Raw genomic sequence first — 179,057 nt, forward strand, 5'->3', positions numbered from 1 at the left:
CCTCATGTCCGAGACTTAATGCTTAATAGGATTAAATAAAGAACCATACGACGGTTATCGCTTAATGATAACCGTTTTTATGTGCCAAAATAGTGCTATTTTAAGGCTTCTTTTTTTATTATGAGCATATGAAATAAACCTTTTGCATAAAATATTCAGGACTAAATGCATAAGGTTATGCAATAAGTCATTTTTAAGCATTAAGTCCCGAACGTCCTCAAACTCAGTATCTGCCTATATTTAAACTATAGCTTTATTTGTGTTTTTTCTTTAATAGTGAGGGCTTCAAAATTATTCTATCTGGATCTATCTTCTTGACATGTAGAAGCTTCAAGAAATCTTTTCCAAGCAGAAGATTAGCAAAATCATATGGAGCTCTTTCATTTAAACTCTTCCTTGGATAGCTATTTATATGAATTACCATCAGATTAACATCTTTCTGAGAAAGGTTATCAAAGCTCTTGCCTTTAGGAAGTATATAACGTATGAACTCATGATTACGTTCTAGTTTTCCTTTTTGCCAGGAACAGTATGGATCACAGTAGAACACGGTTGTCTTTATTTCACCATACCTGTCACATTCCATTGCATAAGGATTACCAAATTCAATGCCTCTGTCTGGTAATAGCACCTGAAATATCTGCTTGAACATTTCTATTCCTATCAGGTCGCAAAGATCATTTAGAGCATTAATTACACACTCTTGATTATGCTTTTCCAACAGAAATGCGAGCATGAACATTGATTTTTCATGTAGAAGAGTAAGAAGACATTTTCCTCCATTTGAACCTATGACAGTATCCATTTGCCATACATTTATATCCGGGTGTTTTAGTAGATATTTTCCATAATCAGCGTATGTCCTTTCATAAACGAATGTCTGGAAGCTCTCAGGTCTCTTCCCGTGATTGTAACGAACCTTGTATCTGACTTTTCTTGGCATATCTATGTTTCTGGCGGAGAGATAACAATTATCAATGTAATCATATAAAGTAGTTCTACCGCAGGGAATTTCAGATTTATGACTCATATAAATAGCATCAATAGATTGCCCTTGCAAGAGAAGAGGAGATACTATTTCATCAAGTTTTATCATTTCTGACTCTGACAAAGAAATGCCTTCTCTTGAAATGCGAAGCAGCTCATCTGATTTATACTGAGCACTTTTGGCATTATATCTGTATTTTTCTGAGAAGCACGAGAATTTTAGATGATGTTCACAACCATTGCAAACAAAAGGAGCTTTTAAGATTCGTTCACACCTGTACTTAACATATTCAGAACATTTATCAGTATGACATCCAGATAGACATCCATTGCAGGGATGTTTGCAGCCTAGATTACCGCATATATCACGAATTGTACAGGATTCCTCGTGTACACATTTTACAAAATCATTTCTTTTGGGATGAAAAGGGATTCTATTTCTATAAACCTCCCTAGCAACAGTTGACTGAGACCTATTAAGAAATGAAGCTATCTTATTAAGAGAGTAGCCTTTGATTAATCCTTCCTCAATTCTTACACGTTCATCAAAAGAAAGATGCTTATGCATTTTAACCTCCTTTATTAAGCACATTCTGATGATGTTCTAGGACTAATAAAAAAATGACTATTAAGTTATACTATAATTATAAATACATCCGGAACTTATTGCATAATACTATTTTATTAAGCATTAAGTCTCGTATATCCGCATTAAAATATGTATTTTACTCTATACAAATATCCATTTGGGGATAGTAACAAACTTTTTCGCAAAATTCTAGTTTTACGAAAAATGAAATTGTGATATAATAGACCTAGGCAAAATAAAGCCAATATTTTGGCTTTAACAGCGCCTCAAGGTCTATTTTATTTTTGGGGGAATCTAATATGCCAACAAACAGGATAAACTATTCCGACAAGATAAACGCACTCTTAAATGAAATGCCTGATTTTGTCAGCGACTTCATCTACAACTTTGGCCGCGTTGAAAATTATGCAACTAAGCTTGAATATTGTCGTGACATTAAGATCTACTTAGAATATCTTATAAATTTTCTTCCTCAGTACAGCGAAAAATCCATAAAGGAACTCACTATTAATGATGTAGCTTCTGTAGAGATTCTTGATATTAACAGGTTCCTGACAACGCTTTCAGGTAATCATAAGGAATCTACAGTTAAAAGAAAACGTGCTTCATTATCAAGTATGTATGGCTTTTTCGTAGCTACAGGTAAAATGCCCCGAAATCCAATTGCCGCTACAAAGACAATTAAAATTCCTGAAAAGGATGTTATTTATTTAACAAATGATGAGCAAAGAATACTCTTAGATACTGTTAGGCACGGAACCAAATTGCATGAATCCGTTGCCAAGGTTCATTATATCTATGCAGACAGAGATTCAGCCATGTTCCTTTTACTGTTAGATACAGGCCTTCGTGTATCTGAGATGCTAGAAACTGATATTATCGACTACAACCTTGATGATTGCAGCGTTGTTGTTACCAGAAAAGGTGGCGATACTCAAATTGTCTATTTTAGTGATGAATGCAGGGATTATCTGGACATATACTTCTCATCACAAAAGGCCAAATACGGCATAAATAACCTTAAATTCCCTGCTTTTACTACTTCTACCGGTAATAGACTAGGCGTAAGAGCTGTAGAAATATTGGTAAAAAAATATGTATCTGTTTGCCTTCCAGAAAAAGCCAGGATAATTTCCCCACACAAACTTCGTTCCAGCTTTGCTATGAGCTTTTATGCAGCAAGTAACAACAATATCTTATTGTTAAAAAAGAAAATGAATCATAAAAGCATACAGACAACAAATATATATGCAAAAGCTTCAGATACAGCAATGAAGGATTCAAGATCATTACTTCAAGGTTTAAGATAATAATAAGAACATAATAAAGCCTGTAGGAAATTCTATTCCTACAGGCTTAAGTTTTATTACAGATTATGCCTTAGAACTTACAATAGATTTAAGTAGTGAATCAACTGATGTATCTTTAAATGACTGACCATTTATATCGGCAAAGAAATTTACCTTTCCATCTTTTCCAATACTGATACCAAAATTGGAAATTTCATCGTCATCACCAGTGTTCTCTTCTATCTTCTTACTAAGATCGCTGATCTTATTCATAGCATCATCAATATTTTTAAGAAGCTTATCCTTAGCCTTTTTATCCTTCTCATCGTCAGATGCTAAAAGCTTCATCTCATCTTCAGATAAAATGATACTGTACTCAAGATCTCCACCTATCTGAGATAGATCATCATCAGGCCCTGCAACAAATATGTCTGCATTTTCGTATTTCTTTTGCAGCATATCGACAACCTTGCCAAACATCTCAACTTCTGGAGAGAACTCAACAGATGCGCTACTACCTACACCAGTACCAAAAACAGTGTTTTTTACATCCTTTTTTGAGACTATATCTTTTGCTTCTGATTTAGCCTTACCTTTTACGGTAAGATTTTTGCCAATGTTACTGTTTTGAAGGTACTTATTGATAGAATTACTGATATTAGTATTCATGGCTTTCCTCCTTGAAAGATCATGCACAGATTCCATTCTGTGATCAAACTATATTATTACAATTGCACACTTTTCCTATTCTTTTATCCATTACAAGGTCAGCATATCATCCAAATTAATGAATAACAATTAAAAAAGAATAAACAATATTTCAAACAAAAATAAACTTTCAAAACAGAAAAACCCATCTTGAAAGTTTATTTAAATCATTTAATTATTCTATTAACTCAAGCCTTTCTAGCCTGCTCAAAATCTTCAATATACTGAGTGATAAACTTAACTGTACCTTCTATACCAAGGATGCTAGAATTGATGCAAAGATCATAGCTATCAGCTCTTCCCCATTTCTTGGATGAATAGTAGTTGTAATAGCTCTGACGCTGCTTATCTTTCTTATTCATCATTTCTCTGGCCTTATCATCAGAAGTAATATCATCAAATCTCTCTCTGATTCTCTTAATCTTTGACTCTTCATCAGCACAGATAAAAAGATTTAATACATTTGGAAATTCGCTAAGCGCATAATCTGCACATCTTCCTACGATAACGCAAGGACCTTCCTCAGCGATCTTCTTTACTGTATCAAACTGTGCAAGAAATACCTTATGACTGATAGGCATATCTACAAAACTAGATGAATTATAGCCAAAAGAATATGTATCCATTACCAGGTTATAAAGAAATGAATTTGTAGGCCTTTCATCGTGGTTCTGGATCATCTCTTCACAAAAACCACTTTCCTTAGCTGCTCGTGAAAGAAGCTCTTTATCATAACACTTTATTCCAAAGTGATTTGCTACCATTTCCCCTATTTCTCTTCCGCCTGATCCAAATTGTCTTCCAATAGTGATTATAGTATTCATAAATACTCCTTCCCCCTTTTTCTTTTATTTTACTCTATTTGAGAACATCAAGCAAATGCGAAAAGTACTCTGGAAGAGGTGCATTTGTCTCAATATACTCATTAGTTGTAGGATGTACAAAACCTAATATTTTTGCATGCAAACATTGACCATTTGTCTTGAATTTACTTTTTCTAGAAGAATAAACTTCATCCCCTAAAAGAGGATGTCCGATATGAGCCATATGAACGCGAATCTGGTGAGTTCTACCTGTTTCTAGCTTACATTCTATATAGGTAAAAGAATCCTCCTCAAATCGCTTTAAAACGCGAAAATGAGTAACTGCTTCTTTACCACCACTTTGAACAACTGCCATTTTCTTTCTATCATTAGGACTCCTGCCAATAAGTGTACTGATAGTTCCTTCATCTTCTTTGATGATACCGTAACAGATAGCATGATAAACTCTGTTAATAGAATGTTCCTTTAACTGCTCAGCTATCTTTTGGTGTGCATTATCATTTTTACAGATAATAACTGAACCAGTTGTATCCTTATCGATCCTATGAACGATTCCAGGCCTTAAAACGCCATTGATTCCAGATAGATTATCCTTACAGTGATACATCACTGCATTAACTAAAGTGTCTTTATAATGACCAGCTGCAGGGTGAACAACCATATCTTTTGGCTTATTCACAACAAGAACGTCACTATCTTCATACAAAATATCAAGTGGAATATCCTGAGGTAAGATCTCTGGAACTTCAACAGGAGGAATCTCCATCTTAATATGATCATTTTCAGACACAACGAAACTGGCCTTAACAATCTTGTCATTGCAGGATACTTTTTTATCATCAATTATCTTTTTGATATATGTACGAGAAAAAGAATCGATCAGCTCACTGATAAGCTTATCGATCCTGTATCCGTCATATTCATCTGTTACATAATACTCAAAAAGATTATTGTCATTATCCATTATTTTATTTCCCTGAATTTCTTTTGCTGCTTGAAGCTTAAGAAGTTAAAATCATTTTCCTTGTAATAGAAAAGGAAAAGAATGATAAACAAAAATGTTGCTACTGTAACATAAATATCAGCCACATTAAAGATTGGGAAATTGATGATAACAAAATAGATGAAGTCTACAACATAATCCTGTCTTACTCTGTCTATCATATTTCCAGCAGCACCACTTGCTATCAGAACCAGAAGAATATGCATAATATCATATTTCTTGTCATCAGGCATTCTGAAAAGAACATATGCAATGATAAAAAGGATCAAAACAGCTACTAAAACAAAAAATACTTTCTGATTCTGGAATAAGCCGAATGCTGCGCCGCTATTTTTAAGGAAATTAAGCTCTAAAACTCTATTGATCAGTACTATGGCTGGCTTATCCTGTAAATATTCACATGCAAGCTGCTTGGTAAGCTGATCAAGTGCTACAAAAAGAACTACTAACACGAGATCAACGATTAAAAATATCTTTTTCTTTTTTGACATCTTATTCATAACATACTCCTAGATCAGTCATTATTTTCAATATATATTATTTCGTCTAAAGCCGCTCTCATCTCATCCTCAGTGACAGTAAGGTCGACAACAGCCTTTCCGATCTTCTTTAAAAGAACAAATCTTATCTTGTTTCCATCAGCTTTTTTATCTGACTTTGTAAGTTTAATCACATCGTCAATACTAATATCCTCGACGGAAATAGGCAAGTTAAATGGAACAAACATATCTCTGATCTCATAATACTCATCCATAGAGATCATTTCTTTCTTCCAAGAAATAAATGCAGCTGCAACACAACCAAGAGCTACGCATTCACCGTGGGCAAGTTCAAAGTTCTTTGACTTTTCAATGGCATGACCAAGTGTATGACCAAAGTTAAGAAGAGCTCTGTCTCCCTTTTCTGTAGGGTCTTTTTCAACAACAGCTCTTTTGATGTCACAACTTCTGTAAACCATCTCAAGAACAACATCAGGATCCTTGTCATCAATTTCATACATATTCTCGATAAGCCAGGAATAAAATGAAGCATCCTTAATAAGTCCATGTTTCATAACTTCAGCAAAGCCTGATGCATACTGTCTTCCACTTAAAGAATTAAGGGTTGAAATATTCATATAAACAAGACGAGGCATATAAAAAGCACCCACCATATTTTTGTAGCCATTAAGATCAACACCGGTCTTGCCACCAATACTACTATCTGTCTGAGCCAAAAGTGTTGTTGGAATCTGAATGAAAGCTATTCCTCTAAGATAAGTAGCTGCTGTAAAGCCAGCCATATCACCGACAACTCCGCCGCCAAGCGCAATTATAAGATCATGTCTGTCAAACTTATTTTCAATAAGCTTTTCATATATCTTTTCAATCTCAGTAAGATTCTTATTATCTTCACCAGCAGGAATCTCAAATATAATTATCTTAGCTGAAAGAACTTCAAGTTTCTCCTTGACTTCTTCTGCATAAAGTTTACTTACATTAGTATCTGTAATGATCGCAAATTTTCTATCTTTAAATCCAAGCTTATCAATCTCATCAGCCAGCTTATCAAAATCTTTCTCAAAAAGAATGTCATAACATGGCTTGTTGTTGTAATTTACAGTCATTCTGTTTTCCATGGCCTTATCTCCTTAAGCATAAAAAGAAAGCTGTTGACTAATTAACATTTTGTCAACAGCTTGATATTCTCAATCAATTTGCTGTGGTCCCTCTGCGATACCGCCTCCAAAGGTTCCGCTTAATATGTTCTGGAAGTCACCAGATATATCAACTGAAGCAGGTGTGATAATGAATATATATCTTGAGATCTTCTGAAGGTTACCTGATATAGCAAAGGTTGAACCTGATGTAAAATCAATGATTCTCTGTGCAATATCAACATCAAGGCCCTCAAGATTAAGCACTACAGTCCTATTTGCTAAAAGTGTCTCCGTAATCTCTCTTGCATCCTCAACAGAAGTAGGTTTGATAACACAAACTTCCATACCTGCTGTAGATAATGCCTTTCTGGATTTTGAAGGTACCTTAGGAATTGGCTTCTTTGCTTTATCTTCAGAAACATCAATTGATGGATCGTCTTTACCAACTGGTGCTCCAGTATTTATTGAATCACTCTTTGAGCTGCTATCATAGTAGCCGTCATCGGAATCATAATATCCGCTTTCGTCATCCCCATTAAGCTGAATTGCTTTTAAAAACTTATCCATTACGCTCATTGTATTAAAACTCCTCGAAAATTTTTCCCAACAAATCACATATAATATTAACTTAGTTTTACATAATCTGTCAAATTTAATTAAGAAGAACTAAGTTCAGAACCCTCATTGGAATCCTCATTTAACTCATCACCATTTTCCTCTTCTGGCATATCTTCAGAGGTTTCCTCTACTGAAGCATCGCTATTAGCAGTTTTTGCCTCTTCTTCACTACTTTCTGAACCTGATGAATCTATAGATGACTCTTTTGAAGAATCATCACTATTTGTAACAGGTTTATTACTTGCATCTGCATCAATAACAGAAGAATCAAGAATAATGTAATCATATACGTTCAGGCCATACATGGTGTTAGACCTGACAATTGCATATTCATCGTTCTGATACAAGATCTTAACCTGTCTAAAATCAGCATAACCTTTATTTATATTATAAACGCCGATCAGTGTATCAGTCTTACTTACTGTATATCTATCATTTGAATCAGGCTTTATCAATATATCACCGGTTCTGATAGTGTCAGTATCAATGTAATACTCAGTCTCAGTCTCATTATAGATTGAAAGTTCAATGAACTCTGTAGTTTCATTACCCTGTTCATCGTATTTATCTCTCAATACACCAGTAGAATTGTCATTATTTTTGATCATATAATCCTTAGGTATTAAATAAAAGGATTTATTAACGATTGCTGAATTAGGAATCTTAAGCCCGGTCTCATCCTCTGTAATGATCTCTACGCTAAGGAATCTGTCTCTGCAGAACGTGATCATGGAGTTTGTAAATGTAAGCATTACAAAGGTGTCTCCATCAGCGTTTGTATATGTAGAAACCTTGCCCCAGGACTCATCCTGGTTCTTAATAAATCGAACCTTTACATATTCAAGTTCTTCAAGCTCTTTTACCCTTTCAGGATCATTTTCCTGAATAACAATAGACCATTCTTCATTAGTACATATTTTGTAAACAGGATCGCCTGGTTTAACAAGAGTATTGTTTATAAGCTGATTCTTTTCATAGGCAGACTCATCGAAATGAGCAGCTGTAATTGTCTGAAGGGTAAGATCTTCATAACCATCTGTTGAATAAACAACTATACCAGTATCCTGCGCATTCTTATAAATGATAGATGAAAGAGTTCCGCTATTTTCATTAAGGGACTGAATATTCTGCAAAATACTACTATTAGAAAGCTTTTGAACTGTACCATCAAGACTTATCTTGAAATCATATACAGTGTAAAAACTATTGGCATCAAAAGAAGAATCAAAGTTAACTATCTGTGTTCTAAGCTCAGAAAGATCTTCATCACTAAGGGCAACTTCTTCAGATCCCTGTGACTTTAAGTATTCAAGAAGCTGACCAGATTCATCAACGGTATATACAAGATTGCCAACGGCAACTCTTCCGCCTTCTGTTGCAAAATAGTTGATGTATCCAGCATTTTCACTAGTAATGATCTTTTCTGTTCGAAGTGCAACTGCTGTATAGATATTATTTGAAGACAGGGAACCTTCAATTACCTGGTAGCCTATCATATGGTCTTTTTTAAGATAAGTAACAACACTGATCAAGATGTAGATTGCCATTACAGCAAAGAACACCATACCAATGTTTATGTTATTCAAATTTTTAGGATATCTAGTTAATTTATTGCCTGATCTATCTGACATATTTTTTCCATTCATACATTATATAAGCCGCGGAAAACCGCGGCTTATATAAAAATAATACTTTAACATTAAAGTGAAATTACAACCTTGGATTTAACACTTTCTGGAAGTTCTGACTCATCCATAGATAAACTAAGAACAAAGTCTACATTGAACTTTTCACTAAGCTTTTCAAGCTTATCAATTGTCTTGGAAATATCCTCACCTTCAAGGCAAGAAATCTTCAAAAAACTATCAAAATACATTTGCTGGAGATCATGGTCCTGAGAAATGATACCACTTACGAATCCGATAAATTCATCGGCATTTGAAACCATAAATTCTGGAACTACAATAAGACGAATTTTGTTGTTTAACTCATACATGTGCTTGGTATTCTTATCTAAGAATACTACGCTTCCGAGTACATTCTGAACCTCGGTATTAACCTTGTCCAATAAGCATTTGGTCTTTCCTTTTCCCTTTTTCCCAACAATTAACTGAACCATCGGCATACCCTCCTGCAAGTTAGAATTATTTCATGTATTAATTATAAAATATTAACTAATAAATGACAACCTTAATTAGTGATTTCAGAGAGCAAATTCGACATGTCTTTATACAAAGTCCCAGAGTCTGTATCGCGCATGATCACTGCGATGTAGGGATTTTCATTTCCGTCTTTTGCAAGTAGTATAAGACAATGTCCAGCAGCTGTTGTAGTACCTGTTTTACCACCTATTACTGTAATACCTGATGGAGCTTTGGAATTACCATTGATAAAGCCGTTAGTACTAGAAACTGACACATCTTTAGTACCACCTGATGCAGTCTGATATGAAGTTGAGTACTCCTTCATATTGATGATCTCCTGGAAGGTATCATAGCCCATGGCTGCATTAAAGATAAGGTACATATCATAAGCAGTTACATAATGGTCTTCTGCCTGAAGTCCATGAGGATTCTGGAAATGAGAATTAGTCGCACCAATGTTTATAGCTTCCTGATTCATCATATCTACAAAGCCATCGATAGAGCCACCGATGTTAGAAGCAATAAGGTTAGCTACATCATTAGCAGAATAGATCAAAAGAAGTCTAAGGGCCTGATCAAGAGTCATTCTATCTCCCTCTTTAAGGCCGACCTTCTGCGCTCCACTCTCATTTACATATACATCTGAACCAGCAACAAGCACCTGGTCTAATGAACCATATTTAAGCGCAACATAGGCAGTCATAACCTTGGTAAGGCTGGCTGGAAGTGCTTTATCATTTACATTTTTTGCAAAAAGGGTTTCTCTGCTATTAAGGTCAAAAAGACCTGCACTTAATGAATCGCCGATTTCAAGGCTATCCCGATCCACATCTGTATTGACTACACAGATATCAGATGCGAAGGTTGGATAAACTTCTGAATCCCTAGCATCTGCTGTAGAAGAAGAAACAGAATACTTAGCAGAGTAAGAAAAGTAAGAACAGCCGCTTAAACAAAAAGCTGCCACTGTTATTAACGTTATCAGTCTAAAAAACTTACTTGTACATTTCACGCCACTCAAGATCTCCCCTATCCAATGACTTTACAAGAAGCTCAGCCGAAGCAAGATTAGTTGCTACAGGAATATTATGCATGTCGCAAAGTGACATAATATTACTGATATCCGGCTCATGTGACTTAACTGTAAGAGGATCTCTAAGAAAAATTACAAGGTCGATCTCATTATGTTCAATAGCTGCGCCAAGCTGCTGTGCTCCACCAAGATGTCCAGCAAGATACTTGTGCACAGAAAGATTTGTTACTTCCTCAACTAATCTACCAGTTGTACCTGTGGCATAAAGATCATTTTTGCTAAGGATACCTCTATATGCAATGCAGAAGTTCTGCATAAGTTTCTTTTTCGCATCATGCGCGATCAGTGCGATATTCATCTAATCATAACCTCCCAAACAAATTTTTATTACCTTGAAGTCTAACGTTTAATACAAAGCCTATGCCTGCATAAACACTAAGAAGTGATGTTAATCCATAACTAACAAACGGCAGTGGCAATCCAGTATTTGGAAGCACGCCTGTTGCCACGCCTACGTTGATAAAGCCCTGAAAACCTATCCAAGCACCAACACCAGCTGCAATAAGCTCTCCTGCTTTATCCTTTGCCTTTGTTGAAATAATAAAACACTCAATAGCAATAGCAAAGACCAAAACAAGCACGATCACTGAACCCACAAATCCAAATTCTTCACCGATAACAGTGAAGATAAAGTCTGTCTGTGACTCAGAAATAAAGCCACCATTCAAAACAGAACTGATCTCATTAGTATTATAGCCCTTACCAAATAACTGTCCGGAACCAATAGCCATCATTGAATTTAAAGTCTGATAAGCCTCGGCATTAGCATAATCTTCAGGATGGAGCCAAGCCAAAATACGCCTCTGCTGATAATCTTTAAGAATGCTTGTATCTTCCTGAACAGCATTATAAATAATGAACAGTGCTGCAGGAATGGCGACTCCGAGTACTGCTACAACTATTCTCCAATCTATTCCAGCAACAAACATTATAGATGAGAAAATAAGCATTAGCATAATGCAAGTAGACAGATCAGGCTGCATAAATATGAGCCCCAAAGGTAAAGCTAAAAGAATTACACATATGACAACAAAGCCAAAATTCTTAATTTTGTCCTTATATTTCATAATAAACTGCGCATAAAATAAAATCAATAATATTTTAGCTGCCTCAGAAGGCTGAAATGTAATGCCAAGAAGGCTGATCCATCTCTGAGCACCGTTTGTTGTGCTGCCAAGAGGAGAAAGGACAAGCGCAAGCAGGACAATATTAATCAAATAAAATGGTATAAAGAGCTTAAGTATAACGCCATAATCCAGCAATGATAAAAATATCATAACCACTACGCCAAAAATCATACCTGCAGTCTGCTTTGTAACAAAATCAGGTTTAGCAGAACTGATACTCATTATTCCAATGATTGTAAGTCCAATGACCATAAGCAAAAGTGCAAAGTCGTAATTGGACAACTTGTATTTCTTTAACATACGATCTCCAAATCAGTCAGCGTTTGTAGCACCATCTTGCAGTGTCTGAGCTGTACCAGAAATAATATCATCAGTATCTTTAAGTTCAAAGTAATATGTAAGCGCCTCTTTGGTGATCTGAGCCGCATAACTTGATGTATAACCATAAGCAATTCTGGTTGCAATAGCTATTTCAGGCTGCTCATATGGCGCGTAACAAATGAACAATGAATGGTTAGGCCTATTCTTTGATTCCTGTGCAGTACCTGTCTTACCTGCAACAGAAACACCAAGATTAGCATAATATGACTTATCCTGTACAACCTGTCTCATACCAAGGTGGATAGCATTCCAGTATGCCTGCGGCATATCAACAGTATTTCTAACAGAAGAACTATAATCTTCCAAAAGGTTTCCATTTGAATCAGTAGTCTTATCTATAAGAGTAAGATTATAGCAAGTACCACTATTGGCTACAGTTGTAACATATCTTGCAAGTCCTACAGTTGTATATGAGTTAGTACCCTGTCCAATTGCAGAACGAACAGCGTCCTCATCAGAAACCTGTGGCTCAGATTCTGCAATCTCGATACCTGACTTTTCAGAAAGGCCATACATATCTGCATATTTAGCAAGCTTCTGAAGACCAATATCAGAAGAATATGAATTACCAACAAGTCCAAGCCTATAGCCAACCTCATAAAAGAATAAGTTACAGGAATTTCTGATACCCCCAGTAACATTAAGACCGCCATGTCCTCTAGGATAGATCCAGCACTTAGGTGGGTGATCAAGTTTTTCAAATATACCGCCGCAATAAATGACAGAGTCAGTTGTTATCACTCCTTCCATAAGACCAGCTGTTGAAGAAACGATCTTAAATGTAGAACCAGGCGCAGTCTTTTGCTGTGTAGCATAGTTATAAAGTGGATTAGAATTATCACTACGAAGCTTAGCGTAATACTCAGCATCTACACCATTAGCCATCATATTATTGTCATATCCAGGATATGACACAAGTGCAAGTACATCACCCGTATTAACATCAGTAACGACCATTGATCCGGTACATGGATCAAGAGCAAGCTGAGCAGGTGTGATATCCAAATTAGAGATCCTGTTTACCATGAAGGTGTATGAGGACTCTCCGCCTCTATTCCATAAAGCCTTTTCTTCTTCTGTTATCTCAACTACCTGTTGTTCCAAAAGAAGGTTACATACATCGGTTCCGCTTATATTTCCATCCAGCAAAAGATATTTGTAAAGCCTTGTCTGGAAATCATAATCCGCAGATAGTTCATCAATTATATAATTGACAATCTGATTAAAGATCTCTTCTGAATCAGCATATTGATTATCAATACTAAGCTTGCTGACATCAACCCAGTTCATAGCAATAGCATATTTAATATACTCAGTAAGAGAAATAACCTCATCTGTTGTCCAGGCAATATAAGTAGCATCCTGTTTATCAACTAAAGCAGAATTGATGATGCCATCTGAATACAGATTTGCGGCAATGTGACTCATGTACCACTGATATTCCTTAGAAAGAGATTCATAAGGAGTCTTTTTTTCTAAAAGCTCATTCCTGATCTCTGCAAGGACAGATGCATTCTTGTCCAGATAAGACTGATATACCTTACTCTCAGTATCTTTAGCCTTATCAGATGAGAAATGATTGATGTCTACAATATCATTATCAAAAACAGCATAATATACGTCATAGATAGGAATGACAATGTTGCTTGAGCTGGAAGTCTCAGTATATGTATAGGTTTTGACATTTTGTATCTTAGAAACAAGGATACCCGCAAGGGACTGCTCAATGATGTTATAGCATGCCTCAGTAAGATCCTTATCGATAGTAAGATACACGTCATTACCAGCAACAGAATCAACGTAATTACTTGTTTCGATAACCTGACCTGTATTATCAACATAAACAGTCTCAGAACCCTTTGTTCCCTGAAGAGTTGATTCCATAGCCTGCTCGATACCAGACTTACCAACTATATCATTGATTCCATAGCTGCTATCTACCTTTTGAAGTTCAGCAAGTTCATCCTCAGAAACCTTACCTGTATATCCAAGAACCTGAGAAAAATACACTGAATCAACATACTTTCTGGCAGTGCTTTCCTCGATAGATACACCATCAAGAGTGTATGCATTCTCCATAACGTCAGCCACAGTCTGATCACTAACATCAGAAGCAACTGTTGTATCAATGTACTTCTGGAAACTGTTAGCATTCATATTGTATCTGACAGTCAATATCTTTAGTGCTCTGTCATTGGTATAGCCTTTTCTTGGAACAAAGCTGGATGAAACGCCAGGCGTCTCATATTCACCAATACCAAAGGTCTTGCAAAGGTCATTAACAACCTCTTCTGCTGTTTTGGTCTTTTCCTCGTATTTAAGGTCATTAATAGATGTATGACCATAAACATCTGCAAGAAAACGAAGCTGTGAATTACCCGTTACATTAAACTCAAACTCATTATTTTCATTAAGTACAATGTTGAAATCATGATCTACGTTATCACCATTTTGTTCTATGATATCGATAAGTCTATTAAGAGTCTCGTTAATTGCAGCATTTTTTCCTGAACCAGACTTATATACGTCTTCGATAGTTACAGAGTTTGCCAGCTCATTATATGCCAAAAGATTTCCGTTTCTATCATAAATATTACCCCTGGCCGCAGGAATAGTCTTTTCCTTCTTGATCCTAAGTTTAAAGGAATCAAGATAATACTCGCCATTAATTACCTGTAGTGAAAAAAGCCTGTACACCAGGATACAAGCAAGAGAAAAAAGGACAAAGCAAACAATGACAGCTCTGGAGGTTATGAACTTTACAAATCCTTCTTTAAAATTCTCAAACAAACTTCTTTGCGCTCCTTTGCTCCTTTTCATCAATAGCATTATTGACTTTCAGGATTATAGGATAATAGAAAATAGCAATGATAGCAGTGTATACAGCTTCCGGAAGTATAACTGTCATCATGTAATAGCCAATATTGAACTTGGTTCTAAATAAGAACATCAAAACATAACAGATAAATCCGAAGATAATATCTGATATCGTAATTACCACAATAGGAATTGCCACATTTTGGGAAAAGAAAATGATGTGGAGCTTGCCGACAATAAAACCAATATACATATATATCAGAGCAAAAAAGCCTAGATATGTACCAAAGAATATGTCAACTAAAAGTCCACAAAAAAAGCCTGATAAAAGTCCTGCCCTATCACCTTTAATAAAAGCGATGGAAGCAGTCATTATCATAAGCAGATTTGGTGTTATTCCGCCAAGGTCAATAATACGAAAAATAGTAGTCTGTAAAATAAACGACACAATAACAAATATGAAATTAATTAATACTCTTCTAATATTCATAGTGTTTATTTGCCGCCATTATTTTTGAGTTCCAAAAGTACCAATACTTCATTCATGTGCTCAAAATCCACGGCAGGTGTTATAGTTCCCGATTTTGTAAGGTTATTTGAGTCATCATCGATAGTTGAAATGTAGCCGATCAAAATACCTGGAAGATACTTATCACTGATATTGGATGTAACGATCTTGTCACCAATCTTAACCCTGTCAACATCATCAACAAGCTTTGAAAAGCTAATGTAACCATTTCTGTATTTCTCAAGATCACCTGAAACAATAAGATTATCAGAGGAAGAAAGAACCATTCCACTGACAGATGAATTGTCTGCAATAATAGACTGAACCTTAGCCCAATCTGGTCCAACATCAATTACACGACCCACAAGCCCGCCGCCTGCGATAACATTCATATCAACCTGAATGCCATCGTCTGATCCTTTATCAATAACAAAGGAATAATACCAGTTACCAGCATCCTTAGCTATTATCCTGGCACCAGTCTTCTTGTATTCTTCATACTGTGCATCAAGTTCATACAAAGTACGAAGCTCTGTAAGTTCATATTTTTCCTGCTCAAGATTAGTATTTGCAATTGTAAGCTCATCAACCTGCTCTTTTAATTTCTCATTTTCTTCAAGGAGCTTAGTAATAGATGAAAGCTTATCAGTTGTTTCTTTGATACTAGTAGAAACAGATGTTATACCCTTTTGAAAAGGTACAACAAAAACACCTGCAAAAGAGTTCAAAGGCCCTGTAAACAGGTTTGTATTGAACGTGATCACAATAAGTGCCGTACATACTATTGTTAAAATAAAGAGGAGATATTTACTTGGAAGTGTAAATTCTTCTCCTCTTCTCTTGATTATGGGACTCATTTATTTATCCTCTTCAATTCCATACGCAAGAGCTTTATACTGGTCATCCTTAATAATCTTTGCAAGACCAAGTGCAACAGAACCAATTGGATTTTCTGCGATATTTACGTTAAGGCCAACACCATTGCTAAGTCTCTGAGCAAGATGGCTAACCTGTGATGCACCACCTGTAAGATAAAGACCATGCTTAAAAATATCTGCAGCAAGTTCTGGTGGAGTCTTCTCAAGAGTAGCTTTAACATTATCAAGGATAGCATCAAAGTTCTCTAAAAGAGCCTGATTGATAAGCTCTGTAGGTATCATTCTCTCAACAGGAAGTCCGGTAACGATATCTCTACCATAAACAACTGCATCTTTACCCTCTTTTTCAAGTTCCTTAAGAGACATCTTTACGTTTTCAGATGTCTTTTCTCCGATAAGAAGACCAAACTCCTTACGGATAACGTTTCTGATAGACTCATCAAACTTCTTACCGCCAACTTTGATAAGTTTACTAACAACGATACCTCTAAGTGAAAGGATAGAGATCTCAGTTGTATCATAACCAACGTTAACAACTAAAACACCCTGAGAGTTCATAACGTCAACATTCATTCCAAGTCCATCAGCAAGAGGCTTCTTGACCATCATGATCTTCTTGGCCTTGATGCCTGCATCATTGATAAGATCATGGAAAGCTCTTCTCTCAACTTCTGTTACATCCTTAGGAACTGCGATATAAACGTCGCAAGGCTTAACAGCGCCCTTCATCTGATCTGTGATAAAAAGCTTTACAAGTGTCTCCATGTGCTCGATATCAGCAATAACACCGCTATTTAAAGGATAAGATATCTTGATCTTATCTGGAGCCTTTTCATACATATCGTAAGCTGAATTACCATATGCAAAAACATTTGTTTTATTTTCTATGGCAATCATGTTTTTTTCAACTGTAAGGTTGTCCTCATCCTTGTTGAAAATCTTGATGTTGCTAGTACCGAGGTCGATTCCAAAAATATTACCCATTTCTTCTCCTTATTGCCACAAAAGCCCCTTTTCAAGGAAGCTAAAATATGACTGATCTCCTATTATGATATGATCTTTAAGATTGATATCAAGCATATTGCCTGAATCTCTGATTTTATTAGTAATACTAATATCTGCTCTCGAAGGAGCAGGATCCCCTGAAGGATGATTATGCAACATCACAATGCTGCTGGCACCTGACTTAAGTGCCTGAATAAAGATATCCCTTGGAGAAATAATAGCAGAATTAACAGTTCCCAGAGAAAGAGTTGTCTCATTGATAAGCTTTAATTTGTTGTTAAGGCTTAAGATCACAACATTCTCTCTATCCTCATGCCTTAGCCTCTCCATATAGTAACGAGCTATCATCTCTGGATTTTCAAAAGAAATCCCAATAGAAGCCCTCTGAAGAGACATTCGCTTGGAAAGTTCAGCAACACTCTTTAGCATGATTGCCTTGACTTTACCAATACCGTGAACCTTCAAAAGCTCATCAATAGAAAGACAATAAAGACTGTTAAGCCCCTTTTCCTTGGTGTTACCAAGTTCCAAAACATTCCTTGCTATATCAACAGGTGAATAACCATTTGCTCCAGTTCTGATGATAATCGCTAAAAGTTCTGCATCAGTAAGGCTTTCAGGTCCAGACTTAAGGAACCTCTCATAGGGAAGCATATCTTCACATGTATCCCCATCCGCTATCATATTGTTAAATGACTTCATCCAAATCCTTTCTGAAACGCACAAAAGCACGCCACTTCTCCAGGTGGTCAAAAAGAATACAGAATCATCAGATTATAGTTTAACACGAAACAAGCTTAGCGTCACACATCTTTTGCAAAGTTTTTAATATTCCGTATTTAGCATGAGGCCAAGTAAGACCTCCCTGGAAGAATACAGAATAAGGTTCTTTTATTGGTCCATCAGCAGAAAGCTCAATAGATGAGCCAGATACAAAGGCACCAGCAGCCATAATGACCTGAGCATCATAGCCAGGCATATCCCAAGGCTCTGGTGTAACAAAAGAGTCAACTGGTGCTGCAGACTGAATACCCTCGCAAAATGCGATGACACCCTCAGGCTTACCAAAGGTAACAGCCTGAATGATATCAAATCTATCCTCTGTTCCATTTGGAACTACGTCAAATCCAAGCTTTTCATAAATATTAGCCGCAAAGATAGCTCCCTTTAAAGCTGATGCTGTAACAGTTGGAGCAAGGAAAAATCCCTGATAGAACTGTGGAAGGATTCCAAGGGAAGCTCCCACCTCTTTTCCAAGTCCTGGTGATGTAAGTCTAAATGCTGCATTTTCTACGCATTCCTTCTTGCCGGCAATGTATCCGCCGATTGGTGCTAGTCCGCCGCCTGGATTCTTGATAAGTGAACCAACTACCATGTCTGCACCGACATCTGTAGGCTCGATCGTTTCAACAAATTCTCCATAGCAGTTATCTACCATGCAATAAACGTCTTTTTTGATCTCCTTGATAAAAGAAATAAGTTCGCCGATCCTTTCAACTGAAAGAGTTGGTCTTGTCTGATATCCCTTTGATCTCTGGATTGTAACAAGCTTGATATTAGAATGCTCAAGCAAAGTCTTTTTGATATTGTCATAATCAAAGCTTCCATCTGGTAAAAGATCTACCTGTGAATACTCTACACCGTATTCAGCAAGGGAGCCCTTAGATGGTCTGATGCCGATTACCTCCTCAAGAGTATCATATGGCTTACCTACTGGTGAAAAGAGCATGTCACCAGGCCTAAGATTACTCATAAGTGCCAGGGCAAGTGCGTGAGTTCCACATGTGATCTGAGGACGAACAAGTGCATCCTCTGTATGGAAAACAGAAGCATACACAGCTTCAAGCTTTTCTCTTCCTATATCATTGTAACCATAACCAGTTGTTCCAAGAAGGCAAGCCTCACTTACCTTGTTTTCCTGCATAGCCTTGATAACCTTAAGCTGATTGTACTCTGCAATTTCATCAATCATTTTAAATCTTGGCTCAAGCTCTTTTAAAATCTTTTCGCCAAACTCATATACATTCTTGGAAATACCAAGTGATTCAAACATTACTTCATTCATTTTTAAATACCTTTATCATTTCTTCTAAAATACGATCATCATCGTGATCAAAATCTCTTTTGTCTATCCAGTGGACATCGCTTTCGCGCCTGAACCATGTGAGCTGCCTCTTAGCAAAATGCCTGGTGTTTCGCTTTATTAGATAAATAGCTCTCTCAAGGTCATATTCGCCATTCAAATAGCCGATCATCTCTCTATATCCAAGAGACTGCATAGATGTGGCAGTAAGAGGAATATCTAGCTTTAAAAGTTCTCTGACTTCAGCTTCAAGTCCTTCCTCAATCATCAAATCCACTCTTTTGTCTATGCGTGAGTATAACTCTTCTCTGTCATCTGTCAATACAAAGTAAGAAAAATCATAAGGAGACACGTTCTCATGCTGCTCTTTGTTGTGCTCAGAGATTGGTCTTCCAGTCTTTTTGTAAAATTCAAGAGCTCTTATAACTCTCTTAACGTTGTTTTCATGTATGATATTTGCTGACTCAGGATCCACAGCCTTAAGTTCCATAAATAGCTCATGGGCTTTTCCATCTTCAGCTCTTTTTTCTAATTCCTTACGAAAAGAGTCATCATCATCAGTCTCAGTAAAATCTATATCATATAGTACTGCCTGTATATAAAATCCCGTTCCGCCAACAAGAATAGGGATTTTTCCTCTCGATGAGATATCTTTTATGGCATCCTTCACCATTTTTTGGAACATAACTACATTGAAATCCTCTTTTGGATCCAAAAAATCAATAAGATAATGAGGAACTCCCTGCATTTTCTCTTTCGATATCTTGTCAGTTCCAATATTCATGTATTTATAGACCTGCATAGAATCAGCGGAGATTATCTCTCCGCCAATTGTCTTAGCAAGCTTAATTGATAGATTTGATTTACCGACAGCCGTCGGTCCAGTCAAAATAATAAGCTTTTGTTTATTCATTCCACAACTCGCTTAAACTTTTTATCAATCTCATACTTGGTCATCGATATAATAGTTGGCCTTCCATGAGGACAATTATATGGATTTTCAAGTGTTAACAGTTCATCTAAAAGAGCTTCCATCTCCTGTCTTGTCATCTTGGTATTACCTTTTACAGAAGCCTTACAAGCCATACTTGCTATCTTGTAATTGATGATATCAGGTGTTCTATCAAGATTAGTTTCGTGAGAAAGCTCATCAAGGATCTGAATGAACATATCCTTTTCATTGTTACAGCCAAAAAGATCTACAGGTATAGCTCTCATGGCATATTCATGTCCGCCAAAATTCTCGATATTAAAACCAAGCTTCTCAAAGTACTGTCTGTAATGGATAAAAAGATCTTCTTCTGCAGAGGACAATGAAACAATCACAGGAGGATTGACCATCTGTGAAAGCATCTCACCTGACTTAAAGCGCTTTATCATCCTCTCATAGTTGACCTTCTCATGGGCCGCATGCTGATCAACCATAAACATCTTATCTTTGAATGCGATTATCCAATAAGTGTCAAAGATCTGACCAAGTATGTCATATTCCTTCACATTGTCCTTGGTAAGGACTTTCTCATCAAAAAGATTAAGCTGCATAGGCTTTTCTACTATAACAGCTTCATCCTGCTTAATGATTGGTGAAGGACGCTCCTTTTTTTCTAGGGCAGAACCATCTGAGTCGCCAAAGATCCTGGTCCAAACAGCTGACTTATTTGTATCTTCGATCTTGATAGGCTCAGCCTTAACACCAACCGCAAATACAGGTTCTTCCTCAGCAACCTTATTTTCTTCAAATCTGATGGTCTCAAAAGGCTCAGGAGAAAGAGATCTTTTAGGTGGTGCTATTTCTTTTTCCTTATCCTTAATATCATCCCCAAGAAGTGCATCAGGGATCATCTCATGGTCTCGTAAGGTATTCTCTACGCTGGTCCTGATAAAATCATATATCGCAGCCTGATTATCGAATCTAACTTCAAGCTTGGCTGGATGCACATTTACATCAACAAGCGCGGGATCAAGTCTTAAATGAAGCACAGAAAATGGAAACTTGTGCATCATAAGATACTGCTTGTACCCCTCCTCAAGAGCTTTAGAAATTACCTTGTCCTTGATATATCTTCCATTAACAAAAAATATTTCAAAATTTCTGTTAGATCTGTTGATGGAAGGCTCTCCAAGATATCCCTCAAGAGTAATGCCGTTTTGTGACACATTAATAGGAATCAGGCTAACAGAAATATCTCTTCCATAGATCCTGTAGATAATCTCTTTAAGATCGCCATTACCAGAAGTAGAGAACTTATCTTCTTTGTTATTGATAAAGTGAAATGAAACCGTAGGATTATCAAGAGCAAGATGCTCCATGACATCTCCAATATAGCTTCCTTCTGTCTGCGGCGTCTTTAAGAATTTCTTTCTGGCAGGTGTATTGTAAAAGAGATTTCGCATTATGATAGAAGTACCATCAGGAGCACCAATCTCCTCCATTCCGGCTTCTTCACCACCATTTATGCTGTATCTTGTACCAGTAAGGTCATCCTTTGTCTTGGTAATAAGGTCAACCTGCGCTACAGAAGAAATACTTGATAATGCCTCGCCTCTAAATCCTAAGGAATGGATAGTAAAAAGGTCATCAATATTCTTTAGCTTACTGGTTGCATGTCTTTTAAAAGCTTTCTTGATCTGACTTTTCTCAATTCCAGAGCCGTTATCAGTCACACGGATCATATCGATTCCGCCGCCCTTTATTTCAACTGTTACAGCAGTGGCACCGGCATCAATAGAATTTTCCACAAGTTCTTTTACTACACTTGCTGGTCTTTCAACAACTTCACCAGCTGCGATCTGATCAATAGTAGTTTTATCGAGTTCATTTATGAAGGCCATTTAGTTTTTCCACCTGTTTTTCAAATCACTCTGAAGCTTATAAAGAGTATTCAGAGCATCCATTGGCGTAAGAGTTGTAATATCAATTTCCTGAAGTCTCTTAAGCACATCCTCATCAGTTACAGTATCAAATAGTGACATCTGATCTATATCTACATCGTCATAATGCTGAACTTTAACCTTCTTGTCGCCCTTACTATCCCTAGCTATAGCCTGAACCTTCTCAGTAATATCATTATCTGTAAGTTCAGCTACAATCTCCTTAGCCCTGTCTATAACCATGTCCGGTACACCGGCAAGCTTAGCAACCTGAATACCATAGCTCTTATCTGCGCCGCCCTTTACTATCTTACGAAGAAATACAATGTTATCACCGTTTTCCTTAACCGCAATACAGTAGTTGTTTACATTATCCATTTTGCCTTCGAGCTCTGTAAGCTCATGGTAATGTGTAGCAAATAAAGTTTTGGCACCAAGTATCTTTCTGTTACTGATGTGCTCTGTAACAGCCCAGGCAATTGCCAGTCCATCATAGGTTGAAGTACCTCTTCCGATCTCATCAAGGATCAAAAGAGAATTTGGAGTTGCGTTTCTAAGAATATTGGCAACCTCATTCATCTCAACCATGAAGGTTGATTGACCGCTTCCAAGATCATCAGAAGCTCCCACTCTGGTAAAGATTCTATCTACAACGCAAATATCAGCCTTCTCTGCCGGAATAAAGCTTCCGATCTGTGCCATTAGGACGATAAGCGCTGTCTGTCTCATATAAGTTGACTTACCAGCCATGTTAGGGCCGGTAATAATAGAGATACAATGCTTTTTGTTATCAAGATATGTGTCATTTGAAATGAACATATCAGCTGAATCAAGCATCTTTTCTACAACAGGATGTCTGCCGTTTTTTATGTTGATCACACCCTTATCGTTGATAGAAGGCTTTACATAGTGGTTCTTTTCTGCAACATAGGCCAAAGAAGCATAAACATCAAGAAGTGCTATTGCCTTAGCTGTAGACTGTATCCTATCTATCTCAAGGGCAATTGAATCTCTGATCTTGCAAAACATCTCATACTCAAGGTTGTTAAGCTTATCCTGAGCATTAAGGATCGTATCTTCAAGTTCTTTTAACTTAGGAGTTGTATATCTCTCTGCGTTAGCAAGCGTCTGCTTTCTTATAAAGTAGTCAGGAACCTTATCCTTGAAAGAATTAGTAACCTCAAAGGAATAACCAAACACATTACTGTACTTGATCTTAAGGTTCTTGATACCAGTATTTTCCTTTTCTTCATCCTCAAGTTTAGCAAGCCATCCCTTACCGTTTGTTCCAGCTTCTCTAAAGTGATCTATATCTTTATCAAAGCCTTCCTTGATGATGCCGCTCTCCCTGATAGTTAAAGGAGGCTCTTCAACGATAGCCTGGTCAATAAGCTCATAGATATCCGTAAGTGGATCAAGCTCTGAAAAGAGCTTATTTAGAGCTTCATTTTCCTTAACATCCGTGAGGGCTGTTATGATCGCAGGGATCATCTTAATGGAATTTCTAAATGCCAAAAGATCCCTTGGATTAGCAGTTTTAAAGATAATCTTGGACATAAGCCTCTCAAGATCGTAGACAGGATTTAAATATTCTCTGATTTCTTCTCTTGTGATCACATTCTTTACAAGAGCTTCAACTGCGCCCTGTCTAAGTAAGATCTCATCTTTATCAATAAGAGGCTGCTCAATAAAACTTCTGAGCATTCTGGCTCCCATAGCAGTCTTAGTCTTATCAAGTACCCACAGAAGTGTTCCCCGCTTCTGCTTATCCCTCATAGTCTCCACAAGCTCAAGGTTTCTTCTGGTTGAACTATCTAGAAGCATAAACTTGCTTGTAAGATATGGATAGATATGAGTGATGATGGAAATATCAGACTTCTGCATATCTGTAAGATATTGCAAAAGAGCTCCTGCAGCCACTACACCATTAGGAAAATCTTCAATTCCAAGACCTATCAGTGATGATACTTTAAAGTGCTTCATAAGTAGCTTTTTACAGGACTCCTCATCAAAATATCTTGAATCGAGAGGATTTATAAAAATCTGAAGCCTGTTTCTAAGCTCATCAATATCTATTCCCGAGAAATTAAAAGCTTCGTTGCAGATGATCTCAGATGGAGAATACTTACCGATCTCATCAACAGCTGCTCTAAGGTTTTCAACTTCTGTAAGATAATAATCACCAGTTGTAAGGTCTGCAACAGAAATACCAATATTATCAGGAGTATAGATTATGCTCATGATGTAATTGTTCTTGGTTTCCTCAAGAGACTGCATATTAAGGTTTGTTCCAGGTGTGACGATCCTTGTTACATCCCTTTTTACAATACCCTTAGCAAGCTTTGGATCTTCTGTCTGCTCGCAGATAGCAACCTTAAAGCCTCTAGAAACAAGCTTAGTAAGATAAGAGTCAACTGCATGAAAAGGAATTCCACACATAGGAGCTCTCTCTTCCAAACCGCAAGCCTTTCCAGTAAGAGTAAGTTCAAGTTCCTTGGATGCAACCTGGGCATCATCAAAAAACAGCTCATAAAAATCACCAAGTCTATAAAAAAGAATACAATCCTTATACTCCCTCTTAGTCTGCAGATAATGCTGCATCATAGGTGAAACTTTATCTATGTCAACGCTTTCAAACATCGTGGTACTTCCCACGGCAAAATTCCCCCTTAAACCATTTCTCCCATAAAGTAAAATCCGTGGCACTCTGTAAGCTTAACGTCTACAAAACTTCCAATAAGGCCTTCGTCACCAGGAAAATGTACTAAAGTATTATTTGAAAGTCTTCCAGTAAGAAGGCTTGAATCGTGTTCATTTACGCCTTCAACAAGAACAGATGCTGTGATTCCCTGATATTTCTCAGTAGTCTTTCTTGCTGTTTCCTGTACAACTTTTAAAAGTCTATCAAAATTCTCTTTTACTTCTGCTTCTGGTACCTGATCTTCAAAGCCGGCAGCAGGTGTGCCTGTTCGCTTTGAATAGATAAAAGTAAACGCATTATCAAAAGAGGCTTTCTTTACAACATCGATTGTCTCATCAACATCAGCCGGAGTCTCCCCAGGGAATCCAACGATAATATCTGTTGTAAGCGCCACATCAGGAAGTCTCTTTCTTATCTTGGCTACAAGCTCAAGATAAGCTTCCTTTGTGTATCTGCGGTTCATTCTTCGAAGTATCTCTGTACTTCCAGACTGAAGTGGCAGATGGATATGTCTTGCAATCTTAGGATTCTTAGCAATAACCTCAATAAGCTCATCAGAAAGATCCTTTGGATGAGGTGTCATAAATCTAACTCTCTCAATTCCTTCAACCTTTGTAACTTCATCCAAAAGCTGCGGGAATGAGATTCTGTTTGGATCATCATCTTTAAAATCAAGTCCATAAGAGTTTACGTTCTGGCCAAGGAGCATTACTTCCTTAACACCATCCTTAGCAAGCTTCTCACACTCTCTTATGATATCCTTAGGGCTTCTGGAACGCTCTCTACCTCTAACATAAGGAACAATGCAATATGTACAGAAGTTATTGCAGCCAAACATGATATTTACACCAGATTTGAAAGGATACTTACGAAGAACAGGAAGATCTTCTACAATCTTGTCAGTTTCTTTCCAGATATCAATGATCATTCTATCTGACTCAAATGATGTGCAAAGAAGCTCAGCAAACTTGTAAATATTATGTGTTCCAAAGATAAGGTCAACAAATCTATAGCTCTTTTGAATCTTCTCAACAGCTGACTGCTCCTGCATCATACATCCGCAGATAGCGATCTTCATATGAGGATTCTTTTTCTTGTAACTTGAGCATGCGCCAAGTCTTCCAAGAACTCTCTGGTCTGCATTATCTCTTACAGTACAGGTGTTATAGATGACAAAATCAGCATTTTCTGATTCTGTTTCTTCATAACCAATAAGCTTAAGTGTAGCCACAAGCTTTTCAGAATCTCTGGCATTCATCTGACAGCCAAATGTTACAACACAGGCTGTAGGTGTTCTTCCAAGCTGCTTTTTGAGATTTTCTACATATCTCTTTGCCTTCTCAATAAACTCAAGCTGACGAAGGCTCTCTTTATCTAATACTTCACTTTTATTACTATTTAAAATATTCATAAATTAAAACTCTTTACCATATGCGTTTACTATTCCAAGAAGAATATCAACGACCTTTCTCATTTCCTGAATTGATGCGTACTCGTACTTGCCATGATAATTGTATCCGCCAGTACATAAGTTAGGACAAGGAAGTCCCATATATGAAAGGCTTGCTCCATCTGTGCCGCCTCTGATTGGAAACTCAAGAGGTGTGACACCAAGATCGGTCATAGCCTTTTTTGCATTGTCAATAAGATGCATATGAGGACGGATCTTCTCGATCATGTTGCGATACTGGTCTTTTACAGTAACTTCAACAACACCCTCACCATATTTCTTGTTAAGATACTCAGCTGCATTTACAAACAGTTCTTTTTTCTGGGCAAAAAGCTTCTCGTCATGGTCTCTGATGATATAAGAAGCTGTAGCAGTCTCTGTTCCTCCATTTACCTCTGTAAGGTGGAAGAATCCCTCTCTTCCCTCGGTGTACATAGGGTTCATAAATACAGGTAAAAGTGCATGGAATTCGTAGCAGATAAGAGCTGCATTTATCATTTTGTTCTTGGCATCGCCAGGATGTACGCTTCTGCCATGAACAGTTATCTTGCCACTAGCTGCATTGAAGTTCTCATATTCAAGGTCTCCAAGCTTACCGCCATCAACTGTATAAGCGTACTTGGCTCCAAATTTGGCAACATCAAAAAACGCTGTACCTGCTCCAATCTCTTCATCTGGAGTAAATGCAATCTTGATCTCGCCATGAGGAAGGTCAGGATTAGTTAAAAGAATCTCTGCCATAGTCATGATCTCGGCTACACCAGCCTTATCATCTGCTCCAAGAAGTGTTGTTCCATCTGTAACGATAAGATCTTCTCCAACATGATTTGAAAGCTCCGGAAAATCTATTGGTGAAAGAATTACTTTCTCCTTGTCGTTTAATACAATGTCCTTTCCATCGTACTTTTCAACGATCCTAGGCTTAACATTCTTGCCGCTTACTTCATCAGAAGTATCCATATGTGAGATAAAACCAATTGCTGGTCTATCTTTACCATCGTTTATATTTGATGGAATAGTTGCATATACATAGCAATGGTCTTCATCATATATGATGTCTGAAGCGCCAATCTCCTTAAGTTCAGAAACAAGAAGCTTTGCAAGGTCATGCTGTTTCATAGTTGAAGGAGATGTACCCGTTGTGTCATCTGACTGAGTATCGATCTTAACGTATCTTAAGAATTTTTCAATTACGTCTGGCTTATTCATTTCTTTTTTCTCACTTCTTTCTTTTGTTTATAGTTTGGGTCCTTAGAACCTATATAAATTCTGGCTGATCTGTCAGGCAGTGTTTCAAGCTCTTTTGTAATCTCTTTAGGCTTAACATCTTCCTGGGCAGTATCACATATAAGCTCCCATTTATAACCATCTGGCATTTTAGGTAACGCCATCTCAGCGTCAAACCAGTGCATATTGTAACAAACGTACACAAATGGCGAATCCTTTTTCCTGTCATCGTACATGCCGCAGTACAGCATACCAAGCATATGACTATGACCAGAAAGATCCGGGCGCCAGGCATCTCTACCATGACATGAAAGATCAGGATAGCCACAGGATGTATAATCCATAAGCTTAAGTGGCTTACTTGCATGAAGTATCCTGTTTTCTTTTCTTATCTTTACAAGAAGTTTGATATATTCATAAATATCTTTATTCTTGTCAAAGGCTTTCCAGTCAACCCATCCTATCTCGTTGTCCTGACAGTATGGATTGTTATTACCAGATTGAGAATTACCAAATTCATCTCCGCTAAATAACATAGGCGTTCCCTGAGCCATAAACAACATGGTCAGAATATTCTTCATCTGCTTTTTACGAAGCGACAAAATACTCTGCTTTCTGGTCCTGCCTTCAATACCACAGTTCCAGGTAAGGTTATTGTCATTTCCGTCCTTATTGTTTTCGCCGTTTTCTTCGTTGTGCTTGTGCTCATAGGAAACCATGTCAACAAGTCTAAACCCTTCATAATCACAGATATAATTGATTACGCCGTGGTCAGTACCATTGTTGATCATAGAATTCATAAAGTCAGATGCTGTATTGTCATCGCTCTTTAAAAATCTTCGACAGTTATACATGAATCTGCCATTATATTCAGCAAGATAGCGTTTCTCAGGCTCATCTGAGCCATAGATATCAAAGTAATCAAATCCGTCGTACCAGATCTTGGCATCTGTGAAAAGAGGTTCCTTAGTAATGAGTCTCATTGGCACACGGGCTCCCTTCAAATGGAATCCATCAATGTGATATGAACATCTCCAGTATCTAAGGGCATCTATAATAAGACTTTCATTCTCATCAGCTTCAAAGTAAAACTGCATGATAACTTCAATACCATTTTTATGAAGCTCTTTTACCAAAGTCTTAAACTCATTCTCACAATCAGATGGATCAGCACAATAAGCTGTTCTAGGAGCAAAGTAATAGCCCTTTTTGTAGCCCCAGAAATTCAGCCTTGGCTTTACAGCGCTCTTATTGGAAATACTTCCATCCTTAGAATAGATCAGGTCTCCTAACACTTTATTTCCCCTGATCTTGGAAGGGTTCTCGATTTCATTCATCTCATAAGCCGGCATCAGCTCAATAGTTGTAACGCCAAGTTCCTTGAGATATGGAAGCTTATCAAGAATTCCCATAAAAGTTCCTCTATGACCATGGGCAACACCAGAGCTTGAAGCCTTGGTAAAGCCTCTCACATGCATAAGGTATACAAAGCTGTCTTCATAAGGAATCTCAGGAAAAGAATCGCTTTCCCAGTCAAAAGCAAACTCAGAAGCCTTAAGAGTTGATCTGTTATCAAGCTTGGCTCTGATATCGCTGTCTGGAACATCCTTGCCAAAGCTCTCTAAACCTATAAGATGCTTGGAATAAGAATTACAGAAAAAGGAATCATCCTCAAAATAATTGTAGGACGTGTATTTATCAATATTGTCTATTCCTGATATCCTTGCAGAATAGATATTTCCTCTTTTGATAGTTTTAGGAAGTTCAATACTAAGATCCTCGTCGCCATCAGAACTATAAAGAGTTATTCCGCAGCTGTCACACTTGTCAAACACAGTGCGAACCACAAGAGATTTGTCATAATCTATATAACAGCCTAATGGATAAGGCTTTTCACTAGCAATCTTTAATGTATTAGCCTGCATTTTTAGCTCCTGGTAAAAAGTAAATTATCCCTAATTTAAAAATCCTCACAAGTCTTATTATTTTATCACAAATTTAGTATATATGCACTATTCCCATATTAAATCTGTTCTCATATACAGGTGAGCTGTGCTATAATGACACTAAGTAATGAAAAACTTATTCAGGAGGATTTTTATGGAGTTTTCAAAGATTGCAACTGAGATGAACACCAGAATAGAAAACGGCGATCAGGAGACTGTTGAAATAGAGCTCGATCATGGCGAAGTTGTTAATTGTGCTATTATGATCGTTCTTACAGTTAATGAGAAAGATTATATTGTTCTTCTTCCACTTGATAAAAACGGACAGAATCACGACGGAAACGTTTGGTTTTATGAATTCATCTGGGATGGATCAGACAAGGAACCAGAACTTGGCTATATTAGTGATGATGCAGAATATGAAGCTGTATCAGAAGCTTTCGATCTTTATCTTGATGATGTTGAGTTCGATGAACTTGTGGAGCTTCCAGAGGAAGGTTTAGACGGCGAAGAATAATTTTCTTCCCACAAAGACCTGATAGGTCTTAAAAATCTAGATGGTAGCATTGGATTTTCCTTTGTACCAGCCAAATAAGACATTATGAGCGCCTGTTTTGCCCTTGTCATAGCTACATAGAGCATTCGGCGCTCTTCTTCTATCTGTTTTTGGGTAAGGGCTGATCTAGAGGGAATGATCCCTTCATTTATGGAAGGTATCCATACTGCTTTATATTCAAGGCCCTTAGAACCATGCATCGTTATTATATTTACAGTTCTTTCACATTTCTTACTTGTCTTCTTTTTGTTTTCAAAAGACTCATCGATCAAGGCGTTTAGATCTTTCAAAAGCTTCTTTACATCAACATATTCCCTTGCAACCTTTTCAAGCTCATCAAGCTTATCCATATCCTTTTGATAAAGCTTATCGATACCTATGTCTTTTCTTAAATATCTAACTGCGAGACCAGGCCTTAAGTGACTTATCATATTGATCTGCTTAAAAAACATTGAAGCAGTCCTTTGCATTTTTAAATTCCCAGTATAAAATCTAAGGACATCTCCCTCAGACACATTTTCTTTAGCAGCCGTTTCTCTTGTTATGAACCGAAGAGGCTTGTTTATGATCTTTAGGTAGTCCTCTCTTTTATGGCCCAAATAAGCAAAAGATAAGTAACTTAGCAAAACTCTAACACCCTCGCACTCATAAAAGGCCATTTTCCTATCATCGAGGTTAGTCTTAATACCGTTCTTTTTAAGAAACGCTGCATATTGACCACACTGAGCATTAGTTCTGCAGATTATGGCAATTTCAGAAAGATCATCCATGTTTGCCAAAAGGAACCTTTTCAAAGCTTCGCACTCTTTTTCTTTAGTCGAATATATGAGCGGAAGAATTTTTCCATCAATGCCTTTTTTATCAGCATGTATCTCTTTTTTAAATCTTTCAGTGTTTTGCTCTATGACAAGTTTTGAACAATCAAGTATCTTTTTTCCGCACCTGTAATTTATATTTAGATTAATTATCTTAGGCTGTATATTCTTTGCCGCATAAAAATCATTAAACCCAAGCATGAGTCCTGGATCAGAACCCCTAAAGCCATATATGGACTGATCATCATCACCTACAACAAAAAGATTATTTTCATCCCCGCAAAGCAGTGACAGAACGTCAAACTGCATTTTATTTATATCCTGATACTCATCCACAAGGAAAAATCTATATTTTTCTCTGCATTTTCTTAATAGTTCTCCATCATTTAATAAGCTATCCCTGCACATAAGTATCATGTCATCAAAATCTATCTTGTTAAACTCATCCATTAGAGCACTGTACTTTTTGATTATCAGGTGAAAAGAGCTAGAAAAAGCAAAGGATTTATCGCAATCAGCTGCTGATAGACCGCTGTTTTTGATCCTGGAGATTTCAGAAATAACATCCCTTACTATATCATCTCCAAGTTCAAGCTCTGCTTTTATCCTGTTATCAGAAACTGATAAGGAATGCAAAATATCAGAAATCAGCTTATATTTAAAACTCTCACTTGCTATATCAATTTTTCTTTTGGAATTAGCCCAGCGAATTATCTGGTAAAAACATGAATGAAATGTTCCAAAATTCACATCTGGATAAGAACTATCCGTGATCTTTAAAAATCTGTGCTGCATCTCAAGTGCAGCTGCCTTGGTAAATGTAATGACTAAAATTGAAGAAGGTTCAATCTTGTGTTCTTCAATAAGGCACCTTAGTCTCTCAACAATAACAAAGGTTTTGCCGCTTCCAGGCCCCGCAAGAACCATTGCGGGGCCATCTACATGGTTTATAGCCATAAGCTGTGCGGCATTGCCCTTAGGCAAATTATTTCTCAAGTAATTCAATTCCTTTTTTGATTCTCTTAATGGTCTCTTCCTTACCAATAACTTCCATAAGTTCTGTAGCTCCGCAAGGAGTCATCTCCTTACCAGAAACAGCAATACGTACTGGCCAGAGAACATAGCCATTCTTGTATTCATGAGACTTGATATAGTCTGTAAGAAGTGCATATAAAGAATCATTTGTATAATCATCATGTGCTTCAAAAAGTGGAAGTACCTCTTTTAATACTGCAAGAGAAGTCTCTTCGTTAGTCTTCATCTTCTTGTGAGTATAGATAGCTGTATCATACTCAGGAAGCTCATTGAAGAAATCAACCATAGGCTCAATATCAGGCCAGATCTCAATACGTGTCTTGACCATATTGGCAATCTTCTTAAGGTCATAATCCTTTGTGATAGCTTTCTCAAGGTATGGCTTAGCAAGCTCAAAGAACTTGTCATCATCCATAGCCTTCATGTATTCACCATTCATCCACTTAAGCTTTGTATAATCAAATACTGCAGGAGACTTGTTGATCCTCTTATAATCAAACTTTTTGATAAGATCCTCAAGGCTCATGATCTCCTGGTTGTCATCTGGAGACCAACCAAGAAGTGCTACAAAGTTAACTACTGCCTCTGGTAAGAATCCCTGCTCGATAAGATCCTCAAATGATGAGTGACCTGATCTCTTTGAAAGCTTGTGGTGATCTTCATCTGTGATAAGTGGGCAGTGAATGTACTTAGGTACTTCCCATCCAAATGCATCATAAAGTCTGTTGTACTTTGGTGATGATGAGATATACTCATTACCTCTTACAACGTGTGTGATTCCCATAAGGTGGTCATCTACAACATTTGCAAAGTTGTAAGTAGGATATCCGTCAGACTTAATAAGGATCATATCATCAAGCTCTTTGTTCTCAACGCTAACATCTCCATAAAGCTCATCATGGAATGTAGTTGTGCCCTCTGTAGGGTTGTTCTGTCTGATAACAAAAGGCTTGCCCTCTGCAAGATTCTTCTCAACTTCCTCTTTTGAAAGGTGAAGACAGTGCTTGTCATATACACTGATCTCTTTAACTTCACCATCAACCTCGATCTTCTGAACAAGAGTCTTAAGTCTCTCTTCATCACAGAAACAATAATATGCCTCACCCTTATCTATAAGTTCCTTGGCATACTTCATATATATTCCAGCCTTCTGTCTCTCACTCTGAACATATGGGCCAACTGGTCCTCCGATGTCTGGACCTTCATCATGAACAAGACCAGTATCCTTAAGTGTCTGATAGATGATCTCAGTAGCACCTTCTACGAATCTCTCCTGGTCTGTATCCTCAATTCTAAGAATGTAATCTCCACCCTCATGCTTTGAAATAAGATAAGCATAAAGAGCAGTTCTTAAATTTCCAACATGCATACGTCCTGTAGGACTTGGTGCATATCTAGTACGAATCTTAACCATTTTCGCTCCATTCATAATCTTTAAATAATTTTTTCAACAAATTACTATTATAATGTTTGAAAATATTTTTTCAATGCCAATATTATTTTGTTCCGGTAGAACCAAATCCGCCTCTGTCTGCGCCTTCTAAGTGGTCACATTCTTCAAAAAGGATATGTGGCTGATTTTCCATGATCCTGAACTGGCAAATTCTATCGTTAAAGCTAATGTGAGTGTCTCTCATAGCAATTACAGGAACAAACCACTGGTCATTGTCTCCGCAATAGGAATGATCGATAACTCCCATGTGATTAGCCTGAATCACTCCAAAATTCTTGTAGGTTGAACTTCTTGGAACCACATGAGCTTCATAGCCTTCTGGAATCTCCATGGCAACACCAAGAGGGATCAGGTGAAACTCACCCTGCTTAAGGTCTACATCCTCAGCGCTTCTTAAGTCGATCCAATCTGACTTCCCATCAATGTATTCAAGTCTTACGATATCATCGTTAAAATATTTGATCTTAATCTTCTTTTCCATACTTTCTCCCACTAACAATTTGTGCCGCATCAGTCAATGCTTGTTACTTTATAGTCCTTATCTTCAACGGCCTTTTTAAGGATATCATTATCTACCTCTGCTGACAAACTTACGATAGCTTCGCCCTTTTCATGGCTAACCTGAGCATTTTCTACTCCTTCTAGAGCTTCAAGTGCCTTCTTAACATTTGCCTCGCAGTGAGCACACATCATTCCTTCGATCATCATCTTCTTTGTCATTTTGTTTTCCTCCAAATCTATTTTTATTTCTTTTTTGACATTATCAATATTTAAAGAATTAACTTTTTTACAATCCTTTGAAGAGTCATAAATATCTGCAAGGTTAAGCCTTAGAGCATTCATCACTACGAAAAAGCTGGATAAACTCATTGCAGCAGCTCCAAACATTGGACTAAGTGCCCAACCAAAGAGCTTGATATAACAGCCTGCTGCAAGGGGAATTCCTATTACATTATAGAAAAATGCCCAGAACAGGTTCTCGTAAATATTCTTAAGAGTCTTTCTTGAAAGCCTTATAGCACCTGCTACGTCAAGAAGACTACTCTTCATAAGAACAACATCAGCCGCATCGATTGCTATATCAGTACCTGCTCCAATCGCAATTCCTGTATCTGCAATAGTAAGGGCTGGTGCATCATTTATTCCATCACCTACCATGGCCACCTTGCCACATTTACTAAGTCTGTCAATGACCTTAGCCTTTCCATCAGGCATGATCTCAGCAAAGATTTCATCAACTCCTGCTTTTTTACCAATGGCAGTTGCAGTCTTTTCATTGTCTCCAGTGAGCATCACAACCTTAATGCCCATATTCTTAAGTTCGGAAATGGCTTTTTCTGAATCTTCCTTGATGGTATCAGCAACTGCAATTATACCAATAAGCTTATTATCTCTTGAAAAGAACATTGGAGTCTTTCCTTCAGATGCATAGGAATCAGCTTTTTCAAGCATCTCACCTTGAATCCTTGCATAAGAGCTGATAAATTCCATGTTACCACCTCTAATGATACTATCTCCAAGCTTTGCTTCAAGTCCCTTTCCAAAAACAGCCCTGAAATCAACAATATCTTCATCAAATTCTATATGAAGATCATTTATATGCTTAACAATAGCCTTAGCAAGAGGATGCTCACTCTTTGACTCAAGTAGACCAGCTAGTACCAAAAGCTCATCATCAAAGGATGAATAATTACTGCATGTATAACCGCTCTTTGAAATTGAATCCGCTGAAAAGACATCTGTTACAACAGGTTCGCCTTTTGTGATAGTTCCTGTTTTATCAAGGGCAACTATCTGAGTTTTACCAGCATTTTCAAGAGAAGCTGCAGTCTTAAACATAATACCATTTCTAGCTCCAATACCGTTACCTACCATGATGGCAACAGGTGTTGCAAGTCCAAGAGCACATGGGCAGCTGATAACAAGAACTGCTATTCCTCTCGAAAGAGCAAAGCCAAAATCTTCGCCAAGTATCATCCAGACTATGATCGTAATAAGCGCTATTCCTATAACTGTTGGTACAAATATACCTGATACCTTATCAGCGATCTTGGCAATTGGAGCCTTAGTGGCAGCAGCATCGCTTACCATCTGTATGATCTGAGAAAGTGTTGTATCTCTTCCAACTCTGGTGGCTCTGCACTTAATAAATCCCGATTGATTTATTGTGGCTGCAGATACTTCATCACCCTCGTATTTATCACAAGGAATACTCTCACCTGTAAGGGCAGATTCATCAACTGAGCTGTTACCCTCTATTACGATACCGTCTATAGGTATATTTTCTCCAGGCCTAACAACAAAAATGTCACCGATCTTAACTTCATCTATAGCTACAGTCTTTTCAGTGCCATCTGCCTTAATTATAGTTGCCGTCTTTGGAGCAAGCTTCATAAGCCCCTTTATAGCATCAGTGGTCCTGCCTTTACTCATGGCTTCAAGCATCTTACCTACAGTAATAAGCGTAACTATCATAGCCGCTGATTCGAAATAAAACTCATGACTAAATGCAAACGCTTTTTCTATATTTCCCTTTATAGCAGCATCTGTCATAAGCAAAAGAGCTGCAAGGCTATATATAAATGATGCAGAGCTTCCAAGAGCAACCAGTGTATCCATATTAGGTGCCCTATGAACAAGGCCCTTAAATCCACTGATAAAAAACTTCCTGTTGATAGTCATGACAATAATTGCCAGAATCATCTGAATAATTCCATTTGCTACAGGATTTCCTGAAAAAAACGCTGGCAAAGGAAATTTAAACATCATATGTCCCATGGAAAAATACATTAACACCAATAGAAATCCTATTGATAATATAAGTCTTCTTTTAAGAAGTGGAGTCTCCCTATCCTTTAATATCTCTTCCTCTCTGGAAAAATCCATAGCTGAAGACTCATTTCCAATATCATCCATAAGTTTTGCACCATAGCCAGCATCTTCAACAGCTTTAATAATCTTTTCCTTCGGGACATTTCCTTCGACGCCCATAGAATTAGTAAGAAGATTAACGCTGCAACTAGTGACGCCATCCACCTCTTTAACTGCTTTTTCAACTCTCGCCTGACATGCAGCACAGCTCATGCCAGTTACCATGTATTTATCCATCTTTTTTCCTTTTATTACTTCATCATCTTCTGTAACAGTTCAACAAGTTCATCAACAGTTTCTTCCTTGCCAGCCTTGATATCATCTGTAACACAGCTCTTAATATGATTTGCCAAAAGAACCTTCGAAAAGCTGCTAAGAGCACTTCTAGCCGCAACAACCTGCATCAAGACATCAGTACAGTAGGCATCATTCTCGATCATACTCTCAATACCCCTTATCTGTCCTTCAATCCTCTTAAGCCTGTTCAGCAGATCCCTATATTCCTTATCATCCCTCTTTTTATGCTTAACTTCTTCACTTTTCTCCCTGTTCTCACACTTAGGACATCCCATATCTTCACCTCAAATTCTAAATCAATATCACAACAACATTGTATCACTTTTTAGTTTACCTTTTATTATATTTTGTACAATCAATATATACCCCCTAGGGGTATTTGTAAATATATTTTTTAATTATTATTTTCATTTGTATCTTATTAGTTATTCATTATGCTCATTTCAACTTTTATTCGTTATCGCTCCATCCATCGTCTTTACTATTTATTTAATAAACACAACCATCCGCCTTAAAAGAACAGCTTGGGAGATTTAAGATTTTGACTGGAACGATTTTGTTTTTGTCGTCGATACATAACACGAAAATAACCCTAAAAAGATTTATTCTTTGAACAACGTGAAATAAATCTTTTAGGGTTATTTGAATGTTAATGTATCAGACGAAAACAATCGGAGTTCCAGGCGAAATTTTAAATCCCCAAGCGTCCTCTCAAGACTGATTCTGCTTTTCAACAAGATGGTCGCCGCAATATTTTTCTCTAAGTTTGGGTTTGTCGATCTTTCCGGTTGGGTTTCGAAGAACCGTATCAAAAATGATCTTTCGCGGTCTCTTATAACGAGGCAGATCAACGCAGAAAGCATCAACCTCATCCTCAGTTAAAGTCATTCCCTCCTTTACCTGAATGATTGCCGCCGCAATCTCCCCAAGCCTTGAATCAGGAAGCCCTATGACCGCCGCATCGTGAATCTTATCATTCTTCATTAGGAATGACTCAATCTGTACCGGATATAAATTCTCTCCACCAGATATGATCACATCCTTCTTTCTATCTACCAGGAAGATAAATCCATCCTCATCTTCCTTTGCCATATCTCCAGTAAAAAGCCATCCATCCTTGAGTATCTCATCGGTAGCCTCTTTGTTTTTGTAATAGCAGACCATAACTCCAGGTCCCTTTACGCAAAGCTCGCCGATTTCTCCCTTTGTTACATTTTTTCCCTCTTCATCAACGATCTTTGTTTTCCAGCCATATCCAGGAATACCAATAGCGCCAACCTTGTGAACATTCTCAAGACCAAGATGTACGCAACCTGGACCTGTAGATTCTGAAAGTCCATAGTTAGTATCATATTTGTGATGTGGGAAATACTCAAGCCATCTCTTAATAAGACTTGGTGGAATAGGCTGAGCACCAATATGCATAAGCCTCCATTGACTTAGCTTGTATTCTTCGATCTTAAGCTTTCCAGAATCAAGAGCAGCCAGAATATCCTGTGCCCAAGGTACCAAGAGCCACACTATAGTGCAATGTTCCTCAGAAACTGCTCTAAATATAGATTCAGGAGAATTACCTTTCAAAAGAACCGCTCTACTTCCGGTATATAAAGATCCAAACCAGTGCATTTTGGCACCTGTGTGATATAAAGGTGGAATGCAAAGGAAATTATCTTCGTGAGTTGTCTCGTGATGGATAGCTTCCATCTTGGCAGACTGCATAAGAGCAGTATGAATATGTAAAATAGCCTTAGGAAAGCCTGTTGTACCGGATGAAAAATAAATAGCTGCATCATCCTTGTCTTCTACAAGGACTCTGGGCGCAACAGATGAACTATTTGAGACCTGTTTGTAATAATCTTCAGCATAAGAAGGACACTGATCACCAACGTAGTAAAGAAGCATCTCTTTCTTAAGCTTTTCTGCAATATCTTCAATTCTGCCAATAAACTCAGGTCCATAAAACAAAACATCAGAATCTGAAGCCTTCAAGCAATAATCAATCTCTTCAGCTGTAAATCTAAAGTTTAATGGAACTGCTACAGCACCAGACTTTAAGATACCAAAATAGATTGGAAGCCACTCAAGGCAGTTCATCAAAAGAATTGCGCACTTCTGTCCCTTTTTGATTCCTCTTTCCATGAGCATATTTGCTACTCTGTTGGCTTTCTCATCAAATACAGACCAAGTGATCTGTCTTCTGTAATAAGATGTCTGTGTAGGCTGGATCAGCTCATATTCCTTCCATGTAACTCTTTGCTCTTCCCTGATCTCAGGATTTATCTCAACCAGAGCAATCTCATCCCCATATAATTTGCAATTTCTCTCAAGTAGATCTGTAATCGGCATTGCATCCTCCCAAAAAGAAATTCTTCTCTAACGTGCATTAACGCGTTAAAGTATAGTATAAAGATTTTTGTGCAAAAGGTCAAATAATCTGTGATTTTCCTTTTGACTTTAGTGTTTTTTTCTATTATTCTATAGTAAGATTAGCTTTAATGCTTTAAACCATTAAAAGTTTTGTAGGGAGGTTTTTTCATGACAAGTAACAATGGCAAGCAGCTCATGCTAGGCAACAAAGCAGTTGCTCGTGGGCTTTTTGAAGCTGGCGTATGCTTCATATCAAGTTATCCTGGTACTCCTAGTACTGAGGTTACTGAGGAAGCCGCCAAATATGATGAAATTTACTGTGAATGGGCTCCAAATGAAAAGGTTGCTATGGAAGCTGCTTTTGGCGCTTCTCTTGCCGGCCGCAGATCTTTTTGCGCTCAAAAACATGTAGGTCTTAATGTAGCAGCTGATCCACTGTACACCATGTCTTACACTGGTGTTAACGCAGGTCTTGTAATCGACGTTTCCGATGATGCTGGTATGCACTCATCTCAGAACGAGCAGGATTCAAGACACCACGCCATAGCTGCCAAAGTTCCAATGATAGAACCATCTGATTCAAAGGAAGCTCTTGAATTTACCAAGCTTGCCTTTGATATCTCTGAAAAATTCGACACTCCTGTACTTCTTAAGATGTGCACAAGAGTAGCACACTCTCAGTCCCTAGTAGAAACGGGAGAAAGAACTGTTCCAGATTTTCCATACGAAAAAAATATTGCTAAGTACGTTATGATGCCAGGAAATGCTAAAAAGCGCCATCCTATCGTTGAGAAACGTACAAAAGATCTTATAAGATATGCAAACAACTGCCCACTTAACAGGATAGAAATGGGCGATACAAAGATAGGAATCATTACTGCTTCCACATCTTACCAGTATGTAAAAGAGGTATTTGGTGATAGCGTATCTGTACTTAAGCTTGGTATGACCAATCCTCTTCCAGATACTCTTATCAAAGAATTTGCTCTGAAGGTAGATAAGCTCTTTGTAGTCGAGGAGCTTGACCCTATCATTGAAAATCATGTAAAGAACCTTGGGCTTATTGTATCAGGTAAAGAGCTACTTCCTATGATCGACGAATTCTCTCAGAGCCTGGTTGCTAAAGCCTTTGGAAAGGATACAAAGGAAAGCATCTCTTTGGATGAGGATATTCCAAACAGACCTCCTGTTATGTGTGCAGGCTGCCCTCACAGAGGACTCTTTTACACTCTTAAAAAGAATAACTGCACAGTTCTTGGCGACATTGGTTGTTATACCCTCGGCGCCGTTCCACCTCTTGGCGCAATCGAAATGACTCTTTGCATGGGTGCATCAATTGGTGCTCTTCATGGCTTTAATAAAGTTAGAGGCAAAGAAAGTGAAAAGAAAACTGTTGCTGTTATCGGTGATTCAACATTTATGCACTCCGGTATGACAGGCCTTGCCAACGTTGCTTATAACCAGTCAAACTCAACCATCATCATCGTTGATAACTCCATAACCGGAATGACTGGACATCAGCAAAATCCAACAACTGGCTACAACATCAAAGGTGATCCTGCTGGCAAGATCGATCTTGAGGCACTTTGCAGAGCCATGGGCTTTGAAAGAGTACGAGTTGTTGATCCTTATGACTTAAAACAATGCGACACAGTGCTCAAAGAAGAATTAAACACCGAGGCTCCTTCAGTTATCATATCAAGAAGACCTTGTGCTTTACTTAAATATGTTAAGCATAACCCACCTCTTAAGGTTAACGAAAATAAGTGTGTAGGCTGCAAATCCTGTATGAGAATTGGCTGTCCTGCTATTACAGTTAAAAATGGAAAAGCAAAGATCGACACTACACTATGTGTTGGCTGTAATGTATGTAGCCAGCTTTGCGGCATGAATGCGTTAGAAAATGCAGGAAGGGAGGCCTAAGTTATGGAGACAAAAAATATAATGATCGTTGGCGTAGGCGGCCAGGGATCACTACTTGCAAGCAAATTACTTGGACACCTCTTAATGAATCAGGGATATGACGTAAAGGTTTCTGAGGTTCACGGTATGTCTCAAAGAGGCGGATCAGTTGTTACCTATGTAAGATATGGTGATAAAGTCTACTCTCCTGTTATTGATAAAGGCGAAGCTGACTACATAGTTTCTTTTGAAATATTAGAAGCCGCAAGATGGCTTCAATATCTTAAAAAGGACGGACAGATTGTTACCAACACTCAGCAGATAGATCCAATGCCAGTTATAACAGGTGCTGCAGACTATCCCGAAAACCTTGTAGACAAATTAAAAGCAACAGGCGCAAATGTCGACGCTCTCGACTGCCTGGCCCTTGCAACAGAGGCTGGTTCAGCAAAAGCTGTTAATATTGTCTTACTTGGAAGGCTTTCTCATTACTTTGATCTACCAGATGAAGCATGGATGGCTTCACTTGAAGCAAATGTTCCAGCCAAGTTCCTTGATATGAATAAAAAAGCCTTTGAGCTTGGTAAAAACGCAACAAACTAAATTACAGCTGCAGAGAGGTCAAAACTATGGAAAGGTATTATCAAAAAGAAATAGAATGCGCTCCCTACGAAGAAATTCGAAGGATTCAAAGCGAAAAGCTGGTTAAACAAGTTAAGCATGTATGGGATAACGTCCCATATTACAGAAAGAAAATGGAAGAAAAAGGAGTAACTCCTGATGATATCAAGTCAGTTGATGATCTTCACAAGCTCCCATTTTTGTCTAAAAAAGATCTCCGAGACGCATATCCAACTGGACTTCTTGGAGTTCCTCAAAAGGACTGCGTAAGGATCCATTCAACTTCTGGTACAACAGGTAAAAGAGTCATCGCTTTCTATACACAGCATGACGTAGACCTTTGGGAGGATTGCTGCGCAAGAGCTATCATGGCAGCAGGCATAACAGATGAAGACGTCTGTCAGGTATCTTATGGATATGGCCTATTTACTGGAGGAGCTGGTCTTCATGGCGGTTCACACAAGGTTGGATGCCTTACTGTTCCCACAAGTTCAGGAAACACCGACAGACAGATCATGTTCATCAACGACCTCAAGGCTACTCTTCTTTGCTGCACTCCTAGCTATGCAGCATACCTTGCAGAAAGGTTTAAAGAGCTTGGCTACAAGCCAGATGATATTCCTTTAAAGGCTGGAATCTTTGGTGCTGAAGCATGGAGCGAGGAAATGCGCCATGATATCGAAAAATCATTAGGCATCAAAGCCTATGACATCTATGGTCTTACAGAGCTTTCAGGTCCAGGTGTTGCTTTTGAATGTTCAGAACAAAATGGAATGCATATAAATGAAGACCACTTCATTGCAGAGATCATTGATCCTGATACAGAAGAAGTCCTGCCAGAAGGATCACAAGGCGAGCTTGTATTTACTGCTGTGGACAAAGAGGCTTTCCCAATGATACGTTATCGCACAAGAGACATCTGCCGTCTAACCAGAGAAAAATGCTCCTGTGGAAGAACTCATGTCAAAATGGCTAAGCCTATGGGTAGATCTGATGACATGCTGATAATCCGTGGCGTAAATGTATTCCCTAGCCAAATTGAAACAGTTCTTTTAAATAATGGCTATGCCGCTAACTATCAGATCGTTGTAGATAGAGTAAACAATACTGACACCCTTGATGTTCAGGTAGAAATGACTCCAGAAAAGTTTACAGATAATGTAGGTGAAATCGAAGAAAATCAGAAAAAGCTCGTAGATGACCTTAAATCAATGCTTGGAATCAAAGCCAAAGTTTCGCTTATGGCTCCAAAATCCATTGCCAGAAGTGAAGGAAAAGCCGTAAGAGTTATTGATAAGAGAAAGATCTGAATATGATATAATCTAATTAGATCACGGAGGGACGATCATGAGTATAATGCAGATTTCTGTATTTCTTGAAAATAAGCCTGGAACCTTAAAGAAAATGACTGGCGTTCTTGCAGCCAACAAGATCAACATGCGCGCCACTTCTCTTGCTGAGACCAAGGATTTTGGTATTGCAAGACTTGTTGTAGACGATGCCATGTCAGCAGTCAACACACTTAAGGAGCATAACTTTGTAGCAAGCCTTACACCAGTACTTGCTATTGAGATTCCAGATGAAGCAGGCGGACTTGATAAGCTTTTAGAAAACTTCGATGACGCCGAGGTCAACATTGAGTACATGTACGCCTTTACTGGCGGCAAAAACACAGACCACGCCTACATGATATTTAGAGTATCTGATACAAAGGCAGCTGAAGCCAAACTAAACGGCAAAGGCGTAAAGATACTAACTCAGGAAGACATTGAATCAATCTAACCAAATAAAAAAGCAAAACCCTTGTACGCTTGTGATAAGCATACAAGGGTTAATTTTATAATATGAATTCCATCTGGGTTTCTTTTACTTTCATACCCATTCTTTCATAAAATGCTCTGGCACTTTCATTTCCTTCCCAAACATTTAAATTGACCTCATAACAACCAAGCCTTTTTGCTTCCCTTTTTACGAACTCAAAGAGCTCTTTTCCCGCATGATTACCTCTAGCATTTTCATCTACACAAAGGTCATCAATATAAAGAGATTTAAATGGCACCATTGTGGTGGTAAAAGGCTGCTCTTTTAATACGCAAAAAGCATAGCCAATCACTGCACCTTTATCGTCTGTTCCCACATACACGGGTCTATTATCATCAATTAAAATTTCTGACAACTCTTCTTTAGTATACTTGGTAGTTCCTGATATAAAGATATCTGGACGAATCCTTGCGTGTATCTCAAGAACCTGGCTAAGAAGCTCCAAAATTCTGTCTATATCCTTTGTTTCTGCTCTTCTAATATTCATATTATTTTTCCTTATGCTACTGTTTCATCATCAGAAAGAGATGTGCTCTGATGCACCATAACTTCTTTATCATAGCATGCAAAAGCATTGTCAACCAGCTCTTTATCAGGCTTTTTGGTAACCAAAGACACTAAAGGTACGATGATCAGGCCTGCCAGCATACAGAAGGCTCCAGCGTTTATTGGAGACTGTAAAAGTTTAGGAAAACTTGGTCTGATAAACATATTTGCAAGCATTAAAAGAGTTGAAAAGATAAAGCTGCACCAAACGCCTGTCTTTGTAGTCTTTTTCCAATAAAGACCATAAAGAAACGGCGCAAGAAAAGCTCCTGCAAGAGCTCCCCAGGATACTCCCATAAGCTGAGCTATAAATGTGACATTCTGTCTATACTGAACAATAGCGATCACCACAGAAATTGCAACAAATACAACGATCAGCGCTCTCATAATAAGGAGCTGTTTCTTTTCGTTCATGTCTTTTACCACATGTCCCTTTAAAAGATCTAGTGTAAGTGTGGAACTACTTGTAAGAACCAGTGATGAAAGCGTAGACATTGAAGCAGATAGCACAAGTACAACTACCATGGCGATCAAAATATCAGGAAGACCTGAAAGCATTGTAGGAATAACGCTGTCATAGCCGTTTGCTGCAATATCTATCCTATCGGAAAAGAGTCTTCCAAAGCCTCCAAGGAAATAGCATCCGCCAGCAACCACAAAGGCAAATATTGTAGAAACCACTGTTCCCTTAGCTATAGCCTTTTCGCTCTTAATTGCATAGAACTTCTGAACCATCTGTGGAAGTCCCCAGGTTCCAAGAGAAGTAAGGATAACAACTCCAAGAAGATTAACTGGATCTGGTCCAAAGAATGAAGCAAAGACTCCAGGAGCACTAGATACGCTCTCATCAGTAATAGCTGCAAGACCGTTTAGCGAAGCCATGAAACCGCCCTGACTATTTAATACAGATATTACAACTGCAGATATGCCTATAAGCATTATGATACCCTGAATGAAGTCATTTATTGCCGTAGCCATATATCCACCTGCAATAACATAAATACCGGTTAAAACAGCCATAACGATAACGCATACAGAGTAATCAATATTAAAGGCCATTCCAAAAAGCCTGGATAATCCGTTATAAAGAGATGCTGTATAAGGAATAAGAAAGATAAAGGTAATTACTGATGCTGCAATCTTAAGAGATTTACCTCCAAAGCGCGCCGCAAAGAACTGAGGCATAGTAGCTGAATCAAGGTGCTGAGTCATGATCCTGGTACGTCTTCCAAGAACAACCCATGCAAGAAGTGAGCCAAGTAGCGCATTTCCAATTCCAGCCCATGTGGCAGCAATACCGTATTTCCAGCCAAACTGTCCGGCATAGCCCACAAATACTACAGCTGAGAAATAGCTTGTTCCATAAGCAAAAGCTGTAACCCAAGGACCAACAGCTCTTCCGCCCAATACAAAACCGTTAACATCTGTCGAGTTCTTTCTGCAGATAAAGCCGATAGTCAGCATTACAGCAAAAAAGACCAGTAAAAGAAGAACTTTGATAAGCATAGTAAAACCTCCCAATTTTGAAATAACCCTCTTTAATACTTTAATGCTTTAAATCAGGTTAGTCAACAAAATTGCGAGGCTAAATGTACTTTTTATTCAACTCTTTCAGCAATCACAACAAGTCTGTGAGTAGCTATATAAATAGGTGTGCAGGTATAAAGAGTAAGTATCTCTTCTTCAGTATTATCCAAGATACTTACATCTTCTGGCTCCACGACCTTTATTTCTTTTACCTTGTAGGTATAAGTCTCTTCATGAGTATCAACATAGATCATGTCACCTATCTCAACTTCATCAAGTCTGTTAAAAAACTTTCCAAAGGTATAGTTTCTGTGTCCTGCAATTACGCAGTTACCCTTTTCTCCTGGATATGCTGTTGAAGTATCATGTCCAAGGGAATTAGCAAGAGCTTCCTTTGACGTTCCCTCACTTACAGGCTCAACTGAATCTATCTTTGGTATCCTGACAAGATAGTTTATCTTGGAATCAAAGGAAGTTTTTTCAGCTTCAGAAGGTACATCTTCATTTGAAACTATATCCTTCGTATCTTCTATCTTTTCCCAGCTACCAGCTTCATTAAATGAACTTATAGCTTCTTGTTTTGTAAGATACTGGAAGGTATTAACGGTAATTGATGTCACAATTACAATGACACCAATTACCATTAGAACAAAGCCTAGGAATCTAACAAATTTATTTCTTTTCATTCTTTTTACCAAAACATAGATACATGCCAAATAAAAGCATGATAAGTCCAAATGCATAGGATAAAACAGTTCCAAAGAATCCTGCAGTCTTAGCAAGTCTAGGTGCACCGCTTTCATCTTCATCGCCAAGATACTCGCCAAGAACATCTGGAAGAGCGCTCATATCTATAGGCTTCTTCACAGCCTGAGCATTTGTATTAGCGGCAGTTGTTGTAGCACCACCGCTTGAGCTCTGTGAATCAGAGCCGCTTCCTGAACCATTACCATCCCCTGATCCAGACTCACCACCATTTGAAGATGAGCCATTTGAAGGATTTGATTTTGGAATCAGCTTATTCTTAAATACAAGCTTCTTGCTTCCAGTATTTGTAAAGGAACCATCTGCATTCAAAGTCCATATATTTCCGTCACTATCAATCTTAAATATGATAGGGTCAGCCTTAAGGTAGCCTTCTGGAACCTCATCCTGAACCGCAATGTATTTGGTCTGATAGTTAACATTTGCAGTTCCATTAGTAGAATCATTTGGAACAATTCCTGTTGCAAGAGGATCTCCAGCCAAGCCCCCTTCAAGCACGCTAACAGTAACCTTTGTTCCATCTAAAGGATTTCCATCAGGTCCAAGTCCTTCAACAGAAATGCCACTCTTCTTGGATGTATCAACCTTATTAACAACGCTTAAAAGATTACTATCTACTGGTGTATAGCTTGAACCATTCCATGAAAAGAGCTTTAATTTATTTCCGTCTTTTGCAATCTTGATCTTCATTGCATCTGCTTTAATAAAGCCCTTTGGAGCATCCTTCTGAACTATGTAATACTCGCCTTCATTGAGCTCTACTGACTTATTGGTTCCGTCTGTATTCCATGTAGCAATAGGATCTGAACCATCAGCATTTTTACTAACTACAAGTGTTGCTCCTGTAAGCTTTTCAGACTGTTTGTCAGAAAGATCATTTATCTTAAGCTCGTAGCTGTCTTTCTTAACGTTTTTGATGATAACAGTATTATCTGACAAAGATACAAAAGTATCATCCTGCTTTACTTTGACAACGTCCTTGTCACCCTCTTTTGTAACTTTAAATACAACGTCATCTCCGTGCTCATAACCTGTAGGAGTCTTAGTTTCTTTTAAAGTATATTCAACATCATAGTTAACAGCTGTAGTCTTAGCTGTTCCATCAGTGTTTTCTGTTGTTATTTTCTTATTATCAGAATTTCTGGTAACTTCCAAAGTACCGCCAGAAAGTCCCTTATTTGCTGTATCCTGAAGGTCAATCTTAACTTCAGCTTCAAGCTTTTTGTTTGTTACAGTAGCTTCAAGAGAATTCTTGTTAAATACAACTTCGATATCGTCTTTATTAACCTGATATCCTTCTGGAGCCTTTGTTTCTCTAAGGTAATAGGTATTGCCTTTAACAAGCTTATTTACAAGTCTTGCCTGACCCTTTGAGTTAGTTGTTACTTCAGCAATTACCTTTTTATCTGCATCAAGGATCTGGAATGTAGCACCTGGTAAAAGAGATCCGTCTTCAAAGTCTTTTTTGGTGATAACAAGTCTTGTTGAAGATGAGTTATTAACTGAACTAAATTCACTTGCAGAGAAGCTGCAATTTGAGGAAATATCCTCATTTTCCTGGAAGCCAATAAGCTTCACATCATTAGTAAAGTCATTAAGTGACTTATCCTCCATACTTGCTGAGTAAACAAGTACGCAGGCTTTATTTGTGCCACTAGTAAGCTTAATATCAATTCTTGTCTTGTCGCCATCTTTTTCTACAGTTACTTTAGAAGGCACCTCAGTAGATGTTGCAGATAGATCTCCGGTTGATGGATCAACTGTGCATTCATAAAGATGAATTGAATCAGAGATAAATTCAAAACTTGCGCCAAGAGTATCTCTAAGTACTGTTCCAGCTGGAATTTCCTGTTTTCCATAGTTTAAGTAAACAGTATAATCAACTAGTCCTGTCGAAGGATTTATCTTACCCTTCTTGGAAAGAATAACGTTTTTAATAGGTGTAGTGCAGTTTGAAGAAAGACCTGCTGCGTTATCATCAAACTTAACTGTTGCCTCATTCTTTATCTGAGTGGACTCATTATTCTTAAGACCTAATATCAGCTCATCTTTAACCTTAACGCTAAAGGTAATAGTCTTCTTGGAATCATCACCAGCAGCAATATCTCCAAGGTCTATTGTCAAAACGCCATTTTTATAGGTGTAACCACTGGCTGCGCTTCCATTTATCTTAAGTGAACCATCAACAAGCTCTACACCAGCTTTGATAAGTTCATCAGTAACGGTAACACTCTTCATGGCCATCTTATTTTCGTTAACAACTATCTTGTATTCGATCTCATGAGTATCATAGTTGTATGAACCTGAAGTCTTTGTGATAACTGTACTTGTAAGTGTCTTGGATGCTGTATCCTGAGCAAGTAGTTTATCGCCTGTATATATCTCAGCTTTATTAGAAAAAGCCTGAGACTTATTATTTGCCCAGAAGTTCTTATCAACTATCTCAGACACAACGTTAAATGTAACGCTATTGCCATTAAGCTTATCATCAAAAACAATTGAATATTCATTCGGGTCAGCAAAAGAAGTCACATCAGGAAGAGTTGTTCCGTCACTTATCTTGATGTTATTGATCTCAATAAGCTTTTGATCAGCTGGTAAAACGTCTTTGATAGTAATATCAGTGATAGGCATCTTATTCTTGTTTGCTGTTACGGTCCAGGTGATCTGATGAGTCTTTGAATCATAAGCAGTATATTCCTTGTGAATACCAGCTTTTACAGAAAGACCTGTTATACCAACTCCAACATTCTTGGTAAATACTTCTGTTCCATCTTCGTCTTCATATGAGATCCATGCCTTGTTTTCTGGAACTTTTCTATTAGTCTTCTGAAACTCTTCAAACTCTTTGATCTGTGTAGTATAAGAAACCTTGATAGTACCTGCATTTGAAACATTACCAAAAGAAACACAGAAATCATATCCGCTTCCTGCGCCCTCTAATGTGCCTGCAGGTCCGTCAATAGAAAGGCTTCCACTTACAAGCTCCATAGTAGTTTCATTATCTGTATCAAACTTATCGTAAAGCTTGAGGTTCTTTAGGCCGTAGTTATTAGTATCAATAGTCACAGTCCAGTTTGCTCTACCAGTTGAAAGGTCGATCTCTCCGCCTTCCTTCTTTATCCACTGATTGTACTCCTTAGTAACAGGAACAGTAGCGTTATCTGTTGCAATCTCTTTATCAGCATCATCAAGGATCTTGGCACTATTTGAGAATTTGATAGTCTTGCCACCTGAAGTATTATCTTTAAAAGAATCCTTCATGAAGTCAGCAGTTGGCTTAGTCTGATATTTGATGACTATATCTGAATCTGTAGTTGCTGCTGGTACAGCATACTCTATGGAACTAGTTGAAACATTAAGTCCATCGGTAACTGCTGTGTCATTCACCTTAAAAGAGCCATCAACATAGACCTGCTCCCCAGCAAAAGTATCAACGAATTTAAAGCCGTTAGCATAGGAAATTGCATTAGCGTCTCTGTCAATATTAACCGTCCAGTTGATAACATCATTAGCATTATCATAAGTACCAGTCTTATTTAAGCTTGGTGCCTTAGGCTGGTTTTCAGATACCTTTACAAGAACGTCTCTATCACCGATCTTAAGGTCTATCTCAGATTGATTTTTGTATGCATCTGCCACTTTGTTAAGAGTAAACTGAAAGCCGAACTGAGCATTTTCATTCTTTTCATACTCTTCATCTACAATTGTGAGCTTGATCTTACCGCCTTCAAACTCAACAGTTGCAAAATCATTTCCATTACATGTTAGTGTAGGAATAGAAATACCGCTGTAATCAAAGCCGACGTTTGGTGTATCAAAATAGAAAACCTCTCCCTTTGTTACATAAACAGGAGCTGGCTCACTATCAGCCGCTATATCCTCATCACTATAATTTACACCAATAGGACTCTTTAACTGGTAATTAACTGTGATAACATCGTCAAGAGAAAGAGCTTCTATATCAGTTACATTCTTACCATTTATGGTCATTGTGACAGACGATAAAAGATCTGCATCCGTAGGTGTAGATTTCCCAGGAACTACAATCTTTGATTCTCCAAGAAGTGCTGGATCTAATGCCCCTGATGATCCTAGATTAAATGTTGAAAAATTAAGAGATGTTTCAGGGTCATCATCTAAAGTCTCATCTTCATTTCCAATCAAAGCTTGCTCATCATCAGCCTTCTTATCATCAGATGTGACATTTTCTTTATTATCAGTATTGTCCTTATTTTCTACTTTATCCTTATCCTCAGTTGGAATAGTCTCCCACAGATCATCATCTTCATCAGTAGATGCTGTAAAACCTGGTTCATCAGATGTAGTATAGACATCGTCTGCAAAGTCCTCATTATCTAAATTTTCTGCATACGATAAAAAACCAGTGCCAAGCAAATTAATGCAAAGCACCAGACTTATAAAGATTCTTGATATACTTTTCATTATGCCTTCCCCTTGAGCAATCATGTAATGATATTAAGTCTACATTTTATTTCAATAATATGATAAGCAAATCACCATATAACAGCAATAAGTATATCTAAACATTCTGTGTTTAATATGTGACAAAACTGTGAATACTCACATAGCATTAAGTGAGCGAAAATAAGCAATATGCAAATATATTTCCAAATTCATAAGTGCTATCATATTCTAGGCAAAGTAATAAACAAAAGTACAAAATTTGCTTAAAAAGCATATAAATTAAGTCAAAAGGAGTAAGTAAAAATGAAGTTTTTTGTAGACACAGCCAACATTGAAGAAATCAAAAAAGCAAATGACATGGGAGTTATCTGCGGTGTAACAACAAACCCTTCACTTATCGCTAAGGAAGGTCGTGACGTATATGAAGTAGTTAAAGAGATTGCTTCTATCGTTGACGGACCAATCAGCGGCGAAGTTAAGGCTACTACAGTTGATGCAGAAGGCATGATCGCAGAAGGTAGAGAAATTGCTAAACTTCACAAGAACATGGTAGTTAAGATTCCTATGACAGTTGAAGGTCTTAAGGCTTGTAAGGTTCTTTCAAGCGAAGGTATCAAGGTTAACATGACTCTTATCTTCACAGCCAACCAGGCTCTTTTTTGCGCAAGAGCAGGCGCTGCATATGTAAGTCCATTCCTTGGAAGACTTGATGACATCAGCGTTCGTGGAACAGATCTTATCTCAGAAGTTGCAGAGATCTTCAACATTCACAACATCCAGACAGAGATCATCGCTGCTAGTATCCGTCATCCTATGCACGTTACAGACTGCGCACTTGCAGGTGCTGATATCGCAACTGTTCCTTACAAAGTAATTGAGCAGATGACACATCACCCACTTACAGATGCAGGTATTGAGAAATTCCAGAAGGACTATCTTGCAGTATTTGGTGAATAATTCATTTTTTTGAAATACGCTAAATAATTAAAGCTCCTTGTAGTGTAAAATACTACAAGGAGCTTTTTTTACAGGAACTAACCAAATTATAACTGATAGAATCCAATCTTCTTATAAACCTTACGAAGAGTCTTGTTTGCAATATATGAAGCTCTTTCTGCACCCTCTTTGTAAACGCCTTCAAGATATGCTTTGTCAGCAATAAGTCTCTTAGCTTCCTCACGGATTGGTGCAATGGTATCAATTACAGCTTCGCCTACAGCAGGTTTGAATACACCATAGCCCTTTCCTTCAAACTCTTTTTCAATCTCTTCAAAGTTCTTGCCTGTGATAGTTGAATAAATGTTCATAAGGTTTGCTACACCAGGCTTATTTTCCTTATCATAGCTTACACAGTTCTCTGTATCTGAGTCTGTAACTGCTCTCTTGAACTTCTTCATAATGACATCGTCCTCATCCATAAGGAATACGCAACCGTTTGGCTCAGACTTGCTCATCTTGGAACCTGGTGTTGTAAGGCCATAGATACGAGCTCCTGTCTTAGCGATATATGGTTCAGGAATACGGAATACATCACCGTAAATATTGTTGAATCTCTCTGCGATATTTCTTGTAAGCTCTACGTGCTGCTTCTGATCCTCACCAACTGGTACATAGTGTGGCTGATAAAGTAAGATATCAGCAGCCATAAGAGAAGGATATGTGAAAAGACCTGCATTGATGTTATCCTTGTGCTTTTCTGACTTATCCTTGAACTGTGTCATACGTGAAAGCTCACCAAACATTGTATAACAATCAAGAACCCATCCAAGCTGTGCGTGTGCAGGTACATGTGACTGTAGGAACAATGTGTTCTTCTCAGGATCAAGGCCTGATGCAATGTAAAGAGCAAGCATCTCAAGTGAACGACGACGAAGCTCCTTAGGATCCTGACGAACTGTTATTGTATGCATATCTGCCATGAAATAATAGCATTCAAATTCGTTAACTCTATCCGCCCAATTTTTGATCGCTCCAAGATAATTACCAAGGTGAAGGTCCCCACTTGGCTGAATTCCTGAAAGCATAATCTTCTTTTCATTTTCCATAATCAGAATTCTCCTCTATTGCTTTATTTAACTTGATCCACTCCATAAGTGTAAGTGGCGTATAATCAGATCTTTTGCAAAAACAATTTATCATATTGCAGGGAATATAACTTTCATGTGTGCTTCCAATAGGATTATAAGGCGTAGTCTTTATCATCTCAATGATTTTTTTCATAAGAACTTCATCTCTTGTCTCATGTACATGACCATATAACATGTAAGTCTTGGGATCACCGTTATGACGAAGTCTATACTGTCCATCATAAAACGGAATTGGATAATGACTACAGATTACTTTCTTTTGAGAATCAGTTATCTCCTTATAATCTTCTATCCATTCAAATCTTGAAGCATCGAAATCAGCTGATTTGATGTATTTGTCATGATTACCAGTTATGAGACAAAGTTTTCCTTTGAGCTTATGTATAAGCTCGTTGGTCTCATCAACCTTTCCAAGAGAAAGGTCACCCAGAATAACAACTGTATCTGCATTCGTAACCTTATTGTTCCACTTTGTAAGCATATAGTCATTCATTGCTTCTACGCTTTCAAAGCCTCTCTTATCCATCCTATCATTAAGTGCACCATGAAAAAAATGGCAATCCGCAATGTAGTATATCAATATAAATCCTCGTCAATCATATTACTCTAAGGTCGCCGCCATCATCATGATATAAAAGCGACACATCCTGATCAGCAGCTGTTGTGGCAAGCTCATCACATCTCTCATTTTCCGGATGGCCAGCATGTCCCTTGACCCAGTTCCAGGTTATCTTATGGGGCTCTGTAGCCTGAAGTAACCTTTTCCAGAGATCGACGTTTTTAACTGGCTGCTTACTTGCTGTTTTCCAGCCTTTTTTGATCCAACCACTGATCCAGTTATCAGTAAATGCCTTGATAACATACTGGGAATCAGAATAAACAAAGACTTCACATGGTCTGTTAAGACTCTCCAGGCCTTTGATAACTCCAAGAAGCTCCATCCTGTTATTTGTGGTCTTATCAAAACCAGCGCTTATCTCTTTTTCATGAACCTCACCTTTAGAATCAACGACTCTAAGGATTGTTCCAAATCCGCCTGGTCCATCAGGGTTTCCCCTGGCTGAACCATCAGAATATAACTCAACCTTCATTATTTCCAAACTCCTGTTGCAAGGAAATTATCTGCAAGTATTTGAGCATTATGAACGATCTTGTCATCATAACCCAGAACGCCTAAAAGCTTAATAGCATTTCTTGTTGTTGCAGGACCTTCCTTGATAGTGTAATCAAAGTGAACATCGTTATCCGTTACATTTCCTTCGAAGTGATAAATACCAAATTCATTTTTCAAAAGAGTTGTAAGCTCGATATCATGTGTTGCAGCAAAGCATGTCACATCATTAACCGCAAAGGTCTTAAGGATCTCAGTTGAAGCTGCGATTCTTTCAATAGTGTTAGTTCCTCTTAGAACCTCATCTACAAAACACAGCACCTTCTTGTGAGCATTTGCTGCTGCATCAAGAATCCTCTTTATAGACTTGATCTCTACAATGTAGTAGCTGTCGCCTTCAAAGATATTATCATTAAGTGCCATAGATGAATAGATAAGATAAAGAGGCGCTTTATAGCTCTTAGCAAGAACAGTATGAATAGTTTGAGCAAGTAGTGAATTGATTCCACAGCATTTAAGGAAAGTTGACTTACCAGACGCATTTGATCCTGTAATAAGAACTCCCTTATCAGTTGAGATGCTGTTAGCAACTGCGTCTTCGATAAGTGGATGAAGTAGCTCTTTCGCCTCATAAATTCCATCAGCAAATTCAGGAATGCAATAATAATCCTTAAAGCTCTCTCTAAAGCAAGCTATAGAAATAAAGCTTTCAATCTTACCTGTGATAGTAATAACCTTGTCAAGTTCATCTCTGTTCTTCATGATCTGCTTGTACATCTGGTTAAACTTGATAAGATCAATGTGTGTTGCCATCCTGATGTAATCAAGCATAAGATCAGCAGGATTCCCACTGGAATTCATTCGATTTGGAGACATCAAAATATATGATCCCTTTGTAATAGAACTAAGCTTCTTGCCTGCCTCTTTCATATCTGCCACATCATCAGAGATAATCTCCATATCTAGCTTTTCAAAATAAGCCACAGTGTTGATGACTCTCATGATGTATCTGTAAGAAGCAAGATAAGGATCAATATCACCCTTAACTTTAAAATATCTTGCAACGTTAAATGCAACTGCCAAAATAAAAGAAATAAAGCCTATCTTAAAGTTGATAAAACAAACTGGAATTGTAATAGCAATAATCAAAAGCATCAAATAATGCTCTCTGTTACTAAAGCTTGTTACATCATCAAGATAATCAATATAATCGTAGATAGAATATCTGATCTGTCTTCCTATCTTTGAAAATATAAGCTGAAGCTTTCTTCTATCTTCATCATGGGTTCTGAAGTACTCAACCTTTTTTTCGAGCTCTTCAAAATCATCATCTGTCTTTGGAGATCTTAGAAGATAATAAAGATATTCCTCACCACTGGCACTTAAACAGTAATTCATTCTGGCAAAAACGCCGTCCATGTTAAGGTCATTCCAGGTAGTATCATCAATCTGAAATTCTTCTTTATGGGCTTTGAAATAACCACAAAGATGATCAATCTCATCAGCCTTGTACTCTCTGTTAGGTGCCTCACCAAAGTTCTTTTTAAGTTTGTTTAAAAGATATCTCTCAGAATTTTTCTGATCACGTATTCCTAAAATGTATGCAATAAATGAAATACCAACAAGCACACTTAAAAAAATTATACTTTCCATACTTTATAAGTCGTATATCCTTTTCTTTATTTTTTCAGCCTTCTCATAGATCTCAAAAGGCTCTTCACCAATGTTAAATTTTCCGTTCTGATAACGGATAACTCCGCCAATCATAGTCATAAGGACATTACTCTTACTGCCGCTATAAACAAGGTTTTTAACTATGTTGTTAATAGGCTGCATGTTAGGCTGTGACATATCGATCATGATCATATCCGCAAGCTTGCCTTCTGTAAGGTAGTCTGCATCATTTAGTCCCATACATCTTGCGCCATTAACAGTTGCCATCTTAAGTACTTCTGCGGCATCAATGCAAGATGCGTCCATATTCTTAAGTTTAGCAAGACCTGTCACAAGGAACATTTCTCTAAACATATCAAGACAGTTATTACTTGCAGGTCCATCAGTACCAATAGCTACAGGAATGCCACATTCAAGATATTCCTTTATAGGAGCGATACCACTAGCAAGCTTTGTATTTGACCCTGGATTAGTAACAGCATAAAGGCCTCTCTTTTTCATGATCTCTCTGTCTTTGTCACTAGTCCAAACAAGGTGGTAACCACCTCCGCCGTAGTCAAATAGTCCAAGGGAATCAAAAAACTCTATAGGAGTCATGCCGTATCTATCCATACACTCCTTAGTCTCAGATTCTGTCTCCTGAATATGAGCCCAGAATGGAGCCTTGTACTTATGAACAAGTTCTGCACACTTTTCTAAAAGCTCTTTTGAACACGTATATTCTGCATGAACTCCAAGAATAAACGAATTAAACTCATCTCTTCCATTGAGCTCATTGTAGTATTTTTCCAAAAGTTCTACTGACTGACTAAAGTTATTTACACAGCTAGTCTGTACGCATCTAAATCCGCAGTCTCTAAAAGCATCTGCTACAGAAAAAGGAGTAAGGTACATCTCGAAAGCAGCAGTGATACCACTAGTCAAATACTCCAAAATAGATATCTTAGAAAGTTCATAGATATCTTCCGCTGTCATATTGGCTTCAATTGGGAATATCTGTTTATTCAGCCAATCAGAAAGTGGCAGATCATCAGCACTGGACCTCATAAGTGTCATAGCTGAATGAGTATGCGCATTCTTAAAACCAGGCATTAAGAGATTTCCTTTGCAGTCAATCTCCTCATCCCAGACAAGCATCTCATCGGGATGACTCTCACAATATGTACTAGCTTCCTCTTCAGTCCCGGAAAATTTGATCCTGTCTGAAACAACCCAAACTTCCCCATTAAAAATGTCCCTGCCAGGCTCCATAGTAAGTACTCTGGCGTTAAAAAAACGATATCTCATACCTACTCCCATAAAAAATTATTATAATTTAAAGCGCTTGATAGACTCTGTCACAAGCTTTGTGAAAAGAGGTGCTGCCTTATCAGCTGCTTCCTGAACTTCTTCATGTGAAAGTGGATTGTCTGAAAGACCAGCAGCAAGATTACTGATGCAAGAAACGCCGCAGACTCTAAGTCCCATGTGATTTGCAGCAATAGCCTCATTTACAGTACTCATGCCAACAGCTGAAACTCCAAGTCCTGCAAGAAGTCTGATCTCAGCAGGTGACTCAAATGAAGGACCTGTAAGCTGGCAATAAACGCCTTCCTTAAGGTCTATTCCGTTCTCTTTTGCTGTTTCTCTGATGACTTCCTGAAGATCCTTTTTGTAAACATTTGACATATCAGGGAATCTAGGACCAAGTTCATCAAGATTTGCACCAATAAGCGGATTTGGAGCAAATACTGAAACATGATCTGTAATAAGCATAAGATCTCCAGCCTTAAATCCCTTGCCAAGTCCGCCTGAAGCATTTGTAAGGAAAAGAATCTTGGCTCCAAGCATTCCCATAAGTCTTGCTGGAAGAACAACATCACTAATGTCATAGCCTTCATAGAAGTGGACTCTTCCCTTCATGCATACAACCTTAGTATCTCCAACATATCCAAAGATAAACTTTCCTGCGTGTCCAGGAACTGTAGAAACTGGAAAACCTGGAATATCCTTATATTCAATTTCAGTTTCAATCTTTATATTATCAGCGTAGTTACCAAGACCAGATCCAAGAACCAATGCCACGTCAGGCACAAAATCAGTTCTCTTTCTGATCTCCTCTTTACAACTTACAAGCTTTTCATAAACTTTATTAGCCATTATGATCACCCTTTCTATAATAAAATGAAAAACAAGGCCGAAAATATACATATTTCCGACCTTGTTATCATACCATAAAAATCACTTATTTAGTATTCATGAGCTTAACTTTCTGTTACCATTCACAGTTTGGGGATAGCCGCTGGCTGGTTCACTGGGGCCGCGCCCTACCTCTGCCTAGTTAAGCTCAGTGGGGCCACCAGCCTGAAGTTTATTATTTGTGAATCTCTGAGGATTTTTCTTTGTTCATGAGGGCCTGATTTCATCCTTGAAATTCCGTTTTTGAAACACTGTCTGAGTCTTTTATGCCATTTTTGCTGTAAAGTTTTGTTTTGCCCTCATCAAGAAAACGATACTTTTCTATATGCTCATGCAGTTTTTGTTTAATACGCATGCTCTTGCTACAGACTTGCAGGGCGGAATTTATAATAAGTGGTCATAAGAGCTACGCTCCAATAACAGAAAAAGAGACGACCCCCCAAGCTAGCATGAAAAATCACCTCTTAATCCTGTTAACAAAGCCCGCAAAAAGCGGGCGTGACCACTTATTATAAATTCTTACCGCCCTGCTTCAAACAACGCAAACCGCATGCGTGTCAAAAACTGCTTATGAGCATAAGAAAATGGCGTTTTCTTGACAATCGTTCAAACCCAAAACTTTACAGACAAAAATGTGCATAAAAGACGAGTTTGTTTCAAGGAATTTCAAGGATGAAATCAGGCCCCATGAACATAAAAATCCGAAGGATGAACAAAAATAAACTTCAGGCTGGCGGCCCCACTGAGCTTAACTAGGCAGAGGTAGGGCGCGGCCCCAGTGAACCAGCCAGCGGATATCCCTAAACTGTGAATGGTAACAACTTTCCATGAATTACAGGCTGAATAGTATTCTTAACAGCTTCCTCAAGTACCTCTTTCATACCACCCTTGACGATCTTTGAAAAGATAACACCCTGAACTCCTGTAATTCCTTCAGGTGCTATATTTTTCATCGTATCTATCAGCATATCAGTGCCTGGTGTCTCAAAGAGCCTAAGCTCAATCCCCGATGGAACTGAAGGATGGATAAAAGTGCCCTTTCTGTCGATCCTGTCTACAGAATCATCACTAAAATAAATATTGAAAGTCCTTGAGCAGGCTTCTTCTAGGAAATAGACCTCATTTCTGATAACGAATCTGTTATATTCATCTGTGGTGCACATAGAAGCCATCGACACTATGTATTTTTCCCCATGCATATTGATCAAGCTCTTATATCTCTTACCTCCAAAGCCGCATCGAAGAGAGTAAATATCAGTGCCTTCGAAGATATCAATGTAAAATGAGTTATTGGCTCCTTTCCTAAAGCCTATTTTGTACATGCCATCAGTAAAGTTGTTATGTACAACCTGCATCATAAGTGGAAAAATGCCAACACCCGTTACATCAAGGTCATAAAAAAGGCCATCCAGCTTAGTAAGCCATTTACTTAAGAGCTGGTTCTCATTTCTAAGATTATAAGTATCAAGTGATGCTCTAAAACATCCTCTCTTATTGTCATGAGACAGCTTTACTCTCCTTGTACTTCCACAGGTCATAGAAATACTCTTTTTCTTGTAGCCTCCGCTACTTATCACTGGAAAATCCTTGGTTCTTCCGCTTACTGACTTACAGATAGCTTTAAGCTCTGATAAAGCTGCAAAGTCATCATCCAAAGGAACAAGACTAGTTTTTATATCAGATTTCATGGCTTTTCTTATGGTAACTGCCATAAGTGAAGTCTGGAAAATATCAGAATTACCAGCATTTGTGACAACTACCATATCTATATCCGGATATACAAAGACGTTTTGTCCAAGCATACCATTATATGCATATGATCCAGGTCTATCATCATTTATCCAAAGCTGGTAGCCATAATGCTCATTATCGTTCTGACCTGTTTCTATCTGCCATGAGGTAGATTCCACTACCCACTGAGCAGGTACGATCTGAGTTCCGTGCCACATGCCCTTCTGAAGATAAAGCTGTCCCATTTTAGCCATATCCTCAATACGCATAAACAGGCCCCAACCGCCTTTTGTAATACCCTGTGGGCAGCTCTCCCAAAAGACTCTCTTAATGCCCATAGGATCAAATATTCTTTTTTTACAGAATTCAAATAAAGACTCACCTGTAATCTCAGTAACTATGGCAGACAGCATATAAGTATTCATGCTGTTATACTCAAACTTTGATCCGGGTTCAAAATTAAAGTTCGAACTAAGATAGCTCTTTCTCCAGTCATTTCCGCTTATGGCACCGGCTTCGTTAAATGAAACGCCGCTGCTCATATTTAGGAGATTCTGAACTGTTACAGCCTTTTTGAAAAGACCAAGTGGTCCCATTCTAGAACTAAAGATATCTGAAAGCTTATCTGTGATTGAAAGCTTTCCTTCATCAACCAGGATACCTATAGCCATGCCAACAATACTCTTACACATAGAATATGATACATGCCAGGTATCCATCACATATGGCTCAAAAGAACATTCCGCAACCACATAACCATGCCTTAAAAACATGATCTTATGCATATTACATTCCTTGTTTTCAGAAAGTTCTCTTATTAGACCAGTAAAAAATGCAGAACTGACGCCCTGTGATTCAGGTGACTTCCTTAATAACGCTTCCTCACCAGGTAAAGGGTTACTAGAAAACTCAGGTTTCTGAGGTTTATAGTCAACCTTACTGATCTCACCAGTTTCCCTGGTCATAAGCTTTAAAAGAAGTTCTCCAACGTCAAGTCCTGCATTAGCCATTTTCTTACCTCTCAAGACGCAATGCTCTCATGGAATTTAGGATAGCCAAAACCGCTACTCCAACATCTCCAAATACTGCAAGCCACATAGAAGCAATACCAAGTGCTCCAAGTACAAGAATAAGTAGTTTAACAGCCAGAGCAAATACGATATTTTCCTTCACGATTGTGATAGTCTTGCGGGCAATCTTGATGATCTTTGAAATTTTTCTGATGTCATCATCCATGATAACGATGTCTGCAGCTTCGATTGCAGCGTCACTTCCAAGTGACCCCATGGCAATTCCTACATCTGCTCTCATGAGAACAGGAGCATCGTTGATACCATCACCCACAAATACAAGTTTATTATCATTATCCTCTGATGTGAGTAATTTTTCAACTTTTGCAACCTTGTCAGCTGGAAGAAGCTCAGATTCTACAGTATCTATGCCTATCTTAGAAGCCACATCAAGAGCAGTCTCTTTTCTGTCTCCAGTAAGCATTACTGTATTCTTTACGCCAACCTTCTTCATAAGACTGATGGCTTCCTTTGCCTCAGACTTAATGACATCTGATATAACGATCGAACCTATAAATTTCTTATCAAGAGCTACATATACTGCTGTTCCAACTTCTTTTGCCAGGTCAAAAGAGATTCCTTCATCGGACATTAACTTGGCATTACCTAAGAGAAGTTCCTTGCCTTCATAGGTTGAAACAAGACCATGACCAGCAAGTTCTTTGGAACTAGCATCTGAAAGCATATCCTTTAAGGCTGCTTCACCGAATTTTTCCTGATAAGCAGTAACTATAGATCTTGCAATAGGGTGATTAGAAACAGCTTCACCAAACGCAGCAATCTTTAAAAGCTCATCAGCTGTAACAGCATTTTCATAAGGAGTTACTGAGGTAACCTTGAATTCACCCTTTGTAAGTGTTCCTGTCTTGTCAAACACTACTGTACTTGCCTTGGATACTGCCTCGAGATAGTTACTTCCTTTAACAAGGACACCAATCTTTGATGCTGCTCCAATTCCTCCAAAGAAACCAAGAGGAACAGAAATAACAAGAGCACAAGGACAAGAAACTATTAGAAATACGCAGGCTCTTCTGATACTATCTGAAAATGCCATCTGACCAAAAAGTGGAGGAAGTACTGCAAGAAGCACTGCTCCAATAGTAACTACAGGTGTGTAGTACTTGGCAAACCGTGTGATAAAGTTCTCCATTCTGGACTTCTTATTACTTGCATTTTCAACAAGCTCTAAGATCTTGGCAACAGTAGAGTCTTCATAAACCTTGGTAGCTCTGACCTTTAGAACACCCTCACCATTTACACATCCGCTGATAACCTGGTCTCCCACTGCAACTCTTCGAGGAACTGACTCACCAGTAAGAGCTGCTGTATCTATAAAGGAATCCCCCTCTACAACCTCAGCATCTACAGGAATCTTTTCTCCTGCTCTGATAAGAAGCACGTCGCCAATACTAACTTCCTCAGGATCTACTTCTTTTACCTGTCCATCATCTGATACAATATTGGCAAACTCAGGAGCTATGCTCATCATCTCAGTAATTGACTGTCTTGACTTACCAACAGCGTAGCTCTGGAACAGCTCGCCTACCTGATAAAAGAGCATTACTGCAAGGGCTTCTGAATACTCTCTGATTCCAAAAGCTCCAAATGTAGCGATCATCATAAGGAAATTCTCATCAAAGACCTGTCCGTGGCTTATGTTGATAGCAGCCTTTCTGATAACATCATAGCCAATGATGATGTATGGGATCAGATATAAAACAAATCTTACAAGCTCAGGCATCTTATCAAAAAGCCCAGTCTTGTCACAAATAAGTAAGATAATAAATAGAGCAAGAACTATTAGTATTCTATTTCTAACTTTTTTCTGTTTCTTTGTCATAGCCATAAACCTCTAAAATAAGTTAGGCAAGTTCGATCTCGCAATCTGGCTCAACCTTTTTACAAGCCTTAACAGCTTCATCTAAAACCTTATCAAATACTTCCTCAGCAGCCTCTAAAGTAAATTTCTGAGTCATAAAGTTAACTCTGGCATTATCAACGCCACTGATCTTCTTAACTGCTTCCTCCATCTTTGCTGCACAGTTTGCACAATCAACCTCACACTTAAATGTCTTTTTCATAACTTATCCTTTCCGCCGTGATCGGCTTTAAAAATTTACTCTTCAATATGATTAAGTCCCTGATCGATAATAGTTCTGACATGATCATCTGCAAGGAAATAAACAACCTGTTTACCTTCTCGTCTGTTACCTACGAGCTTGCTCTGTTTTAAGATCTTGAGCTGATGCGATATTGCTGATTGCGTCATTTCCAATGATTCAGCTATATCACAAACGCACATTTCTGACTCAAATAAAGCAAACAATATCTTGATCCTGGTGGAATCACCAAATACTTTAAACAGCTCTGCAAGATCATATAATTCATCTTCACTTGGAAGTTCTCTATGAACCTTCAGCACAATATTGCTGTGGCAATGGTGCACGTCGCAGTGTTCAACATCATTAAGTGCCATATCTCTTACCTCCTAAGTAAATGCATATTCCAAATACAAGTTTCATTTTTTGATTTGAACATATGAATGACTGTTCATATGTTCAATATAAAACTACTCCAATTATTTGTCAACACTTTGTTTAAAAAATAATTGGAGCACTTATATTTCTTGAACTAGAACCATTATTTTATTAACTATCATTTTTGCTTCATCGGTTCCAATGATATCATCACTTCCAAATAAGTCTTCTCTAAGAGGCAATATGATTCCTCTTACGTAACACTGTGCAATAGGATTAGCACAGACCTTACAGGAATAGATGTCTTTAAGCTTTCCAGCATCCTTCCAGTCTTCATCCTTTAGTTTAAGAGCATTTTTCATAAATTCATAGCATATTCTGGCTGCCTGTCTTTTAGTTAGCTGCAATTCAAAAAGGGCATTCCCCTTTTCATCAATGATCTCAGTAAGATAGAAACCTATATCATCGGTTGAAAGGGTTTGCCCTGTTAACTTTTCATATTTACTTATAAGCTCATAAGTAAAATCTTTAGAATTCATACTTTTGCTCAAAAGCCTTTAATCTACTGGAGTTAAGATAAACGTCCTGTTGTCGCAGGCTTTGAGACCTTTGACCATCAAAACATCCTTATCATTTAAGACTTCTTCCTTGGTATATACATCTTTTACCATGTACTTCTGAAATCCCTTAGGATTAAAGTCATGCAATGTAACTGCATATTCCTCATTATTGTCCATAAGACTAAGGTTAATGAAGCTGATGGCAAGTCTGCCGTCAGATAAGTTCTTTTTAAGGATATCGACTCTGTCAATGTCTCTGATGTATTCCCTTGATGGATCATCCTTAGCAAGGCTTGAATATACACGTTTAGCCTGAACTCCAAGTTTGTCCTGATTTATTGCTATAAGGTCTTTATTAGCAATTATATTATAGATCTCATCGCCTTTACTTACTCTTCTAAGGTCAACTCCCAGCATAAGTGGTGAATTCATCATACACCACATAGCCATGTGAGTCTTATTCTGAGTTTCAGTAAGGCCATCCATGCCGATCATCAGCATATCGGGGTCATTCCAGCCCTTATCAAGGCCTGAAAACTCATCCATGATAACCGCCTTATTGTACTGAGTTGTAACACTAGTAGTATAGTCCTCTATCCATGCGCCATGACCAGGATCTCCGTCGCTTCCAACTCTAAAGGTAATATCATTAAGGATTCTCCATGAGTCACAAACTTTATAGCCCCAGTTATGTGGCTGAGTCTTGCCCCATTCGCAGGCCGAGTAATAAATATCCTTGTCAGGATCAAGTTTTTTAAGCTCTTTTAAAAGTCTGGCATAGGAATTAAGAGTATTTTCCTGTCTTCTGTGGTTCATAAGCCTAAGCTTATTATTACCTCTGGATAAAGAGATCTTAATATCCTGGCTCCACTCATAGCTTCCTTCTGTCTCAGTTTCTTTTAACAGATCATCGTAAAAAAAGCTGTCCTCAACGGCAACCTGAAGCCACTGGCCAATGCCTTCTTTCTTGCCCGTAGCATATAAAACATTTAAGCTGACGATCTTTTCTGAATCTGAAAAGATATCAAATATAAGCTCGCTGCTTCTTGGGCCAACAGGACTGGCATCAGGGCCAGTACCATCGTAGGTTCCAAGAAATGTAACATGGTCATCCTCTAATCTTGCAAGATCACCAGTGATCTTACCATCAGAAGTTACCTTATACTCAAAGCCATCAACCTTAATTGCCTTGATATTAGGTGCAAATGTAAATCTGGCATTTTCAGCATTAGAAAAAGTGGCATTATCAAAAGGATAATAGCAATTATCAACCTTTAAAAAATCAACGCCCCACTCGAGATAACTCTTTGCATCTACATCTTCGTAGCCGCAGGTTCCAACCTGAGCTCCGGCGCAAAGATTTGTACCAATGTCATTGTACATGCCAAATTTAAGACCTTTATCATGAACATAGTCAGATAAAGCCTTAAAGCCAGATGGAAACTTAACTTCCTCGTTAGAAAGCCTGCCGTCTACTCTCTCTGACTTATAGCAGCCATCATCCAGGATGACATATTCATAACCAAGCTTATCAAGACCAAGTTCTACTATCTTGTCAGCCATAACCTTTGTAAGTGCCTCTGTGTTGCCACTTCCAAAAGCATTCCAGCTATTCCAGCCCATGGCAGGAAGCTTATTCTTTTGCTTGCCTGCCAGGACCTTTCCATTATCAAATTGATCAAACCTACCCTCTTCCCCGATATGATCAGGAAATAAGTTGTCGTAACCCATGCAGTAAATACCCCTTAAGTAATAATATTCAGTCTATTAGCATGTAACCTTCTTGAAGGATTTTTTACCCTTCTTAACCATGATTCCATCTGCAAAGAAGTCCTTAGCATATGTTGTCTTTACATCTGTAACTTTTTCATCATTTACAAGAACACCGCCCTGCTCTACAGCACGTCTGGCTTCGCTTCTTGTTGCGCAAAGGCCTGCAGAAACGAGAACCTGCATGATATCAACTACGCCATCTCTGAAGTCCTCTTCCTTAAGAGCAACAGATGGAACGTTTGCCATATCTCCACCGCCAGCAAAAAGAGCTCTAGCAGCATCCTGAGCCTTCTGAGCCTCTTCCTTACCATGTACAAGTGAAGTAAGTTCAAATGCAAGGATCTCCTTCTTTTCATTAATTCTTGAAGGATCCCACTTCTCCATCTCAAGGATCTCTTCGATAGGAATGAATGTAAGCATCTTGATGCACTTATCAACATCTGCATCGCCTACGTTTCTCCAGTACTGGTAGAAGTCAAATGGTGAAGTCTTGTTAGGATCAAGCCATACAGCATTACCAGCTGTCTTGCCCATCTTCTTACCCTGAGAATCTGTTAAAAGAGTAATTGTCATAGCATGAGCATCCTTACCAAGCTTTCTTCGGATAAGCTCTGTACCGCCAAGCATATTGCTCCACTGATCATCTCCACCAAACTCAAGGTTACAATTGTACTTCTGGAACATGTAATAGAAGTCGTATGACTGCATGATCATGTAGTTAAACTCAAGGAAGCTAAGTCCTTTTTCCATACGCTGCTTGTAGCACTCTGCTCTAAGCATGTTATTTACTGAGAAGCATGCACCAACCTCTCTTAAAAGCTCAATGTAGTTAAGGTTAAGAAGCCAGTCAGCGTTGTTGACCATCATAGCCTTGCCTTCACCAAAATCAATGAATTTCTCCATCTGCTTCTTGAAGCACTCTGCGTTGTGATCAATATCTTCTCTTGTAAGCATCTTTCTCATATCAGTTCTGCCTGAAGGATCACCGATCATAGTTGTACCACCGCCAATAAGTGCGATTGGCTTGTTACCAGCTTCCTGAAGTCTCTTCATAAGTGTAAGTGCCATGAAGTGACCAGCTGTAAGTGAATCAGCTGTACAGTCAAATCCAATGTAGAATGTAGCCTTTCCCTCATTTACAAGGTCTCTTATCTGTTCTTCATCAGTTACCTGTGCGATAAGTCCTCTTGCCTTAAGTTCCTCGAAAATCTTCATATCTGTCTCCTTTTTCTATTCACGGTGCGAAGGAATAAAAAAATCCTCCGCAACCAATCTGATTGCGAAGGACGAAAAACTCCGTGTTACCACCTTCATTCACATACAGCTCACGCCATATGCCTCAATAAGTACGATCTTAAAACTAAAAAAGACGATACTCTCCTGATATAACGGTCAGTCCCCGTCAGAAACTACTGCAATTTCGCCTCTGCTGCTCACGGAGGTATTCATCATCACTCTTAACTAAAGCTTCTCACCAACCAGCTATTCTCTGTTGTCAGGCTGTGACAATTACTTATTCCGATCAATGCCTTTTCTTTTATATTTATAGCCTATTCTAAGATTCTATGGAAATTATGTCAAGTTTTTGTAAATATAAATTTTGAAATTTGTTAAAACCATGTACACATTTTCGACACAATATTTTCAGAAAATAATAAAGGCAATTTTCAAGGAGGAAATAAAATGTTTACAACAAGTCTTTATACGCTACAAAAAAACAACCCAAGTACATTTGCAGTTATGATGACAAAGCGTCAACGTAGAAAGTTAAGCGAATACTTAAAGAATCTTCAAACTGACTTTGACATTGACAAAAGTAACAATCAGTATAGTACTCTTACAAACAAATTAGAAAATGGCTACATGTCATACAATGACAACGAATTAAAACTCATGAGAGCTGCTATTACTTGGAACAGGTTCTACGCACCACTTTCATTTTTACTTCAAAAGTACATGTTACGTACCGTAAATAGATAAAACTTCCCTCTTTTGGGAAGTTTTTTCTTTTACAAAAAAGCTATTGAAAAATAAATCATACTAAAGTATTATGATGCTAGAAAATAAAAAACAAACGCAGAGTAGAGACATAAGCGTTAAGTGCCTTTTGAACAGGGAGTTGTCATTAGGACGAAGGTTTATCCGCGGTTTACGTCTCGCATCCCGCTGCTACATCGTTTGAATATCTTTTTTATCCTCCGATGTGGTAAAGGAAAAACTGCAAAGGAGGTATTATTATGAATGAATTTCTTGATTCTAGCACTAACTCCAATTTTTTTAGCAAAGAAAGATTAAGTCCAAAAACCATGAATCAGCTTACTAATACCAGAGTTATGGTATTTTGCGGAGTCATTGGAGCAATTGCTGTTGTCCTAAGTTCAGTTGCAACCATTAAGATCGGTGACTTCTTAAGGATTGGTTTTTCAAGTATTCCAAACCAAATTGTTGCTTTTCTGTTTGGACCCTGGATTGGAATGATCTTTGGAGGAGCCATGGATATAGTAAAGTTCATGGTTCACCCAGACGGACAGTTTAACTTTTTGTTCACTTTAGTTCCAATGGTAAGTGGTCTTATATACGGATTCTTCCTCTACAAGAGACCGATCAATATCTGGAATATCTTTTTTGCTGAGCTACTCGTTAAGATCATCTGCAACCTTGGAATGAACACTTACTTTATCATGCTCACAACAGGAAATGCCTTTAAGGCTATCATGCTTCCAAGAATAATCACCAATGCAGGTAAGCTTCCATGCGACGTTGCTATAATGCTGATTCTCTTACCTATAATCAACAAGATCCTAAGACCTGAGTTTGAATCCGGTAGAAAACCACATGGGAACGTAGTCTGCAAGCCGAAGAAAAACTAATGATCTTCAAAATATAGTAAAGAAAAAACAGCTTCCTCACCAATCGAGGGAGCTGTTTTCTGTTCTCTTATCTCTTTCCATCAGATTTCTTAAAGCATCTTCTGGTTTTTTTCCCTTAAATAATATCTCATTTACTTCAGATACTATAGGCATTTCAACTTCGTATTTTTCAGCAAGTTTAAGTGCAGCTTTAGCACTATATACGCCTTCTACAACCATCTTAACTTCATCCATGGCTTCTTGATAGGATTTGCCTTGTCCGATGAGGATTCCAGCTCTTCTATTTCTGGAATGCATAGATGCACAGGTAACTATAAGATCACCTATTCCTGAAAGCCCACTAAAGGTCTCAAGTTTGCCGCCCATTGCCATTCCAAGTCTGGACATTTCAGCAATACCTCTTGTAATAAGAGCTGCCTTAGCGTTATCTCCACATCCAAGGCCATCAGCCATTCCTGCGGCAAGAGCAATAACATTCTTTAAAGCTGCACCAATCTCAATACCAAGCATATCAGGACTAGTATAAACTCTAAAAACGTTATTCATAAATACGTTTTGTACGTATCTTGCAATATCTTTATCAAAGGCTCCAATAACTATAGTTGTTGGCATCTTACGACCAACCTCCTCAGCATGGGAAGGGCCTGATAATACGCAAACATTGCTTCCTGGTATCTCATCAAGAATTACATCAGACATAAGCATCATAGTATCTTCTTCGATACCCTTTGAACAGTTGACAATGATCTGCTGACATTCCTCAGTAGGATTGATATATGGAGCAATAAGCCTTGCTGTCTCTCTCATATGGGCAGAAGGAATAACAAGAACGATAATATCCTTGCCCTCAACTGCCTCCTGAATCTTTGAGGTATAGATCACATCATCTGGGAGCTTAACTCCTGGAAGCTTATCTTCATTGCCATGATAACTCTTTAGTTTTTCAACAGATGAATCGCTTCTGGACCAGATTGTAACCTTATGTCCATTATTGGTAAGAAGGAAAGCAAGAGCAATTCCCCAGCTTCCTGCACCAATTATACCGATGTTTTTACTCACAATTTTCCCTCATTTAGTCAATCTTGTTCTTTTTGAACAAATATGTTTTTCTTTCATTTCCAGATAAAAGCTTCTGGATATTGGTTCTATGCTGATAAAAAGCAAGAACTGTCATAAGGAATGCAACAACATACATCTCAATCCTAACGCCCTGAGGCATTACATTGATAGCCATATTGCAGATTCCTGTCTGGCCTTCGACAATAAGCTGGATAAAAAAGCATGTATAAAGGCACAGACTTCCAAGTGATACGTAATGTGTAATATTGAATGGAACAAGGAAAGCAAGAAGACCTACTAAAACAAAAGGAGTTCCTGTTGCAATAATATAGCCTGAAGTAACTGCTATTCCTTTACCACCTTTAAATTTAAGGAAAAATGGGAAATCATGTCCAAGTACGCATCCAGCTGCTGTATAGATCTTAAGGAAGTAATTGTAGCTTGCATATACTTCACTTCCAAAAATCTGCTTAAATACAAATCCTGTAAGGAATATAGCGAGAATGCACTTGATCATATCTCCAAAAAGGACTATAAAACCAGCCTTAGTTCCAAGTACTCTCAAAGTATTGGTTGTACCTGCATTACCACTTCCAACCTTGCGGATATCTACTCCTTTAAGTCTTCCATACAAAACTGCAGTCTGGAACATACCAAATGCGTATCCAACAACAAGGCAAAATACTCTAACCCCAAACAAACTCAAGCTGTTCATTTCTTTATTTTTCCTCTTTTCTCTCTCTGATAATGAATCTTAGAGGAGTTCCCTTGAAACCAAAGGCTTCTCTTATCTGATTTTCGATATATCTGGTGTAGCTAAAATGCATAAGCTTCTTGTCATTGACAAATATTACAAATGTAGGAGGCTTAACAGATGCCTGAGTAATGTAATACAGCTTAAGTATCTTACCCTTGTCACTAGGTGGCTGTTGCATTACAACTGCCTGTGTCATAATCTCATTAAGTACACCTGTAGAAACTCTAAGGGCATGATTCTCGCTTACCATATCGATCATATCATAGAGCTTAACAAGTCTCTGACCTGTTTCTGCTGAAATAAAGATGATCTCGGCATAATTCATAAATGCAAGAGTATTTCTAATATCCTTTGTAAATTCTTTTACAGAATGATTATCCTTCTCAATAAGATCCCACTTATTAACAGCGATGATAACAGCTTTACCGCTTTCATGTGCAATACCAGCGATCTTTGCATCCTGTTCTGTAACGCCCTCTTCAGCGTTGATAACAAGAATTGCTATATCAGCTCTTTCTACAGCACCTACAGTTCTAACGATCATGTAATGCTCAAGCTCATCTTTGATCTTGTTCTTTCTGCGAAGACCAGCTGTATCAATAAATGTATACTTTTTGCCATTGTACTTAACTTCTGTATCAATGGCATCACGTGTGGTTCCTGCAATATCAGATACAATAAGTCTGTTCTCACCAATAAGCTTATTGATAATAGATGATTTTCCTACGTTTGGCTTACCGATGATAGCTATCTTAGTGGTGTCATCCTCCGTATCATTCACAGAATCTTTTACAAAATGGCTTACAACCTCTTCTAAAAGATCACCGATACCCTGCTTGTTGATAGCAGATATCGGGAATGGCTCACCGATACCAAGATTATAGAACTCGTAAACATCAAGGCTGTCTCTATTAAAATTATCGACCTTGTTGACGCAAAGAACTATTGGCTTACCTGACTTACGGAGCATGTCTGCAACCTTTGAGTCAGAGTCAGTAAGTCCCTGTTTGACATCCACCATAAAGATAATGACATCAGCTGTATCAATAGCGATCTGTGCCTGTTCTCTCATCTGAGACAGAATGACATCCTTTGAATCAGGCTCGATACCGCCTGTGTCAATAAGTGTAAAGTTATGATTAAGCCATTCTACATCCTGATAGATCCTGTCTCTTGTTACGCCAGGAGTATCCTGAACAATAGCAATCCTGCTACCAGCAAGAGCGTTAAATAAAGTAGATTTACCAACGTTTGGCCTTCCTACTACTGCAACAATATTTTTTCTACTCATTTCTTATCCTTTATATAATTCATCTTCAGGAATATCCAAAAGAAGTGATACAAGATTGTGTCCATCACACTTTGATATTCCTACATTAGTATCAAGAGCCTTTTCTATGTCTCCGATCCTCACATCATCTAATAGATAGTCTTCACCACTTCTAAGAAGATTCTCAGGGAGATATAGTGTGCTACCAAGTTCCCTGCCTTTAAGCTGTTTGATGATATCCTGTCCAGTTAAAAGTCCGGAAACTGTGATTCTCTCGCCAAAAAACTCATTTATTATCTCATAAACATGTACCTTAAGTCCAGTTGAAACTTTCATAGCCTTTTCAACCAGCTCTTTTATACAAGGATAAACAAGTCTTCCTGTAGCAAGCGAAATCTCTCTTTCAAGTCCAGCAATGTGATCTCCATGCTCAGAAACAGCAACCTCAAGGGCTTCATCAAACTCATCCATTAAAAGTCTCACCATTCCAACGCCGTTTTCAAGCTGAATGTAACCGTCGTACCTATCAGCCTCTGGAAAAGGCCTGCCAGCTAGGAAATACCATTCATCACTGGCATGAATAAAGTGGATACCATGTTCATCATAGATCTTGCGTTGCCAGCTCTCTATCAGATCAATAACTTCTGCAGCGTCCTTGGAATCAAACGGTTCAAGAGGATACAGTCCATCTCTATACTTGGAAAGACCTACTGGAACAACAGACACACTCTGAAGATTAGGAATATACTTGGACATATCCCTTATTGATCTCTCAAGCTCAGCACCATCATTGACTCCCTTACATAAAACAATCTGCCCATTAAGCTCAATACCAGACCCGGGTGCACAAAGTCTGTCTACTTTCTTGAGAGCTTCACCTGCAAATCTGTTCCCCAGCATCTTGCATCGAAGTTCCGGATTAGTCGTTTGAAAAGACACATTGATAGGGGATAAATGATATTTAAGTATCCTGTCTATATCTGCGTCAGACATATTCGTAAGTGTTACATAATTTCCCTGCAAAAAAGAAAGTCTTGAATCATCATCTTTAAAATATAATGTATCTCGCATACCTTTTGGCATTTGATCTATGAAGCAAAAGATACAATTATTGGAGCAACGTCTGTAGTTGTCCATAAGACCATTTTCAAATTCAATACCAAGGTCTTCGTAATAATCCTTGTCTATATCAAGAAGCCACTCTTCACCATTTTGTTTGAGAATCAAAACATCAAGATGTTCGTCCTGAACAAGATACTGATAATCAAAAATATCTGTGATCTCCTGATCATTTATCTTAAGGAGTTTGTCTCCCGGTTCTATATTTAATTCTTCTGCAATACTGTTCTCATCTATTCTACTTATAAGATGACCTTTTTCTTTTGGCATAAAAATTTCCTTTATCTTTAAATACTTCGTCACAATATTATACATTTTTTTTATTGACGTGTCAGCATTCATGATGGTAAAACAATAAATGTAGAATTATGTTCTTTTATAAATGCAAAAAAGGAAGGGATTATTATGCCAGATTTTCACAAGCTGGAAGGTACTATTCCAGTTGCCCCACTTAGTCTTATTGTTATGGAGTCTGCCAAGGAACTTGGAGACAGTGTAGACCGCTATATTTCAGAGTTCAGACACGACTTATATAAAATGCCGGAAAATGATCCCGCTTTTCACGGATATGTAAAAAGCACTTATCAGACAGCTTACAGCCTTGACAGATTTGGAAGCGGCGAAGCTAAATGTACAATCAATGAAAGCGTTCGCGGAAGTGACGTCTATATTCTCACAGATGTATGTAACTATAGCATTACATACAAAATGTACAACTATATCAATCACAAGTCTCCTGACGATCATTACCAGGATCTTAAGAGAGTCATTGGTGCAATCACAGGTAAAGCAAAAAGAATAAATGTTATCATGCCTTTCCTTTATGAAGGCCGTCAGCACAAGAGAAACGGAATGGAGTCTCTTGATGCAGCTCAGATGTTTAAAGAGCTTCATGACATGGGTATTTCAAACTTCATTACATTTGATGCTCATGATCCTAGAATCTCAAACGCTAAGCCACTTGGTGGATTTGATAACTTCCTTGCTTCATATCAGTTTATGAAGGCTCTTTTATCTCATATTGATGACCTTGTTGTAGACAAGGACCATCTTACTGTTATCAGCCCTGATGAAGGCGCTTTGGATAGAGCCGTTTACTTTGCAAACGTAATCGGTGCTGACACAGGTATGTTCTACAAAAGACGTGACTATGCTCACGTAGTTAACGGAACAAACCCTATTGTTGCTCACGAATTCCTTGGTTCTGATATTTCAGGTCGTGACGTTATCGTAATCGATGACATGATCTCATCAGGATCAAGTATGATAGATACAGCCAAGCAGCTCAAGAACATGGGTGCTAAGCGAGTATTTATCTGCACAACCTTTGGTCTTTTCACAGATGGTATGCATAAATTTGATGAAGGTTACAAGAATGGCTACTTCGACGCAGTCATCACTACTAACCTTACATACATGAATGAAGAGATCACTTCAAGAGAATATGTATTCATCGCTGATATGGGTAAATTTCTTGCAACTATCATTGATTTCCTTAATCACGATGCTTCAATGTCAACAGTTAACATGCCAACAGACAAGATTCACGAGATCGTTGGTAAGTACAACTCAGGATGCAAGACTCCTGAAGAGTTATTTGAATAATCTTTTACAAAATAAAACGAGGCTTTTATAGCCTCGTTTTTTTAATATATGTATTTTGCAACAAAGCTTTATTCGATCACTTCAAAAGTAAGTATTGCCTTGAAAAGATCTCCATCAAGCTTGATATCAAACTTACCACCCTGAGATATTGTAAGATTCTTGGCAATAGAAAGACCAAGTCCGCTTCCTTCTGTAGTTCTGGACTCATCTCCTCTAATAAATCTCTCTGTAAGCTCTCCTTCATCTACATTGAGCTCATTAGCTGAAATATTCTTGATTGAAAATACCACGTATTTCTTGTTATTTTCTTCTTTGATACGCATATCCATGTAGACTCTTGTGCCAGGAAGTGCATATTTGCATACATTATTGATGAGGTTCTCAACAACTCTCCAGAGATGTCTTGCATCTGCCATGATAATAATTGATGGCTTTTCTGCTTTAAATACAGGAGTAAGTTTGCTGGCTTCAAGTTTTTCAAAGAATTCACCAATAGTCTGATTAACAAGCTCTACAAAATCGATTTTATCAAGCTGAATACTGATATTACCTGAGCTTATCTTTGAAGCTTCAACAAGGTCTTCTGTTAACTGCTTGAGTTTTTGAGATTTAGCCTCAAGAACTGCAACATACTCTTTTACTCTTGCATTATCGATATCTTCTCTCTTAATAAGATCAACATAATTGATGATAGATGTAAGAGGAGTCTTAATATCGTGGGATACATTAGTAATAAGGTCAGCCTTTAGCTTTTCATCCTTCATACTGGTATCCACAGCTCTATCTATGCCTTCACCAATTGTATTAACAGCTTCAGCAAGACTTATATTATCTGCGTGGAGATTATCAATCTTAACCTTTGCTTTAACGTCGCCATTTTGAATATTCTCTATTACATGTATGATCTTGTCTCTATCAAGGTTTTGCCTGTAAAGATACACTCCAACCAATACATCAAAAATAACTGCCAGCACAATTCCGGCGAGTCCAATATTAAAAAGAAGTGTGTTAAGAACCACAAAGCCAACATAAGGGATCCAGGTTCTGATGATAACGTTAGCATTATCAGTTGTTGAAAGGATAAGCTTTTTGGCCTTTATGATCACCTGTCTTGTAAATGAATCCTTCCACAGGGTCTTTTCCTTGTACTTCTTAAAAAGTCCATAAACAAGGTACAACAGACCGATATCAAAGACAAATGCTCCCATGGCAGCATACACAGGAAAATGTGCTATCTGAAGAAGCTTACCATAGCTGATATCCATAATAAGGCTCGTAATAACAAACGCCGCAAAAGGAATCAGAATGATACCTAAGCCTATCCCAATGATCGCACCTGTGTATATAGTTTTTTTGCGCTCTTCATCAGCACCATTATTACTAGCTTTTAGTCTGATCAAGAGAATAAAGAGATATACTACTGCAGCAACAAAGCTAAGGATATAAAGCTGCGTTCTGTAAGGCATATATTTTGAAAAGCTTATCTTTCCTTGAGTAAAGCCATCAATGCATGGATAATCATTGGTATCAACAGCAATATACACCTTGATCTGATCAGGGAAAGCATATTTGTAACTCTTTACAAGAGAACGGATTACACTCTCTTTTATAAGAGTATTGGTCTCATACTGAAGTTCATACGGGCAATAATAAATGTATTTACCATAGCCTTCGAACATACTCTTGATATCGATTCCTGTAGTCTCTTTTGAGAGCTCTTCAACATTGGTATAGGTCTCAGTCTTACCGTTTATGGTTCTTGATACAAAATATCTAACATTACTGTTCTGATAGCTATAATAAGAAACCAGCTTGCCGTAATCCTCGAAATTATTAGTAAGTGTAAGAGCCGCCTCTTCTACATAAGAACAAAGGAGATTGTACTCCTCCCAGTTAGATACAAGGTCCTCAACATTCTTGCCATCAACTGTCTCGTATCTTGAAACAAGGATGTTGTGTTTGCCTCCTTCAGGCTGTGTACTGCTTGTAATAGTAAAGGTCATGCTATTATCTTCAAGCTGGGAACTAAGATAAGAATTCATGCCACCAGATACAATATTGTTCTTTAGATGTGTATAAGTAGTTGACTTACTAAGGAATTTAGCACTTTCTTCACCAGTAAAATCACGTGTCTCATACTCAAAACCGCTCTGTCCCCATTTAAGAAGATCAGAAAGATAATAGGTAGCTGTAATATAATCTCCAGGAAGCGTCGTTCCTCTATTTACGTAGGCGGTAACATCAATCTTCTTTTTGCCATCATATTCTCCTGATGTTTCAAGCTGGCTTCGCTCTGCCACAAGCTTTAATACATCTGAGATATTGTTTCCAAGAATATTGTTAAAAAGATATGATTCTTCGTAGCCCTTAGTTCTGTCCGACTCATAAAGATTATAAGAATAATCTCCTCTAACACCTGAAATAATAATGCTTGATCCAGCAAATACATAAAAATATGTAAAAGCAATAAAAGCAGCCATGAGATGCTGTAAAAAGCTTAATAATTTAGGGTGTTTTAAATACTTCGTCATATAACTTCGTCCTCAATCTTGTACCCAACTCCCCAAACCACCTTAAGGTACTTTGGATCTTTAGGATTTATTTCTATTTTTTCTCTGATATGTCTGATATGGACTGCAATAGTATTGTCAGCACAAACTGCAGAATCTCTCCAGATCTGCTCATAAATCTGGTTGATGGAGAATACCTTTCCCTTATTTTTCACAAGGAAAGCTAAAATACTGTACTCTATAGGAGTAAGTCTGATATTCTCACCATAAACTGTAACCTCTTTTGAGTTCTCATCAACAACAAGTCCGCCAGTAGAATAAACATTTTCCTGACTCTCTCTGCTTCCAAGCTTCATGTACCTGCGAAGATTAGACTTAACCCTTGCAACAAGCTCCAGTGGGTTAAAAGGCTTTGTTATGTAGTCATCAGCGCCAATATTAAGACCAAGAATTTTGTCAGAGTCTTCTGATTTTGCAGATAAAAAGATAACTGGAACTGTGCTGAATTTTCTAAGCTCCATCACAAGATGGATACCATCAAGCACAGGCATCATAACGTCTACGATAGCAAGCTGAATACTGGCGTTTTTCAAGATCTCAAGTCCCTGTTCACCATCATAAGCCTTATAGACTCTGTAGCCTTCCTGCTGAAGATAGATTTCAATAGCATCAACTATTTCTTTATCATCGTCGCATACTAAAATATTTTCCATATAAACCTCACATATTCCTATAATCAATTAAACCATCAAAATCTTAAGATTTACCTACGAAATTTCTTAAGATTTCTTAAGAATTACAATTTATTTTTTCAGTGACAAAAATGCGCAGAGATTACCGCGCTCTTCATGATGAACCCTGTGTGAAAATAAAAGATCAGGATTGCACTTTGTGCAGATATCCGTAACCAATATATTGTCCTCTAAGACACCTGCTTGTCTAAGTGTTAGTTTAATAGCATTCCATAAAAAGAGTCTGTATTTTCCATTAGGATAAGGAACCAAAATACGTTCATCTGAAAGCTCAGCATCTGTAAAGGCTTCCAAAAACTCTTTTGCCACATCCTCACCAATCTCATAACAGTCACCACAGATTGAAGGACCGATGGCACAGATACAGTCTTTTGCATCTGTTCCATACTCTTTGTGCATTTTCTTAAGAGCAACAGCTCCGATCTTGCCCTTAGTGCCCTTCCAACCAGAATGTACCATACCGATTGCCTTATGAACTGGATCTACTATGTAAATAGGCGGGCAATCAGCGTGAAAGGTTCCAAGAATGATGCCTGGTACATTTGTAATAAGACCGTCTATATCAGTATAATCGCGAGCTTTGGCAGGTCCTTTTCCTCTGTCTTCTTCCGTTACAACCTTGATATTTGTAGTATGAGTCTGAAATGTCAGAACAAAGTCATCTAAAGTTCTGCCATGCCCCAGTGCATTAGCTACTCTTCTATAGTTTTCATCTACGTGTTCCTTGTCATCACCTCTTGTGTAGCTTAAGTTACACTCTGAGTAATAACCAGTTGAAACACCACCAAGCCTTGTGCTAAACATATGGTCCACGATACCAAGTTCTTCAATTTTTGGAAAAACAAGATATTTAAGACCATCGGATTCTCTAAGCTCCATCGTCTTGTTTTCGCCAGTTCTTTTTATATGTAAATCCATGTTCATAATCTGCCTCTACAATTCATTCTTATATTTACACACTATAGCATCTGGCTATATGAAGTCAAATGAGTCTTTGTCCCAATGAATGGAAACGCTGTCCTGTTCGCCTGAAATACTTATCACATCATATCTAATGGGAATGTCTTCAGAAAGAGAATGACAAAGAAGATAAAATAAAGAAGTTTTACAGATTTTCTTTTGTTTTGACAAACTAACGGCGGCTTCCGGGCCGCCATATTTTGCATCTTTACGATACTTAACTTCTATGAAACATAGATATTCTCCATCACCAGCTATAATATCTATTTCACCACATTTTGCCCGAAAGTTTGCATCTAATATCCGTCCGCCGTTGCTTTTAATATATTCCCGGGCAACAATTTCATACCATTTTCCTATTTCTTTACTACTCACCTGGTCTTATCCTTTGCTTTGATCTTATCCATGGGTAAACAGTCTATAAATTTGACCCAATCAATTCAGGGCTCCTTGATTTTAGCATCAGCACATGCTGTTGACAAGAGCTCTGATGCTCTCATAGTTATATTCTGATGCCTCAATGAGCTCTTTCCTTGTTGGGAATGTATTTGCAGTGCCCCACCTGTTCTCAAGGACTTCCTGAGCAATCTGCTTTTCTGTCTTTTTCATGGGAGTATTCAGCTGGATCACTCCATCAAAATCAACATCCATGTCAACATTTCCTTTGATTCCTGCAACCTTACCCTTTGAGGAATACTGCCATGCAACAGCATATCCTCTAGGCTTTAATGAGGAGCTGAAATTATAAGCTCCTTTGTCTGCGCTGGGATATCTGGCAATCCAGAAATCATAGTCTCTTGAGAGCCCTTTGCCATCAAGGACATTATAATACCAGTCCTTATTGCAATAGATTCCCACATAATAACCAGCTGCCTGAAAGATGTTTGCATATACATGGACTAACCATGTGATCTTGGCTTTTCCCACCTTCCTTAAAGCATCTGCCTCAAGGTCAAGCCAGATTCCATATTCCAACTTTCGCCCATTGAGATGTGCAAGCAGACACTTGGCATCATGGACAGGATCAGCAATGGATTTTGAGCCTATGAAAATATAGACTCCCCTCATGATGCCATTCTGGGCGCAGCCTAAATAGTTTGCCTCAAAATACTCATCTTTCCTGTGAGACTGTGCCTCATACTGGCACTTAAGTATTGCAAACCTTTTCCCATCTGCCTTAACTTTTTTCCAGTCAATATCAAGCTGATAGTGGCTGACATCAATGCCAAAGACCTCACTCATGATTTGTCCTCCCTGATGTTTCCAAGCTGATTTAATAACTGCATGATCTTGTCATATCCAATCATTGACCCTACCCAGACAACAACAATCATAAGGAAAAGGCAGATGATGTTGTTGACTGTCCAAGGGATCCCAAGGAGCATATAGGCACAGGTTGTCCCAAGACCACCAACAACAACTGCATCAACAAGCGCAATCACATTTGCAGAATAGTCCTTGTTGGCATTCTGGTATGCTTTCTTGATTGCCTCTGTGAGGAGCCCTGACACCATGGCTCCCACTGTGAATATTGAAATAAATAATGTGATAGTCATTCCAAGTCCTCCTTGTCTTTTTCTTTGAGCTTTAACCGCTTGATAAGGCAGAGCATCAAGAGCTCTCCTCCAAAGACTCCATAAAAAGCCACAATAAGTGCATCAGACAGTGAATTTTCTCTCAGAAATTGAAAGATTATAGCAATAACTGTGAAAATGATTATTGCAGAGAGGGAAAAAATCACATATTTGTCCAGAGCTGGGAGTCTTTTCTTTCTTTTCTCTCTAATCTGCTTGGTGTTCTCCATGTAAACCATCAATCCTCTTATGTGCAGAGCTTGCGCTCTGTTCAACCTTGATTATTCTTTCCTTTAGGTTTTCAACCTCTGACCTGAGCCCTTTGACCTCTGCCTTAAAGTCTGCTTTAATCTCTTTGATATCTGACTGCATGATCTCCATTTTCACAAGAATTTCTGATGTCTGTGCACCATCATTTTTTGTATCGCTTTTCAGATTCCTCCAAAGAGCTATGGCTGAAATCAAGAGCGCTATAACTGTGATTGCGTCCTTAAATTCTACTGGCATGAAATATCCTCCTTGAGCAAAGCCACATGCTTTACATTGTCCAAATTATCCAGCTCAGAGGCTGGGACATGTTGTAATAACAAAAGGAACAGACTGTCTATTATGTCAGCCTGTTCCTTTATGATCTCATTCTGTCTGTCAACAAGCTCTGGAATGTTCAATATCATCTCTCCTTTGTGACTGTTCCATCCTCATTGATAACAAAACCATCAGCCTCAATTATAGCCCTGACCGCCTCCTGTCTCTTTGCAGGTACAGTAAAGAAATTCTTTCCATCCTTTTCACAGGCTGTTGCATATACTCTATTCATAACTCACCCTCCTTAAACTTCAATCTCTTCCGCAAGCTCCATGACCGCAACCCTGAGCTCTGCCAGCTCAGATGTATTTGAGTCAGTTGCCTCTGATGTTTCTATGAGTCCGTCCCTTGTGTCAGCAATATCATCTGAGTTTGATGCAGTCTGCTCAGAGAGCTCTGTTGTGGCTGCCTCAATCTCATAATAGATTTCTTTGGGGACAAGTGCCTCATCATACTCATAATATGTTATTGTCTCTCCTGATGTGTCTGTCCTCTCAGTCTCAACAATATTCTTTCTGATATAGACATATTTCTCAGAGAGTGTGGTGTCTACCCTTGCAGGATAGATAGCTGAACCGCTATGCTGCCATTTCATACATTGACCTCCTTTTATCAAATCTGCCTATCTTTCTTTCCAGATACTGTACTGATATGTAAGGCTTTATGTTATCAAGATATCCCTTATAGGTATCTGTGGCAGATATCCAGCCAAGATATGATAACATCTGTCTGCATTCGTACACGCTGACATTTATGTCCTTAATCACTTTCTTGTATATCCGTCTGGCTTTCCTGATGGCTTTGGAATAGATTGACCGCCTTAGTGTTAGTCTGTTCCGATAGAATCGAAACCCCATGAAATCAAGAAACCTCCCTCTGTCACCATCCCTGATATAGTGGAATCTAAAGACCTGATAGTTTCCCTTAAGGACAAGTCCTAGAGTCTTAAGCTGCTCTCCAATTGCTTTTCTGATCTGATGGAGATGTCTTTTGTTGGAGTCAAAGATGACCATATCATCCATGTATCTGATATAGACCTTTGCTCCAAGCTGCTCCTTGATATAATGGTCAAGCTCAGTCAGATACCAGTTTGCAAGCCACTGTGATGTATAAAAGCCAAGTGGCAGCCCCATCTCATTCACATCAATGATCTCAAACAGGATAGCAAGGAATCTCTCATCCTTAATCTGTTTCCTTAATTTCTCTTTGACTATCTCATGTGGGACAGAGTCAAAGTATTTCTTAATATCCATCTTGAGGCAATACTTGATGTTTTTGCCCTTACTTATGTGCTTTCTTATGTACTTAGCAGCCCTGTGAGCTCCCCTGTTTGGGATTGATCCATAAGAATGCTCATACATGGGTCTTAAGAAAATTGGTTTTAATACATTGACAACCATGTGATGTATTATCTGCTCCCTGAAAGATGGGACAATTATTGTCCTTTTCTTTCTCTGGATTCCATCATATATGGTGACAGGTGTGTGAGGATCATTCTTAAAATCAATAGCCTGAGCTCTTATCCAGTCAACATATTTCTCAGGATTGTCATGCAATTCTTTAAAGCGTCTGCGCTTTAGTTTGTGCTTACAGACATTCTTTATAGCAAGTTTGATATTCTCATCAGAGATATACTGCTCATACAAATTTTTGTATGTTTTCATTTGTCTTATCCTCTATGCCATTTTCGTTTCCTACTAACAGCATCTTGCTGCGAGTTAATTTTTAGCTAGGGCTAAGGAATATATAGTGCATTTAGTTTTTGAACCGATTAAGGATAGGTAGGGCAGCCCCATTGTTCCAGTTCGCATTCGAGAAAGTGTTGTTCAGATTGACAGCACGACCACAATGGAAACTGTTGTTGCAGTTGCCACCGACATGGGCTGAGAGCATTCAACATGGGCTGGGTGTCGCACTATAAGTCCCTATAAAAATGAATTAAACTTTTTAGCCTTGAAAACTTTAATTCATTTCAAAAATCATGCAAATATCAAAAGAAAGAGAGGGAGAAACCTAGTTTTCTCCCTCTTAAACTCCCTCTTCCTAAGCTGCAAGTGGTTTCAAAGACAGGGCAGCCCCAACGTACCAGGACGCATGCGAGAAAGCGTTGTACAGAACGACAGCACGACCACAAAGGAAACTGTCGCTGCAGTCGCCACCGACACGGGCATAATTGCTCTGACCATTGTTAAACCACAAGCCATCACAGTAATATGTGGTCTCACTTCCACTGGCTGTTGTGGGGATCATGGAACCATCAGAGCCATACTTTGCTTTGTTGTAACAATTTCCAGATGTTCCAGTAGGAGTTGCACTTGCTATTGTGATATATCCTGAGCCTGTTGCATCATAGCCGACCTGATTGGAGCCATCAGCCTTTGACCATGTCCACTTGATTTTCTGTGTTCCAGAGACATTGAGCCAACCTGCTGTCCTTCTCCACTGGTTGCCCCAGTAATTCTCCATGCCAAAGACCTTGACACCCTTGCCTGTTCCATTTGTACCATAGAACATGCCTTTTCCATTCATGGTGCCAGTTTGTAAGAGGTGACTAGCCTGTGAGCCTCCTGTGTAGTGACCATTGCCAAACTGAGCCTGAACATTCATGTTGCGCCCAATCATCAAAAGTAAGACATCAATCATCATTCTGTCTGCAAAGACTTCTGTGTACCATTCTGTCTTGCTGTTCACATTGTTGGCTGTTGCATAAGTAACCTCTGTTGAGCCAGCAACATTGTTCAGGATGCTCTGCCCTGAGATTGACCTGAGCTTGCTGGAGATATTGACTCCATTGTACTTGGCAGTGTAGCAATGGGGAATCAAGTTGCCATCAGGATCATAGAATGACCATGCATGGAAATCAGAATCAACCTGCCTGTCTGCAACATAAAATGTTGCTGAGAAAGCATCTCCTGTGTCAGGCACACACTTAATCCATATCTGTTTGCCATCTCTGCCCCACTCCATCATGGCATTTCCACCATAGGAGGTGTTAGCAACATCTGAGGCTGTGCCATCTGCTTTCTTGGTCTCATCATCCTCATTAAGGTAATAGTCAACCTGACCATTATATTTGACCATGCATGAGCGAGGGACAAAGAAATCATCAACGAGATTCCATGATCCAGCATTGAGCTTATTGGTTGAGTAGTTCATGGATGCAGGTGTGAAATCATAGTTGTCAACATTTCGCCCATTATACTGGACATGATAAGAAATCATGTCAGCAGGTACAGACTCATTTCCGTTGATGTGGAATCCATAAATTGTATAATATGAAATCTCAACAGAATAGGTTGTCTGAGCTGAGACAACAACCTCCTCCTCAAATGTGTCTCCACCATATGTGACAGTGAATGTGTAAGTGTCAGGAGCCTTGGCATTGAACACTGCCAGTCCCTGATCCGAGAATGTGACTGTGCCAACAGTGTGCTGCTCAGAGTCTGTGACAACTACCTGCTGCCCATGAAACTCACTTGATGGAGTTGTGATGTTCACAGTCGCATTCCAGAAATTGATCTCAAACTCATAATTTCCAAAATACGGAATCTGAACAATCTTGCTTGCAGTGTCTATTGTATCTGTTGATGAGATGGTGCACTGACCAATAAACTCAACAACCCTGAGTTGACAGGTCTTGTTGCTGTCAAACACTCCTGTCTTTGTGTGCCCCTGTGAATCTGTAAGGATGACAGGTTTTCCAATGAGAGCTGTCTCATCTGTTGTGACTGTGATAATTGACCCTGACAGACCATCCTCTCTGAGCTCATCAATCTCATTCTGGAGATGTCCAGCAGCATCCTCTGACAACTGGTCTTTCATCTCATCAAACCATGCCTCAAATGCTGCCTGTTGTGTAAGCTCCCAAGCCTCAAATCCTGCTGCCCTTGTTGCCTTAAACTCAGCAAGGTATGCATCAAACTGAGTCTTGAGCTGGTTAAAATCAAAGGTGTCAACAGGAGTGATAACTAGACCGCAAACTGTCAAGTCCTCTCTCTTATCTGTGATAATGCTCTGTGTGATCTGGGTTGCACCTGCTGCCACATAAATCTCTGCAAGCACCAGCTGATAAACTCCATTTTCTCTCACAGGAGCTGTTGGTGTTGGGTCTGTAGCATATCCACCCTTTACCACCTTAAGTGTAATTTCTCTGTTTGTGTCGTTTCTCTCTACAACAACAGTGTCTATTCTGTTATAGGTTGCATCTGCTGTCTCAATAATGAGTGTTGTGTTTGCATCAAAGAGCCTGACTTTGCCCTCAACATTGGCATATCCAGTCTGGACTGTGACAGTCATGTTGTTATTTGCAAGGACTTCAAGGTCTCCCTGAAAGACGCCTGTTGTAAAGAATTTCCTTAACCATTCTGAAAAAGAGTCAGCATCATATGTTCTATCATCCTGCTGCTGTGAGTCTTTTTCAGAGTTAAAGAAATATCCATAATCTTTTCCGTTTGCTGACATTTATTTGTCCTCCCAATCAATTGTTTCTGATAGTGGATTCCCCAGTGTGGGTGTTACTGTCATGAGACCATTCTCATAAATCTCCTGAACAGCTGTTATCCTCATGTTGACTGCAATATCCCATGAGTCTTTTTTAACTGTGACAATATCTCCAAGGTCATAGTCTTTTCTGTAGGTGAAATTGACATCTGGCTGTGTCTCATACTCAAAAGAGCTAACAAATCCATTTGACTCAAGATATTCAAGTCCTCTCTGTGTGAGTGCTGCCTCATACTGAGCCTGTGTCAAATCCTCACTTGATATATCCGAGGCATTGACTGTGTCCTCCCTAAGGTCAAGACCCTCACCAACCCCAACCTCAACCCATGTCCTAGCAGAGCCCTCACCCTGACCGCCAACATAAACCTTTGTCTTAAAGCCTTGGCTGTTCTCTGTATAGATAGCTGAGTTGAGATTGTCATACATCTCAGAAAAGATAACCCTGTTGTTGACTCCCTGAGTTATACTCTTGTCTGTTCCCTTGTATATCTCAAAGATGATCTGCTTGGAGTTAAAGTCAGGTCTGAAACGAAATCCCCAAGAAAAGGACTTGGCAATCTTGGACATGTAAGTCAGGAGATTCTTATATGTGCACTGGAAAGAGATTTCATCAGTAAAGCCATTAAGAGACCCCAAGACAACTCTTGGGATTGCCTCTGTGTCCTCTGACAAGAGCTGCCTCATTATAAGCTCTGCATTTCCTATATATGAATGAGTCCCTTTTATAACCCTCCTATCCATATATGAGACAAGAAACCGCCCTTTTACTGTAATCTCGTTTTTCTCGTTGGACTCCTCAAGGATGATGTATTCAATGACTCCTGCATCAGTAAAGCCTGTCTTATAGACAAGGTTGCCAACCCTTAAGAGATTCCTGTTTCTTTCCGTGATAGGGACATGGATTTCAAAATCTCCTGCCTCGTTATACCTTCTTGTCCAGATGAATGAGACCTGATTCTCAATCACTCCCAAAAGGTCAAGCTCTGAATCATAAATGCGTATCTCCATATCATACCCCCAGATATTTCTCTCTATATGTGAGTTTGACTGTCATATATGCCTCTCCTGACTCAGCAGCATAACCAATTGTGTTTATTCCTGCTATAAGCTGGATAAACTCTGACTCCTCATCCAGATACTCATTGATCTCTGTGGTGACTCCCTCATGGGTGAGCATGACTTTTTTGTTGTTGGTCTCTGTGGTGATAGTAAGGACATCTCCTGAGACCATATTCATAGGATGAGCCAGTGTGCCAACCTTGATAAAGTTTCCTGTCTCAACCTGAGTGATTGATGGATTGTGGACAGCACCATTTGCAATGATCTCTATTGTGAGACCTATGCCCTTGGCACCTGAATAATTCTCAATGGTCTTTAACTTCTCATTGATTCTGGCACCAAATGTCTCTCCCTCAGCTGTGAAAGCATGGATAAACTTAAATCCACTCTCCCAGCCTGCCATGGTGAGAGTGATGTCTGATGTTGCCCTAAAAAATGGATCAGGGCAAATCAGGGAGACAGTTGCTGTCCTTACCTTGTCGATTGAGTCAGGATCAATCTTTTCAACATAGTAGTCAATAACTCTGTCTACTCCGTCCTCAGAGTATATGAGAGTCCCTTTTGTGTCTGGTGGGAATAACTGATAGAGCTGATATCTATTGAGCCTGTGGTTGGATTTATCTTTCAGAGTGAGCACAATGTTTCTCTTTGAAACCACTGTTCCCTGATAGGTGGCACCATCATTCATGGTGTTGTCTGATATACCAACTTTGTTAATAACTGTGTAAATCCCATCACAGTCTGCCAAAAGATAAGGAGAGAATGAGCTGCCAAATGTGGCAGCCATTCCCTCATTGTTCTTGCATGTGATTTTTCTGTTCATTTAGACACCTCTCAAAGCCAGCACCATGTTTCTGGTGGCATTTCTTGTCTGTCTTGCAACCTCTGATGCAGTAAGAGCCTTTGGTGAATAGATGTTGACAGTCTGATTGTAGCCTCCATAATTTGTGCCACCCTCTCCTGCCATTGTCTGAGCTGAATATGCTGAATTTGTAGAAAGAGCTGAGAGCCCACTTGATGTGGCTGTCACAAGAGCTCTGTCTGTCATGTCTCTTATCGCTTTGTCCACAACTCCCATGTTCTGCTCAATTCCGCTTGCTATACCAGCAGGAATCCATTTTCCGACACTATCTCTGAAAGCCTTGCTTGGAGACTCAATGCCCAGTGCATCCTTAGCTCCTTGCAAAAGATTTCCTGCAAGGTCTTTGACTGAATCAACAAGCCAGCTCCAACCTTCTGAAATGCCATTCCAGATTCCTTTGACTATGTTTCCGCCTATCTCAAGGAATTTGCTGGGTAAATCAGCAATAGCTCCCACTAGCTGTGACCCAAGAGCCCTTATCCTTGATGGCAGTGTCTGGATTCCGTTGACCAGATTGTTAAAGAAACCTTGTGCTGACTCAGTAGCTTTCTGCATGAACTGTGTTGCAAAAGTAGTCACTCCTGTGACAACATTGTTCCATATCTGCTGGAGATTTGATGGGAGCTCCAAAAAGAATTTGATAAATGAGCCTATAGCAAATCCTGCCCAGTATGCCAGAGTTGTGGGGAGCTGTGACAACCACTCACCTATTGATGTGAGAATATTGGAGCAGGTCTGACCGATATTTGAAACAAACTCAGCTCCTTTTGCAAGCAGAAACTCTCCAATCTGCAGCAATATGGAGCCAACAGCCTCAAGAAACATTCCACCATACTCAATTATCACGCTCACCAGTTTCATGATAATCTCAGGGAGTTTTTCAATCAAAATCGGTGCTGCCAATATGAGCCCCTGTCCAATTGCTATCATGATCTGAATTGCTGCATCAATCAGTAAATCCAGATTGTCAACCAGCATCTGACAAATCTGGACTACTACCTCAGTGATTTTTGGAATGAGCACTGGTGCCATTTCAACAAAACCCTGAGCCAGCCCCAAGAGTATCTGCAAGGCACCCTCTGCCAGCTGAGGCAGACAGTCTAAAAATGCAAGAGACAGCTGCTCAACTATAGTTACCGCTGCTGAAATAATGACATCTAAGTTGTCAAGGAGACCTTTTCCAAGAGCCTCAAGCAGTCGCAATCCTGCATCCACCATGTCAGGCAACATCTTAATTACCATGTTCAAGCCATCTGAGAGGATTTCTCCAAATGCCTCCATAGCACCAGAAAGACCGCCCTCCTGAAAGGCTCCTGTGATCTTGGAAAGCCCATCAGTGCCAAATCGCACAAATTCTCTCAAGGTAGGTGTCAAAGCATCAGAGATTGCTATCTGTGCACCTTCAAGAGCTGACTGAAAAAGCGTCATGTCACCTGCTAAATTATTCAGCTGTGTATCTGCCATCTCTTTAGCTGCTTTATCTGAGTTCTCAATAGCAGCTGAGAGCTCATCATATCTGTCAGCTGTTGTCCCAAGGAGCGCCTTAATAGATGCAAGGTCAGTCTTATTGAACATGGCTGACAAAGTCTCAGTTTTTTCCTGATCCGTCATTCCATCCATGGCAGCATTGAGCTCACCAAAGACTGTTGGCAAATCTCTCAGCTGTCCGCTGGCATCATAGGCAGAGACCCCAAGCTGTTCCCAAGCTGCTGCTGCCTTGTCTGTTGTCGGTGTCATGGAAAGCATGATATTTCTGAGGTGCGTACCTGCCTCACTTCCTTTGATACCATTGTCAGCAAGGACACCAAGAACTGTGGAAAGCTCTGTTGTTCCACCACTTAAGTCTCTTGCATTTGCACCTATCTTAAGGAAAGCCTCTCCTAACTGTTCAACAGATGTGTTTGAATTTGATGAGGCTGCTGCCATCTGGTCAACCATCACACCTGTTTCCTCAATAGAAAGACCAAGAGCTGTCTGGGCATCTGTTACCATGTCTGATGCTCTTGCAAGGTCAATGGAGCCAGCTGATGCCAGATTGAGAACATTGGGCAGCATTGCCATTGATGTTTCAGCGTCATATCCTGCGAGTGCCATATAATTCAAGGCATCTGCTGACTCTGATGCTGAAAAGGCTGTTGTGCGTCCCATTTCCTGTGCAAAGTCTCTCAGAGCCTCCATGGAGCTCATGGTCTGCCCATTGTACTCAATCATTTTATTCGCTTTGTCTCCCATGGTTGCATAGACCTGAGACATAGAGCTATCAAAATTCATTCCAGCATCAACAGCAGACTTTGCAAAAGCTCCTGCTGCTGTCATAGCTGCGCCTAGTGCTGCTGTGCCTACTTTGGCAGCTGTTCCAAGTGCTCCTCCAAGTGCGCTCCCATAACTGGCAGTACCACCTGAGATAGCATCAGAAATCTTGTTTTCTATTCCTTTTGCATTCGGCTCAATCTGTATATACGCTGTTCCGATTGTATCTGCCATATTGAAACCTCTTATCTTTCAAATGATTTCATGTAAGCGTCAAAATCCTCAACTGAGGCAAAGAGCATATATTCATCTTTCTTTTCAGGATGCATGAGCTCTTTCAAGATGCTCTTTTCCTTGTACCTTCTGCCCTTTGCTGCATCCTTTGTTCTGCTCCATGCTATAAAGCCGAGGGAATCTGCCATCCTTGCAAAGAGTGCCTGTTCAAGAGTTATCTTGCACTTAGCAAAGTGCATTTTTACTCTTGAATCATCTCTTAAACCTAAAGAAAAAACTGCCACCAAAGATGGTGGCAGCTCTTTATAGTGTAAGATATGATAGGTCTCTGCAAGGTCACAGATTAACTTATCCTCACACTCACTTATAATGCGTGCGAGGATCAGGAGTTTTTTAATTCTTTTGCCTGTTCAAGAATCTCAAAGAGCTCTTTCCTTAATGCCTCTGTTGGGATAAAACCATCTGAATAGGACTTGATGTGTTCCATCAGGGCATCCTTATTGTCAGCCAAAAGAAATGTGATAAGGTCAGCTGTTCCCTTGACTCTTTTCATGTTATCAGGAGAGTCAGCATAAGCTATTGCCTCCATGATCCTCCAATCATCAAGGAGCCTCTTATCATATGAAAACTTAAAACCTGTGCTTGTTGTACCTTTTACCATAGATTACTCCTTTGTCGTGCTTACTGGGCTGCTAAATACTCATCATGAGTCGCACCATCAGAATTAGGATAAGCACTTACTGTGATTCCATATGCGATAGCATCGGAATCATTGTATGTGATCTCCTCTCTTGAGGTGACTGCTCCATCAGCAATGACTATCCTCTTTTTCTTGTTGCCTCTTAAGGCAATCTCAAACACCCAGACTCTCTCCTCAGGATCATCTGCCTTAACAGTGATCTTGGTCACTCCTGTCTGGTCATCCACAGTGACATTGTTCTCACCATAGACTCTCTTGAGAACTTCCACATTCTCAGACTCAATGAGTTTGAGTGTGAAATTATCAGAAAGACCATTGAGTGAACGATAAACAGTAAGTCCACCCCAAGCCTTGATCTCAGAGATATCAAGCTCATTGGCATTTGCCAAGCCATCCTCAGAGACATGTCCAAGGCACTCAAAAGCACTTGAGAGGGCTGTTGTTGCATCAGTTGGCAATGCTGTGCCAAGAGGAGCTGTGAAAACAGCACCTGTGACCATCGGCTTACCAGTTGAAACATTTGCTGCATTGTTTCCCATGATTTAATCCTCCGTATAATAAAGATTAAAGATGCACTCATGTGTGTATCTCTTAGTAACTGTATCTATTCTCTGTCCACCTCCTCCACATTTGCTGGAGCTGACATTTGAAAGCTCAATAATGTCAAACATGGCATCCTTGACTTTCTTGTTTAGCTTTCCTGCATTTTCAAAGGTAGTTGAGACAGACTTAATATTGAGCGTGCAAGCGTCAATAAAATTGACCCTCCCATTATCTATTGTCTGGACTATGACATACTCATCAATTTTTCTTGTGGGCTCCTCTGCGTAAACAGGGACATTTAGTTTCTCATTAAGATATCCAATTACCACACTTTCTATCATGATGGATTCTCCTTAGTGTTGGGATATATAACAGCCTTTGCTCTGTCAAACCCAATAAATGGCTTGATATGATGGCTTGAATCACTCATTGACTGAGCTTTATTTGTAACTAATGTGAGCATTCCCTGAGACTGCAACACCTGCCTCCTGAAAGCTCCTTTATCCAGCTCAAACTTAACCTCACTCATAAGCTGTCACCTTCACTTTTTTATTCCATGGAAAGTCTTTCCCCATGAAATCCCCCATATATTCCTGAGGGAGTCCGACTGTGCGCCACTTCCTGCCATAAAACTCAACAGTTGTGTTCTCCCAGTTGTGGTTGTCATCCTTGGGAATAGCCAGAACATAAGAGATTGTCTTTCCTGAGAGGTTATACTCATTTAAGATATCATCAGATGTTGGCTGACCAACCACAACATTTTCAATTGTGACTGGCATTTCCTCAGTGATCTCCCTATTATAGGAGTCAGTCCCTGTGGCAACCTGCTCATTAAGAATTATTGGAATCCCCTTGATCTCCATAAATATCCACCGCCCTGATTTTTTGTCCTTGTAATCCAAGCAACTTAAGCTCTGAATTTTTGATAAACAAACCACCACCAGCACTTAAGAATGTGCCTTGAACACTATAGCCATTGACTGACTGTGAGTATTGTGTCATGGCTGGGCTGTCATCAGTTGCTGATGTCATTTCACGCTTGACCACATCACACACAACCGCAATATATAACCCCTGTCTGGGCTCATAGTCTGCAATCATGGCATCAAGGTCAAGTCCCCTGTCATGAGCATATACATGGAGTGCATTTTCAACATCTGTGATGTAGGTCTGAGCCTTAGTCATCTCATCATTTGAAAGACTCCTCCATCTTGCAATCAAATCATTAACTGTAACATTCATGTTCTTATCCTCTTATGCCTTTTTAGTGGCTTTCTTTGTGGCTTTTTTGGGTTTTTCTTCCTCTGCCTGTTTAATAACAGGAGAGGACTCAATAGCAATCAAGTCCTCTCCATGGCATTCTGCATCAGAGTCAAAGACAAACCCAGTCTTTGTGTTCTGATATCTCATGCTCTCACCTCTCAGACAATAACTCTTGCAAAGGATGCTGCATCAAAGATTGCCCATCCAAGGTATGCCTCACCTCTAAGATATACCTGATTGTGACCCTTAAGGTCAGAGCCAGAGTTATCAGGATCACCATATTCGATAACCTCAACAGTGATATCCTTGCCAAAGCCCCACTTGAACATGTTAGCGAAATCACCAACAATGGCATGGTCAACAATAGCTGCAGTGGCAGCTGCTGTTGCCTTAACTGCTGTCTGAACAGTCTTGTTGATTGAGAGTGCCTGTGTTCCAAGGCTTGCAGGCTGTCCGCCAAATGCAAAATCAGGATAGAGCTTTTCTCCATTCTGCTTTGTCATTGCTGCAAGGGCTGCTCTTACTGTAGGGCTGATTGCCATTCCAGTAACATCACCCTCTCCACCTTCAACCAGCGCAATGGCTGCCTCAAGGTTTGCATCAGCTGTTGAGCTGTTGCCAAGATATGTGACAGTGTTTGTAACCTTGATGTCAAAGCTGTTAGCCTTAACAAGGTCAGAAAGTACCTTTGATCTAGGGTTGATACCATGCATTGCTGCCATGTCAAGACCAGATGCAAGTTTCTTTGCAAAGCCCTCATTGAACGCTGTGAGAATGTCCACCTTCTTCTCATCTGATGCAATCATGAACTCATCAGAGATTCTTGCGCCATACTCAAACTTAACAGGGATGATGGTAATAGGATCAATGGTGACACCACCGTGACTCTTTGCTCCATTCTCTGCCACAATGTCAACATCAGAGTCCATTGTGAATGTGAACTCCTTATTTCCTGTGAACTCAACAGGAGTCTGCTGTCCAAGGAGTGCCAGGGATGACTTTCCCTTAACCTTTGAGATAAGGTCTGTCACAAGAGTAGGATCATAAACTGTAACATTAGCTGCCATAATTTTTTACCTCATTCTTTCTTAAGATTTTCAACCAGCTTTTTCATACTGGCTCTAACTTCCCCACCTGTCTCAGAATCTCCTGACTCTGGGTCTCTAAGTGGAGCTGTGCCTTTTTTTGATATAAATGGTTTCATAGCCTCAGCATCCTTGCGGATTTCTTCCTCTGTTTCACCATTTATTCTATTTGCAAGCTCATACGGAATGCCAAGCTCATGGGCTATCCTGCTCTTAACCGAGGCAGTTTCGTATGCTTTAACCTTGGACTCAAGACCAGTCAAATCATTCTTTGCCTTGTCTCGCTCCTCCTCAGCACTCTTGAGCGAATTGCCAAGCTCAGTGTTTTTGTCTGTCAGCTCTTTGGTCTTTGCCTCAAAGTCCTCAGGGCTGATATAACCTTTGTATTTCTCCTCTGTTTTTTCCGTTGCTGATTTCTCAGCTCTTGCAACCCTGTCTTTAATGACAGCGTCAAGTTGTTCCTGTGTTTCAATTGGTGTAAACGACATTAAAGTTTCCCTCCTACTTTTCCGCTGTAGTTGCGTTTTAATATTTGATTTGTTGCTTTGCTGCCTCCTTATCCTTGGACGCTAACCAGTGAGCCAAGATAACAGAATCCATCAGGGCAATTTCTGTGTCAGGTTTGAGAGCTGAATAACCAAAGCCACCCTTGTTTCCTATTGTTCTCTTTTCACAGTTGGAAACAATATTGGTGAGCTCCTCCTGTCCCATATGGACAATGGTTTTCTTGAAAACAGCTTGCTCAAATATCGAATTTGCCTCAACAACCTCTGCCACAGTTGGCAGGATAGGCTTTTTTAGCTTTGCCTCTTTCATTGCTGGGATCATCAGAGGCTGTCCATTTGCTCCATCAATAGCAACCTTTGCCACATTCTGAGCTTGGGATAACCAGTCTATGATCCATCCGATACCCTCTCGCATACTCTTGCAATCAATGACCTCAACAAAGATTTTCTTGTTTTTGGTCTTTATGGCAATTGCCATAGAGCAATTAGTCCCATCCCTTCCAAACTTGATTCCAACAAATAACTTGTGATTTAAAAACTCAGGGAGTTTCTTTGCCATCATCTGCTGCCATTCAACTTTGGAGATGGCTGACTTGAGGTTATGCTGCAACCACAGTCCAAGTCTCTGGATATTAAAGTCAGTCACATCACCTGTTATCTCATCCTCAATACTTCTTTCAGTGAAAATAACATTGATTGATGGGTTTGTCCGATACCAAAGAATTTTATCCATTGGGTCAGACAGCTCAGGGACAGACCACTCAGCCCAGCCTGTGTTTTTCTTGATTCCTTTAAGAGCATCATTCCTGAAATTAAGAAAGACTGTTCCAGAGCTAACTGCTGTTGGTGGAGTCCCACAAAAAATAGTCTGTGGATTCTTGGAGTCAGTAACAACATACTTGAGTGCTGATTCCTGCTCATCTGTATATTCCTGCGCCTCATCAATTATCAGCAGGTCAAAACCTTCTCCAAGACCACCTTTTCCTGATCTTGTCCTGAAATCGACTGAGCCACCATTTTTGCCAAGAACAACAATTCTTTCAAGACCGAATTGCTTTGAATAGGTGTAGCACTTATCATAAGCCCCTGATAATATATCCTCTTTCTTGGGTCTCTGGACTTCTGTATAGCCCAAATCATCCAAAAGAGTTGTGAGCCTGACTGATGCTGAATGAGATGTGGTTGTTCTATGTGCTGTGTGGAGCACTCTTTCACCATGGGTCAGAGCGTATAGCTCTCTCATGGCTATGATCTCATTCTTTCCATTTCGTCTTGGCACTGAATATCCATACTTTGTATGAACCCATAGACCATCTTTATTGATTGCCAGAATATTATTTAGTTGTTTTCTCTGCCAACTCTGGCAAACCCTCCCAGTTTGCTCATATAGAGTCTGCGCCTCTTTGCCTCTGGTAGTGCGGTAATGGAGCACAACCTGTTGAGTAGGAGTCTGATTACCCTTTTTCATGGCATCATTCCTCCTATTTTTCTATAACAAAAGAGCTAGGGCATTGCGCCTTAGCTCTTAGTTATCAAAACACTGTTCTATTATTGAATGCTATCATATGTGCTATGCAAGTATTCAACAAGCTCCTCATGTAATTTTAGAATTTCCTGAGGAGTATCTTTTTTAAAAACACCTGCCCCTATTTCCCAAGGAGCAATCTGTCTTTTTATCTTTTTTATTCTTTCTGGGTAATCAACTATTGCCATTATTCCCACCTGCCTATTGCATTCACTGTCCTATATTCAGTCAGTACCTCATCAAATCTCCCAATTTCATACATGTCTTTTGCATAACTGGATATCTCACCTACATTGTATATATCGACTCCAATTTGTTCAAGCATTACTTTTGAGCTTATTTTTTGACTGTCAATATAGGTATTCTGATCTGTGTAAATTCCACCTTTATTGATAAAATCCTGAAAATCTTTAGCATGGTATGACTCATGCACCAATACATATTGTTGCTTGTTTTTATCAATAGTGGGTTTTATAAATATCGTGTTACTCCCAGCGTCAAACCTGCCAACAGTCTTGGGTTGTAATTCTGAATCCCCAATAATAACAAACTTAGGGCAATTAACATCTGATAATCTTGTCAGCTCTTTTGCTTTGTCAATTTGATTTTCTATTCTGTGTAACTCTTTTGGTTTAACAGATGCATTGTCAGAAAGATATATTTCATTTCTGCTCCCCTTGATTGCAGTTGATGTGATAGTTTCTCCTTTTGTCTGAGCTGAATACTTTTTATCTGGGTCTCTTTCAACCTTCTTATAGTCTTGATTGTATTTTTCAGAAAACTCAATGCGCTGATTCCTCTTTTCAGCCTCACCCTGATCTCTGAATGTGTGTGCCACTCCACCAGACTCATAAGCTGTCAGTTTTTTTCCATTGTAGTCCAGAGAACACCTGCAATTATCATGTCTCATAAAGACCTCTCTTGGGACTGATGGATAAATATACTCTCCTGTGAGACCATCACACCATTTGCAACAGTCAGAACCACCATACCTGACAACCTTTGCCCTGATTCCTGCCTTATGCTGAAACTTGGCATTTTTCTTGACAGTGTCATCAACAACACTGCGAGCATGTGTCTTGACAGGCTCATTAAGGAGCCACTTTGCATTGTCCACATTGTCCTCAGATGCAAGTCTCTGGACAAATCCGTCTATCCTGTCCTCATCAAGGTCTGCTCTTTGTGCTTTTAAGCGGATTCCTGCATTATCATTTATTGCCTTTTGCACCTGCTCCGCAAAATCAGCAATCATTTCATGATCCGTCCCCAGAGAGTCAGTCATGACTCTTTCAGCAATGTTGTAATACATTTTGCCATCTGGGAGGACTTCTGAGCTAATCTCTGACTGGAATGCATTTGCCCTTGCTGTGCCAACTGCCTCTGCATACTTGTAAGCATCTGTATAGGTGGCAGTCCCAGCCTCAATCTTTTTGACCAGTGCTCTCATGTTAGCATCTTTAATACAATTCTTTTCAAACTCATCATTGATATTTTTAATCAGCTCTGGGCAAATATCTTTCATTGTGACCTCAACTCATATTCTCAAGTCCCTTTATGATATTGGATGCATCAAAGCTCTTAATTGACTTGAGCTGTTCAATGATCCTTGAGACAGTCTCCTTGACCAGTGTTTTCTTGTCATCAGAGATATTCTTAACAGCACTCACAAGGTCTGTGAGCGTTGACTGTATGCTTTCAATCTTGGCTGCTGTGTCTGTCCCACTAGTTGCTGTTGTTCCAGTGCTTGCCGATGTCCCAACACTAGATTTAGAGCTCCCTGAGCTGCTGCCTCCTGAGCTCTTTGACCCTCCGCTTGACTTACTGCTGCCACCTGCTGCCTTGGAGCTCCCTTTAGAGCTTGTGGTTTTCTCCTTGGCAAACTCAGACTTTGACCTGATATTCCTTATTTCCTGCAAAGCCTTGTTCTGATATTCTTTTCTGATGGCATCTTTCTCAGCCTGATTCTTTGCTCCCTTAAGGGCAGCATTCATCTCAGCTTGGAGTTTTTCCTTGACTAGGGCAACCTCCATTTTCCCAGCATCATTGAGCCCAGCAGTTGTCAGACCAATGATCCTTGTAGCCTTGGCAGATGTTTTCTTTTTGCCCTTCTTTCTGCCCTTCTTTTTCCCCTTTTTCGTGTAATTCTCATAATATTCATGAGCCTTAGCTGCATCATAAGCCATAATTATCCAAGCTCCTTTAACAGATTCTGGAGCTGTTCCAGAACATTATCCAGTCCCTCATCACCCATGGTGCCATCACCCTCAATGCCAAACTCCTCTTTGAGCTCATCCTCATCAATGCCCTCAAAGATATCCTCCTCAGGCTCCTCCATAGGTATGCCAGTCATTCTCTCAATGGTCTTTTGGTTGATTGCATCTGGCACTGCCTGATTTATCTTGAGGACTGCATCACCAAAGGAGCCAATTGCGCTGTTATCCATTGTGAATGCAGGTTTCCAGAGTGGTGTTGTCTCATAGAGCGCATTTCTGTTGTAGTGGGTCTCATCCCTTAGGGATGCTGCAACCAGTCCAACATTAAGGAATCCTGAGCCAAATGTCTCCTGAGCCTTGACAGCAAGTCTTTCAAGGTCTGCATGAGCTGCCTTGATGGACTCAGCACTTGATGGATTGTTGGAAATAAAGCCAAGGTCATCAGTTGTGAGACCTGTTATTCCTGCAAAAGCCTTTGCATAAGTGGTCAGCTGTTCCACCAGAGGAGACACAGAGCCCTGTGTGAACTGCCCCATCTGAGGCATATTGCCCTCGTCATCCCTTGTAACCTCAAGAAACTGTGAATATTTTGCCCTCACAGTATCAAAATTACTATCCTGAGATGTCCCAAGGATATACTTTTGTGGGAAAGAATAAAACTCAGCTGCAACCTCCATTCTGGTAATTGTGAATCTTGCTTTATCCTGCAAGTCCATGCAATCCCTACTTATGCGAGATTGACCAAATGGTCTGTTTGCATCTGGGCGATAGATTATAGGCACCAGCAGAGGATAGCCTGTTGGATTGTCTATAATCTGGGGCTCTTTCTGCCCCTTGTAATATATCTGGGTCTCCTCTGGAGTGAAATATGCATCCACAAGGACTGTTCCCTTATCATCTGTCTCAAGGATTGCATAACCCTCTTTCAGGAGGTTTGTTATAGGATCAATGATTCCTGTTGCGTTTTTACCATCAATGACCTGCAATCTTGGGTAGTCGTCCTCATCAGCTGAGATGTAAACAAAGCAACATGCACTGATAAGAGCTGACCTGATGGCTGAATCAAAGAAAATATCCTTGCTGTTCATCTGGAATATTTCCCACAGGTCAAAATTGTCATTGTCAAAACCATCAAACAAGAGTCTGTTTGCCAATGAGTCAACAGCCTTGGCGCACCAGCCAAGTTTTGAGCCATACTTTGCTTGCAAATCCATAGGGATAACAGGTGATGGGTCAACCTTGAGATTCTTGAGCTCATAATAGTCATATCTGGTCTTAGCCCAAGCCTTTTTCTTATTCAGTTTGCTTTTCAGGTATGCTCTGCCTTTTAATTCACTTATTTTTGACTCTAATTCACTCATTTTTGACTCTTGATCCTTCTCTTTCAAAATTCTTTTCTGCGAGATATTGACACAGTAACTGGGGGAGTGAAGTTGTCAGCTGGGGGATGGGTAGTACCAGCCCCCATGTCAGAAAAAATCTGATGTTATTAAATTTTTTCTGATGAATTTTCCTCTCCCAGAAATTAAATTCATTTTTAACACTTGAGCTCAAAAATTTTTCCAATCGCAAGACAACTTGATACTGCTGCCAGCTGCTTGCTGTTGCTGGGTGTAATCAAGCAACTTGTTGGACTTGAGCCTGTTGCAAATCCAATGAGCAAGCTGCAAGTTGTCCATTGCACTTGGATGTCCTCCTTTGCTGACTGGGATGATGTGATCCACAGTTGCACTCATTGGATGTGGAGACTTGAGTGTCATGTCCACAGGTTTCCCACAGATAGCACACACTGACTGTGTTGCCAGTATGCGCTTGCGGTTTCTCCTATAGGGACGCTCATGCACTCCGTTGTGATCCGACCTCTTATGTGTTGCCATATACTCCTCCGTATAACAAAAAGACACTACCCATTCAATGGATAGCGTCTTTCCGAGTCTACTTGATTTTTAGGAGGAGATTTTCTCTTTTCTCTCACTCTTGCTCAATATCATGATATCACATTGAATGGTATTATAAAGTATCATTAAGTATCATTTAGTATCATCTTTTTTCAGCTCCTTTGAGAGGTTTAATAAGGCTGTCCCATGCAGTTTTAAGACATGTTTCTCTGTATATCCCATTTTCTCTGCCACCTGCTGCCAGCTTAGGAGCTTTCCGCAATCATTATCCATGTAATACCAGCGCATGACTTCTCTCTCATTTGAGCACTCTAGTTTTGAGATGTAGGACTCAGCCTCTGCTTTTCTCTGCCTAAGTCCTAAGATGGATGAGTCTATTTCCTGCTGAATGTCAACTATCTTGGCAGCTGTCTTTGAGAGTGTGTCCTCTGGTGTGGACTGTACTCTGTCACCATCATAAGTGATTCCTTTGGGTAATAAGGACAGCTCCTCTCTCCTCCTCATCTCAATTAGGTGCATCAATTCAGACTGCTCTTTCCTGATCTGCTTAAAATACTCTTTAACCTCTTGTGTTGTCACCCCTCAACTCCTCCTTTAATCCTGCTGCCTTGGCAGCTTATTTAAGTCTCCTCTCATGTAAAATGGTTTCCTTCTTTATAGGCTGATGGTAAAGGCATCCATGCTTTTGGTTTTAATCTCTGCATGTGTTCACCACAATTATTGAATGGAACACACCACCATAATCCATCACCAAAGTATGAAGCCATCATCACTTGATATGTTTCATGCCAATACGCCGTAACTAATACTTCTCGTCTGTCTTCTGGCAACCTCTCGCTAACAGGAATCCAACTTGGATATGGTGTTACTGAGGGCAAAGCTCTTATTTTTTTAAGCGCATTAACTGAATTGTTATGTTGAACTATTCGAACGACATCATCTCTATTCACTATATCCTCGCAAGACTCTTGCTCTAACATTCCAATAACATACTGCAAAGCATCTTCAAAGCAATGGTCACTCCCTGTCTGTCCGTATATAGGGCATAATTCGCATAAATCACTATGCAATTCACTGTATGATTTCATACAATGTAGTGCTATTTCTTTTGTCATTCTTCTACCTCGCTAAACTCATTGTATGGATGCAAGCACTCATCATAAGATGGACACTCCATAAAGCTAGAGTTCCCATTTTCTCCATGTGTTTCCTCGCATAAATCTTTGTATGTATGGACACTCACTATCTCTTTCTCTCATTCAATTTTCTCCAGCGTTTCAGGATCAATTCTGAACACCTTAAGCTCATTGGGGAGTCCCCAGTCTGTCATGCTGTGATTTATAATCACATGGATGTTCTCAATTGGATGTGTTTTGTAATCCTCCTCAAAGCAATATGTGGTTTCAGGGTAACAATAATAAACTCCTTCCACATAAGCTGGGTGGTGTAACGACTTAGCTCTATACTTCTTTGGTTTAATCATTCATCTCACCATCCCTATCTTGTATGATACATAGGCAATCCAGAGCAGGAATGCTCCTGCAAGGATGCATATAATCTTTTCAACCATCTCTCTCATTCTCTTTGTCCTGCTGCCTCTTGATGTCATCTCTTATGGACTCATAGTCTGTAATAGCAACAATCAATAGCAATATCCCCAACAATAAAACAATAGCTGCTTTCATTCCCTCATCCTGTCTTTCAGGATAACAATGTATAGGTTATCCTCTTTGTCATATTCATACCCAGTCTTATAGCCATCAGTCTCCAATTTGTTCATGATCCCAATGGCATCATACTTTCCATTTCGTCCCTCAACCTTTATCCTGTCACCAGCTTTAAACCTGCCCATTTAAGAATCCTCTTTATCATTCAGTGTGAGCTGCCTCTCATAAGTGCCAGGTGAGACAATGCCATTGTGAAATAGTTTCATTCTGATGTCATAACCTTCCTGAGCGTCTTTTGACTGTCTCTGAAAGTCTTTCCTGAGCTCTGAGCTATTCTGGGTATCAACAATGATGTCCACAATCTCATCAAGGAGATTTCTTGCCTCTGTGTCTGTCAGGATTCTCCCTGTTTTATACACTGCTGCCTCCTTCCTGCTCTGGGATTTCTCCCAGAGACTTTATAAACATGGCTTTCAGAGTCTGTGTGATAAATTCCTTAGCCAAAAGGTCAATTTAAGACATCCATGTCCCCAGTATTATTAAATCCATCACAGATTGCCTGAACAAGGCATTTCTCAATCTGGTCATCAGTAAAGCCATTTGCTCTGAATTGTTCAATGACCATGGCAACAATGCCAACATACTCTTTCTGGAAATCCTCTCCTGAGTCAGCTTTAACTTTTATTTCTATCTTTCCTGTCTCAGTATTTATCTGTGCTTTAATCATCCTCTGTGCCCTCCTCAGGAATCACTGCGTAGAGCTTTGAGCCTCTGTGGATTCCATGTGAGACAGCTTGTGGTGTTATTTTTAAGATTCTTGCAAGGTCATGGCAATTGTCTCTGACTGCAACAATGTTCCCTTGCTTGTCATATTTTGCAATCATAGCTCCTCCTTATCATTTACCCTGTGCCATGGCTCCCAGCTGATTCTTATTCCACAGCTGGGGCATTTCTCACAGTCAACCTCATTCTGCTTTCCGTAGTCCCAAAATCCATAGCCACACTTAGGACAATATGGGTCATCCATGAGACCCTTGATCTCAACTGGATAGATTCTGCCAACATCTGCTCCATTGCATCTGGCACCACATAGCCATTGCTCACACTCTCTGCAACATTTAAGAGGACAGATGATGTCATCTAAGGTGAGCGCAACATCCCAGAGGTTTCTTTTGTTGCATGTATGCCCTGAGAATTTACACTCCTTTATCTGGGACAGGTAATCAAATATGCTAATTTGCCCTTTTATTTGTCCACTCATTTCCCTCATGATTCCATGTACAGCATTCACAGAAATAGCTGCAGCCATATGCCTCTCTTACTCCAGCGCACATGTTTTTCTTTATCTGCTCACTGTCAACTTTGCGCTCCTCCTTGGAATGAAAGAGCTTATGAATAAAATATCTGATGTAATCGAATAAACTAAAATGTTCCATGTTTACCTCATAACTGTGTCAGAGGGCAGCCTGAACAGAATTTCTCAATAAAGTAATCAGGATCAACACCTGCTGCCTCTGCCCTGAATTTACAATATCCATCACAGATAGATTCCTTGATGGTCTCTATCTGCTCAGGTATTGTCATGTCACTTTTGTTTTTGCGCCTGTGATTATAATTTGTGTCTCTGTAAGTCTTTGGTTGTTCCATAGTTTTATCCCCTTAAGGCTCCCTATCCTGAGATACCTATAACCCTCTCCAAATACATAGAGCGAATATCTCATGATAGGTGGTTTATGCTCTGCCAGCTTGCCCATTCCAAATTCAAGGACACCTGTTTTCTCTGATCCGTCCTTGAAAGTGATGGTCACAAGCTCATCAAGAAAGCAATTCAGTCTCTTATTGTTTCCACTCATAAGCTGTCCCCCTCTTATGGATCGTCAAGAAAATAAAAACCCTCTGGGATGAGATTCTGTCTCATCAAATCCTCATTTTCTGATGGTAAAATGCAGTGTTTATCTGCCTTGTCAGCTTTAAAATCCTGTTTTGGATGAGGCAACATGCCTTTTTGATAAATCAGGCTCTCTTTATTCCAGCCCTTATAATGTCTTTTCAGATACTCCTCTGCTATTTTCAGCATTTCCCCTCTATTCACAGAGTTATCCAGTTTGTCATGGCATGGTCTGCAAACAGTCAGGATGTTCTCCTCAATTCCCAGCCCTCCATGTGATCTGGGAATAAAATGTGCCTCACCTCTACCCCAACATCCACAGAATATGCATAAGTGGTTGTCCCTTTTTTCAACTTTCTCCCTTGTACTCTTAGAGATTGCACATGCTCTGGTGCGCTTATGCACTAAAACTCAGAGTCCTCATCATCCTTAAATGTCATTTTGAGTTTTAGCTTGTCCTTAGATGTCCTTGAAAGAGTCCAAGTGTTCTGGGAATCCAAACTTATGCTTGCTTTTTTTATCAGACCTCTTGAAATCATGCTTGCGAGGATGACAAAGAGTATCTGAATCTCATTCCACCTCTGTAATAGCTTTTTGTCTGTTGGTCTTTGCTCTCTTGTCTGCTGACAAACTCTGTGAATCTGATTGACCATCATGGTGTAAGATGTTTTTCTCTCAATCTCCTCACAGGATAGAGGGCACCCACACTCACCTGAGACAATCTCATCAATCTCATTCTGGGTTGTTCCCTCTCTTACTTTGGTGACTTTCTGCTGATGGCAATATTTGCATGTGCCTGTCACAGTCACCATTTTGAGTTTAATCTTTTCCACTGGCATTTATTCTCCTCCTTAGCTCATTTGAATATCTATTGCCCAGCTCCTCCTTGGGAGCCATAACAACCTTGTGGATTTTAAGGAGCTCTGACACCTGCTGCCATTCAGAGGCATATCTGACAGAATCTCCTTTGGTAGTTATGAAATTGTTTTCCTGCCACTTTGCAAGCCACCCATTATTCATGGCAGCTCTGATGTGGCTGTTTGATATATATAATTTGATCTCTGCTGCCTTATTGAACCTGCCAAGTGCATCCCTTAAAGCTAAAAGGGAGGCTCTTTGCTCTGTTGAGTCCCTTAAGCAGACAATCCCATCTCTTTCAAAGACCTGTCCTTTAATGACTGTCCTGATATACCATCTTGCTTGAACTTCCTTTTTCTGAGATGTGCATTTTTCCTCATCTTGGATGAACATTTCAACTGCCATTTGCCCTATTTCTCCTGCCAAAAAGCCTCTTAATACCATTCAACAATGAGAATTTATGCGGTTTCTTGAGTTTTGGTTTTTGAGGGCATGGTCTTAAGTCCCTAACCATATATCTCTGATATCTGATTCCCAGTCCCTCATGGAATCCTGAGACAAATGAGTCTTTGACAAGCTCATATCCCTTTGGGATGACAGGATCATCTCTTAGTTTCTCGTTTGAAACCATCCTCCTCACCTCTGGTTTTCTTAAATTCCTTGATCTGTGATACTTGGCTTTTCCTTTTTCAGCCTCCTCTTTGGTTTCCACCTTCACAAGGTATTCAGCAAGCTCTCTGTAAGCTCCATCCTCATACATTGTGGATATGTGGATATGTCCAGAACCCCACTGCTGCCTTATCAGCTCCAATAGCTCAGGATCATTAGGTATGACCATGTGATGATGCAGAGCCTCTTTTCTTTTGCCTCTCTCTGTGATGGCTATAAACTTAAACTCTTTGCCAGCCTTTTTGCATCTGCGTCTGACTCTGTCAAGGAATCTCTTTAAATTCTCATCTGATTCCCTATATGTGCACTTTTCATTCCCTTTTGGATAACCTAAGACCAGATGATAACCCTCTCTGAAATTTCCAAGGATCAGGAGTTGCAGTTCATCAGCTCTCAGCTTTGTGTTGTACTTTCTTTGATATTCACTGGACACTTTCTGCCTCTTTTTTCTCTTCTTACCTGCTCCACCAAAGTTAAAAGCTGTGTATTTCTGAACCAAAGTGAACTCCCCCACCTTGCTCACTTTTACTATGTGCAATTTATGACACCCCTATCATAATTTTATCGTTTACGCTAAGTTTAAATATTTAATCGCTCTTGTAATAGGGATAGAAAATGCAGTAAACAAGCGGATTCCACTTGCTTTTCTGCATCTTTTGGGTTACAATAATTAAAAGCAATTTAAATTATTGTTCCACCCAAAATTGAGCTGTCCCCTCAGCTCTTTTTTATTGCTCTTTTTCCGTGTAGAAATTATGGTCTCTGAATGTAAATGCATATTCAAACCATTTCTCCAGCACATCAGAGTCCTTGATCTCAAAGGCAACAATGTTTTCTGCCACTTCTCCATTTAAAATCATTCCAAGAGCCTCTGTGACCTCATAGCTCAGGATCACCTGCTCCTCATATCTGCCATCAGTGACAGAGCTGAAAGCCCCTTTTTGAAATATCACTTCCTCAATGGAGTCTGGAAAAGACCTGCTGCCTACTCTGTTCATAACTACGCTCATGACAAGCCACATGCCATCAATGCCTTGATTGCCAGCCTCAGCCTGTGCAACCTTCATGAGCATTTTCTTTTCTGCATCTGTCATTACCTGCCCTGAGCTCTGTGAAATGCTTTCTGGGCATTGTCCCATTTCTTCAACTTGGACATCTCCATTGACTGATAAATCCTCTGTTTCTCTTTTTTCTTGGATATAGGTTTCTGTCTCCTCATGTGGTATCTCCTCCCAGATTGAATCTGAATTAGTTGGAATTGCAAAGTGCAATAGTGTTCCTGCCATCACTGATAAAATCCCTGTCAGTGTCAGCATTCTTTTGAATCCCCTCATGCTCTCTCACTCCCTTTTGTTCTATTGTTTTCAGGATAGAATAGATGCTGTGCGACTCATCAATTTTGATGAGTCCAATATCATCCACCTGTCTCTGATCTGCTAATATGTGAATCACTTTCATGTATCACCCTCTAAGGCTCCAATATATGCAGAGGAGATTGAGGACACAGGCAATAACATTGATGATGGTTACAACTGTTGCCAGCCTCTGCCTCCTCTTAAGATTTCTGACCGACTCTGAAAACTGCTTGCATAGGTCTTTATAGGCTTTATCCTGAATTGTCATAACTCCTCCCTAAAGCTCTTTCTTAACTTCAAAGCTCTGAGCCATTGCCTGAGCCAGTGATTGCACCAGCACCTCATCACCAGCAAGGTTGTTATAACCTAAGTGGGTAAAGAAACCATGTACCATCTCATGTATGAGTGTCTGTTTCTCCATCTCTGGTGGCATGCCTGTGCTTAAAGTGATCTTGCACTCCTTGTACTTGATCTCTCCAAAGTGGGTCTCACATGCTGTGAAAGAATCATCCTTGAACACAACCTCATGTGGGACACCACAGATGTTGACCTTAAAGTCTCTCATCATACATCCTCCTATTTAGTTAATGTGGAATACCTGCTGCCCCTTGGCGCATTTGAATAATGCTGTTATCAAGATGTTTTAGAAATGTATATGTCAATATACATTTCTAATATGCTATAAAGTCTCTGGGGGCACCCTAGAGACTGCGCCTCAACCAAGTAACTTTTTAAGTTACTCTTTAGCAAAAAAAATGCTGACTGGGTCTATTATATTAAGCTCTTTAATCATAATCTCAATCTCATCTGAGCCAAACACTCCTTTGCTCATCTTGTCATAGAAAGTCTTAGGAGTAACACCAATCAGCTTTGCCACATCTTTCTGTGTCAAATTATTCCTTGTAATTTCAGCTTTTAAATCATTTACCTTAATCATAATTGCTCACCTCTCCAAGTAACTTATTAGGTTACTATTTAACTTTAATTTTGTTTTTGTGACTTGTCAAGTTATTTTTTATTGTTAAAGTAACTTTTTTGTTATATTATTGTTTCTAGGAGGAAACAGAAATGACTATAGGCAACAGAATTAAAGAGCTAAGGAGTGCTATTGGTTTTACTCAAACAGACCTTGCTGATAAGATTGGAGTTTCAAAGCAGACTCTCTATAAATATGAGAATGACATAATAACAAATATTCCATCTGACAAGATTGAGCTCATGGCTCATGCATTGAATGTTTCACCTGCTGCCCTTATGGGATGGGATAAAGAACAATCTGAACAGGATAAGCGCATTCTGTGTAAAGATTATGACCTGCTCAATGATGCTGGGAGAAAGAAACTACTTGACTATGCCAATGATCTTGTCAGCTCTGGAAATTATAAAAAAGAGTCCCAGCCGATTTCCAAAGATATGTTAGCTTGAAAAAATGACGCAACTTTGTGTCAACTTCATGTCATTGACAAATTGAATGTTTTGTGATTTTCTGCTCCTCATTTTTGAGGAGCAATACTTTTAGGAGGAATTATGCAGGTTGCAGCATATATCAGAGTCAGCACAGATAAACAGGCTGATAAGGGCTATTCTCTCCCAGAACAGGAGGAGAGGATCAGAGCCTATTGCAAATCAAAGGGCTGGGAATTATCCAAGATTTATTCTGATGCAGGTTTCACTGGCTCCAATATGGACAGACCAGCTTTGCAGGAGCTCATGAGGGAGATATCTGCTTATGACATTGTCCTTGTCAATAAATTAGACAGGCTCTCTAGGTCTCAAAAGGACACTTTGCACCTCATTCAAGATATATTTGCACCTGCTGGAGCATCCTTTGTGTCTATGCAGGAATCTTTTGACACCACCACCCCAATAGGGATTGCCATGGTTGGCATTCTCTCAGCCTTTGCCCAGCTTGAACGCTCCCAAATCAAGGAGAGGATGAAAATGGGTAAAGAGGGCAGAAAGAAAAAAGGCTTGTGGCATGGTGGAGTGAATATCCCAACTGGATATGACTATAAGGATGGAATCCTGCTGCCAAATGATGAGGCAGAGCAGGTCAGGATCATCTATGAGATGTTTCTTGAGGGAATCTCCATCAGGGACATAACCAGATATCTCCAATCTCATTTCACTACTCGCTATACGTCATGGAATTATGTGGGGACAGTCAGGAGGATTCTTTCAAATCCTGTCTACATTGGAATGGTTGGTGACTATAAGGGGCAGCATGAGCCCCTTATTGACCTTGAAACATTTGACAGAGTGCAAGTGCTCCTTGATGAGAGAAAACAAGGAGGCAAAGTCTCAACAGGAAAACATCTGATGACAGGTTTTATCTATTGTGGATATTGTGGGTCAAGAGTGCGCTCCTGCTGCTCTGTCACCAAGGCAAAGAGATATGGATATTATAGATGTGGCAGAGCTGACACAGGGCAATTGTCAAAACTGGATCACAAATGTGAATTGAAACCTAAAAACGAAAATGAAATTGATGAAATTATTAAAAACGAAATCTTAAAAGTGAAATTTGAGGATGTTGAGATTTCAGATTCTGCTGCCACTGTCCTCCCAGATAACTCAGAGGAGATCAAAAAGATTGACCAGCAGATAAACCGCCTCATTGATCTATATGCCATCTGTGGTGATAATGTTGAGGAGCTTGCTAAGAAACTCAAAGACCTGAAAGCCAAGAAAACGGCTCTTGAAAAGATAAGTGCAAAGCCAAAAAGAGCCACTAAGAAACATATCATGGAATCCTTAAGGATTGCCCAAGATACATTTGATAGTGGCTCCATAGAGGATAAGAGAATGATTATAGATTCTCTTATATCCAGAGTTGACCTCTACAATGATACTGTGAAAATCACTTGGAAATTTTCATGATTATTTTTTTATAGACTGTTTAGCCTTGATTTTGTCCATGGCATCAACAAACACAAGGATCTCTGCAACTACTTCATAGAGTTCAGGCGGAATCATTTCGCCAATCTCAAGTCTCGACAAAGTATCTGCCAGTTTGTCATCCTCATGGACAGGTATCTTATTTTCTTTAGCCTTTTCAATGATCTTTTCAGCAAGGGCACCCTTACCAGAAGCTATTACCTTAGGAGCCCCATCTTCATTTGGATCATATCCAAGTGCTACCGCAGTCTTATTTTTCTTATTTTCCATTTCTAGTCCTCAAGTTATGCTCTTGCGTCAAAAGAAGCTGTTGATATGATTGGCATCTTACTTACATCCAGCATCTCATCTACTGCCATATCCTTGCCATCTTCATCAGTATGAAGCTTCATTGTGACCTGCATAGAATAGCCGCGCTTTTCGAGTCGTTCATTAAGTATATGGATGTTGTCATTTATAAGATCAAGTACTGAGTCATCTGCTACATAAAAATGGGTAGAAACCTTCTTTTCCAGCATCTTCACATAAACATCTACAGGTCCAAGATTCTCCATATCAAGGTGAAGCATAGCACTGACGGAGCCGTCCTCACTCATACGCTTATTTTTATTTCTATATACATACAGATCTCCATGAGCATTTTGCCCTGTCATCTGAAGCGGAAGCTGAACATATTGAAACATCTGATTTAGCTGATTCATAAAATCCAGATTGTTCTGCAGGTTATTGGCAGCCTGACCAAGCTTTGATTCAGCTCCCATAGTATTATTGATGGTCTCAGTAAGATTATTTATCTGTTTACCAAGCCTTTGATAAAGGTTTTGGATATTTTCCTTGTTTTCTACTTCATCAGGTTTTAGCATCCACTGATCAGCAATATTATTCTTAAGAAGCTTATTGTATTCATTTGATGAAAAGAGCTTTTTCCAGGCAGCAGCTTCTGTATTATTTGTTAGATCTGCTTCGTTAAAAGCTTTGGCAAGCTCTCCAAGTAGCTCTTTTTCAGACAAAGAGCCGTTACTTCCCTTAACATCATTTAAAAACCTGTTTATAGTCTCTTCTTTTATTCCAAGCTCTTTTAAGGTGTCAGAAAAAAGAGCTGTGTTCTGGGCTTTGTTATCTGCTTTGTCCAAAACATTTTCTTCAACAGCTTCATTTAGAAGTACTTCGGCCTTGGGAAGCTCTTTTGCTACATCAGTAACAGTCTGTTCGTTTTGAAAAATTACCGTTTCAGCATTAACAGTTCCTTCAGAAACAGCTGCCTCTTCATTTCCAAACAGCTTAAGTACCTCGCCATAAAGTTTCATAGCTGTGTCAGAATTCCCGCTATTAGTAAGAGTTTCGTAGGAATTTGGAAGCTCATCTATGATATTCTGCATCTCATTTATAACCTGATGCTCATAGTTTCTATAGCTCTCATAACCTTTTATATTGTTATCAGTTATTGGAATATTAAGGGCTTTCATCTCTACCAAAGTATCAATTGAAGTATTTGGAAAAGCTGAAAGAGCCTTACTCATATCCTGAAGTGAATTCTTATCGATTGGAAGCGAATGTTCCATCATAGTCTTCACCATCTGGACATTGTCGCGATTGACCTCGAGCCCAGCAGCATTTAAAGCTTTTTCTGTACTCTGATCAATAGATGTATTCTCATACAAAGGAGTAATAGAAACATTGTTAGATGAAAGAGATTTTACAACAAAATTAAGCATCTGGCCTTCTCTAAGCCCCATGCCCTCAGAAAGCCTTGCTGACAATACATTATCGCCAACGCTGATATTAACTATCTTCTCGCCTTCTGCATCTTCTATAGACAATACCTTCCCCTGAATGGTAGAGCCATTCTTAAGCTCAAGAGGCTGCTTATCTGCTCCTACCTGATTAAGCTGACTACCATTCACAAGGATAGTATTATTTGATTGTGATACGCTCTGTATATTACTCATACAAAGTTACCTATAAATGATCTTCGATGTAGTTCACAAGGTCCGTATTTTTTTAGAGCTGCGATATGATCTGCACTGCCATATCCTTTATTTGAATCAAAACCGTATTCAGGATACTTCTTGGCATACTCCTTCATAAGTCTGTCCCTTGTAACCTTGGCAATGATACTTGCCGCAGCAATTGACATACTCTTGGCATCACCTTTTATGATAGATATCTGTTTGTAATCTTCAAGCTGAGGAATGTGAACAGCATCTATCAAAAGAGCATTAGGCTTAACCTTAAGGTTATTAACAGCCATAGTCATAGCTTCGTAGGTAGCCTGCAAAATATTGATCTCATCAATCCTCTCAGGAGAATTACAACCAATACCTACAGCTATTGCTTCATCCATGATGATATCATAAAGCTCTTCTCTCTTTTTTTCGGATAATTTCTTGGAATCGTTAATATAAAGAATATTGGAATCGCTTGGCAAAATAACTGCCGCGGCATACACAGGACCTGCAAGAGGTCCTCTACCAACTTCATCGATACCACAAAGATAGCCTAAAGAAGCATATTCCTTTTCATATTTCTTCATCTCATCGAGACGCAAAAGCTCTTTTTGGATGGCTTCTACCTTCTTGTGGGCAGTAGCCACCATCTTCTGAACTCCAGCTCTCTCGTCAGAAGAAAACTCATCAATAAACATGGAATACTCATCAATAGTCCCAAGCCCTGAAAGTAAAGACTTTATCTCAGACATAGCCTTCATCAATCAATTCCTCCCATCTTATCGAAAGGAAAGATTCTAAGAAAGGCTCGTCCCATAATATCTTTTTTCTTGATACTTCCAACAGAAATATCTCTGCTGTCCATACTGTTATTCCTGTTATCTCCAAGAACAAAGTACTCATCATCACCAAGTACAACTTCCGTCTCGGCTCTACCAGGATCTCTCATTATTTCAGCTCCATAGTTTTCTTCAAGAATCTCGCCGTTAATATAGATATTTCCAGCGTAATCGATCCTTACCGTCTCCCCGGGAAGGCCAATGACTCTTTTGATAAAGAACTGCTGATTTCCATATTTGTATGGAAATACGATTATCTCAAAACGCTTAGGTCCACTGAATCTATAGGATACCTTCTCAATCAACAATGAGTCACCATTTTGAAGAGTTGGTTCCATTGAAGTTCCACTAACCTCAGTTCTCTGCATTACAAAAGTAATAAAAAGATATGTAAGGCAAAAGATAACCGCAATATACGCTACTGTACTAAGAATTTCCTTTAAGACCCTTTTCATACATTCCGCCGTTTCCGTGTCTGATACACTAATTAGTCTGGTCTTTCAAGAGAAAGTCTGCCAAGCCTTCCATTTCTAAAATCATCAAGTAGAAGCGCAGATGCCCTTGAAATATCAGGAGTAGCCCCCTGTTTAAAACATTTTCTATTAATAGCAATAGCTGATAAAACAGCACTTGCTGGAGTCTGATACTGATCCTCCATAAGCTCATCTATTTGTTCATCAGTAATATTATACTTCTCAGAAATAGCATTAGGATAGTACTGTTTTAATATCTTGATAAGTTCGCAGGCAAGTTCATCTGTATCGATGTTCTCGTCATTCATAGAGCCAATAAATGCAAGATGAAGACCTACAGTCTGATCCTCAAATTTAGGCCATAAAATACCTGGAGTATCAAGAAGCTGAAGGTTCTTGCCAAGGGAGATCCACTGCTTACCCTTTGTAACACCAGGCTTATTTCCTGTCTTGGCAGAAGCCTTACCTGCAAGCTTATTGATAAATGTTGACTTACCAACGTTAGGAATACCTGCAACCATAGCTCTGATAGGTCTTCCAACAATACCTCTTTTTTTATCCTTTTCTATCTTTTCAGCGCAGGCATTTTGAATGAGTTCCTTCACCTTACCAGCTTCATTACCAGTCTTGGAGTTCATCTCCATTACAAAATAACCCTGTTTCTGATAATATTCTTTCCATCTTTTAGTAATAGCTGGATCCGCAAGATCAGCTTTGTTCAAAATGATGAGTCTGAACTTATTCTTGCCAAGTTCATCAATATCAGGATTTCTACCTGATGCTGGGATTCTGGCATCAGTAATCTCTATAATGATATCAATAAGCTTGATATTTTCCTGCATCATTCTGATTGCCTTAGTCATGTGACCAGGATACCACTGTAAATTCATCTAACTACCTTTCTTATCATTTGAGAACAAATCAACCACCTGCATCAGCGGCTTTAAATTTGAACCAAACTTTTCCAACAATCATCTTGCCTGTTACAACACCAATGTTGGCACTGCGCGAGTCCTCACTGCTATTTCTGTTATCTCCAAGAACGAAATATTCTCCGCTCTTAAGCTTGATCTCATTAGCAGCTATACCTGCATCTTCCATTTTATCATATAATTCGCTATCTTCCTCAGCGATTTCTCCGTTTATATATAGTTTGCCATCAATGATCTGAACAACATCACCAGAGACAGCAACAACTCTCTTAACATAGTAATGAGAATTGGTATTTCCATTTGGTAAAAAAACTATAATATCGCCCTTAGATGGTCTAAGAATCTTGTATGAAAGTCTGTTTACTAAGAGAATCTGGCCATTAGAAAAAGTAGGAGTCATTGAATCTCCTATATTGCTAACCTGCATGCCAAATACACTGACAAAGACAAACGCAAGAGCAATTGCAACAACTGTTACAAAAAGCCATGATAACACCTCTCTTATGATCTTAGGTGTTAATGTTTTCTTTTTCTGATAGAAAGAATATCTGTTTCTTTTCCTTCTAAACATACCCCGCACCTCATACTTTTATATGAAAAAAGGCAATTACTAAAAAGTAACTGCCCTTTTAAAACACAAATTATCTGGTAACAAGTTCCTTAACCTTTGCCTTCTTACCTGTGAGACCCTTAAGGTAATTAAGCTTAGCTCTTCTAACCTTACCTCTTCTAACAACCTCAACCTTCTCAACGTTAGGTGAGTGAAGTGGCCAAGTCTTCTCAACGCCAACACCGTAAGACTCTTTTCTAACTGTGAATGTTGTACGGTTGCTACCACCCTGGATCTTCTTAACTGTTCCTTCGAAGATCTGTACTCTTTCACGGTTTCCTTCCTTGATCTTAGCGTGAACTCTTACTGTGTCACCTGTGTTGAACTCAGGTGCGTTTGCGTTTAACTGCTCTTTCTCGAGCTCTTCGATAATTGTACCCATTTCTTTTCTCCTATTCTATGGACGTTCTTAATGCACCTATTGCAACAGAGGACCGTCTGATTTATACAACGCAGTATAATATAACACAATATTATGTCAAAAGTCAACCTAAAAGATCTTTAGGTCCGAATCTTTCTGGAAGTATTTCGGGTAAAGTATAGACTTTATACTCATCTTCTGACTTTGCAATGATAACGATAAACTCATCGTTGCAAAATTCACTCATAACCTGTCTGCATACTCCGCAAGGTGGGCAATAATCAAGTTCTTTTGCACCATCCTCGCCTCCAACAATAGCAATAGCCTTAAATTCCTTAACGCCTTCACTAACAGCCTTGAAAAATGCAGTTCTCTCAGCACAGTTAGTAGGTGTATAAGAGGCATTCTCTATGTTGCAGCCTGTATATACTTCACCATTCTTTGCAAGAAGCGCAGCTCCCACATTAAAGTGAGAATATGGTGTATATGAGAAAAGTCTCATATCAAGCGCTCTGCGGATCAAACTCTTAATCTCATTCTCATTCATAATAATTACCTGGATCCTTTATCGTAAGGAATACCCTCAGCCTTAGGAGCTCTTGATTTCTGTGATGTAAATGCAAGTACGATAAGTGAAACAATATAAGGGAACATATTGTAAATAGTTCCTGGAATCTTAAGTGCCTGAAGGAAGTCTATTCCCATATATACATTTGACAATGATCTAAATACTGCAAAGAGTACAGCAGACCATGCAATTCTCTCAGGCTTCCACTGACCAAAGATCATAACAGCAAGAGCAAGAAAGCCTGCGCCCGCAACACCATAATCAAAATGCCATGTAGAGTTGGCAGCTGCAATATAAATAATGCCGCCAAGGCCTGCAAGAAATCCTGACAAAAGCACTCCTGAATATCTCATTACATAAACATTGATACCTACAGAATCTGCAGCCTGAGGATGCTCACCACAAGCACGAAGTCTAAGTGCAAATTTTGTTTTATAGAAAAAGATAATAGCAGCCACAAGAAGAACTGCAGCAATTACTATAAACCAGCTAAGCTGTAAAGGTCCGATATTAAACATAAAAGCATCATGTCCTCTGACATAATCAAGCTTAGCAGAAAAATCCGATCCCTTTGAACGGTTAGTGTTAAATGCCTTAACAATAACTGTAGCTGCAGCTGTAGCAAGCATGTTTACAGCTGTACCAATAAGTGTCTGATCTGCCTTGAAATAGATACATGCAACACCAATGAGCAGTGAAGAGATCATTCCTGCAAGGGCTGCTGCAACAAGTGTAAGAAACACAAGTGTAAATTTAGAAGCTGATTCTGGCAAAAGAACCATTACCATAGCACCAGCCATTGCACCAAATACCATTATTCCTTCAAGTCCCAGATTGATAATACCGCTTCGCTCTGAAAACATGCCGCCCAAAGCAACAAGGATAAGCACTGCTGAGAAGATGAGTGTATATTGGATCAGTAGTATCATCTCTGCACCTCCTTCTTTATTGACGCATTCTTATCAGCCTCAGCGCTAGACTTTTGCACCTTTTTAGGCCTATTGATTATAGATTTAAAGAAAAGCACAAATCCGCAGAGATAAATGATGATAGCGATCATCAGATCAGCAACCTGTGGATTGAAATAATTTGTATTAAGGTACTGACCACCAAGTGTAATATACTCAACGAAAAGACCTGCAACGATAGCTCCAATAGGATGAAGACCTCCAAGGAAAGCAACAGCAATTCCTGAAAAGCCCATTCCTGGAACAGATGAAGCAATCTTGTAATGCTCAATACTTGTAAGATAATAAAGAGCAGCTGCAAGACCTGAAATAGCGCCTGAAATAAGAAGTGTAAGCACAATATTTCTCTTAGCATTCATGCCCGCATACTTGGCTGCATCCTTATTATGTCCTGTAGCTTTGAGCTCATAGCCAAAAGTAGTCTTATTAAGAACAAGAAGGATAATGATAGCAACGATCACTGTAATAGGAACAGCAATTGTCATGTACTGGTTCTTACCAAACAGTTCCTGCAAAAATCCAGGAAGAATTCCTGATGGATTCTTGGCTGCTATATCATATGTCTCAGACTTGGTTGTATTCATGCAAGTCTCATTGCTAAGAACGATATTGCAGATATAAAGTGATATCCAGTTAAGCATGATACCGGCAATAACTTCATTGACATTACAGAAAGCCTTGAAAAAGCCACAGATAGCTCCCCATAAAGCTCCTGCAATCACAGCAGCAAGCAAACAAAAAAACCAGTTCCAGCCAAGAGCTAGTGAAGTATAAAGGCTGGCAAGAATACCTACTGTATACTGTCCTGCTGCACCAATATTGAAAAGGCCTGCCTTATATGCGAAAAGGATAGCTTCAGAGCAAAGAATAACAGGAACAGCCTTAACAAGGGTTGAACCAAGATAATACATAAGCTGCTGAGGCTTAGCACTAAACTTAAAGAAATTCTTAAGAATTGCCACCATTCCTTCTGTTGCATGAGCTGGATTCATGCAAAGAAGAATAATATAACCTAATATAATACCAAGGACGGCACATAGGATTGATGCTAATATAGTCTGAACTGCAGGTTTCTTAAAAAATCTAGACTTCTCTTTCATTACCTAAATACCTCCTTTCTCTCATCACGTTTAGCTCCGGACATATAAAGTCCAAGTTCTTGAAGTGTTGTTGTCTTAGGGTCAACTTCACCTACGATTTCACCGTCATGCATTACCAGAATTCTGTCTGAAAGGTTCATAACCTCTTCAAGTTCAAGTGAAACCAGTAAGATAGCACATCCTTCATCGCGCTGCTTGACTATTTCTTTGTGGATATATTCAATAGCACCAACATCAAGTCCTCGTGTTGGCTGTACAGCAACCAAAAGCTTATGATCTCTATCCATTTCTCTTGCGATAATAGCTTTCTGCTGATTACCTCCGGACATAGATCTAACAATTGTCTGAGCCCCACGTCCAGATCTTACATCAAACTCTTCTGATAGTCTATCTGAATACTCTCTCATCTCATTCTTCTTGATGAAACCATGGTTAGAAAACTGAGGTTCAAAATATCTCTGAAGGATCATATTCTCTTCAAGAGTATAGTCAAGAACAAGACCATGCTTATGTCTATCTTCTGGGACATGGCTCATACCATGTGTATTCTTGTACCTGATAGATTTATGTGTGATGTCATCACCCATAAATTTGATAGTGCCACTTGAAATATCATCAAGACCTGTAAGCGCCCCAATAAATTCAGTCTGACCATTTCCGTCAATACCGGCGATACAAACAATCTCGCCCTCACGAACATTGAAGGAAACGTTATGAACAGAGTCATTCTGATGGATCTTACTCTTTACGCAGACATTCTCTACTCTGAGTATTTCCTTACCAGGTTTAGCTACTTCCTTGTCAACCGCAAATTTAACATCACGGCCAACCATCATAGATGACAGCTCTTCCTTGGTAGTATCTGCAACATTAACAGTACCAATATACTTACCTCTTCTGAGGATCGTACAACGGTCAGCAACTTCCATGATCTCATTAAGCTTGTGAGTAATAAAAAGAATCGACTTACCTTCTGCAGCAAGATTCTTCATGATCTTCATAAGCTCATCAATTTCCTGAGGTGTGAGTACCGCAGTTGGTTCATCAAAAATAAGGATATCATTGTCTCTGTATAACATCTTAAGTATTTCAACACGCTGCTGCATTCCAACAGTAATGTCCTCAATAAGAGCATCAGGATCAACCTTAAGATTATATTTCTCAGAAAGAGCAAGAACCTTCTTTCTTGCATCTTTTTTGGTCAAAAAGCCAAATTTACTAGGTTCGGCTCCCAGAATAATATTATCAAGAACTGAGAAAATATCTACCAACATAAAATGCTGATGCACCATACCAATACCAAGGTCAGTAGCATCATTAGGATTCTTGATAGTAACCTCTTTACCATCTTTCTTGATTACGCCTTTCTCTGGTGTGTAAAGACCAAAGAGAACACTCATAAGAGTCGATTTTCCTGCACCATTTTCTCCAAGGAGTGCATGAATCTCACCTTTCTTTAACTGCAAAGTGATATCATCATTTGCAATTATGCCAGGAAACTCTTTAGTGATATGCAACATCTCAATTACATAATCATCCATAATTAAAAACACCTTCCTAACAAAATTTTTTCATGGCAAAACCATAATAATTTCCACTACTGATCTGTAATAGAAATTATTATGTTCTTGAAAAAAGGGAAGGAATAAAGTTTCCTTCCCTTTTGAAGAACAACATAAATCAGAAATATTTAATTAGTGAATGTTATCAAATGTTGTAACCTTGATAGCTGTTGTAGGCATAGCATCGATATTGCTATCTACTGTTACAGTACCATCAGCCATTGACTTAACAAGAGCCTTGTAATCGTCAACTGTGAAGTTCTTCATTGACCATGTCTCTGTTGGAAGCTGAACATAGTTAAGTGATGGATCATCACCTGAAACGATACCGAGGTTCTCAATCTTTCCTGAGTGAGCATCCCAGTTACCAGCAACTACATCTGTAAGTGTTGCATTAACTGTAGCAGCAAGACCCTTCATAGCAGATGTTACGCAAACGCCCTCGCCATAAAGTCCATCAATTGTGCCAGACTGATCAACGTCAACACCAACAAGCTTACCGTCTACCTTCTTAGCAGCCTCACCAGCTGATGTGAAGATACCGCCACCGCAAGCAAATACGATTTCTGTTCCGTTAGAATACCATGTATCCATTGTAGCTGTGATAGCTTCGTCACCGAAGAACTGTCCACCGTATACATAGTTAACTTCTACGTCAGAAGCAATACCGAGCTCATTAGCTGCAGCGTCTGCACCCTGAACGAAACCATAACCATAACGAACAACAGCAGGAACTGCCATACCGCCAAGGAAACCAAGCTTCTTGTAGCCTTCCTTAACTACAGCATAACCAGCCATGTAACCAGCAAGCTCTTCCTGGTATGTGAATGAGCAAACGTTTGCAGGAAGCTCTGTAACACCAGCGCCTTCGAAGTCACCCTGTGAAACGTCAAGAGCAATGATTCTTACTTCTGGGTTAGAATCAGCTACTGATGCGATCATTCCAGCGAAAAGATATCCAGGAACAACAATTACGTTATAGCCATCAGCAACAGCATTGTTGAAAGCTGCTGTACGAGCCTCATCAGAGTCCTCTGTTGGCTTGTAGTACTGGAAATCAAGACCATTTTCCTTAGCAAAAGCATCTGAAGCCTCGTAAGTTGTCTGGTTGAATGACATATCTGTGATGTCACCAGAGTCTGTGATCATAGCGATCTTAATGTCAGATGTTGCCTCTGTGTTGTCTGCTTCTGGAGCTGCCTCTTCTGTTGCAGGCTCTTCTGTTGCAGGCTCTTCTGTAGCAGGTGTCTCAGTTGCAGGTGCTTCTGTTGAACCACAAGCTACAAGAGAAGCTACCATTGTTGCAGCCATAAGTACTGCAAGGAATTTCTTTTTCATAATCGTCCTCCATTTTTTGATTGATGAAAATTTTTATAATAAAACCATTTAGGCTTTATCCCACTCAATAAGATTCTTAACCGCTTCGATTGTTGTCTTATAGACTATATCCATATCATGGACCTGAGGATTTGAAAGTCCTTTCTTGGCTCTTTCCTGATTGGCAACAACTAAAAGGATAGAACCTGTTCTGACTCTCAAATAATCTCCCACAACAAAGAGTGTAGAACTCTCCATCTCAGAACAAAGTGCACCGCACTTTATCCATGCATCCCATTTATACAAAAGCTCTGGTCCCACAGGCTTAGTCTCTGGCTCATGCTGACCAAAGAATGAATCCTTGCACTGTGCAACCCCAACGTGATACTTGGCACCAGTCTTCTTGGCACCCTGTACAAGCGCTGTTACAACATCAAATGTAGCTACTGCCGGATACTCGATAGGAGCATATTCCTTAGAAGTTCCCTCTGCTCTGATAGCACCAGAAGCAATAACTACGTCACCACCAATGACATCATCCTGCATTCCGCCTGATGTGCCCATTCTGATAAAAGTATCAGCTCCGCACTTTGCAAGCTCTTCAACACAGATTGCTGTAGAAGCTCCACCGATACCATGAGAAATAACACTGACCTTCTCACCATTCAAAGTGCCAGTGTAACAATTATATTCTCTGTTATATGCAACAAATTTGGGATCATCAAAGAAACTAGCAATATATTCACATCTTCCAGGATCACCTGTAAGAATGACATATCTGCCCACATCCCCCTTACCAACATGTGTATGGTACTGATAACCAGCACCTTCTGTATAATCTACCATAAATACCTTAATTCACTCCATTAAAATTAAAAGAAAATTTAAAAAACCCACTATTATTATAGATTAATTGATAATAAAAGTCATCATCAATTATAAAAGACCAGGAATCACATGTATCTTGATCTGCTTATTTTCTATATCAATATCCAAGATACAATCCTTTATGGCTGGAATATAAACATTTTCTTCGCCATCTTCTCTTTTCATTTCATAGACATCATTGGCTCCAGTCTGAATGACGTCTACCAATGTTCCGAGAACTGTTCCCTCTTCATCTACGATCGTAAGGCCAATAAGATCAGCACAATAATATTCCCCAGGCTGAAGCTTAATTGCATCCTTTCTCTCGATTGTAAGTTCACAGCCCTTTAACTTCTCAACTTCATTTATATCGTTGAACTGTTTGAACTTAACGATAACAAATTTCTTGAAAAATTTGGCACTCTGAACATCAAGTTCTATCTCTTCACCTCGCTTTGTATGAAGAGTTACCTTTTTTAACTTTTTAAATCTGTTTGGATCTTCAGTAGTAGGAAAAACGTTAACTTCACCATGAAGTCCATGGGTAGAGGCTATTACGCCAACTTGGAATCTATCTGTCATTTACTACCTCTTTCTCTTCTTTTTCTCAGGCTTTGGTGGATTTTCCAAAAGCCATTTTTCATAGAGATCAGGTCTGCGTTCCTTAGTTCTAATTATAGACTGTTCTAAGCGCCATTCATCAACTTTTTTGTGATCTCCTGAAAGCAGTATCGCAGGCACTTTTTTGCCCATCCACTCTTCAGGTCTAGAATACTGAGGGTATTCAAGGAGATTGTTGTTAAAGCTCTCCGTCATAGCTGATTCATCATTACTAAGAACTCCAGGGACAAGTCTGGAAATGGCATCAATCATGACCATAGCCGGCAGTTCACCACCAGTAAGTACATAATCGCCAATAGAAACATAATCTGTTACGATTTCTTCAAGAACTCTCTCATCAACGCCTTCATAATGGCCACAAAGAAAAATAATATCTTCTTCCTTGGCAAGTTCTGCCGCCATTTTCTGATTAAATACGCTACCCTGAGGAGTAACATAGATCACACGAGGCTTTTTATCTGTCTTTTCAGAAATCTTGTTCTTAATAGACAAATAACAATCATAAATAGGCTGAGCCTGCATAAGCATACCAGCTCCGCCACCGTATGTATAATCATCAACCTTATGATGTTTATAGTCGTTAGTATAATCCCTGATATTAACAGCATTAAAGGATATATACCCCTTATCACTGGCCCTTCCGGTAATACTGTTGGAAAGACTCTGCTGTATCATCTCAGGAAACAAAGTCATAATATGAAAATTCATAAATCTTTCTCTTAAAAATGAGTCGAATAAAGTATTAACTCTATTCGACTCATATCTGGCTTAAACTATTTCAACATCAACCTTAACGTTTTCTCTAGTAGATGCTGCCTTAACTACAGCTCTGATTGCCTTAGCAATACGGCCCTGTTTGCCAATTACCTTGCCCATGTCTGAAGGTGCAACATGAAGCTCGATCATAATATTACGCCCGTCAGCCTTCTCGGTAACAACTACCTCGTCAGGATTATCAACAAGCGCTCTTGCGATTACTTCAACTAACTCTTTCATATGTTAACCTCCGGCATAAGTAATTTTTTAAATATCAATACAAATTACTTTGTGATACCGGCCTGTCTGAAAAGCTTTGCAACTGACTCTGTAGGCTGTGCACCATTAGCGATCCACTTCTTTGCAAGCTCCTCGTTAACCTTAACTGTGCTAGGATCTGTGTTAGGATCGTATGTTCCGATCTCCTCGATGAACTTACCCTGTACAGGGAACTTTGAATCAGAAACGATGATTCTGTAGAAAGGAACCTTCTTCTTACCAATTCTCTTTAATCTGATCTTTACTGCCATTTTAAATTTCCTCCATTAAATAAATAAAATAGAATTTTTAATTTTATATGTGTTAAACAGCATTTCGCTGAAAGACATATCAAAATGGGAATCCACCTTTGCCAAAGCCACCAAGGCCACCAAATTTGCCAAAGCCTCTTTTGCCGCCCATAAGTCCTGGCATCTGTTTCATCATCTTCTGCATCTGTTCAAACTGCTTGATAAAGCGGTTAACTTCTGCAATGTCATTACCTGATCCCTTAGCTATTCTGAACTTTCTCTGTGGGCTCATAAGCTTAGGATTCTTGCGTTCCTCAGGCGTCATTGAAAGCACGATGGCTTCAATTCTTGCAAGTTTCTTTTCATCTGGGAGCTGATCATCACTGATCTTGCCCATTCCAGGAAGCATTCCCATGATTGCTGAAAGGCCACCCATGTTGCGCATCTGCTTCATGCTCTCAAGGTACATCTCAAAATCTATCTTGCCCTTCTTCATCTTGGAAGCCATCTCGCGATCTTTTTCAATATCGCGGTCCTGGTTGGCCTCTACAGCCTTATCAATAAGACTTAAGACATCTCCCATTCCAAGGATACGACTTGCCATTCTATCTGGATAGAACTGCTCAATATCTGTAAGTTTCTCACCCATACATACATAGATGATAGGCTTACCGGTAACAGCCTTGGTTGAAAGAGCTGCACCGCCTCGTGAATCACCATCCATCTTGGAGAGGATGATTCCATTGATGCCGACCTTTTCATTGAACTGCTCAGCAACATTAACTGCTTCCTGACCAGTCATGGCATCAACTACAAGAAGTGTATGATGAACTGTTACGGCATCCTTGATGTCCCTAAGTTCCTTCATCATTGCTTCATCTATCTGAAGACGACCAGCAGTATCAAGAATTACTACATTGTGGCCGTGTTCCTTGGCATAATCCATAGCTGACTTGGCAATCTTAACAGGACTAACATCTGTTCCCATTGAGAAAAAGTCAACTTCCTGTTTCTTGGCATTTACTTCCAACTGATCAATAGCAGCTGGTCTGTAAATATCGCAGGCTACCAATAGAGGTTTTCTTCTGTTCTTAAGCTTGCCTGCAAGCTTGGCTGCTGTAGTAGTCTTACCAGCACCCTGAAGACCGCACATCATGATAACTGTGATGTACTTGCTATCCTGAAGCTGAAGTTCAGTAGCTTCAGAACCCATAAGATTGGTCAACTCTTCATTGACGATCTTGATTACCATCTGTGCAGGATTGAGTCCGTTTAAAACATCCTCACCGATTGCCTTCTCCTGTACAGCGTTAATGAACTGTTTAACAACCTTAAAGCTAACGTCCGCTTCAAGAAGCGCCATCTTGACTTCTTTTAATGCGAGCTTAACGTCATCTTCTGTTAACTTACCCTTACTCTTAAGCCCTTTAAAGGCATTTTGTAATTTATCTGTAAGACTTTCAAAAGCCATTAACTATTTAGCTCCTCTAATATATTACTGGAAATAGTGTTTACTTTGTTTCGAAATTCTATATCACTGATATCAGCGGATCCCTTGGAAAGCTTCTGCAACTGCTCTGCATTCTCTTTGATAGCTTCAAATCTTCTGATCATGTGAAGTCTATCTTCATATCCCTGCATGGTCTTGGTACATCTCTTGATAAGATCATGTACTCCCTGCTTGCTGATACCATGTTCATCTGCAATCTCAGTCAGTGACAGATCGTCATAAACAGCTGCTTCATATACTTTTCTCTGATGTTCAGTTAGAAGCTCGCCGTAAAAATCATACAACAAGCCTTGCTCTACGATTTTTTTCATGAATGACCTCTTCCGGCAAAATTGCACAATGAATATATTATACAAAATAATAATAGGTGTCAAGTATTTTTTCTTGACACCTATATCTTGACATCAGATGGTAAAATTCCAAGCTGATTTTTAAATGCTCTGCTAAAAGAGGAATAATCTTTAAAACCACACTCAAGGCAGGCTGTAGTAGCCGGCATTCCTGACATTATCAGGTTTCTGGCCATCAGTATCCTCTTTTCAGAAATGTACTGATGAACAGAATATCCAGTTTCATTTTTGAAGATCCTCATCATATGATATTTGCTCATAAAGAAGTGATCTGCAAGAAAATCGATTGAAAGATCTTTACTAAGATTCTCATTTATATATTCGATAAGATCCACAACTTTTCTGTTATATCTTGCCTCTGGCTTAAATCCGAAATTTTCCTCAATGCAGGCCTTGTTAAAAGAAATAAGGAACCGTAAAACATCGATTCTGGTAGTAAGCTTGCCTGCGTACTCCTTATCCTCTATATTAAGATCCTCTTTGATCTTAATCAGAGAATCATAGATATCAGCACTTACATTTGCCGGAAATCTCACCACGTGGCTTGCCACTTCTTCTGTTTTATCAAAGGCATTTAAAAGACCATATTTTTCAAGGAAATCGTTACTCAGATACAGAATGATCCTGTCATAATCCTTGCCATCACCAGCCTCAAAAACAGGCTTATGAATGGCATACCTGTTTACAAGCACAAAATCGAAGGGCAAAAGATCATACTCTCGCCCTTCGATTATATATTTTACATTTCCGCCAAGAACAAGTATCAGCTTATGAAAATCATGATAATGAAAAGGAACATCAAGCTTTTCACTATTTTTGATGTGAAAGAACTTATAATCCTGATTCAGATAACCCTTTTGTTCATAGCTTTTATCAATATTATTCATAGTATCAATAATCAGTTATACAAATGTTAAGGTCAACGTTTCCATCGATTCCATCCACTTTACCAGAATCTGTATACTGCCAGATATTAAAGTGATATGGATAATACTGTTCTTCTCCATAATATGCGATCCAGATGTCATAATCATCAACATCTGCCGCGTCCATAAGCAATGTAAAGGACTTAACATTGCCGTAGATCATAGGAGTATAGCCAGCCTTCTTGACTGTGTCGCAGAAAGTCCTGGCTACAAGTTCATATTCTTCAGTAGTCAGATTTAAAGTTCTGGCTGAATCAGACTCAGCAGACTCAACATCAATAACTACAGGGTATTTGATATCATAAGGCTCGATCATATCAAGAAGTATCTGAACTTCCTCACGGGCCTCCTGCTCATTGATAGCCTGTGTGTAGAAATACACACCAACATCAATACCATTCGCTAAAGCGCCTTCAATATTATCTGTAAAGCAGTCATCTAGAACGATCTTGCCCTCAGTATTACCTCTAAAGCCAACTCTGATAAATGCAAAATCAATGCCCTGTGCTGCAACCTTCTCCCAGTTGATCTTCCCCTGGAATCTTGAAACATCAACTCCCTGTTTCACTTTAACATTGATATCAGGACCCACATATTCAAGAAATCCCTTGTCATTATAAGCAAAGTCTCCCTGTGAGAATCCGTGATGCTCAATCTGGTCAGATATTGGGAAGAAGTAATATCTTCCAGCACTTGCAACAACTATCTGATCAGGGAAAAGAGATCTGATTGTAGCTGTAGTGCCTTCACCAGCTTCAAGCTTTTGCTGGATCATATCTCTAAAAGACTTCTTAGTCTTTTCCTCAACCTCTTTTTTAGCTTCATCAAGCATGATCCTGGTTTCTGTCTCTGTATAGTAGCCCTCATTGTTAAGAGCTTCCAACTCGCTCCTGACCGCCTCTTCTTCTCTCTGAAGAGTAGCATTCTTGATAAGCAAAGTGATACTAAAGATAAATGCCATTACAGCAAGTAAGCTCAAAAATATAATAGAAATTATGTTATGAGTATTACGCACCCCTCGTCTCTCACGAGTGTCCAAGCTAGTATTATTCATAATTAGATTCTCTCATCAAAATAGCTTTTGTATCCTTCACCGTAGATCTCACTTGCACTTGAGATGATCATAAATGCATTAGGATCCTCGTCTCTTACGATATCCTCAGCAAGAGGTGAAAGTCTCTTTTTAATTGCGCACATGATAACCTTCTTGTCTTCGCCGCTGTATGCACCCTTGGCAAAAACATGTGTAGCACCAATATCAAGCTCCTCAAGAAGTCTTGATGTAATGATATCAGGCTTGTCAGAAATAATATAGATAAGCTTAGCCTCATCTCTACCATATAAAACAAGATCAAGGCAATAAGATGTGACCATGACTGACATAAATGAATATAGAGATGCTTTGAAATCTCCAAATACAAATCCCGCTATCATCAGAATTACCACATCAGTCAAAAGATAAAGCATTCCAGTTTTGATATGTGGGTATTTAATTCTAAGTAACTTGATTATAACATCTGTACCACCAGTTGTGGCATGACATTTAAATACAAATCCAATAGCTACAGCAAGTATGGCGCTACCAAATGTTGCACCAAGAAAAGTATCCCTAACAATAAAGCCTGATAAATACTTGGTACAAAGATCAGTAACCCAGGAAATAACTGCAGTACAATAAATCGTAGAAACAGTAAATCTAATACCAAACTTCCATATCGCTATGATCAAGATAGGAATATTCATGATCATGAACCAAAGACCAGTACCAATATTAACGATACGATTTAGTACGATGGCAAGACCTGTAAGTCCTCCAGGAGCTATATTATTTGGATCGATCATAAGTGCTGTAGCTGCTCCATATAAAATAGCACCCAATGTTATGAGTCCATACTCTGCGATTCTTTTTGTTGTTTTAGATTTACCGATTTTCATTTTTAAATATTCGTCCTTACTATCCTTGGCTGATAGCCATTTTCATTAAGAGCATTCATTATCTGCTCTTTGTGCTCGGTACCGAAGGCCTCAAGTGTGATCCTAAGCTCAACGGCCGCACTTCTGTTAATAGATACAAACTGGTTATGCTCAAGCTTGATAACATTACCATTTACATCTGCAATAATTCCAGAAACTCTTGAAAGTTCACCTGGCTTATCTGGTAAAAGAACTGAAACTGTAAAGATTCTGTCTCTCATAATAAGACCCTGCTGAACTACAGATGACATTGTTATAATATCCATATTACCACCTGACAATACACAGGCAACCTTTTTGTCCTTAACATCAAGCTGCTTGAGCGCAGCAACTGATAAAAGACCTGAATTCTCAACTACCATCTTGTGATTTTCTACCATATCAAGGAAAGAAACTACAAGATCTTCATCAGGAACAGTGATGATCTCATCAATATTCTTGGAAATATATGGGAATATCTTCTCTCCTGGCTTCTTAACAGCTGTACCATCAGCAATGGTATTAACTGTTGGAAGTGTCACAACGTGTCCAGCTTTAAGAGATTCCTGCATGCAGTTAGCACCAGCTGGCTCAACTCCAATAACTTTGATCTTAGGGTTAAGTAGCTTTGCAAGTGTAGAAACGCCTGTGGCAAGTCCGCCTCCTCCAATAGGAACAAGAATGTAATCAACTGTTGGAAGCTCTTTGATGATCTCCATAGCGATCGTACCCTGTCCTGTAGCTACATCAAGGTCATCAAAAGGATGAACCATTGTATAGCCGTTCTCTTCAGCAAGCTTGCAAGCATGTTCATAAGCTTCATCAAAGACATTACCATGTAAAACAACTTCAGCTCCAAGAGCCTTGGTTCTGTTAACTTTAATAAGAGGTGTAGAAGTTGGCATTACGATAGTAGCTTTAACACCGTAAGCTTTGGCAGCATAAGCAACGCCCTGAGCATGGTTACCAGCAGAAGCTGTTATAAGTCCCTTTTTTCTCTCTTCATCTGAAAGAGTTGTGATCTTATAATAAGCGCCTCTAACCTTGTATGCACCGGTTCTCTGAAGGTTCTCAGGCTTGAGATAAACCTTGTTGCCAGATAAGTTACTAAAATAATCGCTGTAAATAAGCTTTGTTTCAAGAGTTACTTTTTTTACATCTTCATAAGCTTCTTCAAATTTCTCAAGTGTCATCTTGCTATCGTCTGCCATTTCAAGTCTCCTCGCTTTTTAGTCTTTTTTGTCAAATTCAGTGAGTGCTGTAACAAATTCATCAGAGTTGAATCTCTGAAGATCATCGATTCCTTCACCAACTCCAATAAACTTAACAGGAATATTAAGCTCTGATACGATTGCTACTGCAATTCCGCCCTTTGCTGTTCCATCAAGTTTAGTTAGGATGATACCTGTCAGATCTGCAACTTCTCCAAACTCTCTAGCCTGAATGATAGCATTCTGACCAGTTGTTCCATCAAGAACGATAAAGTTCTCTCTGCAGATATCAGAAAGCTCCTTATCAATGATCCTGTTCATCTTGGCAAGCTCTTCCATAAGATTCTTTTTGTTATGGAGTCTGCCGGCAGTATCAACAATAAGGATATCACAGCCTCTTGCCTTATATGCACCTACCGCGTCATAGATAACGCTGGCAGGGTCAGCACCTTCTTTGCCCGCAATAAGAGGTACATCAGCTCTGTTAGCCCACTCTCTGAGCTGCTCTGTTGCAGCTGCTCTATATGTATCAGCCGCAGCAATCAGAACTTTTTTGCCCCTGTTTTTGTAAATAGATGCAAGCTTACCAACCGATGTTGTCTTGCCAACTCCATTTACACCGATAACAAATATAACTGTCTTCTTATCCTCAAAATCATAGGCATGCTCGTCAGTCTTCATCTGCTGTCTGATAATAGAAATAAGCAGTTCCCTACAATCATTAGGATTATTAATCTTTTGCTTCTTGACCTCTTCTCTGAGCTGATCCATTATCCTGCTGGTGGCATTGACGCCAATATCACCCATGATCAGGATCTCTTCAAGCTCTTCGTAGAAGTCCTCATCGATACTTGAAAAACCACTAAATACATTGTCAAAGCCTTTTGTAATATTATCTCTTGTCTTTGACAGGCCCTCCTGTAATCTACTAAAAAAATTATTAGCCATTAATTCGTAAGCTCCTTATCAATAAGGTTGACACTAACAAGAGTAGATACACCCTTCTCCTGCATAGTGATACCGTAAAGTCTGTCAGCACTTTCCATTGTACCACGCCTGTGGGTGATTACAATAAACTGTGTACTTGAAAGCTTATGCAGATACTTGGCAAAACGTACTACGTTGTTTTCATCAAGCGCCGCCTCAATCTCATCAAGAAGACAGAATGGTGAAGGCTTAAGATTCTGGATAGCAAAAAGAAGCGCAATAGCTGTAAGTGCCTTCTCACCACCGGACATCTGCATCATATTAACAAGCTTCTTTCCTGGTGGCTGAGCATTGATCCTGATTCCTGCCTCAAGGACATCCTCGTCCTCAGCAAGTTCAAGGCTACCCTTACCGCCTCCAAACATCTCTTTAAACACCTTATCAAACTCATTGTTAATAAGTCTGAACTGTTCAATAAACTGCTTACGCATTGACTCATCAAGCTCTTTGATGATCTCTTTGAGCTGTCTTTCAGCCTCAATAAGGTCATCATGCTGAGTCTTCATGAATGTGTATCTCTCCATGAGGTTCTTATAATCCTCGATGGCGTTGACGTTTACATCGCCAAGCTTTCTGATGGAGTCCTTAAGAGAATTAGTTTCTTTTCTCATAGCAGGAACATCAGTCATCTCTTCATCTCTTAGCTCAGCTGCATCAGATAGAGTAATCTCATACTCATTCCACATGTAGTTAATATGTGACTCAATAGATTCCTGACACTTTTCCTTTTTAGAAGTAAGTCTTATTACTTCCTTCTCAAGGTCAGACATCTGCTTGTTAAGTTCTTCTGTCTTACCAAAGAATTCCTTCTGTGACTCAGAAAGAGCAAGCTTCCTCTCCTTCTTTTCATCAAGTTCCTTGGTAGCACCAGACTGGACATCTGCTGAAGCCTCAATAGTAAGCTTGATCTCTTCGATATCATGTTTGTTCTGTTCAAGTGCTGCAGCATTCTCAGCCATAGCTTCCTGAATCTCTAAAAGAGCCTTCTCTTCAGTTTCAATATCAGCATCTACACGGTCGATATTCTGCTGCTGGAATTCCTGTTTCTGAGCAATCTTCTCGTACTCAATATCCCACTTAGAAACCTTTTCGTTCTCAGCTTCTTCGATCTGGTGGAGCCCTTCAAGTTCCTTCTGGAACTTTTCAACCTTCTCTGTGCAGAGCTTTTCAGTATTTTCAGATGATAAAAGAGCTGACTCAGCCGCTTCTTTTTCTCTGGCGATCTCTTCGATCTTGTTCTCTATCTCATCATTCTCAGCCTTGAGGTCGCTATAGCCAGCCTTCTGTTCCTTCTGTCTCTCTTCCTCATTCTGAACATTAAGTCTTGCAGTATTCTGCTCGATGAACTTGCCCTGAAGTTCTGTTCTAAGTTCTTCAGAAAGAGTTCTGAGTTCATTTCTCTTAGCCTTGGCTTCCTCGATTTCTTTCTGGAGAGTATCCATCTGTTCCTTGTACTTCTTGACATTCTTCTCCATGTCATCCATCTCACGACGTCTTCCAAGGAGATTGCTGTTATTCTTGAAAGCACCACCACTGATAGCGCCACCAGGAACAAGAAGTTCACCCTCAAGGGTAACCATACGAACAGTATAATTATATTTTCTTGCGATCTTGACCGCATTATCTACGTTGTCTACAGCAACGATCCTGCCAAGCATAGCCTTAGCAACAGATCTGTACTTAGGATCAGTATCTACAAGCTCATCAGCCATTCCTAAAACACCAGGCTCGTTAAGTGCCTCTTTTGCCTTGAGTTCAGGAGGATTTTCGAGTGATGTAAGAGGAAGGAATGTAGCTCTACCTGCCTTTGTATCCTTCAGATATCTGATCATCTTCTTGGCCGTTTCTTCATCGTCAGTAACGATGTTCTGGATATTACCGCCAAGAGCAACCTCGATAGCTGTCTCATACTTTGGCTGTGTCTTGATGATATCAGCTACAACACCGATGATACCTTTAGTATCATCCTTTCTTTCCATAACCTTCTTAACAGAGCCGCCGTAACCTTCATATCTCTCAGTAAGGTTAGCAAGAGCTTCAAGTCTTGATTTTTCCTGCTGATAAAGCCCTTGAGTCTTACGAAGCTCAGCATCCTTCTGTGTCATGCTCTCTCTGATAGAAACAATCTCCTGGTCCGTCTCTTTCTGCTTCTTGTTCATCTCAGAGATCTCAGCTGTGATCCTGTCAAATTCATCCTTGAGTTTCTGAATAGTCTCCTGCTGCTTGGACTCATCAGACTGTGCTCTAACGAGCTTACCAGTAAGCTCAGCCTTTCTGATGTTGACCTGCTCCTTCATAGTATCAAGGGATGAAAGCTTGGATTTAATAGTAGCTCTATTATTAAGAGTCTCAATAATAGTACTCTTGCACTCCTCGATCTCGTCATTGATATTAGAGATCTGTGTAAGTACCCTATCGAGCTCCTTTCTAGCTTCATTTCTGCTTTCAGAAAGCTTCTCAGCTTCTGAATCTATAACATCTTTTTCTGCCTTATACTTTTCTTTTTCTTTATTCTTATCAGCAATCTTAGCCTGCTCATCTTCGATACGGGTCTTGTAATGAGCATCATTTGTAGAAGCTGCCTTGATCTTCTCGTTTAAGATACCGATCTGTCCTTCAAGCTTCTCTCTTTTTACAGAAGAATCTGTGATCTTTGCTCTTGCTTCATCGATCTCTCTATCGAGGGTTTCAAGTTCTTTCTGGATTTCCTCATAGCTAACCTTGGCATTTTCGTAATTATCTTTTGCCTCAGCAAGTGAACCATTAGCAATTTCAAGGTTTTTCTCAGCTGCATCAAGCTGTTCCTTCTGATTCTTGTTTTCAACAAGGAACATATTAACATCCAAAGTCTTGAGCCGTTCCCTCAACTTAAGATATTCCTTGGCAACCTCTGACTGCTTCTCCAAAGGTCCGATCTGTTTTTCAAGCTCTGATAAGATATCACTAAGTCTTGTGAGGTTGATCTTTTCCTCTTCAAGCTTCTTGATAGCAGTCTCCTTGCGGGACTTAAATTTAACGATACCAGCAGCCTCATCAAAAAGATTACGTCTATCCTCAGGCTTACTGGAAAGGATCTGGTCAATCTGGCCCTGTCCGATGATAGAATAGCCCTCTTTACCGATACCGGTATCCATAAAGAGCTCGTTGACGTCCTTGAGACGACATGCTGAACCGTTGATCATATATTCACTCTCTCCAGAACGATAGAGACGTCTGGAGACAGTTACTTCATCATAATCGATTGCAAGTGAATGATCTGAATTATCCAAAGTGATGGCAACATAAGCGTAGCCCAAAGGCTTACGAAGCTCAGTTCCCGAAAAGATAACATCCTGCATGGATCCTCCACGCAGCTGTTTGATACGTTGCTCACCAAGGACCCATCTGACAGCATCGGCAACATTACTCTTACCTGAGCCGTTAGGTCCTACAATACCAGTGATACCGTTGTGAAAATCAAATTTTATTTTATTAGCAAATGACTTAAAGCCATGAATCTCAATGCTCTTTAAATACATTGTTCTTTTTCTTTAATACAAGAAGCGCCTCATAAGCAGCCTTTTGCTCGGCAGCTTTTTTGGTTTTTCCTGACCCCTCTCCCAAATTCTTATCTCCAACAAAAACGCGGACATCAAATATTTTATCATGTTCAGGACCACTTTCGCCACATATTTCATATCTGACAGCTCCCAAATTTTGCCCCTGGGCAATCTCCTGAAGTATAGATTTGCTATCACTGAACATCTGCATACTCTCAACGTTTGTAAGCACATATGTATCAATAAAGCGCTTGGACTCTTCGATTCCGCCATCCAGGAAAAGAGCTCCTATAACAGCTTCCATCATATCTGCTATGATAGACTCTTTATTCCTGCCTCCTGTGGCCTCTTCGCCCTTACCAAGCTGCATATATTTCTTGATGTTAAGTTTCTCAGAAGCAAAAGCAAGTGCAGGCTCACAAACAAGTGATGCTCTGATCTTGGAAAGTTCGCCTTCCTTTTTCTGAGGATATTTTCTAAAGAGAAATGCACTTGAAATCATCTCAAGAACTGCATCTCCAAGGAATTCAAGTCTTTCGTAGTCAGGCTTTTTGTTGATCTTTTGCTCATTAACAAAAGAACTGTGGGTAAAAGCCTGTGTAATAAGTGCCTTATCCTTAAATGTATATCCGATTGCTTTTTCAAAACTTTCAATATCTGCTGCTGTTAGCATAATTACCTCTTTTAAATGGAAATGAGGCAGCTTTTATTCTGCCTCATCCAAAATGCATTATCAAATCCGAATAAAAATTATTTATCTGAAAGTGCTGTCTTAAGAAGCTCTACAGCCTCGCCAACAGTTGTGATGTTTTCTGTCTTCTCAGGATCAATCTGAACGTCAAACTCATCTTCAAGACCCATGATGATCTGGAAAAGATCAAGTGAATCAGCACCAAGATCCTCAGTAAATGTTGTCTCCATTGTGATCTCCTCAGGATCAACATTTAAAACATTTGCAATAACTTCTTTCATCTTTTCGAATTCCATAATAATCGACCTCTCTTACTGTCAAAAATATAATAAAAATATAATCAATGCCTTAGTTTTCTTGCGAAATCTTTGCACTAATTTTCTCGCTGATTTTTTGCTCAGTGAAGGTTACGCACTGAAGAATTGAATTCTTGACCTCAACTGCGTTAGCACTTCCGTGAGTCTTAACTACAAGACCTTTTAGTCCCAGCATAGGGGCTCCGCCGTACTGATCCATGCTATAGTTTGAAAGTGACTTTTTGAGATCATCCTTAATAAGAAGTGCACCAATCTTGGTCTTGAGACTACTCATAAGACTCTTCTTGATAACATGCATAAGTGACTTGGCAACGCCCTCGTACATCTTGAGAATAACGTTACCAGTGAAAGCCTCGCATACGATAACGTCCGCGAAACCAGCTGGAATATCTCTAGCCTCGATGCTTCCAATAAAGTTAATATCCGGACAATTTTTAAGAAGCGGGAATGTCTCCTTAACAAGAGCGTTACCCTTCTCTTCCTCAGCACCAATGTTGACGATAGCAACTGTTGGATTCTTGATGCCCATGATATTCTCCATGTATACAGTTCCCATCTTGGCAAACTGAACAAGATGATTGGATCTGGCATCAACATTTGCGCCGCAATCTATAAGTAGTGAGCTTCCCTTCTCCGTAGGAATAAGTGGAGCAAGTGGTGCTCTGTCTACACCCTTTAATCTGCCTACGATAACCTGTCCACCTACAAGTGTAGCGCCGGTACTACCAGCTGAAACATAAGCATCTGCCTCACCATGATTGACCATGTACATAGCCTTAACGATGGATGAGTCTTTCTTTTTTCTGATGGCCATTACTGGTGGCTCAGCCATCTCTATAACCTCAGTAGCATCAACAATCTCGATTTTTTCCTTGTCATACTGATATGCTGAGAGTTCCTTCTCAACAACTTCCTTCTGACCAACAAGGAAAACCTTAAGATTAGCTGACTCACTGACAGCATCAACAGCTCCTTTTACTGTGACAAATGGAGCATTGTCTCCACCCATTGCATCAACAGCAACTCTTACAAGCTCTGACATGTACGCATCCCCCTGTCTGATTTTTGACTTATTCTAATATACTAGGTTAAAAACCAAAAATCAATAGAATAAAAAAGCAATATTTGGGGGATTTTAAGCATAACAAAAGGCTCTCCGAATCAAATCGGAAAGCCTTATAAATCGGAACATATAAGGTGAAACAAAAACTAATTAAGCCTCAACTTCTACAATGCTCTTCTTGTTATAATAGCCGCACTTCTTGCATGCCATATGTGGCTGCATAAGAGCTCCACAATGACTGCACTTAACAAGAGTTGGAGCTGTCATTTTCCAGTTAGCTCTTCTCTGGTCTCTGTGGCCTTTTGATGACTTATTCTTTGGGCAGATTGACATTTGAGTAACACCTCCTTACAGTAACCGTATAAGAAACTGCCTATGTTTTAAGGCAATTGTTTACGTTTATTCATTAGCATACCTATGTAGTATACCCATGAGACTACTATTTGTCAACAGTTTTTTTATTGACCAATTTTAAGATTGTCTTCAAGAACATTTACCTTGCTTGCAAAAAATGAAAACTCACCGCTATCAAGGAGATTTCCACTATCATCAGTGACTCTGATATCAAATACAAGAATATGTTTGCCGGTCTTTAGCTTCATGCACTCACAATAAATATATTCTGTATTAACTGCAGGCAAAAGAAAATTAAGATTGGCAGAAACTGTTGTCACATATCTTCCACTCATACTTCCTGTTGCCCCGGCCATGGCATCTACAAATGAAAGAAGTGCTCCGCCGTGGATACTTCCATAGCTGTTGTGAAGCCTCTCATCGCATTTGATCCTGGACTTACTATAGGTACTACTAAGTTCAAGGATCTCAAAACCAATAAACTGGTTGTACTTGTTGCCATAAAGCTCAGCTATAAGCTTTTCTCTAATGGCATTTTCTTTTTCATTTCTTGCTTTTCTCATTACTAAATTAACTCCAATTAAAGATTAATTATTTCTTTTATATAATCCGCGAGAACTTTGCTGGCTTCAAGATGTGCTTGCGCTCCAGGATGCATATGTGCGCCAAAGGTTCTCATTGTGGTATTTGGAAGCTGGAAGAAAGATACGTTGTTATCTCCGCTCTTTTCTCTATATTTGTTAATTGCCTCTGTAAGTGTCAGATTAAGATTGCTTCCAAGCATTCCGTAAGCCCAGATAATATGAGCATGATGATTATGTTTTCTAAGCATCTCAAGGAAAGAAATTGCTGCATTGACAACCTTAAGCTCATCTTCTCTATTATAAGAACCATCTTCATTCTTGCGCTGCTTGAACGTAGCTCCAAGCTCTTCAATATAAAGAGGCGGCTGTTCAAAGGCTGAAGCATCATTTGTTCCAAGGTTAACTACGATAACATCAGGCTGCCAGCTGTCAAAATCGTAAGGATCCTGTGTTCCAAGAGCCTCATTAGAAGGTCCCATAGCAAGGCCACAAACCTTTTCATATATTGAAGGAATGTTATGTCTTACATCATTATCCCAGCCGCAGAAAACTCCCCAGCCTCCCTGAGAAACAATGTGGTAGTCAGCATTTAAGGCCTTAGCTGTCATTGTAGCATAGTTGACAGAAGCGCTCATGTACATTGCAAGCCAGTCTACATCAGTGACTGCTCCGTAGCTGCCCTCGCCAGATGTGATACTGTCTCCGATAAATTCAATCTTAAGATCATACTTAGGAACTTCCATAAACTCGCCGTCAAGTCTAAAGCCCTTAACAAGCACCTTGCACTTGTCATCCTCGCTCATGGCCTGAAGTTCTCTATAGAATCTAACTCTTTTAGGAGTATCAGGATTCATATTTCTAAAAAGACAAATGCTGTGCTCTCCAGCAAGGACCATCTGTCTACCCATGAAAGCGCCGTTGAGCTCATAGGCAACCCATGGTTCATGGAAATCATTGTCAGTTTCAAAATCGATCCAAAGATCAGAACCTGTAACAACAACCTCTACTGCGCTACCATTGAACAAAAGAGGAAGCGGATCTCTCACCTTTCCTAGTCTTCCAAAAATATTGATATTCTCAACTTCACTGATAGGTACAAATCTTAATTCTGCCATGTTAGCCCCCTTGTTGTTTAGTATAAGTACCTCTTATCATCTGTTGCAATTCTGAGAGTATTTCTTTGGAGAAATGCCCACAGACTTGGTGAATGACTTAAGGAAATTGCTGTAATCACTAAATCCGCATCTTTCGCAGACTTCACTGACACCAATACCTTCTGCTAAAAGAGATTTAGCAATAGAAATTCTCCTGGCAGTCATATACTTATTGATTGTAGTACCAGTTGCAGACTTAAACAATCTGCAAATGTAAGATTCGCTGATAAAGAACTGCTTGGAAAGATCCCCTATACTGATCGGATACTGAATATTATTGTTAAGATATGAAAGTATGGCATCGACCTGATCATTATAGGTAGAAACCTTGTTAGGCACATTATCACTAAGCTTATTATTGATGATCTGGTTGATCATAACAAAAAGCTCAGTAAAAGTAGCCTTTTCAAGCAGATCATGGCCATAATCATTACTTGAAAGGATCTTATTTACAAAATAAAGAAATCTACTCTGCTGTTCAGAAGTAAGACTTATCTTGTGGGAAAACTCCTCCGTTCTTTTTTGGAAACACGCATCAAGATTGGTCTCATTAGACGATATACTCCGCATAAAGTCAGGGTCTATCATGATGACGATCCTCTCGTGAAGTTCTTGATCTATCTGAGTCAGATAATGGGAATCATACTGATTGATCAGGAAAAGATCTCCTGGCGCAATATCATAGATCTTATTATCGATAAGAAACTGTTTGCCTCCGGAAATTGAAAAATAGACTTCATAGCAGTCATGGATATGCATCTCCATGGCCTTCTCATCCTTATACAAGTGGGCAATACTGAAATACTTATTTTCAATACTTGCCGCCATAGCGTCCTTGCACGAATTTAGTTCTCTCATTACTACCTCTTTATTTCAATATAATCTAAAATATAATACCATTATGTTATAGTAATGCTTCACTATTTTCAAGTTTTTTATATTATTCGTGCGCTTTTTAAGAAAATATAAGAATTGAACAATTATTTACATATTAAGAATAATTTCATATCATTTTAACGTCACTTTCACTTTTATCCGTTAAAATAAAAGCGAAGTTTATAAATTAGTCAAATATTAAAGGTGATACCATGAATTATTCAGAATTCATAAAATCTATCCCAATGCCCGCCTGCATCTTAAGTATTGAAAAAAAACAAGATAACAACATGGGTGATATTCGAATTGCTTATGCAAACGATATATACAAAGCCAACAATCCTCCCCACTATTATGATGGTATCATTTATAGTGAGCTTGTTCCAAAGGAAAGAAATTTTGAAACCTTCTCCTATATTTCCGCGTTTGAGCATAAACAAATGCATGCTTATGTTGAAATTGTCAGCATGGGTATATGGATGGAGCAATTCTATACTCCCCTTGTCTCAGATAATGAAAATATTGGCTTTTGCATGTTTTCGTATTCATTCACTGAAAACGCAACACCTGAAAAATTAGGAAATGTAAATATAAGTACTGCTAATTCTGTTTTAAAAAGTTGTGCTCTTTTTAGAACGTCTAACAGTTTTAAAGAAGCAGCTGATTCTGTAATAGAAGAACTAGCTCAAAAAAGTGGTGCTCTTTCAGCCATACTTCTAAGCGTCGATGAAGAAACTAAAACTGTATCCTACATAAGTGGAAAAAACATCGGCCGAAATGATGAAGAAGCTAAGAAACTGATTAGTGCTATTCCATATGAAGTAGTAATGTCATGGAAAAAAACTGTATCAGGTACAAATTGTCTTGTAATTCAAAATGAAGCTGACATGGAAGAATTATCAAAAAGAAATAAAGATTGGGCCGATTCCCTAAAAGGAGCAAATGTAAATTCGCTATGTTTTGTTCCTCTTTATCACAACAAATATCCAATTGGTTATCTCTATGTAGTAAATTTTGATACTAATAGAACTCCAGAAGTGAAAGAGTTAATTGAACTTACTTCATTTTTTTTGGCGGCAGAACTTAACAGCCATAATCTCATGGAAAAATTAGAATTTGTTAGTAAAACAGATATGCTAACAGGTGTATTTAATAGAAACGCGATGAACCTCAGAGTTGATGATTTTGTTGCAGATAAAGAGCTCTCCTCTAAACCATTTGGAGTAGCATTTGTAGATCTAAACGGATTAAAAAGAAGGAATGATGACTATGGTCATGAAGCAGGTGACCACATGCTATGGGCTACAGCTCAAGCCCTAAAAGAAGTGTTTTCAAAGGACGAGATATACCGAGCAGGTGGTGATGAATTCAGTGTTATTTGTCATAATAATTCAGAAAAAGATTTTAACGATAAGATAAATAGTATAAAAGAAAAAACCACCTATCCATCAGACATCCCTTGTGCAATAGGTAAATACTATACGCCAACTGGTGGAGACATCAGACTAGCTATGCATTATGCAGATGTCGAGATGTACAAAAATAAAGAGCAGTTTTATAAAGAGCACCCCGAATTAAAGGCAAGAAAATAAAAAGTCAATCGCATCAAAATGATGCGATTGACTTTTATCAGTTTAAAAGATTATTTGCAAAGAGCAACTGTATCACGTGCAATTGCAAGCTCTTCATTTGTAGGAACAACTAAAAGAGTAACCTTACTATCTGGAGTAGAGATTGTCTTCTCCTCGCCGCGAACCTTGTTGGCCTCTACATCGATCTTGGCACCAATGAATCCAAGTCTATCACAGATGAGCTTACGAACAAATCCGCTGTTCTCACCAACACCAGCAGTGAAGCAGATAGCATCAACGCCGCCCATAGCAGCTGTATATGAGCCAATGTACTTAACTACTCTGTATACAAAAGCATCAACTGCTCTTCTTGCTCCAGCATGTCCGTTATTGTAACCTTCCTCCAGATCTCTGAAATCAGATGAAAGATCATCAGAAAGACCAAATACACCAGACTTCTTGTTAAGAAGGTTAGTAACATCAGCAACTGTAGAATTCTCTTTCTTCATGATGAACTCTACTACTGAAGGATCGATATCACCTGATCTTGTTCCCATGATAAGACCCTCAAGTGGAGTAAGTCCCATTGATGTATCTACGCACTTACCACCGTCAACAGCTGAAATTGAAGCTCCATTTCCAAGGTGACAAACGATGAGTTTAAGATCCTTCGCATCTTTTCCAAGGAGTTCAACAGCTCTCTTAGAAACATATGAATGGCTTGTTCCGTGGAAGCCGTATCTTCTGATGCCGTACTTTTCATAGTATGAATATGGAAGTCCGTAAAGATATGCATCCTGAGGCATTGTCTGATGGAATGCTGTATCAAATACTGCAACCATAGGAACACCAGGCATAACCTTCTGGCAAGCTCTGATACCAATGAGGTTTGCTGGATTATGAAGTGGTGCAAGATCTGAAACCTCTTCAATGGCCTTAATAACCTCTTCTGTGATAACAACAGACTTTGTGAACTTCTCGCCGCCATGAACGATACGATGTCCAACAGCACCGATCTCTGAAAGTGAAGAAACAACGCCATTGTCCTTGTTAGTAAGAGCTTCGATAACGAGCTCAATTGCTTTATTATGGTCTGGCATAGGAGTAACTACTGTAACTTTATCCTTGCCTGCAGGTGTATAACTGATCTGGCTTCCGTCAATTCCGATTCTCTCGCATAATCCCTTGCAGATTACCTGCTCTGAGTCTGAATCAATAAGCTGGAACTTCAGTGATGAACTACCACAATTGATAACCAAAATTTTCATTTTAAAGATTCTCCTAATTAAAATAAAATCTAATATATATTTACTAATATATTTTACCAAGGTATTATTTTATAACAAGGAAAAAGTTGCACAAAAATTGTATTTTATTGAAAGTGCTTACATTCAGATGAAAACTGTAGCTGTAATTGCAGAATTTAATCCGTTTCACAACGGTCACAAATACATATTGGAAAAAGCCAAAAAGGAAACTAATGCAGATAATCTCCTTGTAATAATGAGTGGTGATTTCGTTCAACGAGGCGCCCCTGCATTTTTAGACAAGTTTTCTAGAACTAATGCTGCTCTTAATTCAGGAGCAGATCTGATTTTGGAACTTCCAATTTATTATAGTCTTGGTAGCGCTGAGTATTTTGCTCAGGGCGCTGTTTCTATACTTGATAGACTAGGTATCGTAAATGATCTTTTTTTCGGAAGTGAATGTGACGACATATCTCTCCTGTCAGACATCGCAGATATTCTCGCAAATGAGCCTGCTGATTTTAAATACATGCTAAAGGACAAGTTAAGAAGCGGAGACAGTTTTGCCCTTGCCCGTGAGAAAGCTGTATTACAGGCACTTCACACAGATGATCCCAGGGTAAAAGATATTCTATCAAGCCCAAATAATATTCTTGCTCTTGAATATCTAAAGGCACTTAAAAAGCTAAATAGTTCAATAAAGCCTCACTCCATAAAGCGTTTAGGCTCTGATTATAATTCAAAAGAACTGTCTGATATGCCAAGCGCAACCGCTATCCGTTCATATCTTGCAGAGAATAATAAAATAGTTCAAGACGAATTAAAGAAGATGGTTCCCGTAAGCTCTTTTGACAGTATAATAGATTACGATGGGCAATTCGGAAATACAGAAAACTTCACAAATCTCTTGTATTACAAGCTTTTTCAATCCAGAGAAAAAGGGCTTTTGGAATATCTTGATATAAACGAAGAATTATCAAACAAGATATTAGATGCGTCAGAGACTCTCATGTCCTTTGATGAGCTCTGCATCAAATGTAAGTCCAAGAATATGGCCTATTCAAGAATATCAAGAAGTCTTATGCACATCATACTTGATATGAAGGCCTCAAATATGGATGAATACAAAGCCGATGGTTATACAGGCTACGCTCGTATCCTTGGCATGAAAAAAGAAGTATCTCCTTGCATAAAAGAGATAAAAAATATAGGAAACATCAAGATCTTTACTCAATTAAAAGAAGCCCCTGACCAACTTTCTGATTTGGAGATGAGGCTGCTTAACGAAACTCTTTTTGCAAATAAGTTATACAGCCTTGAATTCAAAGGCAAAAACATAAACGAATATAGACTTCAACCGACAATTCTTTGATTGAAGTCTATTTTTATACGTGATAACATTATTATATATGCTTTTATACACACTTGGAGGAAAAAATGGGACTTGAGAAGATAGAAAAAGGCACTATCATACACAAGGCAGGCGAGGATACCGTAGGTACCATCGAGATCCTTGTAAAAGGAAGTATCAGAATATACGATCAATTCTCTTCCATTACCATGAGTGTCGGAAGCTTTATTGGAATTGTTGAATCACCCGGTAAAAAATATATTTACTCTTACGAAGCACTTGAAGATTCTGCAGTTTATTCATATCCATTTGATGCCTTAACAGACATTCCACCTATCGTAAGATCTAATCCTAAGATTGCTCCTATATTGGCAGCTCAGTCTGTTGCTACTGCTTCTAAATGCTGCGACGTATACGAAAAAGAATATGATGATGCTCTTTCTGAATACGAGAAGATCATCGCTGATTATGCTGACTACCCTAGCCTTTGCATCAAAGTCGGCGAAACACCAATGATCTTTAATGAGATTGATGAGATCATTCCACCCGAAAAATCAGAAAAGATCGGTGAGTGGGCCTTTCCTTACATCAGAAGCTTAAAAGAAAATGAGGCAATCCTCAAAAAGTCATTATATTCGATCAATATCGACATCGCAGCTGGTATCGTAATGTCTACATTTTATATCTACGACAACATATCAAGGGAAAACCAACTACTTGGCGAATATAGAAAAGCACTAAAAAAGAAAACTGCCAACTTTACTGCAAATATGAAGATGATAAATGCTAAGCTCTCCGATATGGAAAAGAATGCAGATGGAGGCTCAAGCGTTGTGACAGTTGTTAACGCACTTAGCACTATCCTTGCTTATTCCGGCGTATCACCCGAAATTGCAGCCAAATTCGAAGAACAGATAAATCAGTTCAAGCATAGTAGTAACAGATATGATTCTGAGGACGAGGCAAGAGCCCTTAGACGAAATCTTGGAAATACCTTCTATGAAGTATTTACACCTGCTTTCATAAAAAGTCTTAGTGATGACAACTATCCTATGGAAGTTAAGATGTTCTTCATGTTCGGCTTTGTAGATGAAGAACTTGCAGGTGAAAAGAACACTCAGATTCTTTACAATATGGCAAAAGCCTACATGCCTGATCCAGAAGGCAATGTAGTCACATTATATGAATGGCTCAAAAAGATCTATAATCTCGAGGTTGAGCCTTCCAGAAATGAATTTGACCAGGACTGGGAAAGTTATCTTCGTGAACAGAAAGCAACCGGTAACTTAAAGCAGCCTCAGATTGATGCCATGGTCAATGACCCAAAGAGCAGACTTGATTTTGAGATCCACAACCTCTTCTCTTTAGGTAACAGAATGACCTTTGGTAGAATTTCTTCTTTCGTTCCTGTATTTGACGAGATGAACGTATTAAGACCTCTTGATATGGCTTATCTTACCTACAGCAAGATCAATGAATATTTTGCTAAGATCAGAGCTGTTGATTATGGTGTATTTTGCAGACAGGCTGTTTATTCAAACCCTGAGATTGGTGTTACACAGCTCTTTTACGCAGAAGATATCACACCATACATGATCCTGATGCCAAACGTTGGTAGCAGAGCTTCTCTTTGGCAGGAAATTGAAGGCAAAAAACGTAGTACAAAAGCAAGAATGCTGGTTTCAATATTCAACACCGAAAATACAGAAGAATGTATGATAAGACTTTTTGGCGAATTCAGATGGGAAATGTGCAAGACTGAACAGGGTGTTCACTGGAACGACGTAACTGATCCATCTCTTACTTCCATGTACTGTGACTATCTGCAGTTCTTCAAAAAGAACTCAGCTCTTTCTACAGAAAATAAGGAAAAGTTGAAAACTGACCTTAAGAAATATTCTAACAACTATAAGAACGTGTTTATTGCTGATTATCTTGCTTACGTCAAGTTCGAAGCAAACGGTTCACCAAGGCTAAATAAGGTAGCAAGAGAGATTCTCTTCACCTTCTGCCCTTTTGCAAAGGAGCTTAGAGAAAAAGTCTCAGACAACCCTCAGTACACTGAGCTGATAAATCACTATCAGGCTCATATAGGTAATATTGCAAAGCCTGTTATGAACATGGCAAGTAAGCTTAAACGTGATGGAATCGAGGTTCCAGAACAGATCACAAAACAGTTAGAACATCTAAGCAAATAAAAAAGGCGGCCAATTGGCCGCCTAAATTATTCTATAAAATTAGTTGAGCTTCTCAGCGTTCTCAAAAAGATGTGTAACATCATCCTTTGTAAGACCACCTGTTGTAAGGCTCATTACATATCCATTGTCTACAAGGCAACATACTCTCTCGTAGTAATCAATTCCCTGGATTTTAGCTGAAATAAGAAGTGATGAATGCTCCTCGCCCATGAACTGAACCTTGTCGACCTCAGTTGTGACATCCTCAAATCCCTGCTGTGTAAGAAGATCTACAACTGAACCAGCTGAAGCATTAAGAACTGTCTCTTCATCAACAAGAGTTGTAACAAGTGAACCAACTGACTGAAGTGCTACATTGAATGACTTAAGCATTGTATCATCTGTTGCATAAGCAACGATCATAACCTTACCCTCGTCAACGTACTTCTTGATAGTATCATTTGTGAAATCGCCAGCTGCGTTATTAAGATCTGCAACTGCCTGCTCATCAGCAAAAGACATATCGCTATCGATGTTGAACTTAAGATTGAAGTTCTCATTGATATAAGCCTGTCCATCAACATAACCAGCAGCCTCATCAGCTGTAACTTCTGTAGCTTCCTCAGATGAAGCCTCGCTTGCAGCCTCTACAGCCTCTTCAACTGAAGCTTCTGAAGATGCCTCATCAGCGCTATCCTCTTTGATCTCAAAAGAAGCCTCTGAAGACTCTTCGCCAGCCTTTAAAGGTCCCTTATCTGTGTCTGTTTTTCCACATGCTACGCTAGAAGCCATGATCATCATAGCAAGCATAGCTACTAAAAATTTCTTCTTCATAAAACTCTCCTCTTATAAAATATGGAATAATTATCCTGCTTTTCGCACAAGCTATATTACCAAAAATAAGGGGATAAATCAAACTTTATCTATCTAGATACTCTTTCTGAGCCTTTTCTATACACTCACGAGATGATACTGCAACATCAGGAGTGGTATCTTCCAAAGTAGCCTGAATAAAAGGCTTATTGTCTATTGCAAACTTAACAATGGACGAATAATCAAGTTCTCCAAGTCCACATCCCATACTTACAACACCTTCGTCTGTAAGAATACAGTCCTTAAGGTGGATCATGCAGATATCTTTGCCAAGAAGCTCATGAGCTTCTTCAAAGACTTCGTACTTTCTGTCGTAGTTGTCAGTCCAGAGAAGATTTACAGGATCATAGATGATCTGAAGGTTTGGTGAACCAATTCTATCAAGAACCTCTCTAGCTCTTGCTGGAGTATGTACGATATGTCTGTAGACAGGCTCGATCGCCACAATAACACCCATCTTCTCAGCATATTCTACAACTGGTCTAAGATTAGTGATAAAAGTATCCAGAGCCTCTTTAGAATGACAAGCTTCTTTATCATAGTGATAGTCAACGTTTGGAGCACCTGTTTCTGTTCCAACCATGCCACATCCCATAAGTGCTGCAAAACGGATGTGAGCCATGTACTTCTCCTGAGTCTTTTTAAGCTCTTCCTGATCAGGTGTTGCAAGATTTAAATAGCAGCCAAGAACTGCCACATCAAGATCTGCCTTTCTAAAAGAATCCCTAAGATACATAGCATATCCGGGAGTAAGTGCTGAAGGCTCAGCTGTAAAGCCAGGAACCTTGGAAAGAGCTATATGAACACAGGAAAATCCCTGCTTTTTTATCTCCTTAAGTCTCTCTTCAAAAGGAAGTTCAACTGTATCATGAAATCTGATACCAATCTGCATCATAATCTATATCCTCCAAAAATCGTTCATTAATCGTCATGAAGAGTATAGCCCAGTTCATAATTCAAAAATAGTTACTATATTTACATCAATATCGATTATCTTTACATGTTACTTATTATTTATAAAGTAACTCCTCGTTTCCAGATAGCCATATCGTGGAAACCGGCAATTTCGCTTTTTAGCTTTTCACCGGAAGCTGTTCTAAGAATTTTGTTGTAAAGTTCGTCTGTTAATTCATCGAAGGTTTTTCCTTCAAGGATCTGTCCTGCTCTAAAATCGATCCATTTACTCTTTTTATCTGCGATCATGTTATTGCTTGCAATTTTCATGGTAGGAACGGGACATGCAAATGGAGTTCCTCTTCCTGTCGTGAAAAGAACTATCTGTGCTCCTGAAGATGCAAGAGCTGTGGCTGCACAAAGATCATTTCCCGGAGCGCATAAAAGATTTAAACCTCTTTCATTGGTCTTTTCTCCATACTTTAAAACCTTCATGACAGGATAATCTCCAGATTTCTGAGTACATCCAAGAGACTTATCTTCAAGTGTCGTAATTCCACCTGCCTTATTTCCTGGAGATGGGTTCTCATAGATAGGTTCTCCCTGCTTGGTAAAATACTCTTTAAACCCGTTTATCATATCCACAGTGTCATTAAATGTAGCTTCATCCTTGCATCTGTTCATGAGGATAGTCTCAGCACCAAACATCTCAGGCACTTCTGTAAGAATAGATGTACCACCATTTTCAATGATCCTGTCAGAGATTCTTCCTACAAGAGGATTAGCTGTTATACCAGAAAATCCATCACTTCCTCCGCACTTAAGACCAATTATCAGATTAGATGCACTGACTGTCTCTCTTTCATCTTTTGATGCAACATCTATGATCTCTTTTAATAGTTCAAGACCTTCACTCATCTCATCATCAGATTCCTGGCAAACAAGGAACTTAACCCTTGATCCATCAACATCACCAATGTAAGGTTTCAATACATCAATATTGCTGTTCTCACAGCCAAGTCCCAAAACCAGCACTCCGCCAGCGTTTGGATGATTGACCAGGTCTGAAAGGATAGTCCTTGTGTGTTCCTGATCATCTCCTGTCTGGGAGCATCCATAGTTGTGAGTAAAAGCAACAACTTCATCAACACTACCCTTAACATAGGTATTTGCTATCTTAGCAAGGGCTGTTGCAATATTGTTTACACAGCCAACTGTAGGTATGATCCAGATCTCATTCCTGATACCAACCTTACCACTTGCTCTAACGAAGCCTTCAAAGGTACTTTCCTTTGACCCCATACGAGTGATCTTTTTTGAAATATCCTCCGTATCAGGCTCATATCTATATTCTAAGATTCCATCAAGATTAGTCTTGATATCATGAGTATGAACCCAGCTTCCAGTCTTAATGTCATTTGTAGCATGTCCAATCGCATAGCCATATTTGATGACATTCTCATTTTCTGAAATGTCCCTAATTGCAACCTTGTGGCCAGCATTAACATCTTCTAAAAGAGTAATTTCCTCCCCGGATGAAAGTGAGATTTTTTCTCCCTTAGTCATAGGTTCAAGACAAACTACAACATTATCCTCTGGATGTATCTGTAAAAATCTACTCATAATTCCAAGCCTTTCTCATAATTGATGTAAGCGTTTACATTAAAATCATATATTCATTAAATCCTAGAGTCAACAAATTTTTACTATTGTAAAGAGAAAATGGCTTTTGTATAATTTAGGGGACAAAACATGAAAATGCTTACATTTTTGTAAAGCCAAATAAAATCAATATTGTTGGAGGGTTCATAATGAAGAAATTTATGGATGCAGATTTTCTTCTGCAGTCAGATGCAGCTAAGACAATCTATCACAACTACGCTGAGAATATGCCTATTCTCGACTATCACTGCCACATCAGTCCAAAGGAAATTGCTGAGGACAGACACTTTGAAACCATCACCCAGGTATGGCTTGGCGGCGATCACTATAAGTGGCGTCTCATGCGTGCATTTGGTGTTGATGAAAAGTACATCACAGGCGATGCTTCTGACAAGGACAAGTTCCTTATGTTTGCTAAGTGCCTTGGTAAGGCTGTTGGTAACCCACTCTATCACTGGGCACACCTCGAACTTCGCAAGTACTTTAACTACGACGGAGTTTTAAACGAAAAAACTGCTGAAGAAGTTTATGATCTTTGCAACAAAGTTCTTCAGGCTCCTGATATGGGTGCAAGAAAGCTCATCAAAATGTCAGACGTAACACTTATCTGCACAACTGATGACCCTATCGACACACTTGAGTGGCATGACAAGATCAAGGCTGACACATCTTTCGATGTTAAGGTTCTTCCAGCTTGGAGACCTGATAAGGCAATGAACATCACAAAGCCTGACTTTGTAGATTATATTGGTAAACTATCAGAAGTTAGCGGTGTTAAGATCTCTTCTTTCAAGGATCTTAAGGAAGCCCTCAAGGTTCGTCTTGATTACTTTGGATCAAAGGGCTGCAACGTAACAGACCATGCTCTTGAGTACGTTATGTACCGCCCTGCTACTGATGATGAGATCGAAGCCATCTTTGCCAAGAGGATCAAAGGTGAAACTGTTTCTTATGAAGAAAGCCTTAAATTCCAGACAGCATTCATGCTCTTTGAAGGCGGCGAGATTGCTAAGCGTGACTGGGTAATGCAGCTTCACTTTGGTTGCAAGCGTGATAATAACACAGCTATGTATGAAAAGCTTGGACCTGACACAGGATATGATACAATAGGAGCATACTATCCTATGGGTGAGCTTGCAGACTTCCTTGATGCTCTTCAGAAAACAGGAAGCCTTCCAAAGACTATTCTTTATAGCCTTAACCCTAACGATAACAAGATCATCAATACAACACTTAATGCATTCAACGAAGGTCCAGCAGTTGCCAAGATCCAGCAGGGAAGCGCTTGGTGGTTCAATGATACCAAGCTTGGTATGCAGGAACAGCTTCAGTGCGTAGCTGAATCAGGTAATCTCTCAGGTTTCGTAGGAATGCTTACAGACTCAAGAAGCTTCACATCTTATACAAGACATGACTACTTCCGCAGAATCCTCTGCAACTACCTCGGAAGTCTTGTAGAAAACGGCGAATTCCCAGAGTCTGAAATCGACACACTTGGTAAGATCGCTGCTGATATTTCATACAACAACGCAGTAAGATATTTCAAATTTCCTTTAGAGGTTAGATAAAATTTTATGAGTAACCAGATGACTATTTATGACATTTCCAAAAAGGCAGGGGTTTCTATCGCTACTGTTTCAAGAGTCTTAAACGGAAGCGCCAATGTAAAGCCCAGGACCCGCAAAAAGGTAATGGATATCATAGAACAATATGGCTATAAGCCAAATGCATTTGCAAGAGGACTTGGTCTTAACTCAATGAAGACCATTGGAATCCTCTGCGCCGATGCATCGGACCTTTATTTAGCCAAAGCTATCTACTATATAGAGCAGAGCCTTCGTGAAAACGGCTACCACTCTGTTCTATGCTGTACAGGCTATGAGATGGAATCAAGAAAAGAGTCCTTGAATCTCCTGTTATCACAGCACGTAGATAGCGTAGTCATGGTTGGTTCACACTTTATCATGAATAATCCAGAGGACAACCAATACGTCAATGATGCTGCTGCATCTGTACCTATCATGCTCCTTAATGCTGATTACGATTGTCCAAATGTTTACTGCACTCTCTGTGATGACTACAAAGCCACACAAGATGCAACTGAGAAGCTCATAGCCGCAGGATGCAAAAAGATATTATATCTTTATAACAGTAACTCCTACAGCGGACTAAAAAAACTTGCCGGTTTCCAAAATGCTCTTTTAACAAAAGACATTCCACTCAAAAAGGAAATGCTGCAGTGCTTCCATGGAAATCACGAAGACATCGATGGAGTAAAGAACTTCCTAAATGATCTTCATAACAAAAAAGGCATAGAGTTCGACGCTATCGTAACTAGCGAAGATTTCCTTGCTGTTGGTGCCATGAAATATGCTCGTGCCAACAAGATAAGTGTTCCAAAAAGCCTTCAGATCGTAGGCTACAATAACTCAATCCTGGCTCACTGTTCTGAGCCGGCCATCTCTTCCATAGATAACCGCTTAGAAGATATGTGCTTGCAGCTTGTCAAAACACTTATCGGAGTTCTCACCTCTACCGAAACTCCACAGAAGACCATCTTCTCTGGTGAACTCATAGAGCGTGGTTCAACAAAACTGTAATGGCAATCCTCCTTGGCTTAAAGCCTTGGGGGATTTTTTATGCCTTTTCCGCAATAAATTTTGGGTTTGCCCTCGTCAAAAAAATGAAACTTTTCTAAATGCTCATTTCATGAGCATAAGAAAATGTCATTTTTTTGAAAATCGTTCAAACCCCAAAATTCATAGCTTGAAATGGCATTAAAAATCCCTCCGAAGCCGATAGGCTAAGGAGGGTTAGTATTATATGTTATGTATCAAGCATTATGAGTTAGAGATAATGCCACCGCCAAGGACAATGTCATCATCATAAAGGACTGCTGATTGGCCAGGTGTAGCTGCACGCTGTGGCTCATCAAATACAACTAACGCACCACCATCAGAAGTTGGTGTAACAGTGCATGGCTGCTCTTTGTGACGATAACGGATCTTGGCAAGACATCTAAATTCTGAAGTTGGTTTATCTCCTGTTATCCAGTGGAAGTCTCTAATAGTGAGTTCACGTTTAAAGAGATCTTCATTATCACCTAATATTACCTGATTGTTTGTAACATCTAATTTAGTGACATAGAGTCGCTTCTCTGCCGGAATACCGAGACCGCGGCGCTGACCGATGGTGTAGCCGATGATGCCGTCATGGGTTCCAAGGACGTTCCCGTCACGGTCTACAAAATTACCCTTTGGATAATCTTTTCCGCGGTAGCGTTTGATCATGCCAGCATAATCGCCGTCAGGTACAAAACAGATGTCCTGGCTTTCTTTTTTGTGGGAAGTAACAAATCCCTGAGAATCTGCAATCTCTCTAACTTCATCCTTGGTATATTCGCCAAGAGGGAAAGCTGTGTGTGCAAGCTGCTCCTCCGTAAGATCATATAGAACGTAGCTCTGATCCTTGGCAAGGTTCTTAGCTTTCAGAAGATAAAAGTGTCCGCCCCGTTCTTCTATCCTTGCATAGTGACCTGTCACGATCACGTCGTAGCCCATTTCCCTTCCCTTTTGATAAAGAGTATCAAACTTAAGATATTTGTTACATCTGATACATGGATTTGGCGTCTCCCCCATCTCATAGCTACAAACAAAGGGTTCAATGACCTTATCTCTAAACTCTGCCTCATAGTGATAGATATTGTAATCTATACCGATCTTGTCGCAGACAGATCTGGCATCCTGTGTATCATTAAGACTGCAGCAGGTTCCAAAAAGATCCTCGCCTATCATATCATTTTCATATAGACGCATGGTACATCCCATGCAATCATACCCCTTGCTTGTCATGAGATAAGCTGCTACGCTGCTATCAACTCCGCCGCTCATGGCAATAAGCGCTTTTTTCTTTTCACTCATCAATTTAATCCTTTATCTTGACTTCCTTTAAAGAGCCGTAAATCGTATCCATATCAATATTAGCTCTTATGGTATCTGCTAGTATATCATATTGAGACTCTTTAAACTCAGAATATGACAATAAACTTATACTCTTTTTGCCAAGAATCTTCAAGATGTCCGCCGCAATTCCGCCTTCATCAAAGATTCCGTGAACATAAGAGGCGTACACATTGGCGCCGTTACTTATGACTACATCTTTAATACCGCTCTGTCCCATGTGTATCTCGTATCCCTTATATTTTTTGTCCTTGATACTTTCAAATAATCCCTTAGGAAAAGAGATACTGCCATCCCTTTGAACAGTTGTCTTTACAGAGCTCATCTTTGTATCAATATCAAGAAGCCCCATTCCCCTTATTTGTGTCAAAAGACCTGATTCCACCTTGTCTTCATCTGAAATAGAATTACCAAGCATCTGAAGACCGCCGCAGATACCAAAGACAGGCTTTGTCTTAGAAAATCTTATTATCTCTCTTTCAAGACCTGATTCTCTGATATATTTAAGGTCCTCTATAGTATTCTTGCTGCCTGGCAGGATGATCATGTCAGGATCACCAAGTTCGTAGACGCTATCTACGTACCTGACAGTTACACCCTCCTGCATCTCAAAAGCTCCAAGATCAGTAAAATTCGATATTCTAGGATATCTTATAACCGCAATATCTATAACGCCATCTAAAGCTCTTTTATTATCAAATCGCGAAGTCAGAGAATCCTCATCATCAACCTTGATATTCATGTAGGGAATAACGCCTACAGTCTCAATACCAAGCTTATCTGTAATATAATCAATGCCGCTATCAAGTAGAGACTTGTCTCCCCTGAACTTGTTAATGATAAGCCCAGTAATCCTAGCCTTCTCTGAAGCTTCAAGCAGTTCAACAGTTCCATAGAGCTGAGCAAAAACGCCGCCTCTATCGATATCGCCAACTAAGAGGACCGAGCTATCAACTAGCTCTGCCATTCCCATATTTACAATATCATTTTCTCTAAGGTTGATCTCAGCCGGACTCCCAGCGCCTTCTATAACAATGATATCAGCATCCTCTGAAAGTTTACGAAAGGCATTTAATATATCAGGAATTAAAGTCTTTTTGTAAGCAAAATAGTCTCTGGCCTTCATATTGCCACGGGCTACGCCGTTTACAATAACCTGAGAGCCCACATCACTTGATGGCTTTAATAAGATCGGATTCATATAAACAGATGGCTTAACTCCTGCGCATTCAGCCTGCATAACCTGAGCTCTTCCAATTTCAAGCCCTTCCTCAGTGATATAAGAGTTAAGTGCCATATTCTGGGACTTGAAAGGAACTGCCCTATATCCATCCTGTCTAAAAATCCTGCAAAGTCCTGCAACTAAAAGACTCTTTCCAGCACCAGACATTGTGCCCTGAACCATAATAACCTTTGCCATATTCTTCACCTCAAAAATGCCCTTATACAATTAAGTATAAGGGCATACGCATACATATTGCTACTACTAACTTAGTCAAGCTCAGATGTGCAGTGAGGGCATCTTGTTGCTTCAATATTGATCTCGCTCTTACAACGTGGGCAGATCTTGGTTGTTGCAGGTGCCTCTGCCTTTTCCTTAGCAAGCTTATTGCTGAGCTTGTTCATGAACTTAACGATAAAGAAGATCACAAGAGCCATCAGGATAAAGTTGATGACAACTGTAATAAAAGTTCCATAGTTAATTGTTGCAGCTCCTGCTTCCTTGGCAGCTTCAAGTGTTGCATACTCTGAACCATCAAGACTTACAAACATGTTGTTAAAGTCGATTCCGCCTGTAAGAAGGCTGATAACTGGCATGATAATATCATCTACAAGTGATGAGATAATCTTCTGGAATGCACCGCCGATGATAACACCAACAGCCATATCCAGCACGTTACCACGCATTATAAACTCACGAAATTCCCCAGCAAGGCCTTTTCCCTTGCCTGCTACTTCTTTAACCTTTTCTGTCATACCTGCTCTCCCTATACTGAAATAAAATTTTACGTTCTTTAGAAATTATAGCACAATAACCTCAAAATAGGGGCAAATTCCTATTTAAAAAACAGGCGGTGCACTGCACCGCCTGAAGATCAACTGTTTTCGTTAACGTAGATTGAAAGTCTGCTCTGAATGATATCGCATACCTCTTTTGCGCTCTTCTGACCACTAAAGTATGCTGAACCTTCCTCAGAGATAATGTTGTTGATGTTATCATTGTAATACATTATGAAATGAGAATTCTTAACGAGGTTATCAATCTGATCAACATCTTCCTGAGAAAGATTTGGAACTTTCACCTCCTGGTCACCAACGTAAAAATACTCTTCGACTTCCTGTTTATTTCCGTCTTCATCTTCATAGTATTCAGGCTCCATAGAAGCTTTTTTCATCTTCTCATAACTTGAGGCCCTGATTGGGAAGTCATAGTCAAGTGAATCCTGGAATTCCTCTGAAAGGAAATACTTAACAAATTCCCAGGCACCATCAGCATTCTTTGTCTGAGAACTAATGCAAAGAGTTACGCCAGGATAGATAACTGAAGTATTATTAGATCCTGGGAAGCCAACAAACGCTACATCCTCACCAAAACGGCCATACTTTTCTCTTTTAAATGAATTGAAGCCATAAATGCCTGTAACATCAAATAATGCCTTATCTGTTCTGAAAGCTGCATCGTAATCATCATAGAACATTGTGTTCTCGTCATATTCTTGTGGGAAATCATTTATAAATTCCATGAACTCTACAAAACCATCGCTGTTAAAGTTGCATATCTTGTTGCCCCAGTCAATATAATCCTTACCAGAGAACGCAAGACCAAAAGCCAATATGTCATTTCTAAGGATCATTCCAAAGGCTTTTGAAGGAGTAACATTCTTGGCCTGAAGGAGATTTCTGTAGTCTTCCATTGAAAGAGTTGTCTGTCCCTTTAATAATGATGCCTTGCAGATAACAGTTGCAACTTCAAAGTAAGGAACAACCTGATACATCTTGTCGCCTGTCTTAAATGCATCTACGATATTATCAAGATATTCAGCCTGTCCGACATCTGGATCATTGTTAAAATATGATGATACATCAAGGAACAATCCCTTGTTGATATAACTCTCAATTGGACTTTCAAGGTCAAAAGCCATGATATCAGGAACATTACCTGAAGCAACATCAAGATTAAATTTCTTAACGCCTGCATCATAGTCTTCTTCTGTGTTATATGTTGAGTAATCAACTAACTTGATCCTGTACACTTCATTATTCTGGTTAAACTTGGCAGCTGCCTGTCTAACATGATAGTCGATATATGCACTACCTAAAGTAATGATAGTTTTGTCTTTTACCTGATCAGCTGGAACCTTGGTGAGTCTTGATAATGTGAGGTTATTATCAAAATCAGGAACAAATGCAATGAGTTCTGTATCACTGACTGCAACTACATCACTAAGGTTATATGTCAAAGAAAGGTCTGAATCTATATAGTCCATAAGCTTAACAAGCTTGTCTGACTTAAGGTCATAACCATAAATAGCATTATCATCAGCACAGTAAACATCATAACCATTTCCACTAAAGAATGAGTAATAGTTATAGCCATTTAATGCCTGTGACTTGTTACCGATCGTTTTATTGTCAAAATCAATTGTACCAAGGAGTCTTCCTTCATCTGTATAGCCTGATACAAAGATATCACCATTATAGCCTCTTATAAGCTCAAAATTTGATCCATTATACTGGGCTGTAACATCAATAACAGGTGTAAATCCGCTCTGTTCATCAAACTTTGAAATGTCATGATTTGAACTTACGATAAGTCCATAGTTTTCAGAATAAACAAGACCACATGGGCTATAATAATCCCCCTCTTCAAGGTCTGCACCAAGTTTAACCTTATAAACCTGATTTCCTGCATTGTCATACTTAACGAGGTTATACTCTTCGTTTACTTCCTCATCATATCCTGCACCAGCATAGCCCTCTTCTGGATCAATATCCTCTGAAGCTTCTTCACTACTTACATCACTTGCTTCTACTGATGCTTCTTCTGCAGCCTCTGCCTTTTTTTCATCAGAAGCCTCTTTACTTGCTTCATCAGAAGCCTCTTTACTTGCTTCATCTGAAGCGTTGTCATCATTATTTTCAGAAGAGATCTCTTCAACAGCTTCCTCTGGAACGTCGCCCATATTGTCGTCAAACCAGTTATACTTGCCTAGGATGCCATAGATATTGCCATCCTTATCAAAATCAATATAGTTAAAGCTCTCATCCGGTTCAGCAGCGATCTTAACATCCTTAAGATCTGATCCATCTGAGTTAAATGAATAAACATTGATAAATCCATCTTCGTTATAAGAAGTCAGATAAATTCTGTCTCCAACAATCTTAAGGCCATTAAGTCCATTGGTATCAAGTCCCTGAACTTCAAATGTTTCCTGCTTGAACACATAATCTTTAGAGCCTTTTGCAGCTTCATCCAAGATGCTGTCTCCATCCTTTTTCTCCTTGCCACAACCAGTTGCCAGAGAAACTGCCATTGTAAGTGCAAGAGAAACACTAGTTATACGTTTTAATAATTCTCTTTTTTTCATAACTTAACTCCTCTCCTTTGCCCCTCTTTCTTCTTTTTTTGCTTTTGTTTTACTTCAAAATCATATTTCTTGTCGGAAAGCGTCTGTACAATGCCAGATACCGTCCATTTCTTGTGTCTATATTGATAAACTACATATGCAGAGAACATGCATATAACAATGAGCTTGCATATCCATCTGATAGTAAATAAAACAACCAAAATATCTTCATATCCTCTGGCAAGGTTCTCCCAATATGGATAAAAGATTGCCTTATTCCACATGCTCCTTGTACCAAAGGAAGTCAGTATGTCGTACATGGATAAAGCTGAAAATCTATCCGAATTATCAACAACTGAAATGTACCTGTCATCAAGAGAAGTGCTCTCTTTGACGATTGTCTTTACAATTCCATCAACTGGACTTGGCATGACAACTTCATAGCAGTTGATACCGCCACGTAGAGATGTTTTGCCATCTTCTGAAATCTCTTCCTTTTCGGTCCTGCCACTTAGGATAGTTCCGTACTTACAGAGGCTGTCGTAGGATATATAGGCTAGTCCACCTTGCTGACCAGCTGTTGTCCTCATCTTACCTTCCTGTCTTTTTACAACACCGGAAACATAATGAGGTATATCACCGATGGTAACCATCTGCCCCACTACTTCGCTTGAACCAAAAAGTTGCCAGGAAAGATCCTCATCAATAACGATCTGATCCTTCATAAGAGCGTCCTTGTTGTAGTAACTTCCGCTTACAAGCTCAAGTGGGTGAAAGAGAAAAAAATCGCCATATGTTCCTATTGCTGTAACATTATCAGCAGTCTTCCCTTCAAAGGATATGGACACAAGTCCCTGAGCACTATAACAGCTTGAATATAGCTTGGTGTCATCTACAGGCGCCTCAGTATCTTCAGATGCGCCATTATCACCGATCTTTTGAGTCTCGACAATCTTAGGATCCTTTTGATCACTCTGATCATCGTCATCAGTTTCTTCTACGATTCCCGAATCAGTCATCTTGGATTCCATGATATATTCCATCTTTTTGATGAAATCTGAATCGATCATCTGATCCTCGGTAAAAAAGACACTGACCTGAGCCATCATTTTGCCATCAGCTGACCATCTGTCTGCTGCACTCTGTTCAGGAAGCTTGTTTATAAGAGCTCTACTGATAAAGCCAAGGACAAGATCTAATATGATCAGCGTAATGACAATAATAAAAGCCTTACTCTTTATGATCTTTAGTATTTTGTTTTTTATCTTTTCTTTATCAAGATTCTTAAAAAACTTCATTACTCGTTTGCCAGCCTTACTTGTTCTCCTGCCTTAACAGGTTTATTTGATGTAGTGATAACGTACTCATAATCATCTATTGCAGCTGTGATAGCTGAATTCTTGTCATCTGATGCAACTACTGTTACATCTGCTCTTGTAGCTGTATATCTGTTGCCAAGAGGACTTGATTTACTCTTGACTATGAGAACAAATTTACCATTTGAATCAGATTTGATAGCACTGTTAGGAACTATCATGTCGTAGTTCTGAGTTCTCTCACCAATTGCAAGAGAAAGAGTCTGACCTGGAGTAACCTCTGTACTCTCGATCTTAAATGTTAGAAGCTTTTTGCCTGCAGGATCAGTCTTGTCATTTTTGATCTGAGTAAGTGTAGCTTTAAAATCTGAGCTAAACTGCCATGCATTCTGTGGCTGCGCAGCATCTCCAACCTTAAGCTTAGCTGCCTGGGCATTTGTTACAGAAAAGCTTGTTGTCATATCTTTTCCATCAACCTGAATAACTGCAATTGTCTCATCAGCTGATGTTGACTCGCCGGCAACCTTTGATACTGAGCTGACAGTTCCTGCAACTGGAGACTTTACAGAGGAGCCAACTGACTCTGCTTCAAGCTTTGCGATCTTTTCCTTCTGCTCTGCGATGGAATCTCTCTTAGCGCAAAGAGATATCTCCACATTGATGCTCTTAAGCTGATCTGTCTTAACCCTCTCAGCCTCTTTTAAAGCTGCTGCTGTCTTAGCTTTCTTTTCAGATGCTGTTGCAAGCTTCTGATCATAGCTAAAGCCTGACTGTGAGCTGTATGTAGAAAGCTGTGACTTATCTCTTGTAAGCTCAGCAACGAAGTTATTAAGCTCTACAACTCTGTCTTCATCGCCATCATTCTTGGCTTTCTCGATATCTACCTGAGCCTGTGCCAGAAGATACTCAGGAGTTGCTGTGTTGTAGTTCATGCCAGCCTGCTCGTAAGCACGGAGCTGTGTGAGGTAATCAATCTCTGCCTGAGCTGCGTTATCTTCTGCAAGGGCTGCATTATAAGTATCAAGAACACCCCCAACCTGTGCCTGATATGTATCGTAAGAAGCTGTCTTACCATTTCTTACGTTTGTTATAACGTTACTTGGAACATCTCCTGAAAAGAGCATCTGCTCATATTCAAGCTCCATGGTATCCAAAGACTCTTTTGCCTTTGTAAGCTCCTCAGATTCCTTGTCCTCAAGATAATAGATGACATCTCCGATTTCAACATGTGCACCCTCTTTGACAGCAACACCTGAGATCTTTCTGGTCTCTTTTACCGTGATATTGTATGGATCCTCAGCCGTTACAGTTCCTGAACCTCTGATCTGTGGACTGATCGTTCCATCAGTTATCTGAACTGTTGCTACCTGAGGAAGCGAATAATTCATGATGGTGTTTGAAAAGAATGTAAGGATAAGCATAACTGTAAGGAATGCTATCGCAACATTCTTCACCATATCTTTCCTGTTTACAGGCTTTTTTTCTAAATCCTTTGACATAACATTTACTCCCTTTATAAACTTTTTGTCATCCTTTAATTCCGCCCTGATACGAGATTCCCTCTACCAGATAGTCCTCACCATAAAGAAAAATGAGAAGTGGTGGGACCAGATATATTACTGCAACCGCAAAGGCAAGTGATATCTCTCCTGCATTGATCTTGGACAGGAACACTGACAGCGGATGCAGATCAGTATTTGTCAAAAGAATCAGTGGCTGCTCAACCATGTTCCAAAAATCAAAAAATACTAAGATGGCAATTGATGCTATACCACCCTTACAAAGTGGCATATTGATCCTTGAAAAGATGTACCACTCTCCTGCTCCATCTATAGAAGCCGCCTCTATAACTTCTTGAGGTATTCTTCTCATGAACTTGGTCAAAAGATACACTGCAAAAGGTGAGAAGAATCCCGGTAGCCATATGGCCCACCTGGTATCTATGATGCCCATAGCCTTAGATACCAGGAAGTTAGGAACAAGTGTTACCTGATAAGGCATCAGCATCATTATGATGTAGGAAAAGAATATTACTCTTTTAACCTTGCCGTCGTATCTTGAAAAGCCATAAGCTGCAAGGGTTGCAATCCCAAGCTGCACTACCACGATAGGAACTGTATAGATAATAGAGTTCCAAAACTTTATAAGGTACTGCGGGCTCTTGAACAAAACTGTGTAATACTGGGAAAAGGTCACCATATCAGGTATGAACTTAAGGTTCACAGTCTTGGATATGAAGATCTTGCCGCCCTTTTCCGTTGTTGCAAATATTGAGCCGTAGTTGGCACTTATTTCTGATGAACTCATAAATGAATTCGTAATGGTAAGTATGATCGGAAGAAGGAAAATAAAAGCAAAAATAAATGCTGCTATAGTAACAAGCACTGTCTTGTAGTTATCTATCCTCTTCCTTCGTCTGTACATTTTTTGTAAAAGATTCATAGTTTAGCCCTCTACGTCTTTCCCATAGAAGTTCTCAACAGCATACATGATGTATACAAGGGCTGTTACTACTATGAACATTATGATAGCTGCCGCAGACAATTTCTGATAATCGAGAGAGGCAAAAGTATTATTCATGAAATGCTGCAGCAGATATAACGAAGTAACCGGATAGTCGCCAGTCATAAGGTAAACCTCTCTAAATACCTTAAATGAGTTGATAAGCGACATGATTGTTACAAAAAGTATCGTTGAAGACAAGTATCTGACTTTGATAAGCCAGAAAACCTGCATCTTGGATGCATTTTCAAGGGCAGCTACTTCCAGAAGCTCCTTTGGAATACTGGCAAGAGCCGACATGAAGAGGATCATGTTGTACCCAAGATTCTTCCATAGGAAAAGAGCTACTATAACAATGTAGGCTTTATCTGACTTTAGCCAGTCGATCTTGTCAGCACCAAAGAGCGCTGTGAAGTTATTTACAAGACCGTTGTAATGAAACATTACCTGCCAGATCAGAACAATTGATGCTGTAGGAACCATTAAAGGGCTTAAGAAGAAAGACCTAAAGTAGCTCTTAAATGGTATCCTTGACTCCATGACAGCTGCCAGGAATAGTGAAAGCAAAACTGCCAGAGGAACTGCCATAAATGAAAACTTTAGGGTATTCATTCCGGCAAGCTTAAATGCATCATTGCTCCAAACATTTATATAGTTTGCAAAGCCTACAAATCTCTTTTGAATAGGGTTATTGATCATGGAGTAATAAATAACTACCATGAAAGGGGCCACGAAAAAGAGTAACACTCCTACTATCGAAGGAAGTAAAAACAGCCAGGAGATCATGCTCTTTTTTTCATTGGCTGACATAGTCCCTGTTCTGAGCCTATGAAGTTTTCTTTTGATCCTAGAAAATAATTTGGCCAACTTAGTTATTAGTATCCTTTACTACAAATTCTGGAATATTTCCCCAGTCAAAATTCATATACTGACCATAGCTACCATAATTACTATTTGGCATCTCACCTTCTCTTGTAACTACAACAGAATACTGACCACAGAGTGTGCTGTGATCACTCCAGTAATTAAGGAAATCGTTAAAGTGTGCTGTTTCACAAATTTCTTTTATCTGTTCAGGATCTGTATAAATTACAGAAACAGAATCAAGATCTGAAGGAACTTCATTATAATCAGTAACAGACATATCATAGCCTGGATAATAGTTTGTAACTTCTATAGATTTAATCTTAGACATATCAAGCTCTGATCCAGAATATATTCCGTATTTTTTCATAAGAGCAATAGTCTTCTCATAGTTTTCATAAACAGGAATGTTGGCATCTACGTAATATAAACCATCATTTGAATATTCGATGCTACCAATAGGTCTGTGATCATGCATATATGAGTATGAAAAGCAATTAAGAATATCCTCTCTTAATGCATCGCTAAGCTCTTCATAAGGAAGCTCTGCTGAAATAAGTGTCTCATTTATAGTGTTATATCTGACGATCCTGTTCTTGGAATTAAATTTATCAGAATCTCTGAGTTCATCGTCGAAAAAGACGTCAAATCTGCCCTTCAAGTACTCATCTGAAGCTAAGACCTTATCCATAAGCTCTGGATCAACATCAAAAGGAATAACAATGCTTCTATAGATATTCCTGCCGCTCTTCATCCTGTACAGAATAGTCACCTCATATCCATCTGCATATGAATTATTGTCCTCACCGTTTCTTGCAGTTTCTCTTGAGTTGTCCATTCCAAGCTTGGCAATTTGGATGAAATCATTCACGTTAGTTATGTGCATGTGGTCTTCTTCTGATGTAACGAAGTCATTATCTTCATTGGACCAGACATTGAACTCACCGTAATAATCAATTATTGCGCAGCTCTCCACCTTCTCAGGATTTGGAATATATGAATCATAGCCCAAAAGATCGCCCTTAAAGATAACAAAGATAAGAAGCACGACTGCAATAGCCATTATGGTCTGTGGAATTCCCTTGAAGAATCTCCTGATATTGGTATCTATGATGACTTCAAAAATGCATCCAGCAAAGATAGTTCCAAGGATCATGATAAAGCACATAAGCATGCAGAGCTTTTTGTTCCATACGTTCTCATACATTATGTATACAAGATATCCTGTTCCAAGGCCCACCATTACACACAAAGTAACTTTCACAAACCATCTAAATGGTCTGAAAGCAATGCTCTTACCTGCCATCTCAGCTTTACGCTTGCTACTGATAACGAAAATAAGAACAAAAGCTATAACAGCTACTAAAAGGGTATCTATCTCAAATCTAAGGTTTGATAAGATCCTAGCCTGGAGAATGCTCATATTCTCGATCATCTTGCCAGAAGTTGCTCCGCCAAATCTTGAATTAAAAGCAAAGAGACTTGAAAATCTATCAAATACAGGTGAAAGATAAACATTCATCTCGGAGCTGTAGCTATATGTGGCATAAAAAAGTGACTTGAAGAAACTAAGTTCACCAGCAATAACAATTGAAGCAAATGCAAAAAGGCCTGTAACTAATATTGCTGAAACATAAGTTCCACACAGCATGATAGCTACAACTGTAACGTTATATACTGCAAAGTAAAGAACTATGTTGCGAACAAATTCAACTAATACAGAAACTAAAACCTGTTTGTTGATTCCGCCCATACAAGCTGCAATGATCAAAGCAATGATCTCACTTACACCGAACATAGCTAAATATGTAAGAAAAGCACTAACAAAAGTCTTTTTGATTCTCTGAACCCTTGTTGTAGGCTGACTCAGATAGAAATCAATCCTGCTCTGACTAAAGAGATATGAAAATCCCTGAAAAGCAAACACAACACCAATCAGCATTACAAGAAGAAATGTAATGCTATCAAGTCCCATGATCCTGCTGACTGCCCTGCACTTCTCCATTGCAAGCACTGCATCTGTCTGATTGTACAGTCTGTAATAATTTATTGATCTTGAGATCATCATGATGACCCCAAGGACAAAATAAGCAAACACAAACGGGAATGCTACAAGTGAAGTCCAAAGAGTGCCTGTAATATATTTCTTCTGATTTTTTATCTTATCACTGAAGGACAAATTTGCGGATGTCATATCCAACTACCTCCGTCTCACTAATAAAGATTTCTTCTAATGTAAGAGCAAGAACTTCAAAGAAAATAGGATTGCCTCTCTTGAAGGCTGTCTCAATCTCTTCTCTCTCGCCTCTAATTGTAATAGTGTGAAGTCTTCCTCTCTTTTCATGAAGGAGAATGTTAAGACCATCAAGGGCTCTCTTTTCATCCTCTTCTGATGAGAATACGCACTGTACCTTCTGCATCTGAATCTTCATGTCCTCGATATCCTCTGAAAGGATAACTCCGCCCTGATGAAGAAGACCGATATGATCACAGATATCTTCCAATTCTCTAAGGTTATGAGATGCGATAACAGGTGTAAGGCCTCTATCTTCCATTTCAGCAGCAAAAAGAGATTTAACTCCCTGTCTCACAACAGGATCAAGACCATCAAAAGTCTCATCGCAGAGAAGATACTTTGTTCCAGCGCAAATTCCAAGAAGAATAGATACCTGCTTTTTCATTCCCTTTGAAAAAGTTGATATCTTGCGCTTGGCATCAAGGCCAAAGCCCTGGCACATCTTAAGGAATCTTAACTTATCAAAAGTGTCATAGACTCCATCATAATATGTTGCCATATCTTCTGGTGTTGAATTTGGAAGGAAATACTGGTCATCAGAAATGTAAAAGACATCCTTTTTTACATCAGGATTGTCGTATACAGGTCTATTATCAACAAGCACAATTCCTTTGTCTGGCTTGATAACGCCAGCGATTATCCTAAGAATAGTGCTCTTACCAGCACCATTTGTTCCTACAAGTCCGAATACTTCTCCATCAAGTATTCCAAGAGAAACACGATTGACAGCTTTTATTTCATCAAATGATTTTTCCAGATCAAGTAATTCAATCATGCTCTACCTCCAGTCCCCAAGCTTCCGCCAAAGCGGATCTTAATTTCATTCATAAACTCCTCAATAGGTATACCAATCTCATCAGCTTCAAATAAGAGCTTTAGTATCTGCTCTATAAGCTCTTCCTTCTTATTTTCCTTAAGAGAATCATTGCCCTTAACGAAATTGCCGCGCCCTTTGACAGTGTAAATAAATCCCTGTCTCTCGAGCTCAGCATAAGCCTTCTGAACAGTATTGGGATTAGTAGACAGCTCCATAGCAAGGCTCCTGACAGATGGCATCTGATCATCAGCCTGTAGTATTCCTTTGTAGATCTGAGCCTTGAAGTTCTCTACTATCTGTTCATAGATTGGTCTGCTATCTTGATAATCAATAAGTTTCATCTCATCCCTCACCCATTGTTTAACAATAATAGTATCAACGTAAACCAAGTGTACTAACATAACTAGTACACTTATGATTTTATTCCTACTTCGTTTGTTTTGCAATACCTTTTTTTGAGCCCCTAGGGACGGAGGTTGGGGCTCATTTTTGGCGCGAATGCATGTCTTGTGGTGCCCATGAATTCTGGCCTGAGAGAAAATGAGCCACAACCTCCGTCCCTAGGGCTCATTTTTGTTGTGTTTTATATGGTATTGCGATATAATATGTATGGGGTTACGTTATATTTTTAACATAAAAAAATTAAGGAGGTATTTCAGTATGTCACGTTTCACACTACCTAGAGATGTCTACCACGGCAAGGGTGCATTGGAGGCATTAAAGACACTGGAAGGTAAAAGAGCAATTGTTTGTGTTGGTGGAAGTTCTATGAAAAAGGGCGGATTCCTTCAAAAGGTTGAAGATTACCTGAAGGAAGCTGGAATGGAAGTAGAACTCTTTGAAGGTATCGAGCCGGATCCTTCAGTTGAGACAGTTATGAAGGGTGCTGAAGCTATGCAGAAGTTCCAGCCTGACTGGATCGTAGCTATCGGCGGTGGCTCACCTATCGATGCTGCTAAGGCTATGTGGATCAAGTATGAATATCCTGAGACCACATTTGAAGATATGTGCAAGGTATTCGGTCTTCCAAAACTTCGTACAAAAGCTCATTTCTGTGCTATTCCTTCTACATCTGGAACAGCTACAGAGGTAACAGCTTTCTCAATCATCACTGATTACAATAAGGGCATCAAATATCCTATCGCTGACTTCGAGATCACACCTGATGTTGCGATTGTTGATCCTGAGCTTACCCATACAATGCCTGTTAAGCTTGTTGCTCATACAGGTATGGACGCTATCACACATGCTATTGAAGCTTACGTTTCTACAGCAAATTGTGAATACACAGACGCTCTTGCAATCCATGCAATCGAGATGATCCAGGCAAATCTTGTTAAGTCATACAACGGAGATATGAATTCAAGAGATGCAATGCATGACGCTCAGTGTCTTGCTGGAATGGCATTCTCAAATGCCCTCCTTGGAATCGTTCACTCAATGGCTCACAAGACTGGTGCTGTATTTGCAGACCAGGGCGCTCACATCATCCACGGCGCAGCTAATGCTATGTACCTTCCAAAGGTAATCGCATTCAACGCTAAGGATGCTACAGCTAAAAAGAGATACGGCGTAATCGCTGATTACATGAAACTTGGCGGATCAAGTGACGACGAAAAAGTTAAACTTCTTATTGATTATCTCCGCAAGATGAATGATGACCTCAACATTCCTCATTGCATCCAGCATTATGGTGCTGATGGACTTCCAGCAGATCAGGGATTTGTATCAGAGGCTATCTTCAATGAGAGACTTCACGACATCGCAGCAAATGCTATCCTCGATGCTTGCACAGGATCAAATCCTCGCCAGCCATCACAGGAAGAGATGGAGAAACTCCTCAAGTGCTGCTACTACGATACAGAAGTTGATTTCTAAATTGCATGAAAAGAGATTCTACCACACGGTAGGATCTCTTTTTTTGCCAAAAATGAGCCCTAGGGACGGAGGTTGGGGCTCAAAAATATTGACTTCCCCACCTAGCTAGCGTATATTTAAATGCGAATGATTTGCAACAAGGAGCACAACATCAATGGGGAAAATATATTTCGTAAATGGCTTCCTAGGGGCTGGCAAGACCAGATTCATACAGGAGCTTCTAGAGGAAGATTATTTCAAGATAAAAGGCAAGACACTTCTACTACTCTGCGAAGAAGGGGAAACTGAATACGACGATTATCTCATGCAAACCCTAAACGTAGAGATCAAGAAGATTGAAAACGAGGAAGACTTCACACCTGACAATCTCACAAATGTAGAAAAAGAATCAAATCCAGAGCGCATCATCATCGAGTTCAACGGCATGTGGATGAGAAAAGACCTAGAATTTCCCTGGTACTGGAACGACATCATGGAGATTGCGATCTTCGATACCCCATCCTTTGACATGTACGCAAGAAACATGAAATCTCTTCTATCTGAGCAGGTGAGAAATGCATATATGGCGGTGTTCTTTAGTGCTGATGGATTCAAAGACAAGCTTGCGACCTACAGACGAAACGTCAAAGCCGTTAATCCCAAGCTCAACATTGTCTTCAAGGACAGAGACGGCGACGACATTGTAATTCGCTTTGAGGACGAGCTTCCATACGACCTAAATGCCCCACTAATCGACATCACAGACGATGCCTTCGCGGCATTTTACCTAGATTCACTAGACAATATAGACAGGTACATTGGTAAAAGAGTCAGATTCACAGCCCAGGTCATGAAAACCAAGGACCAGACGAGAAAGTCTTTCCTTGCAGGAAGAATGGCTATGACCTGCTGCGAACAAGATCTTTCCCTCTTTGGCGTTATCTGCGACTATGATCAGATTGATGAACTCATTCACGGTTCCTGGGCGGTTATCGAAGGTACCTTGTCAAAAGAGTTTTTCTCCAAGTACGAAAATGAGTTCCTCATCTGCAAAGTAGAGGACATACAGATATGTGGCAAGCCAAAGAAGGAAATAATAGATGTGATTTAAGCTGCCATAGCAATAAGCTGTCTCTCTCCGGAAAATAATCTTCAATAAGTCGTACATATGTGTTACTATATGAAAGTTGATTTTAGATTCTTTTTGAAAGGAAAAAACAAAAATGAAGATTGCAGTAACTTATGAAAACGGACAAGTGTTCCAGCACTTTGGACATACAAGTGAATTCAAGATCTACAACGTTGAGGACAACAAGATCGTATCTGCAGAGGTTATGAATACTAATGGCACAGGACATGAAGCTCTTGCCACTCTCCTTGCAGACAGCGATGTAAAGGTGCTCATCTGCGGTGGTATTGGCGGCGGTGCTGTTGCTGCTCTTGAAGAAAGCGGAATTGAGTACGTATCAGGCGTATCAGGAAATACAGATGATGCTGTAGAAGCTTACCTTGATGGAAAGCTCACAAGCACAGGAGTTAACTGTGACCATCATGATCACGAACATGACCATGAGGAAGGCGGATGTGGTCATTGCCACGATGATTCAGAAGAAGGAGGTTGTGGCAACTGTGGTGACGACGATTCAGAAGGCTGCGGCGGTGGATGCGGCGGCTGTGGTGGATGTCACCCTACTACTCCACTCTTTGAAGGTACAAACGTTGGTAAGACATGCAGCACTCACTATAAGGGAACCTTTGATGATGGAACTGTATTTGATTCATCCTATGACAGAGGTGAGCCAATCCAGTTCGTATGTGGTATGGGCATGATGATCCACGGCTTTGATAAGGCCGTTGCAGAGATGAAGGTTGGCGAGAAAGTTAACGTTCACCTTGAGCCAAACGAAGCTTACGGCGAAGTTGATCCAGAAGCTATCTTCACAGTAGAGATTGAAGAACTCCCAGGTTCAGAAAACCTTACAGTAGATCAGAGAGTTTACCTACAGGATACTTTCGGAAGACCTTTCCCAGTTAAGGTTGTAGAAAAGACAGAAAAGACTATCACACTTGATGCCAACCACGAAATGGCTGGTAAGGCTCTTAACTTTGAGATTGAACTTGTTGAGATCAAGGATTGATATTGATCCTTATACTTCTTCACAGATATATATTCTTTTAGTTTTGAGAAATTCAAGAGCTTCTTTATCACTAATAAAGCTACATCCTGCAGCCTTGTTAAAAGCGCTAAGATCAGTAATCTTGGCCATGATAACAGGGCTGTCAGGAAGAACTTCTCCACTATCAGCTTCTCTAAGCTTATCCTCCATGGCCATTCTCTTTATATATATTTCATCCCAAATACAGTAAACATCATAATTTTTCTTTATTACTTCATAATCTTTTATTTTATCCAAAGCAAAATCACATATCTTTTCAAATCCCATAAAGGAGTATATTTTCTCATCAACAGGTAAAAGAAATACGAAAGGAATATGTTCATTTTTTAGGATTTCAAAGGTCTTTTTAAATACCTCTGACATATGTCCCTGATGTCGCTTATCTTCCCTCGTGGCAACGGCAACTATGTAGTATGTCTTTATCACAGTGTCCCACAGATTCATGTAATAAGGATTAAGGTGAAGCATTGATAACACTTCACCTTCCATAATACTTACAATGATCTTATTGTCTCTGCACTTTTCGCTGTAATAGTAATCAACAAACTCTTTAGGATCATCAAAGGCTTCTTCGTAAAGCTTTCTTGTCTGATCCTTGTCTACGCACTCAGTAATCATAGCTTTTTCTCATACACCCTATATTTTCTTGCAAAGCCTATAGGATTATAACTTTCCTTGGCGTGTCTAAGTCCCTCGATTCCCATGTCATCTTCTCTATTTACGATTTCTGCTTCCTCATAGGAATTTTGCAAAAACTGCTGGTTTATAACCTGATAGATTCCTGGAATATCGGGGTTTCCTTTTTCGATGGAGATAACTGCCATCTTCTCTCTTCTGTTGTAGGAACCTATGGTGAAGGCTTCAAGCATCTCATCAATAAAAATGCCTCCAACTCTATAGGTGACCTTATCACAGTTTCTAAGTATATCTATTATACCGTCCTTTTCCACCAAAAGAGTATCCTTACTTTCAACTCCTTCAGAGAGTTTCACCTCTATCCACTTTTTCATGAACTCTTCAAGAAAGTACTCATCTGTGCAGCACATGGTCTTATACTCCCATCTGCCTTCGTACTCCTTCATGAACTTATTAACTAGGTTTCTCTTTTTCTGATATTTTTTTCCTGCAAGAGTCCTAAGTCCTTCTGCATCGTAGAGATAGTCTTTAAGGTCACTCTCTTCCTCAATTATATATTCTTCATTATTTGTAAGGTCATCAAAACCCAGAACTTTTAAAGCATCTTCATCTGCAAGATCTATTCTTAATGGGCTTTTAAGTTCTATATTAAAATAGCTCTTTAATAATTCAAAAGCTTTAGGTAGATCCTCTTCTTTACAATAAGGCATGGAGGCAAAATATCCCTTTTCATCCTGCATCAGGATAAAGGCTGCATCCTCCAGCTTACAGATCCTGGTGTTATACAGCTCTTTCCAGATATAGGTATCAAGAACTGTGCTGTCGCAGGTCTTATTGTCTCTAAGGGCGTATATCGTTGATAGTTCTGATGCCTCTTCAAAGTCAGGCTTATGAAACTCAAGTCTTTTACATTCGTTTAATAACATACAAACCTCTTTATATTAATCTTTGTGTTGTGGCAAATTGTATTTTACACAATATATTATATTACAAAAACTTACCTTGGTCTATTTTTTTGAAAAAATTTCCAACACTTTCTTTTTCTTATCCGTTATATAGTTAGAAAGCGCTTAAATTAAGTTATAATCATGATATAACGCTAAAAAAGTCAGTGGAAAGACAATGTTATGAACCCAGAAATATCAGTCCTATATGAAAAACTTCATAACGAACTTGTCAAATGGTGCTGTCTTATGACGGGAAGCTATGATACTGCTGAAGAGCTTGTTCAAGAGGGCTTTGTAAAGGCTATTGAACACTGGGATACCCTTAAATCCCTGGCCTTCCACCAGCAAAGAGCCTGGCTCTATCAGACCATCAAGCACCTTTTTATTGACAGTGTGAGGAAAAATAAAAGAGAATTCCTGACAAATGAAGTTCCTGAAACTACCACTTCTTTTGACTACTCAGAAAAAGAATGGATGGAACTAATAAACTCTCTTCCTCCCTTGGAAGGAAAGGTTTTGCTCCTAAGATATGTAGAGGGCTTTACCTCAAATCAGATAGGAACACTCTTAAAAATCCCACCTGGAACAGTTCGAAGTAAGTTACATGATGCCCGCAAACATCTAAGAAATAAATTATAAACATCACAAAAGGAGACCGGATATGAAACTTAAGATTAACTGCGATAAATGCGATGCACGCAAGATTGTTGAAGAAAATTATACTCAGTACGATGAAATAGTGATTAACACTGATGAACTTGTTGTTGATTCCAGAAGTAAGGCTGTTCTTAATAGGCTTCCTTTTAACATCAGTGCTGACTACGTTAGAAGCCGTGACGACGAAGAAAGTCAGAAGCCATCAGCCAGAACTGTCAATGGAATCTATGAGATCAATGAATCTTCTATAGTTGAAGATGACCAGTCTATTGTTGTAAATGGAGTACTTAAGATTGCTCCAAAGACAGAGGAAATCTTAAGAAAATATGAAAGCATTGTTGTAAACGGCCTTATCCTCTGCCCTAAGTCAGTTGCTTCTATCCTGCCACTTCCAGGACTTAGTATAAATGGCCTCATCAAGGCTTATCCAGATGAGTACACTCTTCTTGATAATAATTTTAAGCTTGATAAGTACTTTCCTATGAGAGCCACAAATGGAAGCGGATACTTTGCTGCAAGCTACATCTATGACGCAGACATTGAGACCAATTTCAGTATGCTGGCAGAAAAGAACATCAAGTTCCACACTGACAAGATCTATATCAGAAAGAGCCACTTAGAAGCAGGTCTTTCACTCTTTAATATCGAAGCTGAAATAAATGAAGTTCCTGATATCTGCACTATTGTCCAGGGTAATGTCGTTCTTGATGAGAGCTTCATAACAGCATATGGTACTAACCCATATGTAATCGGTAACCTTGATATTCCAAAAGAAAGCAAGGAAATCTTAAATAGCCTTGAAAGCCTCACGGTTGATGGTACTATCAAAGTTGATAATCATTGCGTAGAGGCACTTAATAGCTTAAATGCCAGCTACAAAGAGCTGGTAGTTGTAAAAGGCGTTGTCCTTCAAGACCGCCCTATTATCAACATTAGTAGAGACATTCTTGAGGATAATGCAGATGGTGTAACTATTCAGGACTGCGCTGTAGTTAAATTTGAAAGTAACATTGAGCCTGAACTTATTAGGGAAAGGGTTAAAATCAAGGACTGCGCCAAGGTTGACTGCTCTTCTGAGCAAAAGTCCGCTGTTGACTCAGTATCTACCGATGTAGCCATGGTCGGAACTGGAAGCATCCTTTCTGGCATATTTAATTCTATCTTTGGAGACAGCTCTTCTGACGGGAATAATGGCCACAATAGTGATACAAAGTATGTTAATGCTGACTACTATGAACTTTGATGATTCTGCGGAGAAAAATGAAAAACAAAATTAAAAAAATACTAAAAATCATTTTAATATTATTAGCTTCTATCCTAGCACTTGGAGTTATGGCGGTTATATTCCTTCGCCTAAGTAATTACCTCCATCACAGGATTGAACTAAGGGACGGCGTAAACGAGACCACCTATATTGATATCAATGGTCAGAAGCAGTACATAATGATCATGGGACAAGATGAATCAAACCCTGTTATTATCTACCTTCACGGAGGCCCATCTAGTCCTGATACCTGCATAACCTACAGTTTTACAGACTATCTTACTGATGAATATACGGTTATTAGCTGGGATCAGAGGGGATGCGGAAGAACATATTTTAAGAATATAAAAAGTGATCCTGAAAACTCCACAGCATCTTTTGAACAGGCACTTGATGACTTAGACGCCCTTGTTACCTATGCCTGTAAGCGATTTGGTAAAGACAAGGTCATAATCATGGGACATTCTTACGGAACTGCCCTTGGTAGTACCTATGTCAAAAAATATCCTGACAAGGTGTCAGCCTACATTGGCATCGGGCAGCTCGTGTCACTGGAAGAAGCTGATATTCACAGTTACAATGATGCACTAAATAAAGCAAAGGCTGCAGGTGATGACACCAGTAGCCTTGAAGAAAAATATGCTAAGTTTTGTGAAAAGCCAGGAATTCCTACTTTACTTGAACTTAGAGAACTAACAAGTAAGTACCATCCTGTAACAAAAGAAGCTGACCATATGGGCCTTGCTCTTTTTTCACCCTACGCTGGTATTGATGACCTTAGGTGGCTCCTTATACAGATGGGGGATATAAAAAAGTATGTGTCCCTGAATCAGAAACTATTTGATTTCGCACTTTCTTTTAACGCCTGGGCGAATGGTACCAGCTATGAGATGCCAGTTTGCATCATCCAGGGCTCAGAAGACTGGGTATGCCCAACAGATATGGCAGGTAATTACCTTGATGCTGTAGCGTCACCATATAAAAAATTCTACGTTATTGAAGGCTGTGGCCATGATGTTCACTGCGCAAAGCCTAAGGAATTTTGTGCGGATCTGAAGGATTTCCTTAATTCTTCAAAATTAAACTAAGAGCCTTTGAAAAAAGCCCTGCATTGCAGGGCTTTTTACTATCTTTTATCAATTCTTGACTAATAACTCAAAATCTTCTAATAACTGTTTCCTATACTCAGAATCTTCTGTAACCCTAATAATATCTGAAGATCGATCATTCTCTATAAGCCATTTAATAAGCCTGGCAAGTTTTTCCTCACCTACCTTAACTCCGTCATCAAAACTCTCATCCTGTATAACCTGTAAATGCTTCTCTGCATTATATCCTAATACGCCCATCTCAATGACCTCCTCTCTATTCTGAAGCAAGAAATCTTTAAGAATATCCTCATTTATACACTCGTCAACAGCCCTTGTGATTGCTACTTTGACGTTGCTTTTCTCTTCTTTTATACATTTTCGCACTTTTGCTACAAAAATGGAATACTCTTTCAGCGTTTTACAGTCATCCATAAGCTCTTTGTTATGGCCTTCATTGATATTTATGACCTTTACAATTAGCTCCAGTTCAGGGTTATCAGTACTCTTATGATAAAGATCTGAAAGCTTATATATCTTCTCGTCTTCCATCTTAACAGCACCATTATAAAACGTAATAAACCTAGGTGTAGGAATATCAATCTTCTTGGTCTTATAAGTCTCTTCAATTGGAATTATTTCCCTATAGATGCTTGCGACATATTCGAGATTTCTAAGTGGGATGTTAGGACAAGGCGTTGACTGATGCTCATACAAACTAAGCTCATAATCGATAATAAATGATAAGTCATTCTTCATGTTAAGAAATGTGTTGCCCTCAAGCGTGGTGATCTCTAGATCATCCGGATTGTCATAGTTACTGTGATTAACTCCGTTGTAGAGTTCTAGGAGCCGCTCTTTATCATGGAACAGCTTTCTGAATACAGTGTCCTTATACTTTTGGTTTTCAATTGTCATTTAACTACCTTCTTTCATTGTTTTTAGTTACTTCTTTGGAATCTGTTGGCGAAAGCCTTGATAAATAGAACGTAACTTAGAATAATATGCTCAGACGTGAGCAAAAGATATTCTAACAGAGTATAGAAGAAAAATCAAAATAAAAGAGAGTAACCGCTTTAGTTACTCTCTCCAATCAAGTCATCTTAGAAAATTTCTACTTACTATCAATACCTTATCTTTATTTCCCTTGTCTCATCTTCATGCACAAACTTTACAGCAAGAGAACCTGTCTCTGCCGTATACTCCCAGTACTCAATTGATGTAGGAAGATAGTGGTCAGTACCATCGTAATATTTGTGGTAACAGAGCTTGTCTCCTTCAAGATCCTTCATAAGTATTGGAATTGCTTCATCAACGATAGATTTTCTCTTACTCTCATCAAAATGAAATCTGGCAATAAGCAAATATGAGTCAGATGCCACTTCTGATGATAGATATTCATATGCATCTAGAACCTTTTCTCCATTTTCCTCATGAGAATGCCTGAACTTAAACTCTTCTACCATGGCAGCATAATCATCCGCTGAAAAAGCCGCTTGCTCTTTTTTTAATGTATATGAATTGTAGCAATAAAGAGTTACAAAACAAATAATGGGTAAAAGAGGTATTATCATCAGGTAATTAGATATATCCCTGTAATGAAGGATAGACTGAATAACCTTTATCAATATAATGAAATATGCTCCAAATGATGCAAAGATCATAATATTAAAAATTAATGACGAAATAATTGCTGCTCCAACGCCATCTATACCTTGGCCGTTTCGATCTGAAGAGCATTTAAGAAATACTGCTCCAATGCCATATGCAGCTGGAATCAGTATCAATGAAACAACTATTAGAATATACAATGATTTCTTTGACAAAGGCGCTAATATCATTTTCATCCCACCATCGACATAATAAAGTTAATGATAACACCTGCAGAACCTCCAGCAATACATAAAAGGATAATACCGATTATAATACAGACTCTGCTAAGAACCTTTCTCCTTGAATCCTTAGAAAAATGCTTACCTGTAAATAAAAGGACCAAACCACCAATAAGTCCGGTAAAAAATAGTCCGATCACAATAGATGCGATTATAGCAAATACGATAAGTGCAAAAATTATTACCAAAATGAATAATCCGCCCAAAACTCTCTTCCTCCTAAACTAGTAATCATCCAACATATTATCCCCAATTATCCAAAATCTCAAGCATATCTGCATAGGAATGGTACTTCTCTGCATATTGAAGCTTTGATTCATCTAAAAGCTCTGCAACATGAGCATTAAACTCCTCCTCAGTCACAGTCTGACCCTCCCACTCGTAGGTCAGCGTGTATGGATAATTCTCATCAGTGGTCATCTTCTCCCAATCTTCATCGGACACATACTTAAGGCCAGAAGCAATCAGCGTAAACTTGCCATCCTTAAGCTGCGTGATCTCCACTGGATAATAGTCCTGATGCCCCGTATCCGTATAAATGAGGCCGCCGTACTGAATGTACTTGGAACCAATCCTAGAAAAATGCCCCTCGACAACCTGCCCCTCATAATATGTCAAAATGTACTCGCCACCAGCCTCAGTCCCAGAATCGATCAAAAGCTCCGGCTCAGTATTATCATCAACATATATAAGAGCAAAAGGCATTTCATCATTATCGAAATAATCTTCGCCATACTCAGTCCTGATATACTCCGCATAAGCGCTTGGCCAACCAAGCTCCTCAGTAGATGCCTCTACTACAACCTCTTCCGTAGACACTTCAGCAGATGCCTCCGTAGCCGACTCAGTAGAAGCCTCAGCTGCCGCTTCCGGCACAGGCTCTGCGCACCCTGTTAAAAGAGCTACAGAAAGCGCCGCAATTCCTATATTTACTCTCTTCATATCGTTCCTCCACAAGCGTATCTACTAGTGAAACACATCATCCACCCCAAGATGTTGCATCACTCCCACTTCTTCCAAACATCAGGCTGGTAGCCAAGTGTGGCCTGCCTTCCATTTCTCACAACCGGAGTCTTGATGATATGCTGATTCTCCATGAGTTTCTCCAGCTTGTCCTCATCAGCAATATATTGTAAAAGAGCTATAGCATCCTTATCCTTGGCATTCTCATCTATCATGTTTGACAGACCACCACACACAGAAGCTACAGAAGTAAGCTCACCCTTACTCATGCCCTTCTCCTTCATGTCGATAAACTGAAACTTGATCCCGCGCTCCTTAAAGAAACGCTCTGCCTTCTTGGTATCATTGCACTTCTTAGTGCCAAAAATCTGTATGTTCATTTAACCTCCAAATGCTGTCTACTTCCAAAATCAGAAGCCTTATTTATATGTTGAATGTCAAGTAAAATTGACCCACTTTTACACTTAAATCTGACCCACCCCTAGATCCGCCAGTGCGATTTTGAGGGCGGGTCAGTTTTATTTATAAATCTCGATTTTTACACTGTGAATTGACCCACCTTTTAATGAGTTACCAGTGTGTATCCAGCACCGGTAAGTGCTGTTTTATCTATGATCATTGTCTTGCTCAAGGTATCCATGACAACATACCTGCTAAGTTCTAGTAGTCTGTCACCGATAAGTTCCTTCACGAGCTTCTCCATAGCCTCAGCCTTGGGAGCATTTCTTTCTATTTTGTCCTCGCATATATGTTGTGGTTTAACTGGGGAGCATAGTTCATCCATCGACATAAATAAGTTCTCATCTGCCTGTTTGCATTGCTCAGCTCTGAATCTGTCAGTTGTTTCGTCGTATCCCAGGGAATCCATGCTCTTCATTCTTGACAGCGTTGACCAAGGATACTTTATTCCAAATGACTCTCGGAGCGTTTGGTAAAGAGCATCCTTTCCGCCATTGTTGTATATTCCTGCAAGTTCAGGGAGATTTTTATCTCTTATTTTAACCATGATAGTTCTCCTTCCGACAGCTTGCCCATTTCTGCTTCAGCCCATTCATCGAATGCTCTGGATAGAGCTCGTCCTTCTTCCATAAGGGCTTCAGCCTCTTCAATGAGCTTGTGTCTCCGAAGTACTTTCTCATATACATCTGACTTATACGACAACTCATGAAGCTGCTTTCTCAGGCTTTTAATAGTGTCTTCACCTCTCAGTTCGGCAAGATATTCTTCTTTTTCTTCATCATCCATAGTGCTAAGGGTATCACGGATATCCTGTTCCTCCCTGTAAATGTCAAGAAAATCAATGTAGTTTCCATGGCCGTCTTCAGCATTGCATGAGTTCTCGTGCACACTGTTGCCAGCAGCAACCCATTCATGAAGAACCTTCCTTTCTGCCTCATTCATTGGTGTGGATTTTTCATATCTATTCAGCTCATCCTGCAGGAATCGCTGTCTATCGCTTGTTATGTTCATTTTTCTGTACCTTTCTGTTTTTTAACACTTATTTTTGACCCTTTGACACGGTAACTGTCTCCCGTTATACTAAGCACATGGCAGTGATGCAGCAGGCGGTCAAGTATTGCAGTTGCCGCAAGCTGTCCGGTAAATACTTCATCCCATCTACCCATTGGGAGATTAGTGGTGATAATGAGGGAGCTTTTTTCGTATCGTTGACGGATGATCTGGAAAAACATGCTCTCTCTTTCTTTGTCCATTTTTATGTATGAAAGTTCGTCTATTATCAGAAGCTCAATACGATTCAGCTTATCAAGCATCTGCTGGAGATTCCCGGCAAGCATCTCATCATAAAGCCTGTCGACAAGTTCCTTTGCATTAACAAAAAGGACTTTCCTGCCTCTTCTGCAGGCGTTACGACCTATTCCCGTAGCAATCATACTCTTACCAACTCCAGGTGGCCCAATGATTATGATATTTTCACGGTTATCCAGGAAAGTAAGCTTTCCGAGTTCATCGATCTTATCCTTATCCAGCGACGGATTAAAGCTGTAATCAATGTCCTCAAGAGAAGATGCATTATCAAAACCGGCTTTCACAAGAAGCTTTTCTGTTCTACGGCTGGCTTTTCCACTGTCTTCAAGTTCCAATAGCCTGAGGAGAAAATCCATATATCCCAGTGATTCCTGTGTTGCTTCTTCAATGATGTCTTTATATTGGGCGCGCATATCTACGAGCTTGAACTGCTTCATCTTTGCTTCTATGTATGCGCTTTTGTGTTCTGTGTCGTTAAGCATTCAGAACCTCCTTTGCATAGTTCTCATAGTAGCTGCAGCTTCTCGTAAGCTCACTAGTGGCCGTTGTACCGATTATCAGGGCGGTAGCTTCAGTTTCGTTAGCCTCCGGAAGTTTTCGCTCTCCTGAGTTATACTCACGAAGCATCTCTTTGAACAGCTTGATATCCATCTTTCCTTCATCGACGGCCAGCCCTATAAACCTGTCCAGAGTATCATCATCGTAAAGATCCTGGAGTTCCATTATCCTTCTGGCATGGAATGTAGGCTGGTCAAACTTACGACCTGCTGCTTCAAGATAACGTGCACCATTACTAAAGCGCTTAGTGAAGTCACGCCTTATCTGCGGAACAGAAGTTGATACCTTCTTTGCAATGGGCTCATAGTGGTCAGGATTGGTACGGATCTCATGTTTTTCATAAGATATTTCCTGATGTTCTATGAAATGTCCCTGTGAGTCATACAACATGATCCTGAAGCCATAATTCAGCCTGTAGTATAGTGTTTTTCCAACATATCTGACGTGAACACTATATTTATTGCCACCGATACTGAGATAACTATCAGGACTGACTTTCCGCTTAAGCTTGCTGGTTGCATAGTAGTGTTCCTTGGGAAGCGGCTGTAACAGAGCTTTTTCTTCCAACAGGTAATGCTGGTTTGGAATTCTTTTGGTGGTGGAATGCTTCTTGTCGCACCACTCATTTATAAAAGCTTTCCCTCGGGAATTCAGATCCTCCATGCTTGCAAAGGCATTCCCTTTTATGAACTGTTCTTCGATATAGTTGAATGGTCTCTCGATTTTCCCTTTTTTACGTGGCCAGTAGCATGGACATGCGTTGAGCTCAACACCAAGATGCAGAGCCATGGCCAGCGCATGAGGATTATATTTTATTTCTTCCTCTGACTTTGGATTATTCTTGATAACAAACGCCTTGGGATTATCAATAAGAAGCTCCAGTGTTACGCCTCCCAGATCATCAAACAGTTCCTGAACAGCTTCATATATAGCATCAGCATCTTCCCGTAAAGAAAAACATATCGCCTTCTTTCTTGATGCAGCCAGTATCATGGAAAAGCAGTATACTGTCATGTACCTGTCTGCAATAAGCACCTGATACTCACTCCAGTCAAACTGAGCCTGGTCACCCGGAGGGCTTTCGTGCCTTGTCGTTGCCTTACTACTGATACTGTTTCCAACATCTTCATCCACTCTTCTTAAAAAGTAATAGACAGGTCCTATACTGCCTTTGTAGCCACGCTTCTGTAATTCACTGAATATCCTGGTGCCATTGAAGTTAAATGGGTCACACCTCCAGGCAATGATCTGTTCCTTGAACGGATCAATCTTGGAGCTGTACTCTGTCCGGTTGTAGACAGGAGGTTCAGTCTTTTCTAATAGACTTCTGACCGTATTTCTGGCTATCCCAAGAATAGAAGCCGTAGCTCTTTTGGAACCAGTCTGTTTGTACACTTTGTGCACAGCCACCCAGTCTTCCAATTCTTTCACCTCTTTTCCTCCTTCCATATGTTTTTACATACGGAAAGAATTCTATATAACCTCAAAGAGGTGGGTCAATTCTAAGTATTAAATTTTCAAGGTACAGTGTATAATCGAAATGGTTTTATACTCGCGATCCACCATCTGGGGTGGGTCAGTTTTAAGTATTAAACCCGGGTCAATTTTAAGTGTAAATCAATA

At 39.3% G+C, this 179,057-nt stretch carries 184 protein-coding genes, 1 riboswitch and 1 other annotated feature; of the genes, 23 read left to right on the plus strand and 161 right to left on the minus strand.

The window, feature by feature from the left end; translation table 11 throughout:
* Positions 1 to 253: 253 nt before the first annotated feature.
* Complete coding sequence (locus BUA02_RS10095) at positions 254 to 1,555, minus strand: IS30 family transposase (protein ID WP_178297646.1); 1,302 nt, start codon at positions 1,553 to 1,555, stop codon at positions 254 to 256.
* A gap of 320 nt (positions 1,556 to 1,875) precedes the next feature.
* On the opposite strand from BUA02_RS10095, the gene BUA02_RS10100 reads away from it, so the two are divergent.
* A complete protein-coding gene (locus BUA02_RS10100; protein ID WP_072703611.1) occupies positions 1,876 to 2,886 on the plus strand; it encodes a tyrosine-type recombinase/integrase in 1,011 nt (336 codons plus the stop codon).
* Positions 2,887 to 2,949: 63 nt separating this feature from the next.
* Here BUA02_RS10100 and BUA02_RS10105 read toward each other — a convergent pair whose 3' ends face one another.
* From BUA02_RS10105 to BUA02_RS10215, 23 genes are all read right to left on the minus strand, one after another.
* Complete coding sequence (locus BUA02_RS10105; RefSeq protein WP_072703614.1) at positions 2,950 to 3,534, minus strand: DUF6033 family protein; 585 nt, start codon at positions 3,532 to 3,534, stop codon at positions 2,950 to 2,952.
* Positions 3,535 to 3,761: 227 nt separating this feature from the next.
* Positions 3,762 to 4,397 carry a cytidylate kinase-like family protein gene (locus BUA02_RS10110; RefSeq protein ID WP_072703617.1) on the minus strand — a complete coding sequence of 212 codons (636 nt, stop codon included), beginning with the start codon at positions 4,395 to 4,397 and terminating at the stop codon, positions 3,762 to 3,764.
* 34 nt (positions 4,398 to 4,431) lie between these two features.
* Positions 4,432 to 5,361: an RluA family pseudouridine synthase gene (locus BUA02_RS10115; protein WP_071176062.1), complete on the minus strand. Its 930-nt coding sequence runs from the start codon at positions 5,359 to 5,361 to the stop codon at positions 4,432 to 4,434.
* Positions 5,361 to 5,900 (minus strand): signal peptidase II, encoded by a 540-nt coding sequence (gene lspA / locus BUA02_RS10120; protein WP_178297647.1) that lies wholly within the window; start codon positions 5,898 to 5,900, stop codon positions 5,361 to 5,363. Before lspA ends, BUA02_RS10115 begins: the two co-directional genes overlap by 1 nt.
* A 14-nt stretch (positions 5,901 to 5,914) precedes the next feature.
* Complete coding sequence (gene aroB / locus BUA02_RS10125) at positions 5,915 to 7,018, minus strand: 3-dehydroquinate synthase (protein WP_072703620.1); 1,104 nt, start codon at positions 7,016 to 7,018, stop codon at positions 5,915 to 5,917.
* A 69-nt stretch (positions 7,019 to 7,087) separates the two neighbouring features.
* A complete protein-coding gene (locus BUA02_RS10130) occupies positions 7,088 to 7,615 on the minus strand; it encodes a cell division protein SepF (RefSeq protein WP_072703623.1) in 528 nt (175 codons plus the stop codon).
* 80 nt (positions 7,616 to 7,695) lie between these two features.
* Entirely contained in the window at positions 7,696 to 9,288 is a 1,593-nt protein-coding gene (locus BUA02_RS10135) for a biotin/lipoyl attachment domain-containing protein (protein WP_178297648.1), read from the minus strand.
* Between the two features lie 68 nt (positions 9,289 to 9,356).
* Entirely contained in the window at positions 9,357 to 9,776 is a 420-nt protein-coding gene (locus BUA02_RS10140) for a twitching motility protein PilT (protein ID WP_071176059.1), read from the minus strand.
* Between the two features lie 71 nt (positions 9,777 to 9,847).
* The gene (locus BUA02_RS10145; protein ID WP_072703626.1) at positions 9,848 to 10,813 is read right to left on the minus strand and encodes a D-alanyl-D-alanine carboxypeptidase family protein; all 966 of its coding nucleotides are present in this window, start codon (positions 10,811 to 10,813) and stop codon (positions 9,848 to 9,850) included.
* Positions 10,797 to 11,192, minus strand: coding sequence for a methylglyoxal synthase (gene mgsA, locus BUA02_RS10150; RefSeq protein WP_071176057.1), 396 nt, complete (start codon positions 11,190 to 11,192; stop codon positions 10,797 to 10,799). The genes BUA02_RS10145 and mgsA overlap by 17 nt, the downstream gene beginning before the upstream one ends.
* Positions 11,193 to 11,196: 4 nt before the next feature.
* Positions 11,197 to 12,321: an FtsW/RodA/SpoVE family cell cycle protein gene (locus BUA02_RS10155; RefSeq protein ID WP_072703629.1), complete on the minus strand. Its 1,125-nt coding sequence runs from the start codon at positions 12,319 to 12,321 to the stop codon at positions 11,197 to 11,199.
* Between the two features lie 12 nt (positions 12,322 to 12,333).
* The gene (locus tag BUA02_RS10160) at positions 12,334 to 15,192 is read right to left on the minus strand and encodes a penicillin-binding transpeptidase domain-containing protein (RefSeq protein ID WP_072703632.1); all 2,859 of its coding nucleotides are present in this window, start codon (positions 15,190 to 15,192) and stop codon (positions 12,334 to 12,336) included.
* Positions 15,185 to 15,709, minus strand: coding sequence for a rod shape-determining protein MreD (mreD, locus tag BUA02_RS10165; RefSeq protein ID WP_083385813.1), 525 nt, complete (start codon positions 15,707 to 15,709; stop codon positions 15,185 to 15,187). The genes BUA02_RS10160 and mreD overlap by 8 nt, the downstream gene beginning before the upstream one ends.
* Before the next feature lie 5 nt (positions 15,710 to 15,714).
* Entirely contained in the window at positions 15,715 to 16,584 is an 870-nt protein-coding gene (gene mreC / locus BUA02_RS10170) for a rod shape-determining protein MreC (RefSeq protein ID WP_071176054.1), read from the minus strand.
* On the minus strand, positions 16,585 to 17,589 hold the full coding sequence (gene mreB / locus BUA02_RS10175; protein WP_071176053.1) for a rod shape-determining protein: 1,005 nt from the start codon (positions 17,587 to 17,589) through the stop codon (positions 16,585 to 16,587).
* Between the two features lie 9 nt (positions 17,590 to 17,598).
* Positions 17,599 to 18,312 (minus strand): RadC family protein, encoded by a 714-nt coding sequence (gene radC / locus BUA02_RS10180; protein ID WP_083572730.1) that lies wholly within the window; start codon positions 18,310 to 18,312, stop codon positions 17,599 to 17,601.
* Positions 18,313 to 18,391: 79 nt separating this feature from the next.
* Positions 18,392 to 19,675 carry a methionine gamma-lyase family protein gene (locus tag BUA02_RS10185; RefSeq protein ID WP_072703635.1) on the minus strand — a complete coding sequence of 428 codons (1,284 nt, stop codon included), beginning with the start codon at positions 19,673 to 19,675 and terminating at the stop codon, positions 18,392 to 18,394.
* Complete coding sequence (gene miaA / locus BUA02_RS10190) at positions 19,668 to 20,606, minus strand: tRNA (adenosine(37)-N6)-dimethylallyltransferase MiaA (protein ID WP_072703638.1); 939 nt, start codon at positions 20,604 to 20,606, stop codon at positions 19,668 to 19,670. Before miaA ends, BUA02_RS10185 begins: the two co-directional genes overlap by 8 nt.
* The gene (gene mutL, locus BUA02_RS10195) at positions 20,603 to 22,525 is read right to left on the minus strand and encodes a DNA mismatch repair endonuclease MutL (protein ID WP_072703641.1); all 1,923 of its coding nucleotides are present in this window, start codon (positions 22,523 to 22,525) and stop codon (positions 20,603 to 20,605) included. The genes miaA and mutL overlap by 4 nt, the downstream gene beginning before the upstream one ends.
* Complete coding sequence (gene mutS, locus BUA02_RS10200) at positions 22,526 to 25,204, minus strand: DNA mismatch repair protein MutS (RefSeq protein WP_242946498.1); 2,679 nt, start codon at positions 25,202 to 25,204, stop codon at positions 22,526 to 22,528.
* A 29-nt stretch (positions 25,205 to 25,233) separates the two neighbouring features.
* Positions 25,234 to 26,676: a tRNA (N6-isopentenyl adenosine(37)-C2)-methylthiotransferase MiaB gene (gene miaB, locus BUA02_RS10205; RefSeq protein WP_072703643.1), complete on the minus strand. Its 1,443-nt coding sequence runs from the start codon at positions 26,674 to 26,676 to the stop codon at positions 25,234 to 25,236.
* 3 nt (positions 26,677 to 26,679) lie between these two features.
* A complete protein-coding gene (gene pepT / locus BUA02_RS10210; protein WP_072703646.1) occupies positions 26,680 to 27,924 on the minus strand; it encodes a peptidase T in 1,245 nt (414 codons plus the stop codon).
* On the minus strand, positions 27,921 to 29,867 hold the full coding sequence (locus BUA02_RS10215; RefSeq protein WP_072703649.1) for an alpha-amylase family glycosyl hydrolase: 1,947 nt from the start codon (positions 29,865 to 29,867) through the stop codon (positions 27,921 to 27,923). Before BUA02_RS10215 ends, pepT begins: the two co-directional genes overlap by 4 nt.
* A 175-nt stretch (positions 29,868 to 30,042) precedes the next feature.
* Here BUA02_RS10215 and BUA02_RS10220 point away from each other — a divergent pair, with 175 nt between their 5' ends.
* On the plus strand, positions 30,043 to 30,405 hold the full coding sequence (locus BUA02_RS10220; protein WP_083385809.1) for a DUF1292 domain-containing protein: 363 nt from the start codon (positions 30,043 to 30,045) through the stop codon (positions 30,403 to 30,405).
* Here the strand turns inward: BUA02_RS10220 and BUA02_RS10225 are convergent.
* The 6 genes from BUA02_RS10225 to BUA02_RS10250 all read right to left on the minus strand — a co-directional run bounded on the left by BUA02_RS10225 (position 30,336) and on the right by BUA02_RS10250 (position 39,261).
* Positions 30,336 to 32,255: an ATP-dependent helicase gene (locus BUA02_RS10225; RefSeq protein WP_143147410.1), complete on the minus strand. Its 1,920-nt coding sequence runs from the start codon at positions 32,253 to 32,255 to the stop codon at positions 30,336 to 30,338. The two genes, BUA02_RS10220 and BUA02_RS10225, sit on opposite strands and share 70 nt — an antisense overlap.
* Positions 32,245 to 33,708 carry a glutamate--tRNA ligase gene (gene gltX / locus BUA02_RS10230; RefSeq protein ID WP_072703655.1) on the minus strand — a complete coding sequence of 488 codons (1,464 nt, stop codon included), beginning with the start codon at positions 33,706 to 33,708 and terminating at the stop codon, positions 32,245 to 32,247. The genes BUA02_RS10225 and gltX overlap by 11 nt, the downstream gene beginning before the upstream one ends.
* 82 nt (positions 33,709 to 33,790) lie before the next feature.
* Positions 33,791 to 34,228: a dUTP diphosphatase gene (locus BUA02_RS10235; protein ID WP_072703658.1), complete on the minus strand. Its 438-nt coding sequence runs from the start codon at positions 34,226 to 34,228 to the stop codon at positions 33,791 to 33,793.
* Between the two features lie 29 nt (positions 34,229 to 34,257).
* On the minus strand, positions 34,258 to 36,855 hold the full coding sequence (locus BUA02_RS10240; RefSeq protein ID WP_072703661.1) for a heavy metal translocating P-type ATPase: 2,598 nt from the start codon (positions 36,853 to 36,855) through the stop codon (positions 34,258 to 34,260).
* A 14-nt stretch (positions 36,856 to 36,869) separates the two neighbouring features.
* Positions 36,870 to 37,190 carry a metal-sensing transcriptional repressor gene (locus tag BUA02_RS10245; RefSeq protein WP_072703664.1) on the minus strand — a complete coding sequence of 107 codons (321 nt, stop codon included), beginning with the start codon at positions 37,188 to 37,190 and terminating at the stop codon, positions 36,870 to 36,872.
* A 436-nt stretch (positions 37,191 to 37,626) separates the two neighbouring features.
* A complete protein-coding gene (locus BUA02_RS10250) occupies positions 37,627 to 39,261 on the minus strand; it encodes a class I adenylate-forming enzyme family protein (RefSeq protein WP_072703667.1) in 1,635 nt (544 codons plus the stop codon).
* A gap of 189 nt (positions 39,262 to 39,450) precedes the next feature.
* Between BUA02_RS10250 and iorA the strand changes: the two genes are divergently transcribed.
* The 4 genes from iorA to BUA02_RS10270 are packed head-to-tail and all read left to right on the plus strand — an operon-like array spanning position 39,451 to position 43,587.
* On the plus strand, positions 39,451 to 41,205 hold the full coding sequence (gene iorA / locus BUA02_RS10255; RefSeq protein ID WP_072703669.1) for an indolepyruvate ferredoxin oxidoreductase subunit alpha: 1,755 nt from the start codon (positions 39,451 to 39,453) through the stop codon (positions 41,203 to 41,205).
* 3 nt (positions 41,206 to 41,208) lie between these two features.
* A complete protein-coding gene (locus tag BUA02_RS10260) occupies positions 41,209 to 41,787 on the plus strand; it encodes an indolepyruvate oxidoreductase subunit beta (RefSeq protein WP_072703671.1) in 579 nt (192 codons plus the stop codon).
* A 26-nt stretch (positions 41,788 to 41,813) separates the two neighbouring features.
* Entirely contained in the window at positions 41,814 to 43,115 is a 1,302-nt protein-coding gene (locus tag BUA02_RS10265) for a phenylacetate--CoA ligase family protein (RefSeq protein WP_072703672.1), read from the plus strand.
* 37 nt (positions 43,116 to 43,152) lie between these two features.
* Positions 43,153 to 43,587, plus strand: coding sequence for an ACT domain-containing protein (locus tag BUA02_RS10270; protein WP_071176037.1), 435 nt, complete (start codon positions 43,153 to 43,155; stop codon positions 43,585 to 43,587).
* A 55-nt stretch (positions 43,588 to 43,642) separates the two neighbouring features.
* Here BUA02_RS10270 and BUA02_RS10275 read toward each other — a convergent pair whose 3' ends face one another.
* The 4 genes from BUA02_RS10275 to BUA02_RS10290 all read right to left on the minus strand — a co-directional run bounded on the left by BUA02_RS10275 (position 43,643) and on the right by BUA02_RS10290 (position 50,910).
* On the minus strand, positions 43,643 to 44,113 hold the full coding sequence (locus tag BUA02_RS10275; protein ID WP_072703674.1) for a GNAT family N-acetyltransferase: 471 nt from the start codon (positions 44,111 to 44,113) through the stop codon (positions 43,643 to 43,645).
* An 11-nt stretch (positions 44,114 to 44,124) separates the two neighbouring features.
* Entirely contained in the window at positions 44,125 to 45,678 is a 1,554-nt protein-coding gene (locus BUA02_RS10280; RefSeq protein WP_072703677.1) for a sodium:solute symporter family protein, read from the minus strand.
* 92 nt (positions 45,679 to 45,770) lie between these two features.
* On the minus strand, positions 45,771 to 46,385 hold the full coding sequence (locus tag BUA02_RS10285) for a class D sortase (RefSeq protein ID WP_178297649.1): 615 nt from the start codon (positions 46,383 to 46,385) through the stop codon (positions 45,771 to 45,773).
* Positions 46,372 to 50,910 carry an MSCRAMM family protein gene (locus BUA02_RS10290; protein WP_072703680.1) on the minus strand — a complete coding sequence of 1,513 codons (4,539 nt, stop codon included), beginning with the start codon at positions 50,908 to 50,910 and terminating at the stop codon, positions 46,372 to 46,374. Before BUA02_RS10290 ends, BUA02_RS10285 begins: the two co-directional genes overlap by 14 nt.
* Before the next feature lie 285 nt (positions 50,911 to 51,195).
* Here BUA02_RS10290 and fsa point away from each other — a divergent pair, with 285 nt between their 5' ends.
* Entirely contained in the window at positions 51,196 to 51,849 is a 654-nt protein-coding gene (gene fsa, locus BUA02_RS10295; RefSeq protein WP_072703683.1) for a fructose-6-phosphate aldolase, read from the plus strand.
* A gap of 86 nt (positions 51,850 to 51,935) precedes the next feature.
* On the opposite strand, the gene trpS is transcribed toward fsa, so the two are convergent.
* From trpS to tyrS, 13 genes are all read right to left on the minus strand, one after another.
* The gene (trpS, locus tag BUA02_RS10300) at positions 51,936 to 52,937 is read right to left on the minus strand and encodes a tryptophan--tRNA ligase (protein ID WP_072703685.1); all 1,002 of its coding nucleotides are present in this window, start codon (positions 52,935 to 52,937) and stop codon (positions 51,936 to 51,938) included.
* Positions 52,927 to 53,559 (minus strand): metallophosphoesterase, encoded by a 633-nt coding sequence (locus BUA02_RS10305; protein ID WP_072703688.1) that lies wholly within the window; start codon positions 53,557 to 53,559, stop codon positions 52,927 to 52,929. Before BUA02_RS10305 ends, trpS begins: the two co-directional genes overlap by 11 nt.
* 16 nt (positions 53,560 to 53,575) lie before the next feature.
* Entirely contained in the window at positions 53,576 to 54,070 is a 495-nt protein-coding gene (gene rnhA, locus BUA02_RS10310; protein ID WP_071176029.1) for a ribonuclease HI, read from the minus strand.
* Positions 54,070 to 55,743 (minus strand): MutS-related protein, encoded by a 1,674-nt coding sequence (locus BUA02_RS10315; RefSeq protein ID WP_072703691.1) that lies wholly within the window; start codon positions 55,741 to 55,743, stop codon positions 54,070 to 54,072. Before BUA02_RS10315 ends, rnhA begins: the two co-directional genes overlap by 1 nt.
* Positions 55,744 to 55,746: 3 nt before the next feature.
* The gene (locus BUA02_RS10320; RefSeq protein ID WP_072703694.1) at positions 55,747 to 57,051 is read right to left on the minus strand and encodes an amidohydrolase; all 1,305 of its coding nucleotides are present in this window, start codon (positions 57,049 to 57,051) and stop codon (positions 55,747 to 55,749) included.
* 21 nt (positions 57,052 to 57,072) lie between these two features.
* Entirely contained in the window at positions 57,073 to 57,903 is an 831-nt protein-coding gene (locus BUA02_RS10325) for a purine-nucleoside phosphorylase (protein WP_083386078.1), read from the minus strand.
* An 839-nt stretch (positions 57,904 to 58,742) separates the two neighbouring features.
* Complete coding sequence (locus BUA02_RS10330; protein ID WP_072703697.1) at positions 58,743 to 60,683, minus strand: serine hydrolase domain-containing protein; 1,941 nt, start codon at positions 60,681 to 60,683, stop codon at positions 58,743 to 58,745.
* A gap of 4 nt (positions 60,684 to 60,687) precedes the next feature.
* Entirely contained in the window at positions 60,688 to 62,583 is a 1,896-nt protein-coding gene (locus BUA02_RS10335) for a heavy metal translocating P-type ATPase (RefSeq protein WP_072703700.1), read from the minus strand.
* A 22-nt stretch (positions 62,584 to 62,605) separates the two neighbouring features.
* The gene (locus tag BUA02_RS10340; protein WP_072703703.1) at positions 62,606 to 62,824 is read right to left on the minus strand and encodes a cation transporter; all 219 of its coding nucleotides are present in this window, start codon (positions 62,822 to 62,824) and stop codon (positions 62,606 to 62,608) included.
* A 35-nt stretch (positions 62,825 to 62,859) separates the two neighbouring features.
* Complete coding sequence (locus tag BUA02_RS10345; protein WP_072703706.1) at positions 62,860 to 63,219, minus strand: ArsR/SmtB family transcription factor; 360 nt, start codon at positions 63,217 to 63,219, stop codon at positions 62,860 to 62,862.
* A gap of 141 nt (positions 63,220 to 63,360) precedes the next feature.
* Positions 63,361 to 63,759: a hypothetical protein gene (locus BUA02_RS10350; protein ID WP_072703709.1), complete on the minus strand. Its 399-nt coding sequence runs from the start codon at positions 63,757 to 63,759 to the stop codon at positions 63,361 to 63,363.
* Positions 63,760 to 63,777: 18 nt separating this feature from the next.
* Entirely contained in the window at positions 63,778 to 65,511 is a 1,734-nt protein-coding gene (locus BUA02_RS10355) for a glycoside hydrolase family 27 protein (protein ID WP_072703712.1), read from the minus strand.
* Positions 65,512 to 65,547: 36 nt separating this feature from the next.
* The gene (tyrS, locus tag BUA02_RS10360) at positions 65,548 to 66,768 is read right to left on the minus strand and encodes a tyrosine--tRNA ligase (protein ID WP_072703715.1); all 1,221 of its coding nucleotides are present in this window, start codon (positions 66,766 to 66,768) and stop codon (positions 65,548 to 65,550) included.
* A 64-nt stretch (positions 66,769 to 66,832) separates the two neighbouring features.
* Positions 66,833 to 67,088 (minus strand) — a binding site (T-box leader).
* 148 nt (positions 67,089 to 67,236) lie between these two features.
* Here tyrS and BUA02_RS10365 point away from each other — a divergent pair.
* Complete coding sequence (locus BUA02_RS10365) at positions 67,237 to 67,533, plus strand: hypothetical protein (protein WP_071176019.1); 297 nt, start codon at positions 67,237 to 67,239, stop codon at positions 67,531 to 67,533.
* A gap of 95 nt (positions 67,534 to 67,628) precedes the next feature.
* A riboswitch (THF riboswitch) is annotated at positions 67,629 to 67,724 on the plus strand.
* 66 nt (positions 67,725 to 67,790) lie between these two features.
* Positions 67,791 to 68,423, plus strand: coding sequence for a folate family ECF transporter S component (locus tag BUA02_RS10370; protein ID WP_083572733.1), 633 nt, complete (start codon positions 67,791 to 67,793; stop codon positions 68,421 to 68,423).
* A gap of 36 nt (positions 68,424 to 68,459) precedes the next feature.
* Here the strand turns inward: BUA02_RS10370 and BUA02_RS10375 are convergent, their stop codons facing one another.
* The 4 genes from BUA02_RS10375 to BUA02_RS10390 are packed head-to-tail and all read right to left on the minus strand — an operon-like array spanning position 68,460 to position 72,898.
* Positions 68,460 to 69,482, minus strand: coding sequence for an NAD(P)H-dependent glycerol-3-phosphate dehydrogenase (locus BUA02_RS10375; RefSeq protein WP_072703718.1), 1,023 nt, complete (start codon positions 69,480 to 69,482; stop codon positions 68,460 to 68,462).
* A 13-nt stretch (positions 69,483 to 69,495) separates the two neighbouring features.
* Entirely contained in the window at positions 69,496 to 70,197 is a 702-nt protein-coding gene (gene plsY / locus BUA02_RS10380) for a glycerol-3-phosphate 1-O-acyltransferase PlsY (RefSeq protein ID WP_071176016.1), read from the minus strand.
* A gap of 4 nt (positions 70,198 to 70,201) precedes the next feature.
* Positions 70,202 to 71,530 carry a ribosome biogenesis GTPase Der gene (gene der / locus BUA02_RS10385; RefSeq protein WP_071176015.1) on the minus strand — a complete coding sequence of 443 codons (1,329 nt, stop codon included), beginning with the start codon at positions 71,528 to 71,530 and terminating at the stop codon, positions 70,202 to 70,204.
* Between the two features lie 3 nt (positions 71,531 to 71,533).
* On the minus strand, positions 71,534 to 72,898 hold the full coding sequence (locus tag BUA02_RS10390) for a DUF512 domain-containing protein (RefSeq protein ID WP_083572734.1): 1,365 nt from the start codon (positions 72,896 to 72,898) through the stop codon (positions 71,534 to 71,536).
* A gap of 135 nt (positions 72,899 to 73,033) precedes the next feature.
* On the opposite strand from BUA02_RS10390, the gene BUA02_RS10395 reads away from it, so the two are divergent.
* Positions 73,034 to 74,233, plus strand: coding sequence for a ribose-phosphate pyrophosphokinase (locus BUA02_RS10395; protein ID WP_071176014.1), 1,200 nt, complete (start codon positions 73,034 to 73,036; stop codon positions 74,231 to 74,233).
* Between the two features lie 68 nt (positions 74,234 to 74,301).
* Here BUA02_RS10395 and BUA02_RS10400 read toward each other — a convergent pair whose 3' ends face one another.
* The 52 genes from BUA02_RS10400 to BUA02_RS10615 form a co-directional block, all read right to left on the minus strand.
* The gene (locus tag BUA02_RS10400) at positions 74,302 to 76,764 is read right to left on the minus strand and encodes a HAMP domain-containing sensor histidine kinase (RefSeq protein WP_072703721.1); all 2,463 of its coding nucleotides are present in this window, start codon (positions 76,762 to 76,764) and stop codon (positions 74,302 to 74,304) included.
* Complete coding sequence (locus BUA02_RS10405; RefSeq protein WP_072703724.1) at positions 76,761 to 77,456, minus strand: response regulator transcription factor; 696 nt, start codon at positions 77,454 to 77,456, stop codon at positions 76,761 to 76,763. The genes BUA02_RS10400 and BUA02_RS10405 overlap by 4 nt, the downstream gene beginning before the upstream one ends.
* Before the next feature lie 90 nt (positions 77,457 to 77,546).
* Complete coding sequence (gene pgeF, locus BUA02_RS10410; RefSeq protein ID WP_072704016.1) at positions 77,547 to 78,413, minus strand: peptidoglycan editing factor PgeF; 867 nt, start codon at positions 78,411 to 78,413, stop codon at positions 77,547 to 77,549.
* A gap of 54 nt (positions 78,414 to 78,467) precedes the next feature.
* Positions 78,468 to 78,830, minus strand: coding sequence for a YraN family protein (locus tag BUA02_RS10415; RefSeq protein ID WP_072703727.1), 363 nt, complete (start codon positions 78,828 to 78,830; stop codon positions 78,468 to 78,470).
* 87 nt (positions 78,831 to 78,917) lie between these two features.
* A complete protein-coding gene (locus BUA02_RS10420; protein WP_072703730.1) occupies positions 78,918 to 79,697 on the minus strand; it encodes a GH25 family lysozyme in 780 nt (259 codons plus the stop codon).
* Entirely contained in the window at positions 79,694 to 80,011 is a 318-nt protein-coding gene (locus BUA02_RS10425; RefSeq protein ID WP_072703732.1) for a hypothetical protein, read from the minus strand. The genes BUA02_RS10420 and BUA02_RS10425 overlap by 4 nt, the downstream gene beginning before the upstream one ends.
* Entirely contained in the window at positions 80,008 to 80,268 is a 261-nt protein-coding gene (locus BUA02_RS10430; protein ID WP_072703735.1) for a hypothetical protein, read from the minus strand. Before BUA02_RS10430 ends, BUA02_RS10425 begins: the two co-directional genes overlap by 4 nt.
* Positions 80,237 to 80,536 carry a hypothetical protein gene (locus BUA02_RS10435; protein WP_072703739.1) on the minus strand — a complete coding sequence of 100 codons (300 nt, stop codon included), beginning with the start codon at positions 80,534 to 80,536 and terminating at the stop codon, positions 80,237 to 80,239. The genes BUA02_RS10430 and BUA02_RS10435 overlap by 32 nt, the downstream gene beginning before the upstream one ends.
* Positions 80,527 to 80,697 (minus strand): hypothetical protein, encoded by a 171-nt coding sequence (locus tag BUA02_RS15905; RefSeq protein ID WP_178297651.1) that lies wholly within the window; start codon positions 80,695 to 80,697, stop codon positions 80,527 to 80,529. Before BUA02_RS15905 ends, BUA02_RS10435 begins: the two co-directional genes overlap by 10 nt.
* Positions 80,698 to 80,699: 2 nt before the next feature.
* A complete protein-coding gene (locus BUA02_RS15910) occupies positions 80,700 to 80,846 on the minus strand; it encodes a hypothetical protein (protein ID WP_178297652.1) in 147 nt (48 codons plus the stop codon).
* 12 nt (positions 80,847 to 80,858) lie between these two features.
* The gene (locus BUA02_RS10440; RefSeq protein ID WP_072703743.1) at positions 80,859 to 81,209 is read right to left on the minus strand and encodes a hypothetical protein; all 351 of its coding nucleotides are present in this window, start codon (positions 81,207 to 81,209) and stop codon (positions 80,859 to 80,861) included.
* Positions 81,193 to 82,278, minus strand: coding sequence for a reverse transcriptase/maturase family protein (locus tag BUA02_RS10445; protein WP_072703747.1), 1,086 nt, complete (start codon positions 82,276 to 82,278; stop codon positions 81,193 to 81,195). The genes BUA02_RS10440 and BUA02_RS10445 overlap by 17 nt, the downstream gene beginning before the upstream one ends.
* Before the next feature lie 379 nt (positions 82,279 to 82,657).
* On the minus strand, positions 82,658 to 85,075 hold the full coding sequence (locus BUA02_RS10450; RefSeq protein ID WP_072703749.1) for a hypothetical protein: 2,418 nt from the start codon (positions 85,073 to 85,075) through the stop codon (positions 82,658 to 82,660).
* Positions 85,076 to 86,122 carry a siphovirus ReqiPepy6 Gp37-like family protein gene (locus tag BUA02_RS10455; RefSeq protein WP_072703752.1) on the minus strand — a complete coding sequence of 349 codons (1,047 nt, stop codon included), beginning with the start codon at positions 86,120 to 86,122 and terminating at the stop codon, positions 85,076 to 85,078.
* Between the two features lies 1 nt (position 86,123).
* The gene (locus tag BUA02_RS10460; protein WP_072703755.1) at positions 86,124 to 86,996 is read right to left on the minus strand and encodes a phage distal tail protein; all 873 of its coding nucleotides are present in this window, start codon (positions 86,994 to 86,996) and stop codon (positions 86,124 to 86,126) included.
* On the minus strand, positions 86,997 to 89,519 hold the full coding sequence (locus BUA02_RS10465) for a phage tail tape measure protein (RefSeq protein WP_072703759.1): 2,523 nt from the start codon (positions 89,517 to 89,519) through the stop codon (positions 86,997 to 86,999). It lies immediately after the preceding gene.
* 11 nt (positions 89,520 to 89,530) lie between these two features.
* Positions 89,531 to 89,758: a DUF5361 domain-containing protein gene (locus BUA02_RS16110; RefSeq protein ID WP_083572735.1), complete on the minus strand. Its 228-nt coding sequence runs from the start codon at positions 89,756 to 89,758 to the stop codon at positions 89,531 to 89,533.
* 143 nt (positions 89,759 to 89,901) lie between these two features.
* Positions 89,902 to 90,180 carry a hypothetical protein gene (locus BUA02_RS10475; RefSeq protein WP_072703765.1) on the minus strand — a complete coding sequence of 93 codons (279 nt, stop codon included), beginning with the start codon at positions 90,178 to 90,180 and terminating at the stop codon, positions 89,902 to 89,904.
* 20 nt (positions 90,181 to 90,200) lie between these two features.
* Complete coding sequence (locus BUA02_RS10480) at positions 90,201 to 90,758, minus strand: phage tail tube protein (protein ID WP_072703767.1); 558 nt, start codon at positions 90,756 to 90,758, stop codon at positions 90,201 to 90,203.
* 3 nt (positions 90,759 to 90,761) lie between these two features.
* Positions 90,762 to 91,103, minus strand: coding sequence for a hypothetical protein (locus BUA02_RS10485; protein ID WP_072703769.1), 342 nt, complete (start codon positions 91,101 to 91,103; stop codon positions 90,762 to 90,764).
* On the minus strand, positions 91,100 to 91,291 hold the full coding sequence (locus tag BUA02_RS10490) for a hypothetical protein (RefSeq protein ID WP_072703772.1): 192 nt from the start codon (positions 91,289 to 91,291) through the stop codon (positions 91,100 to 91,102). Before BUA02_RS10490 ends, BUA02_RS10485 begins: the two co-directional genes overlap by 4 nt.
* Complete coding sequence (locus BUA02_RS10495; RefSeq protein WP_072703775.1) at positions 91,284 to 91,625, minus strand: hypothetical protein; 342 nt, start codon at positions 91,623 to 91,625, stop codon at positions 91,284 to 91,286. Before BUA02_RS10495 ends, BUA02_RS10490 begins: the two co-directional genes overlap by 8 nt.
* Positions 91,594 to 92,004, minus strand: coding sequence for a Gp19/Gp15/Gp42 family protein (locus BUA02_RS10500; RefSeq protein ID WP_072703778.1), 411 nt, complete (start codon positions 92,002 to 92,004; stop codon positions 91,594 to 91,596). The genes BUA02_RS10495 and BUA02_RS10500 overlap by 32 nt, the downstream gene beginning before the upstream one ends.
* Before the next feature lie 12 nt (positions 92,005 to 92,016).
* Positions 92,017 to 92,172 (minus strand): hypothetical protein, encoded by a 156-nt coding sequence (locus BUA02_RS15920; protein WP_178297653.1) that lies wholly within the window; start codon positions 92,170 to 92,172, stop codon positions 92,017 to 92,019.
* Between the two features lie 11 nt (positions 92,173 to 92,183).
* Positions 92,184 to 93,092: a phage major capsid family protein gene (locus BUA02_RS10505; RefSeq protein ID WP_072703781.1), complete on the minus strand. Its 909-nt coding sequence runs from the start codon at positions 93,090 to 93,092 to the stop codon at positions 92,184 to 92,186.
* Between the two features lie 11 nt (positions 93,093 to 93,103).
* The gene (locus BUA02_RS10510) at positions 93,104 to 93,598 is read right to left on the minus strand and encodes a capsid assembly scaffolding protein Gp46 family protein (protein ID WP_072703785.1); all 495 of its coding nucleotides are present in this window, start codon (positions 93,596 to 93,598) and stop codon (positions 93,104 to 93,106) included.
* Between the two features lie 37 nt (positions 93,599 to 93,635).
* Positions 93,636 to 95,084, minus strand: a complete 1,449-nt coding sequence (locus BUA02_RS10515) for a terminase (protein WP_072703789.1) — start codon at positions 95,082 to 95,084, stop codon at positions 93,636 to 93,638.
* An 80-nt stretch (positions 95,085 to 95,164) separates the two neighbouring features.
* The gene (locus BUA02_RS15925) at positions 95,165 to 95,329 is read right to left on the minus strand and encodes a hypothetical protein (RefSeq protein WP_178297654.1); all 165 of its coding nucleotides are present in this window, start codon (positions 95,327 to 95,329) and stop codon (positions 95,165 to 95,167) included.
* Positions 95,329 to 96,663 carry a hypothetical protein gene (locus tag BUA02_RS10520; RefSeq protein ID WP_072703792.1) on the minus strand — a complete coding sequence of 445 codons (1,335 nt, stop codon included), beginning with the start codon at positions 96,661 to 96,663 and terminating at the stop codon, positions 95,329 to 95,331. Before BUA02_RS10520 ends, BUA02_RS15925 begins: the two co-directional genes overlap by 1 nt.
* Before the next feature lie 7 nt (positions 96,664 to 96,670).
* Positions 96,671 to 97,324: a hypothetical protein gene (locus BUA02_RS10525; RefSeq protein ID WP_072703794.1), complete on the minus strand. Its 654-nt coding sequence runs from the start codon at positions 97,322 to 97,324 to the stop codon at positions 96,671 to 96,673.
* A gap of 2 nt (positions 97,325 to 97,326) precedes the next feature.
* Positions 97,327 to 98,715 carry a phage portal protein gene (locus BUA02_RS10530; protein ID WP_072703797.1) on the minus strand — a complete coding sequence of 463 codons (1,389 nt, stop codon included), beginning with the start codon at positions 98,713 to 98,715 and terminating at the stop codon, positions 97,327 to 97,329.
* A gap of 189 nt (positions 98,716 to 98,904) precedes the next feature.
* Entirely contained in the window at positions 98,905 to 99,231 is a 327-nt protein-coding gene (locus BUA02_RS10535) for an HNH endonuclease (RefSeq protein WP_072703800.1), read from the minus strand.
* 153 nt (positions 99,232 to 99,384) lie between these two features.
* Positions 99,385 to 99,831, minus strand: a complete 447-nt coding sequence (locus BUA02_RS10540) for a hypothetical protein (RefSeq protein ID WP_072703803.1) — start codon at positions 99,829 to 99,831, stop codon at positions 99,385 to 99,387.
* Between the two features lie 53 nt (positions 99,832 to 99,884).
* Positions 99,885 to 100,367 carry a DUF551 domain-containing protein gene (locus tag BUA02_RS10545; RefSeq protein ID WP_072703806.1) on the minus strand — a complete coding sequence of 161 codons (483 nt, stop codon included), beginning with the start codon at positions 100,365 to 100,367 and terminating at the stop codon, positions 99,885 to 99,887.
* A 140-nt stretch (positions 100,368 to 100,507) separates the two neighbouring features.
* Positions 100,508 to 100,735, minus strand: a complete 228-nt coding sequence (locus BUA02_RS10550) for a hypothetical protein (RefSeq protein ID WP_072703809.1) — start codon at positions 100,733 to 100,735, stop codon at positions 100,508 to 100,510.
* Positions 100,736 to 100,814: 79 nt separating this feature from the next.
* Positions 100,815 to 100,937, minus strand: a complete 123-nt coding sequence (locus BUA02_RS16145) for a hypothetical protein (protein WP_278300542.1) — start codon at positions 100,935 to 100,937, stop codon at positions 100,815 to 100,817.
* Positions 100,934 to 101,104, minus strand: coding sequence for a hypothetical protein (locus BUA02_RS15930; protein WP_178297655.1), 171 nt, complete (start codon positions 101,102 to 101,104; stop codon positions 100,934 to 100,936). Before BUA02_RS15930 ends, BUA02_RS16145 begins: the two co-directional genes overlap by 4 nt.
* On the minus strand, positions 101,105 to 101,338 hold the full coding sequence (locus BUA02_RS10555) for a hypothetical protein (RefSeq protein WP_072703812.1): 234 nt from the start codon (positions 101,336 to 101,338) through the stop codon (positions 101,105 to 101,107).
* An 89-nt stretch (positions 101,339 to 101,427) separates the two neighbouring features.
* Positions 101,428 to 101,646 carry a hypothetical protein gene (locus tag BUA02_RS10560; protein WP_072703815.1) on the minus strand — a complete coding sequence of 73 codons (219 nt, stop codon included), beginning with the start codon at positions 101,644 to 101,646 and terminating at the stop codon, positions 101,428 to 101,430.
* Complete coding sequence (locus BUA02_RS15935; protein ID WP_178297656.1) at positions 101,639 to 101,803, minus strand: hypothetical protein; 165 nt, start codon at positions 101,801 to 101,803, stop codon at positions 101,639 to 101,641. The genes BUA02_RS10560 and BUA02_RS15935 overlap by 8 nt, the downstream gene beginning before the upstream one ends.
* On the minus strand, positions 101,800 to 102,228 hold the full coding sequence (locus BUA02_RS10565) for a hypothetical protein (RefSeq protein WP_143147411.1): 429 nt from the start codon (positions 102,226 to 102,228) through the stop codon (positions 101,800 to 101,802). Before BUA02_RS10565 ends, BUA02_RS15935 begins: the two co-directional genes overlap by 4 nt.
* A gap of 134 nt (positions 102,229 to 102,362) precedes the next feature.
* Complete coding sequence (locus tag BUA02_RS15705) at positions 102,363 to 102,503, minus strand: hypothetical protein (RefSeq protein WP_178297657.1); 141 nt, start codon at positions 102,501 to 102,503, stop codon at positions 102,363 to 102,365.
* Positions 102,500 to 102,772, minus strand: coding sequence for a hypothetical protein (locus tag BUA02_RS10575; protein ID WP_072703824.1), 273 nt, complete (start codon positions 102,770 to 102,772; stop codon positions 102,500 to 102,502). Before BUA02_RS10575 ends, BUA02_RS15705 begins: the two co-directional genes overlap by 4 nt.
* Before the next feature lie 14 nt (positions 102,773 to 102,786).
* Positions 102,787 to 102,996: a hypothetical protein gene (locus tag BUA02_RS15710; protein ID WP_143147413.1), complete on the minus strand. Its 210-nt coding sequence runs from the start codon at positions 102,994 to 102,996 to the stop codon at positions 102,787 to 102,789.
* A gap of 215 nt (positions 102,997 to 103,211) precedes the next feature.
* Positions 103,212 to 103,646: a hypothetical protein gene (locus BUA02_RS10585; RefSeq protein WP_072703830.1), complete on the minus strand. Its 435-nt coding sequence runs from the start codon at positions 103,644 to 103,646 to the stop codon at positions 103,212 to 103,214.
* Positions 103,627 to 104,070, minus strand: coding sequence for a ribonuclease H family protein (locus BUA02_RS10590; protein WP_072703833.1), 444 nt, complete (start codon positions 104,068 to 104,070; stop codon positions 103,627 to 103,629). Before BUA02_RS10590 ends, BUA02_RS10585 begins: the two co-directional genes overlap by 20 nt.
* Entirely contained in the window at positions 104,060 to 104,833 is a 774-nt protein-coding gene (locus tag BUA02_RS10595) for a rolling circle replication-associated protein (protein WP_072703836.1), read from the minus strand. The genes BUA02_RS10590 and BUA02_RS10595 overlap by 11 nt, the downstream gene beginning before the upstream one ends.
* 229 nt (positions 104,834 to 105,062) lie before the next feature.
* The gene (locus tag BUA02_RS15945; RefSeq protein ID WP_207647716.1) at positions 105,063 to 105,620 is read right to left on the minus strand and encodes a cell wall hydrolase; all 558 of its coding nucleotides are present in this window, start codon (positions 105,618 to 105,620) and stop codon (positions 105,063 to 105,065) included.
* Positions 105,583 to 105,792, minus strand: coding sequence for a hypothetical protein (locus tag BUA02_RS15950; protein ID WP_072703842.1), 210 nt, complete (start codon positions 105,790 to 105,792; stop codon positions 105,583 to 105,585). Before BUA02_RS15950 ends, BUA02_RS15945 begins: the two co-directional genes overlap by 38 nt.
* Before the next feature lie 3 nt (positions 105,793 to 105,795).
* Positions 105,796 to 105,957, minus strand: coding sequence for a hypothetical protein (locus BUA02_RS15955; RefSeq protein ID WP_178297659.1), 162 nt, complete (start codon positions 105,955 to 105,957; stop codon positions 105,796 to 105,798).
* Positions 105,958 to 105,966: 9 nt separating this feature from the next.
* The gene (locus BUA02_RS10610) at positions 105,967 to 106,257 is read right to left on the minus strand and encodes a hypothetical protein (RefSeq protein WP_143147414.1); all 291 of its coding nucleotides are present in this window, start codon (positions 106,255 to 106,257) and stop codon (positions 105,967 to 105,969) included.
* 168 nt (positions 106,258 to 106,425) lie between these two features.
* A complete protein-coding gene (locus tag BUA02_RS10615; RefSeq protein ID WP_072703849.1) occupies positions 106,426 to 106,626 on the minus strand; it encodes a DUF739 domain-containing protein in 201 nt (66 codons plus the stop codon).
* A gap of 131 nt (positions 106,627 to 106,757) precedes the next feature.
* On the opposite strand from BUA02_RS10615, the gene BUA02_RS10620 reads away from it, so the two are divergent.
* A complete protein-coding gene (locus BUA02_RS10620; protein ID WP_072703852.1) occupies positions 106,758 to 107,114 on the plus strand; it encodes a helix-turn-helix domain-containing protein in 357 nt (118 codons plus the stop codon).
* A 102-nt stretch (positions 107,115 to 107,216) separates the two neighbouring features.
* Positions 107,217 to 108,569, plus strand: a complete 1,353-nt coding sequence (locus BUA02_RS10625) for a recombinase family protein (RefSeq protein ID WP_083572737.1) — start codon at positions 107,217 to 107,219, stop codon at positions 108,567 to 108,569.
* On the opposite strand, the gene BUA02_RS10630 is transcribed toward BUA02_RS10625, so the two are convergent.
* From BUA02_RS10630 to BUA02_RS10785, 32 genes are all read right to left on the minus strand, one after another.
* Positions 108,570 to 108,857: an EscU/YscU/HrcU family type III secretion system export apparatus switch protein gene (locus BUA02_RS10630; protein ID WP_072703859.1), complete on the minus strand. Its 288-nt coding sequence runs from the start codon at positions 108,855 to 108,857 to the stop codon at positions 108,570 to 108,572.
* Between the two features lie 14 nt (positions 108,858 to 108,871).
* Positions 108,872 to 110,536, minus strand: a complete 1,665-nt coding sequence (fliK, locus tag BUA02_RS10635; protein ID WP_072703862.1) for a flagellar hook-length control protein FliK — start codon at positions 110,534 to 110,536, stop codon at positions 108,872 to 108,874.
* On the minus strand, positions 110,533 to 111,294 hold the full coding sequence (locus BUA02_RS10640) for a ribonuclease HII (protein WP_072703865.1): 762 nt from the start codon (positions 111,292 to 111,294) through the stop codon (positions 110,533 to 110,535). Before BUA02_RS10640 ends, fliK begins: the two co-directional genes overlap by 4 nt.
* Complete coding sequence (lepB, locus tag BUA02_RS10645; RefSeq protein ID WP_071176007.1) at positions 111,294 to 111,827, minus strand: signal peptidase I; 534 nt, start codon at positions 111,825 to 111,827, stop codon at positions 111,294 to 111,296. Before lepB (BUA02_RS10645) ends, BUA02_RS10640 begins: the two co-directional genes overlap by 1 nt.
* Positions 111,828 to 111,859: 32 nt before the next feature.
* Entirely contained in the window at positions 111,860 to 112,735 is an 876-nt protein-coding gene (ylqF, locus tag BUA02_RS10650) for a ribosome biogenesis GTPase YlqF (protein WP_071176006.1), read from the minus strand.
* A 31-nt stretch (positions 112,736 to 112,766) separates the two neighbouring features.
* Entirely contained in the window at positions 112,767 to 113,348 is a 582-nt protein-coding gene (lepB, locus tag BUA02_RS10655; protein ID WP_072703868.1) for a signal peptidase I, read from the minus strand.
* Between the two features lie 70 nt (positions 113,349 to 113,418).
* Positions 113,419 to 113,769: a 50S ribosomal protein L19 gene (rplS, locus tag BUA02_RS10660; protein ID WP_072703871.1), complete on the minus strand. Its 351-nt coding sequence runs from the start codon at positions 113,767 to 113,769 to the stop codon at positions 113,419 to 113,421.
* Between the two features lie 103 nt (positions 113,770 to 113,872).
* Positions 113,873 to 114,295 (minus strand): cytidine deaminase, encoded by a 423-nt coding sequence (locus BUA02_RS10665; protein ID WP_071176003.1) that lies wholly within the window; start codon positions 114,293 to 114,295, stop codon positions 113,873 to 113,875.
* 5 nt (positions 114,296 to 114,300) lie between these two features.
* Complete coding sequence (locus BUA02_RS10670; protein ID WP_072703874.1) at positions 114,301 to 115,245, minus strand: ABC transporter permease; 945 nt, start codon at positions 115,243 to 115,245, stop codon at positions 114,301 to 114,303.
* Positions 115,242 to 116,384 (minus strand): ABC transporter permease, encoded by a 1,143-nt coding sequence (locus BUA02_RS10675; protein ID WP_072703877.1) that lies wholly within the window; start codon positions 116,382 to 116,384, stop codon positions 115,242 to 115,244. Before BUA02_RS10675 ends, BUA02_RS10670 begins: the two co-directional genes overlap by 4 nt.
* The gene (locus BUA02_RS10680; protein ID WP_072703880.1) at positions 116,384 to 117,925 is read right to left on the minus strand and encodes an ABC transporter ATP-binding protein; all 1,542 of its coding nucleotides are present in this window, start codon (positions 117,923 to 117,925) and stop codon (positions 116,384 to 116,386) included. The genes BUA02_RS10675 and BUA02_RS10680 overlap by 1 nt, the downstream gene beginning before the upstream one ends.
* Positions 117,926 to 118,078: 153 nt before the next feature.
* On the minus strand, positions 118,079 to 119,284 hold the full coding sequence (locus tag BUA02_RS10685; RefSeq protein ID WP_072703883.1) for a BMP family ABC transporter substrate-binding protein: 1,206 nt from the start codon (positions 119,282 to 119,284) through the stop codon (positions 118,079 to 118,081).
* Positions 119,285 to 119,332: 48 nt separating this feature from the next.
* Positions 119,333 to 120,109 (minus strand): uridine phosphorylase, encoded by a 777-nt coding sequence (gene udp, locus BUA02_RS10690; protein WP_071175998.1) that lies wholly within the window; start codon positions 120,107 to 120,109, stop codon positions 119,333 to 119,335.
* A gap of 90 nt (positions 120,110 to 120,199) precedes the next feature.
* Entirely contained in the window at positions 120,200 to 120,712 is a 513-nt protein-coding gene (gene rimM, locus BUA02_RS10695; protein ID WP_071175997.1) for a ribosome maturation factor RimM, read from the minus strand.
* Between the two features lie 3 nt (positions 120,713 to 120,715).
* Entirely contained in the window at positions 120,716 to 121,459 is a 744-nt protein-coding gene (gene trmD / locus BUA02_RS10700; RefSeq protein WP_072703886.1) for a tRNA (guanosine(37)-N1)-methyltransferase TrmD, read from the minus strand.
* Between the two features lie 60 nt (positions 121,460 to 121,519).
* Positions 121,520 to 121,747, minus strand: a complete 228-nt coding sequence (locus BUA02_RS10705) for a KH domain-containing protein (protein WP_071175995.1) — start codon at positions 121,745 to 121,747, stop codon at positions 121,520 to 121,522.
* A gap of 44 nt (positions 121,748 to 121,791) precedes the next feature.
* Positions 121,792 to 122,037 (minus strand): 30S ribosomal protein S16, encoded by a 246-nt coding sequence (gene rpsP, locus BUA02_RS10710; protein WP_071175994.1) that lies wholly within the window; start codon positions 122,035 to 122,037, stop codon positions 121,792 to 121,794.
* 79 nt (positions 122,038 to 122,116) lie between these two features.
* A complete protein-coding gene (gene ffh / locus BUA02_RS10715) occupies positions 122,117 to 123,487 on the minus strand; it encodes a signal recognition particle protein (protein WP_072703889.1) in 1,371 nt (456 codons plus the stop codon).
* Positions 123,487 to 123,837 (minus strand): YlxM family DNA-binding protein, encoded by a 351-nt coding sequence (ylxM, locus tag BUA02_RS10720; RefSeq protein WP_072703892.1) that lies wholly within the window; start codon positions 123,835 to 123,837, stop codon positions 123,487 to 123,489. Before ylxM ends, ffh begins: the two co-directional genes overlap by 1 nt.
* Positions 123,838 to 123,917: 80 nt before the next feature.
* Positions 123,918 to 124,763: an AraC family transcriptional regulator gene (locus tag BUA02_RS10725; protein ID WP_071175991.1), complete on the minus strand. Its 846-nt coding sequence runs from the start codon at positions 124,761 to 124,763 to the stop codon at positions 123,918 to 123,920.
* A gap of 4 nt (positions 124,764 to 124,767) precedes the next feature.
* Complete coding sequence (locus BUA02_RS10730) at positions 124,768 to 125,856, minus strand: glycoside hydrolase family 25 protein (protein ID WP_072703894.1); 1,089 nt, start codon at positions 125,854 to 125,856, stop codon at positions 124,768 to 124,770.
* A 2-nt stretch (positions 125,857 to 125,858) separates the two neighbouring features.
* Positions 125,859 to 126,737, minus strand: a complete 879-nt coding sequence (locus BUA02_RS10735) for a YitT family protein (RefSeq protein WP_071175989.1) — start codon at positions 126,735 to 126,737, stop codon at positions 125,859 to 125,861.
* Positions 126,738 to 126,739: 2 nt separating this feature from the next.
* Positions 126,740 to 127,966, minus strand: coding sequence for a threonine ammonia-lyase (gene ilvA, locus BUA02_RS10740; RefSeq protein ID WP_072703897.1), 1,227 nt, complete (start codon positions 127,964 to 127,966; stop codon positions 126,740 to 126,742).
* A gap of 18 nt (positions 127,967 to 127,984) precedes the next feature.
* Positions 127,985 to 128,914 carry a signal recognition particle-docking protein FtsY gene (gene ftsY, locus BUA02_RS10745; protein WP_071175987.1) on the minus strand — a complete coding sequence of 310 codons (930 nt, stop codon included), beginning with the start codon at positions 128,912 to 128,914 and terminating at the stop codon, positions 127,985 to 127,987.
* Complete coding sequence (gene smc / locus BUA02_RS10750) at positions 128,914 to 132,471, minus strand: chromosome segregation protein SMC (protein ID WP_072703900.1); 3,558 nt, start codon at positions 132,469 to 132,471, stop codon at positions 128,914 to 128,916. The genes ftsY and smc overlap by 1 nt, the downstream gene beginning before the upstream one ends.
* Positions 132,452 to 133,165 (minus strand): ribonuclease III, encoded by a 714-nt coding sequence (gene rnc, locus BUA02_RS10755; RefSeq protein ID WP_072703903.1) that lies wholly within the window; start codon positions 133,163 to 133,165, stop codon positions 132,452 to 132,454. The genes smc and rnc overlap by 20 nt, the downstream gene beginning before the upstream one ends.
* A 77-nt stretch (positions 133,166 to 133,242) precedes the next feature.
* Entirely contained in the window at positions 133,243 to 133,479 is a 237-nt protein-coding gene (gene acpP / locus BUA02_RS10760) for an acyl carrier protein (RefSeq protein WP_072703906.1), read from the minus strand.
* A gap of 52 nt (positions 133,480 to 133,531) precedes the next feature.
* Positions 133,532 to 134,542: a phosphate acyltransferase PlsX gene (gene plsX / locus BUA02_RS10765; protein ID WP_072703909.1), complete on the minus strand. Its 1,011-nt coding sequence runs from the start codon at positions 134,540 to 134,542 to the stop codon at positions 133,532 to 133,534.
* 171 nt (positions 134,543 to 134,713) lie between these two features.
* The gene (gene rpmF / locus BUA02_RS10770; protein ID WP_071175982.1) at positions 134,714 to 134,896 is read right to left on the minus strand and encodes a 50S ribosomal protein L32; all 183 of its coding nucleotides are present in this window, start codon (positions 134,894 to 134,896) and stop codon (positions 134,714 to 134,716) included.
* A 125-nt stretch (positions 134,897 to 135,021) separates the two neighbouring features.
* Entirely contained in the window at positions 135,022 to 135,480 is a 459-nt protein-coding gene (locus BUA02_RS10775) for a PaaI family thioesterase (RefSeq protein WP_072703912.1), read from the minus strand.
* A gap of 17 nt (positions 135,481 to 135,497) precedes the next feature.
* Entirely contained in the window at positions 135,498 to 136,616 is a 1,119-nt protein-coding gene (locus BUA02_RS10780; protein WP_072703915.1) for an SGNH/GDSL hydrolase family protein, read from the minus strand.
* A 36-nt stretch (positions 136,617 to 136,652) separates the two neighbouring features.
* On the minus strand, positions 136,653 to 137,513 hold the full coding sequence (locus tag BUA02_RS10785) for an AraC family transcriptional regulator (protein WP_072703917.1): 861 nt from the start codon (positions 137,511 to 137,513) through the stop codon (positions 136,653 to 136,655).
* A gap of 230 nt (positions 137,514 to 137,743) precedes the next feature.
* Between BUA02_RS10785 and BUA02_RS10790 the strand changes: the two genes are divergently transcribed.
* Positions 137,744 to 139,123 (plus strand): sensor domain-containing diguanylate cyclase, encoded by a 1,380-nt coding sequence (locus tag BUA02_RS10790; RefSeq protein ID WP_072703920.1) that lies wholly within the window; start codon positions 137,744 to 137,746, stop codon positions 139,121 to 139,123.
* Positions 139,124 to 139,173: 50 nt separating this feature from the next.
* Here BUA02_RS10790 and BUA02_RS10795 read toward each other — a convergent pair whose 3' ends face one another.
* A complete protein-coding gene (locus BUA02_RS10795; protein WP_071175978.1) occupies positions 139,174 to 140,370 on the minus strand; it encodes an acetate/propionate family kinase in 1,197 nt (398 codons plus the stop codon).
* Positions 140,371 to 140,497: 127 nt separating this feature from the next.
* Here BUA02_RS10795 and BUA02_RS10800 point away from each other — a divergent pair, with 127 nt between their 5' ends.
* Both BUA02_RS10800 and BUA02_RS10805 read left to right on the plus strand, forming a co-directional pair.
* A complete protein-coding gene (locus BUA02_RS10800; RefSeq protein WP_072704019.1) occupies positions 140,498 to 141,721 on the plus strand; it encodes a nucleotidyltransferase in 1,224 nt (407 codons plus the stop codon).
* Between the two features lie 65 nt (positions 141,722 to 141,786).
* On the plus strand, positions 141,787 to 143,898 hold the full coding sequence (locus tag BUA02_RS10805) for a cyclic nucleotide-binding domain-containing protein (RefSeq protein ID WP_072703923.1): 2,112 nt from the start codon (positions 141,787 to 141,789) through the stop codon (positions 143,896 to 143,898).
* A 39-nt stretch (positions 143,899 to 143,937) separates the two neighbouring features.
* On the opposite strand, the gene BUA02_RS10810 is transcribed toward BUA02_RS10805, so the two are convergent.
* The 3 genes from BUA02_RS10810 to BUA02_RS10820 all read right to left on the minus strand — a co-directional run bounded on the left by BUA02_RS10810 (position 143,938) and on the right by BUA02_RS10820 (position 147,267).
* Positions 143,938 to 144,711, minus strand: a complete 774-nt coding sequence (locus tag BUA02_RS10810) for a hypothetical protein (protein ID WP_072703925.1) — start codon at positions 144,709 to 144,711, stop codon at positions 143,938 to 143,940.
* 85 nt (positions 144,712 to 144,796) lie between these two features.
* Entirely contained in the window at positions 144,797 to 145,645 is an 849-nt protein-coding gene (locus BUA02_RS10815; protein WP_330393341.1) for a sugar phosphate isomerase/epimerase family protein, read from the minus strand.
* A 119-nt stretch (positions 145,646 to 145,764) separates the two neighbouring features.
* Positions 145,765 to 147,267, minus strand: a complete 1,503-nt coding sequence (locus BUA02_RS10820) for a UxaA family hydrolase (protein WP_072703928.1) — start codon at positions 147,265 to 147,267, stop codon at positions 145,765 to 145,767.
* Positions 147,268 to 147,455: 188 nt separating this feature from the next.
* Between BUA02_RS10820 and uxaC the strand changes: the two genes are divergently transcribed.
* Positions 147,456 to 148,874, plus strand: coding sequence for a glucuronate isomerase (gene uxaC, locus BUA02_RS10825; protein WP_072703931.1), 1,419 nt, complete (start codon positions 147,456 to 147,458; stop codon positions 148,872 to 148,874).
* Positions 148,875 to 148,880: 6 nt separating this feature from the next.
* Positions 148,881 to 149,906, plus strand: coding sequence for a LacI family DNA-binding transcriptional regulator (locus tag BUA02_RS10830; protein WP_242946499.1), 1,026 nt, complete (start codon positions 148,881 to 148,883; stop codon positions 149,904 to 149,906).
* Positions 149,907 to 150,146: 240 nt separating this feature from the next.
* Here the strand turns inward: BUA02_RS10830 and mnmA are convergent, their stop codons facing one another.
* The 11 genes from mnmA to BUA02_RS10885 form a co-directional block, all read right to left on the minus strand.
* On the minus strand, positions 150,147 to 151,226 hold the full coding sequence (gene mnmA, locus BUA02_RS10835) for a tRNA 2-thiouridine(34) synthase MnmA (protein ID WP_072703934.1): 1,080 nt from the start codon (positions 151,224 to 151,226) through the stop codon (positions 150,147 to 150,149).
* A gap of 4 nt (positions 151,227 to 151,230) precedes the next feature.
* Positions 151,231 to 152,685, minus strand: a complete 1,455-nt coding sequence (locus BUA02_RS10840) for a cobyric acid synthase (RefSeq protein WP_072703937.1) — start codon at positions 152,683 to 152,685, stop codon at positions 151,231 to 151,233.
* Positions 152,686 to 152,756: 71 nt separating this feature from the next.
* A complete protein-coding gene (gene mscL / locus BUA02_RS10845; protein ID WP_072703939.1) occupies positions 152,757 to 153,242 on the minus strand; it encodes a large conductance mechanosensitive channel protein MscL in 486 nt (161 codons plus the stop codon).
* A gap of 119 nt (positions 153,243 to 153,361) precedes the next feature.
* Positions 153,362 to 155,854 (minus strand): ABC transporter substrate-binding protein, encoded by a 2,493-nt coding sequence (locus BUA02_RS10850; RefSeq protein ID WP_072703942.1) that lies wholly within the window; start codon positions 155,852 to 155,854, stop codon positions 153,362 to 153,364.
* Positions 155,851 to 157,131 carry an ABC transporter permease gene (locus BUA02_RS10855; protein ID WP_072703945.1) on the minus strand — a complete coding sequence of 427 codons (1,281 nt, stop codon included), beginning with the start codon at positions 157,129 to 157,131 and terminating at the stop codon, positions 155,851 to 155,853. The genes BUA02_RS10850 and BUA02_RS10855 overlap by 4 nt, the downstream gene beginning before the upstream one ends.
* Positions 157,131 to 158,648 (minus strand): HlyD family efflux transporter periplasmic adaptor subunit, encoded by a 1,518-nt coding sequence (locus tag BUA02_RS10860; RefSeq protein ID WP_072703948.1) that lies wholly within the window; start codon positions 158,646 to 158,648, stop codon positions 157,131 to 157,133. Before BUA02_RS10860 ends, BUA02_RS10855 begins: the two co-directional genes overlap by 1 nt.
* Before the next feature lie 28 nt (positions 158,649 to 158,676).
* Positions 158,677 to 159,591 carry a carbohydrate ABC transporter permease gene (locus BUA02_RS10865; RefSeq protein WP_242946500.1) on the minus strand — a complete coding sequence of 305 codons (915 nt, stop codon included), beginning with the start codon at positions 159,589 to 159,591 and terminating at the stop codon, positions 158,677 to 158,679.
* A 3-nt stretch (positions 159,592 to 159,594) separates the two neighbouring features.
* Positions 159,595 to 160,461, minus strand: a complete 867-nt coding sequence (locus BUA02_RS10870) for a carbohydrate ABC transporter permease (protein WP_071175967.1) — start codon at positions 160,459 to 160,461, stop codon at positions 159,595 to 159,597.
* A gap of 58 nt (positions 160,462 to 160,519) precedes the next feature.
* On the minus strand, positions 160,520 to 162,709 hold the full coding sequence (locus tag BUA02_RS10875) for an ABC transporter permease (protein ID WP_072703951.1): 2,190 nt from the start codon (positions 162,707 to 162,709) through the stop codon (positions 160,520 to 160,522).
* Positions 162,681 to 163,586 (minus strand): ABC transporter ATP-binding protein, encoded by a 906-nt coding sequence (locus BUA02_RS10880; RefSeq protein WP_072703954.1) that lies wholly within the window; start codon positions 163,584 to 163,586, stop codon positions 162,681 to 162,683. The genes BUA02_RS10875 and BUA02_RS10880 overlap by 29 nt, the downstream gene beginning before the upstream one ends.
* Positions 163,583 to 163,969: a GntR family transcriptional regulator gene (locus BUA02_RS10885; protein ID WP_071175964.1), complete on the minus strand. Its 387-nt coding sequence runs from the start codon at positions 163,967 to 163,969 to the stop codon at positions 163,583 to 163,585. The genes BUA02_RS10880 and BUA02_RS10885 overlap by 4 nt, the downstream gene beginning before the upstream one ends.
* A 319-nt stretch (positions 163,970 to 164,288) precedes the next feature.
* Between BUA02_RS10885 and BUA02_RS10890 the strand changes: the two genes are divergently transcribed.
* The 3 genes from BUA02_RS10890 to BUA02_RS10900 all read left to right on the plus strand — a co-directional run bounded on the left by BUA02_RS10890 (position 164,289) and on the right by BUA02_RS10900 (position 167,623).
* Positions 164,289 to 165,506, plus strand: a complete 1,218-nt coding sequence (locus BUA02_RS10890; protein WP_072703957.1) for an iron-containing alcohol dehydrogenase — start codon at positions 164,289 to 164,291, stop codon at positions 165,504 to 165,506.
* 154 nt (positions 165,507 to 165,660) lie between these two features.
* Positions 165,661 to 166,596, plus strand: a complete 936-nt coding sequence (locus BUA02_RS10895) for a TIGR03943 family putative permease subunit (protein WP_072703960.1) — start codon at positions 165,661 to 165,663, stop codon at positions 166,594 to 166,596.
* 112 nt (positions 166,597 to 166,708) lie between these two features.
* The gene (locus tag BUA02_RS10900) at positions 166,709 to 167,623 is read left to right on the plus strand and encodes an FKBP-type peptidyl-prolyl cis-trans isomerase (protein WP_072703963.1); all 915 of its coding nucleotides are present in this window, start codon (positions 166,709 to 166,711) and stop codon (positions 167,621 to 167,623) included.
* 9 nt (positions 167,624 to 167,632) lie between these two features.
* Here BUA02_RS10900 and BUA02_RS10905 read toward each other — a convergent pair whose 3' ends face one another.
* On the minus strand, positions 167,633 to 168,280 hold the full coding sequence (locus BUA02_RS10905) for a GNAT family N-acetyltransferase (protein WP_072703966.1): 648 nt from the start codon (positions 168,278 to 168,280) through the stop codon (positions 167,633 to 167,635).
* Complete coding sequence (locus BUA02_RS10910; protein ID WP_072703969.1) at positions 168,277 to 169,224, minus strand: DUF2156 domain-containing protein; 948 nt, start codon at positions 169,222 to 169,224, stop codon at positions 168,277 to 168,279. The genes BUA02_RS10905 and BUA02_RS10910 overlap by 4 nt, the downstream gene beginning before the upstream one ends.
* A 201-nt stretch (positions 169,225 to 169,425) precedes the next feature.
* Between BUA02_RS10910 and BUA02_RS10915 the strand changes: the two genes are divergently transcribed.
* From BUA02_RS10915 to BUA02_RS10925, 3 genes are all read left to right on the plus strand, one after another.
* Positions 169,426 to 169,884: an RNA polymerase sigma factor gene (locus tag BUA02_RS10915; protein WP_071175954.1), complete on the plus strand. Its 459-nt coding sequence runs from the start codon at positions 169,426 to 169,428 to the stop codon at positions 169,882 to 169,884.
* 22 nt (positions 169,885 to 169,906) lie between these two features.
* On the plus strand, positions 169,907 to 171,145 hold the full coding sequence (locus tag BUA02_RS10920; protein ID WP_072703972.1) for a hypothetical protein: 1,239 nt from the start codon (positions 169,907 to 169,909) through the stop codon (positions 171,143 to 171,145).
* Positions 171,146 to 171,234: 89 nt separating this feature from the next.
* Entirely contained in the window at positions 171,235 to 172,254 is a 1,020-nt protein-coding gene (locus BUA02_RS10925; RefSeq protein ID WP_178297660.1) for an alpha/beta fold hydrolase, read from the plus strand.
* A 48-nt stretch (positions 172,255 to 172,302) separates the two neighbouring features.
* Here BUA02_RS10925 and BUA02_RS10930 read toward each other — a convergent pair whose 3' ends face one another.
* The 9 genes from BUA02_RS10930 to istA form a co-directional block, all read right to left on the minus strand.
* Complete coding sequence (locus BUA02_RS10930) at positions 172,303 to 173,172, minus strand: hypothetical protein (RefSeq protein ID WP_072703978.1); 870 nt, start codon at positions 173,170 to 173,172, stop codon at positions 172,303 to 172,305.
* 206 nt (positions 173,173 to 173,378) lie between these two features.
* Positions 173,379 to 174,095 (minus strand): hypothetical protein, encoded by a 717-nt coding sequence (locus BUA02_RS10935; protein WP_072703981.1) that lies wholly within the window; start codon positions 174,093 to 174,095, stop codon positions 173,379 to 173,381.
* 2 nt (positions 174,096 to 174,097) lie between these two features.
* Positions 174,098 to 174,352 (minus strand): hypothetical protein, encoded by a 255-nt coding sequence (locus BUA02_RS10940; RefSeq protein WP_071175949.1) that lies wholly within the window; start codon positions 174,350 to 174,352, stop codon positions 174,098 to 174,100.
* A 37-nt stretch (positions 174,353 to 174,389) separates the two neighbouring features.
* Positions 174,390 to 175,088: a hypothetical protein gene (locus tag BUA02_RS10945; protein ID WP_072703983.1), complete on the minus strand. Its 699-nt coding sequence runs from the start codon at positions 175,086 to 175,088 to the stop codon at positions 174,390 to 174,392.
* A gap of 59 nt (positions 175,089 to 175,147) precedes the next feature.
* Positions 175,148 to 175,489: an arsenate reductase family protein gene (locus BUA02_RS10950; RefSeq protein ID WP_071175947.1), complete on the minus strand. Its 342-nt coding sequence runs from the start codon at positions 175,487 to 175,489 to the stop codon at positions 175,148 to 175,150.
* A gap of 182 nt (positions 175,490 to 175,671) precedes the next feature.
* A complete protein-coding gene (locus BUA02_RS10955) occupies positions 175,672 to 176,115 on the minus strand; it encodes a hypothetical protein (RefSeq protein ID WP_072703987.1) in 444 nt (147 codons plus the stop codon).
* Entirely contained in the window at positions 176,103 to 176,579 is a 477-nt protein-coding gene (locus BUA02_RS10960; RefSeq protein ID WP_072703989.1) for a hypothetical protein, read from the minus strand. Before BUA02_RS10960 ends, BUA02_RS10955 begins: the two co-directional genes overlap by 13 nt.
* On the minus strand, positions 176,576 to 177,358 hold the full coding sequence (istB, locus tag BUA02_RS10965; RefSeq protein WP_072703992.1) for an IS21-like element helper ATPase IstB: 783 nt from the start codon (positions 177,356 to 177,358) through the stop codon (positions 176,576 to 176,578). The genes BUA02_RS10960 and istB overlap by 4 nt, the downstream gene beginning before the upstream one ends.
* Entirely contained in the window at positions 177,351 to 178,865 is a 1,515-nt protein-coding gene (istA, locus tag BUA02_RS10970) for an IS21 family transposase (RefSeq protein ID WP_178297661.1), read from the minus strand. Before istA ends, istB begins: the two co-directional genes overlap by 8 nt.
* Positions 178,866 to 179,057 lie beyond the last annotated feature (192 nt).

This window comes from Butyrivibrio hungatei DSM 14810 (genome assembly GCF_900143205.1).
Taxonomy (GTDB): domain Bacteria; phylum Bacillota; class Clostridia; order Lachnospirales; family Lachnospiraceae; genus Butyrivibrio; species Butyrivibrio hungatei.

What these genes read in the sequence shown, in the direction of transcription:
- BUA02_RS16110 (WP_083572735.1), bottom strand. Translation starts at nt 89,758, where the DNA reads ATGCACTTTGCTAAGTGCAAGATAACTCTTGAACAGGCACTCTTTGCA.
- BUA02_RS10890 (WP_072703957.1), top strand. Translation starts at nt 164,289, where the DNA reads ATGTCACGTTTCACACTACCTAGAGATGTCTACCACGGCAAGGGTGCA.
- radC (WP_083572730.1), bottom strand. Translation starts at nt 18,312, where the DNA reads ATGAAGTCATTTAACAATATGATAGCGGATGGGGATACATGTGAAGAT.
- BUA02_RS10640 (WP_072703865.1), bottom strand. Translation starts at nt 111,294, where the DNA reads ATGAAGGCTATGTCTGAGATAAAGTCTTTACTTTCAGGGCTTGGGACT.
- BUA02_RS10405 (WP_072703724.1), bottom strand. Translation starts at nt 77,456, where the DNA reads ATGGAAAATATTTTAGTATGCGACGATGATAAAGAAATAGTTGATGCT.
- BUA02_RS10820 (WP_072703928.1), bottom strand. Translation starts at nt 147,267, where the DNA reads ATGAGTAGATTTTTACAGATACATCCAGAGGATAATGTTGTAGTTTGT.
- ftsY (WP_071175987.1), bottom strand. Translation starts at nt 128,914, where the DNA reads ATGGCTAATAATTTTTTTAGTAGATTACAGGAGGGCCTGTCAAAGACA.
- BUA02_RS10875 (WP_072703951.1), bottom strand. Translation starts at nt 162,709, where the DNA reads ATGACATCCGCAAATTTGTCCTTCAGTGATAAGATAAAAAATCAGAAG.
- BUA02_RS10430 (WP_072703735.1), bottom strand. Translation starts at nt 80,268, where the DNA reads ATGGTTTACATGGAGAACACCAAGCAGATTAGAGAGAAAAGAAAGAAA.
- mscL (WP_072703939.1), bottom strand. Translation starts at nt 153,242, where the DNA reads ATGACAGAAAAGGTTAAAGAAGTAGCAGGCAAGGGAAAAGGCCTTGCT.
- mreC (WP_071176054.1), bottom strand. Translation starts at nt 16,584, where the DNA reads ATGAGTCCCATAATCAAGAGAAGAGGAGAAGAATTTACACTTCCAAGT.
- plsY (WP_071176016.1), bottom strand. Translation starts at nt 70,197, where the DNA reads ATGAACAGCTTGAGTTTGTTTGGGGTTAGAGTATTTTGCCTTGTTGTT.
- BUA02_RS10915 (WP_071175954.1), top strand. Translation starts at nt 169,426, where the DNA reads ATGAACCCAGAAATATCAGTCCTATATGAAAAACTTCATAACGAACTT.
- lepB (WP_071176007.1), bottom strand. Translation starts at nt 111,827, where the DNA reads ATGAAAAGGGTCTTAAAGGAAATTCTTAGTACAGTAGCGTATATTGCG.
- BUA02_RS10515 (WP_072703789.1), bottom strand. Translation starts at nt 95,084, where the DNA reads ATGAAAAAGGGTAATCAGACTCCTACTCAACAGGTTGTGCTCCATTAC.
- BUA02_RS10945 (WP_072703983.1), bottom strand. Translation starts at nt 175,088, where the DNA reads ATGAAGAGAGTAAATATAGGAATTGCGGCGCTTTCTGTAGCTCTTTTA.
- BUA02_RS10285 (WP_178297649.1), bottom strand. Translation starts at nt 46,385, where the DNA reads ATGAAAAGAAATAAATTTGTTAGATTCCTAGGCTTTGTTCTAATGGTA.
- BUA02_RS10795 (WP_071175978.1), bottom strand. Translation starts at nt 140,370, where the DNA reads ATGAAAATTTTGGTTATCAATTGTGGTAGTTCATCACTGAAGTTCCAG.
- aroB (WP_072703620.1), bottom strand. Translation starts at nt 7,018, where the DNA reads ATGGAAAACAGAATGACTGTAAATTACAACAACAAGCCATGTTATGAC.
- BUA02_RS10250 (WP_072703667.1), bottom strand. Translation starts at nt 39,261, where the DNA reads ATGCCGATTACAGATCTACTTGAGAGAAATTGCAAATTATATGGGGAT.
- BUA02_RS10525 (WP_072703794.1), bottom strand. Translation starts at nt 97,324, where the DNA reads ATGGCTTATGATGCAGCTAAGGCTCATGAATATTATGAGAATTACACG.
- BUA02_RS10500 (WP_072703778.1), bottom strand. Translation starts at nt 92,004, where the DNA reads ATGAATGTTACAGTTAATGATTTGATTGCAAGATGGAGGAGTCTTTCA.
- BUA02_RS10155 (WP_072703629.1), bottom strand. Translation starts at nt 12,321, where the DNA reads ATGTTAAAGAAATACAAGTTGTCCAATTACGACTTTGCACTTTTGCTT.
- BUA02_RS10880 (WP_072703954.1), bottom strand. Translation starts at nt 163,586, where the DNA reads ATGATTGAATTACTTGATCTGGAAAAATCATTTGATGAAATAAAAGCT.
- BUA02_RS10350 (WP_072703709.1), bottom strand. Translation starts at nt 63,759, where the DNA reads ATGAATTCTAAAGATTTTACTTATGAGCTTATAAGTAAATATGAAAAG.
- BUA02_RS10290 (WP_072703680.1), bottom strand. Translation starts at nt 50,910, where the DNA reads ATGAAAAGTATATCAAGAATCTTTATAAGTCTGGTGCTTTGCATTAAT.
- BUA02_RS15945 (WP_207647716.1), bottom strand. Translation starts at nt 105,620, where the DNA reads ATGGCAGGAACACTATTGCACTTTGCAATTCCAACTAATTCAGATTCA.
- BUA02_RS10900 (WP_072703963.1), top strand. Translation starts at nt 166,709, where the DNA reads ATGAAGATTGCAGTAACTTATGAAAACGGACAAGTGTTCCAGCACTTT.
- BUA02_RS10815 (WP_330393341.1), bottom strand. Translation starts at nt 145,645, where the DNA reads ATGATGCAGATTGGTATCAGATTTCATGATACAGTTGAACTTCCTTTT.
- BUA02_RS15935 (WP_178297656.1), bottom strand. Translation starts at nt 101,803, where the DNA reads ATGATTGCAAAATATGACAAGCAAGGGAACATTGTTGCAGTCAGAGAC.
- BUA02_RS15950 (WP_072703842.1), bottom strand. Translation starts at nt 105,792, where the DNA reads ATGAAAGTGATTCACATATTAGCAGATCAGAGACAGGTGGATGATATT.
- BUA02_RS10135 (WP_178297648.1), bottom strand. Translation starts at nt 9,288, where the DNA reads ATGTCAGATAGATCAGGCAATAAATTAACTAGATATCCTAAAAATTTG.
- BUA02_RS10115 (WP_071176062.1), bottom strand. Translation starts at nt 5,361, where the DNA reads ATGGATAATGACAATAATCTTTTTGAGTATTATGTAACAGATGAATAT.
- BUA02_RS10530 (WP_072703797.1), bottom strand. Translation starts at nt 98,715, where the DNA reads ATGAGTGAATTAGAGTCAAAAATAAGTGAATTAAAAGGCAGAGCATAC.
- lepB (WP_072703868.1), bottom strand. Translation starts at nt 113,348, where the DNA reads ATGTTTAGAAGGAAAAGAAACAGATATTCTTTCTATCAGAAAAAGAAA.
- BUA02_RS10105 (WP_072703614.1), bottom strand. Translation starts at nt 3,534, where the DNA reads ATGAATACTAATATCAGTAATTCTATCAATAAGTACCTTCAAAACAGT.
- BUA02_RS10685 (WP_072703883.1), bottom strand. Translation starts at nt 119,284, where the DNA reads ATGAAAAAGAAATTCCTTGCAGTACTTATGGCTGCAACAATGGTAGCT.
- BUA02_RS10535 (WP_072703800.1), bottom strand. Translation starts at nt 99,231, where the DNA reads ATGGCAACACATAAGAGGTCGGATCACAACGGAGTGCATGAGCGTCCC.
- BUA02_RS15705 (WP_178297657.1), bottom strand. Translation starts at nt 102,503, where the DNA reads ATGACAATACCTGAGCAGATAGAGACCATCAAGGAATCTATCTGTGAT.
- der (WP_071176015.1), bottom strand. Translation starts at nt 71,530, where the DNA reads ATGAGTAGAAAAAATATTGTTGCAGTAGTAGGAAGGCCAAACGTTGGT.
- plsX (WP_072703909.1), bottom strand. Translation starts at nt 134,542, where the DNA reads ATGTCAGAGCTTGTAAGAGTTGCTGTTGATGCAATGGGTGGAGACAAT.
- BUA02_RS10395 (WP_071176014.1), top strand. Translation starts at nt 73,034, where the DNA reads ATGCCAGATTTTCACAAGCTGGAAGGTACTATTCCAGTTGCCCCACTT.
- BUA02_RS10420 (WP_072703730.1), bottom strand. Translation starts at nt 79,697, where the DNA reads ATGAGTGAGGTCTTTGGCATTGATGTCAGCCACTATCAGCTTGATATT.
- BUA02_RS10355 (WP_072703712.1), bottom strand. Translation starts at nt 65,511, where the DNA reads ATGGGTTACGACAACTTATTTCCTGATCATATCGGGGAAGAGGGTAGG.
- BUA02_RS10585 (WP_072703830.1), bottom strand. Translation starts at nt 103,646, where the DNA reads ATGCCAGTGGAAAAGATTAAACTCAAAATGGTGACTGTGACAGGCACA.
- BUA02_RS10625 (WP_083572737.1), top strand. Translation starts at nt 107,217, where the DNA reads ATGCAGGTTGCAGCATATATCAGAGTCAGCACAGATAAACAGGCTGAT.
- BUA02_RS10830 (WP_242946499.1), top strand. Translation starts at nt 148,881, where the DNA reads ATGAGTAACCAGATGACTATTTATGACATTTCCAAAAAGGCAGGGGTT.
- BUA02_RS10220 (WP_083385809.1), top strand. Translation starts at nt 30,043, where the DNA reads ATGGAGTTTTCAAAGATTGCAACTGAGATGAACACCAGAATAGAAAAC.
- mnmA (WP_072703934.1), bottom strand. Translation starts at nt 151,226, where the DNA reads ATGAGTGAAAAGAAAAAAGCGCTTATTGCCATGAGCGGCGGAGTTGAT.
- BUA02_RS10675 (WP_072703877.1), bottom strand. Translation starts at nt 116,384, where the DNA reads ATGAAAGAGAAGTCTAGATTTTTTAAGAAACCTGCAGTTCAGACTATA.
- BUA02_RS10805 (WP_072703923.1), top strand. Translation starts at nt 141,787, where the DNA reads ATGGGACTTGAGAAGATAGAAAAAGGCACTATCATACACAAGGCAGGC.
- fliK (WP_072703862.1), bottom strand. Translation starts at nt 110,536, where the DNA reads ATGAGTAATATACAGAGCGTATCACAATCAAATAATACTATCCTTGTG.
- BUA02_RS10475 (WP_072703765.1), bottom strand. Translation starts at nt 90,180, where the DNA reads ATGGTAAAAGGTACAACAAGCACAGGTTTTAAGTTTTCATATGATAAG.
- BUA02_RS16145 (WP_278300542.1), bottom strand. Translation starts at nt 100,937, where the DNA reads ATGAAAGCAGCTATTGTTTTATTGTTGGGGATATTGCTATTGATTGTT.
- BUA02_RS10885 (WP_071175964.1), bottom strand. Translation starts at nt 163,969, where the DNA reads ATGAAACTTATTGATTATCAAGATAGCAGACCAATCTATGAACAGATA.
- BUA02_RS10365 (WP_071176019.1), top strand. Translation starts at nt 67,237, where the DNA reads ATGTTTACAACAAGTCTTTATACGCTACAAAAAAACAACCCAAGTACA.
- BUA02_RS10780 (WP_072703915.1), bottom strand. Translation starts at nt 136,616, where the DNA reads ATGGCAGAATTAAGATTTGTACCTATCAGTGAAGTTGAGAATATCAAT.
- rimM (WP_071175997.1), bottom strand. Translation starts at nt 120,712, where the DNA reads ATGACAGATAGATTCCAAGTTGGCGTAATAGCCTCTACCCATGGACTT.
- uxaC (WP_072703931.1), top strand. Translation starts at nt 147,456, where the DNA reads ATGAAGAAATTTATGGATGCAGATTTTCTTCTGCAGTCAGATGCAGCT.
- trpS (WP_072703685.1), bottom strand. Translation starts at nt 52,937, where the DNA reads ATGGAAAATGAAAAGAAGATTATGCTTTCAGGAATTCAGCCAAGTGGG.
- iorA (WP_072703669.1), top strand. Translation starts at nt 39,451, where the DNA reads ATGACAAGTAACAATGGCAAGCAGCTCATGCTAGGCAACAAAGCAGTT.
- BUA02_RS10810 (WP_072703925.1), bottom strand. Translation starts at nt 144,711, where the DNA reads ATGAAGAAGAAATTTTTAGTAGCTATGCTTGCTATGATGATCATGGCT.
- BUA02_RS10520 (WP_072703792.1), bottom strand. Translation starts at nt 96,663, where the DNA reads ATGAAAGATATTTGCCCAGAGCTGATTAAAAATATCAATGATGAGTTT.
- BUA02_RS10680 (WP_072703880.1), bottom strand. Translation starts at nt 117,925, where the DNA reads ATGGATGATTATGTAATTGAGATGTTGCATATCACTAAAGAGTTTCCT.
- BUA02_RS10280 (WP_072703677.1), bottom strand. Translation starts at nt 45,678, where the DNA reads ATGCTTATCAAAGTTCTTCTTTTACTGGTCTTTTTTGCTGTAATGCTG.
- BUA02_RS10425 (WP_072703732.1), bottom strand. Translation starts at nt 80,011, where the DNA reads ATGACTATCACATTATTTATTTCAATATTCACAGTGGGAGCCATGGTG.
- BUA02_RS10800 (WP_072704019.1), top strand. Translation starts at nt 140,498, where the DNA reads ATGAAAACTGTAGCTGTAATTGCAGAATTTAATCCGTTTCACAACGGT.
- BUA02_RS10390 (WP_083572734.1), bottom strand. Translation starts at nt 72,898, where the DNA reads ATGCCAAAAGAAAAAGGTCATCTTATAAGTAGAATAGATGAGAACAGT.
- BUA02_RS10435 (WP_072703739.1), bottom strand. Translation starts at nt 80,536, where the DNA reads ATGCCAGTAGAATTTAAGGACGCAATCACAGTTATAGCGCTCTTGATT.
- ylqF (WP_071176006.1), bottom strand. Translation starts at nt 112,735, where the DNA reads ATGAATTTACAGTGGTATCCTGGTCACATGACTAAGGCAATCAGAATG.
- BUA02_RS10860 (WP_072703948.1), bottom strand. Translation starts at nt 158,648, where the DNA reads ATGTCAAAGGATTTAGAAAAAAAGCCTGTAAACAGGAAAGATATGGTG.
- acpP (WP_072703906.1), bottom strand. Translation starts at nt 133,479, where the DNA reads ATGGAATTCGAAAAGATGAAAGAAGTTATTGCAAATGTTTTAAATGTT.
- rpsP (WP_071175994.1), bottom strand. Translation starts at nt 122,037, where the DNA reads ATGGCAGTAAAGATCAGATTAAAGAGAATTGGTAAGAAGAAGGTTCCT.
- BUA02_RS10705 (WP_071175995.1), bottom strand. Translation starts at nt 121,747, where the DNA reads ATGAAAGAGTTAGTTGAAGTAATCGCAAGAGCGCTTGTTGATAATCCT.
- BUA02_RS10610 (WP_143147414.1), bottom strand. Translation starts at nt 106,257, where the DNA reads ATGATGAGAGACTTTAAGGTCAACATCTGTGGTGTCCCACATGAGGTT.
- BUA02_RS15925 (WP_178297654.1), bottom strand. Translation starts at nt 95,329, where the DNA reads ATGGCAATAGTTGATTACCCAGAAAGAATAAAAAAGATAAAAAGACAG.
- BUA02_RS15920 (WP_178297653.1), bottom strand. Translation starts at nt 92,172, where the DNA reads ATGAGATATCAGAACACAAAGACTGGGTTTGTCTTTGACTCTGATGCA.
- BUA02_RS10935 (WP_072703981.1), bottom strand. Translation starts at nt 174,095, where the DNA reads ATGATATTAGCGCCTTTGTCAAAGAAATCATTGTATATTCTAATAGTT.
- miaA (WP_072703638.1), bottom strand. Translation starts at nt 20,606, where the DNA reads ATGAATAAACAAAAGCTTATTATTTTGACTGGACCGACGGCTGTCGGT.
- rplS (WP_072703871.1), bottom strand. Translation starts at nt 113,769, where the DNA reads ATGGGTACAATTATCGAAGAGCTCGAGAAAGAGCAGTTAAACGCAAAC.
- BUA02_RS10100 (WP_072703611.1), top strand. Translation starts at nt 1,876, where the DNA reads ATGCCAACAAACAGGATAAACTATTCCGACAAGATAAACGCACTCTTA.
- BUA02_RS15955 (WP_178297659.1), bottom strand. Translation starts at nt 105,957, where the DNA reads ATGACAATTCAGGATAAAGCCTATAAAGACCTATGCAAGCAGTTTTCA.
- BUA02_RS10545 (WP_072703806.1), bottom strand. Translation starts at nt 100,367, where the DNA reads ATGACAAAAGAAATAGCACTACATTGTATGAAATCATACAGTGAATTG.
- BUA02_RS10630 (WP_072703859.1), bottom strand. Translation starts at nt 108,857, where the DNA reads ATGGAAAATAAGAAAAATAAGACTGCGGTAGCACTTGGATATGATCCA.
- fsa (WP_072703683.1), top strand. Translation starts at nt 51,196, where the DNA reads ATGAAGTTTTTTGTAGACACAGCCAACATTGAAGAAATCAAAAAAGCA.
- rpmF (WP_071175982.1), bottom strand. Translation starts at nt 134,896, where the DNA reads ATGTCAATCTGCCCAAAGAATAAGTCATCAAAAGGCCACAGAGACCAG.
- BUA02_RS10790 (WP_072703920.1), top strand. Translation starts at nt 137,744, where the DNA reads ATGAATTATTCAGAATTCATAAAATCTATCCCAATGCCCGCCTGCATC.
- BUA02_RS10140 (WP_071176059.1), bottom strand. Translation starts at nt 9,776, where the DNA reads ATGGTTCAGTTAATTGTTGGGAAAAAGGGAAAAGGAAAGACCAAATGC.
- BUA02_RS10325 (WP_083386078.1), bottom strand. Translation starts at nt 57,903, where the DNA reads ATGGCTAATAAAGTTTATGAAAAGCTTGTAAGTTGTAAAGAGGAGATC.
- BUA02_RS10505 (WP_072703781.1), bottom strand. Translation starts at nt 93,092, where the DNA reads ATGGCAGCTAATGTTACAGTTTATGATCCTACTCTTGTGACAGACCTT.
- BUA02_RS10215 (WP_072703649.1), bottom strand. Translation starts at nt 29,867, where the DNA reads ATGCAGGCTAATACATTAAAGATTGCTAGTGAAAAGCCTTATCCATTA.
- BUA02_RS10455 (WP_072703752.1), bottom strand. Translation starts at nt 86,122, where the DNA reads ATGGAGATACGCATTTATGATTCAGAGCTTGACCTTTTGGGAGTGATT.
- BUA02_RS10955 (WP_072703987.1), bottom strand. Translation starts at nt 176,115, where the DNA reads ATGGTTAAAATAAGAGATAAAAATCTCCCTGAACTTGCAGGAATATAC.
- BUA02_RS10905 (WP_072703966.1), bottom strand. Translation starts at nt 168,280, where the DNA reads ATGATTACTGAGTGCGTAGACAAGGATCAGACAAGAAAGCTTTACGAA.
- BUA02_RS10320 (WP_072703694.1), bottom strand. Translation starts at nt 57,051, where the DNA reads ATGAGATATCGTTTTTTTAACGCCAGAGTACTTACTATGGAGCCTGGC.
- BUA02_RS10725 (WP_071175991.1), bottom strand. Translation starts at nt 124,763, where the DNA reads ATGAATAATATTGATAAAAGCTATGAACAAAAGGGTTATCTGAATCAG.
- smc (WP_072703900.1), bottom strand. Translation starts at nt 132,471, where the DNA reads ATGTATTTAAAGAGCATTGAGATTCATGGCTTTAAGTCATTTGCTAAT.
- lspA (WP_178297647.1), bottom strand. Translation starts at nt 5,900, where the DNA reads ATGAATAAGATGTCAAAAAAGAAAAAGATATTTTTAATCGTTGATCTC.
- BUA02_RS10870 (WP_071175967.1), bottom strand. Translation starts at nt 160,461, where the DNA reads ATGTCAGCCAATGAAAAAAAGAGCATGATCTCCTGGCTGTTTTTACTT.
- BUA02_RS10260 (WP_072703671.1), top strand. Translation starts at nt 41,209, where the DNA reads ATGGAGACAAAAAATATAATGATCGTTGGCGTAGGCGGCCAGGGATCA.
- BUA02_RS15710 (WP_143147413.1), bottom strand. Translation starts at nt 102,996, where the DNA reads ATGCTGAAAATAGCAGAGGAGTATCTGAAAAGACATTATAAGGGCTGG.
- mutS (WP_242946498.1), bottom strand. Translation starts at nt 25,204, where the DNA reads ATGTTTGAAAGCGTTGACATAGATAAAGTTTCACCTATGATGCAGCAT.
- BUA02_RS10185 (WP_072703635.1), bottom strand. Translation starts at nt 19,675, where the DNA reads ATGAATGAAGTAATGTTTGAATCACTTGGTATTTCCAAGAATGTATAT.
- BUA02_RS10095 (WP_178297646.1), bottom strand. Translation starts at nt 1,555, where the DNA reads ATGCATAAGCATCTTTCTTTTGATGAACGTGTAAGAATTGAGGAAGGA.
- BUA02_RS10910 (WP_072703969.1), bottom strand. Translation starts at nt 169,224, where the DNA reads ATGTTATTAAACGAATGTAAAAGACTTGAGTTTCATAAGCCTGACTTT.
- BUA02_RS10550 (WP_072703809.1), bottom strand. Translation starts at nt 100,735, where the DNA reads ATGATTAAACCAAAGAAGTATAGAGCTAAGTCGTTACACCACCCAGCT.
- BUA02_RS10445 (WP_072703747.1), bottom strand. Translation starts at nt 82,278, where the DNA reads ATGAAAACATACAAAAATTTGTATGAGCAGTATATCTCTGATGAGAAT.
- BUA02_RS10110 (WP_072703617.1), bottom strand. Translation starts at nt 4,397, where the DNA reads ATGAATACTATAATCACTATTGGAAGACAATTTGGATCAGGCGGAAGA.
- BUA02_RS10840 (WP_072703937.1), bottom strand. Translation starts at nt 152,685, where the DNA reads ATGGCAAAGGTTATTATGGTTCAGGGCACAATGTCTGGTGCTGGAAAG.
- BUA02_RS10265 (WP_072703672.1), top strand. Translation starts at nt 41,814, where the DNA reads ATGGAAAGGTATTATCAAAAAGAAATAGAATGCGCTCCCTACGAAGAA.
- mgsA (WP_071176057.1), bottom strand. Translation starts at nt 11,192, where the DNA reads ATGAATATCGCACTGATCGCGCATGATGCGAAAAAGAAACTTATGCAG.
- mreB (WP_071176053.1), bottom strand. Translation starts at nt 17,589, where the DNA reads ATGGGTAATATTTTTGGAATCGACCTCGGTACTAGCAACATCAAGATT.
- pgeF (WP_072704016.1), bottom strand. Translation starts at nt 78,413, where the DNA reads ATGGATTTACATATAAAAAGAACTGGCGAAAACAAGACGATGGAGCTT.
- BUA02_RS10275 (WP_072703674.1), bottom strand. Translation starts at nt 44,113, where the DNA reads ATGAATATTAGAAGAGCAGAAACAAAGGATATAGACAGAATTTTGGAG.
- BUA02_RS10130 (WP_072703623.1), bottom strand. Translation starts at nt 7,615, where the DNA reads ATGAGCGTAATGGATAAGTTTTTAAAAGCAATTCAGCTTAATGGGGAT.
- BUA02_RS10960 (WP_072703989.1), bottom strand. Translation starts at nt 176,579, where the DNA reads ATGAACATAACAAGCGATAGACAGCGATTCCTGCAGGATGAGCTGAAT.
- miaB (WP_072703643.1), bottom strand. Translation starts at nt 26,676, where the DNA reads ATGAATATTTTAAATAGTAATAAAAGTGAAGTATTAGATAAAGAGAGC.
- BUA02_RS10340 (WP_072703703.1), bottom strand. Translation starts at nt 62,824, where the DNA reads ATGAAAAAGACATTTAAGTGTGAGGTTGATTGTGCAAACTGTGCAGCA.
- mreD (WP_083385813.1), bottom strand. Translation starts at nt 15,709, where the DNA reads ATGAATATTAGAAGAGTATTAATTAATTTCATATTTGTTATTGTGTCG.
- BUA02_RS10400 (WP_072703721.1), bottom strand. Translation starts at nt 76,764, where the DNA reads ATGACGAAGTATTTAAAACACCCTAAATTATTAAGCTTTTTACAGCAT.
- BUA02_RS10485 (WP_072703769.1), bottom strand. Translation starts at nt 91,103, where the DNA reads ATGATAGAAAGTGTGGTAATTGGATATCTTAATGAGAAACTAAATGTC.
- BUA02_RS10615 (WP_072703849.1), bottom strand. Translation starts at nt 106,626, where the DNA reads ATGATTAAGGTAAATGATTTAAAAGCTGAAATTACAAGGAATAATTTG.
- BUA02_RS10245 (WP_072703664.1), bottom strand. Translation starts at nt 37,190, where the DNA reads ATGGGATGTCCTAAGTGTGAGAACAGGGAGAAAAGTGAAGAAGTTAAG.
- BUA02_RS10345 (WP_072703706.1), bottom strand. Translation starts at nt 63,219, where the DNA reads ATGGCACTTAATGATGTTGAACACTGCGACGTGCACCATTGCCACAGC.
- ylxM (WP_072703892.1), bottom strand. Translation starts at nt 123,837, where the DNA reads ATGAAAAAAATCGTAGAGCAAGGCTTGTTGTATGATTTTTACGGCGAG.
- BUA02_RS10620 (WP_072703852.1), top strand. Translation starts at nt 106,758, where the DNA reads ATGACTATAGGCAACAGAATTAAAGAGCTAAGGAGTGCTATTGGTTTT.
- BUA02_RS10730 (WP_072703894.1), bottom strand. Translation starts at nt 125,856, where the DNA reads ATGAATAATACTAGCTTGGACACTCGTGAGAGACGAGGGGTGCGTAAT.
- ffh (WP_072703889.1), bottom strand. Translation starts at nt 123,487, where the DNA reads ATGGCTTTTGAAAGTCTTACAGATAAATTACAAAATGCCTTTAAAGGG.
- BUA02_RS10665 (WP_071176003.1), bottom strand. Translation starts at nt 114,295, where the DNA reads ATGAATGAGAATGAGATTAAGAGTTTGATCCGCAGAGCGCTTGATATG.
- BUA02_RS10370 (WP_083572733.1), top strand. Translation starts at nt 67,791, where the DNA reads ATGAATGAATTTCTTGATTCTAGCACTAACTCCAATTTTTTTAGCAAA.
- BUA02_RS10670 (WP_072703874.1), bottom strand. Translation starts at nt 115,245, where the DNA reads ATGATACTACTGATCCAATATACACTCATCTTCTCAGCAGTGCTTATC.
- BUA02_RS10330 (WP_072703697.1), bottom strand. Translation starts at nt 60,683, where the DNA reads ATGGCTAATGCAGGACTTGACGTTGGAGAACTTCTTTTAAAGCTTATG.
- BUA02_RS10335 (WP_072703700.1), bottom strand. Translation starts at nt 62,583, where the DNA reads ATGACAAAGAAACAGAAAAAAGTTAGAAATAGAATACTAATAGTTCTT.
- mutL (WP_072703641.1), bottom strand. Translation starts at nt 22,525, where the DNA reads ATGGCCTTCATAAATGAACTCGATAAAACTACTATTGATCAGATCGCA.
- BUA02_RS10440 (WP_072703743.1), bottom strand. Translation starts at nt 81,209, where the DNA reads ATGAAATGGCAGCATAGCGGTTCAGCTATCTATCCTGCAAGGGTAGAC.
- BUA02_RS10240 (WP_072703661.1), bottom strand. Translation starts at nt 36,855, where the DNA reads ATGGATAAATACATGGTAACTGGCATGAGCTGTGCTGCATGTCAGGCG.
- BUA02_RS10865 (WP_242946500.1), bottom strand. Translation starts at nt 159,591, where the DNA reads ATGAATCTTTTACAAAAAATGTACAGACGAAGGAAGAGGATAGATAAC.
- BUA02_RS15930 (WP_178297655.1), bottom strand. Translation starts at nt 101,104, where the DNA reads ATGGGCAGGTTTAAAGCTGGTGACAGGATAAAGGTTGAGGGACGAAAT.
- BUA02_RS10490 (WP_072703772.1), bottom strand. Translation starts at nt 91,291, where the DNA reads ATGAGTGAGGTTAAGTTTGAGCTGGATAAAGGAGCTTTCAGGAGGCAG.
- BUA02_RS10850 (WP_072703942.1), bottom strand. Translation starts at nt 155,854, where the DNA reads ATGAAAAAAAGAGAATTATTAAAACGTATAACTAGTGTTTCTCTTGCA.
- BUA02_RS10235 (WP_072703658.1), bottom strand. Translation starts at nt 34,228, where the DNA reads ATGGAAAAGAAGATTAAGATCAAATATTTTAACGATGATATCGTAAGA.
- BUA02_RS10480 (WP_072703767.1), bottom strand. Translation starts at nt 90,758, where the DNA reads ATGGGAAACAATGCAGCAAATGTTTCAACTGGTAAGCCGATGGTCACA.
- BUA02_RS10920 (WP_072703972.1), top strand. Translation starts at nt 169,907, where the DNA reads ATGAAACTTAAGATTAACTGCGATAAATGCGATGCACGCAAGATTGTT.
- BUA02_RS10460 (WP_072703755.1), bottom strand. Translation starts at nt 86,996, where the DNA reads ATGAACAGAAAAATCACATGCAAGAACAATGAGGGAATGGCTGCCACA.
- ilvA (WP_072703897.1), bottom strand. Translation starts at nt 127,966, where the DNA reads ATGGCAGACGATAGCAAGATGACACTTGAGAAATTTGAAGAAGCTTAT.
- istB (WP_072703992.1), bottom strand. Translation starts at nt 177,358, where the DNA reads ATGCTTAACGACACAGAACACAAAAGCGCATACATAGAAGCAAAGATG.
- BUA02_RS10925 (WP_178297660.1), top strand. Translation starts at nt 171,235, where the DNA reads ATGGCGGTTATATTCCTTCGCCTAAGTAATTACCTCCATCACAGGATT.
- BUA02_RS10895 (WP_072703960.1), top strand. Translation starts at nt 165,661, where the DNA reads ATGGGGAAAATATATTTCGTAAATGGCTTCCTAGGGGCTGGCAAGACC.
- pepT (WP_072703646.1), bottom strand. Translation starts at nt 27,924, where the DNA reads ATGAATAAGCCAGACGTAATTGAAAAATTCTTAAGATACGTTAAGATC.
- BUA02_RS10495 (WP_072703775.1), bottom strand. Translation starts at nt 91,625, where the DNA reads ATGGAGATCAAGGGGATTCCAATAATTCTTAATGAGCAGGTTGCCACA.
- BUA02_RS10735 (WP_071175989.1), bottom strand. Translation starts at nt 126,737, where the DNA reads ATGAAAATCGGTAAATCTAAAACAACAAAAAGAATCGCAGAGTATGGA.
- BUA02_RS10565 (WP_143147411.1), bottom strand. Translation starts at nt 102,228, where the DNA reads ATGGCTGCAGCTATTTCTGTGAATGCTGTACATGGAATCATGAGGGAA.
- rnc (WP_072703903.1), bottom strand. Translation starts at nt 133,165, where the DNA reads ATGCTAACAGCAGCAGATATTGAAAGTTTTGAAAAAGCAATCGGATAT.
- BUA02_RS10930 (WP_072703978.1), bottom strand. Translation starts at nt 173,172, where the DNA reads ATGACAATTGAAAACCAAAAGTATAAGGACACTGTATTCAGAAAGCTG.
- BUA02_RS10950 (WP_071175947.1), bottom strand. Translation starts at nt 175,489, where the DNA reads ATGAACATACAGATTTTTGGCACTAAGAAGTGCAATGATACCAAGAAG.
- BUA02_RS10560 (WP_072703815.1), bottom strand. Translation starts at nt 101,646, where the DNA reads ATGATTAAAGCACAGATAAATACTGAGACAGGAAAGATAGAAATAAAA.
- trmD (WP_072703886.1), bottom strand. Translation starts at nt 121,459, where the DNA reads ATGAATTTTCATATTATGACTTTGTTTCCTGAGATGATACAGCAGAGT.
- BUA02_RS10450 (WP_072703749.1), bottom strand. Translation starts at nt 85,075, where the DNA reads ATGTCAGCAAACGGAAAAGATTATGGATATTTCTTTAACTCTGAAAAA.
- BUA02_RS10775 (WP_072703912.1), bottom strand. Translation starts at nt 135,480, where the DNA reads ATGAGAAAAGCAAGAAATGAAAAAGAAAATGCCATTAGAGAAAAGCTT.
- BUA02_RS10590 (WP_072703833.1), bottom strand. Translation starts at nt 104,070, where the DNA reads ATGGCAGTTGAAATGTTCATCCAAGATGAGGAAAAATGCACATCTCAG.
- BUA02_RS10315 (WP_072703691.1), bottom strand. Translation starts at nt 55,743, where the DNA reads ATGGAAAGTATAATTTTTTTAAGTGTGCTTGTTGGTATTTCATTTATT.
- tyrS (WP_072703715.1), bottom strand. Translation starts at nt 66,768, where the DNA reads ATGAAGATTTTCGAGGAACTTAAGGCAAGAGGACTTATCGCACAGGTA.
- BUA02_RS15910 (WP_178297652.1), bottom strand. Translation starts at nt 80,846, where the DNA reads ATGAATAGAGTATATGCAACAGCCTGTGAAAAGGATGGAAAGAATTTC.
- BUA02_RS10575 (WP_072703824.1), bottom strand. Translation starts at nt 102,772, where the DNA reads ATGAGTGGAAACAATAAGAGACTGAATTGCTTTCTTGATGAGCTTGTG.
- BUA02_RS10785 (WP_072703917.1), bottom strand. Translation starts at nt 137,513, where the DNA reads ATGAGAGAACTAAATTCGTGCAAGGACGCTATGGCGGCAAGTATTGAA.
- udp (WP_071175998.1), bottom strand. Translation starts at nt 120,109, where the DNA reads ATGGTAGATTATACAGAAGGTGCTGGTTATCAGTACCATACACATGTT.
- BUA02_RS10855 (WP_072703945.1), bottom strand. Translation starts at nt 157,131, where the DNA reads ATGAAGTTTTTTAAGAATCTTGATAAAGAAAAGATAAAAAACAAAATA.
- BUA02_RS10465 (WP_072703759.1), bottom strand. Translation starts at nt 89,519, where the DNA reads ATGGCAGATACAATCGGAACAGCGTATATACAGATTGAGCCGAATGCA.
- BUA02_RS10270 (WP_071176037.1), top strand. Translation starts at nt 43,153, where the DNA reads ATGAGTATAATGCAGATTTCTGTATTTCTTGAAAATAAGCCTGGAACC.
- rnhA (WP_071176029.1), bottom strand. Translation starts at nt 54,070, where the DNA reads ATGAAGGTTGAGTTATATTCTGATGGTTCAGCCAGGGGAAACCCTGAT.
- gltX (WP_072703655.1), bottom strand. Translation starts at nt 33,708, where the DNA reads ATGGTTAAGATTCGTACTAGATATGCACCAAGTCCTACAGGACGTATG.
- BUA02_RS10510 (WP_072703785.1), bottom strand. Translation starts at nt 93,598, where the DNA reads ATGTCGTTTACACCAATTGAAACACAGGAACAACTTGACGCTGTCATT.